Source organism: Herbiconiux sp. 11R-BC, from assembly GCF_049472555.1.
Taxonomy (GTDB): Bacteria; Actinomycetota; Actinomycetes; order Actinomycetales; family Microbacteriaceae; genus Herbiconiux.
In genome coordinates, this window is record NZ_JBCEBO010000004.1 from 1 (window position 1) to 225,875 (window position 225,875).

215 protein-coding genes, 3 tRNA genes, 3 rRNA genes, 1 pseudogene and 1 riboswitch (1 of these 223 running past the window's edge) are annotated in these 225,875 nt (G+C 68.9%); of the genes and pseudogenes, 59 read left to right on the forward strand and 163 right to left on the reverse strand.

Annotated features, from left to right (window positions below):
* The 11 genes from VD659_RS10785 to VD659_RS10835 all read right to left on the reverse strand — a co-directional run.
* Nucleotides 1–503: hypothetical protein (locus VD659_RS10785; protein WP_423261104.1), on the reverse strand; the 503-nt coding region annotated here is incomplete at its 3' end.
* Between the two features lie 121 nt (nt 504–624).
* Nucleotides 625–1,986: an amidohydrolase gene (locus tag VD659_RS10790; protein WP_423261105.1), complete on the reverse strand. Its 1,362-nt coding sequence runs from the start codon at nt 1,984–1,986 to the stop codon at nt 625–627.
* Nucleotides 1,983–3,710: a gamma-glutamyltransferase family protein gene (locus VD659_RS10795; protein ID WP_423261106.1), complete on the reverse strand. Its 1,728-nt coding sequence runs from the start codon at nt 3,708–3,710 to the stop codon at nt 1,983–1,985. The genes VD659_RS10790 and VD659_RS10795 overlap by 4 nt, the downstream gene beginning before the upstream one ends.
* Nucleotides 3,707–5,128: an amidase gene (locus tag VD659_RS10800; RefSeq protein WP_423261107.1), complete on the reverse strand. Its 1,422-nt coding sequence runs from the start codon at nt 5,126–5,128 to the stop codon at nt 3,707–3,709. Before VD659_RS10800 ends, VD659_RS10795 begins: the two co-directional genes overlap by 4 nt.
* Nucleotides 5,125–5,790 carry a cysteine hydrolase family protein gene (locus VD659_RS10805; protein WP_423261108.1) on the reverse strand — a complete coding sequence of 222 codons (666 nt, stop codon included), beginning with the start codon at nt 5,788–5,790 and terminating at the stop codon, nt 5,125–5,127. The genes VD659_RS10800 and VD659_RS10805 overlap by 4 nt, the downstream gene beginning before the upstream one ends.
* On the reverse strand, nt 5,787–6,806 hold the full coding sequence (locus tag VD659_RS10810; RefSeq protein ID WP_423261109.1) for a phosphotriesterase family protein: 1,020 nt from the start codon (nt 6,804–6,806) through the stop codon (nt 5,787–5,789). The genes VD659_RS10805 and VD659_RS10810 overlap by 4 nt, the downstream gene beginning before the upstream one ends.
* A 43-nt stretch (nt 6,807–6,849) precedes the next feature.
* Nucleotides 6,850–7,860, reverse strand: a complete 1,011-nt coding sequence (locus VD659_RS10815) for a phosphotriesterase family protein (RefSeq protein ID WP_423261110.1) — start codon at nt 7,858–7,860, stop codon at nt 6,850–6,852.
* Nucleotides 7,860–9,317: an aldehyde dehydrogenase family protein gene (locus VD659_RS10820; protein WP_423261111.1), complete on the reverse strand. Its 1,458-nt coding sequence runs from the start codon at nt 9,315–9,317 to the stop codon at nt 7,860–7,862. Before VD659_RS10820 ends, VD659_RS10815 begins: the two co-directional genes overlap by 1 nt.
* 47 nt (nt 9,318–9,364) lie before the next feature.
* Nucleotides 9,365–10,894 (reverse strand): glutamine synthetase family protein, encoded by a 1,530-nt coding sequence (locus VD659_RS10825; RefSeq protein WP_423261112.1) that lies wholly within the window; start codon nt 10,892–10,894, stop codon nt 9,365–9,367.
* Nucleotides 10,887–12,221 carry a Rieske 2Fe-2S domain-containing protein gene (locus VD659_RS10830; protein WP_423261113.1) on the reverse strand — a complete coding sequence of 445 codons (1,335 nt, stop codon included), beginning with the start codon at nt 12,219–12,221 and terminating at the stop codon, nt 10,887–10,889. The genes VD659_RS10825 and VD659_RS10830 overlap by 8 nt, the downstream gene beginning before the upstream one ends.
* A gap of 45 nt (nt 12,222–12,266) precedes the next feature.
* On the reverse strand, nt 12,267–13,223 hold the full coding sequence (locus VD659_RS10835) for a PDR/VanB family oxidoreductase (RefSeq protein ID WP_423261114.1): 957 nt from the start codon (nt 13,221–13,223) through the stop codon (nt 12,267–12,269).
* 142 nt (nt 13,224–13,365) lie between these two features.
* Here VD659_RS10835 and VD659_RS10840 point away from each other — a divergent pair, with 142 nt between their 5' ends.
* Nucleotides 13,366–14,085 carry a GntR family transcriptional regulator gene (locus tag VD659_RS10840; RefSeq protein ID WP_423261115.1) on the forward strand — a complete coding sequence of 240 codons (720 nt, stop codon included), beginning with the start codon at nt 13,366–13,368 and terminating at the stop codon, nt 14,083–14,085.
* Nucleotides 14,086–14,135: 50 nt separating this feature from the next.
* On the opposite strand, the gene VD659_RS10845 is transcribed toward VD659_RS10840, so the two are convergent.
* The 8 genes from VD659_RS10845 to VD659_RS10880 all read right to left on the reverse strand — a co-directional run bounded on the left by VD659_RS10845 (nt 14,136) and on the right by VD659_RS10880 (nt 23,687).
* Nucleotides 14,136–14,789: a hypothetical protein gene (locus tag VD659_RS10845; protein ID WP_423261116.1), complete on the reverse strand. Its 654-nt coding sequence runs from the start codon at nt 14,787–14,789 to the stop codon at nt 14,136–14,138.
* Entirely contained in the window at nt 14,746–16,731 is a 1,986-nt protein-coding gene (locus VD659_RS10850; protein ID WP_423261117.1) for a primary-amine oxidase, read from the reverse strand. The genes VD659_RS10845 and VD659_RS10850 overlap by 44 nt, the downstream gene beginning before the upstream one ends.
* Nucleotides 16,732–16,808: 77 nt before the next feature.
* Entirely contained in the window at nt 16,809–18,377 is a 1,569-nt protein-coding gene (locus tag VD659_RS10855) for a gamma-glutamyltransferase (protein WP_423261118.1), read from the reverse strand.
* 1 nt (nt 18,378) lies between these two features.
* Nucleotides 18,379–19,473 carry an N-methyl-L-tryptophan oxidase gene (solA, locus tag VD659_RS10860; RefSeq protein WP_423261119.1) on the reverse strand — a complete coding sequence of 365 codons (1,095 nt, stop codon included), beginning with the start codon at nt 19,471–19,473 and terminating at the stop codon, nt 18,379–18,381.
* Between the two features lies 1 nt (nt 19,474).
* The gene (locus VD659_RS10865) at nt 19,475–20,740 is read right to left on the reverse strand and encodes an aminotransferase class V-fold PLP-dependent enzyme (protein WP_423261120.1); all 1,266 of its coding nucleotides are present in this window, start codon (nt 20,738–20,740) and stop codon (nt 19,475–19,477) included.
* 20 nt (nt 20,741–20,760) lie between these two features.
* Complete coding sequence (locus VD659_RS10870) at nt 20,761–21,108, reverse strand: hypothetical protein (protein WP_423261121.1); 348 nt, start codon at nt 21,106–21,108, stop codon at nt 20,761–20,763.
* Nucleotides 21,105–22,637 (reverse strand): GMC family oxidoreductase, encoded by a 1,533-nt coding sequence (locus VD659_RS10875; protein WP_423261122.1) that lies wholly within the window; start codon nt 22,635–22,637, stop codon nt 21,105–21,107. Before VD659_RS10875 ends, VD659_RS10870 begins: the two co-directional genes overlap by 4 nt.
* A 3-nt stretch (nt 22,638–22,640) precedes the next feature.
* Nucleotides 22,641–23,687: a hypothetical protein gene (locus VD659_RS10880; RefSeq protein WP_423261123.1), complete on the reverse strand. Its 1,047-nt coding sequence runs from the start codon at nt 23,685–23,687 to the stop codon at nt 22,641–22,643.
* Nucleotides 23,688–23,764: 77 nt separating this feature from the next.
* On the opposite strand from VD659_RS10880, the gene VD659_RS10885 reads away from it, so the two are divergent.
* The 3 genes from VD659_RS10885 to VD659_RS10895 are packed head-to-tail and all read left to right on the forward strand — an operon-like array spanning nt 23,765 to nt 27,199.
* On the forward strand, nt 23,765–24,094 hold the full coding sequence (locus tag VD659_RS10885) for a hypothetical protein (protein WP_423261124.1): 330 nt from the start codon (nt 23,765–23,767) through the stop codon (nt 24,092–24,094).
* On the forward strand, nt 24,094–26,400 hold the full coding sequence (locus tag VD659_RS10890; protein ID WP_423261125.1) for a N,N-dimethylformamidase beta subunit family domain-containing protein: 2,307 nt from the start codon (nt 24,094–24,096) through the stop codon (nt 26,398–26,400). Before VD659_RS10885 ends, VD659_RS10890 begins: the two co-directional genes overlap by 1 nt.
* Nucleotides 26,401–26,422: 22 nt before the next feature.
* Nucleotides 26,423–27,199, forward strand: coding sequence for a sulfite exporter TauE/SafE family protein (locus tag VD659_RS10895; RefSeq protein WP_423261126.1), 777 nt, complete (start codon nt 26,423–26,425; stop codon nt 27,197–27,199).
* Here VD659_RS10895 and VD659_RS10900 read toward each other — a convergent pair.
* Genes VD659_RS10900 through VD659_RS10915 form a run of 4 tightly spaced genes read right to left on the reverse strand, consistent with a single transcriptional unit; the run spans nt 27,153 to nt 29,906 of the window.
* Nucleotides 27,153–27,578 (reverse strand): hypothetical protein, encoded by a 426-nt coding sequence (locus tag VD659_RS10900; protein ID WP_423261127.1) that lies wholly within the window; start codon nt 27,576–27,578, stop codon nt 27,153–27,155. The genes VD659_RS10895 and VD659_RS10900 overlap by 47 nt on opposite strands.
* Nucleotides 27,575–28,363: an N-acyl homoserine lactonase family protein gene (locus VD659_RS10905; protein ID WP_423261128.1), complete on the reverse strand. Its 789-nt coding sequence runs from the start codon at nt 28,361–28,363 to the stop codon at nt 27,575–27,577. Before VD659_RS10905 ends, VD659_RS10900 begins: the two co-directional genes overlap by 4 nt.
* 38 nt (nt 28,364–28,401) lie before the next feature.
* Nucleotides 28,402–29,070 carry an urea amidolyase associated protein UAAP2 gene (locus VD659_RS10910; protein WP_423261129.1) on the reverse strand — a complete coding sequence of 223 codons (669 nt, stop codon included), beginning with the start codon at nt 29,068–29,070 and terminating at the stop codon, nt 28,402–28,404.
* Nucleotides 29,067–29,906, reverse strand: a complete 840-nt coding sequence (locus VD659_RS10915) for an urea amidolyase associated protein UAAP1 (protein WP_423261130.1) — start codon at nt 29,904–29,906, stop codon at nt 29,067–29,069. The genes VD659_RS10910 and VD659_RS10915 overlap by 4 nt, the downstream gene beginning before the upstream one ends.
* 115 nt (nt 29,907–30,021) lie before the next feature.
* Here VD659_RS10915 and VD659_RS10920 point away from each other — a divergent pair, with 115 nt between their 5' ends.
* Entirely contained in the window at nt 30,022–30,747 is a 726-nt protein-coding gene (locus VD659_RS10920) for a TetR/AcrR family transcriptional regulator (RefSeq protein WP_423261131.1), read from the forward strand.
* Here the strand turns inward: VD659_RS10920 and uca are convergent.
* On the reverse strand, nt 30,734–34,438 hold the full coding sequence (uca, locus tag VD659_RS10925) for an urea carboxylase (protein WP_423261132.1): 3,705 nt from the start codon (nt 34,436–34,438) through the stop codon (nt 30,734–30,736). The genes VD659_RS10920 and uca overlap by 14 nt on opposite strands.
* A gap of 33 nt (nt 34,439–34,471) precedes the next feature.
* Here uca and atzF point away from each other — a divergent pair, with 33 nt between their 5' ends.
* Nucleotides 34,472–36,199 carry an allophanate hydrolase gene (gene atzF / locus VD659_RS10930; protein WP_423261133.1) on the forward strand — a complete coding sequence of 576 codons (1,728 nt, stop codon included), beginning with the start codon at nt 34,472–34,474 and terminating at the stop codon, nt 36,197–36,199.
* 4 nt (nt 36,200–36,203) lie between these two features.
* The gene (locus tag VD659_RS10935) at nt 36,204–37,013 is read left to right on the forward strand and encodes a class II glutamine amidotransferase (protein WP_423261134.1); all 810 of its coding nucleotides are present in this window, start codon (nt 36,204–36,206) and stop codon (nt 37,011–37,013) included.
* Here the strand turns inward: VD659_RS10935 and VD659_RS10940 are convergent, their stop codons facing one another.
* From VD659_RS10940 to VD659_RS10980, 9 genes are all read right to left on the reverse strand, one after another.
* A complete protein-coding gene (locus tag VD659_RS10940; protein ID WP_423261135.1) occupies nt 37,014–38,030 on the reverse strand; it encodes a branched-chain amino acid ABC transporter permease in 1,017 nt (338 codons plus the stop codon).
* Nucleotides 38,027–38,893 (reverse strand): branched-chain amino acid ABC transporter permease, encoded by an 867-nt coding sequence (locus tag VD659_RS10945; protein ID WP_423261136.1) that lies wholly within the window; start codon nt 38,891–38,893, stop codon nt 38,027–38,029. Before VD659_RS10945 ends, VD659_RS10940 begins: the two co-directional genes overlap by 4 nt.
* Nucleotides 38,890–39,588, reverse strand: coding sequence for an ABC transporter ATP-binding protein (locus VD659_RS10950; RefSeq protein ID WP_423261137.1), 699 nt, complete (start codon nt 39,586–39,588; stop codon nt 38,890–38,892). Before VD659_RS10950 ends, VD659_RS10945 begins: the two co-directional genes overlap by 4 nt.
* Nucleotides 39,585–40,349 (reverse strand): ABC transporter ATP-binding protein, encoded by a 765-nt coding sequence (locus VD659_RS10955; protein ID WP_423261138.1) that lies wholly within the window; start codon nt 40,347–40,349, stop codon nt 39,585–39,587. The genes VD659_RS10950 and VD659_RS10955 overlap by 4 nt, the downstream gene beginning before the upstream one ends.
* The gene (locus VD659_RS10960) at nt 40,349–41,659 is read right to left on the reverse strand and encodes an ABC transporter substrate-binding protein (protein WP_423261139.1); all 1,311 of its coding nucleotides are present in this window, start codon (nt 41,657–41,659) and stop codon (nt 40,349–40,351) included. The genes VD659_RS10955 and VD659_RS10960 overlap by 1 nt, the downstream gene beginning before the upstream one ends.
* A 404-nt stretch (nt 41,660–42,063) precedes the next feature.
* Nucleotides 42,064–42,135, reverse strand: a tRNA-Arg gene (locus VD659_RS10965).
* A 40-nt stretch (nt 42,136–42,175) separates the two neighbouring features.
* The gene (locus VD659_RS10970; protein WP_137835832.1) at nt 42,176–42,673 is read right to left on the reverse strand and encodes an HNH endonuclease; all 498 of its coding nucleotides are present in this window, start codon (nt 42,671–42,673) and stop codon (nt 42,176–42,178) included.
* Between the two features lie 330 nt (nt 42,674–43,003).
* Nucleotides 43,004–43,915, reverse strand: a complete 912-nt coding sequence (locus VD659_RS10975) for a C40 family peptidase (RefSeq protein WP_423261140.1) — start codon at nt 43,913–43,915, stop codon at nt 43,004–43,006.
* Nucleotides 43,916–44,139: 224 nt separating this feature from the next.
* Nucleotides 44,140–44,832, reverse strand: coding sequence for a metal-dependent transcriptional regulator (locus VD659_RS10980; RefSeq protein ID WP_137835830.1), 693 nt, complete (start codon nt 44,830–44,832; stop codon nt 44,140–44,142).
* Between the two features lie 92 nt (nt 44,833–44,924).
* Between VD659_RS10980 and serC the strand changes: the two genes are divergently transcribed.
* Nucleotides 44,925–46,043: a phosphoserine transaminase gene (serC, locus tag VD659_RS10985; RefSeq protein ID WP_423261141.1), complete on the forward strand. Its 1,119-nt coding sequence runs from the start codon at nt 44,925–44,927 to the stop codon at nt 46,041–46,043.
* A gap of 187 nt (nt 46,044–46,230) precedes the next feature.
* Here serC and VD659_RS10990 read toward each other — a convergent pair whose 3' ends face one another.
* Both VD659_RS10990 and VD659_RS10995 read right to left on the reverse strand, forming a co-directional pair.
* Complete coding sequence (locus VD659_RS10990) at nt 46,231–47,097, reverse strand: DUF3027 domain-containing protein (protein ID WP_423261142.1); 867 nt, start codon at nt 47,095–47,097, stop codon at nt 46,231–46,233.
* The gene (locus VD659_RS10995) at nt 47,097–47,477 is read right to left on the reverse strand and encodes a cold-shock protein (protein WP_423261143.1); all 381 of its coding nucleotides are present in this window, start codon (nt 47,475–47,477) and stop codon (nt 47,097–47,099) included. Before VD659_RS10995 ends, VD659_RS10990 begins: the two co-directional genes overlap by 1 nt.
* 79 nt (nt 47,478–47,556) lie before the next feature.
* Between VD659_RS10995 and VD659_RS11000 the strand changes: the two genes are divergently transcribed.
* Genes VD659_RS11000 through VD659_RS11020 form a run of 5 tightly spaced genes read left to right on the forward strand, consistent with a single transcriptional unit; the run spans nt 47,557 to nt 53,905 of the window.
* Nucleotides 47,557–47,820 carry a hypothetical protein gene (locus VD659_RS11000; protein WP_423261144.1) on the forward strand — a complete coding sequence of 88 codons (264 nt, stop codon included), beginning with the start codon at nt 47,557–47,559 and terminating at the stop codon, nt 47,818–47,820.
* On the forward strand, nt 47,817–49,598 hold the full coding sequence (locus tag VD659_RS11005; protein WP_423261145.1) for a helicase-associated domain-containing protein: 1,782 nt from the start codon (nt 47,817–47,819) through the stop codon (nt 49,596–49,598). The genes VD659_RS11000 and VD659_RS11005 overlap by 4 nt, the downstream gene beginning before the upstream one ends.
* 49 nt (nt 49,599–49,647) lie before the next feature.
* Complete coding sequence (locus VD659_RS11010) at nt 49,648–51,288, forward strand: DNA repair helicase XPB (RefSeq protein ID WP_423261146.1); 1,641 nt, start codon at nt 49,648–49,650, stop codon at nt 51,286–51,288.
* Nucleotides 51,289–51,339: 51 nt separating this feature from the next.
* Complete coding sequence (locus tag VD659_RS11015) at nt 51,340–52,029, forward strand: response regulator transcription factor (RefSeq protein ID WP_137835824.1); 690 nt, start codon at nt 51,340–51,342, stop codon at nt 52,027–52,029.
* Between the two features lie 37 nt (nt 52,030–52,066).
* Nucleotides 52,067–53,905, forward strand: coding sequence for an ATP-binding protein (locus VD659_RS11020; protein WP_423261147.1), 1,839 nt, complete (start codon nt 52,067–52,069; stop codon nt 53,903–53,905).
* 699 nt (nt 53,906–54,604) lie between these two features.
* On the opposite strand, the gene groL is transcribed toward VD659_RS11020, so the two are convergent.
* The 6 genes from groL to VD659_RS11050 all read right to left on the reverse strand — a co-directional run bounded on the left by groL (nt 54,605) and on the right by VD659_RS11050 (nt 59,263).
* Complete coding sequence (groL, locus tag VD659_RS11025; protein ID WP_137838702.1) at nt 54,605–56,224, reverse strand: chaperonin GroEL; 1,620 nt, start codon at nt 56,222–56,224, stop codon at nt 54,605–54,607.
* A 161-nt stretch (nt 56,225–56,385) separates the two neighbouring features.
* Nucleotides 56,386–57,444, reverse strand: a complete 1,059-nt coding sequence (locus VD659_RS11030; RefSeq protein WP_423261148.1) for a DUF3048 domain-containing protein — start codon at nt 57,442–57,444, stop codon at nt 56,386–56,388.
* A gap of 17 nt (nt 57,445–57,461) precedes the next feature.
* Nucleotides 57,462–57,665 (reverse strand): cold-shock protein, encoded by a 204-nt coding sequence (locus VD659_RS11035; RefSeq protein ID WP_022898088.1) that lies wholly within the window; start codon nt 57,663–57,665, stop codon nt 57,462–57,464.
* Between the two features lie 165 nt (nt 57,666–57,830).
* Nucleotides 57,831–58,403 carry a LytR C-terminal domain-containing protein gene (locus tag VD659_RS11040; protein WP_423261149.1) on the reverse strand — a complete coding sequence of 191 codons (573 nt, stop codon included), beginning with the start codon at nt 58,401–58,403 and terminating at the stop codon, nt 57,831–57,833.
* A 14-nt stretch (nt 58,404–58,417) separates the two neighbouring features.
* Nucleotides 58,418–58,717 carry a DUF3263 domain-containing protein gene (locus tag VD659_RS11045; protein ID WP_423261150.1) on the reverse strand — a complete coding sequence of 100 codons (300 nt, stop codon included), beginning with the start codon at nt 58,715–58,717 and terminating at the stop codon, nt 58,418–58,420.
* 72 nt (nt 58,718–58,789) lie between these two features.
* Nucleotides 58,790–59,263, reverse strand: a complete 474-nt coding sequence (locus VD659_RS11050) for a GNAT family N-acetyltransferase (RefSeq protein WP_423261152.1) — start codon at nt 59,261–59,263, stop codon at nt 58,790–58,792.
* A gap of 82 nt (nt 59,264–59,345) precedes the next feature.
* On the opposite strand from VD659_RS11050, the gene msrB reads away from it, so the two are divergent.
* From msrB to VD659_RS11070, 4 genes are all read left to right on the forward strand, one after another.
* Nucleotides 59,346–59,747 (forward strand): peptide-methionine (R)-S-oxide reductase MsrB, encoded by a 402-nt coding sequence (gene msrB, locus VD659_RS11055; RefSeq protein WP_423261153.1) that lies wholly within the window; start codon nt 59,346–59,348, stop codon nt 59,745–59,747.
* A gap of 23 nt (nt 59,748–59,770) precedes the next feature.
* On the forward strand, nt 59,771–60,301 hold the full coding sequence (locus VD659_RS11060; RefSeq protein WP_423261443.1) for a nitroreductase family protein: 531 nt from the start codon (nt 59,771–59,773) through the stop codon (nt 60,299–60,301).
* Nucleotides 60,302–60,478: 177 nt separating this feature from the next.
* A complete protein-coding gene (locus VD659_RS11065) occupies nt 60,479–61,714 on the forward strand; it encodes an MFS transporter (RefSeq protein ID WP_423261444.1) in 1,236 nt (411 codons plus the stop codon).
* Between the two features lie 26 nt (nt 61,715–61,740).
* Complete coding sequence (locus VD659_RS11070) at nt 61,741–62,187, forward strand: GNAT family N-acetyltransferase (protein WP_423261154.1); 447 nt, start codon at nt 61,741–61,743, stop codon at nt 62,185–62,187.
* Nucleotides 62,188–62,367: 180 nt separating this feature from the next.
* Here VD659_RS11070 and VD659_RS11075 read toward each other — a convergent pair.
* Together VD659_RS11075 and VD659_RS11080 are read right to left on the reverse strand one after the other, a co-directional pair.
* Nucleotides 62,368–62,440 (reverse strand) — tRNA-Thr (locus tag VD659_RS11075).
* Between the two features lie 78 nt (nt 62,441–62,518).
* Entirely contained in the window at nt 62,519–63,430 is a 912-nt protein-coding gene (locus VD659_RS11080) for a DsbA family protein (protein WP_423261155.1), read from the reverse strand.
* Between the two features lie 228 nt (nt 63,431–63,658).
* On the opposite strand from VD659_RS11080, the gene VD659_RS11085 reads away from it, so the two are divergent.
* Both VD659_RS11085 and VD659_RS11090 read left to right on the forward strand, forming a co-directional pair.
* The gene (locus VD659_RS11085; protein ID WP_423261156.1) at nt 63,659–64,759 is read left to right on the forward strand and encodes an ABC transporter ATP-binding protein; all 1,101 of its coding nucleotides are present in this window, start codon (nt 63,659–63,661) and stop codon (nt 64,757–64,759) included.
* Between the two features lie 3 nt (nt 64,760–64,762).
* Nucleotides 64,763–66,046 (forward strand): DUF4032 domain-containing protein, encoded by a 1,284-nt coding sequence (locus VD659_RS11090; protein WP_423261157.1) that lies wholly within the window; start codon nt 64,763–64,765, stop codon nt 66,044–66,046.
* 70 nt (nt 66,047–66,116) lie between these two features.
* Here the strand turns inward: VD659_RS11090 and rlmB are convergent, their stop codons facing one another.
* From rlmB to VD659_RS11110, 4 genes are all read right to left on the reverse strand, one after another.
* A complete protein-coding gene (gene rlmB / locus VD659_RS11095) occupies nt 66,117–67,142 on the reverse strand; it encodes a 23S rRNA (guanosine(2251)-2'-O)-methyltransferase RlmB (RefSeq protein WP_423261158.1) in 1,026 nt (341 codons plus the stop codon).
* Nucleotides 67,135–68,568: a cysteine--tRNA ligase gene (gene cysS / locus VD659_RS11100; RefSeq protein ID WP_423261159.1), complete on the reverse strand. Its 1,434-nt coding sequence runs from the start codon at nt 68,566–68,568 to the stop codon at nt 67,135–67,137. The genes rlmB and cysS overlap by 8 nt, the downstream gene beginning before the upstream one ends.
* Before the next feature lie 96 nt (nt 68,569–68,664).
* Nucleotides 68,665–69,828, reverse strand: a complete 1,164-nt coding sequence (gene ispD / locus VD659_RS11105) for a 2-C-methyl-D-erythritol 4-phosphate cytidylyltransferase (protein WP_423261160.1) — start codon at nt 69,826–69,828, stop codon at nt 68,665–68,667.
* A 12-nt stretch (nt 69,829–69,840) separates the two neighbouring features.
* Complete coding sequence (locus tag VD659_RS11110) at nt 69,841–70,323, reverse strand: CarD family transcriptional regulator (RefSeq protein WP_066040922.1); 483 nt, start codon at nt 70,321–70,323, stop codon at nt 69,841–69,843.
* A 126-nt stretch (nt 70,324–70,449) separates the two neighbouring features.
* Here VD659_RS11110 and VD659_RS11115 point away from each other — a divergent pair, with 126 nt between their 5' ends.
* A complete protein-coding gene (locus VD659_RS11115) occupies nt 70,450–71,019 on the forward strand; it encodes a hypothetical protein (RefSeq protein WP_423261161.1) in 570 nt (189 codons plus the stop codon).
* 54 nt (nt 71,020–71,073) lie between these two features.
* On the opposite strand, the gene VD659_RS11120 is transcribed toward VD659_RS11115, so the two are convergent.
* Together VD659_RS11120 and VD659_RS11125 are read right to left on the reverse strand one after the other, a co-directional pair.
* Nucleotides 71,074–71,754, reverse strand: coding sequence for a response regulator transcription factor (locus VD659_RS11120; RefSeq protein ID WP_137837864.1), 681 nt, complete (start codon nt 71,752–71,754; stop codon nt 71,074–71,076).
* Complete coding sequence (locus tag VD659_RS11125; RefSeq protein ID WP_423261162.1) at nt 71,751–72,905, reverse strand: sensor histidine kinase; 1,155 nt, start codon at nt 72,903–72,905, stop codon at nt 71,751–71,753. Before VD659_RS11125 ends, VD659_RS11120 begins: the two co-directional genes overlap by 4 nt.
* A gap of 145 nt (nt 72,906–73,050) precedes the next feature.
* Here VD659_RS11125 and phoU point away from each other — a divergent pair, with 145 nt between their 5' ends.
* Nucleotides 73,051–73,710, forward strand: coding sequence for a phosphate signaling complex protein PhoU (phoU, locus tag VD659_RS11130; protein ID WP_137837866.1), 660 nt, complete (start codon nt 73,051–73,053; stop codon nt 73,708–73,710).
* A 75-nt stretch (nt 73,711–73,785) separates the two neighbouring features.
* Here the strand turns inward: phoU and VD659_RS11135 are convergent, their stop codons facing one another.
* Nucleotides 73,786–74,538, reverse strand: a complete 753-nt coding sequence (locus tag VD659_RS11135; protein WP_423261163.1) for a phosphoglyceromutase — start codon at nt 74,536–74,538, stop codon at nt 73,786–73,788.
* A gap of 35 nt (nt 74,539–74,573) precedes the next feature.
* On the opposite strand from VD659_RS11135, the gene VD659_RS11140 reads away from it, so the two are divergent.
* Nucleotides 74,574–75,395 (forward strand): class I SAM-dependent methyltransferase, encoded by an 822-nt coding sequence (locus tag VD659_RS11140; RefSeq protein WP_423261165.1) that lies wholly within the window; start codon nt 74,574–74,576, stop codon nt 75,393–75,395.
* 51 nt (nt 75,396–75,446) lie between these two features.
* Here VD659_RS11140 and VD659_RS11145 read toward each other — a convergent pair whose 3' ends face one another.
* The 5 genes from VD659_RS11145 to VD659_RS11165 form a co-directional block, all read right to left on the reverse strand.
* On the reverse strand, nt 75,447–75,875 hold the full coding sequence (locus tag VD659_RS11145) for a hypothetical protein (RefSeq protein WP_137837869.1): 429 nt from the start codon (nt 75,873–75,875) through the stop codon (nt 75,447–75,449).
* Nucleotides 75,876–75,942: 67 nt separating this feature from the next.
* Entirely contained in the window at nt 75,943–77,061 is a 1,119-nt protein-coding gene (locus tag VD659_RS11150; RefSeq protein ID WP_423261166.1) for an FUSC family protein, read from the reverse strand.
* Nucleotides 77,062–77,089: 28 nt separating this feature from the next.
* Nucleotides 77,090–78,286 (reverse strand): YgfZ/GcvT domain-containing protein, encoded by a 1,197-nt coding sequence (locus VD659_RS11155; protein WP_423261167.1) that lies wholly within the window; start codon nt 78,284–78,286, stop codon nt 77,090–77,092.
* 5 nt (nt 78,287–78,291) lie between these two features.
* On the reverse strand, nt 78,292–79,011 hold the full coding sequence (locus tag VD659_RS11160) for an FABP family protein (RefSeq protein WP_423261168.1): 720 nt from the start codon (nt 79,009–79,011) through the stop codon (nt 78,292–78,294).
* 130 nt (nt 79,012–79,141) lie between these two features.
* Nucleotides 79,142–79,408: a hypothetical protein gene (locus VD659_RS11165; RefSeq protein WP_423261169.1), complete on the reverse strand. Its 267-nt coding sequence runs from the start codon at nt 79,406–79,408 to the stop codon at nt 79,142–79,144.
* A 66-nt stretch (nt 79,409–79,474) separates the two neighbouring features.
* On the opposite strand from VD659_RS11165, the gene VD659_RS11170 reads away from it, so the two are divergent.
* The 3 genes from VD659_RS11170 to VD659_RS11180 are packed head-to-tail and all read left to right on the forward strand — an operon-like array spanning nt 79,475 to nt 83,202.
* Nucleotides 79,475–80,167 carry a response regulator transcription factor gene (locus tag VD659_RS11170; protein WP_137837876.1) on the forward strand — a complete coding sequence of 231 codons (693 nt, stop codon included), beginning with the start codon at nt 79,475–79,477 and terminating at the stop codon, nt 80,165–80,167.
* Nucleotides 80,136–81,029 (forward strand): mycothiol synthase, encoded by an 894-nt coding sequence (mshD, locus tag VD659_RS11175; RefSeq protein ID WP_423261170.1) that lies wholly within the window; start codon nt 80,136–80,138, stop codon nt 81,027–81,029. The genes VD659_RS11170 and mshD overlap by 32 nt, the downstream gene beginning before the upstream one ends.
* Nucleotides 81,030–81,069: 40 nt before the next feature.
* A complete protein-coding gene (locus VD659_RS11180) occupies nt 81,070–83,202 on the forward strand; it encodes a glycosyl hydrolase family 8 (protein ID WP_423261171.1) in 2,133 nt (710 codons plus the stop codon).
* A gap of 36 nt (nt 83,203–83,238) precedes the next feature.
* On the opposite strand, the gene VD659_RS11185 is transcribed toward VD659_RS11180, so the two are convergent.
* Nucleotides 83,239–83,556 (reverse strand): helix-turn-helix domain-containing protein, encoded by a 318-nt coding sequence (locus VD659_RS11185; RefSeq protein ID WP_423261172.1) that lies wholly within the window; start codon nt 83,554–83,556, stop codon nt 83,239–83,241.
* A gap of 134 nt (nt 83,557–83,690) precedes the next feature.
* On the opposite strand from VD659_RS11185, the gene VD659_RS11190 reads away from it, so the two are divergent.
* The 6 genes from VD659_RS11190 (at nt 83,691) to pstB (ending at nt 91,313) form a co-directional block, all read left to right on the forward strand.
* Nucleotides 83,691–85,871, forward strand: coding sequence for an RNA degradosome polyphosphate kinase (locus VD659_RS11190; protein WP_423261173.1), 2,181 nt, complete (start codon nt 83,691–83,693; stop codon nt 85,869–85,871).
* On the forward strand, nt 85,868–86,797 hold the full coding sequence (locus VD659_RS11195; protein WP_423261174.1) for an NUDIX hydrolase: 930 nt from the start codon (nt 85,868–85,870) through the stop codon (nt 86,795–86,797). Before VD659_RS11190 ends, VD659_RS11195 begins: the two co-directional genes overlap by 4 nt.
* 183 nt (nt 86,798–86,980) lie before the next feature.
* Nucleotides 86,981–88,123 (forward strand): phosphate ABC transporter substrate-binding protein PstS, encoded by a 1,143-nt coding sequence (locus tag VD659_RS11200; RefSeq protein ID WP_423261176.1) that lies wholly within the window; start codon nt 86,981–86,983, stop codon nt 88,121–88,123.
* Between the two features lie 181 nt (nt 88,124–88,304).
* The gene (pstC, locus tag VD659_RS11205; protein ID WP_423261445.1) at nt 88,305–89,402 is read left to right on the forward strand and encodes a phosphate ABC transporter permease subunit PstC; all 1,098 of its coding nucleotides are present in this window, start codon (nt 88,305–88,307) and stop codon (nt 89,400–89,402) included.
* On the forward strand, nt 89,399–90,502 hold the full coding sequence (pstA, locus tag VD659_RS11210; RefSeq protein WP_423261177.1) for a phosphate ABC transporter permease PstA: 1,104 nt from the start codon (nt 89,399–89,401) through the stop codon (nt 90,500–90,502). Before pstC ends, pstA begins: the two co-directional genes overlap by 4 nt.
* 31 nt (nt 90,503–90,533) lie before the next feature.
* On the forward strand, nt 90,534–91,313 hold the full coding sequence (pstB, locus tag VD659_RS11215) for a phosphate ABC transporter ATP-binding protein PstB (protein WP_137837883.1): 780 nt from the start codon (nt 90,534–90,536) through the stop codon (nt 91,311–91,313).
* Between the two features lie 88 nt (nt 91,314–91,401).
* Here the strand turns inward: pstB and VD659_RS11220 are convergent, their stop codons facing one another.
* The 3 genes from VD659_RS11220 to VD659_RS11230 all read right to left on the reverse strand — a co-directional run bounded on the left by VD659_RS11220 (nt 91,402) and on the right by VD659_RS11230 (nt 93,760).
* The gene (locus VD659_RS11220) at nt 91,402–92,298 is read right to left on the reverse strand and encodes an anti-sigma factor domain-containing protein (protein ID WP_423261178.1); all 897 of its coding nucleotides are present in this window, start codon (nt 92,296–92,298) and stop codon (nt 91,402–91,404) included.
* Nucleotides 92,295–92,900 carry a sigma-70 family RNA polymerase sigma factor gene (locus VD659_RS11225; RefSeq protein WP_423261179.1) on the reverse strand — a complete coding sequence of 202 codons (606 nt, stop codon included), beginning with the start codon at nt 92,898–92,900 and terminating at the stop codon, nt 92,295–92,297. Before VD659_RS11225 ends, VD659_RS11220 begins: the two co-directional genes overlap by 4 nt.
* 230 nt (nt 92,901–93,130) lie before the next feature.
* A complete protein-coding gene (locus VD659_RS11230; protein ID WP_423261180.1) occupies nt 93,131–93,760 on the reverse strand; it encodes a DNA-directed RNA polymerase subunit beta in 630 nt (209 codons plus the stop codon).
* Nucleotides 93,761–93,868: 108 nt separating this feature from the next.
* Between VD659_RS11230 and VD659_RS11235 the strand changes: the two genes are divergently transcribed.
* The 3 genes from VD659_RS11235 to VD659_RS11245 all read left to right on the forward strand — a co-directional run bounded on the left by VD659_RS11235 (nt 93,869) and on the right by VD659_RS11245 (nt 94,670).
* Nucleotides 93,869–93,944: transfer RNA gene (locus VD659_RS11235), tRNA-Lys, on the forward strand.
* Nucleotides 93,945–93,999: 55 nt separating this feature from the next.
* Entirely contained in the window at nt 94,000–94,266 is a 267-nt protein-coding gene (locus tag VD659_RS11240; protein WP_423261181.1) for a type II toxin-antitoxin system Phd/YefM family antitoxin, read from the forward strand.
* Nucleotides 94,263–94,670, forward strand: a complete 408-nt coding sequence (locus VD659_RS11245) for a type II toxin-antitoxin system VapC family toxin (RefSeq protein ID WP_423261182.1) — start codon at nt 94,263–94,265, stop codon at nt 94,668–94,670. Before VD659_RS11240 ends, VD659_RS11245 begins: the two co-directional genes overlap by 4 nt.
* Here VD659_RS11245 and VD659_RS11250 read toward each other — a convergent pair.
* Both VD659_RS11250 and VD659_RS11255 read right to left on the reverse strand, forming a co-directional pair.
* Nucleotides 94,667–95,653: a DUF4436 family protein gene (locus VD659_RS11250; protein WP_423261183.1), complete on the reverse strand. Its 987-nt coding sequence runs from the start codon at nt 95,651–95,653 to the stop codon at nt 94,667–94,669. The genes VD659_RS11245 and VD659_RS11250 overlap by 4 nt on opposite strands.
* A 52-nt stretch (nt 95,654–95,705) precedes the next feature.
* Complete coding sequence (locus VD659_RS11255; protein WP_423261184.1) at nt 95,706–96,338, reverse strand: pyridoxamine 5'-phosphate oxidase family protein; 633 nt, start codon at nt 96,336–96,338, stop codon at nt 95,706–95,708.
* A gap of 103 nt (nt 96,339–96,441) precedes the next feature.
* Between VD659_RS11255 and VD659_RS11260 the strand changes: the two genes are divergently transcribed.
* The 5 genes from VD659_RS11260 (at nt 96,442) to VD659_RS11280 (ending at nt 102,073) form a co-directional block, all read left to right on the forward strand.
* Nucleotides 96,442–97,038, forward strand: coding sequence for a TetR/AcrR family transcriptional regulator (locus tag VD659_RS11260; RefSeq protein WP_423261185.1), 597 nt, complete (start codon nt 96,442–96,444; stop codon nt 97,036–97,038).
* Complete coding sequence (locus tag VD659_RS11265; RefSeq protein ID WP_423261186.1) at nt 97,035–98,771, forward strand: ABC transporter ATP-binding protein; 1,737 nt, start codon at nt 97,035–97,037, stop codon at nt 98,769–98,771. The genes VD659_RS11260 and VD659_RS11265 overlap by 4 nt, the downstream gene beginning before the upstream one ends.
* Nucleotides 98,768–100,771, forward strand: coding sequence for an ABC transporter ATP-binding protein (locus VD659_RS11270; protein ID WP_423261187.1), 2,004 nt, complete (start codon nt 98,768–98,770; stop codon nt 100,769–100,771). Before VD659_RS11265 ends, VD659_RS11270 begins: the two co-directional genes overlap by 4 nt.
* Before the next feature lie 87 nt (nt 100,772–100,858).
* On the forward strand, nt 100,859–101,233 hold the full coding sequence (locus VD659_RS11275) for a DUF2510 domain-containing protein (RefSeq protein WP_423261188.1): 375 nt from the start codon (nt 100,859–100,861) through the stop codon (nt 101,231–101,233).
* A gap of 111 nt (nt 101,234–101,344) precedes the next feature.
* Nucleotides 101,345–102,073, forward strand: coding sequence for an ion channel (locus VD659_RS11280; protein WP_423261189.1), 729 nt, complete (start codon nt 101,345–101,347; stop codon nt 102,071–102,073).
* Between the two features lie 24 nt (nt 102,074–102,097).
* Here the strand turns inward: VD659_RS11280 and VD659_RS11285 are convergent, their stop codons facing one another.
* The 4 genes from VD659_RS11285 to VD659_RS11300 form a co-directional block, all read right to left on the reverse strand.
* Nucleotides 102,098–103,036, reverse strand: a complete 939-nt coding sequence (locus tag VD659_RS11285) for an aldose 1-epimerase family protein (protein WP_423261190.1) — start codon at nt 103,034–103,036, stop codon at nt 102,098–102,100.
* A gap of 9 nt (nt 103,037–103,045) precedes the next feature.
* Nucleotides 103,046–103,927, reverse strand: coding sequence for a bifunctional methylenetetrahydrofolate dehydrogenase/methenyltetrahydrofolate cyclohydrolase (locus tag VD659_RS11290; RefSeq protein WP_137837895.1), 882 nt, complete (start codon nt 103,925–103,927; stop codon nt 103,046–103,048).
* Nucleotides 103,921–105,195: a serine hydroxymethyltransferase gene (glyA, locus tag VD659_RS11295; RefSeq protein ID WP_423261191.1), complete on the reverse strand. Its 1,275-nt coding sequence runs from the start codon at nt 105,193–105,195 to the stop codon at nt 103,921–103,923. The genes VD659_RS11290 and glyA overlap by 7 nt, the downstream gene beginning before the upstream one ends.
* Before the next feature lie 43 nt (nt 105,196–105,238).
* Nucleotides 105,239–105,320: riboswitch (ZMP/ZTP riboswitch) on the reverse strand.
* 35 nt (nt 105,321–105,355) lie between these two features.
* Nucleotides 105,356–106,555, reverse strand: coding sequence for an MFS transporter (locus VD659_RS11300; RefSeq protein WP_423261192.1), 1,200 nt, complete (start codon nt 106,553–106,555; stop codon nt 105,356–105,358).
* Nucleotides 106,556–106,807: 252 nt separating this feature from the next.
* On the opposite strand from VD659_RS11300, the gene purU reads away from it, so the two are divergent.
* Nucleotides 106,808–107,665, forward strand: a complete 858-nt coding sequence (gene purU / locus VD659_RS11305; RefSeq protein WP_137837898.1) for a formyltetrahydrofolate deformylase — start codon at nt 106,808–106,810, stop codon at nt 107,663–107,665.
* Nucleotides 107,666–107,682: 17 nt separating this feature from the next.
* Nucleotides 107,683–108,624: a linear amide C-N hydrolase gene (locus tag VD659_RS11310; protein WP_423261193.1), complete on the forward strand. Its 942-nt coding sequence runs from the start codon at nt 107,683–107,685 to the stop codon at nt 108,622–108,624.
* Between the two features lie 32 nt (nt 108,625–108,656).
* On the opposite strand, the gene VD659_RS11315 is transcribed toward VD659_RS11310, so the two are convergent.
* The 8 genes from VD659_RS11315 to VD659_RS11350 all read right to left on the reverse strand — a co-directional run bounded on the left by VD659_RS11315 (nt 108,657) and on the right by VD659_RS11350 (nt 117,293).
* Complete coding sequence (locus VD659_RS11315; RefSeq protein ID WP_423261194.1) at nt 108,657–109,349, reverse strand: hypothetical protein; 693 nt, start codon at nt 109,347–109,349, stop codon at nt 108,657–108,659.
* A gap of 94 nt (nt 109,350–109,443) precedes the next feature.
* Entirely contained in the window at nt 109,444–110,232 is a 789-nt protein-coding gene (locus VD659_RS11320) for a glucosamine-6-phosphate deaminase (protein ID WP_423261195.1), read from the reverse strand.
* Entirely contained in the window at nt 110,220–111,200 is a 981-nt protein-coding gene (locus VD659_RS11325) for an ROK family protein (protein ID WP_423261197.1), read from the reverse strand. Before VD659_RS11325 ends, VD659_RS11320 begins: the two co-directional genes overlap by 13 nt.
* On the reverse strand, nt 111,197–112,720 hold the full coding sequence (gene nagZ / locus VD659_RS11330) for a beta-N-acetylhexosaminidase (protein WP_423261198.1): 1,524 nt from the start codon (nt 112,718–112,720) through the stop codon (nt 111,197–111,199). Before nagZ ends, VD659_RS11325 begins: the two co-directional genes overlap by 4 nt.
* Nucleotides 112,717–113,601, reverse strand: a complete 885-nt coding sequence (locus tag VD659_RS11335; protein WP_423261199.1) for a carbohydrate ABC transporter permease — start codon at nt 113,599–113,601, stop codon at nt 112,717–112,719. Before VD659_RS11335 ends, nagZ begins: the two co-directional genes overlap by 4 nt.
* Entirely contained in the window at nt 113,598–114,587 is a 990-nt protein-coding gene (locus tag VD659_RS11340) for a carbohydrate ABC transporter permease (protein ID WP_423261200.1), read from the reverse strand. The genes VD659_RS11335 and VD659_RS11340 overlap by 4 nt, the downstream gene beginning before the upstream one ends.
* A gap of 116 nt (nt 114,588–114,703) precedes the next feature.
* Nucleotides 114,704–115,984 carry an extracellular solute-binding protein gene (locus VD659_RS11345; RefSeq protein ID WP_423261201.1) on the reverse strand — a complete coding sequence of 427 codons (1,281 nt, stop codon included), beginning with the start codon at nt 115,982–115,984 and terminating at the stop codon, nt 114,704–114,706.
* Between the two features lie 88 nt (nt 115,985–116,072).
* Nucleotides 116,073–117,293 (reverse strand): ROK family transcriptional regulator, encoded by a 1,221-nt coding sequence (locus tag VD659_RS11350; protein ID WP_423261203.1) that lies wholly within the window; start codon nt 117,291–117,293, stop codon nt 116,073–116,075.
* 103 nt (nt 117,294–117,396) lie between these two features.
* Between VD659_RS11350 and VD659_RS11355 the strand changes: the two genes are divergently transcribed.
* Together VD659_RS11355 and nagA are read left to right on the forward strand one after the other, a co-directional pair.
* Nucleotides 117,397–117,750, forward strand: coding sequence for a YrdB family protein (locus VD659_RS11355; protein WP_423261204.1), 354 nt, complete (start codon nt 117,397–117,399; stop codon nt 117,748–117,750).
* On the forward strand, nt 117,747–118,955 hold the full coding sequence (nagA, locus tag VD659_RS11360) for an N-acetylglucosamine-6-phosphate deacetylase (protein WP_423261205.1): 1,209 nt from the start codon (nt 117,747–117,749) through the stop codon (nt 118,953–118,955). Before VD659_RS11355 ends, nagA begins: the two co-directional genes overlap by 4 nt.
* 127 nt (nt 118,956–119,082) lie before the next feature.
* Here nagA and VD659_RS11365 read toward each other — a convergent pair whose 3' ends face one another.
* Nucleotides 119,083–120,306 carry an NADP-dependent isocitrate dehydrogenase gene (locus VD659_RS11365; RefSeq protein WP_137837106.1) on the reverse strand — a complete coding sequence of 408 codons (1,224 nt, stop codon included), beginning with the start codon at nt 120,304–120,306 and terminating at the stop codon, nt 119,083–119,085.
* A 151-nt stretch (nt 120,307–120,457) separates the two neighbouring features.
* Here VD659_RS11365 and VD659_RS11370 point away from each other — a divergent pair, with 151 nt between their 5' ends.
* The 3 genes from VD659_RS11370 to VD659_RS11380 are packed head-to-tail and all read left to right on the forward strand — an operon-like array spanning nt 120,458 to nt 121,730.
* Nucleotides 120,458–120,910 carry a GNAT family N-acetyltransferase gene (locus VD659_RS11370; protein WP_137837107.1) on the forward strand — a complete coding sequence of 151 codons (453 nt, stop codon included), beginning with the start codon at nt 120,458–120,460 and terminating at the stop codon, nt 120,908–120,910.
* A gap of 26 nt (nt 120,911–120,936) precedes the next feature.
* Nucleotides 120,937–121,323 carry an MGMT family protein gene (locus VD659_RS11375; RefSeq protein ID WP_423261206.1) on the forward strand — a complete coding sequence of 129 codons (387 nt, stop codon included), beginning with the start codon at nt 120,937–120,939 and terminating at the stop codon, nt 121,321–121,323.
* On the forward strand, nt 121,320–121,730 hold the full coding sequence (locus tag VD659_RS11380) for a hypothetical protein (RefSeq protein ID WP_137837109.1): 411 nt from the start codon (nt 121,320–121,322) through the stop codon (nt 121,728–121,730). The genes VD659_RS11375 and VD659_RS11380 overlap by 4 nt, the downstream gene beginning before the upstream one ends.
* A gap of 9 nt (nt 121,731–121,739) precedes the next feature.
* On the opposite strand, the gene VD659_RS11385 is transcribed toward VD659_RS11380, so the two are convergent.
* The 10 genes from VD659_RS11385 to sucC form a co-directional block, all read right to left on the reverse strand.
* Nucleotides 121,740–122,213 carry a hypothetical protein gene (locus VD659_RS11385; RefSeq protein ID WP_423261207.1) on the reverse strand — a complete coding sequence of 158 codons (474 nt, stop codon included), beginning with the start codon at nt 122,211–122,213 and terminating at the stop codon, nt 121,740–121,742.
* A gap of 16 nt (nt 122,214–122,229) precedes the next feature.
* Nucleotides 122,230–124,044: an ABC transporter ATP-binding protein gene (locus tag VD659_RS11390; RefSeq protein WP_423261208.1), complete on the reverse strand. Its 1,815-nt coding sequence runs from the start codon at nt 124,042–124,044 to the stop codon at nt 122,230–122,232.
* Nucleotides 124,041–125,882, reverse strand: a complete 1,842-nt coding sequence (locus tag VD659_RS11395) for an ABC transporter ATP-binding protein (RefSeq protein ID WP_423261209.1) — start codon at nt 125,880–125,882, stop codon at nt 124,041–124,043. The genes VD659_RS11390 and VD659_RS11395 overlap by 4 nt, the downstream gene beginning before the upstream one ends.
* 142 nt (nt 125,883–126,024) lie before the next feature.
* Nucleotides 126,025–127,230, reverse strand: coding sequence for a dimethylargininase (gene ddaH / locus VD659_RS11400; protein ID WP_423261210.1), 1,206 nt, complete (start codon nt 127,228–127,230; stop codon nt 126,025–126,027).
* Between the two features lie 105 nt (nt 127,231–127,335).
* Complete coding sequence (purH, locus tag VD659_RS11405; protein ID WP_423261211.1) at nt 127,336–128,991, reverse strand: bifunctional phosphoribosylaminoimidazolecarboxamide formyltransferase/IMP cyclohydrolase; 1,656 nt, start codon at nt 128,989–128,991, stop codon at nt 127,336–127,338.
* Nucleotides 128,988–129,581 carry a phosphoribosylglycinamide formyltransferase gene (purN, locus tag VD659_RS11410; protein WP_137837115.1) on the reverse strand — a complete coding sequence of 198 codons (594 nt, stop codon included), beginning with the start codon at nt 129,579–129,581 and terminating at the stop codon, nt 128,988–128,990. The genes purH and purN overlap by 4 nt, the downstream gene beginning before the upstream one ends.
* A gap of 2 nt (nt 129,582–129,583) precedes the next feature.
* Entirely contained in the window at nt 129,584–130,831 is a 1,248-nt protein-coding gene (locus VD659_RS11415) for a DUF6350 family protein (RefSeq protein WP_423261212.1), read from the reverse strand.
* Nucleotides 130,832–130,890: 59 nt separating this feature from the next.
* Complete coding sequence (locus tag VD659_RS11420) at nt 130,891–131,406, reverse strand: hypothetical protein (RefSeq protein WP_423261213.1); 516 nt, start codon at nt 131,404–131,406, stop codon at nt 130,891–130,893.
* A gap of 93 nt (nt 131,407–131,499) precedes the next feature.
* Nucleotides 131,500–132,402, reverse strand: a complete 903-nt coding sequence (sucD, locus tag VD659_RS11425; protein WP_137837118.1) for a succinate--CoA ligase subunit alpha — start codon at nt 132,400–132,402, stop codon at nt 131,500–131,502.
* 18 nt (nt 132,403–132,420) lie between these two features.
* The gene (sucC, locus tag VD659_RS11430; RefSeq protein ID WP_423261214.1) at nt 132,421–133,590 is read right to left on the reverse strand and encodes an ADP-forming succinate--CoA ligase subunit beta; all 1,170 of its coding nucleotides are present in this window, start codon (nt 133,588–133,590) and stop codon (nt 132,421–132,423) included.
* 222 nt (nt 133,591–133,812) lie between these two features.
* Between sucC and VD659_RS11435 the strand changes: the two genes are divergently transcribed.
* Complete coding sequence (locus VD659_RS11435; RefSeq protein ID WP_423261215.1) at nt 133,813–135,849, forward strand: hypothetical protein; 2,037 nt, start codon at nt 133,813–133,815, stop codon at nt 135,847–135,849.
* A 53-nt stretch (nt 135,850–135,902) separates the two neighbouring features.
* Here the strand turns inward: VD659_RS11435 and VD659_RS11440 are convergent, their stop codons facing one another.
* Nucleotides 135,903–138,353, reverse strand: a complete 2,451-nt coding sequence (locus VD659_RS11440) for an ATP-dependent helicase (RefSeq protein ID WP_423261216.1) — start codon at nt 138,351–138,353, stop codon at nt 135,903–135,905.
* 12 nt (nt 138,354–138,365) lie between these two features.
* Nucleotides 138,366–139,502, reverse strand: a complete 1,137-nt coding sequence (locus VD659_RS11445) for a glycerophosphodiester phosphodiesterase family protein (protein WP_423261218.1) — start codon at nt 139,500–139,502, stop codon at nt 138,366–138,368.
* Between the two features lie 104 nt (nt 139,503–139,606).
* Between VD659_RS11445 and VD659_RS11450 the strand changes: the two genes are divergently transcribed.
* Nucleotides 139,607–140,437 (forward strand): Bax inhibitor-1/YccA family protein, encoded by an 831-nt coding sequence (locus tag VD659_RS11450; protein ID WP_423261219.1) that lies wholly within the window; start codon nt 139,607–139,609, stop codon nt 140,435–140,437.
* Nucleotides 140,438–140,527: 90 nt separating this feature from the next.
* Here VD659_RS11450 and guaA read toward each other — a convergent pair whose 3' ends face one another.
* From guaA to guaB, 8 genes are all read right to left on the reverse strand, one after another.
* A complete protein-coding gene (guaA, locus tag VD659_RS11455; protein WP_423261220.1) occupies nt 140,528–142,075 on the reverse strand; it encodes a glutamine-hydrolyzing GMP synthase in 1,548 nt (515 codons plus the stop codon).
* Between the two features lie 40 nt (nt 142,076–142,115).
* Nucleotides 142,116–142,565 carry a DUF3817 domain-containing protein gene (locus tag VD659_RS11460; protein ID WP_423261221.1) on the reverse strand — a complete coding sequence of 150 codons (450 nt, stop codon included), beginning with the start codon at nt 142,563–142,565 and terminating at the stop codon, nt 142,116–142,118.
* A 4-nt stretch (nt 142,566–142,569) separates the two neighbouring features.
* The gene (locus VD659_RS11465; protein WP_423261222.1) at nt 142,570–143,379 is read right to left on the reverse strand and encodes an SURF1 family cytochrome oxidase biogenesis protein; all 810 of its coding nucleotides are present in this window, start codon (nt 143,377–143,379) and stop codon (nt 142,570–142,572) included.
* A 14-nt stretch (nt 143,380–143,393) separates the two neighbouring features.
* On the reverse strand, nt 143,394–144,839 hold the full coding sequence (locus tag VD659_RS11470; RefSeq protein ID WP_423261223.1) for a cation:proton antiporter: 1,446 nt from the start codon (nt 144,837–144,839) through the stop codon (nt 143,394–143,396).
* Between the two features lie 9 nt (nt 144,840–144,848).
* Nucleotides 144,849–145,382: a cation:proton antiporter regulatory subunit gene (locus VD659_RS11475; RefSeq protein WP_423261224.1), complete on the reverse strand. Its 534-nt coding sequence runs from the start codon at nt 145,380–145,382 to the stop codon at nt 144,849–144,851.
* A gap of 135 nt (nt 145,383–145,517) precedes the next feature.
* The gene (locus VD659_RS11480) at nt 145,518–147,248 is read right to left on the reverse strand and encodes a glycerol-3-phosphate dehydrogenase/oxidase (RefSeq protein ID WP_423261225.1); all 1,731 of its coding nucleotides are present in this window, start codon (nt 147,246–147,248) and stop codon (nt 145,518–145,520) included.
* Nucleotides 147,249–147,321: 73 nt separating this feature from the next.
* Complete coding sequence (locus tag VD659_RS11485) at nt 147,322–148,440, reverse strand: GuaB3 family IMP dehydrogenase-related protein (RefSeq protein ID WP_137837130.1); 1,119 nt, start codon at nt 148,438–148,440, stop codon at nt 147,322–147,324.
* Nucleotides 148,441–148,577: 137 nt separating this feature from the next.
* Nucleotides 148,578–150,080: an IMP dehydrogenase gene (guaB, locus tag VD659_RS11490; protein WP_423261226.1), complete on the reverse strand. Its 1,503-nt coding sequence runs from the start codon at nt 150,078–150,080 to the stop codon at nt 148,578–148,580.
* 201 nt (nt 150,081–150,281) lie between these two features.
* On the opposite strand from guaB, the gene VD659_RS11495 reads away from it, so the two are divergent.
* Genes VD659_RS11495 through VD659_RS11510 form a run of 4 tightly spaced genes read left to right on the forward strand, consistent with a single transcriptional unit; the run spans nt 150,282 to nt 154,444 of the window.
* A complete protein-coding gene (locus VD659_RS11495) occupies nt 150,282–151,670 on the forward strand; it encodes a branched-chain amino acid ABC transporter permease (protein WP_423261227.1) in 1,389 nt (462 codons plus the stop codon).
* A gap of 11 nt (nt 151,671–151,681) precedes the next feature.
* Entirely contained in the window at nt 151,682–152,671 is a 990-nt protein-coding gene (locus tag VD659_RS11500) for a branched-chain amino acid ABC transporter permease (protein WP_423261228.1), read from the forward strand.
* A complete protein-coding gene (locus VD659_RS11505) occupies nt 152,661–153,656 on the forward strand; it encodes an ABC transporter ATP-binding protein (protein ID WP_423261229.1) in 996 nt (331 codons plus the stop codon). The genes VD659_RS11500 and VD659_RS11505 overlap by 11 nt, the downstream gene beginning before the upstream one ends.
* Entirely contained in the window at nt 153,653–154,444 is a 792-nt protein-coding gene (locus VD659_RS11510; protein ID WP_423261230.1) for an ABC transporter ATP-binding protein, read from the forward strand. Before VD659_RS11505 ends, VD659_RS11510 begins: the two co-directional genes overlap by 4 nt.
* 150 nt (nt 154,445–154,594) lie before the next feature.
* On the opposite strand, the gene VD659_RS11515 is transcribed toward VD659_RS11510, so the two are convergent.
* The 5 genes from VD659_RS11515 to groES all read right to left on the reverse strand — a co-directional run bounded on the left by VD659_RS11515 (nt 154,595) and on the right by groES (nt 159,641).
* Nucleotides 154,595–155,926 (reverse strand): ABC transporter substrate-binding protein, encoded by a 1,332-nt coding sequence (locus VD659_RS11515; protein WP_423261231.1) that lies wholly within the window; start codon nt 155,924–155,926, stop codon nt 154,595–154,597.
* A 164-nt stretch (nt 155,927–156,090) separates the two neighbouring features.
* Nucleotides 156,091–157,401, reverse strand: a complete 1,311-nt coding sequence (locus VD659_RS11520; RefSeq protein ID WP_423261232.1) for an ABC transporter substrate-binding protein — start codon at nt 157,399–157,401, stop codon at nt 156,091–156,093.
* Nucleotides 157,402–157,470: 69 nt separating this feature from the next.
* Complete coding sequence (locus tag VD659_RS11525; RefSeq protein ID WP_423261233.1) at nt 157,471–158,274, reverse strand: ABC transporter substrate-binding protein; 804 nt, start codon at nt 158,272–158,274, stop codon at nt 157,471–157,473.
* A 22-nt stretch (nt 158,275–158,296) separates the two neighbouring features.
* A complete protein-coding gene (gene rarD, locus VD659_RS11530) occupies nt 158,297–159,244 on the reverse strand; it encodes an EamA family transporter RarD (protein WP_137837184.1) in 948 nt (315 codons plus the stop codon).
* A gap of 100 nt (nt 159,245–159,344) precedes the next feature.
* Nucleotides 159,345–159,641 (reverse strand): co-chaperone GroES, encoded by a 297-nt coding sequence (gene groES, locus VD659_RS11535; protein ID WP_066041091.1) that lies wholly within the window; start codon nt 159,639–159,641, stop codon nt 159,345–159,347.
* Between the two features lie 171 nt (nt 159,642–159,812).
* Here groES and VD659_RS11540 point away from each other — a divergent pair, with 171 nt between their 5' ends.
* The gene (locus VD659_RS11540) at nt 159,813–161,009 is read left to right on the forward strand and encodes a THUMP-like domain-containing protein (RefSeq protein ID WP_423261234.1); all 1,197 of its coding nucleotides are present in this window, start codon (nt 159,813–159,815) and stop codon (nt 161,007–161,009) included.
* 4 nt (nt 161,010–161,013) lie between these two features.
* On the opposite strand, the gene VD659_RS11545 is transcribed toward VD659_RS11540, so the two are convergent.
* The 10 genes from VD659_RS11545 to glmS form a co-directional block, all read right to left on the reverse strand.
* Complete coding sequence (locus tag VD659_RS11545) at nt 161,014–161,523, reverse strand: DUF4190 domain-containing protein (protein WP_423261235.1); 510 nt, start codon at nt 161,521–161,523, stop codon at nt 161,014–161,016.
* Between the two features lie 67 nt (nt 161,524–161,590).
* On the reverse strand, nt 161,591–161,875 hold the full coding sequence (locus VD659_RS11550) for a DUF4190 domain-containing protein (protein WP_137837139.1): 285 nt from the start codon (nt 161,873–161,875) through the stop codon (nt 161,591–161,593).
* 88 nt (nt 161,876–161,963) lie between these two features.
* Complete coding sequence (gene tsaD, locus VD659_RS11555; RefSeq protein ID WP_423261236.1) at nt 161,964–163,049, reverse strand: tRNA (adenosine(37)-N6)-threonylcarbamoyltransferase complex transferase subunit TsaD; 1,086 nt, start codon at nt 163,047–163,049, stop codon at nt 161,964–161,966.
* Nucleotides 163,046–163,543 carry a ribosomal protein S18-alanine N-acetyltransferase gene (gene rimI, locus VD659_RS11560; RefSeq protein WP_423261237.1) on the reverse strand — a complete coding sequence of 166 codons (498 nt, stop codon included), beginning with the start codon at nt 163,541–163,543 and terminating at the stop codon, nt 163,046–163,048. Before rimI ends, tsaD begins: the two co-directional genes overlap by 4 nt.
* Nucleotides 163,540–164,151: a tRNA (adenosine(37)-N6)-threonylcarbamoyltransferase complex dimerization subunit type 1 TsaB gene (gene tsaB / locus VD659_RS11565; RefSeq protein ID WP_423261238.1), complete on the reverse strand. Its 612-nt coding sequence runs from the start codon at nt 164,149–164,151 to the stop codon at nt 163,540–163,542. The genes rimI and tsaB overlap by 4 nt, the downstream gene beginning before the upstream one ends.
* Nucleotides 164,152–164,222: 71 nt before the next feature.
* Complete coding sequence (tsaE, locus tag VD659_RS11570) at nt 164,223–164,750, reverse strand: tRNA (adenosine(37)-N6)-threonylcarbamoyltransferase complex ATPase subunit type 1 TsaE (protein ID WP_423261239.1); 528 nt, start codon at nt 164,748–164,750, stop codon at nt 164,223–164,225.
* Nucleotides 164,747–165,910, reverse strand: a complete 1,164-nt coding sequence (alr, locus tag VD659_RS11575; protein ID WP_423261240.1) for an alanine racemase — start codon at nt 165,908–165,910, stop codon at nt 164,747–164,749. The genes tsaE and alr (VD659_RS11575) overlap by 4 nt, the downstream gene beginning before the upstream one ends.
* Nucleotides 165,907–167,049, reverse strand: a complete 1,143-nt coding sequence (gene alr, locus VD659_RS11580) for an alanine racemase (protein WP_423261241.1) — start codon at nt 167,047–167,049, stop codon at nt 165,907–165,909. Before alr (VD659_RS11580) ends, alr (VD659_RS11575) begins: the two co-directional genes overlap by 4 nt.
* On the reverse strand, nt 167,046–167,405 hold the full coding sequence (locus VD659_RS11585; protein ID WP_423261242.1) for a holo-ACP synthase: 360 nt from the start codon (nt 167,403–167,405) through the stop codon (nt 167,046–167,048). The genes alr (VD659_RS11580) and VD659_RS11585 overlap by 4 nt, the downstream gene beginning before the upstream one ends.
* 6 nt (nt 167,406–167,411) lie before the next feature.
* On the reverse strand, nt 167,412–169,259 hold the full coding sequence (gene glmS, locus VD659_RS11590) for a glutamine--fructose-6-phosphate transaminase (isomerizing) (protein ID WP_423261243.1): 1,848 nt from the start codon (nt 169,257–169,259) through the stop codon (nt 167,412–167,414).
* Nucleotides 169,260–169,357: 98 nt separating this feature from the next.
* Between glmS and coaA the strand changes: the two genes are divergently transcribed.
* On the forward strand, nt 169,358–170,311 hold the full coding sequence (gene coaA, locus VD659_RS11595) for a type I pantothenate kinase (RefSeq protein WP_423261244.1): 954 nt from the start codon (nt 169,358–169,360) through the stop codon (nt 170,309–170,311).
* A gap of 13 nt (nt 170,312–170,324) precedes the next feature.
* On the opposite strand, the pseudogene VD659_RS11600 reads toward coaA, so the two are convergent.
* From VD659_RS11600 to infA, 11 genes and pseudogenes are all read right to left on the reverse strand, one after another.
* A pseudogene (locus VD659_RS11600) lies at nt 170,325–171,282 on the reverse strand (IS481 family transposase).
* Nucleotides 171,283–171,382: 100 nt separating this feature from the next.
* Nucleotides 171,383–172,747, reverse strand: coding sequence for a phosphoglucosamine mutase (gene glmM / locus VD659_RS11605; protein ID WP_423261245.1), 1,365 nt, complete (start codon nt 172,745–172,747; stop codon nt 171,383–171,385).
* Nucleotides 172,748–172,773: 26 nt separating this feature from the next.
* A complete protein-coding gene (gene rpsI / locus VD659_RS11610; protein ID WP_137837148.1) occupies nt 172,774–173,259 on the reverse strand; it encodes a 30S ribosomal protein S9 in 486 nt (161 codons plus the stop codon).
* Between the two features lie 47 nt (nt 173,260–173,306).
* Nucleotides 173,307–173,753 (reverse strand): 50S ribosomal protein L13, encoded by a 447-nt coding sequence (rplM, locus tag VD659_RS11615; protein WP_137837149.1) that lies wholly within the window; start codon nt 173,751–173,753, stop codon nt 173,307–173,309.
* Between the two features lie 164 nt (nt 173,754–173,917).
* A complete protein-coding gene (locus tag VD659_RS11620) occupies nt 173,918–174,802 on the reverse strand; it encodes a tRNA pseudouridine synthase A (protein ID WP_423261246.1) in 885 nt (294 codons plus the stop codon).
* A gap of 79 nt (nt 174,803–174,881) precedes the next feature.
* Nucleotides 174,882–175,454, reverse strand: a complete 573-nt coding sequence (gene rplQ / locus VD659_RS11625) for a 50S ribosomal protein L17 (protein WP_423261247.1) — start codon at nt 175,452–175,454, stop codon at nt 174,882–174,884.
* Between the two features lie 56 nt (nt 175,455–175,510).
* A complete protein-coding gene (locus VD659_RS11630; protein WP_137837152.1) occupies nt 175,511–176,500 on the reverse strand; it encodes a DNA-directed RNA polymerase subunit alpha in 990 nt (329 codons plus the stop codon).
* 122 nt (nt 176,501–176,622) lie between these two features.
* Nucleotides 176,623–177,021, reverse strand: a complete 399-nt coding sequence (rpsK, locus tag VD659_RS11635) for a 30S ribosomal protein S11 (protein WP_022896808.1) — start codon at nt 177,019–177,021, stop codon at nt 176,623–176,625.
* 34 nt (nt 177,022–177,055) lie between these two features.
* The gene (rpsM, locus tag VD659_RS11640; RefSeq protein ID WP_137837153.1) at nt 177,056–177,433 is read right to left on the reverse strand and encodes a 30S ribosomal protein S13; all 378 of its coding nucleotides are present in this window, start codon (nt 177,431–177,433) and stop codon (nt 177,056–177,058) included.
* Nucleotides 177,434–177,563: 130 nt separating this feature from the next.
* A complete protein-coding gene (gene rpmJ, locus VD659_RS11645; RefSeq protein ID WP_085018765.1) occupies nt 177,564–177,680 on the reverse strand; it encodes a 50S ribosomal protein L36 in 117 nt (38 codons plus the stop codon).
* A 79-nt stretch (nt 177,681–177,759) separates the two neighbouring features.
* Nucleotides 177,760–177,981, reverse strand: a complete 222-nt coding sequence (infA, locus tag VD659_RS11650) for a translation initiation factor IF-1 (RefSeq protein WP_022883252.1) — start codon at nt 177,979–177,981, stop codon at nt 177,760–177,762.
* Between the two features lie 272 nt (nt 177,982–178,253).
* Between infA and VD659_RS11655 the strand changes: the two genes are divergently transcribed.
* Nucleotides 178,254–179,165, forward strand: a complete 912-nt coding sequence (locus VD659_RS11655; RefSeq protein ID WP_423261248.1) for a hypothetical protein — start codon at nt 178,254–178,256, stop codon at nt 179,163–179,165.
* On the opposite strand, the gene VD659_RS11660 is transcribed toward VD659_RS11655, so the two are convergent.
* The 6 genes from VD659_RS11660 to VD659_RS11685 all read right to left on the reverse strand — a co-directional run bounded on the left by VD659_RS11660 (nt 179,160) and on the right by VD659_RS11685 (nt 184,751).
* Nucleotides 179,160–180,308, reverse strand: a complete 1,149-nt coding sequence (locus tag VD659_RS11660) for a mannitol-1-phosphate 5-dehydrogenase (RefSeq protein ID WP_423261249.1) — start codon at nt 180,306–180,308, stop codon at nt 179,160–179,162. The two genes, VD659_RS11655 and VD659_RS11660, sit on opposite strands and share 6 nt — an antisense overlap.
* 15 nt (nt 180,309–180,323) lie before the next feature.
* Nucleotides 180,324–180,755, reverse strand: a complete 432-nt coding sequence (locus VD659_RS11665; protein WP_137837155.1) for a PTS sugar transporter subunit IIA — start codon at nt 180,753–180,755, stop codon at nt 180,324–180,326.
* 28 nt (nt 180,756–180,783) lie between these two features.
* Nucleotides 180,784–182,373, reverse strand: coding sequence for a PTS mannitol transporter subunit IICB (locus VD659_RS11670; protein WP_423261250.1), 1,590 nt, complete (start codon nt 182,371–182,373; stop codon nt 180,784–180,786).
* Nucleotides 182,374–182,453: 80 nt separating this feature from the next.
* Complete coding sequence (ptsP, locus tag VD659_RS11675) at nt 182,454–184,124, reverse strand: phosphoenolpyruvate--protein phosphotransferase (RefSeq protein ID WP_423261251.1); 1,671 nt, start codon at nt 184,122–184,124, stop codon at nt 182,454–182,456.
* Nucleotides 184,124–184,393, reverse strand: coding sequence for an HPr family phosphocarrier protein (locus tag VD659_RS11680; protein WP_423261252.1), 270 nt, complete (start codon nt 184,391–184,393; stop codon nt 184,124–184,126). The genes ptsP and VD659_RS11680 overlap by 1 nt, the downstream gene beginning before the upstream one ends.
* Nucleotides 184,386–184,751 carry a PTS sugar transporter subunit IIB gene (locus VD659_RS11685; protein WP_423261253.1) on the reverse strand — a complete coding sequence of 122 codons (366 nt, stop codon included), beginning with the start codon at nt 184,749–184,751 and terminating at the stop codon, nt 184,386–184,388. The genes VD659_RS11680 and VD659_RS11685 overlap by 8 nt, the downstream gene beginning before the upstream one ends.
* Nucleotides 184,752–184,973: 222 nt before the next feature.
* Here VD659_RS11685 and VD659_RS11690 point away from each other — a divergent pair, with 222 nt between their 5' ends.
* Nucleotides 184,974–186,896 carry a BglG family transcription antiterminator gene (locus VD659_RS11690; protein WP_423261254.1) on the forward strand — a complete coding sequence of 641 codons (1,923 nt, stop codon included), beginning with the start codon at nt 184,974–184,976 and terminating at the stop codon, nt 186,894–186,896.
* A 16-nt stretch (nt 186,897–186,912) separates the two neighbouring features.
* On the opposite strand, the gene map is transcribed toward VD659_RS11690, so the two are convergent.
* The 37 genes from map to rpoB form a co-directional block, all read right to left on the reverse strand.
* On the reverse strand, nt 186,913–187,764 hold the full coding sequence (gene map, locus VD659_RS11695) for a type I methionyl aminopeptidase (RefSeq protein ID WP_423261255.1): 852 nt from the start codon (nt 187,762–187,764) through the stop codon (nt 186,913–186,915).
* Nucleotides 187,761–188,363 carry an adenylate kinase gene (locus VD659_RS11700; RefSeq protein ID WP_423261256.1) on the reverse strand — a complete coding sequence of 201 codons (603 nt, stop codon included), beginning with the start codon at nt 188,361–188,363 and terminating at the stop codon, nt 187,761–187,763. Before VD659_RS11700 ends, map begins: the two co-directional genes overlap by 4 nt.
* The gene (secY, locus tag VD659_RS11705; RefSeq protein WP_137837163.1) at nt 188,360–189,682 is read right to left on the reverse strand and encodes a preprotein translocase subunit SecY; all 1,323 of its coding nucleotides are present in this window, start codon (nt 189,680–189,682) and stop codon (nt 188,360–188,362) included. The genes VD659_RS11700 and secY overlap by 4 nt, the downstream gene beginning before the upstream one ends.
* Nucleotides 189,683–189,814: 132 nt before the next feature.
* Nucleotides 189,815–190,507, reverse strand: coding sequence for a 50S ribosomal protein L15 (gene rplO / locus VD659_RS11710; RefSeq protein WP_423261257.1), 693 nt, complete (start codon nt 190,505–190,507; stop codon nt 189,815–189,817).
* Nucleotides 190,507–190,692, reverse strand: a complete 186-nt coding sequence (gene rpmD / locus VD659_RS11715) for a 50S ribosomal protein L30 (RefSeq protein ID WP_137837188.1) — start codon at nt 190,690–190,692, stop codon at nt 190,507–190,509. The genes rplO and rpmD overlap by 1 nt, the downstream gene beginning before the upstream one ends.
* Complete coding sequence (gene rpsE, locus VD659_RS11720; protein WP_137837165.1) at nt 190,692–191,387, reverse strand: 30S ribosomal protein S5; 696 nt, start codon at nt 191,385–191,387, stop codon at nt 190,692–190,694. Before rpsE ends, rpmD begins: the two co-directional genes overlap by 1 nt.
* A complete protein-coding gene (gene rplR, locus VD659_RS11725) occupies nt 191,384–191,755 on the reverse strand; it encodes a 50S ribosomal protein L18 (RefSeq protein WP_137837166.1) in 372 nt (123 codons plus the stop codon). Before rplR ends, rpsE begins: the two co-directional genes overlap by 4 nt.
* Nucleotides 191,756–191,758: 3 nt before the next feature.
* Entirely contained in the window at nt 191,759–192,295 is a 537-nt protein-coding gene (rplF, locus tag VD659_RS11730; RefSeq protein WP_137837167.1) for a 50S ribosomal protein L6, read from the reverse strand.
* A 6-nt stretch (nt 192,296–192,301) separates the two neighbouring features.
* The gene (rpsH, locus tag VD659_RS11735) at nt 192,302–192,700 is read right to left on the reverse strand and encodes a 30S ribosomal protein S8 (protein WP_137837168.1); all 399 of its coding nucleotides are present in this window, start codon (nt 192,698–192,700) and stop codon (nt 192,302–192,304) included.
* Nucleotides 192,701–192,774: 74 nt separating this feature from the next.
* Nucleotides 192,775–193,362, reverse strand: coding sequence for a 50S ribosomal protein L5 (gene rplE, locus VD659_RS11740; protein WP_137837169.1), 588 nt, complete (start codon nt 193,360–193,362; stop codon nt 192,775–192,777).
* On the reverse strand, nt 193,362–193,721 hold the full coding sequence (gene rplX / locus VD659_RS11745) for a 50S ribosomal protein L24 (protein ID WP_423261258.1): 360 nt from the start codon (nt 193,719–193,721) through the stop codon (nt 193,362–193,364). The genes rplE and rplX overlap by 1 nt, the downstream gene beginning before the upstream one ends.
* A 2-nt stretch (nt 193,722–193,723) precedes the next feature.
* Nucleotides 193,724–194,092 (reverse strand): 50S ribosomal protein L14, encoded by a 369-nt coding sequence (gene rplN / locus VD659_RS11750; RefSeq protein WP_137837171.1) that lies wholly within the window; start codon nt 194,090–194,092, stop codon nt 193,724–193,726.
* Between the two features lie 35 nt (nt 194,093–194,127).
* Nucleotides 194,128–194,451 carry a 30S ribosomal protein S17 gene (gene rpsQ, locus VD659_RS11755; protein WP_137837172.1) on the reverse strand — a complete coding sequence of 108 codons (324 nt, stop codon included), beginning with the start codon at nt 194,449–194,451 and terminating at the stop codon, nt 194,128–194,130.
* Entirely contained in the window at nt 194,451–194,774 is a 324-nt protein-coding gene (gene rpmC, locus VD659_RS11760; RefSeq protein ID WP_137837173.1) for a 50S ribosomal protein L29, read from the reverse strand. The genes rpsQ and rpmC overlap by 1 nt, the downstream gene beginning before the upstream one ends.
* The gene (gene rplP / locus VD659_RS11765) at nt 194,774–195,193 is read right to left on the reverse strand and encodes a 50S ribosomal protein L16 (protein ID WP_022897965.1); all 420 of its coding nucleotides are present in this window, start codon (nt 195,191–195,193) and stop codon (nt 194,774–194,776) included. Before rplP ends, rpmC begins: the two co-directional genes overlap by 1 nt.
* Nucleotides 195,194–195,195: 2 nt before the next feature.
* Nucleotides 195,196–195,960: a 30S ribosomal protein S3 gene (rpsC, locus tag VD659_RS11770; protein WP_137837174.1), complete on the reverse strand. Its 765-nt coding sequence runs from the start codon at nt 195,958–195,960 to the stop codon at nt 195,196–195,198.
* The gene (rplV, locus tag VD659_RS11775) at nt 195,960–196,352 is read right to left on the reverse strand and encodes a 50S ribosomal protein L22 (RefSeq protein WP_423261259.1); all 393 of its coding nucleotides are present in this window, start codon (nt 196,350–196,352) and stop codon (nt 195,960–195,962) included. Before rplV ends, rpsC begins: the two co-directional genes overlap by 1 nt.
* A gap of 27 nt (nt 196,353–196,379) precedes the next feature.
* Nucleotides 196,380–196,661 carry a 30S ribosomal protein S19 gene (gene rpsS, locus VD659_RS11780; protein WP_137837176.1) on the reverse strand — a complete coding sequence of 94 codons (282 nt, stop codon included), beginning with the start codon at nt 196,659–196,661 and terminating at the stop codon, nt 196,380–196,382.
* Between the two features lie 12 nt (nt 196,662–196,673).
* Nucleotides 196,674–197,513, reverse strand: a complete 840-nt coding sequence (gene rplB / locus VD659_RS11785; RefSeq protein WP_092547978.1) for a 50S ribosomal protein L2 — start codon at nt 197,511–197,513, stop codon at nt 196,674–196,676.
* Nucleotides 197,514–197,538: 25 nt separating this feature from the next.
* Nucleotides 197,539–197,844 (reverse strand): 50S ribosomal protein L23, encoded by a 306-nt coding sequence (rplW, locus tag VD659_RS11790; protein WP_137837178.1) that lies wholly within the window; start codon nt 197,842–197,844, stop codon nt 197,539–197,541.
* On the reverse strand, nt 197,841–198,500 hold the full coding sequence (gene rplD / locus VD659_RS11795) for a 50S ribosomal protein L4 (protein WP_423261260.1): 660 nt from the start codon (nt 198,498–198,500) through the stop codon (nt 197,841–197,843). The genes rplW and rplD overlap by 4 nt, the downstream gene beginning before the upstream one ends.
* A gap of 3 nt (nt 198,501–198,503) precedes the next feature.
* Nucleotides 198,504–199,160 (reverse strand): 50S ribosomal protein L3, encoded by a 657-nt coding sequence (gene rplC, locus VD659_RS11800; RefSeq protein ID WP_137837180.1) that lies wholly within the window; start codon nt 199,158–199,160, stop codon nt 198,504–198,506.
* A 24-nt stretch (nt 199,161–199,184) separates the two neighbouring features.
* The gene (gene rpsJ / locus VD659_RS11805) at nt 199,185–199,493 is read right to left on the reverse strand and encodes a 30S ribosomal protein S10 (protein WP_018171443.1); all 309 of its coding nucleotides are present in this window, start codon (nt 199,491–199,493) and stop codon (nt 199,185–199,187) included.
* A 296-nt stretch (nt 199,494–199,789) separates the two neighbouring features.
* A complete protein-coding gene (locus tag VD659_RS11810; RefSeq protein ID WP_423261261.1) occupies nt 199,790–200,557 on the reverse strand; it encodes a fructosamine kinase family protein in 768 nt (255 codons plus the stop codon).
* Nucleotides 200,558–200,752: 195 nt separating this feature from the next.
* Nucleotides 200,753–201,712 carry a DNA topoisomerase IB gene (locus VD659_RS11815; protein WP_423261262.1) on the reverse strand — a complete coding sequence of 320 codons (960 nt, stop codon included), beginning with the start codon at nt 201,710–201,712 and terminating at the stop codon, nt 200,753–200,755.
* Nucleotides 201,713–201,774: 62 nt separating this feature from the next.
* Nucleotides 201,775–201,891 (reverse strand): 5S ribosomal RNA (gene rrf, locus VD659_RS11820).
* Nucleotides 201,892–202,034: 143 nt separating this feature from the next.
* Nucleotides 202,035–205,150: ribosomal RNA gene (locus VD659_RS11825) — 23S ribosomal RNA — on the reverse strand.
* A 434-nt stretch (nt 205,151–205,584) separates the two neighbouring features.
* Nucleotides 205,585–207,106, reverse strand: a 16S ribosomal RNA gene (locus tag VD659_RS11830).
* Together the 16S, 23S and 5S rRNA genes form the textbook arrangement of a ribosomal RNA operon.
* A gap of 434 nt (nt 207,107–207,540) precedes the next feature.
* Complete coding sequence (tyrS, locus tag VD659_RS11835; protein WP_423261263.1) at nt 207,541–208,851, reverse strand: tyrosine--tRNA ligase; 1,311 nt, start codon at nt 208,849–208,851, stop codon at nt 207,541–207,543.
* A 14-nt stretch (nt 208,852–208,865) separates the two neighbouring features.
* Nucleotides 208,866–209,351, reverse strand: coding sequence for a hypothetical protein (locus VD659_RS11840; RefSeq protein WP_423261265.1), 486 nt, complete (start codon nt 209,349–209,351; stop codon nt 208,866–208,868).
* Nucleotides 209,352–209,427: 76 nt separating this feature from the next.
* Nucleotides 209,428–210,621 (reverse strand): elongation factor Tu, encoded by a 1,194-nt coding sequence (gene tuf / locus VD659_RS11845; RefSeq protein ID WP_137838569.1) that lies wholly within the window; start codon nt 210,619–210,621, stop codon nt 209,428–209,430.
* Nucleotides 210,622–210,735: 114 nt separating this feature from the next.
* Entirely contained in the window at nt 210,736–212,850 is a 2,115-nt protein-coding gene (gene fusA, locus VD659_RS11850) for an elongation factor G (protein WP_137838568.1), read from the reverse strand.
* A gap of 88 nt (nt 212,851–212,938) precedes the next feature.
* Complete coding sequence (gene rpsG, locus VD659_RS11855; protein ID WP_137838567.1) at nt 212,939–213,409, reverse strand: 30S ribosomal protein S7; 471 nt, start codon at nt 213,407–213,409, stop codon at nt 212,939–212,941.
* Complete coding sequence (gene rpsL, locus VD659_RS11860) at nt 213,409–213,783, reverse strand: 30S ribosomal protein S12 (RefSeq protein ID WP_011186743.1); 375 nt, start codon at nt 213,781–213,783, stop codon at nt 213,409–213,411. Before rpsL ends, rpsG begins: the two co-directional genes overlap by 1 nt.
* A gap of 321 nt (nt 213,784–214,104) precedes the next feature.
* Nucleotides 214,105–215,262 carry a hypothetical protein gene (locus tag VD659_RS11865; RefSeq protein ID WP_423261266.1) on the reverse strand — a complete coding sequence of 386 codons (1,158 nt, stop codon included), beginning with the start codon at nt 215,260–215,262 and terminating at the stop codon, nt 214,105–214,107.
* 110 nt (nt 215,263–215,372) lie between these two features.
* Nucleotides 215,373–219,251 carry a DNA-directed RNA polymerase subunit beta' gene (gene rpoC / locus VD659_RS11870; protein WP_137838565.1) on the reverse strand — a complete coding sequence of 1,293 codons (3,879 nt, stop codon included), beginning with the start codon at nt 219,249–219,251 and terminating at the stop codon, nt 215,373–215,375.
* Nucleotides 219,252–219,293: 42 nt separating this feature from the next.
* Nucleotides 219,294–222,782: a DNA-directed RNA polymerase subunit beta gene (rpoB, locus tag VD659_RS11875; protein ID WP_137838564.1), complete on the reverse strand. Its 3,489-nt coding sequence runs from the start codon at nt 222,780–222,782 to the stop codon at nt 219,294–219,296.
* A 249-nt stretch (nt 222,783–223,031) separates the two neighbouring features.
* On the opposite strand from rpoB, the gene VD659_RS11880 reads away from it, so the two are divergent.
* The 3 genes in view from VD659_RS11880 to VD659_RS11890 are tightly spaced (at most 53 nt apart) and all read left to right on the forward strand, a layout consistent with a single transcriptional unit that may run on beyond the window.
* Nucleotides 223,032–223,919 (forward strand): DUF817 domain-containing protein, encoded by an 888-nt coding sequence (locus VD659_RS11880; RefSeq protein ID WP_423261267.1) that lies wholly within the window; start codon nt 223,032–223,034, stop codon nt 223,917–223,919.
* A 9-nt stretch (nt 223,920–223,928) separates the two neighbouring features.
* Complete coding sequence (locus VD659_RS11885; protein WP_423261268.1) at nt 223,929–224,834, forward strand: spermidine synthase; 906 nt, start codon at nt 223,929–223,931, stop codon at nt 224,832–224,834.
* A gap of 53 nt (nt 224,835–224,887) precedes the next feature.
* Nucleotides 224,888–225,875, forward strand: partial view of a PQQ-dependent sugar dehydrogenase gene (locus VD659_RS11890; protein ID WP_423261269.1) — the 5' portion only. The gene runs 206 nt beyond the window's last position; 988 of the gene's 1,194 nt are visible here — the first part of the coding sequence; its start codon is at nt 224,888–224,890; its stop codon lies off the right edge, out of view.

The following is a 225,875-nucleotide window of genomic DNA, read 5'->3' on the forward strand; positions in this document are numbered from 1 at the left end:
GTGTCGAAGAAGTCCGCCCAGTCCTTCGGCCCACCGTCGGCGAAGGTCTTCGTGAGCCAGCCCTGGGCCACACCGAACACGAAGCCGCCCACCATGTAGGGACGCACGTCTTCCGGCAGCAGGTCGCCCTGGATGCCGGCCGGCACCTCGGTGAGGTTCTCGGCGTGGGCGAGCACGTCGGCGGAGCTGGTCTGCATCACGTCGTAGTCGCCGGCGTCGCCGTCGAGCATGGCGTAGTAGATGGCGTCCTCGAGCGAGACCGAGACGACCTCGGCCCCGGAATCGGCATCGAAGCCGTCGAAGTAGGCGAGCTGGCGGCTCTCATTCGTGGGTCCGCCGTAGTCGGCCCAGATGATGCTGCCGCTGACCGGGGCGGCGGTGGCCGCGGCGGTGGGATCGGCGGCGGTGCTCGGCGTCGAGCAGCCGGTGGCGAGCAGGGCGACGCCGGCGACGGCGATCCCCGTGGTTGCGGCGCGCCGGATGGTCCGGAGGGAGAGGTGCATGGGATGGATCTCCTTGTGAGGGTGTTCATGACGAACGCGGGAGGAGCATTGGATCCAATGTAGTAAACTGTGGATACACTGCACAATGCTCCACTGTTTCCGGGGTGTAAAACTCCGGCCGCTATCGCGGCGCGGGCGCCGCGTGCACCGTGCGGCCGCCCACATCCGTGCGGAGCACCGAGAGCGCCCTCAGACCGCCGGGCGCGGCCTCCCGTGGATCGGCCGACCACAGAGCCCAGTCGGCGTAGAGACCCGGGCGGATCATCCCACGGCTGTGCTCGGCGAGACTCGCCCAGGCAGCCCCGGTCGTATAGGCCGCCAGGGCCTCCTCGATCGTGATGCCCTGCTCGGGCGCGAGGGGCTGGTCGACCCCCGACACCCGGCGGCCGATCGCCTGCTCCATCAGCACACGCGGATCGAAGGTGAAGAACGGCCCGTCGGAACCGAAGGCCACCCGGGCGCCGGCGTCGATCCAGGAGCGCACCGGATTGGCGGCGTGCGCCCGTTCGCCGAGGCGCTCCACCAGCCCGCGGCCGTTGTGCCAGATCAGCGAGGGCTGCAACGAGGCGATCACGCCCGCCGACGCCGCTGCGGCGATGGCCGAGGCGGTCGGCTCGAGGTATGCGTGGATCAGCTGGAAGCGCAGATCGGCGATCGGCTTGCGCTCGGCCTCGGCAGCGAACACCGAGGCGACGGCATCGACGGCGGCACCGCCCACGGCGTGCACGCCCACTCCCCAGCCGTGGTCGGCGCAGAACCGCACCAGGCGGGCGAAGTCGTCGTCGGAGATGCGCTGCACCCCGGTGAAGCCCGCGTCGTCCCACGGTTCGTTCAGCAGAGCCTCGCCGCGGAGCCCCTCCCCGTCGAAGTACACCTTGATCGGACCGAGCCGCAGCGTGTCGTCGCCGAAGCCGGTGGCCACACCCACCCCGTCGAGGTGGGCGATGGCCGCGTCGACGTCGGCGATCGCCGCACTGCCGAGCTCGAGATAGGGCATCGCGACCGTGCGCATCGTCAGCAGGCCCTGCCGGTGCGCCTCCCGGTAGCCGCGCAGCTCGTCGATCGTCACAGCGGGGTCCACCACGCCGGTGAAGCCGAGCGCGTGCAGCAGCGGCTGGACCTTCTCGAGGCCGGCCACACGCTCCGCGGGCGTGGGCTCGCCGCCCGGCCACTCGGGCTCGTGGACGGTGTCGAGCATCACGGCCATGAACTCCTCGACCGTGGTGACGTCGGCAGCGTAGGCGAGCGCCTTGAGTCCACCGCGCTCCATGTGCAGGTGCGCGTCGATGAGGCCGGGCAGGATCACGCCGCCGAGCGCCTCCTCTCCGGCACCCGGCACCGCCGCGCGCACGTCGTCGAGCGAGCCGACCGCCACGATCCGGTCCCCGGCGACCGCCATCGCCTCGGCGTCGGGCCGTTCGGGATCCATCGTCACGATCGGCGCGCGCAGGATCGTCGCGACCGGCGGCCAGGCCGCGCTCATCGCACGACCGCCTGAGCAGGCTGACGCGGATCGGCCGCCGACTCGAGGAATCCGGTGAGCGCGTTGCGGTAGATCGCCTCGACGGCCGCCGCATCCCGGGTGTAGCCCGGCCAGCGCCGCACGTCGTGCCCGCGCGCCTCCAGCCCCTGCAGCACCTCTTCGTCGAAGCGGTCCTCCAGGAAGACGTGCGAGGCGAGGTAGTCGAAGGGCGCGAAGGAGTTCGGAAAGCTCCAGGTCGAGAAGCGGGGCGCGTTCACGGCCTGCTGCAGGTCCATGCCGAAGTGGAACGCGTTGAGGAACACCTGCACCATCGCCTGCACCTGCATGTCGCCCCCGGGGCAGCCGAACGGCATCACGCTGCCGTCGTCGCGCACCACGATGGCCGGGTTGGGCGTGAGACGGGGACGCTTGCCGGGGGCCACACCGGAGGGATGCGCGGGGTCGGGCCGTGACTGCAGACCGCGCAACGACGGCACGATGCCGGTGCCGGGAATGACCGGGGCCGTCGAGGCTCCGTCGGAGGGCGTCGCCGAGAAGGCGTTCCCCCAGCGGTCCACCACGCAGACGTAGCTGGTACCGCCCTCGCCGATGTGCCGCACCTCCTCGGCGCTGATCGCCTCGGGCAGGGCCTGCGAGACGCCGAAGAGCGGCTCCGGAAGCCCTTCGGCCGCATGCTCGGCGTGGATCGCCGCCGCGCGAGCCGCGATGTGCTCGGGCCCGAGGAGGCGGTCCAGGGGCACGTCGACGAACTCCGGGTCGCCGAAGTGATGCTCCCGATCGGCGAAGACCCCCTTCAGCGCTTCGATCACCAGGTGCGCATACTCGGCGCTGTTGTGCTCGAGCCCGTCGAGACCGAACTCCTCGAGGATGAGCAGGGCCTCCGAGAGGATGGGGCCCTGGCACCAGGCACCGCAGGTGAGGATGGTGAAGTCGCGCCAGCGCACCTCGACCACCGGCTCGTATCGCGAGCGGAACTCGGCCAGGTCGTCATGCCGCAGGTAGCCGCCGTTCTCCTCGTGGTAGGCCACGATCGCATCCGCGATCTCGCCCTCGTAGAACTCGGCGCGCGCGGCTTCCAGGCCGGCGATGCGGCCACCGCCCGCGCGCTGCTCGGCGTCGATCATCACCTGGATGGTGTGGGCCAGGTCGGTCTGCACGAACCGCTCCCCCACCTCGGGCGGCCGGCCGCCCGGCAGGTAGATGGCCTCGTTCGCCGGCCAGCGCCGGTAGCCGGCCTGCCGCTTCGCGATGCCGTCGGCCAGCAGCGGGAAGACCGCGAAGCCGTCCCTCGCGAGCCGCAGGGCCGCATCCGCCACCTCGGCGAAGCTCATCGTGCCGTGGTCGCGCAGGGCCGTGATCCAGGCGTCGGGCGCCGCCGGAACCACGGTGCGCAGGATGCCGATGGGGATGGTGCCGCCGTGCTCCCGCTGGAACAGGTCGGCCGGGATACGGCGGGGCCAGACACCGAGGCCGTCCAGGCTCACCGTCCGGCCCTCGGCGGTGCGGATCATGATGGGCGCGACCCCGCCGAAGTTCACCTCGTCGGCGTGCAGCACGGCGAGGGCCATGCCGGCGCAGCAGCCGGCGTCGACCGCGTTGCCGCCGGCCTCCAGGATGGCGAAGGCCGCTGCGGAGGCGAGGTAGTGACCCGAGCTGACGGCGTGCTCCGATCCGTGCAGCGTGAGGTTGGGTGCGAGCCAGCTCGCGCTGCTGACGTCGCTCATGCGGAGACCTCCGGACGACGGTTCATCACCGGGGCGACGGCGGCCTCCCAGGTGAGGCCGTATTCGAGCAGGGCGCGGTCGGCCCGGTAGGGCCCCACGAACTGCACGCCGATCGGCAGGCCGCCCGAGGAGAACGCCGCCGGCATCGAGAGCGCCGGCATCGCCGTCGCGGTGATGCGGCTGCAGGAGCGCTGCCAGGCATAGTACTTGTCCATCGCCACCCCGTCGATCTCGGTGGGGTACTCCCACTCCACCGGGAAGGGCAGCACCTGCACGCAGGGCGCGATCAGAAGCGCGTAGTCCTCGAACAGCGCCTGCAGGCGGCGGAACAGCCGGGTGCGGCCGGCGCCGGCCTGCACGATCAGCTCGGCGGTGAAGCTCTGCGCCCACGAGACGTCGTCCTTCAGGGTCTGCTTCACGAGCTCCGGGTGCAGCCGGATGTCGTCGCCGTGCCCGTCGAGGAACTCCAGCGAACGGAAGGTCTCGAACACGAGGTCGGCCTCGCTCAGATCGAGGTCGATCGGCACCACCTCGGCGCCGAGCTCGGCCGCGAGACGGGCCGCCGCCTCGGTCGCCGCCCGCACCTCCGGGTCCAGCGGCAGGCCCCCGAGATCGGCGGAGTAGGCCATCCGCACCCCCTCGAAGGGCCGCGGCGCGAGGCTGCGGAACACCTCGCCCGGCTCGTCGATCGAGAGCGGGGCCCGGCGCTCTGGCCCCGAGATCACCGACATCAGCAGCGCCTGGTCGGTGACGTTCCGGGTGAGCGGCCCGAGAACGGATCCGGGGTCGTAGGCGTTGCCCGGGCGGGCGGAGGCCACCCGGCCGGCCGTGGGCCGCAGCCCCACCAGGTTGCCGAAGGAGGCGGGGTTGCGGATGCTGCCGCCCAGGTCGGATCCATCGGCCAGGGGCAGCATGCCGCTCGTGACCGCCGCCGCCGCGCCGCCGCTCGAACCGCCGGCCGATCGGGTGAGGTCATAGGGATTGCGGGTGGGGCCGAACACCTCATTGAAGGTGTGCGAACCCACACCGAACTCGGGCACGTTCGTCTTGCCCACGAAGACGGCGCCGGCGGCCCGCATCCGGGCGACGATCACGCTGTCGGCTCCGGCCACGTGCTCGGCGTAGATGCGCGAGCCGTGGGTGGTGCGCACGCCCGCCACGTCCATCAGATCCTTCACGGCCATCGGCAGGCCGTGCAGCGGGCCGAGTGAGAGTCCGCGAGCGGTGAGCGCGTCGAGCTCGCGCGCCTCGGCGAGTGCCTGCTCGGGTCGCAGCGACACGACGGCGTTGACGGCCGGGTTCAGCTCGTCGATGCGGGCGAGATGCGCGGCCACCACCTCCTCCGAGGTGACGGCGCGGGTGCGGATGGCCTCGGCGAGCGCGTGGGCGCTCCAGGTGGTGAGGTCGTCGGAGCTCATGCGGGGATCTTCTCCTCGAAGTAGGCGATCACGTCTCGGGTGTCGACGAGGGCGTCGCGCTGGAGGTAGCGCACGGCCTCGAGCGCGGCGGTGTGGGCGCGCTCGCTCGAGCCGCCCACGGCATCCTGCACGACACGCACACGGTAGTCGTGCTGGTGGGCGTCGACCGCGGTGTAATGGATGCAGACGTCGGTGAGCCCGCCGATCAGGATGAGCGTCTCGGCCTTGTACGCCTTCAGCACGATCTCGAGCTCGGTGCCGAAGAACGCCGAGTAGCGGCGCTTGCGGATGAGGAACTCCTCGGGGAGCGGCAGCAGCCACTCGGCGAGGGCGGTGCCGTCGTCGCCCTCGATGCAGTGCGGCCCCTCCTCGCCGTCGAGCTCGCGCCCGATGTCGACGAGCGAGGCCTTGTGCACCTCCTGGATGAACACCACCGGCACCCCGGCGGCGCGGGCGGCCGTGACCAGAGCCAGCTGGCGCGGGGCGCGCTCGGCGCGGCCGCCCATGATCGGGATGCCGCCCTCGCCGGGTGCGCTCTGCCCCGATCCGCCCTGGATGTCGACCACCACGAGCACCGGGGCGCCGACGACGTGCGCGGCCTCGGCAGCAGGGGCGGATTCCGCACCGGGCAGCGCGGCGGAGGAGGTGTCGGTCTCGGTCATGGTCGCTCCAGAAGTCGTCGGGGGTTGTCGATCAGGATGGTGCGCAGCATTGATTCGTCGCCGCCGGCCAGCTCGGTGATGGCCGGGCCGATGCGACGGAAGAGGTGGTCGTAGCCGTTGCCGCCGTTGCGGTGCAGATTGGCCTGGGTCCAGACGTCCGCGCCGATGATCAGCTGCGAGCCGAAGCCCTCCGAGAGCAGCCACTCCACCATCTCTAGCCGCTCGCCGTCGGAGGGGTTCCGGAGCGCCGGAGTGCCGTAGTAGAAGTCGGAGCCGAAGGTGTCGTAGCCGAGTACCGCGCCGGCCTGGGCCACCTCGCGGTGGTACCCCGGGTCCCAGCGCTCGTCGAGGTGGCCGATGATCACGCGCTCGGGCGCCATCCCCTCCTCCACCAGGGCCGCGAGCACGTCGAGCCCGCCCGCCCCGCGGAACGAGAGGTGCATGTAGACGGAGGCGCCGGTGAGCGCACCGGCCCGCCCGGCCGCGCGCACCACACGCCACTCGGCCTCGGTGATGGGCCAGCTGGTGCCGATCTCACCGAGCAGAGCGGGAAGGATGCCGGTGCCGTCGATGCCCTCGGTCAGCTGCGCCACGAGCTGCTCGGCGAGCTCGTCGACGCCCGCCGCCTTCACCTCGGGCGACAGCGTCTCCTCCACGTAGAAGCCCGCGCCCACGCACACGTGCACACCGGCCCGACGCGAGATCCCGGGCAGCTCGGCGAGGCGCCGGCCCATGCCGTCGAGCGTGAGCTCGACCACGGCCGACCCGCCGGCCGCGCGCACCCAGGCGAGCTCCTCGGCCGCCACGGCCGGATCGTGCAGGCGCAGGTTCTCAGGGAGCGAGAGTGCGTTCCAGCGGAGATAGGCGGTGAGCTCCGGGCCCATCCCCACTCCCTCCGGCGGGAGCTCGCGCGGCGGCTTCGCCCAGAGGCTGAGGTCGCTGAGCAGGTGCTCGTGCATCGAGGTGGGGCCGAGCTCGGCGGGCTCGATCGGTCCGAGGACGGTGTGGATGGGCATCCGGATCCTTCGTGCTGGGCGGGCGGGGCAGGCGCGTCGGCGGCTATTCGCCGAAGATCGCGCGGCGGGGGTTGTCGACGTGGATGGAGCGCAGCACCTCGGGGTCGATGCCCCGCTCGAGGGCGATCGCCGCGAAGTCCTCGAAGAGGAAGGTGTAACCGGGGCCTCCGAGCGCGCGCAGGTGCGAACGCTGGCAGACGTCCTGCGAGAGCAGCAGCTTCTCGGCGTAGCCGGCCTCGATCAACGTCTTGAGGTAGGCGATGCGGCGCTCGATCTGGTGCATGACGAGGGTGCCGCCGATACGGCAGGTCATCAGGCAGTCGAACTCCACGAAGGCGCCCTTGCGCAGCAGCTCGAGCGAGTAGTCGACGCTCTTCACCGTGTCGGCATGGCCGATGACCACGCGCGAGGGGTCGACGCCCTCCTCCACCATGATCTCCAGCTGGGCGAGACCGGTGGGGAACGTGGCCGCATGGGTCGACACCATGATGCCGGTCTCGCGGCTGGCGCGGGCGGCCGCCCGGAACGAGCGCTCCTCGATCGCCGTGATGTGCGAGAGGTCGGAGGCGATCTCTCCGATGATCCCGGCCCGCACTCCGGTGCCCGGAATCTCGTCGAGCAGGTCGGCGATGAGGAACTCGGCGATCTTGTTGGTCGAGTTGCGGTCGAACCAGCGGTGGTCGAGGTACGTGTCGTAGTAGTGGCCGGTGCCCAGGATGACCTGCACCCCCGTGGCCTCCGCCATCGCCTTGGTGGCGAGCACGTTCGCGATCGAGCGCGAGCCGGTGTCGGGGTTCTGCTGCATCACCCGCACGTCGTCGCTCCAGCCGATCGGCGCCGCGTAGTCGCTGAGCTCGCCGTTCGTCATGTCGATCAGGGTGGAGCCGCCGGCCGCCGAGAACAGGCGGAGCTCGGCCTCCATCTCCGCGGCCACGTTCAGGTAGCCGTCCTGCGGCGTGGTCGTCGTCATGTTGATGTAGACGTGCTCGTGGGGCAGGGTGACACCCAGCTGGGCCGGGGCGAGGGGACCGGTGACGCTCTGGACGCTGTCCATCAGAGCGCGATCACGACGCTCTTGGACTCGAGGTAGCCGCGCAGGCCCTCCTCGCCGAGGTCCCGGCCGAGGCCGGACTCCCCCACGCCGCCGAACGACAGTGCCGGGTCGAACACGTTGTAGGTGTTCACCCACACCGTGCCCGCGTGCAGCGCCCCGGCCATCCGGTGCGCCCGGGCGAGGTCCCGGGTCCACACTCCGGCGGCCAGGCCGTAGGAGGTGTCGTTGGCGATGCGGACGGCGTCGGCCTCGTCGTCGAAGGGGATGACGCCCACGACGGGTCCGAAGATCTCCTCGCGTGCGATGCGCATGTCGTTGGTCACCCCGGTGAACAGGGTGGGCTCCACGTAGTAGCCGGGTGCGCGGGTGCCGCCGCCGGCCACGAGGGTGGCGCCCTCGGCCACGCCGGCCTCGATGTAGCCGAGCACGCGCTCGCGCTGCTCCTCGGAGACCAGGGGGCCGACGCTGATCCCGCCGGCCAGTCCGTCGCCCACGGGCACGGCACGCACCGCCGCGGTGAGGCGCTCGATCATCTCGTCGAGGATGGAGCGCTGCACCATCAGGCGGCTGCCCGCGGTGCACATCTGGCCGGAGTGACCGAAGGAGGCCCGCATTGCCGTGGTGACCGCCGCATCCAGATCGGCGTCCTCGAACACGATGTTCGGGCTCTTGCCACCGAGCTCGAGGGTGATGCGCTTGAAGTCGCCGGCGGCGGCGTGCATCACGCTGCGGCCCACCTCGGTGGAGCCTGTGAAGGTCACCTTGGCGATGCCGGGGTGAGCCGTGAGGGCGGCGCCCACCCGCCCGTCGCCGGTGAGCACGCTCACCACACCCTCGGGCACGCCGGCCTCGAGCAGGATGCGGGCGAGCCGCAGCAGCGTGAGCGGGGTGTCCTCGGCCGGCTTGGCCACCACCGTGCAGCCCGCGGCGAGCGCCGGCGCGAGCTTGAACGAGGCGGTCATGATCGGGAAGTTCCAGGGCAGGATCGCCGCCACCGGGCCGACCGGCTCCTGCACCGTGTAGACGTGGTGCCCGCCGTCGTCGATCGGCACCACGGTGCCGGTGAGCCGCGAGGGCGCTCCGGCGAAGTGGCGGAAGGTGCGGGCGGCGGTCAGGGTGTCGGCGCGGGAGCGCTCGATCGGCTTGCCGTTGTCGCGCGTCTCGAGCACGGCGAGCTCCTCGAGCTGCTCCTCGATCAGCTCGGCCACCCGGTTCAGGATGCGCGTGCGCTCGAGCGGCGGAAGGCCCCGCCAGCGGCGGTCCTCGTGCGCGGCCACGGCCGCGGCCACGGCGGCGTCGACGTCGGCGGCGGTGGCCTGCGCCACCGTGGTGAGCAGCTCCTCCGTCGCGGGGTCGATGATCGAGAGCACCTCGCGGTCCTCCAGCGCGACCCAGTCGGATCCGCGGAGGAAGGGCTCGTAGTCGGCGAGCGCCGGCAGCGCACTCCTGGTGGTCATGGTGGTCTCCGTTGCTCGGTGGGGGCAGTCGCTGGGTGATGCCGAAGTCAGATGATGCCGAAGTACTCGCGCTGCTCCCAGTCGGAGACGTGGCGCAGGTACCGGGCGAACTCGGCGCGCTTGATGGTGGCGTACCAGTCCACGACCGCTCCGCCGAAGGCCGCGCGGAAGGCCTCGTCGCCCACCAGGGCGTCGACGGCCGCGCCGAGGTTCGTGGGCAGCGGTTCGGCGTCGGCCGCATAGGGCTCGGTGGTGGGAGCGGGCGGCACGAGGCCGCGGTCGACCCCGTCCATCCCGCTCACGAGCTGGGAGGCGATGTAGAGGTAGGGATTCGCGGCGGGCTCGCCGGAGCGGTTCTCGAGCCGGGTGGCCGGGTCGCCGGGGCCGCCGACGGCACGGATCATCGCGCCCTTGTTGTCGATGCCCCAGGCGATGCGGTCGGGGGCGAGCGAGAACGGCTGATAGCGCTTGTAGCCGTTCACGGTCGGGGTGGCGAAGGCGGCACCTGCGGCGGCGTGCGCCAGAAGGCCCGCGAGGTAGCTCGAGCCGAGCAACGAGAGAACCGTACCCGGGGCATCCGGAACGAAGGCGCCCTCGCCCGAGCCGAGCTCGTACAGCGACTGGTGCAGGTGCCACCCGGTGGAGGCGCCGTCGGCGCCCTGCGGCCGCGACATGAAGGTGGCGTGGTAGCCGAGCCGCGCGCAGATGCTGCGCACCGCGGTGCGGCACAGCACGATCGCGTCGGCGATCTCGGCCGCGTCGCCCGCCTCCATGGTGAGCTCGAACTGGCTCGGGCCGAACTCCAGCTCGATCGAGCGCAGCGGCAGGTCGAGACGGGTGAGCCCGTGGTAGAGCGCGTCGACCAGGGGCTGCATCGAGTCGAGGCCGTCGTCGTGCAGCAGCTGGCTGCCGCGGGTGGTGGGGTGGGCCGGCACCGCCGCACCGGGGCGGCCGGGGGCGCCGACGTGCTCGGCCCGCAGCTCGTCACCCTCGCTGCGGTAGACGTGGAACTCCAGTTCGGCGCCCACCCGCATGCCGAGGCCGCGCGCGGCGAGCGCCTCGAGCTCGGTGCGCAGCAGGGTGCGGGTGCAGAACGGCACCACGCCGCCGTCGGGGAAGCGCAGCTCGCAGAGCACGATGGCGGTGCGTTCGGCCCAGGGCAGCACCCGGAAGGTGGTGGGGTCGGGCACGAGCACGATGTCGCCGGCGCCGCTGAAGCCGTCGACGCCCACGCCGGTCTCGGCCGAGAACACCGAGAAGACCGACTGGCCCGAGGTGTCCTTAAGCAGCAACGAGCTCGGCGCGGTCACGCCTGAACGCAGAGCCGCCGGCACAGCCGCCCTGGCGAGCGTCTTGCCGCGCAGGATGCCGTGCTGGTCGGCGAAGGAGAACCGCACCATCTCGATGCCGAGCTCATCCATCACCCGGCGCAGCTGACCGGCCGCCGCGTACTGCGCCTCGCCCCAGAGCCCGTGCTCGTCGATGAAGCCGCCGCGGTCCTTCTGCAGGATGGGCCGGGCCGAGATCCCCCCGCCGCCCTCGGCGACGGGACGCTCGTCGACATTGCGCTCATGCATCGACGGAGACCTCCGCGCCGGGCTTGGCCGCCCACGGCGAGGCCTGGCGGCGCTCGGTCTCGCGCTCGATCCAGCGGCTCTGCCAGGCGTCGTTCGCGGCGATGGTGTCCATGGCGAGCGGGCCGGTGAGGGCCGCGGCCTCCTCGGCGCTCACCGGGTGCGAGGGCACCTGTCCACCGGCGGCGAAGGCGTCGATCGCGCGAAGCAGCATCCGGCGGTTGGCGGTGACGGCGCGGTCGGAGACGCCGAGGCGTTCGACCGTGCGGTCCTGGATGGGGCCCATGCTCTCCACGGCCCACTGGTCGTGCACGTTGATGTCGAGGCCCATGCCGGTGTAGGTGAGCTCCTCCTGCTCGCGCGGGTCGAAGCCCCAGTTGTTGTCGCGGTTGCGCACCGGGCGGTAGTCGGGCAGGGTGACGCCCTCGAGGCGCTGCTGCAGCAGGGTCTCCTTGTCGGTGACCTCCGCGAAGTCGTACCAGATCATGTACCAGTAGTGGTGCTCGTCGTCGATCGGCACGTGCCACTGGGTGAACACCTTGGAGTTGCCGAAGGGCACCACGAAGGCGTTCGGGAACATCAGGTTGGTCACCCGCACGTGCTTGATGTCCTCGGTGAGCTGGCGGATGGCGAACACCCGCAGGCCGTGGTCGGCGCTCTCCACCTCGATGTCGGGGCGGAAGCTCTCGCCCACGAGCATCGAGAGCTTCTTGCCGGTGCCCTCGACCTCTTCGCTGAACTGCTGGCCGTAGACCTCACGCGGGTCTTCCTGGATGAAGCGGTGCAGGAAGGAGACATGGCTCGGGTCGATGCCGCCCTCGAGGCCCTGCAGCCAGTTGCAGTCCCACAGGCCCTTGAACGCGAAGGTGTACTCCTCGGGCGCGATGAAGCAGTCGTAGTCGGGGAAGGGCGGCGGATCTCCGGCGCCCATGTAGGTGAAGATGATGCCGTTCTTCTCCACGCAGGGGTAGTTCGCGATGCGGATCTTGCCGAGGAACTGGCTGTGCTCGGGTTCGGCGGGCTGCTCGATGCACTTGCCTTCGCCGTCGTAGAGCCAGCCGTGGTACAGGCAGCGCAGGCCGTCTTCCTCGAGCCGCCCGTAGGAGAGGTCGACTCCGCGGTGGGCGCAGTACCGGCTGATCAGACCCCAGCCCTGGCGCTTCTTGAACAGCACGAGGTCTTCGCTCATGATGCGGATGGCCTTGACCGGGCGGTCGCCCGGCATCTCCGACACCAGGCCGGCCGGCTGCCAGTACGAGCGCAGCAGCACTCCCAGCGGCGTTCCGGGGCCGGAGCGGGTGATCTTCTCGTTGTCTTCCTGCTTCAGCACGGCATGACTCCCATCGGTATCCGATTCTTACGCAATTGTATCCACTTAGGCATCCAGGACCAGCAGAGGGCAGGCTGAGCGCGAGACGCACACCATCAGGCAGTCGTTCCGTTCGCGCTCCTGCTTGGTGAGCACGAAGTCGCGGTGATCGACCTCGCCGGAGATCACCCCGGTCTCGCAACTGCCGCAGATGCCCTCCTCGCAATCCGAGAGCACCTCGACGCCGGCGCCGCGCATGGCCTCGATCAGCGTCATGTCCTCGGTCACCTCCAGGTCGACCCCGGTGCGCTCCAGGCGCACGGTGAACGATCCCGCCGCAGGCGCGCCGGCCTCGGTCTCGGGCGCGGCGAAGTATTCCAGGCGCAGACGGTCACCGTCGGCCAGCAGGCCCTGCAGCTCACCGAGCATGCGCTCCGGTCCGCACGCGTAGACCAGCGCACCCGGATGCGCGGCGAGCAGGGCACCCAGGTCGGCGCGCTCCACCCGGTCGCCCGGCACCAGCACGACGCCGTCGCCGAACCCCGCCAGCTCGTCGAGGAACGGCATCCGCCCGGCCGAGGAGCCGAGGTACACCAGCGACCACGGCACTCCGAGCTCGCGGGCCCGGCGCACCATCGGCAGCAGCGGGGTGATGCCGATGCCGCCGGCGACGAAGAGGTACTCGGCCGCGGGTTCCAGCACGAAGTGGTTGCGCGGACCGCGCACGGTGACGATGTCGCCCGGCCGCAAGGTGCGGTGCACGTAGGCCGAGCCGCCGCGGCTCTCGGGTTCGAGCAGCACGGCGATGCGCAGCACGCCGTCGGCGGGGTCGCCCCAGAGCGAGTACTGGCGCACCGGCGCACCCGGCAGCACGAGGTCGATGTGGGCGCCGGGCTCCCAGGAGGGCCAGGCCGCCGTCGACCCGGGCGCCGGCACGAGGTCGATCGCGAGCACGCCGTCGGCAACCAGAGTCATGCCGCGCACGAGGGCGGACAGCTCGGGAGAGGCGTCGAGGGTGGACATAAATGGATCCTATCACGTGCGTTATGGATCCAATCTACGCGTAGTTGTGCCCCGTCCGCGTGGTTCTGTATCTCATCTGCACTCGTCTGCTACCGTTCCAAACGCCGGGCAGGGTGCCCGCCGGGTGCGAAAGGGAACAAGGATGACCTCAGTGGACGCCGTCGTCAGCGACGCGACCGGTCATGCGCTGGTCGACGAGATCGCGGCGAAGATCCGCGCGCGGATCATGTCGGGCGACATCCCGATCGGCGCCCAGCTGCGCCAGGCGGAGCTCGCCAGCGACTTCGGGGTGAGCCGCACTCCGGTGCGCGAGGCCCTGCGCCAGCTCCAGACCGGCGGACTGATCGACGTGGTGCCCAACCGCGGCGCCGTCGTGCGCGTGCCCGCACCCTGGGAGGTGCGCGAGGCCTACGAGGTGCGCGCCGAGCTGGAGTCGCTCGCCGCCGCGCGCGCCGTGGACCGCATCTCGAAGGGCGACCTCGAACGCCTGCGCGTCTCGAACCAGGAGATGTTCGACCGGCCGCTGAGCGAACGCGAGCCCGGGCTGCAGACGGCGCTCGAAGCACGGCACGAGAACGACGTCTTCCACAACACCATCACCACGGTGTCGGCCAACCAGCGACTCGCGCGCACCATCGACGAGATCAACGAGGCCTTTCCGCGCAACGTCTCGGCCCAGCTCCTGGTGAACGATCCCCGGCACCGCGAGGAGAACTATCTCGAGCACATCCGCATCATCGAGGCGATCGAGGCCGGCGACGCGGAGCGGGCCAGCCGCGAGATGCGCGAGCACGTGCTGAAGGCCGGCGAGCACCTCGCCCGGTGGTACGAGCAGCGCTCGTCCACCGTCTTCCGCGGCTAGGGCCGCTCGAGCCCTCCTCCGCGGCTGCGGGCCGGCCCCGCGCCGCGGCCTCAGAAGAAGGCGGCGACGCCCATCACCAGAGCGGATGCACCCATGCCGGCGTGCTGCGCCCGCAGCTGCCAGCGCCCCCGGGTGGCCGCCGCGAACGAAGCCACCGCGTAGGCGAGCGCCATGGCCGCCACGAGCGCGGTCAGCGAGAACGGCGAGCCGCCGTGATGGCCGCCCTCCACAACGCCGGCTCCGCCCATCAGCACGGCGAGCGCACCGGCCATCACGATGCAGCCGAGGGCCGCGTGCGCGGTGGCGCGGCGATCGTGGTCCGCGTGCGCCGACGGCGTCGTGGCCGCCGATGACGCCGGAAGGGCGCCCGCGAGTGCCGGCCGAGGCACCGGCCGAGCCGCACCGGCGCCGGGGCGTCCGGCCGGGCGCGAGGCACGGCTGCCGGCCAGGGCCAGGCCGATGCCGGCGGCCACGAGCAGCACCGACCAGAGCAGCACGGGCACCATCGGGTGGCCCGACACGGCGTCGAGCATGGCGAGCAGCATCACGGCCGACACCACGAGCTCGGCCGTGCGGCGCCGGCCGCGGTCGGCCACCAGGCAGCAGGTGGCCACCGCAGCGGGGGCGAGGGCAGCGGCGTGCACGATCCCGCCCATCGGGTCAGTGGTGCGCGTGCGCGCCGTGGTCGTGCGACCCGTGGTCATGCCCGCCGTGGTCGTGCGACCCGTGGTCGTGCTCGCCGTGCGCGGCGCCCGGGTGGCAGCTCGCGGCCGTGGACTCCGGCACGTCGAGCGAGGGGTTGCGGGTGAAGAAGCCGTCGGGCTCCAGGCGCAGGCCGATGCGGGCCACGGGCATGATCGGCCACTCCTCGGGGCGCGGGTAGTGGTGCACGCCGAGCACGGGCCAGAGCACGAGCGACGCGCCGTCGAGCGGACGATCGGCCTGCTGCCAGGCCGTGATGCCCTCGGCCTCCAGGGGCGCCTGGTTCGGGTACTCCCCCGCGATGAAGCGCTCCTGCGGGTCGTACGCCGTTGCCCACAGATGCTTCGCCACGAACGGGGCCTTGCGCTCCACGATGCTGCCGGGCTTGGCGAACAGCCGGGTGGTGTTGGGCAGCAGCAGCCGGTAGGCGGTCGGCTCGTCGAAGCGGTTGGTGCGATCGGTGCTCTCCACCCGCCAGTGCACCGCGCGCGAGGCGTCGTTCACCCGTCCGGCCTCCGTCTCCGAGGCGATCACGGTGGGCACCATCTTCACGGCGTTGCCGTAGGGGTTCAGCGCTTCGTCCTCCTCCACCTCGGCGTGCACCTCCACGAGGCGGTTCGACGGGCCGTCGACCTCCGTGTCGAGGCGGACGGCGAAGTAGTGCTGGTGGGTGGGCGCCTGCACGTTCGGGCTCACCATCCGGCCCGAGAGCGGGGTCTGGCCGTCGTCGATGCCCGACACCGAGAGGATGCCGGTGAGCTTGACCTCGAGCTCGATCGAGCCGTCCTGGTAGAGCGACCAGTAGAAGCCGTAGTCGTAGTTCGCCACGGTGGCGAAGAACGAGATCACCAGGCGGCGCGATCGGCGCACCTCGGCCTCGTCGATGCGGGTGTTCACGTGCTTCCAGAGGATGGAGTCGTCCTCCTCGTGCAGGCAGATGCCGTTCGCGATGGTCTTCACCTCGCCGAGGCCGTCCAGCGCGAAGGCGTCGAAGTAGTGGATCTCACCCAGGCAGTCGCAGCCCAGCTCGAGCGAGGCCGTGAGCGGGCCGGCGCCGTACTCGCCCCAGTCGAAGAAGTTCTTGCGGTACGCGGTGGGGTCGGCGTCGAGGTAGGGCACGTACATCTCGTTGACCGCCGCGCGGCGCAGCACCGGGCGCACCTGGCCGGCATCCGTGTAGCTCACATCGTGCAGCACCAGCCCCTCGCGGTGGGTGAAGCCCACCCGGAACTGCCAGTTCTGCCAGGTCACCAGATGCCCGTCGACCGAGAAGCCAGGGCCCTCGGGCTGCGTGATCTCGAGTGGTGCGACGGTGCGGTCGGGGCCCCAGGTGCCGCTGCGGTAGTTGCCGCCCTCGCTGGCCATCGGGATCACCCCGTGGTCCTCGAGGCGCACCACCTCGAGCGTCTCGAGGTCGATGATGGGCACGAGGCCCGCCACCGGGCGGGCGTAGCCGTTGTCGTCGAGCGATTCCCGATGCCAGACCGTGCCCCAGGACAGGCGGCGGTCGGCGAGGTCCTCGGGCTCGAACCCGGTGATCGACTCGGGGTCCACCCACACCAGCGAGGTGTCGGTGATGCCCCGCTTGGCCAGGGCCTCCACGACGAGCGGATGCGCGCGGGCGGCCTGGGCGACCATCCGCGCCTCCTCCGACGAGACTCCGGGGCGCTTGGCGTCGACCGGGCTCCAGCCGCCGATCGAGGCCTCGCGGTCGGTGCCGGAGGTCCAGGCCGTGATCTCCCAGGCGGCGTGCTCGCCCGGGTTCATCACGACGAGCCGCACGGGGCGCCCCTGGCCGTCGGCAAGACCGCGGGCCAGGTTCTCCTCCACGGCGATGCCCCAGAACCGGGGGCTCGCGCCGATGCGGGAGTCGGCCTTCACGAGGGCGCTGACCTCGTCGATCTCGGCGGGGGTGAGCGGATCGCTCCAGTGGCGGGTGGTCATGGTGCTCCTCCAGGTGGTGCGGGCGGTTCGGGTGACGACGGGGTGCGGGGGTGGTGCGGGTTTCGGGGTGCTGCGGCTCAGACGGTCACGACGAGCGCGGCGCCGTCGGCCCGGGGATCGCTCGCGGCTTCCAGCGGCGCCGCCGGCGGCGGGTCCTCGCGCGACGACGCATCGGACGGATGCGCGCCGACGCGCGCGGCGACACGGACGACCTGCACGTGGCCGGCCGAGTCGTCGGGGCCGGCGAAGCGGGCGACGGGGAGGCCGATGGCCTCGGCGTGGGTCACCACGGCGGGATCGACCTCGGGTTCCACCACCAGCGTCAGGCGCTCCTGGCCGAGATCGACGTCGCCCACCACCCAGCGCGGCCGGGCCAGCGTCTCGGCCAGCGTCACCGCCCGGTCGCGGAACGCGGGCAGCAGCTGCGCCAGGATCCACGGCTGGGCGCGCCCGCCCTGACAGCCGGCGATCACGAGACCGCCGGCATCCTGCACCATCACCGGGGCGAGGGTGTGCGGGGGCCGGGCGCCGGGGCGCAGGCGGCCCGGGGAGTGCTCGTCGAGGGTGAAGGCGGCGCCGCGGTTGTGCAGCACGATGCCGGTGACGGGTTCCAGGATGCCGCTGCCGAAGGTCATGTAGACGCTCTGGATGACGGTGACGCCCCAGCCCTCGTCGTCGGCGGCGGTGATCGCGACGGTGTCGCCCTGCGCCGGCGACTCGCCGGGCGCAGCGGGCGGCGCGGTGCGGAGTTCGAGCAGCCCGGTGACGTCGGCCGAGCCCGCGCGCGGGTCGCCGAGGTAGGCGGCGCGCGCGGCGACCCCGCGGAGCGCGGCGTCGAGCAGCGCCACGTCGTGGGGGGCAGACGCCTCCGCCGGCGACGCCGCGGTCGCGGCGCCGACGACACCGATCGTCAGGGCGCCCGCGGACGGCAGCGGCGCGGTGAACCAGCGCCCACCGGCCACCTCGGCCTCGACGGCCGGCCCCACTTCGGCACGGTGGGCGGCGAAGTCGCCGGCCGTGTGGGTGCCGCCCGCCGCGGCGAGCGCCGCGGTGAGCACCCGGGCCGTCTCGCCCGTGTAGTAGTCGCCAGGGTCGCCGGCCAGGCGACGCAGCGTCGCCGCGAGGGCGGGCTGCCTCAGCGCGTCCCCCTCGCGGAGGAGCCGGCCGTCCGGTGCGAAGACGGCCGAGAGCCCGGGGTCGGCCGCGATCTGCGCGGTGCGCGAGTCGATGGCACGTTCCAGCCCCGCGCTCACGATGGTGCCCGCATCGGCGGTCTCGGCGGCGGAGGCGAGGGCGGCGCCGAGCGGCAGCCGGGCGCCGAGCTCGGCTAGGGCCGTCCACCCGGCCACGATTCCGGGCACGGTGACGGTGTGCACCCCCTGGCGCGGCATGGCGGGCCATCCGGCCGCCGCCCCGAGGATGCCCGCCGGCGCCGCCCCGGCGGAGACCACCGAGAGGGTCTCCCCCCGCGGGGTGCGCACGAGCGCGATCAGGTCGCCGCCGAGCGAGCACTGGTGCGGGTAGACCACGGTGAGCATCGCCGCCGCGGCCAGGGCGGCATCGAGGGCGTTGCCCCCGGCCCGCACGGCGGCCTCGGCGGCGGCGACGGCCTCGACGTGCGGCGCCGCGATCGCGACCGAGCCCATCTCAGATCCCCCGCCGGGCGGTCGACACGAAGTCGAGGTCGTCGCGCGCCATGCCGTCGGCGAGATCGGCGGCGGCCTCGCCGACGGCGGGCGCGAACTTGAAACCGTGACCGGAGCAGGCCGAGACCACGACCACGCCGGGGCTCGAGGCCAGCGGGCCGATCACGAAGCGCTTGTCGGCCGTCATCGTGTACAGGCAGGCGGCCGCGTCGGCCGGACGCAGTTCGAGACCGGGCACGTATCGCTCCAGGAGGGCGAGCAGGGAGTCGACCTCGGCTCCGGTGGGCGGCGCGACAGGAGTCTCGGGGTCCCAGAGCTCACGCGCATCGACCCCGAGCTTGACTCCGTTGCCGTCGGCGTCGGGGATGCCGAACACGAGCCCCTCGGCGCGGTCGACCGAGAAGGCGCCGAGCCCGGGCGGGCGCCCGATCGCCTGGCCGGCGGGAACGGTGACGGTGAGGATGCGCCACACCTCGAGCAGGTCGGCGAGCTCGGGCACCAGGCGGCCGAGGAACGGGCCGCCCGAGAGCACGAGCCGTCGAGCCCGGTACTCACCGGCATCCGTCTGCACCACGACTCCGGCCTCGGTGCTCTCCCAGCCGATGACGGTCTCTCCGAAGCGCAGCTGGGCTCCGCCCGCGGTCGCCACCGAGCGGAAGGCGGTGAGCGCCCGTGAAGCCTCCACCACTCCGGCATTCGGGTCGTACACGGCGCGGTAGCCCTCGGGCACGCGGAAGTCGGGCATCAGCCGCTCGAACTCCTCGCGGCTGTCGACCGCGACGCATCCGGGGCCCTGCAGCTGCGACTCGCCGGCGTGGGCGTAGAGCCCGCCCGTGCGGTGCAGGAGGGTCTGACCGGTCTCCTGCTCGAGCGCCGCCCAGCCGTCGAAGGCGCGGTCGACGAGCCCGTTCCACACGGGGTTGGGGTATGCCCGGCGGATCATGCGGGTGCGGCCGTGCGAGGAGCCCCGCTCGTGCAGCTCGCCGAACCGCTCGAGCCCCAGCACCGTGCGGCCACGCCGGGCGAGGCTCGCGGCGGTGGCGCTGCCGTGCACGCCGAGGCCGACGACGATCACGTCCGCGTCGTCGTCCGCCACCTCAGAGTTCTCCGTTCCGGGCCGAGGCCGCGATCGCCGCGACCCCGTCGAAGAGGGCGGCGAGGTCGTCGCCGTCGTTGTACACGTGCGGCGAGGCCCGCACGACCGAGGATATCCCGCGGGAACCGAGATCCCACTGGCCGTGGGTGTCGGGCACCGACACCACCCGCACGTCGCGCGCGGCCAGCAGTTCGGTCACCCGGCTCGCCGGCACCTCGTCCACCGTGAAGGTGACGATGGCCGAACGCGATCCGGCCGGATCGGCCACCACCACGCCCGGGATGGCGGAGAGCCCGGTGCGCAGCTGCGCACCGCGCTCGCAGAGCCACTCGGCGGTCTCGCCCACACCGCGGCCGAGCGCCTCGCGCAAGGCGGTGCCGAGCCCGAGCCGGCCGGCGATCGACGCCTCCCAGCTCTCGAAGCGGCGAGCCGAGTCCACGAGCTCCCAGTCGGCCATCCCGGTCCACTGCGCTCCGCGCACGTCGGGCGCGAAGGGCAGCAGCCGCTCGGTGAGACCGGCGGCCACGTAGGCGAATCCGGTGCCGCGAGGCGCTCGGAGGAACTTGCGGCCCGTGGTCACGAGCACGTCGCAGCCGAGCTCGCGCACGTCGGTGCTGAGGTGGCCGGTCGACTGGGTGGCGTCGAGCAGGTAGGTGGCGCCATGCCGCGTGGTGACCTCGCCGATGCGGGCGGCGGGTTCCACGAGGCCCGAGGAGGTCGGGATGTGCGCGATGCTCACGATCGTCGGCCGGCCGTCGGAGAGGATGCTGTCCAGAGCCTGCGGGTCGACCTGGCGCTGCGCGTCGACGGGGGCGATCACGAGCTCGACGTCGCGTTCGCGCGCGATGGTCATGAGGTGCAAGGCGTGGCTGACATAGGTGCTGGTCGAGGCCACGATGCGACTGCCCGGGGCGGGCCGCAGGGCGTCCACGATCACCCGGAGGCCGGTCGAGGCGCTGTCGAAGATCGCGATCTCGCTCGCGCGGGACCCCACCAGCTCGGCGGCCGCCGAGTAGACGTCTTCGCTGCTCGGGCGCACCTTCGCGGCGGCTTCGTAGCCACCGAGCTCCTCTTCGAGGCGCAGGTGCTCGATCACGGTGCGGATGACGCCCTCCGAGGGCAGTGCCGAGCCGGCGGCGTTGAAGTGGCGCGAGTGGCCGGCGCCCGTCGTGCGCCCACGCTCCCGGGCGACATCGATGCCCGTCACGCCCGCTTCAGCCCGCTCGCGCAAAGCCGGTACGGCGTCCGTCGCGTCGACCGATCTCATGTACTCCACACATCCTCCAACTAGGATCCAAAAGTATCATATGTGGATCCAACATTGGATCCCGCTGCCTGCGCCGAGGGCGTGCCGCCTTCAGCAGCCGCGCATCGCCCCGGAAGGGTGACACCGCGGTCGACGGCCGGCGGCGCCGTCACCGGAGTGGCCGGCAGCACCAGCGCGTCGACCTCGGCGAGCGGCCGACGGCGCGGATGCGGTGACACCTTCGCGACCACGCGGGGGTCGACCTCCTCGATGCGGTCGAGGTGGTCTGTGAGCACCTCGACCGCCGAGAACTCCCGTTCGCGGATGCCGGCGGCGAGCTCGGTGGCGCTGAGCCGGTGCAGCGCACCGGCATCCGCGACCCCGCTCACGCCACCCCGCCGCGATCCTCGAGCAGGAAGCTCGCGATCCGCTCGCCCACCACCACGACCGGCATGGCGGTGGTGGCGCGCGGGACGACGGGCATGATGGAGGCGTCGGCCACCCAGCATCCGGTGACCCCGTGCACCTGGCCGCGGGCATCCACCACCGCCGTCGGGTCGGAGGCCGGCCCCATCTTGCAGGTTCCCACCGGGTGCCAGTAGTTGTCGGGGTTCGCGTTGACGTGTGCGATGAGGGCGTCGAGGTCGCCCACCTCGGGCCCCGGGTGGATCTCGGCACCCACGAGCCCGGCCATCGTGGACGTGCCGGCGATGGCCCGCAACTGCTCCATCCCTTCAGCCAGCACCCGCGCGTCGTGGCCGGCGGGGTCGCTCAGGAAGCGATGGTCGATCACGGGCTTCGCCTCGGGGTCGCGGCTCGAGATGCGCACGAAGCCGCGCGAGTCGGGCAGCAGGGCGCCCACCCCGCAGCTCCAGCGCTTGCGGTCGAACAGGTGGCTGGGGCTGTACGGAAGGAAGTGCATGTCGAAGACCTCGGGGTCGAAGCTCGACGCGGCCTTCGCCATCGCCTGCTCGTCGGGCGCCCAGCCGGTCTCGCGCAGAGCACCCATCTCGCGCTCCATCCGCTCGGTTCCCGACCAGCTCATCAGCGCGAACGGCTGGTCGTGCAGGTTCTCCCCCACGCCCCGGAGCTCCACGAGCACCGGGATCTCGAGCTCGCCGAGCAGCGCCGCCGGCCCGATGCCCGAGCGCTGCAGCAGCTGCGGGGAGTTGTAGGCGCCGCCCGCCACCACCACCTTCCGGGTGCGCACCACGTGCGCTGCGCCCCGCCACTGCACCTCCACACCGGTGACGGCGCCGTTCTGCACGAGCACACGCGCCACGTGCGCCTCGCCCACCACCGTGAGGCCGGGCAGCTGCCGGGCCGGGTCGAGGTAGGCGAACGCGGTGTTCCAGCGGATGCCGTCGACGATGTTGTTGTCCTCCGGCGCGAAACCCACCGTCTCGTCCATCACGTTGAGGGTCTCGAGCTTGGGCAGCCCGATCGTGGTGCCGCCGTCGTACCACGCGTACTGCCAGGGCGTCAGCTCCTCGGCGGTGTAGCGCTTGACGCGCATCGCCGCCGTGCCGGCCTCGAAGAACGGCAGCAGCTCGTCGGTCGACCAGCCGGGGTTGCCGGCCTCGGCCCAGCCGTCGTAGTCGCGGCGGTGGCCCCAGGTCTGTGTGGTGCCGTTGAAGTCGGAGCAGCCGCCGATCGCCCGGGCCCGCTCGAAGGCGACCGTGACCGGCAGCGTGTCGCCGGAGTCGTAGCCCCAGTCGTTGGAGTGGCCGAGGCGCGTCGCGTCGAGGATGTCGGCGGGCCACTCGGGCGACCCGAACGGACCGAAGTCGGGCCCGGCCTCGAGCACGAGCACCTCGGCTCCGGCCTCGGCCAGGCGGGCGGCCACGACGTTGCCGGCCGTTCCTCCGCCCACGATCACGTACTCGCTCTCGGCGGGCAGGGCGTCTCGTTCTGACATGGCTCAGTTCTCCTCGGTGTCGGGGGTGGTGGGCGCGGCGGGCGAGGGCCGGTCGAGCAGGCGGCGCGGCTCGTGCACGAGCATCCGTTCCACCCGTTCGGCCGGAACACCCCGCTCGATCAGCTCGGGCACGATCCGGGCGAGCAGGTGCTCGTTGCCGTATCCGCCGTAGTGCCGTTGCTGCGCCTTGGTCCAGTTGGAGCCGCCGAGCACGTGCACGGAGCCCGGATGCGCCTCGAGGAAAGGCACGAAGAAGTCGAGCCGCTGGTGGTCGGAGGGGTTCTCGACCCGGCCGCGCTGGCTCGCCTCGGTGCCGAAGCACATCTCCAGCACGGCGCCGGCCGCGGCGAGCTCGCCCCAGTAGGCGGCGTCCAGGTATTCGTCGGCGTTCGTGAACACCACGCGCTCGGCGGGCAGGCCTTCGTCGGCGCACAGCGCGAGCACGTCGAGCCCCGGCCGGGCGTGCTGGTCGAGGCGCACCGACATGGCCGCTCCGGTGCGCACGGCCGCGCGGGCGCCGGCGCGCAGGCCCACCTTCTCCTCGGGCTCCACGGTGCCGCTCGTCCCCATGATGCCCACCATCCCGGCCCGGTAGTCGGCGCCGGGCACACGATCGGTCAGGGCCGAGACGATGAGGTCTTCGAGCTCCTGCTCGCCGAGCGCGGCGATCTGCGGCGGGAGGGTGCGCGGGATGTAGGTGCCGTAGGCGCTGACGATGGTCATGCCCGAGCGGCGCGAGATGTCGGGGAGCCGCGCATGATCGGGGCCGAGCCCCCAGGAGGTGGCGTCGACCACGGCCTGCTGCCCCGCCGCGACCGCCAGGGCGAACTCCTCCACCGCCAGCTCGGGGTCGTCGAGGCGCAGGTTGTCGGCGAAGGCGAGCTGGTTCCAGCGCAGGTAGCCGAGGGTCGACATGCTCACCCGTTCCTCGGCCGGTGCGGGCTGCGAGCCCGGCCGCCGCAGCCGCGACGAGTCGGCGAGCACGTGGTCGTGCATCGAGGTCGCGCCGAGCCGGTGAGCCTCGATCGGCCCCAGAACCGTTTCGATCATCCGGCACCCTTTCGACAATGGTATGGATCCAATGTATCGTCTATTGGATCCTAGTGGCTCCCGAGGAAGGCGATGCAATGGTTCTCTCCGAGAACGACAGGTACATCCTTGACCACCGCGTGAGGCCCCTGGTCACGCCGGAATTGATCGCCGAGCAGCGCGACCGGCCGTTCGGCCCCCAGAGCACGGCCATGAAGGAGGTGCTCGACTTCCTCCGGCGCTCGCCCGACCCCGAGCTCCCCCGGTACATCGTGCTCGATCTCGACGGCGACTTCGAGCTCGCCGTGCGCTCCGACCGCCCCGGCGGCCCCCCGGTGCCGCTCTCGCCCCGCGTCACCTACCCCGACCGCGGCGCGGCCGAACACGCCGTGTTCCTGCTCCGCCTGACCGATCACGGAGTCATCTGATGAGTTCACCCGACGAGGAGATCCTGCTGCCCGGCGGACTCATGGGCTACACGAGCGTGGTCTCCGCCGCCCCGGGCGACACGGTCGACCTCTTCGTGAGCACGACGTCGGCGCGGTGGACCGCGGAGCTGGTGCGGCTCTACGCCCTCGAGATCCCGAGCGCCGGCGTCGAGCGACGCGAGCAGCGGGTGGAGTCGGTCCCGGCCTTCACCGGTCCCGGTCTCGACCAGCCCAGCGCGGCCGGCTCCTACGTGCGCGTCGAGCCCGACGACTCGGTCGACCACGGCGCCGGTCTCACCCTCGCCCTCGTACTGCAGCCCACCCTGCCGGGGGGCGACCCGCAGACCGTGATCGCCCAGCGCAGCGACGACGGATCGGCCGGCTGGTCGTTCGGCATCACCGCCGAGGGTCGCGCAGTGCTGCGCGTGGCCACCGAGGCCGGCCAGACCGAGCTCGTGGCCGATCAGCCGTACACGAGCGGATGCTGGTACTCGGCCCGCGTGGTGATCGGCGCCATCGCGGGCGACTCCGTGGGTTTCTCGATCGAGCCCACGGGCACCTTCGAGAGCAACCGCGTGGTCACCGGCATCCCGGCGATCGCCCCGATGTCCGGAACACTGCCGGCCGAGCCCGTCTGGGCTCCGGAGCATCCGCTGCTCTGGGGCGCCGGCTGGCTGGCCGGGGGACGTTTCCCCCAGGAGAGCTTCGAGGGCCGCATCGAGAACCCCGTGCTCGTCGCCGCCGCCCTGCCCGCCTCGGCCGGGCTCGCCGAGCTGCGCGCGCATCCGGAGCTCCTCGGCGACTGGGACCTCGCGCACGGCATCACCCGCCACGGCTTCGCCCGGCCCAGCCATGTGCACGACGCCGGCCCGGCCGGCCGCCACGGGGTCGCCGTGAACCACCCCACGCGTGCCGTGATCTCCTCGGGCTGGCGCGGCGACACCTTCGACTACCGCTACGTGCCCGACGAGTACGCCGCGATGCACTTCCACCGCACCGACATGACCGACTGCGGCTGGGAGTCGCAGGCCTCGCTCACGGTGCCCGACGGCCTGCCGAGCGGCGTCTACGCCTTCCGGCTGAGCGACGACGACGGCCACGAGGACCGGGTCCCGCTGATCGTGCGCCCGCCCGTGGGCACGGCCACGAAGCCGGCCCTGCTCGTGCTGCCCACCAACGCCTACCTGGCCTACGCGAACGATCACGTGGGCGTCGACAGCCCGCGCACCCAGGTCTGGGATCAGGCCGTGGCCGTGCTCGACCCCTGGTGGCTCTACCGCGACTCGCACCGGGAGCTCGGCCTGTCGATGTACGAGTCGCACGCCGACGGGCACGGGGTCTGCTATTCGAGCTGGCGCCGGCCCATCCTCACCATGCGGGCCACCGTGTACAACCACGACGGGCCGGTGTGGCAGTTCTCCAGCGACCTGCAGCTGATCGACTGGCTCGACGGCACCGGCCGCGAGGTCGACGTGGTGACCGACGCCGACCTGCACCGCGAGGGGGTGGACCTCCTGAAGCGCTACTCCACCGTGATGACCGGCACGCACCCCGAGTACCCGTCGCGAGAGATCCTCGAGGCCTACGAGGCCTATGTCTCGGACGGGGGGAGGCTGATGTACCTGGGCGGCAACGGCATGTACTGGGTCACCGGCTTCGACCCCGAAGACGAGCAGGTGATCGAGATCCGCCGCTGGGGCGGCACGCAGGCGTGGCTGGCTCCGGCCGGCGAGTACCACCTCAGCTTCACCGGCACCCAGGGCGGCATCTGGCGCTTCGCCGGCCGCCCGCCGCAGAAGAGCTTCGGAGTGGGTTTCGTCGCCGCGGGCAAGAGCACCGGATCCGCGGGGTACCGCGCGCTGGTCGACGCGGACTCCCCGGCGGGGTGGGTGCTGAAGGGGGTCCGCTCCCGGGACTTCGGCGCCTACGGCTCCTCGGGTGGCGCGGCGGGCCTCGAGGTCGACGCGGTCAACCCGCTGCACGGCACTCCGGATCAGACCGTGGTGCTCGCCACCTCGGTGGGGCACACCGACGACATGCTCGAGGCGCGCGAGAACTTCAACATGACCAGCCGGGTGCTCGGCGGTGCGCGCAATCCCAAGGTGCACTCCGACCTGGTGCTGGTGCCGCGCGAGAACGGCGGGGGCGTGTTCTCGGTGGGCTCGATCGCCTTCGCCGGGGCTCTCTTCGTCGACGACTACACGAACGACGTGTCGGTGCTGCTCGGCACCGTGTTCGATCGCTTCGTCACCGGCGAGCCGGTGCTCGACGAGCCGGCCGGGTCGCGGTCGGCGGATGCGGGCTGACGGGGCCGGCCGGGCGGCCCACATGATGCGGTCACCCGGCCGCATCATGGCCCTGGTAGCCGTCGGCCTGGTCGCCGGTTTCCTCTCCGGGCTGTTCGGGGTGGGGGGCGGAGTGGTCATCGTGCCGGCGCTCACGCTGCTGCTCGGATACGGCCATCGCGCGGCCTCCGGCACCTCGCTGTTCGCGATCGCCCCGTCGTCGCTCGCCGGGGCGATCTCCTACGGGGTGCGCGGCGACGTCGACCTGACGGCCGCGGTGCTGATCGCGGCGGGCAGCGTGCTCGGCACCCAGCTGGGCGTGGCCCTGCTCCACCGCATCTCCGCCCGCACACTGTCCTTCGTCTTCGCCTCCTTCGTGGCCTGCACCCTGGTGTCGCTCTGGGTCGTGGTGCCCACTCGCACGGGCGAGATCACGCTCGACCTGCTCACCGGCGTCGCCCTCGTGCTGATCGGCGTGGTGGCCGGTGCGCTCTCCGGGTTGGTCGGCGTGGGCGGTGGCGTGGTGATCGTGCCGGGCCTGCAGGTGCTGCTCGCGGCCGGAGACCTCGTGGCGAAGGGCACCTCCCTGGCCACGATGGTGCCGACCTCCCTGCTCGGCACACTCGGTCATCTCCGGCGCGGCAGCGTCGACCTGCGGGCCGGGCTCGTCGTCGGCGTCGCCGCAGCCGCGGTCGCGCCGCTCGGCACGGTGCTGGCCGGCGCGATCGACCCGGGCGTGAGCCGGGTGCTGTTCTCGGCATTCCTCGTGCTCGTCACGATCCCCGTGCTGCTGAAGAACCGCCGGCCTGCGGCGCGGTAGCGCGCGGTCCCCTGCGGCGGAGGCCGATCCGGGCCCCCGGAACCGCCGCGGCGATCAGCGCGGCCAGCTCCAGGAGAGCGGGTTCGGCCCGGGCGATCAGCTCGGGACGGGCGCGCAGGCGCAGGAAGACGAAGCCGCTCTCCCGATCGGCGCTCAGCGCGAGGGTGGCGCCCGGATGCCCCGCGACGCGGGCCACGAGGTGGCGGGTCATCGCGGTGGAGTCGTCGGCGAACCCTCCGGCGTCGGGCACGACGCCCACGCCCTCCAGCAGCCCGGCGGCCGCCTCCTCCATCGACACCCGCACGAGCTCCCCCGCCTGCCGGCCGCGCGCAGGGCGCACCAGCAGGGTGAAGGACGAGAACGTGCGGGCCCGGATCATCCGACGGTCTGCTCGCCCCAGGCCCACCAGCCGGGGTCGTGCCCCGGCCACACCTCGGTCTCCGGCTGCGCGTCGAGCGCATGGAGCCTCGCGATCGAGCGACGGGCGGCCTCCTCGTCCTGCGGGCGCATCACGCTGCCGCAGGGGATCGACTCCTCGATGTTCCTGCGCAGGTCGGCCGCGTCGCAGGCGAGCACGATGGTGCGCCCCGCGAGCTCCACCACGAACGACTGGTGCCCCGGCGTGTGCCCGGCGGTGTCGATGGCGGTGAGGCCCGGGGCCAGCGCGGTGTCGCCGTCGATCATCGCGATGTCGAGTTCCTCCCGCAGGTAGTCCGGAGGCACGGTCGCGAACGCCCCGCCCATCTCGGGGCTGATGCCGGCACCGAAGGCGTACTCCTCGCGCTGGAACACCACCGGCACCGTGGCGGGCAGGAAGCGCAGACCTCCGGTGTGGTCGACGTGCACGTGCGAGATCGCGCATCCGCGCAGGCCGTCCCAGCCGAGGCCGAGTGCGGCCAGGCGGTCGGGCAGCGGGTCGCCGGGCGGGAGCAGGGCCGTGTAGCTGTCGTAGTTGAAGTACCGGCCGCGCTCCTGAGGGTCGCGCACCACGTCGGCATTGAAGCCCGAGTCGAGCAGCACCCAGCCGTCGAGGTAGACCACCGCCGTCGCCGTCACCGGCTCGAGCAGGAAGAGGCCCTCGTCGCCGCCCTTGACCGAGATCGACTCGCGGATGGGCTCGAAGCCCAGCACCAGCGGATGCACCCGCAGCGGCCGCCCGCTCACCGCGAACACCTCTCCGGGCCGCCAGTCGCGCACCGGCATCAGCGGGCCGCGGCGGGCGCGCCGGTGACGACCATCCGCACCGGGGTGGGGTCGAAGCCGTTGCACGGGTTGTTCACCTGCGGGCAGTTCGACACCAGCACGATCACGTCGCGCTCGGCCCGCAGCGTGAGCGAGAGCCCGGGCGCCGAGATGCCGTCGACGATGCCGAGCACGCCGTCCGGCTCCACCGGCACGTTCATGTAGAAGTTCACGTTGCTCACCAGGTCGCGCTTGCCGAGCCCCCAGCGGGCGCCCTCGGCGAGGAAGTTCTCGACGCAGGCGTGCTGGTGCACGGTGTGGTCGCCGTAGCGCAGGGAGTTCGACTCCTTGCTGCAGGCGCCGCCGATGGTGTCGTGCCGGCCCACCTCGTCGTCGACGAGGGTGAGCAGGGGCTCGCCGCCCGTGGCCAACAGGGTGGAGCCGGCGACGAGGAAGATGTTGCCCTGCGCGGCCATCGTCTGCTGCGCGCTGTACCGGATGGCGGTGTCGTGCGCGTCGTAGACCAGGAAGTCGACCGCCTGGTTGCCCTCGAGATCGACGATGGTGAGGCACTCCCCCGTGCGCAGGATGCTCGACCACGGGCCGCGGCGCGCCACCACCATGTCGGCGACGATGGGGCCTCGGGCGGCGGGCCCGGCGGCGGGGAGAGCGGATCTCTCGGCGGTCATCGGATCCCCCTGAGGCGTGCGTAGGCGATGGTGTTGGCGAAGGCGCGGGCGGCTTCCGGGGTGGCGGTGGCCTCCGGCGCGTCGGACTCGGCGGGCGCGCCGCTCCAGGCGCGCACGCGCAGCGGCGTGCTGACGTACTGTTCGCGCGGGTCGAGCGAATGTGGCACGTTCGCCAGCAGCAGCACGAGCGGCAGTTCGGCGCGCAGTCGCACGCCGGCGCCCGGCCCGGCTGAGCCGGTGAAGCGCATCGCTCCGTCGGGCTCCACCCTCACGCCTTGGAAGAGCGCCACCGTGGGCGGCAGGTCGCGCGGGGCGAGACCGCACTTGGCGGCCGCGAGCGTCAGCAGCTCGAGACCTGCCGGGGTGCCTCCCTGGGGCGAGCCGTCGCCGTAGCGCTCCTCGTTGCGCCGCCGGTTCGAGGTGCCGGCGAAGGTGTCGTGGTGCGCGGATCCGTCGGCCAGGATACTGGCGAGCACCCGCCCGCGATCCGAGAGCAGCAGGCTCCCCGCCGAGAGGTACGCCTGCCACTGCACCTTCACCGTGTCGGCCAAGTTCAGCCGTTCGTCGGTCTGCACCGCATTGAACAGCGCGAGGTGCGCACACGCGTCGCCCTCGAGGTCGGTGAGCTCGATCAGGGTGCCGGCCGCCACGGTGAGGGCGGTGTAGCCGCCACCGGCCACGGTCTCGGCCCAGAGCATCCGTGCAGGGTCGACGCCCTCCGGCAGGTGATCGGCGGTCGAGGGCGGCAGGATGGGCATCGTCTCGATGCGCACGCCGCCCTGGGCGCGGGCGTGCGCCCGGGCACCGGTGGGGTCATGGGTGACGGATGCGGTCATCGGCGGCCTTCCCTGCTCGGCCCGGTTATCTGTCGCTTGACAGATTTGATGGTCCCATCAAAGCGCATCCTCGTTTCGGGCGTGTAACAGAAGCGGTCTGTGGCAGCATGGCGGGATGGCCGGAACCCGCAGAGCTGCGCGAAGCGACGTGGGCCGCCCCCGCTCGGGAGTGCCGGACCGGCCCGATCTCAGCGCCTCGGAGCAGATCCTGGATGCGGCCGGGCGGCTGTTCGTCGAGCGGGGCTACTCCGCGACCACCACCCGGGCCATCGCGGATGCCGTCGGCATCCGCCAGGCCTCGCTCTACTACCACTTCGCCACCAAGGAGCGGCTGCTGGATGTGCTGCTGCTGCGCACGGTTCAGCCCTCGATGACCATGGCGGCGCGCCTGGCCGATGCCGACGGCCCGGCGGCGGTGCGTCTGTTCGCCCTCATCGCCTACGACGCCGGCCAGCTCGCCACGGCTCCGCACAACGTCGGGACGCTCTACCTGCTGCCCGAGGCGCGGGCGGCGCAGTTCGGGCGCTTCCACGAGGAGCGGCAGGGCCTGCGCGCGGTGTACGCAGCACTGATCGCCCGCACCCTCGACGAGCGGGCGGACGCCCGGGCCGTGCCGGACGGCGACCGCACGGCGGCTGTCGTGTTCGGCCTGGTGGAGAGCATCATCGCCATCCGCGCCGATCACCCCGAGGAGGACCCCGGCGCCCTGGTCGCCCTGGTCGCCCGCAGCGCGCTCCGGGTGCTCGGGTTCGGCGACCGCGAGCTCGAGGCCGTGGCGGTCTCCGGCCACGACCTCCTGGAGGCTCTGGAGCAGAGCGGCCCCGGCGTCACGCCGGCATGATCACCGCGAGCGCCTCCCCCGCGGCCACCTGACGCCCGGCGGCCGCCGGGACCGAGAGCACCGTGCCCGTCACGGGCGCCACGACGTGAGTCTCCATCTTCATCGCCTCGAGCGAGACCAGGCGATCGCCCGCCTGCACCACCGCGCCGGGCTCCACCTCGACCCGCCAGACGTGCGAGACGAACGGCGCGTCGACCCGCACCGCCCCCTCGGGAAGCACCTCGTCCGGGCCGGGAGCCGCCTCGGCGACGCCGGCCCCGGCCGCCTCCGCGCGATCGAACTCCCCGGAGGCTTGCCAGGCGGCGCGCTCGAGAGCGAAGGCCGCGCCCTGGGTCTCGCGGAACGCGGCGATCGAGTCGGCGTTCTCTGCGAGGAAGGCCTCGTGCTCGGCGAGCGAGAAGGTGCCGTCCTCGATGTCGAACCGCCCCCGGCCGGCGGCCACGTCGGCCCGGAGGTCGAGCAGCTCCTCGGCCGAGACGGGGTACCACGAGATGCGGTCGAAGAAGTCGAGCAGCCACGGGCGGCGCCCGGCCGCCGCATCCGCATCGCCCGCGCGCATCCGCTCGAACGAGCCGTACCGGCTCCACACCTGGGTGGTGCGGCCCACGAACTGATAGCCGCCCGGCCCCTCCATGCCGTAGATGCAGAGGTAGGCGCCGCCGATCCCCACCGAGTTCTCGGCGGTCCAGGTCCGGGCCGGGTTGTACTTGGTGGTCACCAGCCGGTGGCGCGGGTCGAGCGGCGTGGCGACCGGCGCCCCGAGGTACACGTCGCCGAGCCCGAGCACGAGGTACTCGGCGTCGAAGACGGTGCGCAGCACGTCGTCCGTCGTGGCCAGGCCGTTCACCCGGCGGATGAACTCGATGTTCGACGGCGTCCACGGCGCATCGTCCCGCACCCCGTTCATGTAGCGCTCGATGGCCTCGCGGGTGGCCGGGTCGTCCCACGAGAGCGGCAGCCGCACACGGCGGCTGGGCACCACGAGGGCTGCGGCGGAGGGGATCTGCGCCTCGAGCCCACGGAGCTCACCCAGGAGCCGGGCGGCCGTCAGCCGGTCGGGGTCGAAGTGCACCTGCAGCGACCGAATGCCCGGGGTCAGATCGAGCACGCCGTCGATCGCGGCCTCCTCCACGCGCCGGTGCAGGGCGTGCACGCGGGCGCGCAGGGCCAGGTCGAGCACGAGCTCGCCGTACTCCACCAGCAGGTTGTCGTCGCCGCTGCGCCGGTAGGTCACGACCGGGTCGCCGTCCTGCCGCAGCAGCACCCCCTCGTCGCCGTCGCCGCCGGCCGCGAGCAGGGCGAGCGGCACGGCGCGCCCGGCGCCCAGTGCGCGCAGCGACGGCGCGGCAGAGGCGGCGACCGGCGCGAAGCGCACGGTGTCGCCCGGCTTCAGCTGGCCGAGCTTCCAGCGCTCGGCCGACACGACGGTCACCGGGCAGACGAAGCCGCCGAGACTCGGACCGTCGGGGCCGAGCAGGATGGGGGTGTCGCCGGTGAAGTCGACGGCGCCGATCGAGTACGCGTTGTCGTGGATGTTCGAGGGGTGCAGGCCCGCGTCGCCGCCGTCGGGCCGTGCCCACTCCGGGCGCGGGCCCATCAGCCGAACCCCCGTGCGGGCCGAGTTGAAATGCACGGTGTACTCGGCCTGGTACAGCTGCTCGATGTCGGTGCGCGTGAAGAACTCGGGTGCCCCGTGCGGCCCTTCGGTCACGGCGAGCCGCCAGTCGTGCACGATCTCAGGCCGCACGAGGGTGCGGCCCGCCGCGCCCTCCGGCCCCACGGCGCCTGCACCCGCGGCGGCGGCATCCTCCCCCGTCGCGCCGCGCCCTGTGGCCGTCCGCGCGCGCAGCACGTCGGTGCTCGTGAGCGCCCGCCCGCCGTGCCCGCCGAACTGCCCGAGCGTGAACGTCGAGGCGCTGCCCAGGTACTCGGGCACGTCGAGGCCCCCCTCCACCAGCACGTAGCTGCGCAGCCCTGCACCCTCGGCCGCACCCACCGAGAGCGTGCTCCCGGCCGGCACCAGCACGGGCTCCCACATCGACACCGGCTCCCCGTCGACGGTCACCGGGGCCTCGGCACCCGTGACGCACACCCGCGTGGCGGCGTCGAAGCGCAGCGCCGGACCCGAAACCGTGCATTCCAGCCCGGGGGCTCCTTCCGGGTTGCCGAGCGCGACGTTGCCGAGCCGGAACGAGAGATCGTCCATCGGTCCGCTCGGCGGCACCCCCACCTGCCAGTACCCGACGCGGCCCGGCCAGTCCTGCACGGTCGTGAGCAGGCCCGGCCGCTCCACCACGATCCTCGGTTCCGGATCGGCCAGCGTGGCCAGCGTGGCCGTGACCTGCCGCCCCTCGGCCACGACGGGCTCGGCCGCGATGGCGCGCAAGAGCCCGAGATTCGTCTCGATCCCGTCGATCCGCATCTCCCCCAGCGCCGTGGCCAGGGCCGTCCAGGCCGCCTCGCGATCGGCCCCCTCCACGATGATCTTCGCCAGCATCGGGTCGTAGTGGCTCGACACCTCGGTTCCGGTGCGCACCCAGCGGTCCACCCGCGCCCCCTCAGGCAGGACCACGCGCGTGACGGTGCCCGACGAGGGCTGGAACCCGCGCGAGGGGTCCTCCGCGTACACCCGCGCCTCCACTGCCGCGCCGCGCACCGGCACGGCGCCGCTCGCGCGGTACGGCTCGAGGAAGCCGTCGTCTCCGCCCGCCAGCGCGAGCATCCACTCCACCAGGTCGACGCCCGTCACGGCCTCGGTCACCGGATGCTCCACCTGCAGCCGGGTGTTCACCTCCAGGAACGAGGCCTCCCGGCGCTCGGTGTCGTACACGAACTCCACCGTGCCGGCCGAGCGGTAGTCCAGGGCGGCGCAGAGCTCGCGCGAGGTCGCGTGCAGCGCGGCGCGCAACCCCTCGTCGAGATCGAAGGCCGGAGCCTCCTCCACGACCTTCTGATTGCGCCGCTGCAGCGTGCAGTCGCGGTCGCCGAGACTCACCACCGTGCCCCGCCCGTCGCCGAAGACCTGCACCTCGATGTGCCGGGCGTTCTCCACGAAGCGCTCGGCGAACACGCCGCCGCCGCCGAAGCTCTGGCCGGCCAGTCGCTCGATCGACACGAAGGCCTCACGGACCTCGCCGGCACTGCGGCACACCTGCAGGCCGATGCCGCCCCCGCCGCCGGTGGCCTTGAGGATGACGGGGTAGCCGAGCTCTCCGGCCGCCTCCGCCGCCTCCTCCGGCCCGGCGAGCATCCCGGTGCCCGCCACCATCGGCAGCCCCGCCCGTGCGGCGGCCTCGCGCGCCGTGTGCTTGTCCCCGAACACCCGCAGCTGCTCCACGGTCGGCCCCACGAAGGCGAGTCCCGCCTCCTCGACGCTGCGGGCGAACTCGGCGTTCTCGGAGAGGAAGCCGTAGCCCGGATGCACGGCGCCGGCGCCGCTCTCGAGCGCGGCCTGCAGGATGCGCGGACCGTTCAGGTACGACTCGCGCGCAGGCTCGGGGCCGATCCGCACCGCGAGGTCGGCGGCCTCGACGTGCATCGCGCCGCGGTCGGCCTCGGAGTACACGGCCACGGTGCGCAGGCCCATCGCCCGGGCGGTGCGGATGATGCGGCAGGCGATCTCGCCCCGGTTGGCCACGAGCACGGTGTCGAAGCCGAGTCGGCGGGCTGGGAGCGCGGCAGAAGTCGTCATGCGGTTATTTCTATCATTTGATAGTTTTCCGTCATGACCACTGCTGCCGTCGACCGCGTGAACCGTTGCTTCGCCCGCCTCACCGAGGTCGACCGCCCGGAGGCGTGGATCTCCATCCGCCCGCAGGGAGAGGTGATCGCCGAGGCGGCCGAGATCGACCGGCGCACCGCAGCCGGCGAAGCGCTCCCCCTGGCCGGGCTGGTGTTCGGGGTGAAGGACAACATCGACGTGACCGGCCTGCCCACGACGGCCGGGCATCCGGGGTTCTCGCACCTCCCCGAGCGCACCGCCACCGCGGTGGCCCGGCTGATCGAGGCCGGCGCCCTCGTGATCGGCAAGACCAACCTCGATCAGTTCGCCACCGGCCTCGTCGGCACCCGCAGCCCGTACGGGGCCGTGCGCAACGCCCGGCACCCGGAGCGCATCTCGGGCGGATCCTCGGCGGGCTCGGCGGTCGCCGTCGCGCTCGGCGTGGTCGACTTCGCGCTGGGCACCGACACTGCGGGCTCGGGTCGCGTGCCGGCGGCCCTCAACCGCATCGTGGGCCTCAAGAGCAGCTACGGCATCGTGCCGCTGGACGGCGTGGTGCCGGCCTGCCGCTCCTACGACTGCGTCACCGCCTTCGCCGCGGATGTCGGGCTCGCCACCGCGGTGACGCGCATCATGGCCGGACCGAGCGCACTCAGCCCCAGTTCGCGCGCCTGGCCGGCCGATGTGGTGCTGGGCGCCCCGCCCGCGCCGAGAGTGGCCGTGCCGGCGCCGCGTTTCCTGGACGTGCTGTCGGCGCCGCACCGCGCATCCTTCGCCGCCTCGGTCGAGTCGCTCGTGGCGCACGGCGCCGTGATCGCCGAGATCGACCTGCAGCCCTTCCTCGACTGCGCGAGACTGCTCTACGACGGCGCCCTGGTGTCCGAGCGCTCTGCCGCCTACGGCGAGTTCCTGGCCGGCCACCCCGACGGAGCCGACCCGACCGTGGCCCGCATCGCTGCGGCAGCCGCCACCCGCACCGGCCCGGAGCTGGTCGCCGATCAAGAGGCGGTGGCGCGCTACCGGCTGCTCACCCGCGGCCTGCTCGAGGGCTTCGACGCCCTCCTCGTGCCGACGGCCCCCGAACACCCCACGCTCGCGGAGGTCTCGGCCGATCCGCTCGGCGTGAACTCCCGCATGGGGCTGTTCACGAACTTCATGAACCTGCTCGACATGGCCGGTGTCGCCGTGCCGGCCGCCGGCGCAGACATCGCCGGCGACGGCGCCGCCGACGGCGAGTTCGGGGTGACGGTGGTGGTGCGCGGGTTCGAGGATCAGGTCGCCGTCGACCTCGCGGCCGTGCTGACCGGCGAGGACCGCCCGCCGGTGCTGCCCACCGGCGGCATCGAGCTCGCCTTGTTCGGCGCCCATCTCAGCGGCCAGCCGCTCAACCACCAGCTCGTGGAGCGGGGCGCCCGCCTCGTGGGGCCGGTCCGCACGAGTGCGGACTACCGCATGGTCGCTCTGCCCACCACGCCCGCCAAGCCCGGCATCGTGCGGGCCACCGGCGCGGGGGTGTCGCTCGCCGCCGAGATCTGGTCGCTCTCTCCGGCCGCTCTCGGCGACTTCCTGGCCCTGCTTCCGCGCCCGATGGCGCTCGGCCGGCTCACCTTCGCCGATGGGGTCGAACGACTCGGCTTCCTCTGCAGCGAGCCCGAGGGGCCCGACATCAGCGCGGCCGGCGGCTGGCTGAACCATCTCGCCGGTGCGACACCCGGCACGCCCTCGGCCTGAGCCGATGTCGCGCATGCTGGCGTATGCCGCCGCCCGGCCACTCAGCAGCGTCGACGCGATCGGCGAGGAGGAGGTCGCCTCGTTCCTCGCACTCGCCGAGCTGCACCGCGACGGCTGGGGGCGTGCCTGGCTGTCCGGGCCTGGCGCCTCCGTGCGCCTCTTGACGGGCGCGGATCCCGCCGTGCACGCGCTGCCCCCGGTCGCGGCGACCCCGGCGACGGCGGCGATCCTCTACCTCCGCTTCGCCAGCGCGGGAACCGATGTCGCGAGCGCCGACCGTCAGCCCTTCGAGGCCGAGGGCATCGCCTTCGCCCACAACGGCGCTCTCGTTCCCCGCGAGCGCACCCTGGCCGAGCTCGACGACGAGGAACGCGCCGCTCTGCGGGGCAGCACCGACAGCGAGCTCTACTTCGCCCTCGTGCGCCGCGAGCTGCGACGGGGCGGGCGGCCTCCCGGGCAGGCGGTGGCCGCCGGGGTATCGCGGGTGCGCGCGCTGCACCCCGAGGCCTGCCTGAACGCGATGCTGCTGGTCGACGGCGACCTCGTGGTGGTGCACGCCCCCGGCACGGTCCCGCCGCCGCTCGCCGCCTTCGCCCGCAGGGGCGTGGCCGGCGACGGCCTCCCGCCGGGCCACGACGGCAGCTACAACGTGCTGGCCACCACCGTGCAGCGCGGCGTGCGCATCGTCGCCACCACCGGCACCGCCATCGCCGGCCTCACGCCGCTGCCCGTCGACACCGTCGTGACGTTCGCCGCCGATGGGCCGCCGCGCTGCACCCCGATTCCTCCCGCGAGTCCCGGCTCTTCCGCCTGACTACTTGAACCGGCCGAACGAGGTGGAGTAGCCGGTCGGGAACACCGAGATCCTGCGGCGTCTCTGGATCAGCCCCCAGACCCCGCCCCGGAAGAAGAGTGCGAAGACGATCGCGAGGACGCCCAGGAGGATCAGGTACAACGAACCGTACTCGGCGAGCGCCTCACGGAGCCCCCAGAAGATGAGCGCGCCGATGATGGGGCCTTCGATCGTGCCCACTCCTCCGATCACCACCATGAAGATCATCAGAACCGACCATTGCACGGAGAACAGGGAGTCCGGCTGAACCCGCAGCGTCGAGATGGCGATGATCGCGCCGGCCATCCCCGTGCCGACGCCGGAGACCACGAAGACCAGACGCTTCGCCCGGCTGACGTCGACGCCCGACGTCGCCGCCGCCGTGGGGTCGTCCCGCACGGCGGTCAGTCCGAGACCGAATCCCGATCGCACCAGGAAGACGCAGATGAGCAGGGCCAGCACGGTGACGGCCAGAGCGATCCAGTAGCTCACCGCGATCCGGAGGTCGCGATCGAAGGCCGACATCGCATACAGGGAGATCCCGCTGCCCAGCCCGAGGGAGGGGAACTGCGTGATGATCAGCTTGACCACTTCGGCGATGACCCAGGTCCCGATGGCGAAGTAGCCCCCGATGAGCCGGAAGGCGAGGAACGAGAACAGGAACGCGATCACCCCGGCGATGATCCCCGCCAGGGGCACCGCCAGGAAGATGTTGATTCCCAGTTGGTCGGCGAGCACGACGAGCCCGTAGGCGCCGAGGCCGATGTAGGCCTGCTGGCCCACGGATTCCATGCCGCCGTACCCGGCCATGAGGTTCCACATCGATCCCAGGATGATGAAGATCAGCAGGTCGGTCACCGAGCGGATGTTCGAGAGGGCGGTCATGAACGGCAGCGCGAGCATGACCACGAACAGCAGGATCACCGCTGGAGTGCCGAACCTCGAGGTGCGGGTCCACCGGGTGACGGTGACCGGGGGGATGTCTGTCCGAGTGGTCATGAGCGCTTCACCTTTCCGCTCAGTCCCTGTGGCATGAAAGCCAAGAAAATGAGGAAGACAATGTGTCCGATCAGGATTCCCTGGGAAGGGAAGTAGTTCGCGCCGACGGTCTGCGCGACGCCGAGCACGAGCGCCCCCAGGAAGGTTCCCCAGAGGCTGCCGATGCCGCCGATGATGACGGCCTCGAACGCGAAGATGAGGAGCATGCCGCCCGAGGTCGGACTGAATGAGGTCTGGATCCCCGACGCGACTCCGCCGATGGCGGCCAGAGCCAGCGCGATGGCACCGGCCCAGGCGTAGATCGTCTTGGGCCGGATGCCCAGGAGCTCGACGGTGGGCGCATCCTCGCTGATCGCCCGCACGGCGCGGCCGAACTGCGTCTTGGCCATCACCAGGGCCAGGATGCCGAGCAGCACCAGGGACAGCACGAACAGTCCCAGCGGATACACACCCAGCCGGACGACGCCCAGATCGATGGCGGCGGTGTCGATCCAGCCCAGGGTCATGCGCTTCTGATCGGCCGATTCGGTGACGAGCAGCACGTTCTCGATGATGATCGCCAGCCCGAAGGTGACGAGGATCGACGGAAGGGCCGAGGTGCCGAGCGTGCGCTGGAGAACGAAGCGCTGCAGCGCCCACCCGAAGGCGGCCATCACGGGGACCACGACGAGCAGTGAGAGAGCGGGAGACCATCCGGTGGCCTCCGTGAAGTGGAGCGCCACGAAAGCCGCCAGCACGGCGAAGGCGCCGTAGGACAGGCTCACGATCTTCATGACTCCGAAGATGAGCGACAATCCGGCAGCGAAGATCGCGTACAGCCCGCCCAGCATCAAGCCCTGGACGACAGCGTCAAGGAGGTTCACCGGTGCCCCGTTCCAAAGTATGCGGCCGCGATCTCCGCGACGTCGAGGTCGCGTCCGGCCAGAGAGGTCTGTCCTTCGAGCAGGCAGTGCACCTGATCGGCGACCGAGAGGGCGCGCTTCACGTCCTGCTCCACGAGGAGGACCGTCGCCCCCTGCTTCGTGATCTCGCCCAGGCGGTCGTAGAACTCCACCACGATGGCCGGAGCCAGTCCCAGGCTGATCTCGTCGAGCATGATCACCTCGGGGTTGCCGACGAGAGCGCGAGCGATCGCGGTCGCCTGCTGCTCCCCTCCGGACATCTGTCCCGCCGTGCGGTTCAATCGTTCGGCGACGAGCGGGAACAGCTCGCAGACGGAGTCGAGGTTCCAGTGCCCCTTCCGCCCGGTCGACGTTCCGAGCTGCAGGTTCTCCTTCACCGTCAGCGAAGGAAAGAGGCGCCGGCCTTCAGGAACCATCAGGATCCCTCGACGTGCGCGCGCGCTGGCCGACAGGGAGGTGACATCCTCGCCGTCGAGGACCACCGAGCCGGTGAGCGCCCTCAGCTGACCCGCGATGGTCTTGAGGAGGGTGGACTTCCCGGCTCCGTTGGCGCCGATGACGGCCAGGATCTCGCCCGCCTCCACGCTGAACGAGATGTTGCGCAGTGCTGTCAGCTGGCCGTAGCCCGCCGACAGGTCGTTGACCACGAGTGTCATGTCTGGTCCGCTCCATCCGTGCCGAGAACGTCGTCGTCCGGTTCGATTCCGAGGTAGACCTGCCGCACCGCGGGCGAGGCCATGACCTCATGGGGGTCGCCTTCGGCGAGGATGCTGCCGTAGGTCAGGCAGACCATGCGCGTGGCGACAGACAGGAGCGCGTGCACGACGTGTTCGATCCAGACCACGGTCACCCCTGCATCGAGCACCCCGCGCACGAGCGTCAGCAGCTCGGGCACCTCGCTCTCGGTCAGCCCGCCGGCGATCTCGTCCAGCAGCAGGATGCGCGGCTTGGAGGCCAGCGCACGCGCGACTTCGAGGCGCTTGCGATCGAGCAGTCGCAGATCCTTCGCCTGAACGTCCGCGAGCTGCTCGAGGTTGGCCAGCGAGATGGCCTCCACAGCGGACTCCTGCGCCTCCTTGCCCCGGAGGCTGCCCGCGAAACGCGCGGCGACGAGCGCATTCTCGTACACGGTCATCCCCAGGAAGGGGCGCGGGATCTGGTAGCTGGTCGCGATCCCTTGACGGGATCTCCAGCTCGGTCGTCTCGAGGTGATGTCCACTCCGTCGAGCACGATCCGGCCGTCCTGGGGGGAAGTGGTTCCCCCCAGGACGGACAGGAGCGTCGACTTGCCGGCACCGTTCGGGCCGATGACGCCGAGCAGCTCGCCGCGGTAGACGGTCAGATCGAGGTCGACGAGAACCTGTAGGCGCCCGAATCGAACGTTGATTCCTTTGGCGGCGAGAAGCTCGGCGGACACTACTGCTTGGGCCAGTCGATCGGCTGAACGTCGCTCGTGGTGGGGATCTCCGGGTGGCCCACGTTCGAGACGATCTCGATGGAGTACTTGGCATCACCGGTCAGGCGCCACTGCCCACCCGTCACCGGCGAGATGGCGACACCGGGCATCGGCCCGTTGGCCCAGTCGAGATTGCCGACCAGCGTGTCCACGTTGAGGGTGGACATGGTGGCCGCGAGATCCTCGGAGCTCGTGCTCTTCGACTTGGAGAATGCGGCGTCGGCGACCTCGAACAGCGCTTCAGCGAAGCCGAGAGGCATCGTCCACTGCTTTCCCGAGGCCTTCTCGTAGTTCGCCGCGAAGGTCGCGCTCGAGTCACCGGTCAGGCTGCTCGAGAACGGGTACGACGGCGACCACCACACCTCGGTCGAGAGGTTGTTCCCGAGATTGCCCAGGGCCTCCACGACCGAGGGGAACTCGATCGCCTTGGCGATGGTCGCGACCTTGGGCTGGTAGCCCTGCTGGACGGCCTGCTTCCAGAAGGTGATAAAGTCCGGCGGAACCATGATCCCGACGAGGGCGCTGTCCTGGTTCTGCTTGAGCGAAGCGATCTGCGAGGAGAAGTCGGTGGTCCCGTTGGGGAAGGCACCGGGGTTGTTCAAGGTGTAGCCCTTGCTCTGCGCGAAAGCGGGAACGGCCCCTGCCCACGCGGCGCCGTCGCCGTCGTTGGGGAACAGCGCGCCGAGGTTGGTCTCGCCCGGAGCGGCCTTGTTCCAGATGTCGGCGTAGACCGGCAGAACGTCGCCGAGGCCCCAGAAGAAGTGGAAGGTGTACTTGAAGTGCTTCGTGTCGGACCCGCCGCGGCCGTAATACCAGGTCTCCCACGGCGCGACCGTCGAGATGCAGACGACCTGGTTGGCTTCGCACTGATCCGAGACGGGGTTGTTCGTCTCCGGCGTCGAGGAGACGAGGATCATGTTGACCTGGTCCTTGAGGATGAGCTCGCTGGCGACATCCGCAGCGCGCTTCGAGTCGGACTGGGTGTCCTTCTTGATGATCTCGACGTTGTGCTTCGTGCCGTCGGCGAGCGTGATGCCGTTGGCCGCGAAGTAGGTCTGCATCTGCTCGAGAACGAAGTCGTCGGACTCGCTGAACGCCGCGAGGGAACCCGTCTCCGGAGTGACGTAGCCGATCTTGATCGTGTCGCCGCTGGCGTCCGACGAGGTACCGCCCCCCGAGGAGCTGCCGCCGAGCGAGCAACCTCCCAGAGCGATGACGGTTGTACCGGCGACAGCGATGGCTGCGACCCGTAACGCTGGAGAAAGCTTCATTGCATTCGTCCTTTCCCTGAACTTCTCTGATCAATGCAGCCCCGAGGGGGTGCGGGAATTGATGGTCGGCCAGACCTGGCCAGTCGCGCTTCAGATTCCGCGGAGGTTCTCGTCACTCCGCGCCCTGCTTTCAAGGCGCCTCCGCTTCATCGCGATAGTGTCGACATGTGTTACAAAAACGTGTCTACTGACCCGTATTTGTAGCAGTTAGGGTTCGAGACCGTCAACGAATGCAGCGATTCTGCTCGGCCAAACAGTAACAATTTGGCAACGGGCATCGTTTTTCATATCCATTGCGTATAAATTACGCAGCCGGAATCGCGCACCAATTGCGCGTCATGAGTGACAAAACACTCCGAAAACACACGCTGACGGCCCGGCGGCCGGCGCAGATCAATCGACAGTGCCCCTGGAGGGACTCGAACCCCCAACCTGCTCCTTAGGACGGAGTCGCTCTTCCATTGAGCTACAGAGGCTGACCCGGCAAGTTTACCGGCTCACCGGCATCCGCCCCCGCTACGCCGCGTCGGCCAGGAACATCTCCCACTGCGGCTCGGCCCGCTCGGCGCCCTTGATCGTCCACCCCGCCTGGTGCGGCATCCGCGGCGCGAAACGCAGCGACCAGCCCATCTCGGCCGGGGTGCGGTCGCCCTTCACGTTGTTGCAGCGCAGGCAGCAGGCCACGAGGTTCTCCCAGGTGTCCTTGCCGCCCCGCGAACGCGGCTGCACGTGGTCGATGGTAGTGGCGGATGCGCCGCAGTAGCCGCAGCGCTGACCGTCGCGCCGCAGCACCCCGCGCCGCGAAACCGGCATCATCCGGTTCATGGGCACCCGCACGTAGCGGGTGAGCAGGATCACGGCGGGGCGCTCGTAGGCGCCCCCGATGCCGAAGACCGGGTGGTCGTCGTCGCTCGCGAGCACGCGAGCCTTCTCGTTCATCACCAGAACGAGCGCTCGCTTGAACGAGACGACGCCGAGCGGTTCATACCCTGCGTTGAGGACCAGTGTTCGCATGCTCTCCCTTTCGAAGAGACCTGGACGGCTTCCAGGTATTCGACGTTTCACACACCGACGACGGGGCCGGGAGACGGGCGGGCAACAAAAAAGGCGCCGTCACAATGACAGCGCCTTGCTCGCAGAACCAGTTATCTGGCTCTGACTCAGTCCACTCGTGTGCCTGCGCACGAGCAGCAGGAGACGTTCCGTGGTGCGGAAGCTCCTACCCTGTGTCATCAGGCTCTCCAGATCTCGAGGACGATCAGAGCTACAGGGTACGACAGAAAAGGCGTGCCACATATTCGTGGCACGCCGATTCATGTGTCGGTAACGAAGTGTTTACACGCCTCAGGCGACGATCCGCACGAAGTAGTAGCTGCCCCAGACCGGGCGGTGCTCCACGTATCGGCCCCAGTCGGGCGAGTCGATCATGCCGCCGGCGCCGTCGTAGATGCCCACGTGGCCGATCGGGTAGATCATCAGGTCGCCGGCCTGCGCATCCGCCGGGGAGATCGGGATGCCCATGGCCGCCTGGTTGCTGACGGTGCGCGGCAGGTAGATGCCGAAGGCGCCGAAGACGTATTGGGTGAGCCCGTCGCAGCCGAAGCTCGTGTCGGGGCTCGCACCGCTGCCGTAGGGCACGACGCCCACGAACTGCTGGGCGAAGGCGATGATCGCGGCACCGCTGTAGGAGCCCGAGGGCGGGTTCACGGTGAAGGCGCTGTTGGCGGTGGCGCCCGAGGCGGCAGCGGTCGCGGCCGCGGCCGCAGCGTTGTTCGCGGCTTCGGTGGCGGCCACGGCGGCGGCAGCGGCTTCACGCGAGGCAGCGAGCTGCTCGGTGGTGGGAGCGGTGTAGTTGTCGCGGCTGACCGCGAGCGCCGCGGAGGCGTCGGCCGGCACCTGCAGGGTCTGCGCCCCGCTCAGCGGGCCCGAGGTGGCCACGCCCTGGTCGAAGCTGCCGCCGCCGCCGAAGGCATACGCGGGGAGCGCCATGGTGGCGATCAGGCCGGCCGCGAAGGTCATCACCACGACGGTGACGGCGCTCTTCTTGGTCGGGCGCTTCAGTCGAGGGACCCGGGGCATCCGGATGCTCGGAGCGCGACGGGCGGGAACCGGCGGCGCGGCGAGCTCGAGCTCGGCACCGGGTGCAACCTCGCGGCTGCGCAGCTCACGGCGGGTCAGAGGCTGCAAGGGGCTTTCGGGTGTCTTCGGGTCTTCGTGGTTCCGCCCGGTCTCGGGCGTCTCACCATATGGGGCCAAAATCAAATCCTCCGGCACCTCTCGCAGCTAGGGCACTGCTCCCGTCCACACCGAATTGCGTGCGTCGTCAGCGACCAAGAGACGGGAATCGAGGTGTCTTGGCCCGCGTTCGCGGCCCTAGGTTGGCCGACGAACTCGTTAGAGAATACGGGAGGACCTGGCGTTTGTCACTTTGGACGGGGCCTTTTTTAACAATTCCGTAACGCTCGGGAACGATTCCCCGACTAGATGCCAACGAATATATGGCTTGCGACCTCGTTGGGGAGTTCCAGCCCCTCACCGAAACCTTCAACCTCGACGAGAACGTAGGAGCCGACCGCAGTGAAGGCCGCGGTGTTGCCCGGGACCACGCCCGCCTGCTTCAACTGGAGCAGCAGTTCGGGGTCGACCTGAGCCGGTTCGCCGAGCCGCCGGATGGTCTTGGTCTGCGGACCGACGGCCCCGTGCACGAGCGTCACGATGTTCACGACTCCGCGGGTGAACGGCACCGATGCCGCGTCGCCGAAGGCGTCGAGCCCGGGAATCGGATTGCCATAGGGCGACTCCGTGGGGTGGTCGAGCATGTCGAGGATGCGCCGCTCCACCTGCTCGCTCATCACATGCTCCCAGCGGCATGCCTCGTCGTGCACGAGCTCCCACTCGAGCCCGATCACGTCGCTCAGCAGGCGCTCGGCGAGCCGGTGCTTGCGCATCACCGAGATGGCCTTCTTGCGACCCACCTCGGTGAGCTCGAGGTGCCGGTCGAGCGAGACCACCACGAGGCCGTCGCGCTCCATGCGGCCGACGGTCTGCGACACGGTGGGTCCGGAGTGCCCGAGGCGTTCGGAGATGCGCGCGCGAAGAGGATTGATGTTCTCCTCCTCGAGCTCGAGGATCGTACGGAGATACATCTCGGTCGTGTCGATGAGATCTGCCAACGAATGCTCCTACGGCTTGTGAGGTGTACCTCACTCAGCCTAGTGTTCTGCGCTGACAGCAGGGCTTCAGCCGCGTCGATACTATGGACTTCATGCCGGAGATCCAGATTCCCACCGACCGACTTCCCGTGGACGGCCGTTTCGGCTGCGGCCCCTCCAAGGTTCGGCCGGCCCAGCTCGAAGACCTGCTCACGCGCGGCGCCTCGCTGCTCGGAACCAGCCACCGCCAGGCGCCCGTGAAGAACCTCGTCGGCTCCGTGCGCGAGGGTCTCTCCTCGCTCTTCACGCTTCCCGAGGGCTACGAGGTGGTGCTCGGAAACGGCGGGTCGACCGCGTTCTGGGATGCCGCATCCTTCGGCCTGATCGAGAAGCGCGCCGAGAACCTCTCCTTCGGCGAGTTCGGTTCGAAGTTCGCCGCGGCCGCCGGAGCCCCCTGGCTCGAGGCGCCCCACGTCGTGAAGACGGAGGCGGGCACCCGCGGCGAGATCGAGGTACTCGAGGGCGTCGACGTCTACGCCTGGCCGCACAACGAGACGAGCACCGGCGTGATGGCCCCGGTGAACCGCGTGCACGGCGACGAGGGCGCCCTCACGGTGGTCGACGCCACGAGCGCCGCCGGCGGCATCGACTTCGACGCGGCCGAGGCCGACGTCTACTACTTCGCCCCGCAGAAGAACTTCGCCTCCGACGGCGGCCTGTGGATCGGCCTGTTCTCGCCGGCCGCGATCGAGCGCGTGGAGCGGGTGGCCGCATCCGGTCGCTACATCCCCGAGTTCCTTAGCCTGAAGAACGCGGTGGACAACTCACGCCTCAACCAGACGCTCAACACCCCGGCGATCACCACGCTGGTGCTGCTCGACGACCAGGTGCGCTGGATCAACGACAACGGCGGCCTGCCGTGGGCCTCGGCGCGCACGACCGAGTCGTCGTCGGCGCTCTACGACTGGGCCGAGTCGGTCTCCTACGCCCGCCCGTTCGTGGCGAACCCGGAGCACCGCTCGCAGGTCGTCGTGACGATCGATTTCGACGACGAGATCGACGCGGCGGCCGTCGCCAAGACGCTGCGCCAGAACGGCATTGTCGACACGGAGCCCTACCGCAAGCTCGGCCGCAACCAGTTGCGCGTGGCGACCTTCGTGGCGATCGAGCCGTCCGACGTGCGCCAGCTCATCTCGTCGATCGAGTACGTCGTGGAGAACATCGGCGCCTGAACTCCCGGCTTCGACAGGAGCCGCACGAGAAAGAGCGAGGAGCGAACCCACAGGGGGTTCCGCTCCTCGCTCTTCTCGTGTTCAGACCGGATGCGCGTCGTGCTCACCAGGCGCGGAGCCGGATGCGCGCCCGGCGCGGGTCGACCAGGGCCGCCGATGCGGGCAGGGACTCCGCACGCATCCGACGTCAGCGGTCGTCCCAGCGGCCTTCCGAGTGGGGATCGTCGTCGTCAGTGCTCTCGTCGTCCGAGTCGTCCTCATCCTCCGAGTCGTCCTCGTCATCGGAGTCCTCGTCCTCGTCCTCGTCGTCGGAGTCGTGAGCTCCGGCCGCGAGTTCGTCGTCGTCGATGACATGGTCGTCGAGGTCGGTGTCGTCGAGGTCCAGACCGTCGTCGTCGAGATCGTCGGCGTCGTCGAGATCGCCCTCGGCGTCATCCTCGTCGTCGTCATCTTCGTCGTCGTGCTCGGAGTCGTCGTCATCGAAGTCGTCGTCGGACTCCTCCTCGTCGCCGGCCGTCGCGGCCGCGAGCTCCTGGGCGAGCTGGTACTCGGCGAGCCGCTCCGACCAGGGCAGCCAGTCGGGCGCGATGAGCGCATCCGGACCGGGCAGCATCTCCACCTCGAGCACCGAGGGCTCCGACTGCTCGTCGATGCGCGAGAGCGTCACCGTCCAGCGCCAGCCCGGGTAGCCCGGCAGCTTCGAGTCGAACAGCAGGCTGAGCACGTGGTCGTCTTCGGCGATCGAGCCGACGACGTCGCCGATGGTCGCCGCCGGGGTGATCTCCTGCAGCGCGGCGCGCGCCACGTCGACCGCGGCCAGCAGAACCTCGTCGGTGACGGGTGCCGGCTTCTCCACCGCGAGCTCCACCACCTCGATCACGTCGATCACCTGGTCGTCGGCGTCGAGCTCGACCACTTCGATCAGCTCGACATCGGCGACCTCGACCTCGACCTCGACACCCTCGACGGGCTCGGACGCCTCCGCGGCCGTGCCGGCGGTCTCGCTCCCGGGCTCGACAGGCGTCGGGCCGGTGGGCGTCTCGTCAGACGGCACTAGGCGTCCAGCTCGTCGGCGACCTTGCGCAGCAGGGCCGCGATCTTGCGGCTGTGGGCGTTGTCGGGGTAGCGGCCGCGCTTGAGGTTGCCGCCGATGGAGTCGAGCACCTTCACGAGGTCTTCGACGATCACCGCCATGTCGTCGGCCGGCTTGCGCGTGAGCTTCACCAGGCTCGGCGGGGCCTCGAGCACCCGCACGGAGAGGGCCTGCGCGCCGCGCTTGCCGTCGGCGATGCCGAACTCGAGCTTCGTGCCGGCCTTCACCGACGCACCGGCTGGCAGGGCTGACGCGTGCAGGAAGACTTCTTGACCGTCATCGGAACTGATGAAGCCGAAGCCCTTCTCGTCGTCGTAGAACTTGACCTTGCCGGTTGGCATCGTGAATCTCCTCGTGTAATCGGCCCGAATACCGCTCGTGGCCACTGCCCAGCCTACCGGTGGACGTATCCTTATCGATGTGACTGATGGTGACAAGACTCCGGTGGGCGGCGCTGAGCGCACGCTCACCTTCATGGTTTTCGCGACGATCGGGCTCTCGATCCTGGCATTCCTCGCGATCCTCGTCGCCACGGGAGTCGGAGTGCGTGACTTCAGCGGCGGGATCTGGCCCACGGTCTTCCTGCTCCCCCTGATCGGCCTGCCGATCGGTCTGGTGCTGATGATGGTGCTGCTCGTCATCAACATCCGCAAACGCCTGCGCGACGCTCGCGGGAGTCGATGAGCGATTCGCTCACCCTCGCCCGCCGGCTCGGCGCCCTCGATGACGGGGCGCTCACCGAGCTCCTGGTGAGACGACAGGTCGCCACACGAGACGTGCGCGACTTCTTCGACCTGGCCGACGCCCTGCTCGAACCCTCCTCGGTGCGGCTCGCCCTCCGCGCGATCGACCGCTCCACCCTCGAGTTCCTCGCCGGCGCGGGCACCGGCGCCGAGCCCCGCGATGCCGCCGGGCTCTCCGATGCGGCCCTGGCGCATCCCACGCCCGACGGCACGGCCGTCTACGAGTCCGTCGCCGCGACCGCCGCCGCCGTGCTGCGCGACGCACCCGCGGACCCGGTGCGCCCCGGCGGCACGGAACCGGATGCCCGGCCGGCCGGCGTCGATCGCGCGGCCGCAGCGGAGCGCGCGTTCACCGTGCTCTCCGCGGTCTCGGAGCTCGTGCAGCAGCTGCGGATGGCGCCCCTGCGCATCCGCGCCCGCGGCGGCGTCTCGGCCACCGACGACAAGAGGCTCGCCGTCGTGCTGGGCGTGGACCCCGTCGACGTCGGAGCCCTCATCGAGCTCGCCACGGCGGCGCGCCTGGTGACGGTCGACGGCGACATCCTGGTCTCCACGACGGCGGCGGATGCCTGGAACCGGCACTCGCCCGGCCGGCGCTGGCTCGAGCTCGCGCGCAACTGGCTCTCCGAGCAGGAGGCGCCGTATCGCCTGGCTCTCGGCTCAGCAGCGCCCGAGTGGTCGAGCGGCGCGAGCCTCCGCTCCGCCTTCGCGGCGGCGTTCCCGGCCGCCGATGCGGCCATGACCGAGCGTCTCGACCACCTCGATCGCGTCGCCGCCCTGCTCGGCGCCGCGATCGACGGCCGCCCCTCCGCCTTCGGCCGCGCCGCGCTCGACCCGGCACCCGCGGAAGCCGCGGCCATCCCCCTCGACGGCGAGCTCCCCGCCGAGGTGGGCCAGGTCTACCTCCAGCACGACCTCTCGGTGATCGCACCCGGCCCCCTCTCCCCCACCATCGATTCGCGGCTCCGCAAGCTGGCCGACATCGAGACCCGCGGCGTCGCCTCGGCCTTCCGCATCTCGCAGCAGAGCATCGACCGGGCGCTCGCCTCGGGCGAGACCGAGCTGTCGTTGCGGGCCTTCCTCGGCGAGATCTCGCTCACCGGGCTCCCCCAAGCCGTCGACTATCTGATCGGCGAGGGCGGCCGCCGGCACGGACTCGTGCGCGTGCGCCGCTTCGACGATCCCGACCGCGGCCCGCGCACCATCGTGCACACCACCGACGCGGCGCTGCTCGGCGCGATCGCGGTCGACCAGTCGCTGAGCCCGCTGGGGCTCCGATACGAGGGCGACGGAGCCCTCTGGAGCCGCGTGGACGCCACGACCGTCTACTGGATGCTCGCCGACGCCCGCTACCCCGTGCTCGCCGAAGACGTCAACGGCGACGAGCTCGTGATGCGTCGCAGCCGGATCGCCGCACCGGCGCGCCCCGGGCCGGCGGAGACGAGGGCGGATGCGGTGTCCGAACTGGTGCTCCGGCTGCGCTCGGCCTCGGAGCAGTCGTCCGACGACTCCACAGCCTGGATGACGCGCCTGCTCGACAAGGCCGTGCGCAGCCGCACCCCGATGACCATCGACGTGCGGATGCCCGACGACAGCACGACCCAGCTCCAGGTCACCCCGCTGAGCCTCCAGAACGGCCGCCTCCGCTGCGTCGACGTGCGCGCCGGGGTCGAGCGCACGGTGCCCGTGGCGAACATCGTGGCCGTCACTGCGGCCTGAACCCCCGCACCGACCGGATGCCCAGGGTCAGCGCCTAGACTTGGCAGCTATGCCAGACGGCCCTCTCATCGTTCAAAGCGACCGCACCGTGCTGCTCGAGGTGGCACATCCGGCCGCGGAGACCGCCCGCCACGAGCTCGCGGTGTTCGCCGAGCTCGAGCGCGCGCCCGAGCACGTGCACACCTACCGCATCACCCGGCTCGGCCTCTGGAACGCGCGGGCCGCCGGTCACACGGCCGACGAGATCCTCGCCACGCTGGACCGTTTCTCGAAGTACGCCGTGCCGCAGTCGGTCTCCGTCGAGGTGGTGGAGACGATCGACCGCTACGGCAAGCTCGTGATCGAGCGCCAGGCGGAAGGGCCTCTGCTGCTGAAGTCGACCGACCCGGCTGTGCTCGCCGAGATCACCCGCGGCAAGAAGGTGGGCCCGCTGCTCACCCAGCGTCTCGACGCGAACACCTGGAGCATCGAGCCCTGGGCCCGCGGACAGCTCAAGCAGGAGCTCATCAAGCTCGGCTGGCCGGCCGACGACCTGGCCGGCTTCACGCCCGGCACCCCGCACGAGATCGATCTCGACGAGAGCGGCTGGCACCTGCGCGACTACCAGCAGAAGGCGGTCGACAGCTTCTTCGAGCACGGCTCCGGCGTCGTGGTCCTCCCCTGCGGTGCGGGCAAGACCCTGGTGGGCGCCGGGGCGATGGCCACCGTCAAGACCAACACGCTCATCCTGGTCACCAACACCGTCTCAGCGCGGCAGTGGCGGAGCGAGCTGCTGAAGCGCACCACCCTCACCGAAGACGAGATCGGCGAGTACTCGGGGCTGGTGAAGGAGATCAAGCCCGTCACCATCGCGACCTACCAGATCCTCACCTCGAAGCGGAAGGGCAACTACGCCCACCTCGAGCTGCTCGACGCGCTCGACTGGGGCCTCGTGGTCTACGACGAGGTGCACCTCCTGCCCGCGCCGGTGTTCAAGCTCACCGCCGATCTGCAGGCCCGCCGCCGTCTCGGCCTCACGGCCACCCTCGTGCGCGAAGACGGGCGCGAGGCCGACGTGTTCAGCCTCATCGGCCCGAAGCGCTTCGACGCCCCCTGGAAGGAGATCGAGGCCCAGGGCTACATCTCGCCGGCCAACTGCTACGAGGTGCGCGTCGACCTGCCGTTCAGCGAGCGCATGACCTATGCCGCCGCCTCCGACGACGAGCGCTACCGGCTGGCGGCCACCGCGCCGGTGAAGCTGGATGCGACGCGCGCGCTGATCGAACGTCACCGCGGCGAGCGAATCCTGGTGATCGGGCAGTACCTCGACCAGCTCGACGAGCTCTCGCGCGAGCTCGGCGCCCCGCAGATCACGGGGGCGACGCCGGTCGCGGAGCGGGAACGCCTGTTCCAGGCCTTCCGTGACGGCGAGGAGCTCATCCTGGTGGTGTCGAAGGTCGCGAACTTCTCCATCGACCTGCCCGAGGCGAGCGTGGCCATCCAGGTCTCGGGCTCGTTCGGCTCACGGCAGGAGGAGGCCCAGCGGCTCGGCCGGCTGCTGCGGCCCAAGGAGTCGGGACTGCCGGCGAGCTTCTACACGCTCGTCGCGCGCGACACGGTCGACCAGGAGTTCGCGCAGAACCGGCAGCGCTTCCTCGCCGAACAGGGCTACGCGTACACCATCGTCGACGCCGATACGATCGCCGCCTAGCGCCCCAGATGCTCCCAGCTTTCGCTCAGCGAATCCGCAGAGAATAAGCTCATGACCGGCCCCCGCATCCTCATCGTCGACGACGAACCGAACATCCGCGACCTCCTCACCACGAGCCTGCGCTTCGCCGGCTTCGCGGTGCGTGCCGTCTCCAACGGCGCCCAGACCATCTCCGCCGTTCTCGAGGAGGAGCCCGACCTCATCATCCTCGACGTGATGCTGCCCGACATGAACGGCTTCGGCGTCACCAAGCGGCTGCGCGCGGCGGGCTACACCGCCCCCATCCTCTTCCTCACGGCGAAAGACGACACCGAGGACAAGATCACGGGCCTCACCGTGGGCGGCGACGACTACGTCACCAAGCCGTTCAGCCTCGACGAGATCGTGGCGCGCATCAAGGCCATCCTGCGTCGCACCATGCAGGCCGACGAAGACGCCATCATCCGCGCCGGCGACCTCACCATGGACCAGGACACCCACGAGGTCTTCGTCGGCGACGCCGCCATCGAGCTCTCCCCCACGGAGTTCAAGCTGCTGCGCTACCTCATGCTGAACCCGAACCGCGTGCTCTCGAAGGCGCAGATCCTCGACCACGTCTGGGAGTACGACTTCAACGGCGACGCCGGCATCGTGGAGAGCTACATCTCCTACCTGCGCCGCAAGCTCGACGCCCACACGGAGGAGTCGCTCATCCAGACCAAGCGCGGCTTCGGCTACATGCTCAAGGTCAGCAAAGCCTGAGCTTGCCGCGCCGGCGGCGCGATAGCCTTCTCTCCTCATGCTCAACGCCATCCTGAAGCAGTGGAACGCGATCTCGCTCCGCAGCAAGATCACCGGTGTCACGGTGCTCATGCTCACCTTCGGGCTCGTGGTCTCGGGCGTGGGCACGATGATCGTGCTGCGCACCTACCTGCTGCAGCAGGTCGACAGCCAGCTCGACACGGCGGCGAAAGACCCGTCGCCGTTCCTCGGGCCTGACGCGGCGCCCGACTCGTTCCGCATCCAGGACATCACCTCGGCCCCCACCGACTACTTCGTGGGCCTGCTCGACGCCTCGGGCAACCTGCTCGTGAGCAACTGGTCGGGCGACGACACGCAGGCGATGCCCTCGGTGAAGGTCTCGCTGGAGACCGCGAACGCGCTGGGCGGCAAAGTCTTCAGCGTGGAGTCGGCCGACGGCCGCACGCAGTGGCACGCCGTGGCCACCACGGTCTATCTCTTCGGCGGCTCCGGCAACCTCGGCAACGTGGTGATCGCCAAATCGCTCGCCGAGACCGAGAAGACCACCGCCACCTACCTCTCGATCTTCCTGGCCTTCGGCGTGGGTGTCGTCATCCTCGGCGCCATGCTCACACGCCTGCTCGTCACCTCCACCTTCGGCCCGCTGCGGGAGGTGGAGCGCACGGCGGCCGCGATCGCCGACGGCGGCGACTTCAGCCGGCGCATGTCGGATGCGACGCCGAACACCGAGGTCGGCCGCCTCAACCGCTCGCTCAACACGATGCTCTCGCGCATCGACAGCGCTTTCGCCGACCGCGCGCGCACCATCGACCAGATGCGCCGCTTCGTGGGTGACGCCTCGCACGAACTGCGCACCCCGCTCGTCTCGGTGCGCGGCTACGCGGAGCTCTACCGCATGGGCGCACTGCAGACTCCCGAGGACGTGGCGCAGGCGATGGACCGCATCGAGAAGGAGGCGATCCGCATGGGCACGCTGGTCGAAGACCTGCTCGAGCTCGCGCGCCTCGACGAGACCCGGCCGTTGCAGCTGGCCCCGGTCGACCTCGTCCCCCTCACCCTCGATGCGGCGATGGATGCGCGGGCCGCGAGCCCGGGCCGCGTCGTCTCGGTCATCACCCCGCACGGTCCGTCCTCGGTCACCTTCGCGCCGGCCCTCGACGGCACGGCGACGGATGCGGCCGACTCCGGGTCGGCGGCGTCCGAGAAGCCGAGCACGTCCACCCGCCCGATCACCTTCGCCAACAGCGCGCTCGCCCGCCTCCGGCGGCGCCCCCGCGCGGCCGGCGACGGCACGGAGACGGGCCCCATCACCGAGTTCGACTCCACCGCAGCGCCCGCGACCGGTCCGGTGGCCCGCTCCGCGGCCGGCCGCGGATTCGGTGCCTCGCGGCGCACGCCCGCTCCGGCGCCTCAGTCCGCACCGGCCGAGGCTGCGGGGCTGCAGCCGGTCGAGCTTCGGCCGATCGTGCTCGCCGAGGAGAACAAGATCCGGCAGGTGCTCACCAATCTCATCGGCAACGCCCTGCGCTTCACCGACGCCGACAGCCCGATCGAACTCTCGGTGCAGGTCGACCAGGCCGCCCAGCTCGCGACCGTCGACATCATCGACCACGGCGACGGCATCCCCCCGCAGATCCGCGAGAAGATCTTCCAGCGCTTCTGGCGCGCCGACTCCTCGCGAACTCGCGAGACCGGCGGCTCGGGCCTCGGCCTCGCGATCGTCTCCTCGATCGTCGCCGCCCACCACGGCACCGTCGAAGCCCTCGAGACCCCCGGCGGCGGCGCCACCTTCCGCGTCTCTCTCCCCCTCATGCCCGTCGGCGCCGCGCCCACGCCCCCGCCGACCAAGCCCGTCCCCGACGCCCCCCGCATCTGAGGCCCATCTACCGGTCGCAAATGGCCCCTGTTCCCGCCGAAGAGCGGCCATTCGCGACTTCTCGATCGTGAGACGCAGCCCGCACCAACCGGCCGCGACCAGGACGCACCGAGGACGATCTCTTCGATGACACCCGCAGCGCCCGTGTCGATGATCGTTGCCGCATCCGAGTAGCGGGAGAGCTCGAGACTGCGCGACAGCTCCGATCGAGCGGAGCGGATGCCGCCGACGAAACGAATTCCTTCCTGCGTCTGGCTCGTACCGACCATCCGCTCCCCCGCGGGTAGAGCGAATCGCGATGCGACATCGCCCCACGGCCCGATCCGCGCAATGCGTGCTCGCGCCGCGTCCGAGCGGGCTTCGCGTTCCACCCAGACGATGGTGAGCACATCCGGTTCCGCTGAAGGCACTACGGCTTCCAAGGCATGAGCGAGCCAGGCCACACACCGCCGATGGGCGTCCTCGAAAGTGGCCTGATCCGGCTGACGAATCGCCGAGACGGACAGTATCGAGGCCTCACCGAACGCACCGGCCGAATCGAACAGTGGCCACGACGCAGACCGAGACAGCTCGACACGCACGTCCTCCATGAAGTGGAGAATACCGGTGAAGGTGCCTCCGGCGGCCATGAACGCCGAAGGGCGGCCCCCGGAGGGACCGCCCTTGGCGTGATGCGGTGCGAGCCGCGGGAAGTTCGGACTAGAAGTCCATGCCACCCGTGGGGTCGCCGGCCGGGGCCGGGTTGCGCTCGGGCTTGTCGGCCACGACGACCTCGGTCGTCAGGAACAGGCCGGCGATCGAGGCTGCGTTCTGCAGCGCCGAGCGGGTGACCTTGGCCGGGTCGATGATGCCGGCGGCCAGAAGGTCGACGTACTCACCGGTCGCGGCGTTGAGGCCCCAGCCGTAGTCGAGGTCGCGCACCTTGGCGGCGACGACTCCGGGCTCGAGACCGGCGTTGAACGCGATCTGCTTCAGCGGAGCCTCGATGGCGACCTTGACGATGTTCGCGCCCGTGGCCTCGTCACCGACGAGGTTCAGGTTCGCGAACGCGGTCTTGCCGGCCTGGATGAGGGCCACGCCACCACCGGCGACGATGCCCTCTTCGACGGCTGCCTTGGCGTTGCGCACGGCGTCTTCGATGCGGTGCTTGCGCTCCTTCAGCTCGACCTCGGTGGCTGCACCGGCCTTGATGACCGCCACACCGCCGGCGAGCTTCGCGAGGCGCTCCTGGAGCTTCTCGCGGTCGTAGTCGCTGTCGGTGTTCTCGATCTCGGCACGGATCTGCGCCACGCGACCGGCGATGGCGTCGGTGTCGCCGGCGCCCTCGACGATGGTGGTCTCGTCCTTGGTGATGACCACCTTGCGGGCCTGACCGAGCAGGTCGAGGGTGACGTTCTCGAGCTTGAGGCCGACCTCCTCGGAGATGACCTGGCCGCCGGTGAGGATCGCGATGTCCTGCAGCTGCGCCTTGCGACGGTCGCCGAAGCCGGGAGCCTTGACGGCGACCGACTTGAAGATGCCGCGGATCTTGTTCACGACCAGAGTCGCGAGCGCCTCTCCGTCGACGTCCTCGGCGATGATGAGGAGCTGCTTGCCGGTCTGGATGACCTTGTCGACGATCGGCAGCAGGTCCTTGATGTTCGAGACCTTCGAGTTGACGATCAGGATGTAGGGGTCTTCGAAGACCGCTTCCTGGCGCTCGGGGTCGGTCACGAAGTACGCCGACAGGTAGCCCTTGTCGAAGCGCATGCCCTCGGTGAGCTCGAGCTCGGTGCCGAAAGTGTTCGACTCCTCGACGGTGACGACGCCTTCCTTGCCCACCTTGTCGATGGCCTCGGCGATGATGGCGCCGATCTCGGGGTCGGCCGCGGAGATGGATGCGGTGGCCGCGATCTCTTCCTTGGTCTCGATCTCCTTGGCGTTCTTGATCAGCTCGGCGGAGACGGCCGCGACGGCCTTCTCGATGCCCTTCTTGAGCGAGATCGGGTCGGCGCCGGCGGCCACGTTGCGGAGGCCTTCCTTGACCAGGGCCTGGGCGAGCACGGTGGCGGTGGTGGTTCCGTCACCCGCGACGTCGTCGGTCTTCTTGGCGACCTCCTTGACCAGCTCGGCGCCGATCTTCTCGTAGGGGTCGTCGAGCTCGATCTCCTTGGCGATGGACACGCCGTCGTTGGTGATCGTGGGGGCGCCCCACTTCTTCTCCAGCACGACGTTGCGGCCACGCGGGCCCAGCGTCACCTTGACGGCGTCGGCGAGGATGTTCAATCCGCGCTCGAGGCCGCGGCGGGCCTCTTCATCGAAAGCAATGATCTTTGCCATGTGTGTTTCTCGTCCTCCCTGGACGTCGTTCAAAGATTCAGGTGGTTAGCACTCAGACTTCATGAGTGCTAAAGCAATCTTGGCACTCGCCCTGTCCGAGTGCAAGTGAGCACAGGCGGTCGACAGCCACGCGCCACCGCGAGCGGCGCGAATGAGCGCGGTCAGGCCGCGGGCACCACCGTGACGCTGCCGGAGTCGGGCACGAGCTGCACCCAGGTGTTGCCCGGGGCGAGCCGCACGGTCGCGCCCAGATCGTCGACCACCCGGATGGGCGAGGTCGCCGAATCCTTCGACCACGTGCCGTGCACGGTCTTGCCACCGGTGGAGATCGTGGCCTCCCCCGAGGCCACCAGCACCGCCTGCGGAACCTCGGCGTCGTAGTTGTAGACCTCGTTCACCCGCAGGGTCAGCACGTTCACCGCCGAGAGCTGCGCCCCGTTCGAATCGAGGTCGGGCGAGCCCTCCTGGCTGCGCAGGAAGGTGCCGGATGCCGCATCCCAGGCCCAGCCCGGGTACCGCGCATCCGAATAGACGATCTGCACCGAGGCGGTGGGGGTGCCCTCGACGACCGCGGTCGAGGTGGCGGTGTCGAAGGAGTAGGCGAACTGCTGCTGCGGAGGCGCGAGATCGAGGTGCTGCGAGACGAGCTCCGAGGCCTTGACCACGACGTCGTGCGGGCTCGTGCGGCCGTCCATCCGGTAGAAGGTGGAGTCGGTGTCGCTCTGGCCGTGGATGGCGTTGTAGACCGGCGTGGCCTTCATCATGTCGACGAACTGCTGCTGGCCGCCGGAGTAGGCCACGATGCCGCCGAAGGGCGACAGGATGTCGGGGTCCATCGGGCGGATCGACCGCACCGGGCCGATCAGGTCGGGGATGTCGGACTGCCAGATGGCGACGTAGCGCGTCAGGCCGCCCTCGACGAGCTCCTCGAACACGATGTCGGTGCGCTCCAGACCGATCTGGGGCCGCGCTTCCTCATGGTTGTCGATCTTGGCCGCGAGCGAGGGGTTCTGCGCCGTTCCGGCCGCGACGATCGACCCGCGCAACGGCAGCAGCACCGTCGGCGCGGGGGTCTGGTACCCCGAGGCGTAGCTGGCGGTCGGCGTCGCGGAGGCGCTCGGCCCGGGCGCATCCGGCGTGCACGCGGCAAGCGCGAGCAGCACGCCGGCTGCGAGAACTGTCGTCGCGACGCGGGCAGCAGACCGTCTCGGGCTCTTCACGCCCAAAGACTAGCGGTTCAGGCCAGACGCACGGACTCGGCCTGCGGGCCCTTGGCACCCGTTCCCACCTCGAAGACGACCTGCTGGCCCTCCTCGAGAACCTTGTAGCCGGCCATGTCGATCGCCGAGTAGTGCACGAACACGTCCTGTCCGCCGCCGTCGACGGTGATGAAGCCGTAGCCCTTTTCAGCGTTGAACCACTTCACGGTTCCGTTCGCCATTGTTACTCCCAAGTGCTGTGTTTCTGCAGAAGTGACACAATTGCCACCTCCAATTCCAGATACTAACCGGGCGCAAATGGCGGAAACGGTGAATTTTGCACTTCGTGACCGCAACTCAACACGACGGAAACACGCGCGAAATAATGGGCCCGCTGCGGGCCCCGCTCAGGCTGCGGGTGCGGTCACACCCGGGCCGGCGTAGTCGGCGCCGAGCACGACCGTGAGCTTGCCCTGGTAGTTCGTCGACTGCTCGATCGTGGCGGTGCCGAGCAGCTGGGCGAGTCCGAGCGCGGCTCCTTCGTCGGCCGGGTCGGCGTAGTAGACGATGGTCGTCGCCACGTCGGTGGCACTCGCGTTGGCCATCGTCGCGATGGTCCAGCCCGCCGCCGCCGCGGCGTCGCCCACGCGGCTCGCGAGACCGAGGTTCGTCGTGCCGTTGAGCACGGTGACGTCGAGCGAGGGGTCGGTGGTGGCCACCGGCGTCGGAGCGGGCGTCGCGGTGTCGCTCGCGACGGCGCTCGAGGTCGAGGAGCTGCCGCCGAAGGCATCCGTGAACTGGATGTTGTTGTTCACGACGGCGAGGTAGGTCACGCCGGCTCCGACCAGGAGAACGGTGGCGAGAGCCGCCCAGGCGAACACGATCCAGCCGCGACCACGCGGACGGGGACCCCGGTGGGCGCCCACCCGGTCGGGTTGGGCGGGGAGGCGGTCGAAGCTGTCCTCAGGGAAACGTGGCATGAAGGCGGAGGGTCCTAGTCGTCGCGCGAGAGCAGCCGGGCCGAACGCGCGGCGAGCCGCGCATCCCTCACCCGCTGCAGCCTCTTGATGAGCATCGGATCGTGTGCGAGAGCGGCCGGGGAGTCGATCAGCGCACCGAGAAGTTGGTAGTAGCGGGCGGAGGAGAGCCCGAAGTCCTTGCGGATGGCCTGCTCCTTGGCGCCGGCGTGCTTCCACCAGCTGCGCTCGAAGCGCAGGATGCGCGCATCCCGGTCGCTCAGCCCCTCGGACGAGGGAGCGGCAGCCGAGGCGGGAACGTCGTCGGCGACGGACATCCTCACCTCATCTGCACTCGCGGCGCGACCTCGGGCAGGCCGCGCATCCCCGACATCATATTCGCGGCGACCTCAACGATCGCCGATAGCAACGCCGGGGCGGTACATCGAGATGTGGCTGATGCCCGCCTCGACGTAGTCGCCGCCGAACGCATCGAAGCCGAAGCGTGTGTAGAGCGGGGCGATGTAGCTCTGGGCGTGCAGCAGCATCGCCTCGGCGCCGAACTCCTCCATCACCTGCGCGAGCAGCAGCTGGGCGAGTCCCTGACCACGACGATCGGGATGCACGACGACGCGCCCGATCACGCGACGGGCGTCGAGGTGCTCGGGTTCGGCATCCGTCAGCACGCGCAGGTAGGCGATGACGTCCCGGCCCTCGGCGATCCAGTAGTGCAGCGTCTCCGGCTCGGCGTCGCGCCAGTCGAGTTCGCTCTCGTCGACGCGCTGCTCCACGAAGAAGACGTCGGTGCGCAGCTTCAGCAGACCGTAGAGCTCCTCTGCGGTGAGGGCGCTCCAGGCTTTGCGGACAGGGGAATGGGCAGGCACCGTCCAGAGTTTACTGGGATGATTGACGATCGACCGGTGACCGCCGTCAGAGCGGCCGCAGCAGAACCCGAGGAGCACTCCGATGACGTACCAGGTGTCCAAGTCCGACGACGAATGGCGCGAGGAGCTCTCGGGCGACGAGTACGCCGTGCTGCGCCAGGCCGCCACCGAGCGCCCCTGGACCGGCGAGCTGCTCGACGAGAACCGTGAGGGTGTGTACACCTGCAAGGCCTGCGGCCAGGAGCTGTTCCGCAGCACCACGAAGTTCGACTCGCACTGCGGCTGGCCGAGCTTCTATGACCCCACCGGTTCCGACGCCGTGGAACTGATCGAAGACCGCTCCCTCGGCATGGTGCGCACCGAGGTGCGCTGCTCGAACTGCGGTTCGCACCTCGGCCACCTCTTCGACGACGCCCCGCAGACGCCCACGGGCGACCGCTACTGCATGAACTCGATCTCGCTGAACTTCGAAGCGGCCGAGTAGGCGTGGCCGGCGTCAAGGAGGCCATGCTCGGTCGCCGTTCCTCATCGAGGGTGACGGATGCGGCGCCCACCCACGCCGAGCTCGTCTCCTTCGTCGAGGCGGCCGGCCAGCTCGCCGACCACAGCGGTCTGCGCCCGTGGCGGGTCATCGAGATCCGCGGCGACGCGCGTGACCGGCTCGGCGACGGCCTCGCGAAGGCCGACGGCGTGAAGAAGAAGCACGCGGAGAAGTACCGCCAGAAGGCCCGGCGGGCGCCGCTCGTGCTCGCCGTGGTGGCCTCGTTCAAGGCCAGCCACAAGGTGCCCCGCTGGGAGCAGGAGGCCGTCGCCTCCGGCGTCGCCCACGGGCTGTCGCTCGTGCTCGACGACGAGGGCTGGGGCGTCTTCTGGCGCACCGGCGAGCTCACGCGCACCGGCGCCGTCCGCAAGGCGCACCTGCTCGGCAAGAACGAGGAGCTGCTGGGCTGGCTGTACGTCGGCGGGGTGCCGGCGCGCGGTCGCAAGGCGCGCGCGAAGGGCCGCATCCGGGTCTCGGAGCACCTCTCGGCGTTGTGACGCGGGCGGGCGCCGCAAGGCCGGCCCCGTGGCCCCGACCGGGCAGCGCGCATCCCGTTCCGCCACGGGGCTTAGGCTGGATGCACTGTGACGGAACTGGATCTCTCTCCAGTCGACGACGACTCCCCCCGCACGGCTCCCTCCTCCTCGCAGGACACGGACACCGGCCCCGCCGCGATCGCGCACGTCTCGGCGGCACGCCGCTGGTTCGCCATCCTCGCCCTCGCCCTCGGCGGATTCGGCATCGGCGTCACCGAGTTCGTCACGATGGGACTGCTGCCGAACATCGCCGCCGACCTTCTCCCCGCCCAGTACGCGACCGACCCGGCGGCGGCCAACGCCTCGGCCGGCTACCTGGTGTCGGTCTACGCGCTCGGCGTGGTGGTGGGGGCGCCCACCATCGCGGCACTCGCCGCGCGCTGGCCGCGCAAGCGCCTGCTCATCGCCCTCGTCTCCGTGTTCGTCGTGGGCAACCTGCTCTCCGCCGTTCTTCCCTCATTCGGGCTCGTGCTCGCCGCCCGCTTCGTGAGCGCGCTGCCGCACGGCGCCTACTTCGGCATCGCCTCGCTCGTGGCGGCGTCGCTGATGGGGCCCGACAAGCGCGCCCGCGGCGTGGCCTTCGTGCTCGGTGGGCTCGCCATCGCCAACGTGGTGGGGGTGCCGTTCGGCACCTTCCTCGGCCAGAGCTTCGGCTGGCGGAGCGCCTACCTCCTCGTGGCGGTCATCTTCGCGCTGACGCTGGCGTGCATCCTGGTGGCCGTGCCGTTCCAGCCCGGAGACCCGGCGGCGACCATGCGCAACGAGCTCTCGGCGTTCACGCGGCTCCAGGTCTGGCTCACCCTCGCGCTCGGCTCCATCGGCTTCGGCGGCGTCTTCGCGGTGTACACCTACATCGCGCCCGTGGTGACCGACGTCACCGGTCTCGGCGCGGGCGTCGTGCCCTGGGTGCTCGTGGCCTTCGGGCTCGGGATGACGGTGGGCAACTTCGTGAGCGGCTGGCTCACCGACCGTTCGGTGAAGCGCTCGCTCGTCATCACGGTGATCGGCCTCGGTGTCTCGGTGCTCGCCTTCGGCCTCTTCGCGCACCTGGCCGTGGGGCTGTTCGTCACGGTGTTCTTCGTCGGCGGTTTCGCCGGGGCGTGCTCGCCCGGCATCCAGACCCGGCTGATGGACGTCTCGCACAACGCGCAGTCGATCGCGGCCGCCCTCAACCATTCGGCGCTCAACATCGGCAACAGCCTCGGAGCCTTCCTCGGCGGCCTCGTGATCGCGGCCGGCTTCGGCTACATCGCACCGGCCTTCGCCGGCGTGGGGCTCGCGATCGTGGGATTCGCCATCCTGCTCGTCTCCTTCGGCATCGACCGCCGCCGGGGCCGGGCTGCGAGCACGGCCGTCTCTGCGCCATCCGCCTGAGCGCACCTGCGCACTAGGGTGGCGGCATGTCCGTGCGCCCCGCCACTCCTGCCGACCTCGACGAACTGGCGGAGCTCTTCGCCGCCTACCGCGTGTTCTACGGTCTGCCGCACGACGTCGCGGCCGCTCGCACCTATCTGGAACAGCGGATGCGCGGGGCCGAGTCGGTCGTGCTCGTCGCGCCGGGCGCATCCGGCTCCCTGAGCGGCTTCACGCAGCTCTACCCCTCGTTCTGCTCGCTGGAGCTGGCGCCGATCTTCGTGCTCTACGACCTCTTCGTCGCTCCGGATGCCCGGGGCACGGGCGTGGGCACCGCACTCCTCACCGCCGCCCGCGCCCTCGGCGAGGCCGCGGGGGCGGCACGCCTCGAGCTCTCCACCGCGCACTCGAACACCGTCGCGCAGCGCCTCTACGAGTCGCTCGGCTGGCTTCCCGACGAGGAGTACCGCCACTACGAGCTACCCCTCCGCTGACGCGGAGCACGAGCTGCTGCCGCGGAGGGCGAGAGCGAGCTTCCCACGAAGTTCCCACGCGTGGGCACAGGAGCTACTTACTACTGTCTATTCGGGCCGGCTGCGGGACTCGAACCCCACGACGCATCGCGTCGTGCGTCACCCGGGGTGACCATGCTGCCGCGCAGGGCGGCGATACTGGGCCGGCTGCGGGACTCGAACCCGCAACCCCCGCTTTACAAGAGCGGTGCGCTACCAATTGCGCCAAGCCGGCTGGTGCCGGACTGATCCGGCCACGGCCCATTGTAGCCACGGCTGCGGCGGCGCCATCAGCACCGCCGCGGGCCGGGCGTCAGCTGCCGGTGGTGGGAGTGGGCGTCGGGGTCGCGGTCGAGTAGGCCTCGCCGGCCACCTGCACCACGAAGGCGGAGAACGCGTTCGCGTCGGTGAGCGAGCCGGTGTACTTCTGCCCGTTCACGAGCACGGTGGGGGTGCCGGTGACGGCGGTCTCGCTGGTGTTCGGCAGCGGGCCCTGCAGGGCGCGGGAGGTCGCATCCGCCACCCAGCCCTTGAACTGCTTGCTGTCGATGCACGAGCTGATGTCGCTCTGCGCCGTCACCCCGGCCTGACTGGCCAGGTCTTTCAGCGTCGAATCGTCCAGGCCCGAGGTGTTCTCGGCGGGCTGGTTGGTGTAGAGCAGCCCGTTGAAGGCCCAGAACTGGTCGGGCGAGTAGTTCGCCACACAGGCGGCCGCGTTGGCGGCGCGCGTCGAGTAGGCGGTGCCGAGCGAGGATCGGTCGAGGATCGACAGCGGGTGGATCTCCACGGTCGCGGCCCCCGACTTCACCCAGTCGCCGATCTGCGTGTTGTTGGTGGTCTCGAACTGACCGCAGTAGGGGCACATGTAGTCGATGTACATGCGGATGTCGACGACGCCCGAAGCAGGGTCGTTCGTGGTGGGAACGGGGCTCTCGCCCGAGGCGAGGGCCGGCGTGGTGACCGCGGTGAAGCCGGTGCCGATGGTGATGCCGTCGCTGGCCATGTTGAGCGGGCCGGGGCCGGCTGGCTTCAGCGTGGAGGTGATGACGAGGGTGATGCCCACGATGATCGCGATCACGACGACGCTGAGCGAGGAGATCAGGATGACGCGGTTGCGCACGTCCTTCTTGCGCTGCTCCTCGCGGAGCTGCTTCGCCTTCTCGCGTGCCGCTTCACGCCGCTGATTCTTGGACTGTCGCGAATCGCCGGATGCGCCAATGGTCATTCGTGGATGCTCCGTGTGCTCTTGGGCTCGTAACGCCGTGGGTCGTGTGTGGTGAGTTGAGGACTCCCCCACGGGACACAACTTCTCAATGATAGTAGGAAGACAGTCTGGGAGGATGCCCGCGCTCAGCCGTGTGATAATGATCGATGGGTCTCCGACGATGTGGGCCCGTTAATCCATCACAACGGATCGTCCGGCACGTACCTGCCGGTGAAGGAGTAATAGATCATGGCATCAGTCACGTTCGACAAGGCATCCCGTATCTACCCGGGGGCCACTCGTGCGTCGGTCGACAAGCTCGACCTTCAGGTCGCCGACGGCGAGTTCCTGGTTCTCGTCGGTCCTTCCGGTTGCGGAAAGTCGACCTCGCTGCGCATGCTCGCCGGCCTCGAAGAGGTCAACGAGGGCCGCATCCTGATCGGCGACCGCGACGTCACCGACATCCCGCCGAAGGACCGCGACATCGCGATGGTCTTCCAGAACTACGCGCTGTACCCGCACATGACCGTGGCCGAGAACATGGGCTTCGCGCTCAAGATCGCCGGTGTGAACAAGGACGAGCGAGCCACCCGCGTTCTCGAGGCCGCAAAGCTGCTCGACCTCGAGCCCTACCTCAGCCGCAAGCCCAAGGCGCTCTCGGGTGGTCAGCGTCAGCGTGTCGCCATGGGCCGCGCCATCGTGCGTCAGCCCCAGGTGTTCCTCATGGACGAGCCGCTGTCGAACCTCGACGCCAAGCTCCGCGTGCAGACCCGCACCCAGATCGCGAGCCTGCAGCGCCGCCTCGGCGTCACCACGGTCTACGTCACGCACGACCAGACCGAGGCGCTCACCATGGGCGACCGCATCGCCGTGCTGAAGGACGGCCTGCTGCAGCAGGTCGGCTCGCCGCGCGACCTCTACGAAAAGCCGAACAACGTGTTCGTGGCCGGCTTCATCGGCTCGCCCGCGATGAACCTCTTCCACGCCGACCTGGCCGAGTCGGGTGTCAAGTTCGGCACCTCGATCGTCCCGGTCGACCGCGAGACCCTCGCGTCGAGCACGGGCACCAGCGCCACCATCGGCGTGCGCCCCGAGGACATCGTCGTGTCGGCCACTCCGGGCGAGGGCCTCGAGGTCGTCGTCGACCTGATCGAGGAGCTCGGCGCCGACGGCTACCTCTACGGCCACTCCGAGATCGGCGGCAAGCGCACCGACATCGTCGCGCGTGTCGACGGCCGCTCGCACCCCTTCGTGGGCGACAAGCTGTACCTCACCGCCGCGCCGAACCACGTGCACCTGTTCGACCTGGAGTCGGGCGAGCGCCTCGGCAACAAGGCCGTCGTCGCCTAAGCCTTGACGACCTCCCTTACGATCACCTCGGCCACGGCGGATCCGGCACTGCTGGATCTGCCGTGGTCGGTGCCGTTGGACGAGTGGCCCGATCAGTACATCGCGGCCCTGCCCAAGGGCATCTCCCGCCACCTGGTGCGCTTCGCTCACCTCTCCGGTCACGTGATCGCCATCAAGGAGACCACCGACGAGATGGCGAAGCGCGAGTATGAGATGCTGCGCACCCTGCAGCGCCTCGACGTGCCCTGCGTCGACCCGCTCGCCGTCATCACCAACCGCACGGATGCCGACGGCAACCCCCTGAACTCGGCCCTCGTCACCCGGCACCTGAAGTTCTCGCTCCCCTACCGTGCGCTGTTCTCGCAGCAGCTGCGGCCCGACACCGCCACGCGGCTCGTCGACGCCCTCGCCGTGCTGCTCGTGCGCCTGCATGTCATCGGCTTCTTCTGGGGCGACGTGTCGCTCTCGAACACGCTCTTCCGGCGGGATGCGGGCGCCTTCGCCGCCTACCTCGTCGACGCCGAGACCGGCCAGCTCTACGACGGACTCTCCAACGGCCAGCGCGAGAACGACCTCGAGATCGCCCGGGTCAACATCGCCGGCGAGCTGATGGACCTCGAAGCCGGCGGCCGGGTCGACGAAGAGCTCGACCCCATCAAGCTCTCCAACGGCATCGTCGCCGCCTACCGCTCGCTCTGGAAGGAGCTCACGGGCTCCGAGTCGTTCAGCTCCTCCGAGCGCTGGCGCATCAACGAGCGCGTCGACCGCCTCAACGATCTCGGCTTCGACATCGAGGAGCTCGCCATCAAGACCACCGAGGGCGGCACCACGGTGCGCATCCAGCCCAAGGTCGTGGATGCGGGCCACCACCAGCGCCGGCTGCTGCGGCTCACCGGGCTCGACGCCCAGGAGAACCAGGCCCGGCGCCTGCTCAACGACCTCGACTCCTACACGGCGAAGTACGGCCGCAAGGACTACGACGAGGAGATGGTGGCCCACGAGTGGCTCGCCAAGGTCTTCGAGCCCGTCATCCGCGCCATCCCGCGCGATCTCAAGGGCAAGCTCGAACCGGCGGAGGTCTTCCACCAGCTGCTCGAGCACCGCTGGTTCATGAGCCAGGAGCAGAACCGCGACGTTCCGCTCGCCGAGGCGCTCTCCTCCTACATCGACACGGTGCTCCGGCACCGCCGCGACGAGGCCACGGTCATCGGTCCGCCCACCGAGGCGATCACGCTGTCGATCCCGGCGCAGGGCGAACCCGAGACCGACTGGCGCCTCACCGTCTGAGACGTCGCAGCCTCGTCACTTTCGGCTCCGAACCGCAGGTCTTGGAGCCGAAAGTGACGAGGCTGATAGCTCAGAGGGCGCGCTGGCGGGCGATCTCGTAGAGGGTGACCGAGGCGGCGATCCCCGCGTTCAGCGACTCGGCGCCCGTGATGGGGATCGAGACGATGGCGTCGCAGGTCTCGGCCACCAGGCGGGAGAGGCCCTTGCCCTCGTTGCCCACGACGATCACGATCGGGCCGTCGGCGAAGTCGAGTCCGGGCAGCGACACGTCGCCGTCGCCCGCGAGGCCCACCACGAAGACACCGGCCGCCTTGAAGGCCTTCAGGGTCTGGGTGAGGTTCGACGCCATGGCCACGGGCGTGGTGGCCGCCGCACCCGCCGAGGTCTTCCACGCCGCAGCGGTGACGCCCACCGAGCGTCGCTGCGGCACGATGACTCCCTGACCGCCGAACGCGGCGGTCGACCGGATGATCGCCCCGAGGTTGCGCGGATCGGTGATGCCGTCCAGCGCCACGAACAGGGGCTTCTTGCCCTTGCGCTGAGCCTCCTCGAGCAGCGACTCCGGATGCGCGTACTCGTAGGGCGGCACCTTCAGCGCGAGCCCCTGGTGCACCGAGTCGTGGCCGGACAGACGGTCGAGCTCGGGCCGCATGACCTCCATCACGGGGATGCCGCGCTTGGTGGCGAGGGACAGCGCCTCCTTGACGCGCTCGTCGACCTCCACCCGGAACGCCACGTACAGCGCCGTCGCCGGGATGCGCGCGCGCAGCGCCTCGACCACCGAGTTGCGGCCGGTGACCATCTCGAAGTCGTCGGCCTTCTTGACCCGGCGTGCGGGAGCCGGGCGGCCGCCATCCTGCGCGCGCTCGTTGCTCGAGCGGGCGCCGGGGCGACCCTTGCCGCCGGCCGCCGCGAAGCGCTCGCGCGCCGCCTTGGCCTTGCCCGCGGGGTGGTACGGCCGGTCCTCGGCCTTGGGCGTGGGCTTCTTGCCCTCGAGGGCCTGGCGGCCCTGCCCGCCTGAGCCGACCGTGCGGCCCTTGCTGCTCTTGCGAACGGCGCCGGCCCGCGAGGGTCGTGCAGATCCTGATTTAGCCATCGAGACTCCAGTGCGCGCCGTTAGGCGTGTCTTCTATCGATATTCCGGCTTGTCCGAGTTCATCCCGGATGCGGTCCGCGGTGGTGAAGTCGCGGCTCTTGCGTGCCGTCTCCCGGTCGGAGACGAGTCGTTCCACCAGAGTACCCAGTGCGCGCTCGGCCTCGCCGCCGGAGGCGCCCGCCCACTCCGGCGACAGCGGGTTGATGCCGAGCACCTCGGTCATCGCGAGCACCTGGCCGAGCAGGGTGGCCGCTTCGGCGAAGTCCTCGTCGTCGAGGGCCGCGTTGCCGGTGCGGACGGTCTCGTGGATGACGGCGATGGCCTGCGGAACGCTGAGGTCGTCATCCATCGCCTCCCGGAACTCCTGGGGGATGACGAGTTCCGAGGTGCCCGCGAAACGGGTGCCGGCGAGACGGCGCTCGGCACGGTCGAGGAAGCCCTCGATGCGCGAGACGGCGGCTTCGGCCTCTTCGAGGGCGCCGTCGTGGTATTCGAGGTTCGAGCGGTAGTGCGCGGCACCGAGGTAGTAGCGCAGCACCACGGGGCGGGCCGAGGCGATGAGCTCCGAGGCGAAGATCGAGTTGCCGAGCGACTTCGACATCTTCTGGCCGGTGACCGAGACGAGGCCGTTGTGCATCCAGTAGTTCGCGAAGGCGTCGCCGGCCGCGCGCGACTGCGCGAGCTCGTTCTCGTGGTGCGGAAAGCGCAGATCGAGGCCGCCGCCGTGGATGTCGAACTGCGTGCCGAGGTACTTGGTCGACATGGCGGAGCATTCGATGTGCCATCCCGGCCGGCCGCGGCCCCAGGGGCTGATCCAGGCGGCCGTCTCCGGCTCGCCCTCCTTGTGCCCCTTCCAGAGTGCGAAGTCGCGCACGTCTTTCTTGCCGCGCGACTCCGAGTCTGCGGCGGGGGCCATGTCCTCCGCCTTCTGGTGGGTGAGCTCGCCGTAGTCGGCCCAGCTCGCCGTGTCGAAGTAGACGTCGCCGGTGCCGTCGTCGGTCGCGTAGGCGTGACCGGCCTCGATGAGCCGCGAGATGATGGCCTGCATCTCGGGGATGCTCGCCGTGGCGCGCGGCTCGTAGGTGGGCGGCATGACGCCGATCGCGTTGTAGGCGGCCGTGAACTCGAGCTCGACGCGGTAGGCCAGCGCCCACCACTCCTCCGGGTCGGGCGTGAGCGCGCTCTCGGCGGCGTTGATCAGGATCTTGTCGTCGATGTCGGTGACGTTGCGCACGAAGGTGACGGCGTAGCCGCTGTAGGAGAGCCAGCGGCGCAGCAGGTCGTAGACGAGCGCCGAACGCAGGTGCCCGATGTGCGGCGACGACTGCACGGTGGGGCCGCACACGTACACCCCGACCTTGCCCGGAACCATCGGGGTGAAGTCGGTGAGCGCGCGGGCCTTCGAGTCGTACAGTCGCAAAGTCACTGCGTCATCTTACCGTCGCGGCAGATCGACGGAGTTGTCACGCTCTCGCGGACTGAGATTCCGTCGTCACCGGGATACCGCCGCGAACTCCGTCGTTTAGACGGGGGAGCTCAGCACCAGGGCGGTGGCGATCGCGGTGACGCCCTCGCCGCGCCCGGTGAAGCCGAGGCCGTCGGTGGTGGTCGCCGAGACGGAGACGGGGGCTCCGAGCAGGCTCGTGAGCAGCGCATCCGCTTCGGCCTTGCGCGGAGCGAAGCGGGGGCGGTTGCCGATGAGCTGCACCGACACGTTGCCGATGCGGAAGCCGGCCTGCTCGAGGACGCGGCGCGTGCGGGAGAGGAAGACGTCGCCGTGGGCACCCGCGAGCGCCGGGTCGTCGGTACCGAAGAGGCCTCCGATGTCGCCGAGGCCGGCCGCCCCGAGCAGCGCGTCGCAGATCGCGTGCGCCACCGCGTCGCCGTCGCTGTGCCCGGCGAGGCCGGCTTCGCCCGGCCAGTGCAGGCCGGCGAGCCAGAGCTCGGCCCCGGGGTCGTAGGCGTGGGCGTCGACGCCCGTGCCGATGCGTGGCGACCACGGTGTGGTGGTGCGCACGAGGCTCTCCGCTCGCTCGAGGTCGTCGGCCGTGGTGATCTTGAAGGAGCGGGCATCGCCCGGCACCACGAGCACCGGATGCCCGGCCTCGCGCACGAGGGCGGCGTCGTCGGTGAAGTCGGCCGCGTCGAGCGCGTAGGCCTCCTCGAGCTGCGCGCGGGGGAAGCCCTGCGGCGTCTGCACGGCCGTGAGCGTCGAACGGTCGATCGTGTCGCGCACCGTCCCGTCGGCGGCGACGCCCTTGATCGTGTCGGTCACCGGCAGGCCCGGGATGACGCCGTGGCCGCTCGAGCGCACCGCGGCCACCACGCGGTCGAAGACCTCCGGCGGCGTGAAGGCGCGAGCGGCGTCATGAACGAGCACGATCTCGGTGCCGGCGGGCAGCATCCGGAGCCCGGCCGCCACCGACTTCTGCCGCGTCTGGCCACCGGCCACCACGACGGCGGCCACGCCGAGGCGCTCGAACTCGGCCGCGGCCTCGCTCACCAGAGCGGCGGGCACGACCGCCACGACCGCGGCCGGTTCGGACATTCCCGAAATGGAATCCATCGACCGCGACAGGATGCTCCGGCCCGCGACCTCGACGAAGGCCTTCGGTCGCGCATGACCCAGACGGCTGCCCGAGCCCGCCGCGACCACGACGACCGCGACGGACGGACTGCTCTGCACGACCGGGAGGAGCTAGGAGGCGAGAACCTCGTCGAGAACCAGCGAGGCCTTCTCCTCATCGGTCTTCTCGGCGAGGGCGAGCTCGGAGATCAGGATCTGGCGCGCCTTGGCGAGCATCCGCTTCTCTCCGGCCGAGAGACCGCGATCCTGGTCGCGGCGCCAGAGGTCGCGCACGACCTCGCTCACCTTGATGACGTCGCCGGAGGCGAGCTTCTCGAGGTTGGCCTTGTACCGGCGCGACCAGTTGGTGGGCTCCTCGGTGAACGGCGCGCGCAGCACCTCGAACACCTTGTCGAGACCCTCACGGCCGATGACGTCGCGAACGCCCACGAGGTCGACGTTGTCGGCCGGCACCTCGATGGTCAGGTCGCCCTGAGTGACACGGAGTTTCAGGTAGATCTTCTCTTCACCCTTGATGACGCGGGTCTTCACCTCGGAGATCGTCGCGGCTCCGTGGTGGGGGTAAACGACTGTCTCGCCGACCTCAAAAAGCATGAATGGATGTCCTTCCGTGACCTCTAGGATACCACAGGGGCTATGTAGTAAGGCTGTCCTAACCAGCTCGCGACGGCCCGCTCGTTGTAGGCTGAGGCCAAAGCGTTGACGACTCTGGAGGGTCTTGTGAGAGCTCGGTTCGCGGCATCCGCCATCGTTGTGGCGCTCGTCGCCTTCGGCACGGCGGGGTGCGCGTTCATCACGCCCCAGGCCACCACGGAGATCGTCGAGACCTCCGACGGAGTGAATGCGACGGTCGGCGAGATCGACGTGCGCAACGCCACGCTGATCAGCGAAGACGGCGCCTCGGCGAACATGCTCGTCACCTTCGTGAACCCGAACATCTCCACCCGCGAGCTGCTGGTGCAGTACACCGACAGCGAGAGCGGTCAGCGCGTCACCGAGAAGGTGTTCGTGCCCGGCAGCGGGTCGACGAGCTTCGGCGGCGCTGACCAGAAGCAGATCCTGCTCACGAACGTCTCGAAGCCCGGCAGCCTGTTCCCGGTGTACTTCCAGTACGGCAGCGTCGAGGGCGTGCAGGTGCTCGTGCCGGTGCTCAACACCTCGCTGCCGGAATACACCGGCCTCGCGCCGACCGCGACTCCGAGCGCCACCACGGCGCCCACGCCGATCCCGACCAACATCGTCGGCACCACGGCCGCCACCCCGTCGCCGACGGCCACCCCCGCCGGCTGACGCCCCCTCCCCAGGCCGGCAGCGCCCCCGCGCTGACGGCCCACGGGCTCAGCCCTACCCCTCGAAGCGGTAGCCGAGCCCGCGCACCGTCACGAGGAGCGTCGGCTCCGACGGAGCCTTCTCGATCTTCGAGCGGATGCGCTTGATGTGCACGTCGAGCGTCTTGGTGTCGCCGAAGTAGTCGGAGCCCCACACCCGGTCGATCAGCTGGCCTCGGGTGAGCACGCGCCCGGCGTTCCGCAGCAGCAGTTCGAGCAGCTCGAATTCCTTGAGGGGCATGGCCACCTCCTTGCCGTTCACGGCGACCGTGTGGCGCTCGACGTCCATCGACACGGGGCCGGCCTTCAGCAGCGGCTCGGCGGCGTCGAGCACCTCGAGCTGGCGCCGCATCACGGCCCGGATGCGCGCGAGGAGCTCACGAGTGGAGTACGGCTTCGTGACGTAGTCGTCGGCCCCGAGCTCGAGGCCCACGACGATGTCGATCTCGGAGTCCTTGGCGGTGAGCATGATGATGGGCACCGAGGAGCGGGTGCGGATCTCGCGGCACACCTCGGTGCCGGGGATGCCGGGGATCATGAGGTCGAGCAGGATGATGTCGACCCCGCCGCGGTCGAACTCGCTGATGGCGCTCGGCCCGTCGGGCGCGACGGTGACGCCGTAGCCCTCACGACGCAGCAGGTAGCTGAGCGGTTCGCTCAGCGCGGCTTCGTCTTCGACCAGCAGGATGTGGGTCATCGCTTCTCTCCTTGTGAGACCGGCGTGGCGCGATTCGCCTCGGGAAGCCGGATGGTGAACGTGGAACCCTGGCCGATCTGGGACCAGGCACGGATGTCGCCGCCGTGATTCTGCACGACGTGCTTGACGATGCTGAGACCGAGGCCGGTGCCGCCGGTGTTGCGGGAGCGCGCCTGGTCGACCCGGAAGAACCGCTCGAACACCCGCGGCAGGTCTTCCTCGGGGATGCCGATGCCCTGGTCGGTGATCACGAGCTCCACGACGCCCTCGTCGTGGTGCACGCCGATGCCGATGCGCGAGCCGTCGGGCGAGTACTGCACGGCGTTCGCGATGAGGTTGTTCACGGCGAGGGTGAGCAGGGCCTCGTCGCCGATCACCTCCACGTGCTTGGCGCCGCCGACGGCGAGCGTCATGCCCCGCGCATCCGCCACCACGTGGTTCTGGTCGACGGCGGTGGAGATGATGCCGTCGATGTCGATGAGCTTGGCCGAGGCGAGGATGTCGGTGGCCTGCAGGCGGGAGAGCTCGATGATCTCGCGGGTGATCTGTGCGAGCCGCGTGGCCTCGGTTCCCATCCGCTTCGCGAAGCGGCGCACCTGATCGGGGTCGTCGGAGGCCGGCTCGAGCGCCTCGGCGAGCAACGCGATGGCGCCGATCGGCGTCTTCAGCTCGTGGCTGATGTTGGCGATGAAGTCGCGGCGCACCTCTTCGAGTCGGTAGGCATCCGTTCGGTCCTCCGCGAGCACGAGCACGTAGCGGCTGCCCAATCGCGCCACCCGCACGTCGAGGTGGATGCTCGCCTCGCCGAACGGGCCGCGCGCGAGAGTGACCTCCTCGTTGCGCGAGTCGCCGTCGCGGCGCACGGCGGCGACGATCTCGAGGATGTCGTCGTGCACGAGCAGCTGATTCACGACGAGGCCGTAGGTGTAGGCCATCTCGGAGGCCTTGACGACGTTGTTCGAGGGGTCGAGCACGAGGCCGGCGGAGTCGAGCGCATCGATCACCTGGTCGACGCCGTCGGGCACCGAAGCGGCGACGACGGTGACCGCGTTGTTTCCCCGCCGTTCAGCCATGTGGAGCAAGAGCACGAACCCCGCTCCCACGAAGAGGCCGAGTGCCACAGACAACAGCACCAACCAGCCTGTTTCCATAGCCACTACACTAATGAGTCCGCCAGGGCTCGGGTTCGCGGATGCGCTTCGCGGCCCATTGGTTGGCAGAGTGTTCAGATGCCCGGCACTTCGCGTTAACCTGGCCCGGTTTGGATGGCTTTACCAAAGAAAGGACCCCACACGCATGCGTGAGGTATTCCAGCAAGAGCTTCGCGAGGTTCAGGAGCGTCTCGTCGAGATCTCCGAGCTCGTCACCGTGGCCATCACGAACGCGACCACGGCGTTCAACGAGTCGAACGTCTCGCTCGCCGAGGCGGTCATCGCCGAAGACCCCAAGATCGACGCCCTCGCGGCCGGTCTCGACGAGTTGGCCATCAACATCCTGGCCCTGCAGCAGCCGGTGGCCCGCGACCTGCGCATCGTGGTGACGGCCCTGCGCGTGAGCGCGTCACTCGAGCGGATGGGCGACATCGCCGAGCACATCGCCCAGCTGGCCCGCTACCGCTACCCCGACAAGGTCGTGAAGAAGAGCCTGCGCCAGACCTTCGCCGAGATGGGCCGCCTCGACGTCGAGCTCGCCAAGAAGCTCACGGTTCTGCTGCAGACCGAGGACGTGGCCCTCGCCGACGAGATGCGCAACGACGACGACCGCATCGACGAGCTGCACGTGAGCGTGTTCGACGCCGTCCTCGGCTCGCACTGGAAGGGCGAGGCGGTCGACACGGTCGACGTCACGCTCGCCAGCCGCTACCACGAGCGCTTCGCCGACCACGCGGTCTCGATCGCCAAGAAGGTGCAGTACCTGGCCACCGGAGAGTGGCCCGGCAGCACCACCAACCCGTAACCGGGCGTTCACCCCGGCAACGGGAAAGCCCCCGCTCCTCTTTCGAGGACGGGGGCTTTCTCGTGCGCCTGAACGCTACTTCTTGCCCTGCGCGGCCACGGCGGCGGCGCCGGCGGCAGCGGCCTCGGGGTCGAGGTACTCCCCCGGGCCGAGCGGCGCGAACGAGGCGTCGAGCTTGTAGACCAGCGGGATGCCGGTGGGGATGTTGAGCTCGGCGATCTCGTCGTCGGAGATGCCGTCGAGGTGCTTCACGAGCGCGCGCAGGGAGTTGCCGTGCGCGGTGACGAGCACGGTCTTGCCGAGTGCGAGGTCGCCCTGGATATCGCTCTCCCAGTAGGGCAGCATCCGCTCGATGACGTCTTTCAGGCATTCGGTGCGCGGCACCGCGTCGCCGAGGTCGGCGTAGCGCGGGTCGCCCACCTGCGAGTACTGGTCGTCGTCGGCGATGGGGGGTGGCGGCACGTCGAAGCTGCGGCGCCAGGTCTGGAACTGCTCGGGGCCGTACTCGGCGAGCGTCTGCGCCTTGTCCTTGCCCTGCAGGGCGCCGTAGTGGCGCTCGTTGAGGCGCCAGGAGCGCTTGACGTCGATCCACAGGCGGTCGGCCTCGGCGAGCGCGAGGTTCGCGGTCTGGATGGCGCGGGTGAGGCGCGAGGTGTACAGAACGTCGGGCAGGAGGCCCGATTCGGCCAGCAGCTCGCCGGCGCGCTTGGCCTCGCCGACGCCCTGCTCCGAGAGCGGCACGTCGACCCAGCCGGTGAACAGGTTCTTCTGGTTCCACTCGCTGTTTCCGTGGCGCAGCAGGATCAGGGTGTAGGGCTCAGTTGGCATGCCCCAATCCTATTGCGGCGGCGCCCCATGATTGGATGGGAGCCATGCCGATCGGTGCCGTCACCCGGGGAACCACGAACACCAATCGGCTGCGCCGGGTCGACCGGTGGATCCAGACCCTGCCCATTCTGCGCTCGAGCGGCGATCCGCTCGTGGTCGACCTCGGCTACGGGGCGAGCGGCGTCACCGCGTTCGAGCTGCAGGCGCGTCTCGCCGCCGTGCGGCCGGATGCGGAAGTGCTCGGCCTCGAGATCGCCCCCGAGCGTGTGGCGACCGCGACCGCCCAGCTGAAGGATGTGCGCGACGGCCGCACCGGATTCGCCCCGGATGCCCGGGTCGGGTTCGCGGTCGGCGGCTTCGAGGTGCCGTTGCCGGCCGGCCGCCGGGCCGCCGTCATCCGGGCCTTCAACGTGCTGCGGCAGTACGACGAGGCCGAGGTCGCCGCCGCCTGGAGCCTCATGGTGGGCCGCCTCCAGCCCGGCGGCGTGCTCGTGGAGGGCACCTGCAACGAGGTGGGCCGGGTGAGCAGCTGGGTGGCGGTGGAGCACGCGGGGCCGGTCTCGTTCACGGTGTCGCTGCGCCTGAGCGGCCTCGAGCATCCGTCGATCGTGGCGGAGCGCCTGCCCAAGGCCCTCATCCACCGCAACGTGCCCGGCGAACCGGTGCACCGCTTCCTCGTCGAGCTCGACCGCTTCTGGCAGCACAACGCCGCCCTCGGCACCTACGGGCCGGTGCAGCGCTGGGTGGCGACGGTCGACGGGATGCGCGAGGCCGGCTGGGGTGTGTCGACCCCGCGGCGGCGCATCCGGCTCGGCGAGATCACCGTGCCGTGGAGCCAGGTGGCGCCGGCCGCCTGAGCGCCCGCCGCCTGAGCGCCCGCTCTGGGCCCGAACCCTCTGTGGCCGGCGCTACTTGACGGGCAGCGTGACCGACTGGCCGTTCACCTGCACCACAAGGGGCTCGGCCACGCTCACGCTGTTCGGCGTCCAGAACACGGTGGTGTGCGGCACGTAGTCCATGGTGCAGATCTGGTCGGCGGCGAGCGGGACGGTGTCGATCGACACCGTGTTGCCCTGGCCGGCGGGCTCGACGACGTTGATGCGGCTGCCGATCACCGGGCAGGTGGAACTGCCGGAGACCGCGACGGCGAGCGCCGCGCCGTCTTCGACCCAGAAGGCCTGCACGCCCGAGTCGTCGGCCGGCGACTCCTGCGAGACCGCGTGCTCGTCAGGAACCCCCGAGAAGCTGGTGGTGGCGCCGGTGACCGTGCATCCGGTCAGCACGAACGCGGCGGCGACGGCGGCGATCGTGAACGGGACGAGCTTTCGCATCTTCATGTGCCTAACGCTAGCGAATGGAGGGGGCCCGGGGCCATTCGGGGCGGCCCTCGGCGCGGCATCGGGATCAGCTCGTGATGTCGGGCAGCGCGCGGCGGGCCTCGTCGATCGCCATGCCGCTCGCGGCGAGCAGATCGAGCACGAGCGGCCGCACCGAGACCACGAGTGAGGCCTCCGACACCGGCTGGCCGGGGATGAGCGTGCGCGGGTCGAGCGTGATGGCGATGAGGACGAGGCTCTGGCGCACGATCGGCCGGAGCTCGGGGTGGTCGATCGACTGCGCGAGCATCGAGGCGGCGCTCTGCAGGCCGGCGAAGAGCTCGGCCAGCTCGGGCCTCGGCCGGTCGTCGGACAGCACGCTCAGGCGCCGGGCGACCACGCGCAGGTTCCTCGCCGCGTGGTCCATGTGCTGCTGCATCACCTGCAGTTCGGCGAGCTCGTGGCGGTGCTTGCGGAGGAACGGCGAGATGCGCGAGATCGCGGCGGCGGAGTCGAGTGACGACTTCCATTGCTCGAGCAGGCCGTGCGTCTCGCGTGCCCGCCCGAGCACGAGCTCGGCGGTCTCCTTGTCGCCGATGCGCACCACCGCGACGAGCGAGGACAGGATGGAGGTGAAGGCCGAGAAGAACTTCAGCGCCTCCCGCCGCGCGGCCCGGCGCGGGTCTCGAGGCAGCAGTGCCGTGCTGGCGAGGGCGACGATGCCGCCCAGCACCGCGTCCTCGGTGCGGGTGAACGGTCCGCCGGGCGGAACCGGCAGCAGGGTCACGAGCCCCGCCTGCACGGCGGCGACGATCGGGAGCCCGGGCACCGGCGACAGCAGCCGCGTCAGCACGAGCGCCGCGAAGACGGTGAGCGAGAACTGCCAGAGCCCCTGACCGGCCACGAGCAGGATGAGCTCGCTCAGGATGATGCCGATCGTCATCGCGATCGCCGTCTCCAGCACCCGGCGGGGCCGGGCGTCGAGCACGAGGCCGAGACTCGAGAGCGTCACCGTGACCGCCACGATCGGATAGGGATGCCCGAGCAGGAAGTGCGCGAGCGCATAGGCCACCGTGACGGCCACCACGAGCTGCACGATCGACGGCAGGCTCGCGCCGGTGCGCTCAAGACCGGCCTTCGCCTCCGCGGTCACGCGGGCGATGAAGGAAGCCCGCTCGCCGTTCTCCGGGCGGAGCGGCGCGGTCACGGGGCGGCCCCGGTCATCCGCGGCGCGCTCAGCGGCGGCGGGCGCCGAGCCGGGGAAGGCGCGGAACCCGGCCGACGGCAGCGCCGGCCTCGGGCGAGACGATCGACTCCGCGGTCGCAGCGACGTCGCCGTCGGCGGTGCGCACCACGAGGCCGGCCTCGGGGTCGAGCTGGCGCTTCACCACGGCCAGGGCGACCGGGCCCCACTCATGGTGGATCGCCACGGAGGTCACGTGGCCCACCGCATCCGGGGCCCCGGCCTCGCCGGCCGCGCCGGTGGGCGCGAGGAACACCTCGTCACCCGCGGCCGGGAGCACGGCGTCGGAGCCGTCGAGCTGCAGGAACACCAGTCGCCGCGGCGGGTGGCCGAGGTTGTGCACCTTCGCCACCGTCTCCTGCCCGCGGTAGCAGCCCTTGTCCAGGTGCACGGCCGAGCGCATCCAGTCGAGCTCGTGCGGGATCGACCTCTCGTCGACCTCGGTCGAGAGCCGCGGGCGCCAGGCGGCGACGCGCAGCGCCTCTGCCGCGAGCAGCCCGGCTACGGCGAGCTCGCCGCTCTGCACGGCCGCCACGAGCTCGGGGAGCTTCTCGCGCGGCACGAGGGTCTCACGCCAGAACCAGTCGGCGCCGGGGTGCTCGTCGACCTGGGCGTACTGCACGCCACCGGCGACGACCTCGGGCCACGGATCGGCCCAGGTGAGCGGATGCCCGCCACCCGCGGCCGCGACGGCGGCGAGCGCGGGCGAGGCGGGGGCGTCGGGCGCGCCGGCCAGCCACCCGACCGTGGCGAACTCGGCCGAGCGGTCGGCGATCTCCACGCGCAGCATGAAGCGCATCCGCTGCAGCCAGGCCTCGAGGGACTCGGTCTCGCCGGCGTCGACCAGCAGCCACGCCGTCTCGCCGTCGTCGAACACGCGGATGGCGTGCTCGATGCGGCCGTTCACGGAGAGCAGCAGGGTCTCGGCGGAGTCCCCCGGAGCGAGACCGCGCAGGCTCTGGCTGGTGACGGAGTCGAGCCAGCTCAGGCGATCGGGGCCGGAGACGGAGACCACCCCGCGGTGCGAGAGGTCGACGATGACGGGAGCCGAGGGAACGACGCCCGCGAGCATCCGCTGTTCGACGAGCGGGTTGCCGTAATGCGAGGGGATGCCCGCGTCGGCACCCGCGGCGGCCACCGCGCCCGGGAGCGACAGGAACGCGGAGGCGGGAGCGGCGACCTCGGCCATGGCCATCAGTCGACCTTCGCGAGGCGCGCCGAGGCGTGGGTGCGCAGGCTCTGGCCGAGCGCGGCGATGTCCCAGGCCCAGAGCAGGTGGTTGTCGACGAGACCGTAGATGCGGGTGGCCGCGGTGTACTCCTTCGCCGAGCGCGAGCGCACGACGGCGTCGGTGGCGAGGTCGATGCGGGGGCCCTTGACCTGACCGAGGTAGAGCTCGCTGATGCCGCTCGGGTGCACGATCGACACCTCGATGTCGAAGCCCTCCGCGGAATTGCGCAGGGTCTCGACCGACTGCGCCGTGTTGAAGGGGCGCGGGCCGACGCCGGGCAGCAGGCCCGGGCCCGCGTCGCCCTCGATGTGCAGGCGGCTGAGGCGCCAGAAGCCCGTCTCGGCGGTGAGCGGGGTGGGCGCGCCGGTGTTCGCGTCCTGGTCGGCGGCGTCGGCGTCTGCGCCGGTGGACCCGTCATCCGGCTCGCCGGTGCCGGCCACCGCTCCGCGGGCGAGGATCTCGGCCGGGTCGGCGGGCGCCGGGCCGTCGCCGAGCAGCCAGGTGTAGGAGCTGTAGTTCAGGTACGGCAGCCCGTCATGGCTGAAGCTGACCCGCTGGCCGAACTCGCGCGAGACGTTCTCCTCGCCGATCGTGTAGTCGATCACGCCCGTGCCCTCCCACACGCCGATCAGCCACGAGAGCGGGACGAGTTCGGCGGGAAGGTCGGTGGGGATCTCGATCACAGCGGCGAACTCAGCGCTGGCCGCGGAAGAGCTTGTAGATGACGACCCCCGCGGTCCAGGCGATGGCGAGGCTCGCAAGCCCGAGAAGGCCGATGAACAGGAGTTCTAGCGCGACGTAGGATTGCATGCTCTACAGCTTAGCGCCCGCGGCGAACGCGAGGGGGGCGAGCACCACCGTGGCCAGCGCCAGGATGACGACCGTGCCGCCCAGGCTGGCCGAGACGCGGTTCACATAGCCCTTGCGCACGGGCACCAGCATCTGGACACCGAAGGTCACCAGCAGGGCCAGCCCCAGGATGACGGGCATGAACACCAGATAGCTCCCCGGCGAGACGAAGACGCCCACGGCGATCACGGCGAGGACGGCGAGGATCCAGACCGGGACTACGCTTCTCATGAGCAGACTCATACCCGCCATTCTGCCCGATAGGATGTACCGCAGGCGTTCTCTGGAGGAACTTACGTGGCGCAGTTGTTGATACTGACCTCTGCGGTCGACCGAGAGGTGTTGCCCGCACTGTCTCTGCTCAGCCACCGCACACGTCAGATCCCTGCCGAGCCCTCCCAGTTGGTGAACACCCCCAACAGCGATCTCATCTTCGTCGACGCCCGGCACGACCTCGCCTCGGCCCGCTCGCTCTGCAAGATCCTCAGCACCACCGGCATCGGCGTTCCCGTCGTGCTCATCCTCACCGAGGGCGGGCTCACCGCCGTCAGCGCCGAGTGGGGTGCGGCGGATGTCGTGCTCGAGTCGGCGGGGCCGGCCGAGGTCGACACGCGCATCCGGCTCGCCATCGGGCGTCAGGTGCAAGACCAGTCGACCTCGAAGATCCAGGCATCCGGCGTCGTCATCGACGAGGCGAGCTACTCGGCCCGCGTGCACGGCCGCCCGCTCGACCTCACCTTCAAGGAGTTCGAGCTGCTGCGGTTCTTCGCGATGCACCCCTCGCGCGTGTTCACCCGCGAGCAGCTGCTCAGCGAGGTGTGGGGCTACGACTACTTCGGCGGCACCCGCACGGTCGACGTGCACGTGCGGCGGCTGCGCGCCAAACTGGGCGACCTCGAATCGTTGATCGGCACCGTGCGCAACGTGGGGTACCGCTTCAACTTCTTCGAGGACGACAATGAGCGACTCGCTCACACTCTCGGTCAGTAGCCCCGACGAGGCGCGCGAGCCCTTCCTGCGGCTCGTGGCGAGAGCCGCACTGGTCGACGGTCAGCCGCCGTTCAACGACCAGGCGCTCGTGGACATCGGCAAGGGCACCCGCTCGTTGCTGCTCGCCGAGCGCACCTCCACCGTCGTGGGGGCCGCCATCGTGGGGCAGGGCGAGTTCGAGTTCGTGATCGATCCGGAGTGGCGCGAAGAGGGCCTCGGGCGGCAGCTGCTCGAGATCCTGCTGCGGAACTCGGAAGCCGGACTGCTCGCCTGGGCGCACGGCGACCACCCGGCCAGCCGCCGCCTGGCCGCGAGCCACGGCTTCCGGGCCGTGCGCACCCTGCTGCAGCTGCGCCGCGAACTGCCCGCCTCGGCCGGCCCCGGCACCGAGCTCCCGCCCGGCATCAGCCTCTCCACCTTCCGCGGCGGAGCGGATGTCGACGACTGGGTCGAGCTGAACGCCCGCGTCTTCGCCGACCACGCCGAGCAGGGCGGGATGACCGCCGAAGACCTGCGCTTCCGCATGTCGGAGGCGTGGTTCGAGCCCGACGACTTCCTGCTGCTGCGCGACGCCGAGGGCCGCATGATCGGCTACAACTGGCTGAAGATCGAGCCCGACGACGACCGCGTGGGCGAGATCTACGTGGTGGGCGTCGACGAGGCGCACGCCGGTCAGGGCCTCGGCCGCTTCCTGATGAACCGCGGGCTCGCGCGGCTGGTCGAACGCGGCTGCGCGCAGGCGGCGCTCTACGTCGACGGGGAGAACACCCGCGCGGTGGCGCTCTACCGCTCGCTCGGCTTCACGGACCACACCATCGATGTGCAGTACCGTCAGGTGCTCACCGGGCGGCCACGCGGCTGAGGTATCCTCGACGGCATCCGCCTGAACGAAGGAGTGCCGGATGCGCGTGCGCCAGAGCCCCCGCCAGGCCGCCGTCTCGGCGCTGCTCGCCGGCGCGGTCATGCTCTCGGCGCTCGTCGCGGCGCCGGCGCCGGTCGTGGCCGCACCGTCGGCCCCCATCCCCTCGGCCTCCGCCGACACCGCTGCCGCCTACTCCCGCTGGAAGGCCGACTACCTCGTGGCCGGCTGCGGGACCGGCCGCTACTACGTCGACGCCTCGACGGCGACGTCGTCGAGGGTGGTCTCCGAGGGCCAGGGCTACGGGATGCTCATCACAGCCCTCATGGCCCCCTCCGACCCCGCCGCCCGCACCACTTTCGACGGCCTCTACGCCTACGTGCGCGACCACCCGAGCGAGACCGATCCGGCGCTCATGGCCTGGCATCAGAACGCGAACTGCGCGAGCATCCCCGGAGACGCCTCCTCGGCGAGCGACGGCGACCTCGACATCGCCTTCGCGCTCCTGCTCGCCGACGAGCAGTGGGGCTCGGCGGGAGCCGTCGACTACCACGCCGCCGCCCTTGAGCTCATCGCCGCGATCGGCCGCAGTGAGATCAACAGCCTGACGCACCTGCCTCTGCTCGGCGACTGGGCGGCCGCGAACAGCACCTACCGCTTCGGAACCCGCACCTCCGACCTGATGATCGACCACTTCCACGCCTTCGGCCAGGTCACGGGAGACCCGCTGTGGAACCAGGTGGCCACCGCCTCGAGCTCCCTCATCGCCACGATGCAGGCGAGCTGGGCACCGAGCACCGGCCTCCTCCCCGATTTCGTGGTGGGAACGGATGCGACGCCCCGGCCCGCGCCCGCCGGCTACCTCGAGTCGCAGAACGACGGCGACTTCTCGTGGAACGCGTGCCGCACGCCGTGGCGGCTCGCCGCATCCGCGCTCACCGACCCCGGCGACACCGCCTCCCGCCAGGCGGCGCTCACGATGGCGGCCTGGGCGGTGGGCAGCACCGAGGGCGACCCCGCGGCGCTGCGCGCGGGCTACCAGCTCGACGGCACGGAGCTCGTCGCCTACGGCAGTCCGGCCTTCCTCGCGCCGATGGTGACGGCGGCCTCGCTCGACGCGGGCGCGCATCCGGCGCTCACCGCGTTCACGAACGCGGGGTGGGCGGCCCTGCGGAGCGCGCCCGTCGCCGGCTACTACTCCGACTCGCTCCGGCTGCTCGGCATGATGCTCGTGGCGGGCGACTACCGTGCGCCGCTCCCGCACCCGGCACCGTCGTTCCAGCGCCTCGCCGGCGCCGACCGCTTCGAGGTGTCGGCGGCGATCTCGGCGGCGACCTTCCCACCAGGAACGGCCACGGCGTACGTCGCGTCGGGCGAGGTGTTCCCCGACGCCCTCTCCGCTTCGGCCGCCGCCGGCGGCGAGGGGAGCCCCGTGCTGCTCGTCACGAAGAGCGCCGTTCCCCCGTCGGTCGCGAGCGAGCTCGGCCGCCTGCATCCGCAGCGCATCGTCGTGCTGGGCGGCCCGAACACGGTCGGCGACGGGGTGATCGCCGCACTGGGGGCCTACTCGGACACAGTGACCCGCCTGGGGGCCGCTGACCGATTCGCGCTCTCGGCCGCCATCTCGGCCTCGGTCTTCTCGCCCGGGCGCCCGGTGGCCTACGTCGCCTCCGGCGAGGTGTTCACGGATGCCCTGGCCGGCTCCCCGGCAGCGGGCCTGGCCGGCGGCCCCGTGCTGCTCACCCGCAGGGACGGCGTGCCCTCGGCCGTCGCGGACGAGCTGCGACGGCTCGCCCCTGGCCGCATCGTGCTGCTCGGCGGCGTCAACACGGTCTCCGCGGCGACGCAGACGGAGCTCGCCGCGATCGCCCCCGTCGAGCGAGTGGCCGGCGCCGATCGTTTCGCCGTGGCCGCGTCGATCTCGGCCGGGGCTTTCGCCTCCGGCTCGCGAACGGTCTACATCGCCTCGGGCGAGAAGTTCCCCGATGCGCTCTCGGGAGCCGCGGCCGCCATCCGCGACCGCGCCCCGGTGCTGCTCGTCACCCGGGACACCCTGCCCGCCACGATCGCCGCCGAGCTGGCGCGGCTGCAGCCCTCGGCCGTCGTGGTGCTCGGCGGCACGGCCTCGGTCTCCGACGCGGTCGCCGCCGCAGTGGCCGGCTCTCTTCCGCGCTGAGGGCGCTGCGCGATGACAGCGCTCGTCGGCAGCGGCTCAGGCGGTGTGTCGAGGCGCCGGCTGCGCCTCGCGGGCCCGGATGAGGTCGCCCGCCGTCACGCCGTGCGTCCGTTCGGGCAGCATGTCGGCCGTCATTCCCTGCAGCAGCACGCCCGGGTCGAGTTCGAGGGCGCTCGCGATGCGCACGATCGTGTCGAGGTTCGGGTTGGCCTGCCCGCGCTCGATGCGCCCCAGGTTCGTGAAGTGCAGTGAGGCCAGGTCGGCGAGATCCATCTGGCTGAGCGCGAAGCGCTGACGCTCGTTCCGGATGCGCGCGCCCAGCAATCGCGCGGCGGCGGAATCGAGTGGGCTCACATCTCATGCTCACGCGCCGCATGTCCTGGCCACCAGAGCGCCCGGGGTGCATGCGTTCACGCCACATGGGATTCCGGAGCCCGATCGTCAGGGGGCGATGTTCTCCCGACACCCGCAAGTGACATGATGGCTGCATGGACGACGACATGATCTCGCTCGATGCCGGCGTCGTCACGGACTTCGACGACGACTACGACGAGCTGACCGTGACGACCGATGGCCCGCCGCTGCCGGAGGGCCGTTATCTCGACCGCGAGCTGAGCTGGCTCGCCTTCAACACCCGCGTGCTCGAGCTCGCCGAGGACCCGGCCCTGCCGGTGCTCGAACGCGCGAACTTCCTCGCGATCTTCGCCTCGAACCTCGACGAGTTCTTCATGGTGCGGGTCGCCGGGCTGAAGCGGCGCATCCTCACCGACCTCGCCGTGCCCACCAACGTCGGCCGCCGGCCCACGGATGTGCTCGAAGACATCTCCGTGAAGGCCCACGAGCTGCAGGCCCGCCACGCCGCGGCCTACAAAGAACTCGTGCGCCCCGCCCTCGCGGCCGAGGGCATCCGCATCGTCACCTGGGCCGAGCTCGACGACGCCGACCGGGTGAACCTGCACGACATCTTCTCCTCGCAGATCTTCCCGGTGCTCATGCCGCTCGCGGTCGACCCCGCGCATCCGTTCCCGTACATCTCGGGGCTCTCGCTCAACCTCTCGGTGCGCGTGCGCAACTCGAAGACCGGCAAGGAGGAGTTCGCGCGCCTCAAGGTGCCGCAGGTGCTCAACCGGTTTATCCGCGTCGACCAGCGCGAGAGCGCCAACGAGCTGCGGTTCATCCCGCTCGAGGACCTCATCGCCAACCACCTCGGCGACCTCTTCCCCGGCATGGAGATCGTGGAGCACCACGTGTTCCGGGTCACCCGCAACGAAGACGTCGAGGTCGAGGAGGACGAGACCGAGAACCTGCTGCAGGCGCTCGAGAAGGAGCTGCTGCGCCGCCGCTTCGGCCCGCCCATCCGCCTCGAGATCACCGACGACATGGACCCGGTGACCCTCGAGCTGATCGTGCGCGAGCTCGACATCACCGAGCAGGAGGTCTACCGCCTGCCGGCACCGCTCGACCTGGGCGGCCTGTTCGACCTCACGCGCATCCCGCGGCCCGACCTGAAGTATCCCAAGCACGTGCCCACCACGGCCGCCGCGCTGCTGCCCCCGGAGCCCAACGCGAAGCCCGACATCTTCAAGGCCATCTCCCGCGGCGACATCCTGCTGCACCACCCCTACGAATCGTTCGCCACGAGCGTGCAGGCCTTCCTCGAGCAGGCCGCCGCCGACCCGCACGTGCTCGCGATCAAGCAGACGCTCTACCGCACGAGCGGCGACTCCCCCATCGTCGAAGCGCTCATCGACGCGGCCGAGGCCGGCAAGCAGGTGCTCGCGCTGGTGGAGATCAAGGCCCGCTTCGACGAGCAGGCGAACATCTCCTGGGCGCGCAAGCTCGAGAAAGCCGGCGTGCACGTGGTCTACGGACTCGTCGGGCTGAAGACGCACTGCAAACTCGCCCTGGTCATCCGTCAGGAGAAGGGCCGGCTGAAGAGCTACAGCCACATCGGCACCGGCAACTACAACCCCAAGACCTCGCGCATCTACGAAGACCTGGGGCTGCTGACCGCCGACGACCAGGTGGGCAAAGACCTCACCCGGCTCTTCAACGAGCTCTCCGGCTATGCCATCGAGAAGAAGTTCAAGCGCCTGCTGGTGGCCCCGCTGCACCTGCGCAAGGGGCTGCTCAAGCGCATCGCCGTCGAGGCGGATAACGCGCGGGCCGGAAAGCCCTCCGGCATCAAGATCAAGCTCAACTCCATCGTCGACGAGGCCATCATCGACGGCCTCTACCGGGCCAGCCAGGCCGGGGTGCCGATCGACATCTGGGTGCGCGGCATCTGCGCGATCAAGCCCGGGCAGGAGGGCCTCAGCGAGACCATCCGGGTGCGCTCGATCCTCGGCCGCTATCTCGAGCACTCGCGCATCTTCTCCTTCGTCAACGACGGCGACCCCCAGGTCTACATCGGCTCGGCCGACATGATGCACCGCAACCTCGATCGCCGGGTGGAGGCGCTCGTGCGGCTCGTCGAGCCCGACCATCTCAAGGAGATCGAGGGCCTGTTCGACCTCGCCATGTCGGACACCGTCTCCTCCTGGACCCTCGACGACTCCGGAGCGTGGACGCGCAACGACCTGGATGCGCACGGCGCTCACCGGATCGACCTGCAAGACGAGCTGATGCAGCAGATCAGCCGCCGCAAGCGACCCGGAACGACGCGGTGACGGTCTTCGCAGCCGGCGCCGTGCTCTGGCGTGTGATCGACGGAAAGACGATGGTGCTCGTCATCCACCGCACCGTTCACCGCGATGTCTCGCTGCCCAAGGGCAAGGTCGACCCCGGTGAGACGCTGCCCGAGACGGCCGTGCGCGAGATCGCGGAGGAGACCGGACTCGCGGTGACGCTGGGCATCCCGCTCGGCACCACCAACTACACGATGCCGAACGGGCGCGAGAAGGTCGTGCACTACTGGGCCGCCGAGGCCACCGACGAGGCCGTCAAGGCCTCGACCTTCCTGCCCAACGGCGAGGTCGCCGCCCTCGAGTGGCTGCCCGTGAAGAAGGCGATGGCCGCGCTCACCTACGAGCGCGACGCCGAGATCGTCGAACGCTTCCGGATGCTCGCCGCCGAAGGCGTGACCCGCACCTTCGCGATCATCGCCCTGCGCCACGCGAAGGCGACCCCGCCGTTCCAGTTCGTCGGCCCTGACGCCGACCGCCCGATCACCGAGCGCGGGCGCAACGAGGCACGGTCGATCGTGCCCAGCATCACGGCCTTCGGTCCGGAGAAGATCATCAGCTCGACCGCGCGGCGCTGCCGCCAGACGGTGGAGCCGCTCGCGAAGGCCCTCCGGTTGCCGGTGAAGGCCACCGAGCTGATCAGCCAGGACGCCTTCGAGGCCGGGGACAGCGCCATCCGCGATGTCGTGGGCAAGCGGGTGCGCAAGCGCATCACGACCGTGCTCTGCAGCCACGGACCCGTGCTGCCCGAGATCGTGCGGGAGATCGCCCTGGCGACCGGCACCGCCCCGGCTGCGACCGTCTCCCGGGCCGGAGACCTGCCTGTCGCCGGTTTCTCGGTTCTTCACCTCTCGGTCGACCGGCCCGGCTCCGGCATCATCGCCATCGAGACGCACGTTCCCCACGTCTGAGCTCGCGGACGCGCACTTCGGCCCTGGTCGTTAACCTTCCGTTCACCTTGGAGCGGGTAGCTCGTTAAACGTGCCGCCTAGTGTCGCTGACGGGTCAGCACCGACCCGACCCTCGCGCGCCTGTGTCGATCCGTCGAAATTCACTGCGGGCGCCGTGGAAACACCCGATTCGAAGGGAACACAGTGAAGCTCAAGAACGTGGCAGCGGTGGGGTCCATCGCGCTCGTCAGCGCCCTCGCACTTTCCGCCTGCGCCAGCGGCAGCAGCACCGGCACCTCCACGGGCGCGGCCTCGGCCACCCCCAGCAGCTCCGCGGTCACCTCGGCCGTCGACAGCAGCCTCACCGGCACGATCACCGCGGGCGGCTCCAGCGCCCAGGCGAACGCCGAGGCCGCATGGATCACCGCCTTCACGGCTCAGGCCAAGGGCGTCACCATCAACTACGACAAGTCGCAGGGCTCGGGCGGTGGCGTCACCAACTGGCTCGCCGGCAGCTACGACTTCGCAGGCTCCGACTCGCCCCTCAAGGCCGACCAGCAGACCTCCTCGCAGGCCATCTGCGGCGCCGGTGGCGCACTGAACCTCCCCATCTACCTCGACGGCGTCGCGGTCATCTACAACCTCCCCGGCACCACGAACCTCCAGCTCTCCTCGGCCACGCTGGCCAAGATCTTCAAGCTCGAGATCACCGACTGGTCCGACCCCGCGATCACCGCGGACAACGGTGGCACCGCCCTCGCGGCCGGCCCGATCACCACGGTGACCCGTTCCGACGGATCCGGCACCACCCAGAACTTCACCAACTACCTCAGCGCCGTGCAGCCCTCCATCTGGACCGACGCGCCCAGCAACAAGTGGCCGGTCGCCGGCTCCTCCGCGCAGCAGGGCGGCTCCGGTGTCGTGAACACCGTCAAGGCCGGCGCGGGCACCATCGGCTACGCCGACCACTCGGCCATCGGCACGCTGACCTCCGCCAAGATCCAGGTGGGCACCGGCAAGGACTACGTCGCCTTCAGCCCCGAGGGCGCGACCGCTGCCTTCGCCGCTGCCGCGGCCACGCAGGACACCGGCGTGAAGGGCGACCTCTCGCAGAAGATCGACTACACCAAGCTCACCACGCCCGACGTGTACCCGATCCCGCTGATCTCGTACCAGATCGTCTGCACCACCTTCAAGGACCCGGCTCAGGGCAGCCTGACCAAGGCCTTCGTCGGCTACGTGGCCAGCACCCAGGGCCAGCAGATCGCGGTCAAGAACGCCGGCTCCGCCCCGATCCCGGACGCGACGCTCGCCGAGATCCAGACCAGCCTCGAGCTCGTCAAGTAATTCCCTTCCGGTCCGGTAGCCGTCTGCTTCGTCGACGCCCATAACCTTGAGAAAGAATGCAGTGAGCGAAAACACAGCTGTTCAATCTGACGCAAGGAGCACGAGCGTGGGCGACCAGACGGTTACCGGGACGAAGACGCCCGGTTCCGGCCCCTCCGGCAGCAGCCGGGGGGCCCGGACCATGCGGGCGAAGGCCCGTCCGGCCGACCGGATCTTCAAGGGCCTGAGCACCGGCTCCGCCGCCTCGATCATGGTGATCCTGGCCGGTGTCGCGCTCTTCCTGATCATCCAGGCCGTTCCCGCCATCTTCGCCGACTGGCAGAACAACCCCGACCTCAACACGGGCCCGACCGGCGGCTACGCCAGCTTCTGGACCTACGTCGGTCCGCTCATCTGGGGAACGCTCTTCGCCTCGGCCATCGCACTGGTCATCGGCGCCCCGATCGCCATCGGCATCGCCCTCTTCATCTCGCACTACGCGCCGCGCCGTCTCGCCGGCATCCTGGGCTACCTGGTCGACCTGCTGGCCGCCGTGCCCTCCATCGTCTTCGGCCTCTGGGGCATCATCGTGATCCGCCCCTTCCTCCTGCCGCTGTCCGACTGGCTCAACACCTACCTCGGCTGGATCCCGCTGTTCGGCGGGCAGGTCTCCACCACCGGGTCCACCATCCTCGCCGGCGCCGTGGTGCTGGCCGTGATGATCCTGCCGATCATCACCTCGATCTCCCGCGAGATCTTCCTGCAGACCCCGCGCCTGCACGAAGAGGCCGCGCTGGCGCTCGGCGCCACCAAGTGGGAGATGATCAAGCTCGCCGTCTTCCCCTACGGCCGCTCCGGCGTCATCAGCGCCACGCTGCTCGGCCTCGGCCGCGCGCTCGGCGAGACGATGGCCATCGCGCTGATCATCTCGCCCGCGATCCTGGTGTCGGTGCGGATGCTCACCGAGGGTGAGAACTCGCAGACGATCGCCGCGAACATCGCCCTGAACTTCCCGATCGCCACCACGCTGCAGCGCGAGGCCCTGATCGGCACCGGCCTGCTGCTGTTCGTCATCTCGCTGGCCGTCAACATGCTGGCCCGCGTGATCGCGGGCCGCGCCGGCGCCGGCACGAAACGCAAGCGTCAGAAGATCAACGCCCAGCTGCCGCCGTCAGACCCGAGCACCGTGCTCGCCGTCGACGACGTGCTCGCCCGCAAGGCCGCGAAGTCGCACGCCGAAGGCGCCGACGACGAGGAACCCGAGATCGACAAGGAAGAGCGAGAGGGAAAAGACGCGTGAGCGCCACCATCAGCCCCAGCCGCCAGCCCAGCGGGCCCGTCGCCAATGCCCTGACCTCGGGTCAGCTCCCCCGGTTCGTCGAGTGGTACGTGCTCGGCGGATCCCTCGCGCTGAGCGCCGCCCTGCTGCTGCTCATGGGCTTCAACATCGCGGGCTGGCTCGTGCTCACCGCGGTGATCTACCTGCTCGCCCTCGGCATCCTCTCCTCCGTCGTCGAGAACCGCCGCAAGGCGACCGACCGGGTGATCCGCGGGCTCGTCACCGTCGCCTTCCTGCTCGCTCTCGCGCCGCTCGTCTCCACGCTCATCACGGTGGTGGCCAACGGCATCGGCTCGATCAACTGGAACTTCATCACCCAGACCTCGAGTTCTGCGTTCAACGCGGACACCCTCGAGGTGACCACGCAGGTGGGTGCCTGGCAGGCCATCGTCGGCACGCTCATCATCACGGGCATCGCCGCCCTGATCTCGATTCCGATCGGCATCCTGACGGCGATCTACCTCGTCGAATACGCGCAGCCGAAACAGTGGATGGCACGCACGGTGACCTTCCTGGTCGACGTCATGACGGGCATCCCGTCGATCGTCGCCGGTCTGTTCGCGTTCTCGCTGTTCTCGCTCATCGTGGGCCCCAAAGCATTCAGCGGCTTCTCCGCCTCGATCGCCCTCGCGGTGCTGATGATCCCGATCGTGGTGCGCTCCTGCGAGGAGATGCTGCGCCTCGTGCCCGGCGACCTGCGCGAGGCCTCCTACGCCCTGGGCGTGTCGAAGTTCTCCACCATCACCAAGATCGTGCTCCCCACCGCCATCGCCGGCATCGTGACGGGCGTCATGCTCGCCATCGCCCGCGTGATCGGCGAGACCGCGCCGATCTTCATGGCGGCGAGCTTCACCGACAACTTCAACGCCAACCCCTTCGACGGCCCGATGCAGACCCTCCCCGTGATGGCGTACACCGGCTACAAGTTCCCGGGCCAGGACATCGCGGCTTCGAACGCCTCCGCCTGGGGCGCGGCGCTGCTGCTGGTGATCCTCGTCGTCATCCTCAACCTCATCGCCCGTGTCGTCGCCAAGGTCTTCGCGCCCAAGGGCTCGCGGTAACCCGAACCATCAACTGAAGAAGGAAACTGACGTGTCCAAGCGCATCGAAGTCAACGACCTCAACGTCTACTACAGCGACTTCCTCGCCGTCGAAGGCGTGAACATCAACATCGAGCCTCGCACCGTGACCGCCTTCATCGGCCCCTCCGGCTGCGGCAAGTCGACGTTCCTGCGCACGCTCAACCGCATGCACGAGGTCATCCCCGGCGCCCACGTGAAGGGTGAGGTGCTGATCGACGGCAACGACCTCTACGCACCCGGCGTCGACCCGGTGCTCGTGCGCCGCCAGGTGGGCATGGTGTTCCAGCGGGCCAACCCGTTCCCCACCATGTCGATCCGCGACAACGTGCTCGCCGGCGTGCGCCTGAACAACAAGCGCCTCTCGAAGGGCGACGGCGACGCGCTCGTGGAGAAGTCGCTGAAGGGCGCCAACCTCTGGGAAGAGGTGAAGGATCGCCTCAACCTCCCCGGCTCCGGCCTCTCGGGCGGCCAGCAGCAGCGACTCTGCATCGCCCGCGCGATCGCCGTCTCCCCCGACGTGCTGCTGATGGACGAGCCCTGCTCGGCTCTCGACCCGATCTCGACTTTGGCGATCGAGGACCTGATCGAGGAACTCAAGCAGGAGTACACGATCGTGATCGTGACCCACAACATGCAGCAGGCCTCGCGGGTGTCGGACAAGACCGCGTTCTTCAACATCGCCGGCACCGGCAAGCCCGGCAAGCTGATCGAGTTCGACGACACCACCACGATCTTCTCGAACCCGACGGTCCAGGCCACCGAGGACTACGTCTCCGGCCGCTTCGGATAGCCCGCACGACGACGAAGGCCCCTCCTGGATTCAGGAGGGGCCTTCGTCATTGCCGGGCTCGTCATCGCGGCCTTCGTCGCTATGGGGGTCAGGCCGCCTGCACCACGAGGATGGGATCGGTGGTGGGGGCCGGTGATCCGCCGGCCGGCTCGACCGTGACGCCCACGGCATCCCCGGCCGCCATCGTGCCGTTGAGCACGTGCCAGGAGGTGCCGGAGCCGGCCGCCGTGAAGGTTCCGGCGGGCGTGGCGCCGCTGGAGTCGATGTACCAGGCCTCGTAGACCTTGCCGTCGGGCAGCGTCGGCAGGCCGTCGGCGAGCACCGCCGAGCGGCCGAGCTCGGCCGACCAGACCACGGTGGCGGTTCCACCCCCGGCGAGCGGAACGGTGGAGCGCTGAGTGTCTCCGGCGGCGGCGATGGCCGCGAGGCCCGACGCGGAGGCGTCGGTCGCCACGCTCGAGCCGCTGCCGTTGAGCGCGCTGCCGACCAGTCCACCGCCGACGAAGAGGGCTGCGGCGGCGGCCGCGGCGGCCAGGATGGCGGCGGGGCGGGTGTACCAGCGCTGGGTGGCACGGCGTTCGGCGGGTCCGACGGCGACGAGGGGCGCATCCACGCCGGCGGGGGCGTCGGGGGCGAGGACCGCCGGCGCGACGGTGGGCTGCGCGGCCGGCGCGCTGCGGGCATCCGGAGCCGGCGTGGGCGCATCCGTCGGCGCATCCGCCGTGGAGGTGCGCGCGAGCTGCGGAGTGGTGGCCAGCTTCGCCATCAGCTCGGCCCTCATGCGCTCGGACGGGGTCACCGGCTGGGCTGCCAGGCCGAGGCGTGACGCGGTTTCGCGCAGTTCCTCCGCCTCGTCGCGCAGCGAGTCGGAAGCGGAGGCGGCCCGCTCGAAGCGTTCGGCCTCCTCGGCCGAGGTCGCGTCGAGCGCGTAGGCGCCGCTCAGCAGGCGGGGATCGACGTCGTCGCCGTGTGTGCGGTCGGTCACGATGCCACCCCCAATGCGTCTCGAAGTCTGATCATCCCGTCACGAAGCCGTGTCTTCACGGTGCCGACGGGGATCGCCAGGATACCGGCGATCTCTGTGTGGCTGTAGCCGCCGTAGTACGCGAGGGAGATCGCTTCGCGCTGGAAGTCGGTCAACTGCGCCATGGCTCTCTTCACCCTCTCGTGCTCGATGCGGATCTCGACGGACTCGGCCACGTGATCGTAGGCCGGTTCGATGTCCCGGATGCCGATGCGCTCGTCGCGGTCGTGGCCCGACTGCGAGGAACGCACCCGGTCGACGGCCCGGCGGTGCGTCATCGTGAGGATCCACGACATCGCGCTGCCCCGCATCGCCTCGAACTTCGGGGCGGTGCGCCAGATCTCCAGGAAGATCTCCTGCGTGACCTCTTCGGATTGCGCGTGGTCGACGAGCACGCGCTTCACGAGTCCGAGGACTCGCGGGGCGGTGCGGTCGTACAGTTCGCCGAAGGCCTGCTGGTCGCCGGCGGCGACCAGCTCGAGCAGGCTCTCGAGAGCTGCTGCCGTGGATTCGGCGCTCTCCGTGTCGGTCGGCCCGCGGTCTGATGTCACGAGGCTAAGCATGGCACTGCTCGCTCGCTGATGAGCTCTTCGAGCTTCTCGGGGACTTCCGGTCGACCTTCACGAAAGTTGTTCGGAACGGCGGCGCATCCGGATTGGGCGGGGTGCGCATCCGGATCGCCGTTCGGGCGGGAGGAGCCGGGTCGCGGAAACGCCTCTCGGCGGAAGGCCGCTCGTAGCGGCGAATTTTGGAGCCCGGGGTTACCGCGACCCGGCTCGAACAGTTTACCCGGTCAGTCGAGGGTGTCGTTGCGCCAGAGCGACGCCGACTGGCTCAGTTCGGCGCCGATGGCCTCGAACCGCAGGGCTCGCGTGGTCAGGGTGCTGGCCGTCTCCGGAGCGCCGATCTCGGCGTCATCGGCGATCGCGGCGCATCCCTGCGCCATGATGCGACAGAAGGCGGCCGCCCGCTCGAGGGCGATCGCAAAGTCTCCTGTGAACAGTCCGCGGAGGATCTGGTCGGCGAGCTCGATGATCTCCTTCGGCCCGGTCGGCGACTCGGCGCCGGCCACCACCGGGTCGATGCTGCGGATGACCTCGGTGCCGCGTTCGAAGAAGTAGCTGGCCTGCTCCGGGTCCTGCCGGATGAGCACGCGCAGCAGGTAGATGCGCCACAGACTCCCGGGCAGGCTGTGGGCGCTCGCGCGCGACCAGAGTTCGGCGACCGCGTCGATGCCGTGCTCGTCGGTGAAGGTGAGCAGACGGTCGATCACCTCCGGCTGCGGGTCGTCGCGCACCCGGCTCAGCAGGGCGCCCGCGGTCTCGTGGGCCACCCGGTTGATCTTCGCCGGGTCTTCACCGCCCTGGAAGGCCTCGAAGGCCGATCCGTCGAAGAACACCGGCTTGCGGAATTCGTTGCTCATGCCGTCCATCCTGCCCCGCCCGGTCGTGGTCTGGTTCGCGGGGCGCTTCTGGGTCAACGCGCGACGGGGCGCATCCGTTCCCCGGGGGTGCGATAGATTGGGGGCATCGGGCCTGTAGCTCAGTTGGCAGAGCATCGGACTTTTAATCCGCGGGTCGAGGGTTCGAGCCCCTCCGGGCCCACCACGTTCACGTCAGCATGAGCTCGAAGTGCCGCGCTACGGCGTGCTACAGTGCCCGCATGGAAACCGTGACCCATCGCGAGATGCGAAACCGCAGCGGCGAGATCCTGCGGCGGGTGGAAGCCGGCGAATCCCTGCTCGTGAGCAACAACGGCCGTATCGCTGCTCTGATCGCTCCGGCCGATGGCGATCTCCTTGATGGCCTCGTCGCCCGGGGCGAGGCGCGCGCAGCCCGCACAGACGCCTCGGCGCTCGCGACGATCACTCGCGCGACGTCGCCCGTGAGCACCGAAGAGATTCTCCGAGACAGCCGCGGCCGCTGGTGACACTCACCTACCTCGACACCTCGGCGGCGATGAAGTTGCTGGTGGAGGAAGCCGAGTCGCAAGCCCTCGTGATCGAGCTGCTCGAGTCTGGCCGTCGCCTCGCGGCATCCTGGCTCCTGCACACCGAGCTGCACTGCGCAGCCGGCCGGAACCCTGCGATCATCTCGGGGGATTCGATCACCCAGGTGATCGACGCGATCACCCTCGTCGATGTCACTCGCGGTGACATGCTTGCGGCCGGCACGCACGCACCATTGCGGTCGAACGACGCGGTGCATCTCGCCACCGCCTTGCGCATCGGGGCCGACGAGCTCATCACGTACGACGCCGAGCTGGCTCACGCGGCGAGGTCGGCGGGGATCCGCGTGCTGACTCCCGCGGCAGACGACGATCGCCGGGGCTAGGACTCGGAGGCGGGCGGGCGCGGGGGCTTCGTCGCGGGGCCGTTCCAGCGCACCCAGGCGGCCACGTAGATGCCGAGGCCGGCGACGAGCGCGACGATCACCCACAGCACGATCAGGAAGTCGATCCAGGATCCGATCGGCGGCGAACCGGGCAGGAAGGTGCGCAGCGGGATGGTGGCGAAGAGCATCGCGCCCATCCAGCTCATGAGCGTGGCCTCGACCTTGCGCTTGCCCGTGAACGCGAGGATGGCGACGATGAGCACGAGCGTCGGCATCACCACGAGCAGCCCGAGCAGCAGGAATCCGAACGCGAGCGTGCTCCCCGACCGGTAGGCAGTGAGGGTCACGGCCGTGATCGGTTCCTCCGCATTCTGCGACCCCACCGATCCCAGGTCGGGGCGGACGACGGTGCCGACGTCGAAATTCCAACCTGGCACATTGCCGTTCATCACGACCCGAGTGGGGAGGTCTATCTTCGCCCCGTCCACCGTCTTGTACGCGAGGATCACCACCCCGCTCGCCACGGCGTCGCCCGGGTAGCCGGCCTCATAGCGATCGAAGGGCCAGTTCTCGATCGAACCGGCCGCAAGGATGTTGATCGTCGACGTCGACGGGATGGAGCCCGATTTCAGTGTGATCGCTTGCTCACCATCGACCGGGGTGATGAGCACCGAGAGATCCTGGGTCATAGTGATACCGTCGCGCGGGTCGAGCATGCTCTCGGGCGGCGAGATCTTGACATCCATAGTGATGTGCTCCGCGGTGCCACTTACGGCCTTCGCAGTGAGAGCGACCACCACATCTTCTGACTGCACGCCAACCGGATCGCCCGAGGTCAAAGGACGTCCGCTCGCGGCATAGAGCGAGATCACGCCGAGGTACGCGGCGAGCACGACCACGACGATGCCGACCACGAGCCAGCGCGTGCGGATCCGCCCCCGCCGCTTCGCCGCGACCGCCTGCCCCTGCTCGTCTGCGCTCACGTTCCGAGCTTAGCGAGGCCGGTGCGGCGACGACGCGGGAGACCGCTGCGACTCAGCGGTAGATCGACGCTCGATACGACGGCCCGTAGTAATCCTCGAGCACCTCGAGGCTGTCCTCCGGTCGCTCGAGAGCCTTCGCGATCCGCGCGCGCGACGGAGCCGAAGCGGCATCCCACGACTCGGGGGCCCAGGCGTCCGACCGCAGGAACGCCTTCGAGCAGTGGTAGAACACCTCCTCCACGTCGACGACGAGCGCCAGTACCGGCCGGTGGCCTTCCACGACCATGTCGTCGAAGAACGGCTCGTCCGAGACGATCCGCGCCGAGCCGTTGAGGCGCAGGGTGTCGCCTCGCCCGGGGATGAGCGCGATGAGTCCCACGTGCGGGTTGTCGATGACGTTGTGGAAGCCGTCGGCCCGCCGGTTGCCTGGGCGTTCCGGTATCGCCACCGTGCGGTCGTCGAGCACTCGCACGAATCCCGCGGGATCCCCTTTCGGCGACACGTCGCACCGGCCGTCGGCATCCGCCGTCGCGATGAAGCACAACGTCGACGCCGACAGCCACTCCCGATCGATGTCGTCGAGGCGGTCGCGGGTCTTGTTCTTCGCACGCTCGAGCGGCGCTCCGAGCAGCTGTTCGAGCTCGGCGTGCGACGTGACGGGTGACGATGCGAGGGCGTATGCCATTTTCTGACCTCCGTCCTCCGATCCTCTCACCCGCTGCCGCGATCGCGGGGAACGGATGCTCGGATGCTTGCGAGTGAGCGCTCACTCAGCTACCATCGACGCCGTGACGACCCAGCAGGACGCCCCCGGCAGAGCCCCCGCGCTCCCCCTCGAGGACCGCCGCGAGATGATCCTCGACGCGGTCGTCCCCCTGCTCGTCGCGCACGGCTCCGACGTCACGTCGAAGCAGATCGCCGAGGCCGCCGGCATCGCCGAGGGCACCGTGTTCCGGGCCTTCGGCGACAAGGAGTCGCTCATCCGGGCCGCCGCCGAGAAGTTCTTCGACCCCGAGACGGTGCGCAACGGCCTGCGCGCCATCGACCCCGACGACCCGCTCGACGCGAAGGTCGCCCAGATCATCGCGGTTCTCCGCACCCGCTTCACCGGCGCCCTGCGCGTGATGGCCGCCGTCGGCCGCGAGCCGCAGATGCAGCCGGTCAGGCGTCCGCACCTCGAGAACTCCGACATCATCGAGCGCATCTTCGCCCCGGATGCCGCCCGGCTCGCCTGGCCGGCCGAGCGCATCACCCACCTCCTCCGCCTGCTCTCCTTCGCCTCGTCGATCCCTCCCGTGAGCGAGGCCGCCACCCCCTTCACGAACGACGAACTCGCCCAGCTCGTGGTGCACGGCATCACCGGCACGAACGGAGTACCCGCATGACCCTCCTCCGCCTGCTCGGCACCTACCTCAAGCCGCATTGGAAGCCCATCGTGGCTGTCGTCGTGTTCCAGCTCATCCAGGCCATCGCCTCGCTCTACCTCCCCACCCTCAACGCCGACATCATCGACAACGGCGTGGCCAGAGGCGACACGGCCTACATCCTCTCCACGGGCGCCTGGATGCTCGGCATCACGGTCGTGCAGGTCGCCGCCGCCATCACCGCGGTCTACTTCGGCGCCCGCGTGGCGATGGCCCTCGGCCGCGACCTGCGGGCCGCCGTGTTCTCCCGCGTCAGCGGCTTCAGCGAGCGCGAGGTCTCCCAGTTCGGCGCCCCCTCCCTCATCACCCGCTCCACGAACGACGTGCAGCAGGTGCAGATGCTCGCGCTGATGACCTTCACCATGCTCGTCTCGGCGCCGATCCTGGCGGTGGGCGGCGTCATCCTGGCCCTGCAGCAAGACCTGCAGCTCTCCTGGATCATCGCGGTCAGCGTTCCCGTGCTGCTCATCTCGCTGGGCGCCATCATCGTGCGCATGGTCCCCCAGTTCCGCCGGATGCAGGCCCGCATCGACACCATCAACCGCGTTCTGCGCGAGCAGCTCACGGGCATCCGGGTGGTGCGCGCCTTCGTGCGCGAAGACGTGGAGACCGCCCGCTTCGACCGGGCTAACCGCGACGTCACCGACTCGGCCCTCCGCGCCGGCCGCCTGATGGCCCTGATGTTCCCGGTCGTGATGCTCGTGCTCAACGTCTCGAGCGTCGCCGTGATCTGGTTCGGAGCCTTCCGCATCGACGACGGCTCGATGCAGGTCGGCACGCTCATCGCCTTCCTCAGCTACCTCATGCAGATCCTGATGGCGGTGATGATGGCCACCTTCATGGCCATGATGATCCCCCGCGCCTCGGTCTGCGCCGACCGCATCACCGAGGTGCTCGAGACCGACTCCTCGGTGGTGATGCCGGAGAACCCCGTGCGGGAACTGCGCCGCCACGGCACCGTCGAGCTCCGCGACGCCACCTTCTCCTACCCCGGGGCCGAGCAGCCGGTGCTGCGGAGCCTCGACGTCACGGTCGCCGCCGGCGAAACCCTCGCGGTGATCGGCAGCACCGGTTCGGGCAAGACCACCTTCGTGAACCTGCTCCCCCGCCTCTTCGACGTCACCGGCGGCGCCGTGCTCATCGACGGCGTCGACGTGCGCGAACTCGACCCCGACCTGCTCTGGAGCCGCATCGGGCTGGTGCCGCAGAAGCCCTACCTCTTCTCCGGCACGGTCGCGTCGAACCTCCGCTACGGCAAGCCCGACGCCACCGACGACGAGCTCTGGCAGGCCCTCGAGACCGCCCAGGCCGCCGACTTCGTGCGAGCGATGGAAGGGGGCCTCGAGGCTCCGATCGCCCAGGGCGGCACTACGGTCTCCGGCGGGCAACGACAACGGCTCGCCATCGCGAGAGCCCTGGTGAAGCGTCCCGAGATCTACGTGTTCGACGACTCGTTCTCGGCTCTCGACCTGGCGACGGATGCGCGGCTGCGGCGAGCGCTGCGGGCCGACATGGCGGGCGCCACCATGGTCATCGTCGCCCAGCGGGTGTCGACCATCATCGACGCCGACCAGATCATCGTGCTCGAAGACGGCGAGATCGTCGGCAAGGGCACGCACGACGAGCTGCTGGAGACCTCGGCGACCTACGCCGAGATCGTCTCCTCGCAGCTCACCGCGGAGGAGGCGGCATGAGCGCCACGAGACCAGCCCCGGCACGACCGGCCGCGCCGGCGGCACCCGGCGGCCCCGGGGGGATGCGCCCGGGCGGCGGCCGCCCCGGCGGCGGGCCCTTCGGCGGCGCCGGGATGCCTGTGCAGAAGTCGCTCGATTTCGGCCCCTCCGCGAAGCGTCTGATCGGCCGCCTGCGCCCGCATCGGGCCGGTGTGCTGATCGTCATCGCGCTCGGCGTGGTGAGCGTCTTCTTCACGGTCCTCGGCCCGTGGCTCCTGGGCAAGGCCACCAACCTCATCTTCGCGGGCGCCATCTCCAAGACCCTCCCCTCCGGCGTCTCGAAGCAGCAGATCCTCGACAACCTGCGGGCGAGCGGCCAGGGCTCGCAGGCCGACCTGCTGTCCGGCATCGCGCTCACCCCGGGTCAGGGCATCGACTTCGACGCCCTCGCGGTCATCCTGGGCACGGTGCTCGTTCTCTACGTGGTCGCCTCCGTGTTCTCGTGGCTGCAGGGCCGCGTGCTCAACACCGTGGTGCAGAAGACCGTCTTCCGCCTGCGCGAAGAGGTCGAGACCAAGATCAACAGCCTCCCGCTCGGCTACTTCGACCGGATGCAGCGCGGCGAGCTGCTGAGCCGCGTCACCAACGACATGGACAACGTGGCGCAGAGCCTGCAGCAGACCCTGAGCCAGATGCTCACGAGCATCCTCACCGTCGTCGGCGTGATCGTGATGATGTTCATCACCTCCCCCCTGCTCGCCGTGATCTCGCTCGTGACCATCCCGCTCACCATCGGCATCACCGCGGTGATCGCGAAACGCTCGCAGAAGCTCTTCGTGGCGCAGTGGGCGCACACCGGCGCCCTCAACGGCCAGATCGAGGAGAACTTCACCGGCCACGCCCTCGTGAAGGTGTTCGGCCGTCAGCGCGAGGTCGAGCAGACCTTCACCGCCAAGAACGAAGAGCTCTACAAGGCCAGCTTCGGCGCCCAATTCGTGTCGGGCATCATCATGCCGTCGATGATGTTCGTGGGGAACCTCATCTACGTGGTGATCGCCGTCGTCGGCGGCCTGCAGGTCGCATCCGGAGCGCTCAGCATCGGCTCGGTGCAGGCCTTCATCCAGTACTCGCGCCAGTTCACGCAGCCGCTCACCCAGCTCGGCTCGATGGTGAACCTGCTGCAGTCGGGTGTGGCCTCCGCCGAGCGCGTGTTCGAGCTGCTCGATGCCGAGGAGCAGACTCCGGATGCCTCGCCCGCCCAGACCCCGGCCGGCACCCGCGGCCGCCTGGTGTTCGACGACGTCTCGTTCAGCTACTCGCCCGAGAAGCCGCTCATCCAGCACCTCTCGCTGACGGCCGAGCCGGGGCAGACGGTGGCCATCGTGGGGCCCACGGGCGCCGGCAAGACCACGCTCGTGAACCTCATCATGCGCTTCTACGAGCTGGACGGGGGCCGGATCACCCTCGACGGAGTCGACATCGCCCAGATGACGCGCCGCGACCTGCGCTCCCGCACCGGCATGGTGCTGCAGGACACCTGGCTGTTCGGCGGCACCATCCGCGACAACATCGCCTACGGCCGGCCGGAGGCGAGCGAGGAGGAGATCCTCGAGGCCGCCCGCGCCACCTACGTCGACCGCTTCGTGCACTCGCTCCCCGAGGGCTACGACACCGTGCTCGACGACGAGGCCTCGAACGTCTCCGCCGGGGAGAAGCAGCTTCTCACCATCGCCCGCGCCTTCCTGGCGAAACCGAGCGTGCTCATCCTCGACGAGGCCACCAGCTCGGTCGACACCCGCACCGAGCAACTCGTGCAGAAGGCCATGTCGGCCCTCCGCGCCGACCGCACGAGCTTCGTCATCGCGCACCGGCTGTCCACCATCCGCGACGCCGACCTCATCCTCGTGATGGAGTCGGGAAGCATCGTGGAGCAGGGCACCCACTCCGAGCTGCTGGCCGCGGGTGGCGCCTACTACACGCTCTACAACTCGCAGTTCGCGGGCGCCCTCGTCGACGAGTGAGCCGGCCGGCCCCGGGGCGACGGATGCGGTGCGAACGCGCGGCGCATCCGCATCCGTCCCCCAGCTGTGCGGGGTAGGTTCGACCGCATGAGCCTCCTCCCACCGTCGGGCCGGATCCCGCCCGGGTGGTACCCCGATCCGGAGGCCAGCGACGTGCTGCGCTGGTGGGACGGCTACCGCTTCACCGACGACTTCGCCCCGCGGATCAGCGACCCGGCCGACAGCCGCAACGGCTACGCCACGGCCTCGCTCGTCTTCGGCATCGTGTCGATCGGGCTCAACGTGCTGTTCCTCCCGAGCGTCGCGGGCATCGTGTTCGGCGCGGCCGGGCTCGCCAAGGCGAAGCGGATGGGGATGGGCCGGCCCTCGTCGATCGCCGGCCTCGTGCTCTCGGTCGTGGGCATCCTGACCCAGGTGGCGCTGATCGCGATCGTCGTGGCGGCGCGCGTGCTGCTGCGCTGAGCGGGCGCCCAGAGCGCTGCGGGCCGGGTGCCTCGGTGGCCGGCATCCGCGTGATCCCGCCTGTCACGAGCCCGTAGCACCGCCGAAACACCGGCCTGCCATACTCGCTCCATGACGCAGGACGCGTGGAAGCGGATGAGCGAATGGCCGCTCTCGATCGCAGCCGTGGTCTTCTTGATCGCCTATGCCTGGTCGGTCATCGCCGACGTGCACGAGGGCATGCTCTACGACGTGCTCGAGACGGTGATGTGGATCGTCTGGGGCCTGTTCGTGATCGACTACGTCATGAACCTCTCCCTCGCCCGGCCGCGCTGGCGGTGGTTCTACCGGCACATCCCCGAGCTGCTCGTGGTGGTGCTGCCGTTCCTGCGGCCGCTGCGACTGCTGCGGCTGGTGGCCCTGGTCTCGGTGCTGCAGCGTACGGCCGGCACGGCGCTCCGCGGGCGGGTGATGCTCTATGTGGCGTGCTCGGCCTCCATCGTCATCCTGGTCGGCGGGCTCGCCGTGCTCGACGCCGAGCAGAACGTGCCCACGGCCAACATCCACAACTTCTGGGACGCGCTCTGGTGGGCCTTCGTGACCATCACCACGGTCGGCTACGGCGACTACACCCCCGTCACGCACACCGGCCGGCTGATCGCGCTCGGGCTCATGATCTCGGGCATCGCCCTGCTCGGCGTGGTCACCGCGAGCCTCGCCTCCTGGTTCGTCGAGCGAGCACAGAGCGCCGAGGCGAAGGAGCAGCAGATCACCCGCTCGCAGATCTCCGCGCTCACCGAACAGGTGATGGCCTTGCGTGAGGAGCTCGCGGCCTTCGAGCACGCCCGAGAGAGCCGCTGAGCACTCGACCGCGTCGTTCTCTGCTCAGCCGGCGGCGGCCACGAAGCGGATGCCCCACGCCAGCGTCCAGGTCTCGCCCGGCTCCAGCCAGCGCAGCCCCTCCCCCGAGTTGAACGCGTTCGCCGGGGCCGTCATCGGCTCGATCGCCACCGCCTGACGCGCCCCCTCGGGCGCGGCGAAGTTCCGGGGCGTGAACACCTGCACGAAGCGGAAGTCGTCGTCGGCCCACAGCTCGACGCGACGGCCGTCGGGGGCCTCGAGCGACTGCACGCTGCGGCCATCCGTGGCCTGCACCCGCACTCCCCCGTAGCCGTGGTCGATGTCGAGTCCGCCCACGCGGCGGCCCTGGGTGAGGTCGAAGTCTGTGCCGGCGACAGCCTCCTCCGACACGGGGATCTGCTTCTGGTCGGTGAGAAAGCGCGTCGCGGCGTCGATCGTGAGCACGAGATCCTCGGTGGGAACGCCGCCGAGCGCGAGATACGGATGCGCGCCCACGGCCACCGGGGCGGACGCGGCGGAGTCGTTGCGCAGCGTGTGCGTCACCGTCATCCCCTCGGGCGTGAGGGAGTGCTCCACCGTCGTCTCGAGCAGGAAGGGGTAGCCGTGCTGCGGGAAGACCGTCGCCCCCTGCTTCACCCGGTGGCCCTCCCGTTCGAGCAGGCGGTAGCCGGTGTTGCGCAGCAGGCCGTGGATGGCGTTGCCCGTCTTCGGCTCGGTGACGTCGAGCTGCTGACGGGCGCCGTCGAGCATCCAGGCGCCTCCCGCCACCCGGTTGGGCCAGGGCACGAGCACGATGCCGGCGGCTCCGGGCGGGGTCGCGGACTCCGGAAACCCCTCGACGAGGGCGACGCCGTCGACCTCGAGCGAGCGGATGCCGGCGGCCACCTGGGTGACGACGGCCGAGACCGCACGCCCCTCGGCCGTCAGGCTCAGCGGATACTGTTCTCCCGTGGGTGCGCGCACCCCTTCAGCCTAGCGAGCGCGGCGCTCGGCCTCGTCGACCACGTTCGCAAGCAGCATGGCTCGCGTCATCGGGCCGACTCCGCCGGGAACCGGCGAGAGGAAGCCCGCGACCTCGGCCACGGCCGGGTCGACGTCGCCGATCAGCCGCGCCTTGCCGGTCTCCTCGTTCACCACGCGGGTGATGCCCACGTCGAGCACGGCGGCCCCGGGCTTCACCCAGTCGGCTTTGATGAGGCCGGGCACGCCCACGGCGGCGACCACGACATCCGCCCGCCGCACCTCGGCGGCGAGGTCGACCGTGCGCGAGTGCGTGAGCGTGACGGTGGCGTCGACGCCCTTGCGGGTGAGGAGCAGCCCGAGCGGGCGGCCCACGGTGAGGCCGCGGCCGACCACGACCACGTGCTTGCCCGCGAGGGTGATGCCGTAGCGGGTGAGCATCTCGACGATGCCCGCGGGCGTGCACGGCAGGGGCGAGTGCAGCTCGCCCTCGACGCCCAGCACGAGGCGACCGAGGTTGGTCGGGTGCAGGCCGTCGCTGTCCTTCGCCGGGTCGATGAGCTCGAGCATCGCGTTCTCGTCGATGCCGGCGGGCAACGGCAGCTGCACGATGTAGCCCGTGACGGCCTCGTTGGCGTTGAGGCCCTCGATGGCGTCGCGCACATCCTGCTCGGTGGCGTCGGCGGGCAGGTCGACGCGCACCGACTCGATGCCCACCTCGGCGCAGTCGCGGTGCTTGCCGGCCACGTACGAGACCGAACCAGGGTCGCTTCCCACGAGCAGCGTGCCGAGGCCGGGCACCACGCCCTGCGCGCGCAGGGCGGCGACGCGCTCGGCCACCTCCGCCTTGATGGCGGCGGCCGTGGCCACGCCGTCGAGCCGCACGGCTACCACTGCTCGAGGCCCGGGTAGAGCGGGAAGGCGTCGGTGAGGGCCACCACGCGGGCACGAAGCGCGGCCACGTCGGGCGCCGGCTGCAGCGCGGCGGCGATGATCTCGGCCACCTCGGTGAACTCGACGTCGCCGAAGCCACGGGTGGCGAGGGCCGGCGTGCCGATGCGGAGCCCGGAGGTCACCATCGGGGGGCGCGGGTCGAAGGGAACCGAGTTGCGGTTCACCGTGATGCCCACTTCGTGCAGGATGTCCTCGGCCTGCTTGCCGTCGAGCTCGCTGGTGCGCAGGTCGGCGAGCACGAGGTGCACGTCGGTTCCGCCGGTGAGCACATCGACGCCGGCCGCGCGCGAGTCGGCGGCGGTGAGGCGGTCGGCGAGGATGCGCGCGCCGCTCAGGGTGCGCTCCTGGCGATCGCGGAACTCGGGCTCGGCCGCGAGCTTGAACGCGGTGGCCTTGGCGGCGATGACGTGCATCAGCGGCCCGCCCTGCTGACCGGGGAACACGTTCGAGTTGAGCTTCTTGGCGAGCTCCATGTCGCGGCTCACGATGAAGCCGGAGCGCGGGCCGCCGATGGTCTTGTGCACGGTGGAGGAGACCACGTCGGCGAAGGGCACGGGCGAGGGATGCAGGCCCGCGGCCACGAGACCGGCGAAGTGCGCCATGTCGACCCAGAGCTTCGCGCCCACCTCGTCGGCGATGGCACGGAAGGCGGCGAAGTCGAGGTGGCGCGGGTAGGCCGACCAGCCGGCGATGATGACCTGCGGCTTGTGCTCGAGGGCCTTGTCGCGCACCACGTTCATGTCGACGAGGAAGGTCTCGGGGTCGACGCCGTAGGAGACGGCGTTGTAGAGCTTGCCCGAGAAGTTGAGCTTCATGCCGTGCGTGAGGTGCCCGCCGTGCGAGAGCTCGAGGCCGAGGATGGTGTCGCCGGGCGTGGCGATGGCGCTCAGCACGGCCGCGTTGGCGGTGGCGCCGGAATGGGGCTGCACGTTGGCGTACTCCGCCCCGAACAGCGACTTGGCGCGGGCGATCGCCAGCTCCTCCGCGATGTCGACGAACTCGCAGCCGCCGTAGTAGCGGCGGCCGGGGTAGCCCTCGGCGTACTTGTTGGTGAGCACCGAGCCCTGCGATTCGAGCACCGCACGGGGCACGAAGTTCTCGGAGGCGATCATCTCGAGGGTGCCCCGCTGGCGGCCCAGCTCGAGCTTCAGCACCTCGGCGATCTCGGGATCGACCTCGCTGAGCGGCGCGTTGAAGATGTCGGACATGACGGGCTCCTTTTCGGCGTGACGGACTACGTGTGTCGGGATCCGTATCGACCCAGGCGCGCGGCCGAATCCCTGTCCGTCGCTTCCCGATGGTGACCATCTGAACGCCAGTTGCGACGCCGTCAGCTTAGCGCAGGAGTACCGGGTGCGGGGTGGGAGTTCAGCCGCCCTGCGCGCGACGCGTGAGCGCCGGCGTGGCCGCGAGCAGGGCGATGCCGAGCACGAGGGCCCCCAGGTAGATCCACGGCAGCGAGTCCAGGCCCAATGCATCCAGGAAGAACCCGCCCACGAGCGCCCCGATGCCGATGCCGGCGTTGAACGCGGTGGAGTAGAAGGCGCTGGCCGAATCGCGGATGCCCGGCGATGCCGCATGCATCAGCCGCGTCGGCAGGAGCGTCGGGATGACGCCGAAGGCGATGCCCCAGACGAAGAACGCGCCGATCGCGATCACCGGGTTCGCCGCGAACACGGCGAGCAGCAGCACGGATGCGCCGGTCGCGGCGAGCGAGATCATCAGGCCCGTCGCGGGGCGCCGCCCGAAGAGCGCCCCGGCGGCGAAGACGCCGATCGCGCCGGCGAGGCCGTAGACGAGCAGCAGCAGGCCCACTTGGCCTTCCGGCACTCCCATCGAGCCGATCAGGAACGGCGCGATGTAGGTGTAGAAGGAGTAGTTGCCGATCATCACCACGGCCACGAGCACGCAGATCAGCGCCACCACCGGAATGGTGGGGTCGAGCTTTCCACGGCGGCGCTCGCGCCGGAGGGCGGCCGTGTCGGTGGACACCTCGAGGTGCTTGCGGTGATCGACGCGCGGCAGCAGCATCCAGATCATCACGGAGCCGAGCAGCGCGAGTGCCCCGATGCCGAGGAACGGAGCCCGCCAGCCGAGCGCGTGCCCCACGGTGGTGGCGAGCGGAACGCCCAGCACGAAGGCGAGCGTGCCGCCGCCGGTGGTGATCGCGACGGCGCGGCCGATCTGCTCCTTGGGCACGAGGTGCGCCGAGTAGGCGCCCACGACGCCCCAGAAGACGCCGTGCGCCATGCCGCTCACGATGCGCGCGGCCGCGAGCACCTCGAAGTTCGGGGCGAGGCCGCCCACCACGCTGCCGAGGGCGATGACGATCAGCACGAACATCAGCAGCAAGTGCCTGGGCACGCGGCGGAACAGGAAGGTGAGCGGAACGCTCGTGAGCACCACGGCGAAGGCGAAGAAGCTGATCAGGAGGCCGGTCTGCGATTCGGAGACGCCGAGGCCGGCACTCATCTCCGGCAGGAGACCGGTGGGGATCATCTCGGCGGTCACCGAGAGGAACACGGCGAGGGAGAGGACGATCAGTCCGCCCCAGGGGAAGGGTTTCACGACGGGAAGCGCTCCCGTCTTCGGCAAAAGTGTGGTCACGGAGTGCGCACCATTCGAAAACAACTCGAAATTCGGCGGACAGAGGAGGCTCGAGTGCCTGTCCTGACGACCTGAAGCACCGTGTCTGCTCGCGTCGGCCGGAGCGGCCCCGCGAGACGGTGACGACTTCGTACATGCCCGTGGCCGAACGATGACCGCTCGACCACTGACTATTGTAGCTGAGGGGCACCTGTGGGCAAGAGGAGAATCGGTATGGCACTGCCGCACAATCATTGGGTTCTGACCTTCGTCTGCCCCGACCTGCCGGGCATCGTGCACGCGGTGAGCGGTGCGGTGGTCGAATCCGGTGGCAACATCACGGAGTCGCAGCAGTTCTCCTCGGCCGACACGGGCCGCTTCTTCATGCGACTGCAAGTGGAGTCCGACGCGAGCCGCGCCTCCTTCGAGGCATCCCTGGCCCCGGTGGTCGAGCACTTCGGCATGACGTGGCGCATCGACGAGGTGGGGCGGCCGCTCCGCACCCTCGTGCTCGTGTCCACCGCAGCGCACTGCCTCAACGACCTGCTGTTCCGCCGGCGCGCCGGTCAGCTGCCGGTCGAGGTTCCACTCGTGCTCTCGAACCACGGTTCGCTGCGCGAGCTCGCCGGCTTCTACGACGTGCCCTTCGAGTCGCTGCCGGTGACGGATGCCGCGTCGAAGGCCGCCTTCGAGCAGCGCGTCATCGAGGCGGTCGAGGAGCACGACATCGAGCTCGTGGTGCTCGCGCGCTACATGCAGATCATCTCCCCCGAGCTCTGCGAGCGCCTCGCCGGCCGGCTCATCAACATCCACCACTCCTTCCTGCCCGGCTTCAAGGGGGCGAACCCCTACAAGCAGGCGCACGCGCGCGGCGTGAAGCTCATCGGCGCCACGGCCCACTTCGTGACGAGCGACCTCGACGAGGGGCCGATCATCGAGCAGAACGTGGTTCGGGTCGACCACTCGCGCACGCCCGCGCAGCTCGTGGCGATCGGGCAGGACGAGGAGAGCCGCACGCTCACGCAAGCCGTCAAGTGGTTCGCCGAGGACCGCGTGCTGCTCGACGGCGCACGCACGATCATCTTCCGGTAGCTGAGTAGGGTCAGAACATGTGCACCCGCATCTTCTGGAACGACAATTCCGTGGCCAAGACCGTCAGCCGCTGCATGGACTGGTCGGTGAGCGACGAGCCCGAGCTGTGGTTCGTTCCGCGCGGCACCGCACGCTCCGGCAACGCCGGTGAGGCCTCGCTCGCATGGACCTCGAGCTACTCGAGCGTCTCGGTGAGCATGTGGGGCCTCGGCACGGTCGACGGCCTCAACGAGAAGGGGCTCGGCGCGCACGCGCTCTACCTCGACGTCGACGAGGTCGAGTTCCCGCCGGCCGACGAGCGCCCCGCGATCTCGCTCGCCGTGTGGGTGCAGTACCTGCTCGACGGCTTCGCCACGGTCGCGGAGGCGGTGGCGGCGATCGATGCCGTGCGCATCCATTCCCAGCCCCTGCGCGGGCAGCAGATGGGCATCCACATCGCCCTCGAGGACGCCTCCGGCGACTCGGCGATCATCGAGCCGATCGGTGGCCGGCTCGTCGTGCATCACGGGCCGGAGTACACCGTGATGGCGAACTCGCCATCGCTCGACAAGCAGCTCGCGAACCTCGCGAACTACCGCCCGTTCGGCGGGGAGCTGCCGCCTCCCGGCGACATCTCGAGCATCGACCGCTTCGTGCGCGCCAGCTACTTCTTGCACTACCTGCCGGAGCCCGAGAACGCCGAGCAGGCGGTGGCCGGGGTCTTCCAGCTGATCGAGAACGTGTCGGTGCCCTACGGCGCCCCCTACTCCGACGGCGAGGTGTACCCCACCTGGTGGCACTCCGGCGCCGACCTCTCGAACCGCGTCTACTACTTCGGCTCCACGCGGAGCCCGAGCATCTTCTGGATTCCACTGGACGGGCTGGCCGAGGGCACCGAGGTGCTGCGCCTCGACCCGCGTGACGAGTCGCTCGTGGGCGACTCGACCGCCCACCTGGCGCCCGCGGCCCTCGCCTTCTGAGCCGGCCGCGCACGACGGCGCGACCAGGGAACTCAGGATGCGGCGGACGCCAGCCGATCTCCGACGGCGCCGAGCCGCTTCCAGCTCACCGGGTCGGTGAGGTCGAGGACCTCCGTCAGATAGGCGACCCGGTGATCGCCGAGCTCCTGCACCCGATAGGTGGTGACGAGCGGCGGAGTGCCGGCCGTCGCCTCGGGAAGGGCCTCGATCGCGTCGACGACCGCGACCACCGGATGCGCGGCCCGGAGCAGAGTGGGACGCTGCACCACGAAGTAGAGCACGGTCACGGTCTTGTCGTCGCCGGCGGGCGACGGTTCCGGGCCCGAACGCACCCCGATCTCGACGTCGGCACCGTCGCGACACCGGCCGCGCATCCGGATGCCGGTCACGGCCTTCGGATGCGTGCGGAACAGCAGCTCGGGCCGCGAAGCCTCGAGCGCGTCATCCGTGACGTCGAACTCCACGGTGAAGCTGTTGCGCTGCGCGAACCGCTCGAGGCGCACCCGCTCGCGACGGCGCCTGCCGGCCGTGCGCCACAGCGCGAACCAGCCCGCCACCCAGAGCACGCCGACCCCGACGATGAACCATGGCACCAGATCGAGATCGCCGTCGGTCACGTAGACGGCGAGGAACACGACCAGCAGGCAGCTACCGAGGAAAGCCGCGATGCGCGGCCACAGCCGGCGAGCGTGCACGTCTTCCGTGCGCAGCCGGAACGCTCGCACCGCCTTGCGGTCGACCGCCTCGGTCAGTGCCTCTAATCGCAGATCGTCGAACCTGAGCCCTCCTCGTCATTGAAGACGAGAATAGCTCATTCCGTCAGAGGATGACCGGGTCCCAGGTGGGCTTGTTCTCGAACGCGTCCCGGTAGTACTCGAGCTCGCCGAGCATGCTCGCCGCCTCCTCGTCGACCACCACGGTGGCGCGCGGATGCAGCTGGATGGCCGAGGCCGGCACGCTCGCGCTGAGCGGGCCCTCCACGGCGGCGGCCACGGCATGCGCCTTGGCCGCCCCGAACGCGAGCAGCACGAGCCGCTTCGCCCGCAGGATGGTGCCGAGACCCTGCGTGATGGAGTGCATCGGCACCTCGTCGACCGACTCGAAGAAGCGCGCATTGTCCTCTCGCGTCTGCCGGGTGAGGGTCTTCACGCGCGTGAGCGAGGCGAACGACGAACCCGGCTCGTTGAAGCCGATGTGCCCGTCGGTGCCGATGCCGAGGATCTGCAGGTCGATGCCTCCGGCAGCGAGGATGGCGGCCTCGTAGCGCTCCCCCGCGGTCTCGATGCCGAGGGAGCGGCCGTCGGGCACGTGCACCGCCGCCGGGTTCAGGCCGAGCGGCACCACGACCTCGGCGTCGATCACCGAGTGATAGCTCTGCGGGTGACCGACGGGAATGCCCACGTACTCGTCGAGGGCGAATCCGCGCACCGCGGAGAGGTCGACCCCGGCCCGCACCCGCTCGGCGAGAGCGCGGTAGACCGGCACCGGGGTGTCGCCCGTCGCGAGGCCGAGCACGGCATCCGGCTGCACCGCCACCAGCCGTTCGATGGCCTCGGCCACGAGAGCGCCCGCGGCCTTGCGCGAGCCGACGACGATCACTTCTGCCACGTGGACACCCTCTGTTCCTCATCGTCGACGGCACTTGGGGCCGCTTGTTCGCCGGGGCGCGGGGCCCCGACCAGGGCGGCTCCGACGGCGGCCGCCGGGAACCCGGCCGGCACCAGCAGCACCCGGCTCTCGAGCCCGAGCGAGGCCAGGAACGGCGACTCCACCGCCCAGGATGCCAGAACCCGCCGCACCTCGTCGAGCAGCCAGTCTCCGAGGTTGCTGAGACCGCCGCCGATCATCACGATCTCGACGTCGACCGTCAGCACGAGAACCCGCACGGCGGCAGCCACGTTGTCGACGAGGAGGGAGCGGATGGCCTGGGCCGCACGGTCGCCGGCCTCGGCCGCGGCCAGCAGCGAGCGCGCCGGAATGGGGTCGTCGGTCGCCCACTGCCGAGCGATGGCGGAGCCCGACGCCACGGTCTCGAGACAGCCCCGCTGCCCGCACGGGCAGAGCACACCCTGCGGGTCGACCGGGATGTGCCCGATCTCGCCGGCCGTGCCCCGCGCCCCGCGCCAGAGCGCCCCGTCGATCACGAGACCGGCGGCGAGGCCGGTGCCGAGGTTGAGATAGGCCATCGAGCGCGCGGTGAGCCCGCTCTCCGCCGTCATCAGGTGGTAGGCGCCGAGGGCGGCCGCCTTCACGTCGTTCTCGACCTTCACGGCCCGGCCCAGCGCATCCGCGAGCCGCCGGCCGAGGTCGAGCTCGTCGAAGCCGAGGTTCACGGCGTGCGAGACGCTCCCGGTGGCGATGTCGACCTGCCCGGGGATCCCCACGCCGATCGAGTGGAAGTCGAGCGGCCGCAGGCCCGTCGCCCCGGCCACGCGGGCGATGCCGTCGAGCGCGGTGGCGACCACCGCCTCGGCGCCGAAGCCCGTCGCGAGACGCACACGTTCCACGATGGCGCCGTCGGCGCCCACCGCCACAACGTCGGTCTTGGTTCCGCCGATGTCGAGCCCCAGCCTCATGAGCGCACCCCCCGGTCGGCGAGGAACCCGGCGAGAGCCGAGCCCACGAGCGCGGAGGCGCCGTACGTCGCCACCTGGGCGTAGCCGCTGTCGTCGCCCGGCCAGCCCATGTCGACCGTGACGACCGCCGGATGCCGGCGCCGCAGCTCGTCGACGAGCGCCACGACCTCGGGTCGCCGCTGATTGTCCTTGCCGATGACGAGCACGTATGCCGATTCGGGAATGTCCTCGATCCGCTCTCGCCAGTCGGCCTCGGTGACCTCCTGGCCGACGAGGTGCACGCCCGCATCATGGAGAGCCCGGAAGGGCCCCCACGGCACGACACCCACGGCGATGTTGGCCGCGGTGTCGACGCGCACGAACTGCCAGCCGGGCCCGCGGAGCAGGGCATCCGCTTCGGGGTCGACGGCGAAGGAGTCAGCGACGCGGCGCTGGTCGGGGCCCTCTGCCGACTCCAGGCTCGGTGATGGCGTGCTCGCTGACGGCGTGGTCGCCGACGGCGCGGACCCCGCCGCCGGGCCCGCCGCTGCAAGCCGCGCGACGAGGCGAGCGAGTCTCTCCTGCGCATCCGCGAGCCGCGCCGGCTCCAGTTCGCCGGCGGCGAGCGCCGCCTCGACCCTGGCCACGATCTGCTCGAGCTGCTCCTCGGTGTTCTTCGTTCCGATGCAGAGCAGGTCGCAGCCCGCGGCGAGCGCGCTCACGGCCGCCGCCGGGATGCCGATGGTCCCGCTCGCGCCCACCATGTCGAGGGCGTCGCTCACGATCACCCCGTCGAAGCCGAGCTCGCCGCGGAGCAGTCCTTGCAGGATGACCGAGGAGAAGGTCGCGGGATGCTCCGCGTCGAGCTGCGGCAGCAGGATGTGACTGGTCATCACCGTGAGCGCCCCGGCGTCCACCGCGGCCGCGAAGGGCAGCAGCTCGCGCGAGCGCAGCACCTCGAGCGGCACGTCGACCGTGGGCAGCGAGAGGTGCGAGTCCTGTGCCGTGTCGCCGTGGCCGGGAAAGTGCTTGATGCTCGCGGCCACGCCCTGCGACTGCAGTCCCCGCACCCAGGCGGCGCTGTGGCGCGCCACGGCAGCGGGCTCGGTGCCGAAGCTCCGGATGCCGATGACCGGGTTGAGCGGGTTGGAGTTGATGTCGACGTCGGGTGCGAAGTCGAGGTTCACTCCCGCGGCCCGCAGCTCCGCCCCGACCCGAGCGGCGACGGCGCCGGTCGCGGCGAGGTCGTCGAGCCGGCCGAGCACGGCGTTCCCGGGGTAGGGCGCTCCCCGGTCGTAGTGGAGGCGGGTGACGTCGCCGCCCTCCTCGTCGATCGCGATGAGCGCACGGGGGTTCGCGGCGAGGATCGCGGAGGTGAGCGAGCGCAGCTGCGACGCCGACACGATGTTCTCGCCGAACAGGCACACGCCGCCGAGGCCCTCGCGCAGCATCCGCTCCACCCAGCCGGGCAGGGTGGTGCCCATGAACCCGGGCAGGAGCGTGCCGAGCACGGTGCGGCGCACCGAGGTGGCGGCGCTCATCCCTTCACCGCCCCGCCGACCAGACCCGAGGTCATGCGGCCCTGCACGAGCAGGAAGAACACGATCACGGGGATGGCCATGAGCGTGGAGCCGGCCATGATGGCGGCCCAGTCGGTGGTGCCGGTGGTCTGCTGGAAGGTGCGCAGCCACACCGGCAGGGTCATCATCTCGGGCCGGGAGTTCACCACGAGGGCGAGAAGGAACTCGTTCCAGGCCTGGATGAAGCCGAACACGCCCGTCGCCACGAGGCCGGGGGCGAGCAGCGGGAAGGTGATACGCCAGAACGCACCCGACCGCGAGCATCCGTCGATCATGGCGGCCTCCTCGAGCTCCACCGGAACGCCGTTCACGAAACCGCGGAGGGTCCAGATGGTGAAGGGCAGCACCGTGGCCACGTAGACGAGGGTGAGGCCGGCGATGGTGTTGAGCAGTCCCCAGCCGTCGAGCACCCGGTAGGTCGACACGATCATGGCCTCGGCCGGGATCATCTGGATGATCAAGATGACGAAGATGAACGTCTTGCGGCTCTTGAAGCGGTAGCGCGTCACGGCGAGCGAGGCGAGGAACGCGAAGACGAGGGCGATCACCACGGTGGAGACCGTCACCATGAGCGAGTTGCCGAGCGCAGGCAGGAAGGGCGCGCGGGAGGGCTCGAAGAGCACCGTCGCGTAGTTCGAGGTGGTGAGGTTCTGCGGCACGAAGTTCGGCACGCTGCCGCGGATCTCGTTGTTCGGCTGCAGCGAGGTGTTGACCATCCAGTAGACCGGGAACACCGAGAACAGGAACACGACCACCGAGGCGGCTCCGAGCAGGATGCCGGTGGTGCGCTTGCGGGCGCTCGGCCGGCGCGCGGGCCGGCGGGCGCTGACGACGGCGCTCATGACTCCTCCTGCTTCAGGCTCCGGCGCACGTAGAAGAGCGAGATGCTCACCATCAGGATCACCATGATCACCGCGATCGCGCCGCCGGTTCCGTAGTCGCCCTTGCCGAGCGAGGTCTGATAGATGTACACGCCGAGGGTGGAGGTCTCCTCCTTGATGCCCCCGATGCCCTGCAGGGCGAAGATCTGCGTGAACACCCGCAGATCCCAGATCACCTGGAGGATGATCACCACCACGAAGATCGAGCGGAGGTAGGGGAAGACGATGAGGCGGAAGCGCTTCCAGGCCCCGGCCCCGTCGAGCTGGGCGGCCTCGAGCACCTCCTCGGGCACCTGGGTGAGCCCGGCGAAGATCGTGAAGGCCACGAAGGGCACGGCGCCCCAAGTCACGATGATCGTGGCCACCACGAAGAACGAGAACGGGTCGATCAGCCAGGAGTGGTTCGTGAAGTCCTGCCCGGTGACCGCCTCGAGGAGGTAGTTCACCACGCCGTACTGGGTGTCGAACATCCAGCCCCAGACGATGGTGGCGGTCAGGGCGGGCATCGCCCAGGCCAGCAGGAGGCCCACCGAGACGAGCACCTTGAAGAAGCGGTTCACGCGGTTCATCAGCAGCGCCACGAGCGTGCCGAGCACCATCGCGGTGACGACGTTGGCGAGGCAGAAGAGCACGCTCCGCAGCAGCACCGCCCAGAACTGCGGGTCGCTGAGAACCTTCGTGTAGTTGTCGAAGCCCACGAAGGGAGCGGGGGCGCCGAACACCTGGGCCCGGCCGAACTCCTGGAACGACATGACGAAGAGCTGGACGAGCGGCCATCCGATCACCACGGCGAGGATGACGAGGGCCGGCAGCAGCAGCACACCCGGGGTGAACCGCCCCGCCTTGGCGCGCGACGGGCCGCGCTTCTTCTTCGGCCCCGGCCTGAGCGGAAGCTCCTGCACGCCTCCGGATTCATGCTCCCGGACGAGCATCACTGACGAACTCATGTGACGGTACTCCCATTACGATTGCGGTGTGCCTCTCACCTCCTAGGGCGATGGGCATCTGGGCTGACGGTGGCCGTGTTCGCGCACGGCCACCGTCATTTCTCTTCCCGGGGCTCCTAGGAGTTCAGGATGCCGTCGATCTTCTGGTCGAGAGCCTGCGCCAGCGCCGTCACGTCTCCGCCCTGGCCGATGGCCACGAAGAAGTCCTGCAGGGCGCCGGAGGCCTCCACGTCCGCCCACTTGGGCGAGGCCGGGGTGAGCTTCGCGTTGGCGGCGGCCTCGGCGGTGGCCTTGGCGACGTCATCCGTTCCGATGGTCGACGCGAGCGACACCTTGGCGGGCACGAGGCCGGCCTTGCCGAGGATCGTCTGGTAGTCGTCGCTCAGCATGATCGCCAGCGCGTCCTTCGCGAGCTCGGGATGCGCCGACTTCGCCGAGACGGCGATGTTCGATCCGCCGGCGAACACGTGCGCCGCACCACCGGACTTGCCGGGCAGGGCGTACACGCCGAGGTTGGCCTCCTGGTCGGGGCATCCGGGCGCCTTCGCGTCGGCCGGGGCGAGGATCGAGCCCTTCACCCAGCTCGGGGCCGAGAGGTTCGCGATCACGCCCTCGCAGAACGGCACCTGCGGGTCGGTCTCGTTGCCGTCCTTCGGAGCCACGGAAGCCTTGGTCATGACCTCCTGCACCTGCTTGAGGCCGGCGATCGACTCGGGGCTCGAGAAGCTCGAGGTCCAGGTGCCACCGGACTGCGTGGCGATCTCGCCGCCGTTCTCCCAGATGTAGGGAAGGGCGTTGTACCAGTCCTGGCCGGGGAAGTAGATGCCCGAGACGCCGGGGTCGGCCGCGGCGAGCGCGACGCCGTTCGAGATGTACTGGTCGAGCGTGGTGGGGACGGTCAGACCCGCTTTCGCGAGCAGGTCCTTCTTGTAGAACACCAGGCGCGCGCCCGAGTAGTACGGGGCGGCGAAGAACTTGCCGTCGTAGGAGCCGGCCTCCACGAAGCCCGGGAGCAGGTCGCTGCCGCCGAGGGCGTCGTACTGGTCGGTCAGGTCCAGGAACGCGCCGGCCGAGGTGAAGGCGGCGGCCTGCGTGTTGCCGACCTCCACCACGTCGGGGCTGTCGGAGCCGGAGAGGTTCGTGGTGAGCTTGTCCACGAGCCCGGTCCAGGCCTGCTCCTCGATGGTGAGCGTCGAGCCCGGGTGCTCACTCTCGAAGGTCGTCTTCAAGTAGTCGCGCGCAGCCTGCGGGGTGTCGGTGCCGTTCAGCCAGACGCGGATGTCGCCGGTGGCGGCCGCATCGGTGTTGCCGCCGGACGAGCTGCCGCCGGCGCATCCGGCGAGCGCGAGCGCTGCCGTGACGCCGAGGGCGGTGACAGCGAGTGTCGTCTTCCTCATGGTGTTCATACCTTCCTAGGGCGATGGATGCCGGCTGGGAACCGGCTCTTCTGGTGCAGAGGTGGTGCGAAGGGTCGCGGAGCGGGTGCTACGAGACCCCGAGTTGTCCGGAGAGGACCATCACGGCCGCGCCGCGCAGAACGATGTCCTGCCCGAGCGTGGTCATCCGCAACGTCAGAGAGCCGTGGAATTCGGCCATCGTCCGTGCGCGGAGCGTCTCGACGGTGGCCGCGGCGAGCGGTCCGTCGAGAAGTTCGGTGGGGCCGCTCAGAATGACCTCGCTGAGGTCGAGCGCACCCACGACGGGGGCCAGCGCGATGCCGAGGCGCTCCCCCGCCTCGCGCAGCACGGCCTCGCGTTCGCGCGCGTCGGCCGGCTGCACGCCGTCCAGTCGTTCGATCAGGTTCGGGATGCTGAGCCAGGTCTCGAGACACCCGCGCTTTCCGCAGGCGCAGACCTCGCCGCCGTCGGTGCCCACGACGACGTGCCCGATCTCGCCCGCGGCGAAGCGGCTGCCGAAGAGCGGGGTTCCGCCGAGCAGCAGGCCCGCGCCGACGCCGTGGCCGATCTTGATGAGCATCGCGTCGCTGTCGGCGGCCCCGAAGCTGTGCTCGGCGAGCACGGCGGCGTTGGCGTCGTTCGCCACCACCACCGGAACACCGAAGCGGTCGTTGAGGATGCTCTGGAGCGGCATCCCGTTCCAGCCGAGGTTCGGGGCGGAGAGCACGACCCCGCCGAGGTCCACCACGCCCGGCGAGCCCACGCCGATGCCGAGGATGGGGGCGGTGGCGCGGTCGACGAGCTCCGCGGCGAGCGCGATGACCTTGTCGACCGCATCCTGGCCGGTGCTTCCGGCGAGCGCGACCTCGGCGCGGGCGCTGATGGCGCCGTCGAGGTCGAGCAGGGCGCCGGAGAAGGTGGAGTGCTCGGAGAGGTCGAGGCCCACGATCACGAAGGCGCTGCGGTCGAGGTCGAGGAGGGTGGCTGGCTTGCCGGGGCGGGTCTCCTCGCGCTGACCGAGCTCCACCACGAGGCCGTCGGCGATGAGCTCGGCCACGAGGGCGCTGATCGTCACCCGCGTGAGGCCGGTCTCGCGGGCGATGTCGGCCCGGCTGCGGCTGCCCTCGCGGTAGAGCGTCTGGAGTACGAGGGAGCGGTTGTGACCGCGGGCGTGCTCGGGAAGCACCTTGGCGCTGGGCCGGAGAATCCGGCCCTGGGGGGCTTTTCCGTGTGCGAAGCCCGGGCCGGTCGCCGGCAGGGCCGACGATTCGGTGCGGGAAGAGCTTCGCTGCACTTCCGATGCAGTCATGTTTGTTAGTAAAGCTTACGAACATACTCGTGGCAAGGTCTTCACGGATTTTGCGAGCATCCTTTACAAACCCGTAACATTCGGGCTGCTTTACCATTGGAAGGTGCAACCCGAACCCCGCGACATCCGACTCGGCTTCAACGACGTACTCCGGTTCGTGATCGAGCTGTTCACCTTCTTCACCTTCGGGTTCTGGGGATTCGTGGCGTGGCCGTTCCCCTGGAACATCGCCTTCGGCGTCGCGACACCGGTCTTCGCCATGGTGATCTGGGCACTGTTCCGCTCACCCAAGGCCGTGTTCCACTTCGACTCCTTCGGCAAGGCACTCGTCGAGATCGTCGTCATCGGCTCGGCGGCACTGGCCTGGATCATGCTCGGCCAGCCGCTCATCGCCCTCGTCTTCGGACTCGTCGCCGTGGTCAGTGGTGTCATCCAGGGGCGTAAGGAATTCGGATGACCTCCCTCCTCATCCATGGAGCGCGCAAGCTCGACGCCGACGGTGTCGTCGACGGCTTCTGGATGCACACCTCGGGCGACCGCATCGAGGCGGTCGGCACGGGCGACGGCTGGCGCGAGCGGATCGACGCCGTCGAGGCCGTGCAGCCCGCGGACGCCGTAGCAGGGGGCGTTACGGGTCCGGATGCCGCGGGCGCGGTGATCGATGCGGCCGGCCGCTGGCTCACCCCCGGCTTCATCGACCTGCACGGCCACGGCGGCGGCGGCCACTCCTTCGACGACGGGCCCGAGGCGATCGCCGGAGCCCTGGCCCTGCACCGCCGTCACGGCACCACCCGTTCGGTGCTCTCCCTCGTCGCCAACCCGGTGCCGTCGCTCTTGGTGGCCCTCGAGACCATCGCCGTGCTCGCCGACACCGATCCGCTCGTGCTCGGCGCCCACCTCGAGGGCCCCTACCTCGCACGCAACCACCGCGGGGCGCACAACCCCGACTTCCTGCGCTCCCCCACCCCCGAGGAGGTCGCGCTGCTGGTGGCCCGCGGGCGCGGGCACCTCGTGCAGATCACCATCGCTCCCGAGCTGCCCGGAGCGCTCGAGGCGATCACGGCGTTCGTCGACGCCGGCGTCGTGGTGGCGGTCGGCCACACCGCCGCCGACCTCGCGCTCACCAAGGAGGCCTTCGACCGCGGAGCCACCCTGCTCACACACGCCTTCAACGCCATGCCCGGCATCAAGCACCGCGAGCCGGGCCCCGTGGTCGCCGCGTTCGACGACCCGCGCGTCGGCCTCGAGCTGATCGTCGACGGCTTCCACGTGCATCCGGATGTCGTGAAGATGGCGTTCCTCGCCGCGCCCCGCCGCATCGTGATGATCACCGACGCGATGGCCGCCGCCGGTTCGGCCGACGGCCACTACCGCCTCGGCACCCTCAACGTGAGCGTCACCGAGGGGCGCGCGATGCTCTCGGGCACCGCCACCATCGCCGGCTCCACGCTCACGCAGGACGCCGCTCTCCGCTGGGCGGTCGAGGAGTCGGGCGTCGATCCGGTGCTCGCCGTCGAGGCGCTCACCGCCACACCCGCGCGCACGATCGGCCGGGCCGACGATCTCGGCCTCCTCCGCCCCGGCTTCGCCGCCGACGCCGTGCTCCTCGACCCCGACTGGACGGTCACCGCCGTCTACGCCGCCGGCCGCCCCCTCCTCTGACCCTCCCCTCCCCTTCACCCCCACCCCCACCCCAAAAACAAGGAGTTCTTCGACGACCCGCCGGCGGGGATGGCCCCGTGGCCGGCGTTTCGTCGAAGAACTCCTTGTTTTTGGTGAGGGGGGGTGCCTAGGCGGCAGCCTCCATGCGGGCCTTGAGGTTCTCGTCGAGGGTCGCCAGGAACTCCTCGGTGGTCTGGTACGGCTGGTCGGGACTGACGAGCAGGGCCAGGTCCTTCGTCATCTTGCCCGACTCGACGGTCTTGATGACCACGTCTTCGAGGGTGAGCGAGAAGTCGATCAGGGCCTGGTTGCCGTCGAGCAGACCGCGGTGGGCGAGCCCCCGGGTCCAGGCGTAGATCGAGGCGATGGGGTTGGTGGAGGTGGGCTTGCCGGCCTGGTGCTGGCGGTAGTGACGGGTGACGGTGCCGTGCGCGGCCTCCGCCTCCACGACCTTGCCGTCGGGCGTGGCGAGCACCGAGGTCATCAGGCCCAGCGAGCCGAAGCCCTGCGCCACGGTGTCGCTCTGCACGTCGCCGTCGTAGTTCTTGCAGGCCCAGACGTAGCCGCCCTCCCACTTCATGGCCGAAGCGACCATGTCGTCGATGAGGCGGTGCTCGTAGGTGAGGCCGGCGGCGTCGAACTGCTCCTTGAACTCGGCCTCGAAGATCTCCTGGAAGATGTCCTTGAAGCGGCCGTCGTAGGCCTTCAGGATGGTGTTCTTCGTGGAGAGGTAGACCGGGTAGTTGCGGCTGAGGCCGTAGTTGAGCGAGGCGCGGGCGAAGTCGCGGATCGACGCATCCTGGTTGTACTGCACCTGGGCGATGCCGTCATCCGGAGCGTCGTAGACGTCGAACTTCAGGGGCTCCGAGCCGTCTGCGGGCGTGAACTCGACCGTGAGCTTGCCCTTGCCCTTGAACACGAAGTCGGTGGCGCGGTACTGGTCGCCGAAGGCGTGACGGCCGATGATGATCGGCTTGTTCCAGCCGGGCACCAGGCGCGGGATGTTCGAGATGATGATGGGCTCGCGGAAGATGACGCCGCCGAGGATGTTACGGATGGTGCCGTTCGGCGACTTCCACATCTTCTTCAGGCCGAACTCCTCCACGCGCGCCTCGTCGGGCGTGATGGTGGCGCACTTGACGCCGACGCCGTGCTTCTGGATGGCGTGGGCGGCGTCGATCGTGACCTGGTCGTCGGTCGCGTCGCGGTGCTCGATGCCGAGGTCGTAGTACTCGAGGTTCACATCGAGATAGGGGTGGATCAGCGTGTCTTTGATGGCCTGCCAGATGATGCGCGTCATCTCGTCGCCGTCGAGTTCGACGACCGTGCCTTCAACCTTGATCTTCTGCAATTCAGCTCCTCAACAACCGCCGGAAATGGCCCGTGTGCCAGTTTACCCGCTTCCGCAACTATCTCGACATCGAGATAGTTTTGCCCGGCTCGGAACGGGGACGGCACGGCGCCCGGTGGCGCGGCCCTCACGCAGAGGTTAGTCTCTGACCATGAGTGAACTGAGGCTCGAAGAGCTGTCGGCGTCCAACATCGTCGCGGCCAACACGCTCACGCTCAAGCCAGGTCAGGAGCAGTTCGTGGCCCCGGTCTCGCACTCCATCGCCGAGGCCTACGTGAACCCGGCCACCGCGTGGCCGCGTGTCGTGCTCGAAGACGACGAGGTCGTCGGCTTCATCATGGGCAACTTCGACCCCGACGCACAGGAGGACATCTTCCGCGGCTGCATCTGGCGCATGAACGTGGCGGCGGATGCGCAGGGCCACGGCGTCGGCCGCTTCGCCGTGCGCGCCCTGGCCGACGAGGCCCGCAGCCGCGGCTTCGACCGCATCACCGTCATCTTCGAGCCGGGCGAAGCGGGGCCGGCCGCGTTCTTCGAGCGCATCGGCTTCGAGCAGATCGGCGAGACCCCCTACGGCGAGACGATCGCCGCTCTGGCTCTGTGACCGGCGGCCGGAGCGACCGGCCGTCTGTGCACGCCGAGCAGGAGCATCCGTCGTTCGACGAGCAGGAGCATCCGTCGTTCGTCGACGCCGTGCTCGAGGTGGTCGACTCGATTCCGCCTGGGAGAGTACTCAGCTATGGCGACGTGGCGGCGCTGCTCGGCAGCCGCGCCGCACGCGCCGTCGGATCGGTCATGCGGCGCTACGGAAGCGCGCATCCGTGGTGGCGGGTGGTGCGCTCCGGTGGCCTCCCTCCGGCCGGTCATGAGGTGCGTGCCCGGGAGCACTACGACGCCGAAGGCACCCCGCTCCGAGCGATCTCGCGGGAACCGGGTTATGCCGTCAGCTACGCTGTAGCTCGGTGGCAGCCGCTGCACCCGGATGCCCATCACGAGAGGAACACCCACAGCCGATGAAGAGACGCGTACTTCTCGCCGGGCTCGCGGCGGCAGGTCTCGTCGCCGCGCTGTCCGGCTGCACCCTCGCGAACGCCATCACCCCGCCCGTGCAGGCCGCGCTCTACCCGACGCTCGCCGACTCGCAGGCATCGAGCTCCGTGGTGAAGGCCCCGTCGTGGGTTCCCGAGAACGCGGTGATGATCCGCATGAAGGAGAACACCGAGACGGGTGACGCCATCATGCAGTTCGGAGTGCCCACTCCGGCGACGATCGGAACCACCTGCGACCCCTCGATCGCCGGCAACACGCCTCCGCTCGACGACACCTGGTGGCCCCAGGCCCTCGACACCTCGAACATCCTCTGCCAGGACGGCTGGCACATCGTGTTCATGTACGGCTCGCAGTACTTCGCCTGGAAGCCCTGACCCGGCGCTCTACCCCGCGGCGACCCGGATGAGGGTGTAGACGGCGAGAACGACGACGGCGGCCCCGACGATCAGGTCGGTCCAGGTCGCGAGCGTCTCTTGGGCGTTCTTGCCCTTCTTCGGGAGATGCATGGCGCCCGCGACGAGGAGGAAGACTCCACCCGCGACCCCCGCGGGGAGCGCCCATCCGGGCACCAGCGCGAGGAGACCGGCCAAGCCCATGCCGATGTTCGCCGTGCCCAGCTCGCGGATGAGCTGCTGCTCATGGACGCTCGGGGCCGAAGAGCCCAGAATCGCGGCCGTCGGGCCCCGACCGGAGACCTGGGCGGCTCCGGCCACCAGCAGCCGCGTGCCGACTCCCCAGAAGACCCACCACTTTCCGAACACGAGCGCCGGATCGCCGCCGGCGACGGCGAGCTCGACACCACCCGAGACCACGGGCAACACGATGGTCTGCGCGATCACCAGAATGATGTAGCCCACGATTCCCTCTCCGCCACTACACGAGCGAGTCGCGCCAGGAGGCGTGCATCTGGGCGAAGCGGCCGTCGCCGCCGATGAGCTCGGCCGGCGAGCCGTCTTCGACGATCCGCCCGTTCTGCATCACGAGCACCCGGTCGGCGATCGACACGGTCGACAACCGGTGCGCGATGATGACGGCCGTGCGGTCGGCGAGGAGCGTCTGCAGCGCATCCTGCACCAGTCGCTCGCTCGGGATGTCGAGCGACGCCGTGGCCTCGTCGAGGATGAGCACCGCCGGATCGGCGAGAAAGGCGCGTGCGAACGAGATGAGCTGCCGCTGCCCGGCCGAAACGCGGCCGCCGCGCTTGTTCACGTCGGTCTCGTAGCCGTTCGGGAGCCCGCGGATGAACGCATCGGCGCCCACCGCCCGCGCCGCCGCCTCGATCTCCTCGCGGCTCGCGTCGGGCTTGCCGATCGCGATGTTGTCGGCCACCGTGCCCGAGAACAGGTAAGCCTCCTGCGTGACCATCACGATGGCCCGGCGCAGGTCTTTCGGATGCAGCTCCCGCAGGTCGATGCCGTCGAGCGTCACCCGTCCCCGGGTGGGGTCGTAGAAGCGCGAGATGAGCTTGGCGAGCGTCGACTTGCCGGCGCCGGTGGAGCCCACGAGCGCCACGGTCTGGCCCGCCGGAAGGGTGAGGTCGAAGTGCGGCAGGATGGGCCGGTCTTCGGTGTACCCGAACTCGACGCCCTCGAACGACACCGCTCCGGACGACTCCCAGAGGTCGACGGGCTGCTCGGGGTCTGGCACGCTCGGCTCCTCCTCGAGCACGCCCGAGATCTTCTCCAGCGCGGCCGTGGCGCTCTGGTAGGAGTTGTAGAACATGGCCATGTCTTCCATCGGGTCGAAGAAGCGCCGCGTGTAGAGCACGGCGGCGAGCAGCACACCCACCGCGAGGCCGCCGTCGATCACCCGGAAGCCGCCCACGAGCAGCACCACCGCCACGGCCACGTTGCCGATCAGGACGAGCCCGGGGTCGTAGACGCCGAAGAGCTTGATCACGCGGGCGTTGGCGTCGCGGTAGTCCTCCACCAGGCCGCCGAACTCGGCCTCGTTGCGCTTCTCCTTGCGGAAGGCCTTCACCGCGCGGATGCCCGTCATGGTTTCGACGAACATCACGATGAGCCGCGCCGACGCCACGCGCGTACGCCGGAACATCCGCTGCGATCGCAGCTGGAACCAGCGTGTCAGCACCGCGAGCGGCACGAGCGCGGCGAGCAGGATGAAACCGCTCGCTGGGTCGAGCAGGAACAGCGCGATCGCCGTGAACAGCATGTACAGCACACCCTGCACGAGCTGGTTGATGCCCGAGTCGAGCAGCTCGCGGATGGCATCGAGGTCGCTCGTCTGCCGCGAGATGATGCGCCCGGAGGTGTAGCTCTCGTGGAACTCGAGGCTGAGCTTCTGGGTGTGCAGGAACACGCGCTTGCGCAGGTCGAAGAGGATCGCCTGGCTGATGCGCGCCGAGAGGATGGTGAACCAGGCGATGAGCGTGGCGCCCACCACGCCGGAGAGCAGGTAGGCGAGACCGGCGAGGGCCACGGGCATCCAGTCGGCGTTCAGCAGCGCGGGGAGCCCGGTGTCGATGCCGTAGGCGATGATGGCGGGGCCGGCCACCTGCGAGAGGGTGCTGATGACCACCACGACGATGCTGAGCACGAGCCGGGCCCGCATGGGCTGTACGAGCGAGCCGAGCAGGCGCAGCGAGCGGGCACGGATCTGCTTGCTCTCGGCGCGCGAGAAGTCGTCGCGTTCCTCGCCGCCGACTCCGCGGACGGATGCGTCGGTCATCTCGTCACCTCCTCGGTGCGTTCTGCGGTCGGTCTGTCTTTGTCGCGCTCGTCGTCCAGCGAGGCCCGCTCGCGCGCTTCTTCGTCTTCCAGGCTCGAGATCACGAAGCGGTAGTGCTCGCTCGAGGCGAGCAGCTCGGCGTGCGTTCCCACCGCGGTGATGCGCCCCTCCTGCAGCAGCGCCACGCGGTCGGCGAGCGCGACCGTGGACGGCCGGTGCGCCACGATGAGCGCCGTGGTGGTGGCGAGCACCCTCCGCAGCGCGGCCTCCACGAGCGCCTCGGTGTCGACGTCGAGCGCCGACAGCGGGTCGTCGAGTACCAGGATGCTCGGCTTCGCCGCGATCGCCCGGGCGAGCGCGAGCCGCTGCCGCTGGCCACCGGAGAGGCTCATGCCCTCCTCGCCGATCTTCGTGTCGAGCCCCTGCGGGAGCTCGTCGACGAAGGTGGCCTGCGCGATCTCGAGCGCCTCGCGGAGCTCGGCCTCCGTGGCGTCGGGCCGGCCGAGCAGCACGTTCTCACGCACGGTCTGGCTGAACAGCGTGGCCTCCTCGAAGGCCATCGCCACACGGGTGCGCAACTCGTCGCGGCGGAGCTCCCGCACGTCGACGCCGTCGACGCGCACGGCACCTCCGGTCACGTCGTAGAGCCGGCTGGCCAGCGCCGTGAGCGTCGACTTGCCCGAGCCCGTGAGCCCGACGAGGGCCATGGTCTCCCCCGGCCGCACGGTGAGCGTCACGCCGTCGAGCAGGTCGGAGAAGGTCTCCGGCGCATCCTGGTAGCGGAAGTGCACCTCGTCGAACGAGAGCTCGCCGCGGCCGTCGGCGATCGAACGCGGTTCGGCCGGGTCTTCGATCGTGTTCACCGCATCCATCACCTCGAAGAAGCGCAGGGTCGCGGTCTTCGCGTCGAGGGTCATGGCGAGGAAGTAGCCGAGCGACCAGATGGGGAACAGCAGCACCGTGCCGGTGGCGAAGAACGCCACCAGCTCGCCCACCGAGGAGGCTCCGGTCGAGGCCAGCCACACGCCCACCACGAGGCACACCCCGAAGGCGAGGTCGGGGATGAGGGTGAGGTAGAGCCAGATGCCCGCGATGGCCTTGGCCTTCTCGATCTCGGTGCCGCGCAGTTGCTCGGCCTGGTTCTCGAAGCGCTTGAGCGCGTAGCGGCTGCGCCCGAAGGCCTTGAGCACCCGGATGCCGTGCACCGACTCCTCGACGCTCGTCGCGAGGTCGCCCGCCTGGTCCTGGCTGCGCCGGGCGACGTCGGAGTACTTGCGCTCGAAGGCGAAGCTGTAGATCATGACGGGCACGGCGGCGGCCACGAAGATGAGCCCGAGCACCCAGTTGAGCAGCAGCAGGATGACGGCGCCGCCCACGATGGTGAGCACGTTCACCACGAGCAGCACGAGCCCGAACGAGAGCCAGCGCCGGATGAGGTTGAGGTCGCTCACGGCGCGCGAGAGCAGCTGCCCGCTCGGCCAGCGGTCGTGGAAGGCCACCGGAAGGTCTTGCAGCTGCCGGTAGAGCGCGTTGCGCATCCGCGACTCCACGTAGGTTCCCGGGGTGAGCACGAGGGCGCGACGGGCGCCGATCAGCACTGCCTCGAGCACGCCGAGGGTGAGCACGATGCCGGCGGCGAGCCAGATCTGCGAGGCGTCGCCGTCGGCGAGCGGGCCGTCGACCATCCACTGCAGCACCTGCGGGATGGCGAGCGCCACCACGCTCGCGGAGAGCGACACCACCATGGCGCCGTAGATGCGGGGCAGCGCCGGCTTCACGAAGGGATGCAGGCGCGACAGCACCGCCACCGTACTGGTAGCAGTCGACTCGGCTTCCATGACCATCTCTTTCGTGGGGTGCGTCTGCGTGAGGGCACGACGAATACCCCCTTTGAGGGGGTGTTGGCGTCGAGGCAGCCTTATAGGCTACCCTCGCGATGCCACGGAATGCAACCGCGGCGGGCGACGAGCATTCGAGGAGTCAGCGCACCCGCACCGAGAGGCAGGTCACGCAGCCCTCGAGCTTCTCGAACTCGGAGATGTCGACGGAGATCACCCGGTAGCCGAGTCCTTCGATCAGCCGCGCCGACTCCGGGGCGGAGGCCGCGAGCAGCACGGTGTCGTCGGCGAGTACCACGACGTGGGCTCCCGCCGGCTCCGGCATCTCGAGGAAGCGGTCGAACACGAAGGGGTCGTCGACGAGCGGGCGGTAGCCGATGACGGTGCCGTCGGGCAGCGCGGTGACGGCGCTCTTGAGGTGCAGCACCTTGGTGATCGGCACGGCCACGACCGAGTAGCCGCGCGGCGCGAGGATCTTGCGCAGCTGCCGGATGCCGTCGGAGTTCGTGCGCCCGCCGCGCCCCACGTAGACGGTCGAGCCGATCTTCAGCACGTCGCCGCCGTCGAGGGTGCCGGGGCGCGCGATGCGCAGCACCTCGATGCCCAGGGATCGCACGGTCGCCTCCACGGCCTCGGTCTCGGCCACCCGCTCCTCGGCACCCGGGCTCGTGATCACCGCGAGGGCGCCGAACATCACCACCGTGTCCTCCACGAACACCGAGTCGGCGAGGTCGTCGGCCGTGTCGACCTCCACCGGGTCCCAGCCGGCGCCGGTGAGCGCGGCGAGATACGACTCCCACTGCTCCTCGGCGAGATCGACGTCGACCGGGGAGCGCTCGATGTGGGTCACGAGGCCGTCGGCGAGCGTGGCGGCAGGCCGGCGCACGAGGGCGTAGCGCTTGCGCAGCACCTCCTCCTCGGCGTCGCTCGCGAGCGCTGCGTAGATGCGGCGCGCGACGGTCACCGAGGCCAGCACGCCGGCGATGATGAAGATCAGGTTGTTGCCCAGCAGGGTCGCGGCGAGCGGAGCGAGCATGGCGTCGAGCGCGATCCCGGCGCCGAGGGCGGAGATCCCCGTGCCCACGAAGGCGGCCAGCGTGGCCCCTACGACGCCCGCGATGAGTGCCGTGTACCAGCGGCGGTAGGCGCCCACGATGCCGAAGACGGCCGCGAACACGAACAGCAGCAGCGTCGCCGGCAGGAAGTAGGGCGAATACGCCGTGAACACCTGCGGATTCTGGGCGTTGCCGACGAAGAAGGCGAGGTCGGCTCCGACGAGCGCGATCAGGGCGACGGCCACGGCCGCGACGAGCGAGGCCCCGAGCGATCGGAGACGGAGTGAAGACATTCTTTGACCTTAGGTGATTCTGGCTGGATGCCGCCGGTGCGGCACCCGAATACCGGCTCGATGCCGGCTCGACGGGCCGGCGACGAGCGTCACCGGCTCGACGGTCTAGTGGAAGAAGTGGCGCTCCCCCGTGAAGTACATGGTGACACCGGCGGCCGCCGCGGCCGCGACGACCTCCTCGTCTCGCACCGAGCCACCGGGCTGCACCACGGCCTTCACACCGGCCTCGAGCAGCACCTCGAGCCCGTCGGCGAAGGGGAAGAAGGCATCCGAGGCCGCCACGGAGCCCGCGGCGCGGTCTCCGGCGCGCGTCACCGCGAGGTGGCACGAGTCGACCCGGTTCACCTGGCCCATGCCGACGCCGACGGAGGCGCCGCCCGAGGCGAGCAGGATGGCGTTCGACTTCACCGCCCGGCAGGCCTTCCACGCGAACACGAGGTCGGCGAGGGTGGCCTCGTCGGCGGCGTCGCCGGCCACGAGCGTCCAGTTCGCCGGGTCGAGCCCCGCGAAGCCGTCCGGGGTCTGGGCGAGGAAGCCCCCGCTGATCTGCCGCAGTTCCACGGCCTCACGCGCGTAGCCCTCGGGGAGGGTGAGCAGTCGGAGGTTCTTCTTCGTCGCCAGCAGCTCGAAGGCCTCGCCGTCGAAGGCCGGGGCCACGAGCACCTCGGTGAAGATCTCCTTCACCTGCTGCGCCATCGCGAGGGTCACCGTGCGGTTCGCGGCGATCACGCCGCCGAAGGCCGACACCGGGTCGCAGGCGTGGGCCTGGGCGTGCGCGGAGGCGATCGCATCCGGAGCGCCGGCCGCGCCCACGGCGATGCCGCAGGGGTTCGCGTGCTTGATGATGGCCACGGCCGGCTCGGCGAAGTCGTAGGCCGCGCGCACGGCGGCATCGGCGTCGACGTAGTTGTTGTACGACATCTCCTTGCCGTGCAGCTGCACGGCCTGGGCGATGCCGGCGCCGCCCTCGAGCGTGTAGATCGCGGCCTGCTGGTGCGAATTCTCGCCGTAGCGCAGAGTCGCGGCCTTCGCGGCGGAGATGGCGAGAGCATCCGGGAAGCCGGCGTCAGCATCCGGAGCGGCGGCATCCGTCGCGAGCTCCTCGGCGGCGACGGCATCGGCCGCCGCTCCCGCGAGCTGCTCGGCGAACCAGCCGGCGACGGCGGTGTCGTAGGAGGCCGTGTGCGCGAAGGCCTCGGCGGCGAGACCGCGGCGCACCGCGAGGCCGGTGCCGCCCGCGGCGAGCGCGGCCACCACCTCGGCGTAGCGCTCGGGCGACACCACGATCGCCACGTTCGCGAAGTTCTTGGCCGAGGCGCGCACGAGGGCAGGGCCGCCGATGTCGATCTGCTCGATCACCGCATCCGGAGCCGCGCCCGAGGCGACCGTCTCGCGGAACGGGTAGAGGTTCACCACCACGAGGTCGAAGGGCCGGATGCCGAGCTCCGCCAGCTGCTGCTTGTGCGACTCGAGGCGCAGGTCGGCGAGGATGCCGGCGTGCACGCCCGGGTGCAGCGTCTTCACGCGGCCGTCGAGCGACTCGGGGAAGCCGGTGACGCTCGACACCTCGGTGACGGCGACGCCGGCGTCGGCGATGGTCTTGGCGGTCGACCCGGTCGACACGATCTCGACCCCGGCGGCGGCGAGCGCCTGCACGAAGGGCACGAGCCCCGTCTTGTCGCTGACCGAGATCAGCGCCCGGGTGATCGGCACCGTGTCGCGGTGCGTGTAGAGGCTCGGGTCGTGCTGGGGACCACTCATCGTGCTGCTATCTCCTTGAGATCGACTTCTCCGTTGGCGATGTCGAGCACGGCCTGCACGAGCAGGTCTCTCTCGACGGTCTTGATGCGTTCGTGCAGTTCGTGCTCGGTGTCGCCGGGCTCGACGCGCACGGTGCGCTGCACGATCACGGGGCCCGTGTCGACGCCCTCGTCGATGACGTGCACGGTCACTCCGGTGGTGTCGACGCCGGCGGCGAGCGCGTCGCGCACCGCGTGGGCGCCGGGGAAGGCGGGGAGGAGGGCCGGATGCGTGTTGATGAGCTGCGGCGTCAGCGCCGACACCACGACGGGCGGCAGGATGCGCATGAATCCGGCGCACACCACGAGGTCGGGCGACCAGCGCTCGATCTGCTCGAGCAGTTCGGCGCCCCAGGCCTCGCGCGAGGAGAAGGAGGTGGGGACCACCGTGAAGCTCGGGATGCCGAACTCCTCGGCGTGGGCGAGGCCCGGCGCATCCGTGTCGGAGCCGACGGCGATCACCCGCGCCGGGTACTCCGCATCGCTCGACGCTTCGAGGAGGGCCCTGAGATTGGAGCCTCCTCCGGAGATCAGAACCAGCAGCGACAGCACCGTCACAGTGTATCCGCCGCGCCGCGCCGCGAGGCCCCGGCGATCAGGCCGAGCAGCATCGAGACGGTGAGCTCGAGGAAGGCCCACACCCACACCCAGCCGGCGTCGGGCCCCACCTCGGCGAGCCGGCCCGGCCCGGCGGCCCCGCCCGACCACAGGGCGAGGAGAGCGAGGATGCTCGCCCCCACGGCTCCGGCCCCCACGGCGGTGAGCCCGAGACGCAAGCCCCTCCCGGCGCGACCCTCGACGCTCGCGAGGTAGCCCGGCCGCAGGGCGGCGGCTGTGAAGTAGCCCACCGCCACGGGCACCAGCAGACCCAGGAAGCCGAGCGCCGCGGTGCCGTGGGGCAGCGCGCCGAGCACCGGCAGCGACGGGACGAGCCCGAGCTGGGTGCCGAGAGGCGAGACCGCGGAGCCGGCGCCGAGCGCGAAGCCCGGGCCCACGAACCAGCTCGCCGTCCACACGATGAGGTTGGGCAGCAGCGCGAGTTGCGCGAGGGTGAGGGCGATGCCGCCCATCAGGCCCGACTGCAGGCTCTCGTAGAGGGAGACGATCGACGAGAAGTTGAACACCAGGATGAGGGCCATCGCGACGGCCGAGATGCCCACCACGGCCGCGGCGGCGATGGCGCCGGCCCGGAACGCGAGCACCACGAGGCCACGGTCGCCGGGGGCGATGGCGGCGATGCGCGCCGCCCAGCGCTGACGGATCGCGGAGCCCGGGCCGAACTCCACCGGCGCGACGCGGCGCGTGGCCCAGGCGTAGCCGATCGCCATGCCGAGGGCGTAGACGAAGGCGGGGTAGACGATGCTCTGCCCGACCGAGGGCAGAGCACCCGGGTCGCGTGAGCCGAGGCACACGAGCAGAGCGAACAGGGCGAGCGTCACGGCACCCGCGACGGCGCCCGTCACGGGATAGGCGGTCGCCGTCAGCCGCCGGCCGGAGCGCACGCCGAGCAGCACGGTCACGAGCGCGAAGCCGAGCAGGGCGATGCCCACCTCGAAGGGCAGCTCGGCCCCGGCCACGCCGAGGCGCAGCGCGATGGCCGGGTCGATGGTCAGCAGCAGGTCCACGCCGTTGCCGAGCAGCCAGAGATCCCCGGATGCGCGCCAGAACGACAGCCAGTCGACCGCGAGCCCGAACTGGGTGGCCCACAGGATGGTCAGGGGAACGAGCGGGATGCCCACGCCGATCGCGACGACGATCACCGCGTCGAGGGCGGAGAGCAGGGCGGTGATTGGGCGATTCATGCGTGGCCGAGCCTACCTGCCGGGTCGATGCATCCGCCGACGGCACGCCTGCGCTCAGCTCAGTGGAAGACCACCTTCAAGAAGATCACGATGACGCCGAGCAGCGCGGTCGCCAGCCCGCCGAGCAGGCACCAGTACCACCGGCTGCCCCGTTCGGCGAAGGCGAGCAGCCCGAGCAGGAAGAGCACCACCACTCCGACGACCAGGGCGAGGTCGTAGGCGACCGCCTCGGAGAGGGCTCCCGCAGCGCCGAGCGCGAGGAACAGCACGGGGATGACGGCCGAGGTGAGGAGCCCGGAGGAGTGCCGCACCGCGTCGGCCAGAGCCTGCCCGAGCGGGATCTCCTTGTCGCCCCGCTTGCCGTGGCGGGCGACGGTGGCCGCGAAGACGTGGGCGATCCAGAACACGAAGCTGGTCGCCACCACCACGACGAGCAGGCTGAAATCGCTCTCGCCGTCCTCGGCGAGCACGATGAGCGCGGTCACCAGGATCGTGCCGTAGATGGCTTCCGGCGTCACCACCTCGTGCCGCAGCCGCTGCGCCAGCGACATCCCGTCACGTCTCTCGGTGGTCATGGGAACATTCTGGCTTAACCGCGCGAGCCGTCAGGTCATCCCGTTCCGATCGTGTCGGTGCGGGACGAGCTGACGGCTCGAGGGGTGGATGCCCTACAAGGCGGCGTAGACCTCGCGGAGGAGGGCGGCGGTCTCGCTGGGCGTCTTACCCACGCGCACACCGGCGGCCTCGAGGGCCTCCTTCTTCGCCTGGGCGGTGCCGGCCGAGCCGGAGACGATGGCGCCGGCGTGGCCCATGGTCTTGCCCTCGGGGGCGGTGAAGCCCGCTACATAGCCCACGACGGGCTTCGTGACGTTCGCCTTGATGAAGTCGGCCGCGCGCTCCTCGGCGTCGCCGCCGATCTCGCCGATCATGACGATCGCCTTCGTCTCGGGGTCGGCCTCGAACGCGGCGAGCGCGTCGATGTGGGTCGTGCCGATGATGGGGTCGCCGCCGATTCCGATGGCGGTCGAGAAGCCGAGGTCGCGCAGCTCGTACATCATCTGGTAGGTCAGCGTGCCCGACTTCGAGACGAGGCCGATCGGGCCCTTGCCGGTGATGTTCGCCGGGGTGATGCCCACGAGCGCTTCGCCGGGGGTGATGATGCCGGGGCAGTTCGGGCCGATGATGCGGGTCTTGTTGCCCTTGGCCTTGGCGTAGGCCCAGGCCTCGGCCGAGTCCTGCACCGGGATGCCCTCGGTGATCACGACGAGCAGCGGGATCTCGGAGTCGATGGCCTCGATGATCGCGTCCTTCGAGAAGGCCGGGGGCACGAAGGCGATCGAGACGTCGGCGCCGGTGGCTTCGATGGCCTCGGCGACCGTGCCGAACACCGGCAGCTCGACGGGGTTGCCGTCCTTGTCGGTGTGGGAGACGGTGGTGCCGGCCTTGCGGGCGTTCACGCCGCCGAGCACCTGGGTGCCGGCCTTCAGCATGAGGGCGGTGTGCTTGGTGCCCTCACCGCCCGTGATGCCCTGCACGATGACCTTGGAGTCCTTGTTCAGAAAAATCGACATAGCTCTCTCGTCCTCTACTTACTTCGCAGCCGCGGCGAGCTCGGCTGCCTTGTCGGCGCCCTCGTCCATGGTGAGCGCCAGGGTCACGAGCGGGTGGGCCGCTTCCTCGAGGATGCGCCGCCCCTCCTCGACCTTGTTGCCGTCCAGGCGCACCACGAGGGGCTTGGTGGCGGTGTCGCCGAGCACCTCGAGGGCGCCGACGATGCCGTTGGCCACGGCGTCGCAGGCCGTGATGCCGCCGAAGACGTTCACGAACACGCTCTTCACCTGCTCGTCGCCGAGGATGACGTCGAGGCCGTTCGCCATCACCTGAGCGGATGCTCCGCCGCCGATGTCGAGGAAGTTGGCGGGCTTCACGCCGTCGTGCTTCTCACCGGCGTAGGAGACCACGTCGAGGGTCGACATCACGAGCCCAGCGCCGTTGCCGATCACGCCGACCTGGCCGTCGAGCTTCACGTAGTTGAGGTTCAGCTTCTTGGCCTTGGCCTCGAGCGGGTCGGCCGCTTCTGCGTCTTCGAGCGCCTCGTGGTTCGGGTGGCGGAAGTCGGCGTTCTCGTCGAGCGAGACCTTGCCGTCGAGGGCGATGATGTCGCCCTCCTCGGTGAGCACCAGCGGGTTCACCTCGACGAGCGTCGCATCCTCGCCCTTGTAGACGTCCCAGAGCTTCACGAACACCGGCGCGACCTTGTCGACGAGCTCGGCGGGGAACTTCGCCTCGACGGCGATCTTCTTCGCGGTCTCGAGGTCGATGCCGGCGATCGGGTCCACCTCGATGCGAGCGAGGGCCTCGGGGCGCTCGACGGCGAGCTGTTCGATCTCCATGCCGCCCTCGTAGCTCGTGAGCGAGAGGTAGGAGCGGTTGGCCCGGTCGAGCAGCACCGAGAAGTAGAACTCCTGCGCGATGCGGGCGCCGCCGGCGACCATCACGCGCTTCACGACGTGACCCTTGATGTCGAGGCCGAGAATCGCCTTCGCCGCCTCCTCGGCGACCTCCGGGTCTTTGGCCACCTTGACGCCGCCGGCTTTGCCGCGGCCGCCCACCTTGACCTGCGCCTTCACCACGGTGACGCCGCCGAGCTTCTCCGCAGCCGCCCTCACCTCGTCGGGCGTATCCGCGATGATGCCCGGCAGAACCGGAACGCCATAGCTCTCAAAGAGGTCTCGGGCTTGGTACTCGAATAGATCCACGCTGGTCTTCCAATCCGCTTTCTTCTCGCAGGTCCCTCGTACGGGACATGACTCAAGGCTCGCCGACAGGAGGTTTCCCCGTCGTCGATCCGGACACCATCTAAGACTCTACTCCCGCGGAGCCGGGCGTCTTGTCCTCCCCAACCCGGGCGCGAACGGCGGTTGTACACAGATTCGCGGCGGCCGTCCGCCCCTCGGATGCACGCCCGTCACCCTGTGTTCATGAACCCACGTCGTCGCCTCCTCGGAGGTCTCCTGCTCCTGCTCGCCACCCTCTCCGCCGCCTTGGCCGGTGCCGCGCAGCCCGCCTCTGCCGCGCACGCCCTCGGCCACGGCAACGGGGTTCTGTGGGACGGCGATCACGCGTCGTGGATCGGGAGCTACCGCCTCGACGACGGGAGTTCCGGCTACTGCATCGACGTCACCAAGCCGCAGCCCACCGGGTCCGACGTCGACTACGTCGACGGGCTGCTCTCGGGCCTGGTGCCGGCCGACGACGCGGCGCGATTGGCCTACCTCTCCCGCACCTGGGGCGACCCGGCCGATCCCTTCGAAGCGGCGGCCGCGCAGCTCGCCACCTGGACCATCACGGGCCTCGCCGGGCACGACCAGGCCTACTTCGCGCGCCGGGCCAACGGTCACGCCGGGGAGGTGCTCGACGCGGCGAACCACATGCTGCGACGCGCGGATGCGGCGGGTGGCGCCTCGCGCGGAGCCACCGCCTCCGTGAGGCTCGATCTGGCCGGGCCCGGCGGCTCGGTGACCCCTGAGCTCGTCGTCGACTACCTCGCGGGGCCGCAGACGGTGCCGCCCGGAACCCATGACGCGGTCGTCACGCTGCGGGGAGCGACCTTCGAGGACGGCTCCCGGGAGGCGTCGGTGCCGAACGGGCGCTCGCGCGGCATCCGGCCCGATCAGGCGGGGGCGACCGAGACCGTCGTGGCCGAGGTCTCCTACCGCGACCTCCCGTACGGCGGCCGGTTCCGCCTCGGCCGCAACACGGGAGCGGCTCAGAGCCTGCTCGTGACCGCGCCCTTCGGCGTGGACGCGCGGGCGCAGGCCTCCGCGACGGCTCCGAACGACCTGCCCTTCCGTCCGCGGGTGCAGACCAGCACGGGCTCCGTGATCGCCGAGGCGGGCGACCCGCTGGCCGACGAGCTCACGGTCGAGGTGCACCCGGAGTCTCCGACCGGCGGCGCCTGGGGCGTGTACGCCGCTTCGGACGGCTCGCTCAGGCCGATTCCGGTCGTGGTCTCGAGCACCCTGTGGGGCCCGTTCCCCCGCCGCCCTGCCGAAGCGGCCGGGCCGCCGGCCGACGGGCCGATCGTCTGCACCGTCGAGACCGTGATCGATGAGGGTCCCGTGCGCAGAACCACGCCGCCGTGCGTTCTGCCCGCGGCGGGCTACTACGTGTGGACCGATTCGATCGACCCCGGCCGTACGCCGGCCGACCGCGGCGGAGACCGGCTGCTGGGCTGGAGCTCCGGCTTCGGTGTCGCCGCCGAGACCACCCGTGTCGATGCGGCCCCGGCCATCGAGACCATGGCCTCGGTGAACCATCAGACGGGACCCGGATGCGTCAGCGACCGCTTGGGCGTGACCGGTCTTCCGGCGGGTGGCGACCCGATCGAGGTCGAGAGCACGCTCATCGGGCCACTGGCCGAGCGGCCCGCCCCGGGCAGCGTGCCGGAGCATCCGGGTGGGGCTCCGGTCGCGGGATCGGTGACGACCACCGTTCCGGGCGACGGGGAGTACGAGTCTCCGTGCATCGCGGTGTCCGCGCCCGGCTTCTACTACTTCGTGTTCACGGCGACTCCCCGTCCTCGGACTGTCTCGACGGCAGCGGCTTCCGGCGCCGGCACGCCGGCCACCGGCACCGGCCGACCGACCGGGTCGGGCGGGTCGGGCGGGTCGGGCGGGTCTGCGCCGACCGCCGGCTCTGGCCTCGGCGACCCGGCCGCCGAACCCGACGACGGGCTGGTGGCCGCCTTCAGCGACTCCCGCGTGCACGAGTTCGAGTCGATCGAGGTCGTGACCCCGCCGAGCGCGTCGCCACCGGCGACGCCGAGACCGACCTCGCCGCTCCCGCCCGGCGTCCCGGCAGGGCCCCCACCCACGCCGGCCGTCCCGGCGCTCCTCGCGCTGACGGGCTCCTCCGTGGGCGACGGCGGCCCGGTCTCCATCGCCGCAACCACGGCCACGATCATCGCGGGGCTCGCCGGGCTGGGCCTGGCGCTGCGCTCACGGAGGCGACCGTGAGCGCGGACTCCGCCGGGTCGGTCCCGCCCAGACGGCACCCGGAGGCGGTGAAGCTAGAGCTTCTCGATCGGCGCGATCTTGATGAGCAGTTTCTTGGGACCGGCCTGGTCGAACTGCACGTGGGCCACCCGCTTCGGTCCCACGCCGGTCACCTGGTTCACCCGGCCTTCACCGAAGTCGGTGTGACGGATCCGGTCGCCCGGCTCGAGCTCGAGGTCGCCGTTGTCGCGCACCTGACCGGTGACCCGGTTCGCCCATTCGGTCTTGGGGCGAGGAGGCGCGGGCGGCAAGCCGAAGCTCGAGTCGCTGTTCCAGCGCGAACCACCGCCGTAACCGCTCCGGCCGCGAGCGTTGAGCGCCCTCGGCTCCGTGCCACCGCGAGACGTCGCCATGCCGGGAGACTGGATCCAGTCGATCAGTTCGGCGGGGATCTCCTGCAGGTAGCGACTCGGCATCGCGACCGCGGTCTCGCCGAACTGCGCCCTCGTCATCGCGAGCGAGAGAAAGAGTCGCTGCTTGGCGCGCGTGATTCCCACGTAGAACAGGCGCCGTTCCTCCGCCGGTCCGCCCGGCTCGCCCGCCGACATCCGGTGCGGCAGCAGATCCTCCTCCACACCGGTGAGGAAGACGGCGTCGTACTCCAGGCCCTTCGCCGTGTGCAGGGTCATCAGCGAGACGGTGCCGCTCGAATCGTCGAGGTCGTCGACCGCCGCGACGAGGGAGACCTCGGTCAAGAAGTCGATCAGCGTGCCGTCCGGATTGTTGCGGTTGAACTCCTTCGTCACGGCGAGCAGCTCTTCGACGTTCTCGGCGCGCGCCTCGTCTTGCGGGTCGCGGCTCGCGCGGAGCATGGTGACGTAGTTGCTCCTCTCGATGAGCAGAGCCAGCACCTCGCTCACCGGAGCCTCGCCGCCCGCGCGCTCCGGGTTCACGAGCTCGGCGGCCTCGTCGAGCAGGGCGGCCAGCTGCAGGATGGCGCCCGTCACCTTCGGGCCGAGCCCGAGTTCTCCCGCGCGGCGCATGGCCTCGCGGTAGCTCACGTTCTCGCGCTCGGCATAGGAGGCGAGCTGGGTCTCCGTCGCCGGCCCGATGCCGCGCTTCGGCGTGTTCAGGATGCGCCGCAGCGCGAGGCCGTCGAAGGGGTTCGCCACCGCGGTGAGGTAGGCCATCACGTCTTTGATCTCGGCGCGCTCGTAGAACTTCGTGCCGCCGAGCACGCGGTACGGCAGTGCCGAGCGGATGAAGATCTCCTCCAGCGCTCTGGTCTGCGAGTTCGTGCGGTAGAACACCGCGATCTGGTTGTAGGCCATGCCGCCGTCGTGCAGCTTCGCGATCTCGTCGGCCACGAACTGCGCCTCGTCGTGCCCGGAGTAGCCGGTGAAGCCGACGATCTTCTCGCCGTCGCCCACGGCCGTCCAGAGCTTCTTGTCCTTGCGGTCGAAGTTGTTGGAGATCACCGAGTTCGCTGCCGAGAGGATGTTCTGCGTCGAGCGGTAGTTCTGCTCGAGCAGCACGACCTTGGCGCCCGGGAAGTCGCGCTCGAACTCCACGATGTTGCGGATGTCGGCGCCGCGGAACGCATAGATCGACTGGTCGGAGTCACCCACGACGGTGAGCGAGGCTCCCCCGCCGCCGAAGGCGGGAAGCCCGGCCAGCTGGTTCGACTCCGGCGGTTTCGTGAGCTCGCGGATGAGGGCGTACTGCGCGTGGTTGGTGTCCTGGTACTCGTCGACCAGGATGTGGCGGAACCGGCGCTGGTAGCTCTCGGCCACGTGCGGGAAGGCACGGAACAGGAACACCGTCTGACTGATCAGGTCGTCGAAGTCGAAGGCGTTGGCCTCGCGGAGCGCGCGCGAGTAGGCGCGGAAGATCTCCACGAACATCGCGTCCTGAGGGTCGGAGAAATTCGCCTGCCGGGCGTAGCTCTCCACGTCGGAGAGCTCGTTCTTGAGCTTCGAGATCTTGCCCGTCACCTGCGACACCGTGAACCCGAAGGTGTCGGCCTGGAGGTCTTTGATGATCCGCTTGACGAGGGCGCGCGAATCCTGGGAGTCGTAGATCGTGAAACTCTTCGTGAAACCGAAGTTCTCGGCCTCGCGCCGCAGGATGCGCACACACGCCGAGTGGAAGGTGGAGATCCACATCCCCTCCGCCACCTGGCCGAGCAGCTGGGCCACACGCTCGCGCATCTCGGCCGCGGCCTTGTTGGTGAAGGTGATGGCGAGGATCTGGCTCGGCCAGGCCTCACGGCCGCGGATGAGACTCGCGATGCGGTGGGTGAGAACGCGGGTCTTGCCACTGCCGGCACCCGCCACGATGAGCAGCGCGTGCCCGCGGTACACCACGGCTTCGCGTTGTTCCGGGTTCAGCCCGACGAGCAGCTCGTCGTCGGCCTCCTCGGCACCCGCTCCGCTACCCGGGCCGGTGACCCGGCCGTCGAAGCCTGGTCCGCCCACGATGATGGGAGTGACGCTGCCGGGGGTCGATTCGGTGGTTTCGCTCATGCTCCACCAAGTTTAGGCCGCGCCGCCGACGCTCCGTCGGGCGATCACCGCGAGATCCGGCTGATCGGCGAAGACCCCGTCGACACCGGCGGCGAACACGGCCGCGAACTCCCGCTCCCAGTCACCGAACGTCGCCGGGTCGCCGCCCGAGCGCAAGTTCGTGGGCAGGAACTCGTTCTCGGCGCGCAGCGTCCAGGTGAACACGTGGAGCCCGGCGGCGTGAGCCCGGTCGACGATGTCGGAGGCCGGCAGCGCAGCCCCCCGCTCGTCGCGCGGCAGCAGGATCGCCTTGTCCACGCTGATCCCGTCGACCTCGGCGGCGAGCGCCCGGAGTCCGGCGTCGGTCAGCTGCGAGGCGTAGCTCGGGGCGCCCGCTCCGTGCTGCACGATGGCGTCGAACGGGGAGCCCTCGACCTCGAGCAGGTAGACGTAGTGTGCCGGCAGGCCGGAGGCCCGCAAGGCGCGCAGCACGGTCATCTCGAACGACTCCACCACGAGCCGGCCCGACCCGAGGTCCCGCCCGCCGCGGTCCACCCACTCACCACGGCCGGCGCCAGCGTCACGGCCTGTCCGCTCGCGACGGCCGGTCCACTCGTCACGGCCAGTTCGCTCTCTCCTGTCGCCGTCGCGACCGCCCCACCCGGCCGCCGCGATCTCGGCGGCCACGATCTCGGCCGTCGCGAAGCCGGCAGCGTCGAAGTAGCTCGCATGCTTCACTTCCACCACGGCGGCGGCGTCGGCCTCCTCGGCCAGCCGCAGCACGTCCGTCAGGCGCAGCAGCCCGAACTGCCCGTCGAAGCCCGCGCTCGCCGGCCGGATGGCCGGGAGCCGCTCCCGCGCCCGCAGCGTCTGCAACTCGGGCCAGGTGAAGTCCTCGGTGAACCACCCGGTCGTGGGCACGCCGTCCACCTCTTTCGTGGTGCGGCGCGCGGCGAACTCCGGATGCGCGGCCACGTCGGTCGTGCCCGAGATCTCGTTCTCGTGGCGCACCACCGCCACCCCGTCCTTCGAAAGCACGACATCGGGCTCCACGGCATCCGCTCCCTGCGCGAAGGCGAGCTGATAGGCGGCGGCCGTGTGCTCAGGACGGTACCCGCTCGCACCGCGATGGCCGATCACGAGAGGAGCTGCGCGGCCGGCGCGGCTCACGGTTTCCCGCTCCGCGAACAGGGCGTACTTCCAGCCAGCCGCCCATGAGGGTGCACTAAGTTAACAGTGTCCACGTTCACGTTCCACACATAGAAGAGACTGACATGGCAGAGGCATCTTCCAGCAATCCGGCGTTCTCGCGCAATCCCGTCTTCAACGGCAAGGCCGTCGCGCCGCAGACGCCGACGATCTCGGCCGAGGGTCTGCAAGACCTCTACGACCGCCCGGCGGCCACCCCCTCCGAGACCGACCGCATGAGCTACGACGACACGATCATCAAGACGGTCGGCCTGTTCGCCGTCTTCCTGGTGACCGCGGCCATCGGCTTCTTCACCAACATCCCGCTCCCGACTCCGCTCGGCATCGGCCTCCTCGTCGTGGGAGCGATCGGCGGATTCGCGCTGGGCCTCGTCAACGCCTTCAAGCGCGAGCCCTCGGTTCCGCTCATCCTGCTCTACGCGGCCTTCGAGGGCCTCGCGATCGGTGCGATCTCCGGCTTCTTCGAGGCCCAGTGGTCGGGCATCGTCATCCAGGCCGTGCTCGCGACCCTCGCCGTGTTCGGCGTCACGCTCGCGCTGTTCGCGAGCGGCAAAGTGCGCGCCTCGAAGCGGGCCACCAAGGTCTTCCTCATCGCGATGGTCGGCTACCTGGTGTTCTCGCTGCTCAACTTCGTGCTGATGATCACCGGGCTCAACACCAACCCCTGGGGCCTCCGCGGCGCCGTCATCTTCGGCATCCCGCTCGGCCTCGTCATCGGCGTGCTCGTGGTCATCATGGCGGCGTACTCGCTCGTGCTCGACTTCGACGCCATCCAGCGCGGTGTCAAGGGCGGCGCCCCCCGCAAGTACGGCTGGTCGGCCGCGTTCGGCCTGATGACCACGATCGTCTGGCTCTACCTCGAGCTGCTGCGCATCCTGGCGATCTTCAGAAACTAGGCTCGGCGCACACCGCCGAACGACGAAGAAGGGCCCGTCCACCAGGACGGGCCCTTCTTCGTCTCCGCTAGTACGGAAAGGGGCGGAGTCTCACTCCCACTCGATGGTGCCCGGCGGCTTCGACGTCACGTCGAGCACCACGCGGTTCACGCCCGAGACCTCGTTGGTGATGCGGTTCGAGATGCGCGCGAGCACGTCGTACGGAAGCCGCGTCCAGTCGGCAGTCATGGCGTCTTCGCTCGACACCGGGCGCAGCACGATCGGGTGACCGTAGGTACGGCCGTCTCCCTGCACGCCCACCGAGCGCACGTCGGCCAGCAGCACGACCGGGCACTGCCAGATCTCGGCGTCGAGGCCCGCGGCGGTGAGCTCGGCGCGCACGATCGCGTCGGCCTGCCGCAACAGCTCGAGGCGCTCGAAGGTGACCTCGCCGACGATGCGGATGCCGAGACCGGGGCCGGGGAAGGGCTGACGACCGACGATGGCCTCCGGCAGGCCGAGCTGACGCCCGATGGCCCGCACCTCGTCTTTGAAGAGCGCACGAAGCGGCTCGACGAGTTCGAACTGCAGGTCTTCGGGAAGACCGCCCACGTTGTGGTGGCTCTTGATGTTGGCCGTGCCGCTGCCGCCGCCCGACTCCACCACGTCGGGGTAGAGCGTGCCCTGCACGAGGAAGCGGATGGGGTCGCCGTCGGCCGCGGCCTCGGCGATGAGCTCGGCCTGGGTCTGCTCGAAGGTGCGGATGAATTCGCGCCCGATGATCTTGCGCTTCTCCTCCGGGTCGCTGACGCCGGCGAGGGCGCTCAAGAACCGCTCCCGCGCATCCACGGTCACGAGCCGAACGCCGGTGGAGGCCACGTAGTCCTCTTCCACCTGGCGGCGCTCGCCCTCGCGGAGGAGGCCGTGGTCGACGAAGACGCAGACCAGCTGGTCTCCGACGGCCTCGTGCACGAGCGCGCCGGCGACGGCGGAGTCGACCCCGCCGGAAAGGGCGCAGATGACCTTGCCGGTGCCCACCTGGGCGCGGATCGCGGCCACCTGGTCGGCGATGACGTTGCCGGGATTCCAGTCGGCCGGGATCCCCGCGGCGCGATGCAGGAAGTTCACGAGCAGGTCTTGGCCGTACTGCGTGTGCTTGACCTCGGGGTGCCACTGCACGCCGTAGAGACCACGCGCGGGATTGGCGAAGGCGGCGACGGGCGTGGACGAGGTGCTCGCGAGAACGTCGAAGCCCTCGGGGGCCTGCACCACGGAGTCGCCGTGGCTCATCCAGACGGTCTGGGCGAGCGGCTGGTCGCGCAGCAGGGTGCCGCCCTCGCCCACCGACATGTCGGTGGCGCCGTACTCGCGAGCGCCGGTCTGTGCGACCTCGCCACCGAGCGCGCGCGCCATCACCTGGAAGCCGTAGCAGATACCCATCACGGGAACGCCCAGCTCGAAGATCGCCGGGTCGAACTCGGGGGCCCCGTCTTCATAGACGCTCGACGGGCCGCCGCTCAGCACGATGCCCACGGGGTTCTTCGCCGCCACCTCAGCGGCGCTGATCGAGTGCGGCACGATCTCGGAGTAGACGCTCGCCTCGCGCACGCGGCGGGCGATGAGCTGCGCGTACTGGGCGCCGAAGTCGACCACCAGCACCGGACGAGTCAGTTCCTCATGGTTCGGGGTTTCTGATCCGCTAATGGGAGGCCTCCACTGGCTCGGGGTTCGCGGCCTCCGCTTCGCGGGAGGCCAGGTAGCTCTTCACCTCGCGCGCGATGCGCGCCTCGAGGAAGAAGGAAAGGAAGGGGATGACGCCGCCGAGCGCGATCACGATGAACCGCGAGAAGGGCCAGCGCATGAGGCTCCACAGCCGGAAGTCGGAGAAGAGGTAGACCACGTAGAACCAGCCGTGCACGATCAGGATGGCGGTGCTGAGGTTCACGGCGACGACGGTGCCCACCGGCACCAGGCTGAGGAACCCGTGCGGGCCGCCGAGCTGCAGTTCGAGGCCGATCGGGGTGTATTTCAGCACCATCTCTGCGCACAGGAGCAGCAGCAGGGTTCCGGTGATGATGGAGGCGACCTGATAGAACTTGAGCGCTCCGCGGATGCGCGGAAAGTCCTTCGGTTTCGGTGCGAGAGCCATGAAACTAGCCTACCCGCGCATCCGGAGCGTTTCCCGCGGCTTCGGCAGCCTCTTCCTGCTCGCGTTCCCAGGCGTCGCGCACGAGGCGGTACCAGAAATAGACGGCGAAGCCGGCGAACACCACCCACTCGGCGGCGTAGAAGATGTTGAGCCAGTTCAGCTGCACCGACTGGTCGGGCATCGGCGAGGCGATGGCCGTCGTGCCGGCGGTCGGGGTCTCGCTCACCACGTAGCCGCCGTAGACGTCGGCGGATGCGTCGAACTCGGCCCACTGGTTGACGAACGCCGAGACCGACATCGTGGTGCCGAGGGGCCCGCCGTCGAGCGCGGTGACTCCGATCAGCGGCTTCTGCGCATCCGTCACGACCGGCCCCTCGGTGGGCAGGTAGCGTCCGGTCAGGGTCTCGGATGCCGTGCTCCCCGCCGAGCGGAGCCCCTGTGCCGTGCTCGTCGCGAGCGCGGGATCGGTGGTGAACCCCAGCGCCACGGCCAGGTAGGTGTCGGCGGGAGAGTCGACCGCGAACTGGCCGATCACCCAATAGCCCGAGGTGCCGTCGTTCAGACGCTTGCCGAGGATGTCGAAACCGGAGGGGACATAGTGCCCCGTCACCTCGACGCGTTGCGCCGCCTCGGTACCGAGCACGGGCTGCTGCGGCTGCGACACCTCATGCAGCGGGCGAACGGTCTCGGTGTCGCTGTTCACCACGGTGCCGGTCGACACGGCGCGCTCGAGCTGCCACTGGCCCAGGGCCGCGAAGCCCCCGGCCACGGCGAGGGAGAGCACGAGAGCGCCGATCCATCGCGGTCGTCGCATGAGATGGAAGATCGTCAATACTCGCTGTCTCTCTGGCTCGGGTTCTGGGTCTGCTCGTCGGACTGCTGCATCGCCTGCTCGATGAGCCGCTCGGTCTCGGGGGCCACGGCGTCATCGGAGGCCGCGTCGGCCTCCACGGGGACCGTCCGCGACGGCGCCGTCTCCGCGGTGGTCGCGCGCGGGCTGGAGATCGTGCCTTCCATCAAGGCGATCGCCTCAGCTCGGGACAGGCTCTCGGCCGGGTCGGAAATGCTTCCCGCGGCGCCCGTGCCGGCCGCCGCCGGCGCCTTCTTGGCCGGCCTGAGGATGGCCGCTCCGATGCGCTCCGAGTTCACCGCCAGGATGGGCCCCATGATGGCCATGATGAGCACGTACAGGCCGGCGAACGGCTGGATGCGCGCGTCCAGCCCTGCCCCGAGCGCGAGCGTCGCGAGGATGAGCGCGAACTCCCCGCGGTTCTGCAGGATGGCGGCCGTGTTGATTCCCGCCTGCGGGCCCAGACCGTTCAGCCAGGCCACGAACTGCCCGGCGACGATGTTGAGCACCACTGTCATGACGACCGCCACCACGACGGGAACGATCACCTCGGGAAACTTCGACGGGTCGAGCCCGAGCCCGAAGTTCAAGAAGAAGAAGGCTCCGAACACGTCCCGCAAGGGGATGGCGATCTGCTCGATCTTGTTGCGGTAGCGGGTGGCACCCAGCACGAGTCCGATCAGGAACGCGCCGATCGCATCCGTCACCCCGAGGATCTCGCCGAGACCGCCGAACATGATGGCGAGGCCGAAGAACAGGATGGTGAAGAGCTCGTCGTCTTTGGTGCGGAACAGCCTCGACACGAAGCGCCCGCCCCAGCGCGCGACCGCGAACATCACCACCAGGAACACGAACGACACCGCGAGCTTGCCCACCACCGGCCAGATCTCGGTCTCGCCCGAGAGCACCACCGAGACGATCGCGAGGTAGATGGCGATGAAGACGTCTTCGACCACCGTGACGCCGAGGATCATCGGCGTCTCGCGGTTGGCGAGGCGGTTGAGCTCGATCAGCAGCTTCGTGACGATGGCGCTCGACGAGGTGGCGGTGATGCCCGCGATCACGAGCGCTTCGCGCGAGCCCCAGCCCACCAGGAAACCGAAGGCGAAGCCCACCGCCATGTTGATGGCGATGTAGGAGCCGCCCGAGATCAGCAGCTTGCCGACGTTGCCGAAGAACTCGTCCTGGTCGAACTCCAGACCGAGGTTGAACAGCAGCAGGATGAGCCCGATCACGGCGATGAGCTGGATGTACTCGCTGTGCGTGAAGTCGATCGGGAACCACCCGAAGAACGGGCTCGCCAAGAGCCCCACGACCATGTAGATCGGAATGGCGGGGAGCCCGATCGACTTGCCGAGGCGCCCCAGCACATAGGCGATGACGAACAGGACGCCGAGGACGAGGAGGTCGGGGCCTAGGTGCATCCGCCCGGCCTAGCTTTTACCGGGCGGACCGTCGACGACTCCGACCTTCTTCAGCTCGCCCGTGCGGAAGAAGTTGAAGGCCTTCGCGACCTTCTCGGGCGACCCGGCCACCACGAGGGTGTCGCCGGGGAAGACCTTGAAGTCGGGGGCAGGGGCGGGGTTGGTGGACTCGCCGCGCACGACGGCCACCACGGTGAGGCCGGCGATCCCGCGCTCGGCCGGGCTGCCGAGCGGCTGCCCGGCGATGTGGTCTTCGTAGTCGACCGTGAACCAGTCGATGCTGAGGCCCGGGATCTGGTCGAGCGCCGTGAGCGACTCGGTGATCTGGGTGCCGCCGAGCAACTCGGCGAGGGTGTGCGCCTCGTCTTCGGAGAGGCGCAGCGACACCTTCGTCGCATCCGGCCCGCCGTCGTCGTCGGAGAAGGTGATCAGGTCGCTGTGCCCCGAGCGGTGCGCGATCACGCCCACCTTGCCCCCGTCGGACGTGATGAAGGTGTGCAGCACCCCCACGCCGGGAAGCTTCACGCGGCGAACGTCGACCATTGCTGTCTCCTCCAGAAGTCATCGCGGAATCGCGATACCTCCATTTTAGGCCCGGCCGGAGAGAGCACCGGCCGGGTCCTGTCAGCCTGTGGAGAACGAGACGCGATGGCGCGCCGTGGAGAACTCAGGCGGCACTCAGTCGGCGGCCACGATGTCCGGCGCCTCGAGCCGGATGCGCTCAGCCGATTCGTCGTCGGGCTGCAGCTGGCTCGCGCGCTCCGCCGCCACCCGTTCGAGGTAGAAGGCCACCTCGCGCTCGATCTGCTCGTCGTCCCAGCCCAGCACCCCGCCCATCAGCCGTGCGGCCACCGGCGCGGCCGAGACCCCGCGGTCCCAGGCCTCGATCGAGATGCGGGTGCGGCGGGCGAGCACGTCGTCGAGGTGCAGGGCGCTCTCGTGCGAGGCGGCATAGACCACCTCAGCTCCGATGTAGTCGTCGGCACCGGGCAGCGGGTCGGCCAGCGTCGGGTCGTCGAGAATGAGGTCGAGCAGCTCGTCGGTGAGGGTTCCGTAGCGGTTCAGCAGGTGCTCGATCCGCACGGTGTGCACTCCGAACTTGCGCGCGATCTTGCCGCGCTTGTTCCAGGCCGCCTGGTACCCCTCCGCGCCGAGCAGCGCGATGTCCTGCGTGACCGAGGGCGAGATCTTGCCGTCGAGGGCCGAGACCGCCGCATCGATCGCATCCTTCGCCATGATGCGGTAGGTGGTCCACTTGCCGCCCGCGATCACCACCAGGCCAGGCACCGAGTGCGCCACGAGGTGCTCGCGCGAGAGCTTGGAGGTCTGGTCGCTCTCTCCGGCGAGCAGGGGGCGCAGGCCCGCGTAGACACCCTCCACGTCCTCCCGCGTGAGCGGCACCGCGAGAACCTTGTTGACGTGCTCCAGCACGTAGTCGATGTCGGCGGCGGTGGCGGCCGGATGCGCCTTGTCCAGGTGCCAGTCGGTGTCGGTCGTGCCGATGAGCCAGTGCCGGCCCCACGGGATGACGAACAGCACACTCTTCTCGGTGCGCAGCAGCAGCCCCGACTTGCCCTGGAAGCGGTCGCGCGGCACCACGAGGTGGATGCCCTTCGAGGCGCGCACCTTGAACTGGCCGCGCTCGCCCACCATGGCCTGCGTCTCGTCGGTCCAGACACCGGTGGCGTTCACGACCTGCTTGGCGCGGATCTCGAACTTCTCCCCCGTCTCGAGGTCGTGGGCGTGCACGCCCACGACGCGCTCCCCCACCTTGATGAAGCCCTCCACCTTCACCCGGCTGGCCACGTGGGCACCGTACGAGGAGGCGGTGCGCGCGAGGCTCGCCACGTAGCGGGCGTCGTCGACCTGGGCGTCGTAGTAGGTCATGCCGCCCACGAAGGCATCCTTCGCGAGGCTCGGCATGAGCGCCTGCACCTGGCGCTTAGAGAGGTGGCGGTGGTGCGGAACCCCGGGAGGGCGGCCCCCGGTGTAGGAGAAGATGTCGTAGAGCAGCATGCCGGCGCCGACGTAGGCCCGCTCGATCACCCGCTTGTTCAACGGGTAGAGAAAGCGCACGGGCTTCACGAGGTGCGGCGCGATGCGCTGCAGCAGCAGACCGCGCTCGATCAGGGCCTCGCGCACCAGCCGGAAATCGAGCTGCTCGAGGTAGCGGATGCCGCCGTGCACGAGCTTCGACGAGCGGCTCGAGGTGCCGGAGGCCCAGTCACGGGCCTCGACCAGGCCGACCCGCAGACCGCGGGTCACCGCATCCAGCGCGCTGCCGGTTCCGACGATGCCGCCGCCCACCACGAGGATGTCGAGCTCTTTCGACTTCAGCGTCTCGATGGCCGCCGCCCGCTCCTCCGGCCCGATCTTGGTGGAGTGCGAAACCGAGTTGTTCGTGGCCATGGGACTCTCCTTCAGCGCAGCGTCATCGCAGACTCACCCTCGGGCCGGCAGCCCACGGTGTCTGCTCCCCACGCTAATGACCCAGGTAGGGAGCCACAACCACTTCGATGCGCTGGAATTCCTTGAGGTCGGAGTAACCGGTGGTCGCCATCGAGCGGCGCAGCGCGCCGATCAGGTTGGCGGTACCGTCGGCGACCGGCGAGGGCCCGTAGAGCACCTGCTCGAGCGACGCCACCTGGCCGACATGGACGCGGTTGCCGCGCGGCAGCTGCGAGTGGTGCGCCTCGGGACCCCAGTGCCAGCCGCCGCCGGGGGCGTCGCTGGCGCGGGCGAGCGCGGTGCCGAGCATGACGGCATCCGCTCCCATCGAGATGGCCTTCACGATGTCGCCGGAGGTGCCGAGGCCGCCGTCGGCGATCACGTGCACGTAGCGGCCACCCGACTCGTCCATGTAGTCACGGCGGGCGCCGGCCACGTCGGCGACGGCCGTGGCCATGGGGGCGTGGATGCCGAGGGTCGCGCGGGTGGTGGATGCCGCGCCGCCGCCGAAGCCCACGAGCACGCCGGCTGCGCCGGTGCGCATGAGGTGCAGGGCCGCCGTGTAAGTGGCGGCGCCGCCGACGATGACGGGCACGTCGAGTTCGTAGATGAACTTCTTGAGGTTGAGCGGTTCGACGGTCTTCGACACGTGCTCGGCCGAGACGGTGGTGCCCCGGATGACGAACAGGTCGACGCCGGCGGCGACGACCGTCTCGTAGAGCTCCTGGGTGCGCTGCGGCGAGAGCGCGCCGGCGACGGTCACTCCGGATGCGCGGATCTCGGCCAGGCGGGCGGCGACCAGCTCGGGCTTGATGGGCTCGGCGTAGATCTGCTGCATCCGCTCGGTGGCGCGACCCTCGGGCAGTTCGCGGATCTCCGCGAGCAGGGGCTCGGGGTCTTCGTAGCGGGTCCACAGACCCTCGAGGTCGAGCACGCCGAGGCCGCCGAGCTGCCCGATCATGATGGCGGTCTGCGGCGAGACCACCGAGTCCATCGGGGCGGCGAGCACCGGGATGTCGAAGTGGTACGCGTCGATCGACCAGCTCACCGAGACGTCCTGCGGGTCGCGCGTCCGGCGCGAGGGGACGACGGCGATGTCGTCGAAGGCGTAGACGCGGCGGCCCCGCTTGGAGCGTCCGATTTCAATTTCCATCACGCCTCATCCTATCCGGCGCACTCCCCCACGACGCGAAGCGAGCCGGCCGAGGTTCTCGCTCCCGCCGCCTTCGAGCTCCGCTCAACCGAAGGCGGGAGCGAGAACCTCGGCCGGCTCGCATCCCGCGAATGAACTCAGCGCCGGTAGTTCGGCGCCTCCACCACCATCTGCACGTCGTGCGGGTGCGACTCCTTGAGCCCGGCAGCGGTGATGCGCACGAAGCGCCCCTTCTGCTTGAGCTCGGGGATGGTGCGTGCGCCCACGTAGAACATCGACTGGCGGAGTCCGCCCGCCAGCTGGTAGGCCACGTTCGCCAGCGGACCGCGGTAGGGCACCTGGCCCTCGATCCCTTCGGCGATGAGCTTGTCGTCCGACGGCACGTCGGACTGGAAATAGCGGTCCTTGGAATACGACGTCTTCTCACCGCGGGTCTGCAGCGCGCCGAGCGAGCCCATGCCGCGGTAGTTCTTGAACTGCTTGCCGTTGACGAACACGAGATCGCCGGGGCTCTCGTCGCAGCCGGCGAGCAGCGAGCCGAGCATCACGGTGTCGGCGCCCGCGACGAGTGCCTTCGCGATGTCTCCCGAGTACTGCAGGCCGCCGTCGGCGATCACCGGAACCCCGGCCTCGCGCGCCGCGAGCGACGCCTCGTAGACCGCGGTCACCTGGGGCACGCCGACGCCCGCCACCACACGCGTGGTGCAGATCGAGCCCGGCCCGACGCCCACCTTGATGGCGTCGGCGCCCGCGTCGACCAGAGCCTGCGCACCGGAGCGCGTGGCGACGTTGCCGCCGATCACGTCGACGCCGGCGAAGGCGGAGTCGCTCTTCAGGCGGCGGATGATCTCGAGCACGCCGGCGCTGTCGCCGTTGGCCGTGTCGACCACGATCACGTCGACGCCCGCGTCGAGCAGGTTCGTGGCGCGCTGCCAGGCGTCACCGAAGAAGCCGATCGCGGCACCGACGCGCAGCCGGCCCGCCGCATCCTTCGTGGCGTTCGGGTACTTCTCGCTCTTGTCGAAGTCCTTGACCGTGATGAGGCCGCTCAGACGCCCGGCGTCGTCGACGATCGGGAGCTTCTCGATCTTGTGCTGGGCGAAGATGGCGATCGCGTCGTCCGGGTCGACGCCGACCCGGGCGGTGATCAGGGGCATCTTCGTCATCACGTCGCGCACGAGCGTCGTGGACTTCTCGAAGGGTGAGACGAAGCGCATGTCGCGGTTGGTCACGATCCCCACCAGCACCCCGCTGCCGTCGACCACGGGAAGGCCGCTCACGCGGTACATGCCGCAGAGCGCGTCGACTTCGGCGACCGTCGCATCCGGGGTCGTGGTGACGGGGTCGGTCACCATGCCCGACTCGCTGCGCTTCACGCGGTCGACCTGCTCGGCCTGATCGGCGATGGAGAGGTTGCGGTGCAAGACGCCCAGGCCGCCCTCGCGCGCCATGGCCACGGCCATGCGCGACTCGGTCACGGTGTCCATGGCGGCCGAGAGGAGCGGGGTCGCCACCTGGATGCGCCGCGTGAGCCGCGACGAGGTGTCCGCTTCACTGGGGATGACGTCGGTGTGCCCGGGCAGGAGCATCACGTCGTCGTACGTCAGTCCTACAAAGCCGAACGGATCCGCCTGGTCCATACACTCCTCGTTTCTGTGCTGGTTAAAGCGTAACGACTCCGCCGCTCGTGCTATTCCGCTTCGGACACGAATTCGGCACAATTCCCGCTGTGAAACACGGAGGACACATAGTCGGGATAACGTAACGGCCTATTACTATCAGGCAAGCGTGCCGCTGGAGTCACGCACCGTCCCGAAGGGCAGAACTTGACGACACAATCCGTGCCGGCCAGACAGATCGGTCGATTGCTCCACGACAGACGACGTCTGACCGGGGCGTTGATGATCGTCTTCGCGCTCCTCGGCGTCTTCCTCTTCGGCAGCTCGAGCCCGGCCTTCGCGGCCACCACGCCCCCCACGGCCGCGGCCTCGGCCTCCTGCACGGCCGACGCGACCACCGGATGCATCCAGGGCACCATCAACCAGCCGAGCGGTGACCCGGCGGTCGGGGTCTCCCTGCACGTCACCGGCGCCGGCGGCTTCGACGAGACCATCACCACCAACGACCAGGGCAAGTGGGTCGTCGCCATCACGACGGCGGGCCAGTACCAGGTCGAGGTCGACGAGAGCAGCCTCCCCGACGGGCAGTCGCTCGACTCCTCCGCGACCAACCCCGCCACGGTCGACGCCGCACTCAACAAGAACACCGGCCGCATCTTCAAGCTCACCGGCAGTTCGGGCGACAGCTCCTCGGGAACCACCGCGCCCACGGATTCGTCGGGCGGCGTGACCTGGGAGCGCTTCCTGCAGCAGGCGGCCTCCGGGCTCCGCCTGGGCCTCCTGCTCGCGCTCGCCTCGGTCGGTCTCTCCTTGATCTACGGCACCACCGGCCTCAGCAACTTCGCGCACGGCGAGCAGGTGACCCTCGGCGGCATCCTCGCCTACGTGTTCGCGAACCTGCTGGGCTGGAACCTCATCCTGGCCGCGATCGTGACCGTGGTGATCTGCGCGGCCACGGGGTACATCCAGGACTGGTTGATCTGGAAGCCGCTCCGAAGGCGCGGCATGTCGAACATGCAGATGATGATCGTCACGATCGGTCTCTCCCTGGCGCTGCAGTACACCTTCCAGTTCTTCATCGGAGCCGGCACGGTGCGCATCGACCGGTCGAACCCGAAGACGGTCGACCTCGGCGCCATCACGCTCTCCGAGCAATCGCTCTGGGCGATGCTCATCGCGGTGATCGCCATCGTGCTCGTGGGCTTCTTCCTGCTGCGCACCCGGATCGGCCGGGCCACGCGCGCCGTCTCCGACAACCCCGCGCTCTCCGCCGCGTCGGGCATCAACGTCGACGGCATCATCCGGCTGGTGTGGACCCTCGCGGCCGGCCTCGCCGGCCTGGCCGGCATCATGCTCGGCCTGGTGCTGAACGGCATCAGCTGGCAGACGGGTCTCCAGCTGCTGCTGCTGATGTTCGCGGCCACCACCCTGGGCGGCCTCGGAACCGCCTTCGGCGCCCTCGCCGGCGCCCTCATCATCGGCATGGTCGTCGAGCTCACGAACCTCGTCCTCCCGGGCGACTTCAAGTACGCGACCGCCTTGCTCATCCTGATCCTCGTGCTGCTGATCCGGCCGCAGGGGATCTTCGGCCGCCGTGAGCGGATCGGTTAGAAGGGCGCATCATGAACGAACTGATGACAACACTCAACGCGATCCTGGCGTCGGCGCTCTCCCCGGGCACCGCGGCACTGGCGATCGCGGCGATCGGCCTCAACATCCACTTCGGCTACACGGGTCTGCTCAACATGGGCCAGGCCGGCTTCATGCTGATCGGGGCATACGCCTTCGCCATCTCGATCATCGGCGGGCTGCCCCTCATCCTGGCGGTGATCATCGCTCTCGCCGCAGCCGTGCTCTTCGCGCTCGTCCTCGGGGTGCCGACGCTGAAACTGCGCGGCGACTATCTCGCCATCGTCACCATCTCGGCAGCGGAGATCATCCGCATGGTCGGGCGCTCGTCACTCCTCACGAGCATCACGGGCGGTTCGAACGGCCTCGTCGGCAACAGCTATCGCGGCCCGTTCACCGACCTCTCCTTCCTGGGTGACGGCCAATCCGGCTTCGGCCCGTGGAACTACGACAACACCGGCTCCGACGGCTGGTGGATCCGCCTCGTCGCCTGGGCGCTCGTGGCGCTGTTCAGCGTGATGGTGTTCCTTCTCATGCGCAGCCCCTGGGGCCGCGTGCTCCGCGGCATCCGCGAAGACGAGGATGCCGTGCGCGCGCTCGGCAAGAACGTCTACTCCTACAAGATGCAGGCGCTCATCCTCGGCGGTGTGCTCGGCGCGGTCGCCGGCGTGGTCTACATCCTCCCCGCTTCGCTGCAGGCCGACAGCATGGGCCGGTCGATGACCTTCTTCATCTGGACGGCGCTCCTGCTGGGCGGAGCGGCGACCATCTTCGGTCCCATCCTGGGTGCGATCGTGTTCTTCGCGCTGCGTCTCCTGGTTCAGGGCCTGGCCGGCCAGTTCGTGCCGGCGAGCATCATGACCTCGCAGCAGACCGAGCAGTTCTCCTGGATCCTGATCGGTGTCACGCTGATGCTGATCGTGATCTTCCGTCCGCAGGGCATCCTCGGAAACAAGAAGGAGCTGAGCTTCAATGCCAGGTGATCCCGTGATCGACATCCACGAAGGCTCCGCCGCGGCCCGGGCCGCTCTCGTCGGCCTCGACGGCAAGCCCGGTGTCTCGAAGCCCGACTCGATCCTGACCGTCGACAACGTGGTGCGCCGCTTCGGCGGCATGACCGCGGTGAGCGTCGACCACCTCGAGGTGCAGCGCGGGGTCATCACCGCGCTGATCGGGCCGAACGGCGCCGGCAAGACCACCTTCTTCAACCTCATCACGGGCTTCGACAAGCCGAGCTCCGCGCCCCGGCTGATCGGTGGCCCGAAGCCCGGCGAGGCCGCCAAGTGGGAGTTCAACGGCACCCCGCTCGGGATGACCGGAGCCGCGAAGGTGGCGAAGCAGGGCATGGTGCGCACCTTCCAGCTCACCAAGGCGCTCGCCCGCATGACGGTCATGGACAACATGCTGCTCGGCGCCCGCGACCAGCCCGGCGAGAACCTCTTCGTCTCCCTCATCAAGCCGCTCTGGGCGGCCCGGGAGAAAGAGGTCCACGCCAAGGCGGAGGAGCTGCTGCAGCGGTTCAAGCTCTACGAGAAGAAGGACGACCTGGCAGCGAGCCTGTCGGGCGGCCAGAAGAAGCTCCTCGAGATGGCGCGGGCCCTCATGAGCGACCCCACCATGATCATGCTCGACGAGCCGATGGCGGGCGTGAACCCCGCGCTGACGCAGTCGCTGCTCGGCCACATCCAGGCCCTGCGTGACGACGGCATGACCGTGCTCTTCGTTGAGCACGACATGCACATGGTTCGGCACATCTCCGACTGGGTGGTCGTGATGGCCGAGGGCCGCGTGGTGGCCGAAGGCCCTCCCGGCGACGTCATGGAAGACCAGGCGGTGATCGACGCCTACCTCGGCGCCCATCACAACACCGACCTGGGCGACGACTCCCTGCTCACCGACGAGGTGGCCGAGGAGCTCGCGAAGGAGATCTCCGAAGAGGACGCGAACACCGAAGGGGAGAAGAAATGAGCTTGGCTGCAGCCGCCTCGGCGCCCGAGCCCGTGATGCGGGCGACCGATCTGGTCGCCGGCTACCTGCCGGGCGTCAACATCCTGAACGGGTGCAACCTCGATGTCTACCCGGGCGAGCTGATCGGCATCATCGGCCCGAACGGCGCCGGCAAGTCGACGCTGCTGAAGGCCCTGTTCGGCCTCGTGAACGTGCGCTCCGGCAGCGTCACCCTGAACGGGCGCGACATCACCGGTCAGAAGGCGAACAAGCTCGTGCAGGCCGGGGTGGGCTTCGTCCCGCAGACCAACAACGTCTTCCCCTCCCTCACCATCGAGGAGAACCTCCAGATGGGGTTGTTCCTGCGACCCAGGATGCTCAAGGAGCGGCTCGAGTCGATCTTCGACCTCTTCCCGGTGCTCGCGGACCGCCGCGCCCAGCGTGCGGGCTCCCTCTCGGGCGGAGAACGCCAGTCGGTCGCCATGGCGCGCGCGCTGATGATGGACCCCTCGGTGCTGCTGCTCGATGAGCCCTCCGCCGGGCTGTCGCCGGTGCGCCAGGACGAGACGTTCATCCGCACCCGCCGCATCAACAAGACCGGCGTCTCGATCATCATGGTGGAGCAGAACGCGCGCCGCTGCCTGCAGATCTGCGACCGCGGCTACGTGCTCGACCAGGGCCGAAACGCCTACACCGGCACCGGCCGCGAGCTCGCCGACGACCCGAAGGTGATCGAGCTCTACCTCGGAACCCTCGCGAAGGACGTCGAGGCCGACGCCAAGGGCCCCGACGCCCCCGGCGCGATCTGACACGTCGCTCTGCTGTACCGAACGGCTGCGGGCCCGACCACCACCGGTCGGGCCCGCAGCCGTTAACACGACGCCGCCGGCCCCGGAAACGCCGAGAGCGGGCCCGACCCCGGAGGATCGGACCCGCTCTGTGGTCGAGGCGACTACTCCTTAGTAGGAGGTCTGACCTTCGATGGCCTGCTGCCAGATCGGCTTGTTGGCGTCATCGAACTTGTAGATTCCGATGAAGGCCGACGACGGCTCGTTCTTCTCATTGAACGGTCCGACGCCCGACTGACCCTTGTAGTGGATCTCCTTGCCGTCGGTGAGCAGCTTCGAGCAGTCCGCGAAGGTCGTGCACTCGGTGCCGCCCGTCGATCCGGAGACCGCGGCGAGGTTCTTCTGCACGTCGGCCGACACGTTCGAGCCCGCCTTCTGCGCGGCGAGGGCCGCGAGGATGGTGGCGTCGTACGACTCGGGGCCGTAGGAGAAGTCGCTCAGGGTTCCGCCCTGAACGTCCTTGTACCACGACACGAGCTGAGCCTTGAAGGCGTCGTTCGGGTTCGCGCCGGGGATGGTGCCCTGGGCGTTCAGGAGGGTTCCCTTGTCGAAGGCCGTGCCGTAGTCCGAGGTGTTGCCGTCGGAGTAGTAGGTCTTCGACATGTCGAAGCCCTGCGCGACGAGCTCGGGGATGATCGCCTTGGTCTCGTCGAAGGCGAGGATGACGATCGCGTCGGGCTTCGACGCGATGGCCGCGGTCACCTCGGAGGAGAAGGTGGTCTGACCGGGAGGGAACTCCTGGCCGGCACCCTTGGCGCCGTAGACGACCTTTCCACCGGCGGACTCGATCGAGGCCTGGGTGAAGTCGCGGAGACCGGTGCCGTAGGCGTCGTTGAACACGAGGAAGGCGATGTTCGAGTTGCCGTCACCCGTGATCAGCTGGCCGAGGGCCGAACCCTGCACCGAGTCCGGCGGAGCGGTCCGCCAGTAGAACGGGCTGTAGCCCGAGAGCTTCGCAGAGGTGTTCGCCGGGGAGATCTGGACGATCTTGGCCGAGGTGAACTTGTCGACGACGTTCAGCGAGACACTGGACGAAGCGGCGCCGATGGCGACCGAGACACCCGCATCGATGAGCTTCTGGGCGCTCGCGGTCGAGACCGAGAGGTCGGTGCTGTCACCGGAGTCGGACTCCAGGATGCACGCGTCAGCCCCGTTCACGCCACCGGCCGCGTTGATGTCGGCGACGGCGAGGCCGACACCGGCCTGCTCCGGCGGGTTGAGGAACGCGAGGTTACCGGTCTGCGGCAGGATCGTGCCGACGACGAGGCCGTCCTTCGTGCTGGCTCCGCTCGCGCAGGTCGCGGATGCGTAGGTGGTGGCCGAGTCGGTCGACGCCGTGGTCGACGTCGTGCTGCCCCCGGATGCGCAGCCGGAGAGCGTGATGGCGATGATGCCCGCTCCCGCCAATACGGCTGTCCGGAGGGCATTCTTGGATCGAATCATCCTGAGAACCCTTTCATGATGCGCGCGCTCTGTGAGCTCCCCAGGCGAGAGCCAGCGCGGTGATTTCACAAAGCTAGGCCGTGAATGTTTCAATCGTGTGTTCTCGGACTACACCAAGCACATCGTTAGCAATTCGTGATAGCCGATCGGGAAGAGCGATCGGCTCACTTCGCGGGTGTGAAACTGCCGAACACCGTGCCGATCGTCGCGGGTGCACCGTCGGCCCCGTAGAGCACGGCTGCTGCGGAACCGGCTTGCTCGACCCCGTCGGCGGAGAGCGAGAGCGGCCCCGTGAGACCGTCGAAATCGATGTCGACGCCGGCCGCCTGCAGCTGGGCGCACTCGTCGTAGGCCGTGCAGCGCGTGCCCTCGTTCGTCACGATCGGCAGCTGGGCGGCGATCGCCGCACCCGCCGGGTCGCCCGCCGCATTGGCGGCCAGTGCGATCGCGATCACCGCGTCGTGCGCCTCGGCGGCGAAGCGCGTCGAGCTGAGCCCGGGCGCGATGCCGGCGAGCTGGCCGAGGAACTGCGCGTCGGCGGTCACGCCCGCCCGCACGCCCGCTGCGCAGTCGAGGGCGCCGCCCGCGGCGACACCGGAGTAGTCGGCCGCGCTCTGATCGAGCAGGTGGAGTGAGGCCGGAGCGATCCTGCCTGCGGCGAGCAGGCTGTCGAGCCCGCCCTGGTCCAGAGCGTGCGAGATCACCACCACGGCATCGGGAGCGGATGCGCCGACGGCGTCGGCCGCCGCCGCGAACGACCCCGAGGGGCTCACCAGGGCGTTGGCGGAGACCGTCCCGCCGGCCGCCTGCAGAGCGGTGGTGAAAGCGGCGGAGACAGCGGCGCCGTACGCATCGTCGACGGCGATGACGCCGACCGTGCTGGCGCCGCCGTGCGTGAGCTGCTGCGCGAGCGCGGAGGCCTGGAGCGCAGCCGAGGGCACGAACGACGGCGCCGACGCCGGAGCGGTGTACACCGAACGGTCGATCGCGGTGTCGGTCGCCGAGGCGAACACCGCCCCGGCCGACGTCACCTGGTTGACCGCCGCGGCGGTGTCCGGCGAGGAGGGGCCGACCACGGCCGTCGCACCTTGGGTGAGGACGGAGCCGGCATCCGCCGTCGCGGAGCCGATGACCCGCAGGTTGCCGCCGAGCACGCCCGTCGGGCTCTCGTCGATCTCCCGCGCAGCGAGTGCGACGCCCGCCGCGACCGCGGCGGCCTCGGCCGATCCGTTGCCGATCGAACCGAGCAGCAGCGCGTCGCCGCGCACCAGGGCGGCGGGCGGCGCCTCGGCCGCCGGGGTGGCATCCGTGCTCGTCGGAGTGCTAGTGCGGCACGGCGAGCCGGGTGCCGGGGTGCTGCCCGCATCGGCGCTGCAGCCGGCGCACACGAGGGCGACCGTGGCGGCGAGGGCGAGTACCGTGGCGCCGCGGCGAGCGCCGTGTGGGGCGAACAGTGACCGGAGGGGAACGCTCATGGTGCCCCATCCTGCCATCGCCGCCCATCGACGGGCTGAGCGTGCCTGGGAGGGCGCCCCCTCAGCGGGTCAGGGGGCGAGGCCCGCGAGGGCCAGCGTGCCGGCGCTCGTCGAGCCGGCAGCGGTGCTCAGCTGGCCCGTCACACCGGTGTAGCGGATGGGGACGCGAGCGGTGATGGCATCGAGGCAGGCCCCGTAGCTCGAGCACTGGGCCGTGCCGCTCGTGACAGCCGGCAGGAACTGCGCGATCGATGCACGCCCGTCGTCACCGGCCAGCTTCGCCGCGAGGGCGATCATGACCACCGCGTCGTAGCTCTCGGCACCGAAAGCAGTGCCGGCCAGCGTGGGATCCGACGATCTCAGGCGAGCAGTGAACCCTTCGTCGACGGCTTCGGCCTCACCGACCGCGGTGACGGCGGGGATGCCGGCGGCGACCGCCGCGCTGTCGACTTCGCCCTGCGCGGCCTCGCTGTTGGGCCCCACGAGCGCGTCGACGGCTTTCGCGGCGAGTGCGGAGACCGAGGCGGCGGCCTTCCCGGCCGTGCCGTCGCCGGGCACCACCACGAGCGGCTTGCCACCCACGCCTCCCGCCTCGTCGATGTCGCGGGCGGCGAGCTCGGCACCGGCGAGAGAAGCGGTTCCGAGCGCGGCATCCGCGCCGCCGAAGGCGACGACGACACCGATCGTGAGGGTGCCGTCGCCCGTCGGCATCGGCTGCGCCATGCTGGCGACGGGCGTGGGGGCGCTGGTATCGCCCGGGGCGGCGGAGGCGAAGCATCCGGTGAGCGACACGGCCACGGCTGCGGCGAGAGCGGTGAGCGCGGCCAGATGCGGGCCCCGGCCGTTCGGGGCGAAGACGGTGTGCTGGGTCATCGTCGCACCACCCTATCGCTCCCTAGAGCAGTTCCTCGGGCACGGCGGACGCCACGGATGCCGAGCGCGGCCTGCGCGCCGACCGCACCATGTCGACCACGAGCAGCAGAGTGGCGACCCACACGATCGCGAAGCCCACCCAGCGCTCGGGCGGCATCGGCTCGCCGAGAACGAACACCCCGATGCAGAACTGGATGATCGGCGCGAGGAACTGGATGAAGCCCACGTAGACGAGCGGCAGCCGCCGGGCCGCCGAGGCGAACATCAGCAGCGGCACCGCGGTGGCCACGCCCGAGATCACGAGCAGGCCGGTGTGCCAGGCGCTCACGGTGCCGAAGGTCAGCCCGGTCAGCTGCGACACCACCACGAGCTGCACGATCGCCACCGGCGCGAGCCAGGCGGTCTCCAGGGTGAGGCCACTGGCGGCGTCGACGCGGGGCCCGACATACTTCTTCACGAGCCCGTAGGCGCCGAAGGAGCCGGCCAGCACGAGGGCCACCCACGGCACGCTCCCGTAGCCCACCGAGAGAACCACCACGGCGAGGGCGCTGACGCCCACCGCCGCCCACTGGAGGCGTCGCAGGCGCTCGCGCAGCACGATCACGCCGAGCAGCACGGTCACGATGGGGTTGATGAAGTAGCCGAGCGAGGTCTCCACCACCTGATCCGACAGAACGCCCAGGATGTAGGTCTGCCAGTTCACGTAGATGAGAGCACCCGCCGCGCCCATGAGCAGCAGCAGTCTCGGCTGCCGGGCAATCGCGAGGAACGGCCTCCAGGCCCGCGTGGCAGTGAGCAGCACCGCGCAGAACACGAGGGAGAACAGGATGCGCCAGCCCACCACCTCGAAGGCGCCGGCCGGACGCAGGAGCAGAAAGTAGAGCGGGAAGACGCCCCAGAGCACGTAGGAGGCCGCCGCGTAGACGAGCCCGGAACGGAACTGCTGCGCCGCGGAGCCCGCGATCGTCAACGTCGACGGGGGCGGAGTCTCGGGCACCGCGTCACTCTACTGCAGACGCGAAGAACCCGGGCGGCCTGAGCCACCCGGGTTCTCGTGAGTCGTGTCGGCCTTAGCGGACGACGACGGCGAGCACGTCGCGAGCCGAGAGCACGAGGAAGTCCTCACCGGCGTACTTGACCTCGGTTCCGCCGTACTTGGAGTAGATGACCTTGTCGCCGACGGCGACGTCGAGCGGAACGCGGTTGCCGTTGTCGTCGATGCGGCCGGGGCCGACGGCGACGACTTCACCCTCCTGGGGCTTCTCCTTGGCGGTGTCAGGGATGACGAGACCGGAAGCAGTGGTCTGCTCAGCTTCGACCTGCTTGATGACGATGCGATCCTCGAGCGGCTTGATGGAGACCGACACGGTTGACCTCTTCTTTCTGAATGTCTGTATTTCAAAAACCACGGGTTAGCACCCTCACACCGAGAGTGCTAAGTCGAGTTTAGAGGCTCGTTTGGCACTCGCGCAATGTGAGTGCCAAGCTCCACAGCCGGATGCGCCCGGCTCGGCCATCCGCCTTGGTACCGTTGCCGGATGGACTCCGCCGAGCTCTCGTTCCTCTTCACCGCCGAAGGGCTGCGGCTTCTCGACTCCTTGCCCGGGTACACGGCGGGCGGGGCCGTCAAGCAGGTGGCGGAGCTGCGCCGGGCCGGCCATTCTCCCGAGCTCGTCGCGGCCGTGCTCACCCAGGCCCGTCTCCGCGAGAAGGCCACGGCCAAGTTCGGCGCCTTCGCCGACCGCCTGCTGTACACCCAGGCCGGCCTCGAGCAGGCGACCCGCCTCAAGGTCGCCGCGCTGCACGCCGGGCGGTTCCGGGCTGCGGGCGTCACGCGCGTCGCCGACCTGGGCTGCGGAATCGGGGCCGACGCCCTCGCCATCGCGGCCCTGGATCTGCCCGTGGTCGCGGTCGAGCGCGACGAGGTCACGGCGGCGATCGCCTCCTACAACCTCGCCAGCTTCCCGAACGCCGAGGTCGTGCACGCGGATGCCGAGGAGTTCGACCTCGACGCGGCGGGGGTGGACGCGGTGTACCTCGACCCGGCCCGCCGCACGAGCGGCACCAAGAACACCGCCCGCCTCACCCGTCCCGACGACTACTCCCCCTCGGTCGACTTCGCCTTCGCCCTCGCCGCGCGCCGGCCGACGGGAGTGAAGCTCGGCCCCGGCTTCGACCGCTCACTCATCCCCGGCGACGCCGAGGCGCAATGGGTCTCCGACGACGGCCAGGCCGTGGAGATGGGGCTCTGGTTCGGCGCTCTGGCTCGGCCGGGCATCCGCCGCTCCGCACTCGTGCTCTCGGCGAGCGGGGCGGCCGAGCTCACGGCGGCGGCCGACAGCGCCGACGCGCCTGTGCGCGAGCTGGGCGAGTTCGTCTACGAGCCCGACGCGGCCGTCATCCGGGCGCGGCTCATCGGCGCGCTGGCCGGGCAGCTCGATGCCGGCATGCTCTCCCCCGGCATCGCCTACCTCACCGGAGACACGCTGGTCGCGTCGCCGTTCGCGAGCGCGTTCCGGGTGCGCGAACGCCTACCCGCTTCGGAGAATCAGCTCAAGAAGGCGCTGCGGGAGCGTCGAATCGGCACGCTAGAGATCAAGAAGCGCGGCATCGATGTCGATCCCGCGACGCTGCGCACACGACTCGCGCTCAAGGGGCCCGAGGCGGCGACGCTCATCCTGACCCGGGTCGCCGGAGCGCACGAGGCGCTCCTGGTCGACCGGGTCTCCGGATGAACGATCAGTAGGAGTAGGTGCCCGCGGCGCCGGCGGCCGCGAAGATCACGACGAGGAACACCACGTAGATGATGATGCCGATCACCCAGAGGCCGGTGAAGACGTACGACAGGATGAGGCCCGCCTTCGCGAGTCCACGACCCTGTTCGCCCGTGCGGTCGATCTGCTTGAGCGCGATGTGGCCGGTCACGATGCCGGCGATCGAGAACACGAAGGCCAGGATGATGGTGATGATGGCCAGCACGTTCGTCGGCGGCGTCGCCGGAGCCTGATAGCCGTAGTAGGGCTGCTGAACGGGCGGTGGCTGGTAGCCGGGAGGGGCCTGCTGGTAGCCGGGCGCGACGGGGGGCTGCTGGTAGTAGCCCGGTGCCGCGGGGGGCTGCTGATACGGCTGCGCCTGCGGCGGATAGCCCGGCGCCGGCGGAACCGGCGGCTGCTGGTAGCCGGGCACCGGCGGCGTCACCGGGGGAACCGGCGGCTCTGCGCCGGGGGTGGTGTTGTTCGTGTCGCTCACGGGGAGTGCCCTTCTGTGCCGGCGGAGGGGGACGGGCGCAGGCGGCGAACCGCCTGCGCCCCGGTTCTCAGTAGGTGCTGACGGTCACGTTCCCCGCCGCAGCAGCGACGGCGACCACGATGATGATGATGATCCAGAAGATCACGCCGATGGCGCCGATGATGATACCGGCGATCGCGAGGCCGCGGCCCGACTCGCCGGTCTTCTTGATCTGGCTGAGCGCGATGGCGCCGATGATCACCGCGATGATGTTGAAGCTCAGGATCGACAGCACGAGCGCCACGATCGACAGCACGTTCGTCTTCTGGGCGGGGACCGGCGCGGGCGCGTAGGCGGGGGTGGGTTCAGTCAAGGTAGGGCTCCAATTGTCCTAAGAAAATACGATGACGGCACCTATCGTGGCGGGTCGCTGAGAAAGTGTCAATGACCGCCGCAACAGTTCACGCCGCCGGACGCTCGTCCACCTGGATCTGCGTCACCGGCAGCGTCGAGTCCGCGCCGAAGCCGAGGGTCGACGGACGGTGCCCGGCCGCGATCAGCTGCGCCCCCAGCGCGGCGATCATCGCCCCGTTGTCGGTGCACAGTGACAGAGGGGGGATGCGGAGGGTGACGCCCTGGGCCTCGGCCCGCTCGGCCGCCACCTGGCGCACCCGCGCGTTCGCCACGACCCCGCCGCCGAGCAGCAGTCGCGGGATGCCGAAGTCCGCGCAGGCCCGGAACGCCTTCGTGAGCAGAACATCCACCACAGCTTCGCGGAAACTCGCGGCCACGTCGGCCACCGGGATCTCCTCCCCGGCATCGGCGGCGCGCTCGACCCAGCGGGCCACGGCCGTCTTGAGCCCGGAGAACGAGAAGTCGTAGCGGTGCTTCTCGAGGTCCTTGGCCTGCATGAGGCCGCGCGGGAAGTGGATCGCCTTCGGGTCGCCGCCCAGCGCGACGCGGTCGATCTGCGGGCCGCCGGGGTAGGGCAGACCGAGCACGCGCGCCACTTTGTCGAAGGCCTCGCCCGCGGCGTCGTCGATGGTCTCGCCGAGCAGCTCGACGTCGCCCACCAGGTCCCGCACGAGGAGGAGCGACGTGTGTCCGCCGGAGACGAGCAGGGCGATGGTGGGGTACTCGAGGGCGTCGTCGTCGAGCACGTCGGCGCCCACGTGGCCCACGAGGTGGTTCACCGCGTAGAGCGGCTTGCCCGTCGCCACGGCGAGCGCCTTCGCGGCACCGACGCCCACCATGAGCGCACCGGAGAGGCCGGGGCCGCTCGTCACGGCGATCGCGTCGATGTCGCCGATGCCGAGCCCGGCCTGGGTCAGCGCGGTCTCGAGCGTCGGGTTCATCGCCTCGAGGTGGGCGCGTGCCGCGACCTCGGGCACCACTCCGCCGTAGCGCGCATGCTCGTCCATCGACGAGGCGATCACATTGGCGAGCAGCGTCGAGCCGCGCACGATTCCCACGCCGGTCTCGTCGCACGAGGTCTCGATGCCGAGCACGACGGGCTCCCGGCCTTCTCCCGCGTTCAGCGTCGTCATCGTGCGTTCCCTTCCCTGACGGCCGGCCGCGGCGCCTTCAGCTCGGCCTTCATCACGATCGCATCCACCCCGTCGGGCTGGTAGTAGGCCGGGCGCACGGCGATGTCGGTGAAGCCGAGCGAGAGGTAGAGCCCGTGCGCCACCGGGTTGTCGGCCCGCACCTCGAGGAACATCGACCGCGCCCCGCGGGCGACGGCCTCGCCCAGCAGGCGCTGCATCAGCTGCCGCCCGAGCCCCCGCCCGCGGGCCGTCGACGTCACGGCGATCGTCTGGATGTCGGCGTCGACGGACCCGGGCGGGCAGAGCAGCCCCGCATAGCCGGCCAGCGCATCCGGGGTCGCCTCGTCGACGCCCACGAGGTAGTAGCAGAACGGATGCTCGATCTCCCGCGCCATCGACTCGCGCGACCACGCGTCGCTCTCGAAGGAGGCCTCCTCCAGCGCCATGATGGCGTCGAGGTCCGCGACGGATGCGCGGCGCAGCTGCCAGCTCACTGCGACACCCGCTTGCGCGCGCCGGGCATCGTGACGTCGGGCGAGCGCAGGTACAGCGGCTCGGCCACGTCGTCGGCCCGCCCGAGCGAGCGGTGCAGCAGCGCCACCCGCCCGAGGGCGCCCGCGCTCACCTGGGTGGCATCGACGCGCACGGCCTCGGGATGCGGCACCGCGGCGGGCACGCACAGGCCCGGGCCGCCCGTGCGGAGAGGGGCGTCGGCGTCGAGCTCGTAACGCGACCAGTAGACCTCGCGGCGGCGCGCATCCGTCACCACCAGCAGCGGGCCGCGCGTACCGGCCGACCACTCCTCGAAGGCGATGGCATCGTGGCTGACGACCGGCACCACGGGCCGGCCGATGCCGAAGGCGAAGGCACGTGCGGCGACGATGCCCACGCGGAGGCCGGTGAACGGGCCAGGCCCCATGCCCGCGACGACCTCGTCGAGGGCGGCGGGTTCGACCCCGGCCTCGGTCAGCACGAGGTCGATCAGCTCGCCGATCACCTCGGCATGGCGCATGGTGTCCTCGGTCGAGCCCTCGGCGAGAACGGTACTGCCGTCGACGACGGCGACCGAGGTTCCGGCGGAGGTGTCGATGGCGAGAAGCACAGAAAGAGCCTAACGCGGCGCGACGCGACGAGGGCCCTGAGGACTCGAGGACCCGAGGACCCGACGGACGCTCAGCTCCAGCGCGGGCCGACGCCCGTGAGGCGCACCTGCCGCGGCTCGATCGGCTCCTCGGAGGGGTCGAGTGCTTCGACGGCGGCGGAGCCGCGCTCCGCCCCGGCGCCGAGCGGGCGATCGATCTCGATCGAGAGGTACGAGTCGGTGAGCGCCTCGATCATGCCGGCGCCCCACTCCACCACCACGACCGAGTGCGCGAAGTCGATGTCGAGGTCGTCGAGCTCGAGGGCGCTGCCGAGCCGGTAGGCGTCGACGTGCACCAGGGCCGGTCCGCCCGTGAGCGAGGGATGCGTGCGCGCGAGCACGAAGGTCGGGCTCGTCACCGGCCCCCGCACCCCGAGTCCCTCGCCGAGGCCGCGGGTGAAGGTGGTCTTGCCCGCGCCGAGCTCTCCGGTGAGCAGCACCACGTCCCCGGCGCCGAGCAACCCGGCCAGACTCACGCCGAACTCGTGCATCGCCTCGGGGTCCGCGATCTCGCGCGGCGACCCGATCGCGGCGAGCGCCGCGCGTGCATCCGCGCTCATCGCTCCTGCTCGCTCTCCCCCAGATAGACCCGGGAGACGCGTTCGCCCACCCGGGCCACGATCTCGTCGCCGATGGTGTCCGCGAAGCCCGCCCACTCCTCGGCGGTCGGCTCTCCCCGGTCCCCTTCACCGAACACGACCACCTCGTCGCCCACGGCCACCTCGTCGTCGCCGACGTCCACCACGAACTGGTCCATGGCGATGCGGCCGGCGATCGGATGGCGCTTGCCGTTGATCCAGACCTCGGAACGGCCGCCGGCAATGCGCGGGATGCCGTCGGCGTAGCCGAGCGGAACCAGCGCGAGGGTCGACTCCGCCGCCGTGCGGTAGGTCAGCCCGTACGAGATCCCATGGCCGGCCGGCACGCGCTTCACCGACACCACGGGTGCCCGGAGTGTCATCACGGGCCGGAGTCCCAGGTCGCGCCCGGTGCGGTCGTCGAAGGGCGAGATGCCGTAGGCCGCGATGCCGAAGCGCACGAGGCCGAGGCGGGCCTCGGGCATCCGGATGCCCGCCGAACTCGCCGCCAGGTGCAGCAGCTCGAAGCGGGCGCCGAGGTCCTCCGCCACCGCCACGGCGCGGTGCAGCCGGGCGAGGGCGACCGCGTCGTCCTCCGGCGAGGCGTCGGCGAGATGCGACCAGGCGGCGTGTACGCGCACCACCCCCTGCCGCTCAGAGTCGAGCGCAGCCTGCACGAGCCCCGGCCAGTCCTCCTCCGTGGCGCCGTTGCGGCTCAGCCCGGTGTCGACCTTGAGATGCACGCGCGGGGCCCGGGAAGCGCCGGCGGCCGCGATGGCGTCGAGCTGCCAGACCGCCGAGATGCCGAGGTCGATGTCGGCCTCGGCGGCCTCTCCGAACAGAGCGTCGGGGTCGTGCATCCAGGCGAAGACGGGCGCGGTGATGCCGGCTTCGCGCAGGGCGAGCGCGGCCGGGATGTCGAGCACGGCGAGCGAACTCGCGCCGGCCTCGAGGGCGGCCCGGGCGAGCGGAACCATGCCGTGCCCGTACGCATCCGCTTTCACGGCGAGCATGGTCTCGGCGGGCCGGGCGAGCTCGGAGAGCGTGCGCACGTTGTGGCGGAAGGCGTCGAGGTCGATCACGGCCTCACGCCGCGGTGCCGCTCCGCTCCGCTCCGGTGCCGCCTGGGTCCGTGCGTTCATTCCGGCACCCGCTTCACCCGGCGGCCGAGGCGCGTCACGATCTCGTAGTTGATGGTTCCGGCGGCCTCGGCCCAGTCGCCGGCCGTCGGATGGCCCGCGGCACCGTCGCCGAAGAGCACGACCCGGTCGCCCACCGCGGCCTCGTGGTCGCCGAGGTCGACGACGAACTGGTCCATCGCCACCCGCCCGACGATCGGATGCACGGAACCGCCGACCCAGACGCTCCCCGTGTTCGAGACGTGCCGGGGTATCCCGTCGGCGTAGCCGAGCGGCACCAGGCCGAGCCAGGAGTCGTGCTCGGGGCGGTAGGTGTAGCCGTAGGAGACCCCGGTGCCTGCCCGCACGCGCTTCACCGAGATGAGCCGGGTCTCCAGACGCAGCGCGGGGCGCAGACCGAGCTCGGCCGGCGTGGCGTCGTCGAACGGCGAGAGGCCGTACATGCCCACGCCGAGCCGCACCAGGTCGAGGCGCGTCGCCGGCAGCCGCAGCGCCCCCGCCGTGGCGGCGAGGTGGCGTACAGCCGGATCGAGCCCGGTGGCGCGGGCCAGCTCCGTAGCCTCCTCGAAGGCGGCGAGCTGCGCGAGGTCGTCGTCGTCGCTCGCGTTCGAGAGGTGGCTGAACATCCCGTCGACCCGGATGCGCCCGCTCGCCTCGGCCGCCTGCGCAGCCTCGAACACGGCTGCCCAGTCGCTGCGCTCGATGCCGTTGCGCCCGAGCCCGGTGTCCACCTTGAGGTGCACCCGGGCGGGCGTCGCCGAGGTTCCCGCCTCGAGCGCGCGCGAGAGCTGCAGCCGGGTGCTGATGCCGAGGGTGATGTCGTTCGCCACGGCGGCCTCGAACACGGGGTCTGCGCCGTGCAGCCAGGCCAGCACGGGCGTCGTGAATCCCGCGGAGCGCAGGGCGAGGGCCTCGTCGACGTCGGCCACCCCGAGCCAGCTCGCCCCGCCGTCGAGGGCCGCACGAGCGGCACGCTCGGCGCCGTGGCCGTAGCCGTTCGCCTTCACCACGGCCATCACTGCGGCCGGTGCCACCGTCTCGGCGACGTGGGCGACGTTCGCGGTGATCGCCGCCGCATCCACCACTGCGCGCCGCAGGGCAGGAGCCGCGTCGGGCGCGACCTCGCGTGCCGTCGCCGTCATCGCTCGTCTCCTTCCGCCACCACGAAGGCCATCGCGCTGCCTCCGTCGTGGGACATGCTGAGGTGCACGCGCGCGGCGCCGATCTCGGCGAGCGCCGCGGCGACTCCGCCCGAGAACGCGAAGGCCGGGTTGCGATGCTCGTCGGAGACGATCTCCATGTCGTGCCAGCGGAACTCGGTGGAGTGCCCCACGGCCTTGATCAGCGCCTCTTTCGCGGCGAACCGAGCGGCCAAGGACCGCACCGGCAGTGCCCGTTCGCTGGGAGCGAACAAGCGCTCGAGCAGCCGGGGCGTGCGCTCCAGCGAGCGCTCGAATCGCGCGACGTCGACCAGGTCGACCCCGACACCGACGATCACGACGGCCTACTCGACCGTGACGGACTTCGCCAGGTTCCGCGGCTGGTCGACGTCGAGGCCCTTGGCGGTCGCGAGTTCCATCGCGAACAGCTGCAGCGGGATGACGGTCAGCAGCGGCTCGAACAGGGGCGCCGCGAGCGGGATCCGGATCACCTCGTCGGCGAAGGGCAGCACCGCAACGTCGCCCTCCTCGGCGATCGCGAGGATGCGCGCGCCGCGGGCCCGGATCTCCTGGATGTTCGACACCACCTTCGAGTGCAGCGAGTTGGGGTCGCGCGGCGACGGAACCACGACGAACACGGGCTGGCCCGGCTCGATCAAGGCGATCGGCCCATGCTTGAGCTCGCCGGCGGCGAAGCCCTCGGCGTGGATGTAGGCGAGCTCCTTGAGCTTGAGGGCGCCCTCCAGGGCGATCGGGTAGCCGACGTGACGGCCGAGGAAGAGCACGGCCCGCGAGTCCGACATCCACTTGGCCAGCTGCGTGATCTCGGGCGCGTTCTTCAGCACGCGCTCGATCTTCGCGGGCACGGCCTGCAGCTCGGCGAGCTGTGCGGCCGCCACCGCCGGCTCCAGGGCGCCGCGCACCCGCGCCAGGTGCAGGCCGAACAGGTAGAGGGCGGTGATCTGCGCGACGAAGGCCTTCGTCGACGCGACGGCGACCTCCGGGCCGGCGTGCGTGTAGATGACCGCATCCGACTCGCGGGCGATGGTGGCGCCCTGGGTGTTGCAGATCGACAGCGTGCGGGCGCCGTTCGCGATGGCGTACTTCACGGCCATCAGCGTGTCCATGGTCTCGCCGGACTGGCTGATCGACACCACGAGCGTCGAGGGCGTGAGCACCGGCTCGCGGTAGCGGAACTCGTGCGAGAGCTCCACCGAGACCGGCACACGGGCCCACTTCTCGATGGCGTACTGCCCGAGCATCCCCGAGTAGCTCGCCGTGCCGCACGCGATCACGATGACGCGGTCGATGCCGATCAGGGCCTCGTCGAGGTCGGCGAGTTCGGGAAGCACGACCTGGTCGCCGACCACGCGGCCGAGGATCGTGTTGGCGACCGCCTCGGGCTCCTCGCTGATCTCCTTGGCCATGAAGCTCGACCAGCCGCCCTTCTCGGCGGCGGAGGCGTCCCACGACACCTCGAACTCGTGCGCCTCGACCGGGGTGCCGTCGAAATCGGTGACGAGCACGGAATCGGGGGTGATCACCACGATCTGGTCCTGCCCGATGGCCACGGCACGGCGCGTGTGCTCCACGAAGGCCGCGACGTCGCTGCCGAGGAAGTTCTCGCCATCGCCCAGCCCGATCACGAGCGGTGAATTGCGGCGGGCGCCCACCACGATGCCGGGCTCGTCCTGGTGCAGGGCGAGGAGTGTGAACGCGCCTTCGAGGCGTGAGACCACCCGGCCGAGCGCGGCCGGCAGTCCGTCGCCGGCCTCGAACTCGCGCCCGAGCAGCTTGGCCGCCACCTCGGTGTCGGTCTCGCTGTCGAAGACGAAGCCATCGTCGAGCAGCTCCTGCTTGAGGCTCGCGAAGTTCTCGATGATGCCGTTATGGATGAGCGCGATGCGTCCGGAGGCGTCGAGGTGCGGATGCGCGTTTCCGTCGGTCGGCCCGCCGTGCGTCGCCCAGCGGGTGTGGCCGATCCCGGTGTGCCCGTCGGCCATCGGATGCGCCTCGAGGTCGTCGGCGAGAACCGCCAGCTTGCCGGCGCGCTTGCGGGTCGAGAGCGAGCCGTCGTCGCCGATCACGGCCACGCCGGCCGAGTCGTAGCCGCGGTATTCGAGTCGGCGCAATCCGCCGAGGAGCACCTCGAGACTGCTGTTGTTGCCGACGTAACCCACGATTCCACACATGCGAGCGAGTTTAGCCGAGGCCGCTGGGCTGCCTGACAGCGAGCCCTCAGGGCACCGTGCCGCTCCGGTGTGCCGAGTTCGGGCAGAATGGGAGTCCTATGCCCGATTCCGCCTCGACACACGGCTTCGCGCAGTTCAGCCCGTTCGTGGAGTTCGATCGCGCTCACTGGGCCGCCCTCGCGCCGATGACCCCGCAGCCGCTCACCGAGACCGAGATCGTGCAGCTGCGCGGCCTCGGCAACCCGCTCGACATGCGCGAGGTCACCGAGGTCTATCTGCCGCTCGCGCGACTCCTCAACCTCTACGCCACGAGCGCGCAGCAGCTGCACCGAGCCACCACCGACTTCCTCGGCGACCACGCGAAGAGCACGCCCTTCGTCATCGGCGTCGCCGGATCGGTGGCCGTCGGCAAGTCCACCACCGCACGTCTCCTGCGCGAGCTGCTCGCCCGGTGGGCCGACACCCCTCGGGTCGAACTGATCACCACCGACGGCTTCCTGCTGCCTAACGCCGAGCTCGAGCGCCGGGGCATCATGCACCGCAAGGGCTTTCCCGAGTCCTACGACCGGCGGGCCCTGCTGCGCTTCGTGAGCGCGGTGAAGAGCGGCAATCCCGAGGTGCGCGCGCCCTACTACTCGCACCTCAGCTACGACATCGTGCCCGATGCGCAGATCGTGGTGCGGCAGCCCGACATCCTCATCGTCGAGGGTCTCAACGTGCTGCAACCCCCCGCGGCGAGCAACACGCTCGCCGTCAGCGACCTGTTCGACTTCTCGCTCTACGTGGATGCCCGCACCACCGACATCGCGACGTGGTACGAGAGCCGCTTCCTCGACCTGCAGCGCGGCGCGTTCGCGAATCCGAAGTCCTACTTCCACCGCTACGCGGCACTCTCCGAGGCGGAGGCCCGGGAGACGGCGAAGGGCATCTGGGCCTCGATCAACCTGCCCAACCTGATGGCGAACATCCGGCCCACCCGCTCACGGGCCACCCTCGTGCTCCAGAAGGACTCCGACCACAAGGTCAACAAGGTCCTCCTCCGCAAGCTCTAGATGTACTCGGCCATCAGGTTGTTGACACTCGGGCTGTGGGTGTGAGGCCGTGGCTGGTGTGGATGCGTCCAGTGTTGTAGTGGTTGAGCCAGGGTGCAAGGGCGTCGTAGCGGGCTTGGTTGCTGGTGAAGATCTGCCGGTATGCCCACTCGTTCTGCAGGGTGCGGTTGAAGCGCTCGACTTTGCCGTTAGTCCAGGGGCAGTGCGGTTTGATGAACCGCTGCTCGGCGCCGAGGTCAGCGACTGCTGCTTTGAATGCGGCTGATTTTCGGTAGGCGAGGGCGTTGTCCGAGATGACTCGTTCGATGCGGGTAATGCCGTGGGTTGCGAAGTGCGCGGCGGCTCGGATCAGGAACCCGGCCGCGGTGGCTCCTTTCTCGTCGGGATGGATTTCGGCGTAAGCGACCCGGGTGTGGTCATCGACGAGGGCGTGGACGTAGTCGAATCCGATGCCACGACCGCGGACGGCTTCGCTTCGCCCGTGGGCTTTCCAGCCGCCGCCGTCAGGGATGCGGCCGAGTTTCTTGACATCGATGTGGACCAGCTCACCTGGCCGTTCTCGCTCATATCGGTTCGCCGTGGTCCGGGTCGCCCGGATGACCTGCCCGGTCAACGGGTCACAGGCGACCAGTGGGTATTTGGTAGCGGGTCAGGATGCGGGTGACGGTCCGGGCCGGAACCCCGGTCTCTCGGGCCAGGTTCGCAGGTCCCGTCCGTAGCCGTGCTCGGGCTTCCAGAACAGCCGCTTCCCGTTCCGGAGGCGTTTTCGTCGGCGAGCTGATCGGGCGGCTCGAGCGATCCACCAGACCCGCCTCACCCTCGGCTCTGAATCGTCGCACCCACCTGTGGGCAGTCTGGCGGGAGACGCCGAGTTCTTTGGCGACGTGAGCGACCGGGCGACCGTCGTTGGTCACTCGCGAGACGAGCAGTGCTCTTCCATGGGTCGTCAAACGGGCATTAGCGTGGGACACGAGGCCTCCTGGCAGTGAAGAACTAGACAGCTCCACTAAGCCAGGAGGCCTCGCTAATTCACAACCCCGAACCTGTCACCAACGTCATGGCCAAGTACAGCTAGAGCGCGCGCTCCACACCGGTCGAGAGGCGCTGGCGCACCACGTCGGCGAGCTGGTTCGCGATGCGGTCGGCCGTGGCCTGGTCGCCGGCCTCCACCATCACGCGCACGAGCGGCTCGGTGCCGGAGGGGCGCAGCAGGACGCGCCCGGTCTCGCCGAGGTCGGCTTCGGCCTCCGCGACGGCGTTCGCGAGCACCGCATCCGTCGACACGCCCTCGCGGTCGACGCCGCGAACGTTCACCAGGGTCTGCGGGTACACCTTCATCACGCTCGCGAGCTCGGCGAGGCTCTTCTTGCTGGCCGCCATCTGGCTGAGCAGCTGCAGGCCGGTGAGGATGCCGTCGCCGGTGGTGGCGTGGTCGGCGAAGATGATGTGCCCAGACTGCTCGCCGCCGAGCGAGAGCCCGCGGTCGTTGATGGCTTCGAGCACGTAGCGGTCGCCCACCCGGGTCTCGAGCATCGTGATGCCGTGCTTGGCCATCGCGACCTTGAGGCCGAGGTTGGACATCACGGTGGCCACGAGGGTGTTCTCCCGCAGGTTGCCGCGCTCGAGCTGAGCCAGGGCGAGGATCGCCATGATCTGGTCGCCGTCGACGATGTTGCCCTGCGCATCCACGGCCAGACAGCGGTCTGCGTCGCCGTCGTGCGCGATGCCCACGTCGGCACCCGCGGCGATCACCGCGGCGGCGAGCTTGTCGAGGTGCGTCGAGCCCACTCCGTCGTTGATGTTCATGCCGGTCGGGTCGTTGCCGATCACGGTGATGCGGGCGCCCGCCTGGCTGAAGGCCTCGGGCGAGACGCCGGCCGCCGCGCCGTGGGCGCAGTCGAGCACCACGTGGATGCCGTCGAGCCGGTGCGGGAGCGTCGTGAGCAGATGCACCACGTAGCGGTCTTCCGCATCCGCGAACCGCTTGATGCGCCCGATGTCACCGCCGAGCGGCGTGAGCTGCGGATGCTCGAGGGCCGCCTCGATCGCGATCTCCACGTCGTCGGGCAGCTTCTTGCCGGCGCGCGCGAAGAACTTGATGCCGTTGTCGGGCGCCGGATTGTGGGATGCGGAGATCACCACGCCGAAATCCGCTCCGATGTCGGCGATCAGGAACGCGGCGGCCGGGGTCGGCAGAACTCCGGCGTCGAGGACATCGACGCCGGAGCTCGCGAAACCGGCGGAGACGGCAGCCGCGATGAAGTCGCCGGACTGCCGGGGGTCGCGCGCGACCACCGCGACCGGTCGACGACCGGCATCTCGGGCTTCGGCCCCCAGAACGCGTGCACCGGCCTGAGCGATCCGAAGAGCGAGGTCGGCGGTGACGTCCTGGTTCGCGAGCCCACGCACCCCATCGGTGCCAAACAGGCGAGCCATACGCTAAGCGTAGAGCCGAAGCGCGATTAGCGCTTCGAGAACTGCGACGCCTTACGGGCCTTCTTGAGACCGGCCTTCTTGCGCTCGATGACGCGGGCGTCACGAGTGAGGAAGCCCGCCTTCTTCAGGTTCGGTCGGTTGTTCTCACGGTCGATCTCGTTCAGCGCGCGAGCGATGGCGAGACGGAGCGCACCGGCCTGGCCGGAGGGGCCACCGCCCGTGATCTTCGCGACCACGTCGTAGGAGCCGATCAGGTCGAGCACCTTGAAGGGGTCGGTGATCAGCTGCTGGTGCAGCTTGTTCGGGAAGTAGTCCGCGAACTCGCGGCCGTTCACCGAGAGGGTGCCCGAACCGGGAACGAGGCGCACGCGGGCGATGGCCTGCTTGCGACGGCCCACGGCTGCGCCGGAGACGTTGAGAACGGCACGGGGCGCACGGGGCGCCTCATCGGCCGGGGTTTCGGTGGAGTAGCTCTCGGGAGCCACGTCAATCTGGTCTGCGATCTTCGCCACGGTAGTGATAAGTCCTTTGTCTGAGTCTGCTGAACGAACGCGGGACGCTACTGGGCGACCTGGTCGAGGATGTACGGGGTGGGCTGCTGAGCAGCGTGCGGGTGCTCAGGGCCTGCGTAGACCTTCAGCTTGCGGAACTGGTCACGGCCGAGCGAGGTCTTCGGCAGCATGCCGCGGATCGCCTTCTCGACGGCGCGCTCGGGGTTCTTCTCGAGCAGCTCGGAGTACGAGACGGCGGTGAGGCCGCCCGGGTAGCCGGAGTGGCGGAAGGCCTTCTTCTGCGCGAGCTTCGAACCGGTGAGCGCGACCTTGTCGGCGTTCACGATGATGACGAAGTCGCCCATGTCCATGTGCGGGGTGAAGGTGGCCTTGTTCTTGCCGCGCAGGATGGCGGCGGCGTGGCTGGCCAGACGGCCGAGGACCACGTCGGTGGCGTCGATGATGACCCAGCCGCGCTGGACTTCACTGGCCTTCGGGGTGTAAGTACGCGTCACAGTAGTGCTGCTTTCTTGTTCGAGTGAGGAGTTCGTGAATCCCACTCCGGTGGGCGTTTTCCCTGAGACTCAGGGCGAACGCATCCGATGGAGGGCTCAACTACGGGTGGACGGCACGAGGCACGGACACCAAGGGTCTAGGTTACGCGATACCACTCCCCCGGTCAAATGAGGTCGCGACGCGCCCTCGTGCGCTCGGCCCGTTCGGCCACCTCCGCGTCGGGCGGATAGCCCACCTCGGTGAGCACGAGGCCCTTCGCCGGCATCACGAGAAAGGCGCCGGTGCGTCTCCGTTCGTCGCGGAGCCGCACGAGATCGGGTCCGGAGAGCGAGCCGTCGCCCACGGCCACGGTGGCGCCCACGAGCGCCCGGACCATGCTGTGGCAGAACGCGTCGGCCTGCAGACGGGCGGTGAGCACGCCCCCCGGCTCACGCGTCCACACGAACGACTGCAGCGTACGGATGGTGGTCGAACCCTCGCGTGGCTTGCAGAACGTCGCGTAGTCGTGGAGCCCAAGCAGCGCACGGGCGGCCGAGTCCATCGCGTCGACGTCGAGGACGGCCGGATGCCGCACCGTCGTGCGCCGCAGCAGTGGGTCGAGCGGGGCCGCCGCATCCGCCACCCGGTATTCGTAGCGGCGCCACACGGCGGAGAAGCGGGCGTCGAATCCAGCTGGGGCGATCGTGGAGCTCGTCACCGCCACATCGGACTCCGCACCGAGGATGCCGTTCATCCTCTTGCCGAGCAGCGCGGCCAGGGCCACGGGTGCCATCGTCGAGGCGTCGTCGCCCCGGCGCCGGAGGCTCCGCAGCTGCGCGTCGCTCAGATCGAGATGGGCGACCTGGCCGGATGCGTGCACGCCGGCATCCGTTCGCCCCGCCACGGCCAGGAGAGGCGCCGGCGGGTAGCGCCGGAAGAGCGTCGCGAGCACCTCCTCGAGCGCGCCTTGCACGGTGCGGAGGCCCGGCTGCCGGGCCCAGCCCGAGAAGTCGGTGCCGTCGTACGCGATCCCGAGGCGGAGCCGCCAGGTTCTCGTCTCGGATTGCACGGAGTCGATTCTACGACGAAGGCCCCGCCACCCTTGCGGGTGCGGGGCCTTCGTGCAACGGAGCGCGGTGCGCTCGGTGTTACTTCTTGTCGTCCTCGGCAGGAGCCTCGGCGGGCTCCTCCTCGGCGATGGGCTCGCTGGTCTCGACCGTCTCGGTCTCCTCCACGGGGGCCTCTTCGGTCTCCGCAGCGTCCTCGGCCGGGGTCTCGACGACCTCGTCCTCGGCGGGCGCAGCAGCGGCAGGAGCCTCAGCCTTGGCCGACGACTTCGGAGCCGCCTTCTTCTTCGGGGCGACGGGCTCGAGAACGAGCTCGATCTGCACCATGGGGGCGTTGTCGCCCTTGCGGAAGCCGAGCTTGGTGATGCGCGTGTAGCCACCCTCACGCTCCGCCATGAGCGGGGCGATCTCGGTGAAGAGCTCGTGCACGACGGCCTTGTCACCGATCACGGCGAGCACGCGACGACGGGCGTGCAGGTCTCCGCGCTTGGCAAAGGTGATGAGACGCTCGGTCAGCGGACGCATCCGCTTGGCCTTGGTCTCGGTCGTCTTGATGCTCTTGTGGGTGAACAGGGCGGCAGCCAGGTTCGCGAGGAGCAGGCGCTCGTGCGCCGGTCCGCCACCGAGACGGGGTCCCTTGGTTGGCTTGGGCATTTCTTATCTCCAGATGTGGGTCAGTTGGTCGGGTTGATCAGCGGGCGACGAACGTCTCAGACGTTCTCGTCGTCGTATCCGCCGTAGAAGTGGGCTCCGTCGAATCCAGGAACGGTGTCCTTGAGCGACAGGCCGAGCTCGACGAGCTTGTCCTTCACCTCGTCGACCGACTTCTGACCGAAGTTGCGGATGTTCATGAGCTGCGTCTCCGACAGCGCCACGAGCTCGGACACCGTGTTGATGCCCTCGCGCTTGAGGCAGTTGTAGGAGCGCACCGACAGGTCGAGGTCCTCGATCGGAACCGAGAGCTCCGAGGAGAGCACGGCGTCGACCGGCGCGGGGCCGATCTCGATGCCCTCGGCGGCGGTGTTCAGCTCGCGGGCGAGACCGAACAGCTCGGTGAGGGTGCGACCGGCGGAGGCGATGGCGTCGCGCGGCGTGATGGCCTGCTTCGTCTCCACGTCGACCACGAGGCGGTCGAAGTCGGTGCGCTCCCCGGCACGGGTGGCCTCGACGCGGTAGGTGACCTTGAGCACGGGCGAGTAGATCGAGTCGATCGGGATCTGCCCGGCCTCGGAGAACTCGCTGCGGTTCTGGGTGGCCGACACGTAGCCGCGGCCGCGCTCGATGATGAGCTCGAGCTCGAACTTGGCCTTGTCGTTGAGGGTCGCGATGACGAGCTCGGGGTTGTGGATCTCCACACCCGCCGGAGCCGAGATGTCCGCCGCGGTGACCTCACCCGAAGCGTGCTTGCGCAGGTAGGCGGTGATCGGCTCGTCGTGCTCGGAGGAGACGACGAGGCCCTTCACGTTGAGGATGATCTCGGTGACGTCTTCCTTCACACCGGGGATGGTGCTGAACTCGTGCAGCACGCCGTCGATGCGGATGCTCGTGACAGCAGCACCCGGAATCGATGAGAGCAGCGTGCGGCGGAGCGAGTTGCCGAGGGTGTACCCGAAGCCGGGCTCCAGCGGCTCGATGACGAACCGCGAGCGGAACTCCGAGATGTTCTCCTCGGTGAGAGTGGGGCGCTGTGCAATGAGCACTGTTTTTCCTTTCGGCTGAGTGTCCGCTATATGACACTCATGTGCAGAGGTATTGAGTTGTGGAGAACGACCTCACCGGCGGAGTGCCTGGAGCACTCCGCCGGCGGGCTACATCGGAAAGGTCAAACGCGGCGACGCTTGGGCGGGCGGCATCCGTTGTGCGCCTGCGGGGTGACGTCGTTGATCGAGCCCACCTCGAGGCCGGCGGCCTGGAGCGAGCGGATCGCGGTCTCGCGGCCGGAGCCCGGTCCCTTGACGAACACGTCGACCTTCTTCATGCCGTGCTCCTGAGCCTGGCGCGCGGCCGACTCGGCAGCGAGCTGCGCGGCGAACGGGGTCGACTTGCGCGAGCCCTTGAAGCCGACGCCACCCGAGGAGGCCCAGCTGATGACGGCACCGGTGGTGTCGGTGATCGACACGATGGTGTTGTTGAAGGTCGACTTGATGTGGGCCTGGCCCACGGCGACGTTCTTCTTCTCTTTCTTGCGCGGCTTGCGAACGGCCGACTTGGGGGTTGCCATATATATCTCCTGGAATCCTGGTCAGTCGGCGCGCTTAGCGGCCGGCCTTCTTCTTGCCGGCGACGGTGCGCTTCGGGCCCTTGCGGGTACGAGCGTTGGTCTTGGTGCGCTGTCCGCGCACGGGGAGGCCCTTGCGGTGGCGGACACCTTCGTACGAGCCGATCTCGACCTTGCGGCGGATGTCGGCGGCCACCTCACGGCGGAGGTCACCCTCCACCTTGTAGTTGCCCTCGATGTAGTCGCGGAGGGCGACCAGCTGGTCGTCGCTCAGGTCCTTGACCCGGATGTCTCCCGAGATCTCGGTGTCGGCGAGCACCTTGAGGGCGCGCGTACGGCCGACGCCGTAGATGTATGTGAGGGCTACTTCCACGCGCTTGTCGCGGGGAATGTCAACTCCTGCTAGACGTGCCATTGTGGCTATCTCCTGTTGATGAGTGGAGGTATGGGACAGTGCCTGTGCTCCGGCCTCCGACCGGGGGTGTCCGCCGCCCGGTTCTCACCGGGCGGCATCTGGCACTGCCTTTTCTGGGTGTTCGGTACTACTAGCCCTGACGCTGCTTGTGGCGGGGGTTGCTCTTGCAGATCACCATGACGCGTCCGTTACGACGGATGACGCGGCAGTGCTCGCACATGGGCTTGACGCTGGGGTTGACCTTCATATTATTTTCTCTCTTCGCTGTCCTCGTACCCGATGACGACCGGGCCGTTACTTTCCAGCGCGCCCTATAGGAATAGGAACTACTTGTAGCGGTAGACGATCCGGCCACGGGTGAGGTCGTAGGGGCTCAGCTCCACGATCACACGGTCCTCGGGGAGGATGCGGATGTAGTGCTGACGCATCTTGCCCGAGATGTGGGCAAGGACCTTGTGGCCGTTCGTCAATTCCACCCGGAACATTGCGTTCGGGAGAGCTTCGACGACTGCGCCCTCGATCTCGATAACACCGTCTTTTTTGGCCATAGCCTCACTGTCACTCAAGTAGTCTGTGCTGGTCTTGCGGAGAATCGGCACGCGAAAATCGGCCGAAAACACCAAAGATCGAGCTTACGCTAAGAAACGCCCGGGCGCAATCAGCGAAATGCGTCGACCGATCGTATAGTGCCGACGTGCTGAATTGAGCTATATTCATTTCTTTCCTAGAAGAGAATTGAAGAGCCCACATGTCCCCCTCCCGGCAATCGCTTCGGTCCGCCTCCAAGTGGCACGGACCCCTCTTGGCACATGCAGCGCTCATGGCCGTGCTCGTCATCGTGTCTACTGTCGGACTGCTCGCGGACGACCGTACGCTGCTCGGCGAGTCGGTCTGGGTCAAACCACTCAAATTCGGTATCGGGCTCGCCATTTACAGCACGACACTCGCCTGGATGCTCGGGTTCCTTCGCCGTGGCCACCGATTCGCGTGGTGGACGGGGACCGCCTTCGCAATCGCCGGGGCGGTGGATGTGGCCGCCGTCGTGTATGCCGCTTCCCTAGGCACGTTCAGCCATTTCAACAACGGCACCGATCCTGTCGCCCAGATCGTCCAGGCCGCGTTTTCCATCGGAATCATGCCACTGCTGATCGCTAGCTTCGTGATCGCAGTCATAGTGATCGTCCAGCGAAGGGACGACCGGACAATTGCTCTGGCGATCCGCGCGGGGCTCACCTTGGCCGTTGCCAGCATGGTCAGCGCACTGGCGCTCAGCACGACCGCAGGAAGTACTCCTCGACTCGTGAGCGATTCGAACGACCGGCTGGTTCCGCTGGTGGGCGGTCACGGCATCGGCGATCCGGATGGCAATGGCATGTTCGTGACGGACTGGAGCGCGACCGGAGGCGATCTTCGAGTTCCGCACTTCGTCGGTCTGCACGGCCTGCAGGTTCTCCTCATCGTTGCCTTCGCACTCAATCTGCTCTCCAGGCGCATCGGCATGCTGCAGCATGAGGGCGTGCGCACCCGGTTGGTGGGAGCTATAGCACTCGGCTACGCAGGCATTTTCGTCCTGCTGGTCTGGCAGGCCGCGCGGGGCCAATCGGTAGTCAGCCCCGACGCGGCTACGGCGGTCACGGCCGGCCTGATCGCCGTGCTCACCGCGTCGCTGATCTACTTGATTGTGAGAGCCGCTCGGCGATCGACCGCGACCCTGGCGAATCTGCACTCATGATGAGGATCCGTCCACGGATCGTATAGCGCCCACCAGGTCGCCGAAGAGCGGATGCGAGGGCTCGATGCCGCAGACCTGATCGGCGAACTCCTCCGCACTCAGGGTGTCGAGCAGGCCGGCGAGCTCCGCGCTCTGCGGGTCGGCCGGCGCATCGAAGCGCAGCGCGGCAGCGACGGCCCGCAGCAGCGCATCCGTGGGCAGTCCGCGCTCGGCGAGCTCCGCTGCTGGGCCGATGAACCGCTCGTGCCGGCTGATCTTGCGCAGCGGCTGACGTCCGACACGCTCCGGGGTGTCGGTGAGGTAGGGGTTCGCGAAGCGCACGAGGTTCTTCTCGAGGTAGGCCTCCTGTACCGCGGGGTCGAACTCGTGCTTGGCCACGAGCAGCGCTTTGGTCTCGGCGAGCACCGCCTTGACCTCCGCGAAGACCTGCGGAACGGCGAGGGCGTCGGCGAGCGTCGTCGCTCCCTCGAGCCAGCCGTGGTAGGCCGTGGTCGCGTGGCCGGTGTTCACGGTGAAGAGCTTGCGCTCGATGTAGGGGGCGAGGTCCGGCACGAAGTGCGCATCCGGGATCGACGGCACGGAGTCGCCGAAGGGGCCGGACTCGATGGCCCACTCGAAGAAGTCCTCCACGGTCACGTCGAGGCCGGCGCCGGGCGCCTGGTTCGGAACGATGCGGTCGACGGCGGTGTTCGCGAACACGGCTTTCGCGAGGGCCGGGGATTCGGCGCCGAGCCGCTCCTCGATGTGCCCGTGGAGCGCGTCCGTGGCATTGATTGCGTTCTCGCACGCCATCACCACGAGGCCGGGGAGAGCCTCGTCGCGGGCCTCGAGCGCGCGGGCGATTACGGGGGCCACGAACTTCAGGATGTTCGGGCCCACCGCGGTCGTCACGATCTCGGCGGTCGCGATCTCCGCCACCACCGCATCCTCGTCGCTCGCGCTGTTCAGGGCGCGGTAGCCGGTGACCGTGGTGGTGGAGGCGTTCTCCCCCACCGCGTGCACCTCGTAGCTCGACGAGGCCGCGAGGGCGTCGATGAGCTCGGCGTTCACGTCGGCGAAGACCACCTCGTATCCGGCCTCGTGCAGGATGAGCCCCACGAATCCGCGGCCGATGTTGCCTGCGCCGAAGTGAACTGCCTTCATGATGCCCTCCCGGGGTCAGTCGTTGATGTCGCCGAGGATGTCGAGGATCTGCTCGGGCGTCTGGGCCTCGAGCAGCTTCGCGACGTCGTCGTCTTCGCTGAACACGATGGCGATCTTGGTGAGGATCTCCATGTGCCCGTTGTCCTTGCCCGCGATGCCGACCACGAAACGCACCTCTTCGCCGCCCCAGTCGAGGGGCTCGTCGTAGCGCACGAACGAGAGCGCGGAGTCGAGGATCGTGTCCTTGCCCTCGTTCGTGCCGTGCGGGATGGCGAGGAAGTTCCCCATGTACGTCGAGACCGTGCGCTCGCGCTCGAGCATGTAGTCGAGGTACCCGGGTTCGACGGCGCCGGCCGCGACCAGGATGGCGGCCGCCTCGGCGATCGCGTCCTCCTTGGTGCGGGCGGTGCCGGAGAGCCGGATCTGCGTCGGTTCCAAAACGGCCATGGGGATCGTCCTTCCTCCTGCGCGTCGCCTAGCGGGCGGCGTGCTGCTCTTTCAGCTTCTCCACGACTTCGTCGTAGCGCGGGCTGTTCATGAAGTTGTCGACCGACACGTGCTCGGCGCTCGGGGTGCGTTCCTGCGCCCGGGGCGTGAGCTCGCGCTGGGTGATCACGAGGTCGACGTCGTCTTCGAGACTAGCGATCGCCTTGTTCACCACGGTGACTCCGTCGATGCCGGCCTTCTTGATCTTGTTGCGGAGAACCGATGCCCCCATCGCGCTCGACCCCATGCCCGCGTCGCAGGCGAACACGATGTTCGAGATCGGCCGGGTGTCGGTGAGCAGCGAGGTCCGCTCGGCCACGGCTTCGGCGTCGACGGCGGGGATGCCCTCGGCGCGCAGGTTGCCGAGCACCGAGCTCTCCTTGCCCTTGTTGGCCTCGGTCTGGGCGATGGCGGAGCTGAGGTCGCCCGTTTCCCCGCGCTCGAGGTCGCGCTTGCGGCTGGCCCGCAGGATGATGGCGGTCACGATGAACGACACCGCGGCGGCCGCGATCACCGAGAGGATGACGCCGATGTAGCTGTCCGGCGCGGTCTGGGCGAGCACCGCGATGATGCTGCCCGGGGAGGCCGGTGCGCGCAGGCCGGAGTTGAAGAGCACGTTGACCGCGACGCCCGTCGCACCACCGGCGATCGCCGCCAGGATGGTCATCGGCTTCGACAGCACGTAGGGGAAGTAGATCTCGTGGATGCCGCCGAAGAACTGGATGATCACGGCGCCGGGGGCGCTCGCCTTCGCGAGGCCGATGCCGAAGATCGAGAACGCGAGCAGGATGCCCAGACCGGGGCCGGGGTTCGCCTCGATCAGGAACAGGATGGACTTGCCCTGGTCGGCGACCTGCTGCACGCCCAGCGGCGTGAAGACACCGTGATTGATGGCGTTGTTGAGGAACAGCACCTTGCCGGGCTCGACGAGGATCGAGGCCAGCGGCAGCAGGTGGGCCGAGATCAGCCAGTCCACGCCGGTCTCGAGCGCCTTCGACAGGCCCTGGATGACCGGGGCGATTCCGAAGAAGCCGGCGATCGCGAGAAGGCCGCCGAGGATGCCGGCCGAGAAGTTGTCGACCAGCATCTCGAACCCTGCGCGGATCTTGCCGGCCCAGATGCTGTCGACCTTCTTGATCAACCAGGCACCGAGCGGACCCATGATCATCGCGCCGATGAACATCGGGATGTTCGCGCCGACGATGACGCCCATGGTCGCGATGGTGCCGACGACGCCGCCTCGGGCGCCGTAGACCATGCGGCCACCGGTGTTCGCGATGAGCAGCGGCAGCAGGTAGGTGATCATCGGCCCCACGAGCCCGACATACTGCGGGAAGGTCGTGCCGTCGGGAGCTGCGGCGAGCGCGGTCGCCGCGCCCGACCAGCCGATGGCATCCGCGTTGCCGAAGCCGCCGAGGATTCCGTTGGGCAGCCATCCGGTGGCGATGAAGAGGCTGGTGATCAGGCCCCACGCGATGAACGCGGGGATGTTCGGCATGACCATGCCGGAGAGGAAGGTTCCGAATCGCTGGACGCGGATACGGGCACCTCCCGCCTTGGTGGGTGACGTCGTTGTCATGACGGCTTCTCCGTTTCTGTGGTTGTCGGGTGTTGCTGCGGAAATGACTCGGTGGTGGTGCGGTGTGGTGCGGTGGAACGTCAGGTGGTCGCGGCCGCGGCCGCTGTCACCGCCGCGCGGGCCTCGACGGCGCTGTTCGCCGAGAGGGCGAGGGCGGCGAAGCGCTGCGCGTCGCCGAGGGTGAAGCGCGCGAGTTCGGCGCGCACGTCGGCGAGGGCCGACGGCGACATCGAGAGTGTGGTCGCGCCGAGGCCCACGAGCACCACGGCGAGCAGCGGGTCGGCCGCGGCCTCGCCGCAGATGCCGACGGGCTTGCCGGTGGCGGCACCGGCCTTGCCGACCTCCCCCACGAGCTTCAGCACGGCCGGATGCCAGGGGTCCTGGAACGACGCCACCGAACCCAGCAGGCGGTCGGCCGCCAGGGTGTACTGGGTGAGGTCGTTGGTGCCGATCGACGCGAAGTCGGCGTCGGCAAGGATGCGGTCGGCGAGCAGCGCCGACGAGGGCACCTCCACCATGACGCCGGCGGTCTTCAGGCCGCACTCGCGGGCGAGGGTGGTGAAGTAGCGGGTCTCCTCGACGGTGGAGACCATCGGGGCCATCACCCAGACATCCGCGTCGGTCTCGGCGTCGGCGGCGGCGAGCGCGCGGAGCTGGTCGCGCAGGATCGGCTCGTTGGCACGGAGCGCGCGCAGACCGCGGAGGCCGAGCGCGGGGTTCTCCTCGGGGGCGTCGTTAAGGAAGCTCAGCGGCTTGTCGGCTCCGGCGTCCAGCGCACGCACGACCACCTTCTTGCCCGCGAAGGCCTCGAGCAGGCGAACGTACTGCGCCTTCTGCTCCTCGACGGTCGGGGCGCTCGTGGAGTCGAGGAAGAGGAACTCGGTGCGGAACAGGCCCACGCCCTCCGCCCCCTTCGCGATCGCATCCGCGGCGCCGTCGGCGGAGCCGAGGTTGGCCAGCAGGGGCACGGCGGTACCGTCGGCGAGCCGGCCGGGGCCGGTCGCGGAGTTCCGCGAGGCGGCGATCTCGGCCGCGTGCGCCACGGCGGCGGCGCGCTCCTCGTCACTCGGCGAGACCGTGACCGAACCGGTCGCGGCGTCCACCACGATCTCGGTGCCGTCGGCGAGCTTCAGAGCATCCGTGACGCCCACGATGGCGACGATCGACTTCTCACGGGCCAGGATGGCGGTGTGCGAGGTCGGTCCGCCGTCGCTCGTCACGAGCGCCAGCACCTTGCCGAGGTCGAGCAGGGCGGTGTCGGCGGGGGCGAGGTCGCGGGCGACGAGCACGAACGGATAGTCGGGGTCCGGCACACCAGGAGCGGCCACGCCCCGGAGGTGCGCGACCACGCGCTGGGAGACGTCGTCGAGGTCGGTGGCACGCTCGCCCATGTAGCCGCCCATGCTCACGAGCAGCTCCCGGAAGGCGGCGAAGGCCTCGAAGACCGCGCGCTCGGCGGTCTTGCCCGAGTCGATGCGTTCTCCGACGTCGTCGATCAGGGTCGGGTCCTCGGCCATGAAGGCCTGAGCCTCGAGCACGTCCTTTGCCGAGCCGCCGGCCCGCTCGCCGCGATGGCGGATGATCGCGGCCGTGGCGGCGAGGGAGGCGCGGGCGCGCTCCTTCTCGGCGTCCGCGGTGAGAGTGCTGGCGGTGTCTTCGGGCTCGGGAAGCGGGTCGGGCATGCGGAGCACGGGGCCCACGGCGATGCCGCGGCCGATTCCGGTGCCGTGGAGGATCGTCGTCCCGGCCATCACTCGGCGTCCAGGTCGGTGCTGAGCAGGGTCACGAGCTCGTCGAGCAGTGCGTCGGCCGCCTCCGCGTCGGAGACGAGGGTGAGGGTGTCGCCTTGCTCGATGCCGAGCGAGATGACGCCCAGGATGCTCGCGGCGTTGACGGACTTGCCGCCCGACTTCGAGATCTGCACGGGCAGGCCCGACTTGGCGACGGTCTGGGTGAAGATGGTGGCCGGGCGTGCGTGCAGCCCGTGCTTCGATGCCATCTCGACGGTTCGTTCAGCCATTTTCGATCTCCTTATTTCGGCTCTGCCTTGAGCCTGTCACCGAACTCCGCGCGTTCTCGAGAAGCTCTTCGATCAGGTCGGCCGCCTCTTCGGCGCCCTCCGGCCCGAACACCGTACCCGGCAGCAAGGCGGCCTGCACGCCCTTCGCCGAGGCGAGGTCGAGCAGATCGTCGAACTGCTCCGCGAGGTGCGGGCCGACGAGCAGGACATCCGTCGCGGCGAGCCGCTCGTCGAGGTCGGCCCGGGTGGCGGCCTCGATGGTCAGGTCGAGGCCGCGAGCGCGAGCGACCCCGCGCAGCCGGAGAGCGAGGAAAGTGCTCGATGCTCCTGCGCCGCAGACGATCAGAACTTTTTCCACGCACGCCTCCTCGCGTCCTGCTTCGATCTCCAAGAATCCTCGGTCAGCAGGCTTCCGCGTTCAAGCAGCCTTCCTTCCTCACCCCCGGAAGCCATTCTGTGAGCGGGCCGGGCATCCGGGGCGCCACCTTGATTTCCCAGGAACGGTGGGCCTCGGATGCTCGCCGGGTACGCTGGTTCGGCAAGAGCCCGCCGGCACGGCGGTGCCCGGAGATGACGGGACATGAGCGAGAAGTACGAGCGGCTGCTGGAGTACCTGGCCGAGTCCGACGAGTGGATGACGGCGGGTGAGCTCGCCGACCGCCTCGGCGTCTCGACGCGCAGCGTGCGCAGCTACGTGACGAGTGTCAAGACCGCGGCGAAGCCGCTCGAGGTCATCGCCTCCTCCACGAGCGGCTACCGGCTGAATCGCGAAGCCTACGCCACCTTCCGCGCGGAGCTGCGCACGCGCGAGACGGAGCCGGGCAGCCCCCGGGAGCGCGTGCACTTCATCATCCGAGGACTCGGTGACGCGCTCGACGGCCTCGACGTCTACGATCTCGCCGCGTCGATGTTCGTGAGCGAGTCCACCGTCGAGGCCGATCTGCGCAAGGTCAAGCTCCTCGTCGAGGAGGCCGGCCTCGCTCTGGTCCGGCGGGGCAGCATGGTCTCCCTGGCCGGAACCGAGCTCAACCGGCGGCGGCTCCTCAGCCGCATCTTCCGCGACGAGAGCGCCCAGGGCTTCCTTGATCTGGAGAACATCCAGCGTGAGTTCTCGTCGAAGAACCTCGGTGCGTTCAAGTCCGACCTCATCGCCATGCTCGACGGCAACGGCTTCTTCGTCAACGAGTACTCCATCAACAACGTGCTGCTGCACATCGCGATCGCCGTCGATCGGGTGTCGAAGAAGCAGTCGATCGATCCGGATGACGGCGTGCCCGTCTCCGACGCCATCCGGGCGATCGCCGCGCAGCTCGACGGCCTCATCCGTTCACACTTCCAGGCCGCGCTCAGCCCCCGCGAGCTCGCCTACCTCTCGGTCCTGCTCACCACCCGTGTGCTCACGCCGGGCCACGACGAGCCCACCGAGAGCATCGCCCACAACTACCTGGCCGGCGACGATCTGGAGGCGATGCGCCGCATCGCCCGGCTGGCGAGCGACGAATACCTGGTCGATCTCGACGACGAGGATTTCATCGTGCGGCTGAGCCTGCACGTGCGCAACCTGGTGGCGCGCGCCCATGAGAACTCCTACTCGCGGAACCCGATGACCCGTTCCATCAAGGGCTCGTTCCCGATGATCTACGAGCTGGCGGTGTTCATCGCCAGCCAGGTGCAGCGGCGCGAGGGCATCGTCATCAACGACGACGAGATCGCCTACATCGCGCTGCACGTCGGCTCCTACCTCGAACGCACGAGTCTTCGCGACGAGCGCGTGAGCTGTGCCATCGTCTGCCCGGGCTACTACGACATGCACGTCATCCTGCGCGACAAGCTCGTGGCCGAGCTCGGTGCCGAGCTCCAGGTCGACGTGGTCATCACCCGCGCCGACGTCGACTGGTCGGCGCTCTCCTCCGACATCGTGGTCACCACCATCCAGGCACCGACCGCGCGTGACAACGTGGTGGTCATCCAGCCCTTCCTCACGGCCGTCGACTTCGAGGCCATTCGCCGGGCCATCGCCACGGTGCGCCGGCACCGGCGTCGCATGCAGATCAAGGACGAGCTGCTGCAGTACTTCGACGAGCGGCTCTTCGCGCGCAATCTGGCCGCGCCCAGCGAAGCGGAGATGATCCGCACACTCGGCGACGCGATGGTCGGCATCGGAGTCATCGACGAGAGCTACGTCGAGGGTGCCATCGAACGCGAGCGGATGTCGTCGACGGCCTTCACCGACACCATCGCCGTTCCGCACGCGATGGCGATGAGCGCCTCCCGCACTGCCATCTCGATCGTCATCAACGAGACGCCGATGGCCTGGGGCGACAACCGGGTGAACGTGATCGCGCTCATCGCCTTCAGCGAGAGCGGGCGCAAGGCCTTCCAGCACGTGTTCGATCAGCTGGTGGAGGTGTTCTCCGACCGCGACGACGTTCAGCGCATCGTCAAGCGGGCCGTCGACTTCCCGTCGTTCATCGACGAGCTCGTGCACGTCATGGACACCTGATCCGGCGGATGCCCGCTCAGGGAATCGGAACCGGTGTCACACCCAGCGGGGCAAGCCCGGCCGCGCCGCCGTCTTCGGCGGTGAGCACCCAGATGCCGTCCGCGTGCACGGCGACCGAGTGCTCCCAGTGCGACGACATGCTGCCGTCGGCGGAGGCGACGGTCCAGTCGTCCTCGCGCGTGAAGGTCTCCGTAGTGCCGGCCGTGATCATGGGCTCGATCGCCACGACCAGGCCCGGCTTCACCTCCGGACCGCGCTGGCGCACGCGGTAGTTGAACACGGGCGGCGCCTCGTGCATGCTGCGCCCGATGCCGTGGCCGATGTAGTCGGTGAGGATGCCGTACTGCGCTCCGGAGAGCGTCGACGGGTGGCTCTCCACGAAGTCCTCGATCGCCTCGCCCACCTCGTTCAGGTGGCGAGCGGCCGCGAGACGAGCGATGCCGTGCCAGAGAGCCTGCTCGGTCACGTCGGACAGTAGGCGGCGGGCGGCGACCTCCTCGGGGCGCGTCGGATCGTCGAGCACGATCGTGATGGCCGAGTCGCCGTTCCAGCCGCCCACATCGGCGCCGCTGTCGATCGAGACGATGTCGCCCGCCGCGAGCATCCGTTCGCCGGGGATGCCGTGCACGATGTCCTCGTTCACGGAGGCGCAGACGGTGTGGACGTATCCCGGCACCATCTGGAAGTTGGAGACCCCGCCGAGCGACCGGATCGTGTCGTCGGCGATCCGGTCGAGCTCGAGCGTCGTGATGCCGGGGCGGATGGCGGCCCGCACCGCCGCGAGCGAAGCGGCCGTCACGAGCCCGGGCTGAACCATCAGCCGCAGCTCCGCCGGGGTCTTGTAGATGCCCTTGTTGCGACCGATCATCGACTCGCGAGGGCGGCGATGATCCGACCGGTGACCTCGTCGATCTCGCCGAGACCGTCGACGTCGACCACGAGGCCACGCCCGGAATACACGTCCACCAGCGGAGCGGTCTGCTCGGTGTACACCTCGAGCCGCTTGCGGATCACGTCCTCGGTGTCGTCGCTGCGACCCTGCTCGGCGGAGCGCTTGAGGAGCCGGCGCACCACCTCGTCGGTGTCGGCGGTCAGCACGACGACGGCGTCGAGCGCGGCGCCGTCGACGCCGAGGATGTCGTCGAGCTCCTCGACCTGCTGCAGCGTGCGCGGGTAGCCGTCGAGCAGGAAGCCGTCGGCCACGTCGGGCTGGCTGAGTCGATCCCGCACGAGGTCGTTGGTGAGCTCATCGGGAACGTACTGGCCGGCATCCATGAAGGCCTTGGCCTTCACCCCGAGGGCGGTGCCGTTCTTCACGTTCTCACGGAAGATGTCGCCGGTCGAGATGGCCGGGATGCTGTACGCCTCCGAGAGCCGCGCCGCCTGGGTTCCCTTGCCGGCTCCAGGAGGGCCGATCAGGAGAAGGCGGAGCGAGCCGTTCACGACTGCTCCCCCCGTCTCGGTCATCGCAGGAGTCCCTCGTAGTGGCGTTGCTGCAACTGGGAGTCGATCTGCTTCACCGTCTCGAGTCCGACACCCACGATGATGAGGATCGACGCGCCACCGAACGGGAAGTTCTGGTTCGCGCCCACGGCCGCCAACGCGATCAACGGAATCAGGGCGATCAGGCCCAGATAGAACGAACCCGGCAGGGTGATGCGGGTGAGCACGTAGTCGAGGTACTCGGCCGTCGGCCGTCCTGCCCGGATTCCCGGGATGAAGCCGCCGAACTTCTTCATGTTGTCGGCGACCTCTTCGGGGTTGAAGGTGATCGCGACGTAGAAGTAGGTGAAGCCCACGATGAGCAGGAAGTACAGCAGCATGTAGAGCGGGTGGTCGCCGCGCACCAGATAGTTGTTGATCCAGGTGACCCAGCCGGCCGGCTGCTGACCCGGTTGCGGTTGGTTGAACTGCGCGATCAATGCTGGCAGATACAACAGCGACGAGGCGAAGATCACGGGCACAACACCGGCCATGTTGACCTTGATCGGAATGTAGGTGTTGTTGCCCCCGTAGGTGCGCCGTCCCACCACTCGCTTGGCATATTGCACCGGGATGCGCCTCTGCGAGAGTTCGACGAAGACCACGGCCCCCATCACGACGATTCCGACCACGATCACGAACAAGAAGATCTCGAAGCTCTTGGTCTGCGCGATGAGCCAGAGCGACTCGGGGAAGCGGGCGGCGATCGAGGTGAAGATCAGCAGCGACATCCCGTTGCCGATGCCGCGCTCCGTGATGAGCTCACCCATCCACATGATGACGCCGGTACCGGCCGTCATGGTGATGACCATGAGCAGGATCGCGTACCACGCGTCGTTCGTGATCAGCTGCCCGCACTCGGCCACGGTCGAGGTGCCGAAGAGGGCACCCGAGCGGGCCACCGTGATCAGCGTCGTCGACTGCAGCACGGCGAGGGCGATCGTGAGGTAGCGGGTGTACTGCGTCAGGCGGCTCTGGCCGGCCTGGCCCTCCTTGTAGAGGGTCTCGAAGTGAGGGATGACCACTCGGAGAAGCTGCACGATGATCGAGGCCGTGATGTACGGCATGATCCCCAGCGCGAAGATGGAGAGTTGCAGGAGAGCGCCACCGCTGAAGAGGTTGACGAGCTCGTACAGGCCCGAGGTGTTCTGGTTCGCGGCAAGACACGCCTGCACGTTCCCGAAGTTCACGAAGGGTGCGGGAATGAACGATCCCAATCGGAACAGCGCGACGATACCGAGCGTGAAGCCGATCTTTCGGCGGAGGTCCGGAGTCCGGAAGATCCTCGCGACGGCTTTGAACAAAAAGGGCCTCCTGCGTTCGTGTGGCTCAATGCCAAGAAAGCCGGTGACCCGATTCGTGGCCTCGACAGGCTACCTCATTCTCATGACGCATCTGTTTACTGCCTACGAATCGGGTCACCGGTTTTGCGGTACCTACTTGACGGAACCACCCGCGGCGACGATCTTCTGCTCGGCGGAGCCGGAGACCTTGTCGACCGCGACGGTCAGCTTCACGGTGATGTCGCCATCGCCGAGAACCTTGACCTTCTCGTTCTTGCGAACCGCACCCTTGGCCACGAGGTCGGCGATGGTGACGTCGCCGCCCGCCGGGTAGAGGGCTTCGAGGGCGGCCAGGTTCACGACCTGGTACTCGACGCGGAACGGGTTCTTGAACCCGCGGAGCTTCGGGGTGCGCATGTGCAGCGGCATCTGCCCACCCTCGAAGCCGACGCGCACCTGGTAGCGGGCCTTGGTGCCCTTGGTGCCGCGGCCGGCGGTCTTTCCCTTGGAGCCCTCACCACGACCGACGCGGGTGCGGGCCTTCTTGGCACCGGCAGCCGGGCGGAGGTGATGCACCTTGAGAACGTGCTCGCGAGGACCGGTCTCCTCAGCCTTCGGCGCAGCCTTGGCGGCAGGCGCCTTGGCAGCGGCCGGAGCCTTGGTCTCGCCAGCCTTCGCAGCCGGAGCCTTCTTGGGTGCCGCAGCCTTGGCGGGAGCCTTCTCGGCCTTCTCCGCGGTGGCAGCAGCAGCCTTGGGCTCCGCCTTCTCCTTCGGCGCGGCCTTGGGGGCGGCAGCCTTCTTCGGAGCCGCCTTGGCGGCGGTCCCCTTGGCTTCTTCTTCAGCCATTAGTCAATCTCCTCGACCTTCACCAGGTGTGCGACGGTGCGCACGTATCCGCGGTTCTGGGCGTTGTCTTCGCGCACCACGATGTCGTGAATGCGCTTCAGTCCGAGGCTGCGCAGCGTGTCCCGCTGATTCTGCTTCTCGCTGATTTTGGACTTGATCTGGGTGATCTTCAGGCGCGAGGCCATCATGCACCTGCCTTCGCAGCTAGAGCGTCGGCCTCAGCACGCACCAGGCGGGCGGGGGCGACGTCCTCGAAGTCGAGGCCACGGCGGGCGGCCACGGCGCGGGGCTCTTCGAGCTGCTGCAGGGCCTCGACGGTCGCGTGCACGATGTTGATCGTGTTCGACGAACCGAGCGACTTCGAGAGGATGTCGTGGATACCGGCGCACTCGAGAACGGCGCGCACCGGACCACCGGCGATAACACCGGTACCGGCAGCGGCGGGGCGCAGCAGCACCACACCGGCGGCCGCTTCACCCTGAACCGGGTGAGGGATGGTGTTCCCGACGCGGGGGACGCGGAAGAAGTTCTTCTTCGCCTCCTCGACGCCCTTGGAGATCGCGGTCGGCACCTCGCGGGCCTTGCCGTAGCCGACGCCCACCAGACCGTTGCCGTCGCCGACGACCACGAGAGCGGTGAAGCTGAAGCGACGACCACCCTTCACGACCTTGGAGACGCGGTTGATGGTGACGACGCGCTCGAGGAAGTTGCTCTTGTCAGAGTCGCGTCCTCCACGGTCACCACGGTTGGGGTTGCGCTCGCGACCGCCACGGCGGGCCTCACGAGGCTCGTTCTGGGTCGACTCGGTCGACGCAGCCGTCTCGACGGGGGCTTCAGCAACTGCTGCCACGTCCTGCTCCTTATTGGTTTCGGTGCTCACAGGTTCAGTCCACCCTCTCGAGCTCCATCGGCGATGGCCGCGACGCGACCCGCGTAGCGGTTGCCGCCGCGGTCGAAGACGACCGCCTCGACGCCGGCAGCCTTCGCGCGCTCGGCGACCAGCTCACCGACCTTCTTGGCCTTGGCGGTCTTGTCACCATCGAAGGTGCGCAGGTCCGCTTCGAGCGTCGAGGCCGAAGCGAGGGTGTGGCCCTTGCTGTCGTCCACGACCTGCACGAAGACGTGACGAGCCGAACGGGTGACGACCAGGCGCGGACGCGCCTCGGTGCCTTCCACCTTCTTGCGAAGTCGCAGGTGCCGGCGGTCGCGGGCTGCGGACTTCGACTTTCCTCTGATTCCAGTAGCCATGGTCTACTTACCACTCTTTCCGGCCTTGCGGCGAACGACCTCGCCGGCGTACCGCACACCCTTGCCCTTGTAGGGCTCGGGCTTGCGCAGCTTGCGAATGTTTGCGGCCACTTCACCGACGGCTTGCTTGTCGATGCCGTTGACCGTGAGCTTGTTGACACCCTCGACCGTGAACGTGATGCCCGCGGGCGGCTCGACGGAGATCGGGTGAGAGTATCCGAGGGCGAACTCGACGCCGCTGCCCTTGGCAGCGACGCGGTAACCGGTACCGACGACCTCGAGGCTCTTGGAGTAGCCGTCGGTGACGCCGATGATCTGGTTCGCGATCAGGGTACGCGTGAGGCCGTGGAGCGAACGAGAGTTGCGCTCGTCATCCGGGCGGGTGACGAGAACCTGGTTCTCTTCGATCGTGGCCGTGATCGGGGAGGCGACGACGAGCGCGAGCTCGCCCTTCGGTCCCTTGACCGAGACCTGCTGGCCGTCGATGGTGACGGTGACGCCGGCAGGGATGTCGATGGGAAGACGTCCGATTCGTGACATTGTCGGTTACCACACGTAGGCGAGGACTTCCCCACCCACGCCCTTCTTGCTCGCCTGGCGGTCCGTGAGGAGCCCCGAGGACGTGGACAGGATCGCGACGCCGAGGCCACCGAGGACCGTCGGGATCTCGGTCGACTTCGCGTAGACACGGAGACCGGGCTTCGAGACGCGCTTGATGCCCGCGATCGAACGCTCGCGGTTCGGGCCGAACTTGAGGTTCAGCGTGAGCGTCTGTCCGACCTTGGCGTCGACGACGTCCCAGCTGGCGATGTAACCCTCGGACTTGAGGATGTCGGCGATGTGCCCCTTGAGCTTCGAATGCGGCATCGACACGGTGTCGTGGTGCGCCGAGTTCGCGTTGCGCAGTCTGGTCAGCATGTCTGCGACCGGATCTGTCATTGTCATGATGTTGCCTTTCGCGCCTGGTTTCGGCACCCTTTTCGAGGATGTCGACCTGGGTCGTCGTGGGTGGGTGGTGCTTAGGAGTTTTCGGCCGTCTTGAAGGGGAACCCGAGCGCCTTGAGCAGCGCGCGACCCTCGTCGTCGGTCTTCGCGGTCGTGACGACGGTGATGTCGAAGCCACGCACACGGTCGATCTTGTCCTGGTCGATCTCGTGGAACATCGACTGCTCGGTCAGACCGAAGGTGTAGTTGCCCCGGCCGTCGAACTGCTGGTCCGAAAGGCCGCGGAAGTCGCGGATGCGGGGAAGCGCAAGAGAGAGCAGACGGTCCAGGAACTCCCAGGCGCGGTCGCCACGGAGCGTGACGTGTGCGCCGATGGGCTGTCCCTCGCGCAGCTTGAACTGCGCGATCGACTTGCGAGCCTTCGTGACCTGCGGCTTCTGACCGGTGATCGCGGTGAGGTCCTTGACCGCACCGTCGATGACCTTGCCATCGCGGGCGGCCTCGCCGACACCGGTGTTCACGACGATCTTCACGAGACCGGGCACCTGGTGCACGTTCGTGAAGCCGAACTCCTTGGTGAGGGAGTCGACGATCTCGTTCTTGTACTTCTGCTTCAGGCGCGGCTGGATTTTGCCAGCGGGCGCGGCAGTGGCGGTGCTCATCAGAGGTCCTTACCTGACTTCTTCGCGTAACGAACGCGGACCGTCTTGGTGACGCCGTCCTTCGTGACTTCTTCGTTGCGGTGGCCGACGCGGGTCGGCTTCTTGGTCTCGGGGTCGACCAGGGCGACCTTCGACACGTGGATCGGAGCCTCCATGGTCTCGATGCCGCCGGTCTTGGTGCCGCGCTGGGTCTGTCCGACGCGCACGTGCTTCGTGATGAAGTTCACGCCCTCGACGACGACGCGGTCCTTCTCGACCTGCACCTCGATGACACGACCCTGCTTGCCGCGGTCTCCGCCGCGGGCCTGGCTGGGGCCGGAGATGACCTGAACCAGGTCACCCTTCTTGATGTTCGCCATGACTAGATAACCTCCGGTGCCAACGAGATGATCTTCATGAACTTCTTGTCACGGAGCTCACGGCCGACCGGTCCGAAGATACGGGTACCACGGGGGTCACCGTCGTTCTTCAGGATCACAGCGGCGTTCTCGTCGAACTTGATGTACGAGCCGTCGGGGCGACGGGTCGACTTGACGGTGCGGACGATGACGGCCTTGACCACATCGCCCTTCTTGACGTTTCCGCCGGGGATGGCGTCCTTCACGGTCGCGACGATGACATCGCCGAGTCCCGCGTAGCGACGGCCGGATCCACCGAGAACACGAATCGTCAGGAGCTCCTTGGCGCCGGTGTTGTCGGCGACCTTCACTCGTGATTCTTGCTGAAGCATTCTTCTACTCTTCCTGAACTAAGTAAGCCGAGGGCCTACTTGGCCTTCTCGAGGATCTCGACCAGACGCCAGCGCTTGGAGGCGCTGAGCGGACGGGTCTCGTTGATGAGCACGAGGTCGCCGATGCCGGCGCTGTTGGTCTCGTCGTGCGCCTTCACCTTGGAGGTGCGGCGGATGACCTTGCCGTACAGCGGGTGCTTCACGCGGTCCTCGACCTCGACGACGATGGTCTTGTCCATCTTGTCGCTGGTCACGTAGCCGCGGCGGGCCTTGCGGTAACCGCGGGCCTCCACGTCCTTCACGTCGTGCGAGGCCGACTCGTGACCGGACTCGACGACCTTCTCTTCGGTCTTAGCCATTACTTGGCCTCCTCGGTCTCGGTAGCGGTCTCAGCAGCGGGTGCCTCGGTCGCCTTCTTGGTCTTCTTGGCCGCCTTGGCCGGAGCCTCGACGGGGGCGGGCGTGGCACGGATGCCCAGCTCGCGCTCACGGATGATCGTGTAGATCCGCGAGATGTCGCGCTTCACGGCGCGAAGTCGGCCGTGGCTTTCCAGCTGGCCGGTGGCGGACTGGAAGCGCAGGTTGAACAGCTCTTCCTTGGCCTTGCGAAGCTCCTCGATGAGTCGAGAATCTTCGAACGTGTCGAGCTCCGCCGGGGCGAGCTCCTTAGAACCGATCGCCATTACGCGTCGCCCTCCTCGCGCTTGATGATGCGTGCCTTGAGAGGCAGCTTGTGGATTGCACGGGTGAGTGCCTCGCGAGCGATGGTCTCGTTGACCCCGCTCAGCTCGAAGAGCACTCGGCCCGGCTTGACGTTCGCGACCCACCACTCGGGCGAACCCTTACCGGAACCCATGCGGGTCTCGGCCGGCTTCTTCGTGAGCGGACGGTCGGGGTAGATGTTGATCCACACCTTTCCACCACGCTTGATGTGACGGGTCATCGCGATACGAGCGGACTCGATCTGACGGTTCGTCACGTAAGCGGGCGTGAGGGCCTGGATGCCGTACTCACCGAAGCTCACCTTGGTGCCACCGGTGGCCTGGCCACTGCGACCCGGGTGGTGCTGCTTGCGGTGCTTGACTCGACGGGGGATAAGCATGGTTACGCCTCAACTCCTGCTGCGACCGGAGCCTCCGCCTTGGGGGCGGAGTTACGGCGCGGACGGTCACGGTCGCCACGCTCGGGGCGCGACGACTTCTGGTTGGCCTGCTCGCGGGCAAGCTCCTTGTTGGTGATGTCGCCCTTGTAGATCCAGACCTTCACACCGATGCGGCCGAACGTCGTCTTGGCCTCGTAGAAGCCGTAGTCGATGTTGGCGCGGAGGGTGTGCAGCGGAACGCGACCTTCACGGTAGAACTCCGAGCGGCTCATCTCGGCGCCGCCGAGACGGCCCGACACCTGGATGCGGACACCCTTGGCGCCGGCGCGCTGAGCACCCTGCAGACCCTTGCGCATTGCGCGACGGAACGCCACGCGAGCAGTGAGCTGCTCGGCGATGCCCTGGGCGACCAGCTGGGCCTCGGCCTCGGGGTTCTTCACCTCGAGGATGTTGAGCTGGATCTGCTTGCCGGTGAGCTTCTCGAGGTCGGAGCGGATGCGCTCGGCCTCGGCTCCACGGCGGCCGATCACGATACCCGGACGCGCGGTGTGGATGTCCACACGCACGCGGTCACGGGTGCGCTCGATCTCGATCTTCGCCACACCGGCGCGGTCGAGCGAGGTCTTCAGCAGGTTGCGGATCTTCACGTCCTCAGCGACGTAGTCGCTGTAACGCTGACCCTTCTTCGTGCTGTCCGAAAACCAACGCGACACGTGGTCGGTGGTGATTCCGAGACGGAAGCCGTACGGATTGACTTTCTGGCCCATTACTTGCTCGCCTTCGTGCTCGCGTCTGCGACACCGGCCTCGTCCGGCGTGGCCAGGACGATGGTGATGTGGCTGGTGCGCTTGAGAATCTGGAACGCCCGTCCCTGAGCACGGGGCTGGAAACGCTTGAGCGTGGCTCCCTGGTCGACGAACGCCTTCGTGATGAAGAGGTCCTGCTCGTCCAGGTAGCTGTTCGTGGCGTCTGCCTTGACCCGCGCGTTGGCGATCGCCGAGGCGACCAGCTTGTACACGGGCTCCGACGCGCCCTGAGGCGCGAACTTCAGGATGGCCAGCGCCTCGACGGCCTGACGGCCGCGGATCAGGTTGACGACACGACGGGCCTTCATGGGGGTGACGCGGATGTGACGCACGCGTGCGATCGACTCCACCATTTCTCTTCCTCCTTCACGTCGCCGCGCTTAGCGGCGACGGCCCTTCTTGTCGTCCTTCACGTGTCCACGGAAGGTGCGGGTGGGGGCGAACTCTCCGAGCTTGTGACCCACCATGGTCTCGGTGATGAACACCGGGATGTGCTTGCGACCGTCGTGCACGGCGATCGTGTGACCCAGGAACGCGGGGATGATCATCGATCGGCGCGACCAGGTCTTGATGACGTTCTTGGAACCGGCTTCGTTCGCGGTGACGACCTTGCGGTACAGGTGGTCGTCGACGAAGGGGCCCTTTTTGAGACTGCGTGGCATTTTCTAAGACTCCTACTTACGCTTCTTGCCGACGGTCCGGCGACGCACGATGAGCTTGTCGCTTTCCTTATTGGGGTGACGGGTGCGGCCTTCGGCCTGACCCCAGGGGCTGACCGGGTGACGTCCACCGGAGGTCTTGCCCTCACCACCACCGTGCGGGTGGTCGACCGGGTTCATGGCGACACCACGCACGGTCGGGCGGATGCCCTTCCAGCGGTTGCGACCGGCCTTGCCCCAGTTGATGTTCGACTGCTCGGCGTTGCCGACCTCGCCGATCGTGGCGCGGCAGCGCGCATCCACGTTGCGGATCTCGCCCGACGGCAGACGAAGCTGCGCGTAGGGGCCGTCCTTCGCCACGAGGCGAACCGAGGCGCCGGCGGAGCGGGCCATCTTGGCGCCGCCGCCCGGCTTCAGTTCGATCGCGTGGATGACGGTACCGGTGGGGATGTTGCGCAGCGGCAGGTTGTTGCCGGGCTTGATGTCCGCGCCGGCGCCCGACTCCACGATGTCGCCCTGGGCGAGCTTGTTCGGGGCCAGGATGTAGCGCTTGGTGCCGTCCACGAAGTGGAGCAGCGCGATGCGCGCGGTGCGGTTGGGGTCGTACTCGATGTGAGCGACCTTGGCGTTCACGCCGTCCTTGTCATTGCGACGGAAGTCGATGACGCGGTACTGGCGCTTGTGGCCACCACCGATGTGACGGGTCGTGATGCGACCCTGGTTGTTGCGTCCACCGGTCTTGGAGAGCGGGCGGAGCAGCGACTTCTCAGGAGTCGAACGGGTGATCTCTGCGAAGTCCGCGACGGACGAACCGCGGCGGCCCGGAGTCGTGGGCTTGTACTTACGAATAGCCATGTGTCTTTTCCTCTAGCTTCCGCGCCTAGCCGACGGCCGTGAAGATGTCGATGGATCCGGACTTGAGCGTGACGATGGCACGCTTGGTGTCCTTGCGCTTGCCCTGGCCGAACTTGGTGCGACGGGTCTTGCCCTGACGGTTCAGGGTGTTGATCGACGCGACCTCGACCTGGAAGATCTTCTCGATGGCGAGCTTGATCTCGGTCTTGTTCGAGCGGGGGTCGACGACGAAGGTGTACTTGCCCTCGTCGATCAGGCCGTAGCTCTTCTCGGAGACGACCGGAGCGAGGATGATGTCGCGCGGGTCCTTGTTGAACGCGGCGTTGCTCATGCGGAAACCTCTTCCTTCTTGGTCTTCGAGGCGACGAAGGCGTCGAAGGAACCCTTGGTGAAGACGATGTCGTCGGAGACGAGGACGTCGTAGGCGTTCAGCTGGTCTGCGGGCAGCACGTGAACGGTCGGGATGTTGCGGACGCTCTTGAGGCTCAGCTCGTCGTTGCGCTCCAGCACGATCAGCACGTGCTTGGACGACGCGACGGTCGCGAGGAACTCGTTGACGGCCTTGGTCGACGGCGTCTCACCCTGCGAGAGGGACTCGACGACGTGCACGCGGCTGCCGCGGGCGCGGTCGGAGAGAGCGCCGAGCAGAGCCGCCGCGATCATCTTCTTGGGGGTGCGCTGCGCGTAGCTGCGGGGCACCGGTCCGTGGACGATGCCACCGCCGGTCATCTGAGGAGCGCGGATCGAACCCTGACGGGCGCGACCGGTTCCCTTCTGCTTGAACGGCTTGCGGCCGGCACCGGAGACCTCACCACGACGCTTGGTCTTGTGGGTTCCCTGACGGGCCGCGGCGAGCTGGGCGACGACGACCTGGTGGATGAGCGGGATGTTGGTCTGCACGTCGAAGATCTCGGCGGGCAGCTCGACGGTGCCGGACTTCTTGCCGGAGACGTCGAGGACATCGAGCGTGTTAGATGCGGTAGCCATGAACTACGCCCCCTTCACTGCGTTGCGAACGAAAACGAGACGGCCCTTGGCACCGGGGACGGCGCCCTTGACGAGCAGCAGACCCTTCTCGGCGTCGACCGAGTGGATGACCAGGTTGAGCACGGTGACGCGCTCGCCACCCATGCGGCCGGCCATGCGCATGCCCTTGAAGACTCGGCTGGGCGTCGACGACGCACCGATCGAGCCGGGCTTGCGGTGGTTGCGGTGTGAACCGTGCGAAGCGGAGACGCCCTTGAAGTTGTGGCGCTTCATGACACCGGCGAAGCCCTTGCCCTTGGAGGTGCCCACGACGTCGACCTTCTGGCCGGCCTCGAACACGCTCTCGGCGGTGAGCTCCTGGCCGACGGTGTAGTCGGCGGCGTCCGCGGTGCGGACCTCGGTGATGTGGCGGCGCGGGGTGACCCCGGCGGCGTCGAAGTGGCCCGTGGCCGGCTTGTTCACCTTGCGGGGGTCGATCTGGCCGGCGGCGATCTGAACGGCCGAGTAGCCGTCCTTCTCCGGGGTGCGGATCTGGGTGACGACGTTCGGGGAGACCTCGACGACGGTCACGGGGATGAGACGGTTGTTCTCGTCCCACACCTGGGTCATGCCGAGCTTCTTGCCGAGCAGTCCCTTGGAAGTCTTAGCGGTGGTAGCCATTTTCTAGTCCTGGTCCCTTCCCGCTCAGAGCTTGATCTCGATGTTGACGTCGGCGGGCAGGTCGAGACGCATGAGCGAGTCGACGGCCTTCGGCGTCGGGTCGATGATGTCGATGAGGCGCTTGTGAGTGCGCATCTCGAAGTGCTCCCGGCTGTCCTTGTACTTGTGGGGAGAACGGATGACGGCGATCACGTTCTTCTCCGTCGGCAGCGGCACGGGGCCGACGACGGTTGCTCCTGCACGGGTGACCGTGTCGACGATCTTGCGCGCCGAGGAGTCGATGACCTCGTGGTCATACGACTTAAGTCGAATGCGGATCTTCTGTCCCGCCATGTGTGACTCTCTCTCTGTCTCGCGTCATACCGCCTCGACGGCATTGGACGCACCACTGTTCTGCTGTTAAGCACGCGCCCCTGCACTGAAATCAGCCCTGCACTGAACCAGCACAGACTTCACCGAAGCGAAGGATGGGTTGCGATTAAGCTGTGTTCTGCTGCCTGCGGCCTAGCTTCTGGAGCTATGCACTGCCAAGACAGTGATCAAGGCACGCGCGAAGCGGCCTGAAATGTTGAACTAGACGAGTTTGCCACATTCCGGGGCTACTTGCAACCCGGGCGTGTCGCGCTCGCTCAGGCTTGGCCGTTGCCGAGTCTGAGCACCGATTCCGCGGCTCTGACGAGCTCGACACCGTAGGACGGCCCGTGCCCGACGGCGTGCACGGCGAGCGGGAAGAGCTGGTGCATCGCCACCCGCTCGCGCCACCCTTCCAGCAGGGGGCGCACCTCCTGATAGCCGTTCAGGATCTCGTCGTGGAAGGGCACGCCGAACAGCGCGAGCATCGCGAGGTCGGTCTCCCGATGTCCGCCATGGGCTGCGGGATCGATCAGCACGACACCGATCGAGGTCCACATCACGTTGCCCGACCAGAGGTCCCCGTGCAGCCGGGCCGGCGGTTCGGCATCGGCGAAGATCCCTGTCTGGATGAGGTCGCAGGCGAGCAGCACGGTGCGGTACCCCTCGGCGGAGAGGTTCCCTCGCGCGACCGCTTGTTCGGCATACGGCCGCACGCGTTCCGAGGGGTAGAAGTCGCTCCAGTCGTCGTAGCTCCTGGTCGACATCCCTCGCCTGCCGATGAAGCACGGTCCGCTCCAGCCCTCCGGCGCCGCCCCGAAGGCGGCAGCGCCCGCCGAGTGCGTCGCCGCGAGGAGCTCGCCGAATCGCCGCGCCGCCTCGCGGCTCGGGCGCAGCTCCCGCAGTTCCTCGAGGTCTATTCCGTCGCGCCGCACCTCGAGCACGCGCACGGTCGGCACGCCGTGCGCTGCAGCGAGCCAACGAAGGCCGGCGTCTTCGGCCTCGAAGAAGCCCTCCGGTGCCGAAGGATCGAACTTGGTGAACACGTCTCCACGCTATGCCCGACACGTTTCGTCGGCATGACGACGAGGGAACGTTCTTACGGGAGAGTCCGGAGCCCAGTCGTCAAATCCGCTGGTCGCTCACGGCCTAGCTCTGTTCGCAGCGTCTGGCGGCGGACCTCCCGTAAGAACGATTGCCCCCATTCTGCGCTTCCTCCCACAGAACACAAGGCTTGACTTCTACCGAAAGAGCAGGGCGCGCAGTTCCGATTCCGGCCGAGCCGGGTCGATGATTTCGCCTGCGGAGTAGTGGTCCACCAGGCGGGGATCGACGTAGCTCGTCTTCGCGATCGTGGGAGTGTTTCCGAGCACGCCGGCCGCATCCCTCATCGCCTGCGCGATCGCCCTCGAGCGGCCGCTCTTCGTCGACTGCACTCCGCTGTGCGCGAGGCTCACCGCGGCGGCGACGGTGCCGTGCAGCGTGCGGAAGTCCTTGGCCGTGAACTCGCCACCGGTCCGCTCCCGCACGTAAGCATTGATCTCCTGCGCCCCGACCGGATGCCAACGCCGGCCGTCCTTCCAGGCCAGAAGCCGAGCAGAAGGACCGCGACGCTTGAGCACGCGCACGAGCGCAGCGAGATCGCCGTCGACGATCTCGGAGTCCCACTCCTGCCCGCTCTTCGCGGGGAACGTGAGGTGCACGACATCCTCGCTCGTGGTGGCGTGAGCACACAGTAGTGTCGTCAGGCCGTGACTGCCATGCGCCTGGGCGTAGTGTTCGCTCCCCACCCGGAGGGAACCCGTGTCGAGCATCCGGAAGCCCGCGGCCAGGATGCGCTCCCGAGCGAAGCCGTCCCGGCGCAGGTCGAGAGTGACCAGGCGCCGGGCCGCCGGCAACGATTCGGCCAGCGCGAGCGCACGGTCGAACTTCAACCGGTCCTTCTGCTCACGCCAGCTCGGGTGGTAGATGTACTGCCGCCGGCCGGCTCCATCCACACCGGTGGCCTGGATGTGGCCGTTCTCGAAGGGCGCGATCCAGACGTCCGTCCAGGCAGGCGGGATGGCGAGACGTTCGATGCGCTCCCGCAACTCCTGATCGGTGACGGTGACTCCGGCGTCGTCGCGGTAGGTGAAGCCTCTGCCCGATCGGAGGCGACGGATACCACGCCCAGACAAATCCGATCGACGCAGGCGAGGCATACGTCAATCCAACCCCTTAAATGAAAAGAGGCCAGCCCGAAGGCTGGCCTCTTTCAAAGTAAGTCCGGCGGTGTCCTACTCTCCCACAAGGTCCCCCTTGCAGTACCATCGGCGCAGAGAGTCTTAGCTTCCGGGTTCGGAATGTGACCGGGCGTTTCCCTCTCGCTATGGCCGCCGAAACACTAGAGATGTTCTATCTAGAAGTTTCAAACAACACACGCGTGGTGTGTGTTTGGTTCTCGACCGTACATCGAGAACCACAGAGTGGACGCAAGCAATCTAGGCCACCCAAACCAGCCTTACAACATGTTTGGGTGTAGTGATTATCAAGTTATCGGCTTATTAGTACAGGTCAGCTCCACGAGTCGTTAGTCCTCGCTTCCACATCCTGCCTATCAACCCAGTAGTCTAGCTGGGAGCCTCTCCCCCGAAGGGATGGAAATCTCATCTCAAGGCCGGCTTCCCGCTTAGATGCTTTCAGCGGTTATCCATCCCGAACGTAGCTAATCAGCGGTGCTCCTGGCGGAACAACTGACACACCAGAGGTTCGTCCAACCCGGTCCTCTCGTACTAGGGTCAGATCCTTTCAAATTTCCTACGCGCGCAGCGGATAGGGACCGAACTGTCTCACGACGTTCTAAACCCAGCTCGCGTACCGCTTTAATGGGCGAACAGCCCAACCCTTGGGACCTACTCCAGCCCCAGGATGCGACGAGCCGACATCGAGGTGCCAAACCATGCCGTCGATATGGACTCTTGGGCAAGATCAGCCTGTTATCCCCGAGGTACCTTTTATCCGTTGAGCGACAGCGCTTCCACAAGCCACTGCCGGATCACTAGTCCCGACTTTCGTCCCTGCTCGACTTGTCAGTCTCACAGTCAAGCTCCCTTGTGCACTTACACTCGCCATCTGATTGCCAACCAGATTGAGGGAACCTTTGGGCGCCTCCGTTACTTTTTAGGAGGCAACCGCCCCAGTTAAACTACCCACCAGGCACTGTCCCTGAACCGGATTACGGTTCGAAGTTAGATATCCAGAGTGACCAGAGTGGTATTTCAACAATGACTCCACCTGAACTAGCGTCCAAGCTTCACCGTCTCCCACCTATCCTACACAAGCCACACCGAACACCAATACCAAGCTGTAGTAAAGGTCACGGGGTCTTTCCGTCCTGCTGCGCGTAACGAGCATCTTTACTCGTAGTGCAATTTCGCCGAGTTCGCGGTTGAGACAGCTGGGAAGTCGTTACGCCATTCGTGCAGGTCGGAACTTACCCGACAAGGAATTTCGCTACCTTAGGATGGTTATAGTTACCACCGCCGTTTACTGGGGCTTAAATTCTCAGCTTCGCCTTACGGCTAACCGTTCCTCTTAACCTTCCAGCACCGGGCAGGCGTCAGTCCGTATACATCGTCTTGCGACTTGGCACGGACCTGTGTTTTTAGTAAACAGTCGCTTCCCACTGGTCTCTGCGGCCATCAAACGCTCCAGGAGTAAATCCCTTCACGCCTCAGGCCCCCCTTCTCCCGAAGTTACGGGGGCATTTTGCCGAGTTCCTTAACCACGATTCTCTCGATCTCCTTAGTATTCTCTACCTGACCACCTGAGTCGGTTTGGGGTACGGGTGACTAAAACCTCGCGTCGATGCTTTTCTTGGCAGCATAGGATCACTGATTTCGTCCGTGAGGACTACCCATCGGGTCTCAGGCTATATAGAAGACGGATTTGCCTATCTTCTGCCCTACATCCTTAGACCGGGACAACCATCGCCCGGCTCAGCTACCTTCCTGCGTCACACCTGTTAATACGCTAACCGCACCAGAACGGGGTCGAGCGTTAGACCGGCCGTCTCCCCCCGAAGGGATCGATCAGCCGGGTTAGGACTCTTAGCACTACTGGATTAGCTTGGGCGGTTTTTCGTCAGTACGGGAATATCAACCCGTTGTCCATCGACTACGCCTGTCGGCCTCGCCTTAGGTCCCGACTTACCCAGGGCGGATTAACCTGGCCCTGGAACCCTTGGTCTTTCGGAGGACGGGTTTCTCACCCGTCTTTCGCTACTCATGCCTGCATTCTCACTCGTGTAGCGTCCACAGCTGGTTTACACCGCCGCTTCACTCGCCACACGACGCTCTCCTACCCATCCACACGGCTGGACCACGAAGGCCTGCCACTAATATGAATGCCACAAATTCGGTGGCGTGCTTGAGCCCCGTTACATTGTCGGCGCGGAATCACTTGACCAGTGAGCTATTACGCACTCTTTCAAGGGTGGCTGCTTCTAAGCCAACCTCCTGGTTGTCTGTGCAACTCCACATCCTTTCCCACTTAGCACGCGCTTAGGGACCTTATTCGGTGGTCTGGGTTGTTTCCCTCTCGACGATGAAGCTTATCCCCCACCGTCTCACTGCTGCGCTCTCACTTACCGGCATTCGGAGTTTGGCTAACGTCAGTAACCTTTTGGGGCCCATCGGCTATCCAGTAGCTCTACCTCCGGCAAGAAACACGCAACGCTGCACCTAAATGCATTTCGGAGAGAACCAGCTATCACGAAGTTTGATTGGCCTTTCACCCCTATCCACAGCTCATCCCCTCCATTTTCAACTGAAGTGGGTTCGGTCCTCCACGACGTCTTACCGTCGCTTCAACCTGGCCATGGATAGATCACTTCGCTTCGGGTCTAGAACATGCGACTAAAACGCCCTATTAAGACTCGCTTTCGCTACGGCTGCCCCACACGGGTTAACCTCGCCACATATCACTAACTCGCAGGCTCATTCTTCAAAAGGCACGCTGTCACACCAACAAGGGTGCTCCAACGGTTTGTAAGCAAACGGTTTCAGGTACTATTTCACTCCCCTCCCGGGGTACTTTTCACCTTTCCCTCACGGTACTTGTCCGCTATCGGTCATCTGGGAGTATTTAGGCTTATCAGGTGGTCCTGACAGATTCACACGGGATTTCTCGGGCCCCGTGCTACTTGGGATACTCTTCGCGCCATTGCAACATTTCGACTACGGGGTTGGCACCCTCTATGACTGGCCTTTCAAAACCATTCGTCTATATTGCGTTGTAACGCTCGCAGTACGGCAGTAACTGCTGAAAAGTCCCACAACCCCGACCATGCAACGCCTGCCGGCTATCACACATGATCGGTTTAGCCTCTTCCGGGTTCGCTCGCCACTACTAACGGAATCACTGTTGTTTTCTCTTCCTGTGGGTACTGAGATGTTTCACTTCCCCACGTTCCCTCTACCCGCCCTATATATTCAGGCGGGAGTCACCAGGTCACCCAAAGGGCCTGGCGGGGTTTCCCCATTCGGAAATCCTCGGATCAAAGCTCTATTATCAGCTCCCCGAGGCTTATCGCAGATTTATACGTCCTTCTTCGGCTCCAGATGCCAAGGCATCCACCGTTTGCTCTTAGAAACTTGAAATCACATGAGTTTGAATCGATTCTTCGTTAGAAAAATTGACCAATGATCTACACAACCCCGAAGGGTTGTTGTTTAGATCTTTGTGATCCAGGATCAAAATCCTGAATCTAAGATGCTCGCGTCCACTGTGTAGTTCTCAAAGTACGGGCGATACCCTCCGCGAAACCCTCAATATAAAGGGAAACAACGAAAGGGTCCATGAGGTTCGTCCACCCCGACCCGAAGATCAGGGGATCCGGTCCCTCAGGACCCAACAGCGTGCATATACAAACCTCCCCCACGAAACACGTTCCAAACCCCTACAAGTAAGGGTCGTACTAGCGCTACGCCGGCTGAGCCTGCATCAATGTCTATGTTCCACCCATGAGCTACCAGCAAGAACATTCGTCTTGATCTGGCCTCTGTCCAAGCAAAGCTTGGCAGTTGCTCCTTAGAAAGGAGGTGATCCAGCCGCACCTTCCGGTACGGCTACCTTGTTACGACTTAGTCCTAATCACCGATCCCACCTTCGACGGCTCCCTCCAAAAGGTTGGGCCACCGGCTTCGGGTGTTACCGACTTTCATGACTTGACGGGCGGTGTGTACAAGGCCCGGGAACGTATTCACCGTGGCGTTGCTGATCCACGATTACTAGCGACTCCGACTTCATGAGGTCGAGTTGCAGACCTCAATCCGAACTGAGACCGGCTTTTTGGGATTCGCTCCACCTTACGGTATTGCAGCCCTTTGTACCGGCCATTGTAGCATGCGTGAAGCCCAAGACATAAGGGGCATGATGATTTGACGTCATCCCCACCTTCCTCCGAGTTGACCCCGGCAGTCTCCTATGAGTTCCCACCATAACGTGCTGGCAACATAGAACGAGGGTTGCGCTCGTTGCGGGACTTAACCCAACATCTCACGACACGAGCTGACGACAACCATGCACCACCTGTTTACGAGTGTCCAAAGAGTTGACCATTTCTGGCCCGTTCTCGTATATGTCAAGCCTTGGTAAGGTTCTTCGCGTTGCATCGAATTAATCCGCATGCTCCGCCGCTTGTGCGGGCCCCCGTCAATTCCTTTGAGTTTTAGCCTTGCGGCCGTACTCCCCAGGCGGGGAACTTAATGCGTTAGCTGCGACACGGAGACCGTGGAATGGTCCCCACATCTAGTTCCCAACGTTTACGGCGTGGACTACCAGGGTATCTAATCCTGTTCGCTCCCCACGCTTTCGCTCCTCAGCGTCAGTTACGGCCCAGAGATCTGCCTTCGCCATCGGTGTTCCTCCTGATATCTGCGCATTCCACCGCTACACCAGGAATTCCAATCTCCCCTACCGCACTCTAGTCTGCCCGTACCCACTGCAGGCTGGAGGTTGAGCCTCCAGTTTTCACAGCAGACGCGACAAACCGCCTACGAGCTCTTTACGCCCAATAATTCCGGACAACGCTTGCACCCTACGTATTACCGCGGCTGCTGGCACGTAGTTAGCCGGTGCTTTTTCTGCAGGTACCGTCACTTTCGCTTCTTCCCTACTAAAAGAGGTTTACAACCCGAAGGCCGTCATCCCTCACGCGGCGTTGCTGCATCAGGCTTGCGCCCATTGTGCAATATTCCCCACTGCTGCCTCCCGTAGGAGTCTGGGCCGTGTCTCAGTCCCAGTGTGGCCGGTCACCCTCTCAGGCCGGCTACCCGTCGTCGCCTTGGTGAGCCATTACCTCACCAACAAGCTGATAGGCCGCGAGTCCATCCTTGACCAAAAAATCTTTCCACCCCCTAACCATGCGGTTGAGGGTCGTATCCGGTATTAGACGTCGTTTCCAACGCTTATCCCAGAGTCAAGGGCAGGTTACTCACGTGTTACTCACCCGTTCGCCACTGATCCACAGAGCAAGCTCTGCTTCACCGTTCGACTTGCATGTGTTAAGCACGCCGCCAGCGTTCGTCCTGAGCCAGGATCAAACTCTCCGTAAATGATTACGCACAGAACCAGCAACCGGAATAGGTCCGCTGCCCTGCAAGTTTGAAACCAGCAAGAACAAATCATTACTGACTTGCTTTTGTTTGTTTAAATGTTATTCCAAAGGAATCCGCCAACCAGACCTAAGCCTGGAGACGGGTTTTTGGCATATGACATTGTGCACGCTGTTGAGTTCTCAAGGATCGGATGCACCAGCCCCACCCATCAACTGGGCAGCCCTCCGGGCAACTTCTCAACCCTACCATTACTCACCGGAGAGTCAAATCGACGAGCGATTCTCTCAAGTGAATCAGAAGGGGTTCTGCCACCGACGTGAGGCCGGGAAGCTCTTCGGCTTTCCCGCACCTGTGGGGTGACGAGGGATTACATTACGCGGATGTTTCAGGGGCGTGCAAGTCGTGCTGCGCCCCGGGCGTGTCGCCCCGCATCACGCGGATGCGACCAGGCCAGCGAGGGTCTTCTTGCCCCGCCGCAGAACGGCGTATCCCCCGAAGAGAAGGGCCTCTCCCACCGTCGCGGAATCGTCCTCGAGCTTCACGTTGTTGAGGTAGACACCCCCCTGAGAGATCGCGCGCCGGGCTTCGCTGAGGCTTCCGACGAGACCCGTACCGACCAGCGCATCCACCACCGTCGTCTCGGGAGTGACGTCGAGGTTCGGCAGCTCCGCGACCGCGGCCGCGAGGGTCTCGATATCCAGGGCCTCCAGCTCGCCCTGCCCGAAGAGTGCGGCCGCCGCCGCGATGGCGGACTCGGTCGCCGGCACCCCGTGCACGAGTGCCGTCACCTCGAAGGCGAGAGTGCGCTGCGCCTCCCGCCGGAAGGGCTCCTCCGCCACCGCGCTCTCGAGCCGCTCGAGCTCGACGCGATCGAGGAAGGTGAAGATCTTCAGCCGGGCGATGACATCGGCGTCATCGGTGTTGAGCCAGAACTGGTAGAACGCATAGGGGCTCGTGAGGGCCGGATCCAGCCAGATGGCGTTACCCTCGCTCTTGCCGAACTTGGTGCCGTCGGAGTTAGTGATGAGTGGAGTACCGATGGCGTGCACACTCGTCTGCTCGGCGCGATGGATGAGGTCGGTGCCGCTCGTGAGATTGCCCCACTGGTCGCTGCCTCCCGTCTGCAGCACGCATCCGTAGCTCCGGTAGAGCTCGAGGAAGTCCATGCCCTGCAGGATCTGGTAGCTGAACTCGGTGTAGCTGATGCCGGCGTCGGAATTCAGTCGCGCGGAGACCGCATCCTTCTTCAGCATGGTGCCCACGCGGAAGTACTTTCCGATGTCGCGCAGGAAGTCGATCGCCGAGAGCGGCGCGGTCCAGTCGAGATTGTTGACCATGCGCGCCGCGTTGTCCCCCTCGAAGCTCAGGAAGCGCGCGACCTGGCCCTGAAGGTAACCGACCCACTCGGCGACGGTCTCCTTGGTGTTGAGCGTGCGCTCCGCCGTGGGGCGCGGATCACCGATGAGACCGGTCGAACCTCCCACCAGACCGAGCGGCTTGTGGCCGGCCAGCTGAAGCCGGCGCATCACCAGGATCTGCACCAGGTTGCCCAGGTGCAGGCTCGGCGCGGTGGGGTCGAAGCCGCAGTAGAACGTGATCGGAGGGCCGCTCAGAAGGGCCTTCAACTCCCCCGCGTCGGTGGAGACGTGCACGAGCCCGCGATAGTTCAGTTCGTCCCACACGTCGGCGAACGAAGGGTCGTTCTGTTGGGGACGGATTGCGGCGATCGGAGTCTCTGACACGGGACAGCAGTTTACTAGCCCGACCGCACCCACTCCCCCCAGTCGACATCGGGCCACTCTGCGATTCGCCCAGACCAGAGTCGCGCGAACTCCCGCATGTGGTTCGCCCAGACCTCGTCACCGGCGAGAGAGAAGCAGTCAGCCGCCTCCCTGGCCACGTCGATGGCGCGCCCCGGCCGACCGCAGCGCAGCAGGACACCGAGCATCGAACGATACGACCGCCCAGCGAACGCATGATCGCCCGCCTCGACCGCTCTTCGACATTCGCGCTCCATTCGGTCGAGGCCTCGAGGATCTCCGGCGTCGGCCTCAGCCTCGCCGAGCAGGCACCTCGCTTCTCCGAGGACGCGCCGCCACTGCTCCTCGTCTTCGGAGGAAGGCGCAGATGAAGTCGCGGCGCGGATCACCTCTGCGATCGCCGCGTACTGCTCAGGCAAGCCGTCGTAGTGAAGCGTGCGCGCGACAGCGAGGGCGCCCTGAAGCTGATGAATCGTCACCATGAGGCACGATCGTACTCCCGGCGCACAAAAGGGCCGTGCCCGAAGGCACGGCCCTTAGCGTGTGAAGCGGGGTCTACTACTTGTTGATCTTGGTGACGGTACCGGCACCGACGGTGCGGCCACCCTCACGGATCGCGAAGCCGAGGCCCTCCTCCATCGCGATCGGCTGGATCAGCGCGACCGTGATGTCGGTGGTGTCGCCGGGCATGACCATCTCGGTGCCCTCGGGCAGCGTGATGACGCCGGTGACGTCGGTGGTGCGGAAGTAGAACTGCGGGCGGTAGTTCGTGTAGAAGGGGTTGTGACGGCCACCCTCATCCTTCGACAGGATGTAGGCGGTGCCTTCGAAGTCGGTGTGCGGCGTGACCGAACCCGGCTTCACGACGACCTGGCCGCGCTCGACGTCTTCACGCTTGGTACCGCGGAGCAGCAGACCACAGTTCTCGCCGGCCCAGGCCTCGTCGAGCTGCTTGTGGAACATCTCGATACCCGTGACCGTGGTCTTCTGCGTCGGGCGGATGCCGACGATCTCGACCTCGGAGTTGATGGCGAGGGTGCCACGCTCGGCGCGACCGGTGACGACCGTTCCACGACCGGTGATCGTGAAGACGTCCTCGATCGGCATCAGGAACGGCTTGTCCTTGTCGCGGATCGGGTCGGGGATCGACTCGTCGACGGCGTCCATGAGGTCGAGGATGGACTGGGTCCACTTCTCGTCACCCTCGAGGGCCTTCAGACCCGAGACACGCACGACGGGGGCGTCGTCGCCGTCGAAGTTCTGGCTGGAGAGCAGCTCGCGAACCTCGAGCTCGACGAGCTCCAGGATCTCCTCGTCGTCGACCATGTCGGCCTTGTTCAGCGCGACGAGCAGGTACGGCACGCCGACCTGCTTGGCGAGCAGAACGTGCTCACGGGTCTGAGCCATCGGGCCGTCGGTGGCGGCGACCACGAGGATCGCGCCGTCCATCTGAGCAGCACCGGTGATCATGTTCTTGATGTAGTCGGCGTGGCCGGGGGCGTCGACGTGAGCGTAGTGACGCTTGGGCGTCTCGTACTCGACGTGCGAGATGTTGATCGTGATACCGCGCTGGCGCTCCTCAGGAGCGGAGTCGATCGACGCGAAGTCGCGCTGAACGTTGGTCGCCGACGGGAACTTGTCCGCCAGGACCTTCGAGATGGCCGCGGTAAGAGTGGTCTTACCGTGGTCAACGTGACCGATCGTTCCGATGTTGACGTGCGGCTTGGTCCGCTCGAACTTGGCCTTAGCCACTAGGTCCTCCTCAGGACTCTCATGCCAGTCATCCGGGTGCTGGATTGCATCCGGATTAAGGCGGGGGTTTGTTGATATTTTACGCGAACCTACGAGGTCCGCAGAACTCGGGTGTTACTCGCCCTTGTTCTTCTGGATGATCTCGTCGGCCACAGCCTTCGGGACCTCGGCGTAGCTCTCGAAGGTCATCGAGTACACCGCGCGGCCGGAGGTCTTGGACCTCAGGTCGCCGATGTAGCCGAACATCTCCGACAGCGGAACGTTTGCACGCACGACCTTGACGCCCTGGGCGTCCTCCATCGACTGGATCTGGCCACGACGCGAGTTGAGGTCGCCGATGACGTCGCCCATGTACTCCTCAGGCGTGCGGACCTCGACGGCCATCAGCGGCTCGAGCAGAACGGGGCTCGCCTTGCGGGCGGCTTCCTTGAAGGCCATCGAACCGGCGATCTTGAACGCCATCTCCGAGGAGTCGACGTCGTGCGACTGGCCGTCGAGCAGGCTCGCCTTGACACCCACCATGGGGTATCCGGCGAGGATGCCTACCTGCAGCGCATCCTGGATTCCGGCGTCGACCGAAGGGATGTACTCGCGCGGAACGCGACCACCGGTGACCTTGTTCTCGAACTCGTAGGTCTTGTCGGCCGTGACCTCGAGAGGCTCGATGGCGATCTGGACCTTCGCGAACTGACCCGAACCACCGGTCTGCTTCTTGTGCGTGTAGTCGTGGCGCTCGACGGTCTTGCGGATCGTCTCGCGGTAGGCCACCTGGGGCTTGCCGACGTTGGCCTCGACGTTGAACTCGCGCTTCATGCGGTCGACCAGGATGTCGAGGTGGAGCTCGCCCATTCCCTTGATGACCGTCTGACCGGTCTCCTGGTTCTGCTCCGTACGGAAGGTCGGGTCCTCTTCAGCGAGCTTCTGGATGGCGACACCCAGCTTCTCCTGGTCGGCCTTGGTCTTGGGCTCGATGGCGACCTCGATGACCGGCTCCGGGAACGTCATCGACTCGAGGACGATCTGGTTCGACGGGTCGGAGAGGGTGTCACCGGTGGTGGTGTCCTTGAGGCCGATGACCGCGTAGATGTGGCCGGCGGTAACCGAGTCGACCGGGTTCTCCTTGTTGGAGTGCATCTGGAAGATCTTACCGATGCGCTCCTTCTTGCCCTTGGTCGAGTTCATGACCTGTCCGCCGGAGTCGAGGTGACCCGAGTACACGCGGATGTAGGTGAGGCGGCCGAAGAAGGGGTGAACCGCGACCTTGAACGCCAGCGCGGCGAAGGGGTCCTTCGGGTCGGGGTGACGCTCGACGACCTTCTCCTCGTCGCGGATGTCGTGACCTTCGGTCGCGGGGACATCGAGCGGGGAGGGGAGGTAGTCGACGACCGCGTCGAGCATCGGCTGCACACCGCGGTTCTTGAACGCCGAACCGCAGAGCACCGGGTAGATCTCGCTGTTGACGGTGAGCTTGCGGATCGCGCCCTTGATCTCGGCGACGGTCAGCTCCTCGCCACCGAAGAACTTCTCGAGCAGAGCGTCGTCGGTCTCGGCGACGGTCTCGAGAAGCAGCTGACGGTACTCGTCGGCCTTCTCCTTGAGGTCGGCCGGGATCTCCTCGATCTCGTACTTGGCACCCATCTGCACGTCACCCTTGGCGTCTCCGCGCCAGGTGAGGGCACGCATCTCGACCAGGTCGACGACGCCCTCGAAGGAGGACTCCGCACCGATCGGGAGCTGGATCACCAGCGGCTTGGCGCCGAGGCGGTTGATGATGGTGTCGACCGTGAAGTAGAAGTCGGCGCCCAGCTTGTCCATCTTGTTGACGAAGCAGATGCGGGGCACGTTGTACTTGTCGGCCTGACGCCACACCGTCTCGGACTGGGGCTCGACGCCCTCCTTGCCGTCGAAGACGGCGACCGCGCCGTCGAGCACACGGAGCGAGCGCTCCACCTCGACGGTGAAGTCGACGTGACCCGGGGTGTCGATGATGTTGATCTGGTTCTTGTTCCAGAAACAGGTCGTCGCGGCCGACGTGATCGTGATGCCGCGCTCCTGCTCCTGTGCCATCCAGTCCATCGTGGCGGCGCCGTCGTGAACCTCACCGATCTTGTGCGTGATGCCCGTGTAGAACAGGATGCGCTCGGTCGTGGTGGTCTTGCCGGCATCGATGTGAGCCATGATGCCGATGTTGCGGACCTTGTTCAGGTCGGTGAGCACGTCCTGTGCCACGGATTTCCTCCGAAAGGTAAGGGTGAATGGTGTCGAACCGAGGGTTCACGCACCGCGGGGAGCCGGCCGCCCGAAGGCGGCCAGGCGGCTACCAGCGGTAGTGCGCGAAGGCCTTGTTCGACTCGGCCATCTTGTGGGTGTCTTCGCGACGCTTGACAGCGGCGCCGAGACCGTTCGACGCATCGAGGATCTCGTTGGTGAGACGCTCGGTCATCGTCTTCTCGCGACGGGCCTTGGCGTAGGTGGTGAGCCAGCGCAGTGCGAGGGTGTTGGCGCGGTGAGGCTTGACCTCGACCGGCACCTGGTAGGTCGAGCCACCGACACGGCGGCTGCGGACCTCGAGGGTGGGGCGCACGTTGTCGAGCGCCTTCTTCAGCGTGACGACCGCATCCTGGCCGTTCTTCGAGGAGACACCCTCGAGCGCTTCGTAGACGATGCGCTCGGCGATGGCCTTCTTGCCATCGAGGAGGATCTTGTTGACGAGCTGGCTGACGACCGGAGCTCCGTAGACCGGGTCGGCGACAACGGGACGCTTCGGGGCGGGACCCTTGCGAGGCATTACTTCTTCTCCATCTTCGCGCCGTAACGGCTGCGAGCCTGCTTGCGGTTCTTCACGGCCTGCGTGTCGAGCGCGCCGCGGACGATCTTGTAACGCACACCCGGGAGGTCCTTCACACGACCGCCGCGCACGAGCACCATCGAGTGCTCCTGCAGGTTGTGGCCCTCACCGGGGATGTAAGCGGTGACCTCGGTGCCGTTCGACAGCTTGACGCGGGCGACCTTGCGAAGCGCGGAGTTCGGCTTCTTCGGGGTGGTGGTGTACACACGGGTGCACACGCCGCGCTGCTGGGGGTTGGCCTTGAGGGCGGGCGCCTTGGTCTTCGTGACCTTGGGGGTGCGACCCTTTCGGACCAACTGCTGAATGGTTGGCACTCTACTTACTCCTTGGTATTCGTACTGCTCGGTGTCTTTGTGTTCGGGCACGGTCATCCGTCCCGATCGTTCACGCCTCTCACACGGCCGTGTATGGCGTGTCGAGTTCGTTTGGACCCACCGGCGGTACAAAATGGCTCTGGTATCGCTGGTTGGTAGAGCGGTGGAGTCTCTTCCCGATGGGAACCGGGAAGATCTGCTTCGCTCGAAAATCTGGGCATGCAAGTATGCACACACCCGGAAAATAATAGCCTCTTGACCTCTGCGGGTCAAATGCCGCACGGCATATGCTGTGCGACCGGCAACGCGGACGTGGCGATGTTACCAGGTTGTGCCGGGAGCTGCGGCCTCGCCGTAGGGAGCACTCGCTGCGGCAGCCGCTTCGGACTGCGTGCGATCGAACTCCTCACGGGCCGCGACGTTGCGGGCCTTGACGGCACGGCCGCGCCGCGCGATCCAGGCTCCGGTCCAGATCGAGACCTCGCGGGCCACGATGGCGCCGGCGAGCGTGAGCGGATCCATGGTGAGCGAGCGCACGAAGTCGTACTGCTCCTGGGGCTGCCAGTTCCACGCCTGCACATGGATGAGCGCGCCGGCGATGCCGCCGAAGTACACCAGCACGGCCACGAAGAAGCCTCCGAGCACGTAGGCCCACCAGCCGGCGCGGTTGACGATCAGCACGATCAGGATGAGGGCGATCGCGAAGACGACCGCCGGCACGATGAATGCGGCCGTGGCGAGGTAGGAGAGCGTGGTGCTGAAGGCGTTCTGGACCGTCGCGTTCGCCGCGATCACGACGAAGCTGACCGCCGCGTAGACCACGGCGAAGACGACCGTGCCGATGAGCGCGATGAGGGCTCCGCCACCGCGGTTGCCCTTGGGGGCGGGCGGCTGCGGGGGCGCGACGAGCACGGGGACGGCCTGGGCGCCCGGATAGGGCGTCGGAGCACCGGGAGCGCCCGGGTACCCTCCGGGAGCGCCTGCGGGGCCGGGACCGGCCACGACGGCCGCCGCGGCAGGGGCGAAGGCCGCTGCCGGGTAGGGCACGGGCTCGGATGCGGTGACGTAGGGGCCGCCCTGCGGCTCGCGCTCGTAGGCAGCGGCGGCCTGCGTGGCCACCGGGGCACCGGTCTCGTTCACGACATACGGACCGCCGAGGGGGGCGCGCGTGACCGGTTCGGCCGGAAGGGGCGCCGCGTCGTCGGCCAGGGCGGGCGTCTGTGCCATCGACGGGAGGTCTGCCGCCGCGGGCACCGGGCTCTCGACGGGTGGGAGCTCGTCGGCGTGCACGGTCTCCGCAGGCACGGTCTCCGCGCGCACCGGCTCCGTGTGGCTGGTCGCCGGGGCCTCCCAGGCCGGGATGGCAGGCAGCGGGGGCGCGTCCGGGGACGCGGGCGTCGCGGCGTCTTCGGATGACGCAGCCGCCTCATCCCCCAGCGGGAATTCCGGCTTGTCGTCGTGACGATCGTCGGTGCTCATGGCGAAACTGTACCTCTGCTGCGCACGATCGGCAGGGATGCGCGCCGAAGCCGACGACGAAGGGCCCCTCACCGTGTGGTGAGAGGCCCCTCGCGTGCAGCGCCTACGGCTTAGTTGTAGGTGCCGGGGGTGTAGTCATCCGAGCTGAAGCTGTCGAAGTCGACGAACGACAGGTCGGCCTCCGAGAACACCGCGTCATCGGTGAAGATGCGGTTCGGGTAGCGCTCTGCCTTGGCTTCCTCGGTCGCCTCGACGATGACGTTGCGGTACTTCTGGAGACCGGTTCCGGCCGGGATCAGCTTTCCGATGATCACGTTCTCCTTCAGGCCCACCAGCGGGTCGGACTTGCCCTCCATGGCGGCCTGCGTGAGAACACGCGTGGTCTCCTGGAACGACGCGGCCGACAGCCACGACTCGGTCGCGAGGGAGGCCTTGGTGATACCCATGACCTCCTGGCGAGCCGATGCGGGCTTCTTGCCCTCGGCGAGCGTGGCGCGGTTCACCTCGGTGTAGCGCGCCCGGTCGACGAGCTCACCGGGGAGCAGGTCGGTGTCGCCGTGCTCGACGACGGTGACCTTGCGCAGCATCTGGCGCACGATGACCTCGATGTGCTTGTCGTGGATCGGCACACCCTGCGAACGGTAGACACCCTGCACGCCGCCCACGAGGTGCTTCTGCACCTCACGGACGCCCTTGACACGAAGGACTTCCTTCGGGTCGACGGCGCCGATGATGAGCTGCTGCCCGAGTTCGACGTGCTGCCCGTCCTCGATCAGGAGGGTGGCACGCTTCAGCACCGGGTAGGCGATCGGCTCGTCGCCGTTGTCGGGCGTGAGGATCACCTTGCGGCTGCGGTCGGTGTCTTCGATGTTGACGCGACCGGCGGCCTCGACGATGGGCGACGCACCCTTGGGGGTGCGGGCCTCGAAGAGCTCCTGCACGCGGGGCAGACCCTGCGTGATGTCGTCGGCCGAAGCCGATCCACCGGTGTGGAAGGTGCGCATCGTGAGCTGGGTGCCGGGCTCGCCGATCGACTGGGCCGCGATGATGCCGACGGCCTCTCCGATGTCGACGAGGTTTCCGGTCGCGAGCGAACGGCCGTAGCAGGTCGCACACACACCGACGGCCGACTCGCAGGTCAGCACGGAGCGCACCTTGATGTTGCGCACGCCCGCGGCGACCAGCTTCTCGATCAGCACGTCTCCGACGTCGTCTCCGGCCTCGGCCACGACCTCGCCCTTCTCGTTCACCGCGTCAGCGGCGAGCGAGCGGGCGTAGACCGAGTTCTCGACGTTGTCGTCGCGCACCCAGACGCCGTCAGGCCCCTCGATGGCGATCGGCAGGTCGAGACCACGCGTGGTGCCGCAGTCGGGCTCGCGGATGATGACATCCTGCGAGACGTCGACCAGACGACGGGTGAGGTACCCCGAGTCGGCCGTACGGAGGGCCGTGTCGGCCAGACCCTTACGGGCACCGTGCGTCGCGATGAAGTACTCCGCCACCGACAGCCCCTCGCGGTACGAGGAGATGATCGGGCGAGGGATGATCTCACCCTTCGGGTTGTTCACGAGGCCTCGCATGCCGGCGATGTTGCGCACCTGCAGCCAGTTACCACGAGCACCCGAGGTGACCATGCGGTTGATCGTGTTGTCGACCGGGAAGTTGGCGCGCATGGCTGCGGCGACCTCATCCGTGGCCTTCGTCCAGATCTGGATCAGCTCCTGGCGACGCTCGAGGTCGGTCGTCAGACCCTTCTCGAACTGGCCCTGCACCTTGGCGGCCTGCTTCTCGTAACCCTGGACGATCTCCCGCTTGTTCGGCGGCGTCAGGATGTCCGAGAGCGCGACGGTCACACCGGATCGCGTGGCCCAGTAGAAGCCGGCGTCCTTGATGCGGTCGAGCGATGCAGCGACCTCCACCTTCGGGTACCGCTCCGCGAGGTCGTTGACGATCGCGGAGATGGCGCCCTTGTCGGCCACCTGCTGCATGTAGGGGTAGTCGGCCGGCAGCGCCTCGTTGAAGAGCGCGCGACCGAGGGTGGTCTCCAGCAGCACGGGGCCGCCGTCGTAACCCTCGGGCCCGTCGCCCTCGGCGAAGTGCAGGTCGGACATACGGATCTTGACGACCGCGTTCAGGTCGAGCGAACCCTGATCCTTGGCCATGAGCGCCTCGGCCACGGTCGAGAACGAACGGCCTTCGCCGATCGCCCCCTCCTTGATCGTGGTGAGGTGGTGCAGACCGATGATCATGTCCTGGGTCGGCAGGGTGACCGGGCGGCCATCCGACGGCTTCAGGATGTTGTTCGAGGCGAGCATCAGGATGCGCGCCTCGGCCTGGGCCTCGACCGACAGCGGAAGGTGGACGGCCATCTGGTCGCCGTCGAAGTCCGCGTTGAACGCGGCGCAGACGAGCGGGTGCAGCTGGATCGCCTTGCCCTCCACGAGCTGAGGCTCGAAGGCCTGGATGCCCAGACGGTGCAGGGTGGGTGCGCGGTTCAGCAGAACCGGGCGCTCGCGGATGATCTCCTCGAGCACGTCCCACACCTGCGGACGGCTGCGCTCCACCATGCGCTTCGCTGCCTTGATGTTCTGAGCGTGGCTCAGGTCGATCAGGCGCTTGATCACGAAAGGCTTGAAGAGCTCCAGGGCCATCTGCTTGGGCAGACCGCACTGGTGCAGCTTCAGCTGCGGGCCGACGATGATGACCGAACGTCCCGAGTAGTCGACGCGCTTGCCCAGCAGGTTCTGGCGGAAACGACCCTGCTTACCCTTGAGCATGTCGCTCAGGGACTTCAGCGCACGGTTGCCGGTACCGGTGACGGGGCGACCACGGCGGCCGTTGTCGAACAGCGCGTCGACGGCCTCCTGCAGCATCCGCTTCTCGTTGTTGACGATGATCTCGGGGGCACCGAGGTCGAGCAGTCGACGGAGACGGTTGTTGCGGTTGATCACACGACGGTAGAGGTCGTTGAGGTCACTGGTCGCGAAGCGGCCACCGTCGAGCTGCACCATCGGGCGCAGCTCCGGCGGGATCACGGGGACCACGTCGAGAACCATCGCCGCCGGCGAGTTGCCGGTCTGCAGGAACGAGTTGACCACGCGCAGGCGCTTGATGGCACGGATCTTCTTCTGACCCTTGCCCTCGGCGATCTGCAGGTGCAGCGTGTCGGACTCGGTGGCCAGGTCGAAGGCCTCGAGGCGCTTCTTGATGGCCTCGGCGCCCATGTAGGCCTCGAAGTACATCCCGTAGCGGTCCTGGAGCTCGTGGAAGATCGCGTCTTCCGGCTTGAGCTCGCCCACCTTGAGGTTGCGGAAGTCCTCCCAGACGCGCTCGAGCTGAGCGATCTGGTCGTCGAAGGCCTTACGGCTCTGCGACATCTCCTTCTCGGCGCCATCCTTCGTGCGGCGCTTCTGGTCGGCCTTGGCCCCTTCGGCCTCGAGCTCGGCCAGGTCGGCCTCGAGGCGCGACAGGCGGTCGGCGATGCGGGCGTCACGCTGGTCGGACAGGGTCTTGATCTCGAGCCGGAGCTCGTTCTCGAGACCAGGCATGTCCTGGTGACGGCCGTCTTCGTCGACCGAGATGATCATGTACGCGGCGAAGTAGATGACCTTCTCGAGGTCCTTCGGCGCCATGTCGAGCAGGTAGCCCAAGCGCGAGGGGACGCCCTTGAAGTACCAGATGTGCGTGACCGGAGCGGCGAGCTCGATGTGGCCCATGCGCTCACGGCGCACCGACGACTTCGTGACCTCGACACCGCAGCGCTCGCAGACGATGCCCTTGAAGCGCACCCGCTTGTACTTGCCGCAGGAACACTCCCAGTCACGGCTCGGCCCGAAGATCTGCTCTCCGAAGAGGCCGTCCTTCTCGGGCTTCAGCGTGCGGTAGTTGATGGTCTCGGGCTTCTTGACCTCACCGTGCGACCACTTGCGGATGTCGTCGGCCGTAGCGAGGCCGATCCGCAGCTCATCAAAAGTTGTTACGTCGAGCAATTTTCCTTCTCTCCTGGAAAAAGTCTTCTAGTGGTTGCCGGCTCAGATGTCGTCGATGGACGACGACTCGAAGCGGCTGGAGATGTTGATGCCGAGCTCTTCGGCGGCACGGAAGACCTCGTCGTCCGTGTCGCGCAGGCTGACCGCCGTGCCGTCGGCCGAGAGCACCTCGACGTTCAGGCAGAGCGACTGCATCTCCTTGATGAGCACCTTGAAGGACTCGGGGATGCCGGGCTCCTGGATGTTCTCACCCTTGACGATGGCCTCGTAGACCTTGACGCGGCCCAGGATGTCGTCGGACTTGATGGTCAGGAGCTCCTGCAGGGCGTAAGCGGCTCCATACGCCTCGAGCGCCCACACCTCCATCTCACCGAATCGCTGTCCACCGAACTGCGCCTTACCACCCAGCGGCTGCTGCGTGATCATGGAGTACGGACCGGTCGAACGGGCGTGGATCTTGTCGTCGACCAGGTGGTGCAGCTTCAGGATGTACATGTAGCCGACCGAGACGGGCTCCGGGTACGGCTCGCCGGAGCGGCCGTCGAAGAGCTGCGTCTTACCGGAGGAGCCGATCAGGCGCTCGCCATCACGCGTGAGCGTGGTGGAGTCGAGCAGACCCGCGATCTCCTCCTCGGAGGCACCGTCGAACACCGGGGTGGCGACCTTCGTGCCCGGGGCGGCGGAACGCGCCTGCTCGGGCAGGTTCGCGGCCCACTTCGGCTTGCCGTCGACCTCCCAGCCCTGCTTCGCGATCCACCCGAGGTGGGTCTCGAGCACCTGGCCGAAGTTCATTCGACCGGGGATGCCCATCGGGTTGAGGACGATGTCGACCGGGGTTCCGTCGGCGAGGAAGGGCATGTCCTCGACCGGGAGGATCTTCGAGATGACACCCTTGTTGCCGTGACGGCCGGCGAGCTTGTCACCCGCGGTGATCTTGCGCTTCTGGGCGATGTAGACCACGACGCGCTGGTTGACGCCCGAGCCGAGCTCGTCGTCGTTCTCGGCCGAGAACTCCTTGACGGCGATGATCGTTCCCTCTTCACCGTGAGGAACCTTGAGGCTCGTGTCACGGACCTCGCGGGACTTCTCGTTGAAGATGGCGCGCAGCAGGCGCTCCTCGGCGCTGAGCTCGGTCTCGCCCTTCGGCGTGACCTTGCCGACGAGGATGTCGCCGGGGCGGACCTCGGCGCCGATGCGGATGATGCCGCGCTCGTCGAGGTCGGCCAGCAGCTCCGGGCTCACGTTGGGGAGGTCACGGGTGATCTCCTCTTTTCCGAGCTTGGTGTCGCGGGCATCCACTTCGTATTCCTCGATGTGGATCGACGACAGCACGTCGTCCTTCACCAGGTTCTGGCTCAGGATGATCGCGTCCTCGAAGTTGTGACCCTCCCACGGCATGAACGCCACGAGGAGGTTCTTGCCGAGCGCGAGCTCGCCGTTCTCGGTGGCCGGGCCATCCGCGATGACCTGACCGACCTCGATGCGCTCACCCTCGGAGACGATGACGCGGTTGTTGTAGGACGTGCCCTGGTTGGAGCGGTCGAACTTGCGGAGGTAGTAGGTCTCGGTGCCGCCCTCGTCGAGCTGCACGGTGACGGCATCGGCCGACACCTCCTGGACCACACCCGCGGCGTTGGCCACGACCACGTCGCCGGCGTCGATGGCCGCGAAGCCCTCCATACCGGTTCCGACCAGCGGCGACTCCGAACGCAGAAGCGGCACGGCCTGACGCTGCATGTTCGCACCCATGAGGGCGCGGTTCGCGTCGTCGTGCTCGAGGAAGGGGATGAGGGAGGTCGCGACCGACACCATCTGGCGCGGCGAGACATCCATGTAGCCGATGTCCTCCTTCGGGAAGAGGTCGACCTCTCCACCCTTCTTACGGGCGAGCACGCGCGCCTCGGCGAACTTCGCGTCGGCCGTGAGCGGAGCGTTGGCCTGGGCGACGATGTACTCGTCTTCCTCCGACGCGGTGAGGTAGTCGATGTTCGCCGTGACCACGCCGTCGACGACGCGACGGTAGGGGGTCTCGATGAAACCGAAGGAGTTGATGCGCGCGAAGGACGCGAGCGAACCGATCAGGCCGATGTTCGGGCCTTCCGGGGTCTCGATCGGGCACATGCGGCCGTAGTGCGAGGGGTGAACGTCTCGCACCTCGACGCCGGCGCGCTCACGGGACAGACCACCCGGGCCCAGCGCGGAGAGACGACGCTTGTGCGTCAGACCGGCGAGGGGGTTGTTCTGGTCCATGAACTGCGACAGCTGGCTGGTTCCGAAGAACTCCTTGATCGCGGCGACCACGGGGCGCACGTTGATCAGGGTCTGCGGGGTGATGGCCTCGATGTCCTGCGTGGTCATGCGCTCGCGGACGACGCGCTCCATGCGGGACAGACCCGTGCGGACCTGGTTCTGGATGAGCTCGCCGACCGCACGGATGCGGCGGTTGCCGAAGTGGTCGATGTCGTCGACGTCGAGACGGATCTCGACCTTCTTGCCGTCGCGCACACCGGGGAGCACGGTCTGGTTGTCGTGGAGGGCGACCAGGTACTTGATCGTCGCGATGATGTCCTGGTTGGTGAGGACCGAGTCGGACAGCGGCGCGTCGATGCCGAGCTTGCGGTTGATCTTGTAACGACCCACCTTGGCGAGGTCGTAGCGCTTGGGGTTGAAGTAGAAGTTGTCCAGCAGCGCACGCGCGGCCTCGGCAGCGACCTGCTCGCCCGGGCGGAGCTTGCGGTAGATGTCCTTCAGGGCCTCTTCCTTGGTGAGGATCGAGTCCTTCTCCAGGGTGGCCTCGATCGAGGCGTAGCCCTTGAACTCCTCGAGGATCTCCTCGGAGGTGAGGCCGAGGGCCTTGAGGAACACCGTGACCGACTGCTTGCGCTTGCGGTCGATGCGGACGCCGACCTGGTCGCGCTTGTCGATCTCGAACTCGAGCCAGGCACCGCGGCTCGGGATGATGCGAGCGGAATAGATGTCCTTGTCGGAGGTCTTCTCGGGGGTGCGCTCGAAGTAGACACCGGGCGAACGCACGAGCTGGGACACGACGACACGCTCGGTGCCGTTGATGATGAACGTGCCCTTCTCGGTCATCAGCGGGAAGTCGCCCATGAAGACCGTCTGGGTCTTGATCTCACCGGTCTGGTGGTTCATGAACTCGGCCTCGACGTAGAGGGGAGCCGCGTAGGTCTTGCCGCGCTCCTTGCACTCGTCGATGGTGTACTTCTCGGGCTCGAGGAACGGGCTCGTGAAGCTGAGCTGCATGGTCTCGCCGAGGTCTTCGATGGGAGAGATCTCCTCGAAGATCTCATCGAGACCGGAGTTCGACGGCAGGTCTTGACGACCGGCCTTCTTCGCTTCCGCGACGCGTGCCTTCCACACGTCGTTTCCGACCAGCCAGTCGAAGCTCTCGGTCTGCAGAGCGAGCAGATCCGGAACCGTCAGCGTGTCGGTGATCTTGGCGAACGAGAGCCGCGATGCGGCCCGACCGTTCTTGGGTGAAGTGGTGGTTGCGTTGCGCGCAGCAGCCAAGGAAATAACCTCCGTGGACCCCGTCGGGTCATGCGTTACTTACGGTCGATGTTGTGTCGAGAACTCCCGAGATATGGTCTGAACCCGCAATATGGTTCTAGAGTGTTTGCTACGTGATGAGACGAAGCTGCCGACCACAATATGAAGGCATGGTTGTTCTGGGAGCGCAAAGAACAACTATAGGCGCATTCGACACGCCTGTCCAGTCAGATTCTTGACCAGTTTCGATTTGTCCGGTATAACCGCCCGATGAGCGATGTCGAGAAGGGCCTCGAGTCGCGGTGGCGGCGGATTCTGGCCGCCACTCCGTCGCGAGGACCGGCATCCTGGGCCGTGGAGTTCGCCGCCTTCGTGCTGAAGCAGGCCTGGGCTTGCGTGTTCGGGGCCGCGATGCTCGCCGTCATCTTCGCCGCCCGGCTCTGGTACCCCGACGACGCCGCGCTCGCGCGGAACGACGCCATCACCCTCGCGGCCGTCGCCATCCAGATCGTGATGGTGGCGACACGGCTGGAGACCTGGCGGGAGCTTCGGGTCGTCGTGCTCTTCCACATCGTCGGGACGGTGATGGAGGTGTTCAAGACCGACGTGGGGTCGTGGACGTACGGGGCCGACGGCATCCTGCGCATCGCCGGGGTTCCGCTGTTCAGCGGGTTCATGTACGCGGCCGTCGGGTCGTATCTGGTGCGGGTGTACCGATTGTTCGACCTGCGGTTCACGCGGTACCCGCGGGTGTGGGTGACGGCGGTGCTCGCCGGGGCGATCTACCTCAACTTCTTCACCCACCACGTCATCTGGGACCTGCGATGGGTGCTGCTCGTGGCCGTCGCGGCGGTGTTCGCGCGCACGACGATGTACTTCCGGGTGTTCCGGCGGGTGCTGCGGATGCCGGTGCTCGTGGCGTTCCTGCTCGTCGCGGTGTTCATCTGGCTGGCCGAGAACATCGCCACCTGGTCGCAGGCATGGGCGTATCCGGGCCAGGAGAACGGGTGGGAGCCGGTGTCGATCGCGAAGCTCGGCTCGTGGCTGCTGCTGATGATCATCTCGGTGGTGCTCGTGACCTGGGTGTACCGGCCGCGGGCTCCGGATGCCGCGGGAAGGCCGGGGGACGGCGCAGGAGCGGCACAGGCCCGCGGGTAGGGTCGAAGCATGGCACGGGACAGAGGGCGCGACCGGCGCGGCGAGGCGGCCGCGCATCCGTCGGCCCGGCTGCAGGACGGGCTGCTCGCGGTGCTCGAGGAGGACCGGTTCCGGCCGGGATCGTTCGTGCTCGTGGTGGACGGCACACCGCAGTCGCACGTCGACTCCGACGACCCCTCCTACCTGTCGTTCGAGTACGTGCGGCGGATCGGGCACGGGATCGACCTCGTGGCGCCCGAGGGCGAGGCGATCACCGCGGTGCACCTCGGCGGCGGGGCGTTCACACTCCCCCGCTACGTGGAGGCCACGCGGCCGGGATCGCGGCAGCAGGTGGTGGAGATCGACAGCGCGCTCGTGGACTTCGTGCGGACGCACCTTCCGCTGCCGCGCGGGGCGAGCATCCGGGTGCGGCACGGCGACGCCCGCACGGTCGTCGAGGCCTTCCCGCCCGGCCTGCGCGGGGCGGCCGACGTGGTGGTGGTGGACGTGTTCGCGGGGGCGCGCACGCCCGCGCACGTGACGAGCGTGGAGTTCTACCAGTCGGTGGCCGGGCTGCTCGCGCCGCGCGGTCTGGTGGCGGTGAACATCGCGGACGGGGCCGGGCTGGCGTTCGCGCGCGGGCAGGCGGCGACGCTCTCGCACGTGTTCGAGCACGTGGCCCTCGTGGTGGACCCGCAGATGCTCAAGGCGCGGCGGTTCGGGAACGTGGTGGCATTCGCCTCGGCCGCTCCCCTGCCGTTCGAGCGGATGCCGCGGCTCGTCGCGAGCGATCCGGTGCCCGCGAAGGTGGTGGACGGGCGGGAACTGCGGAACTTCATCGCCGGAGCCCCTGTGTCGACGGATCAGACCGCGACGAAGTCCCCGGCTCCCGCTCGGAGCATTTTCCAGGTAGACCGGAAGTCACAGAACGACTGACGGCGCAGGACGACAGGCGGGTGAGCGGCATGGGCTTGGACGGACGCGAAACAGTGCGACGACGTGCGGCAGGCCGCGCGGGCGGGGCGGTCGTGGCGCTGGTCGTGGGGGCGATGCTGGCCGGATGCACGAGTGGCGACCTGGCGGGCGGGGAGAGCGCGAGCGGGGCGGCCAGCGCATCCGCGACGCCCTCGATCGGCGTGACACCGCCGGCCACTGCGACGACGGCGCCCACGCCGACGGCGGCGCCCGCTGAAGTGCTCGGACCGCTCGTGCCCTCGGGCGACCCGGTGCCGATCGCATCGGGGCTTCCCGCGCCGTGGTCGATCGCGGTGCTCGCCGACGGCTCGGTTCTCGTGAGCGAGCGTGACTCCGGCGAGATCGTGGAGATCGTGGACGGGCAGGCCGTGCCGGTGTCCGCTGTGCCGGGCGTGGTGGCCGCGGGAGAAGGCGGACTGCTCGGCATCACGCCGCTGGAGGGCGCATCCGGGAGCTATCTCTACGCCTACTACACTGCCGCCGACGACAACCGGGTGGTGCGGATGCCCCTGGGCGGCTCGGCGGGCGCACACACCCTGGGCACACCCGAGGGCGTGCTCACCGGGCTGCCGAAGGCCTCGAACCACAATGGCGGGCGCATCAAGTTCGGCCCCGACGGGATGCTGTACGTGACGGCGGGCGACGCGAGCGTGTCGTCGAACGCGCAGACGCTCGATTCGCTCGGCGGGAAGATCCTTCGGATCACGCCGATCGGCACCGTTCCCGCCGACAACCCGTTCCCGGGGTCGCCGGTGTGGTCGCTCGGGCACCGCAACCCGCAGGGCATCGCCTGGGCGGCCGACGGCACGATGTGGGCCGCGGAGTTCGGGCAGAACACCTGGGACGAGATCAACCGCATCACCCCCGGCGCGAACTACGGGTGGCCCGCGGTGGAGGGCATCGGGGGCGACCCGGGGTTCGTCGACCCGGTGCAGGAGTGGGCGACCGATGTCGCGAGCCCGAGCGGGATCGCGATCGTGGGGTCGACGATCTTCATGGCGG

Excerpts from the sequence above, each read along its gene's own strand:
- VD659_RS10790 (WP_423261105.1), bottom strand. The coding sequence starts at position 1,986 with ATGAGCGCGGCCTGGCCGCCGGTCGCGACGATCCTGCGCGCGCCGATC.
- VD659_RS10795 (WP_423261106.1), bottom strand. The coding sequence starts at position 3,710 with ATGAGCGACGTCAGCAGCGCGAGCTGGCTCGCACCCAACCTCACGCTG.
- VD659_RS10800 (WP_423261107.1), bottom strand. The coding sequence starts at position 5,128 with ATGAGCTCCGACGACCTCACCACCTGGAGCGCCCACGCGCTCGCCGAG.
- VD659_RS10805 (WP_423261108.1), bottom strand. The coding sequence starts at position 5,790 with ATGACCGAGACCGACACCTCCTCCGCCGCGCTGCCCGGTGCGGAATCC.
- VD659_RS10810 (WP_423261109.1), bottom strand. The coding sequence starts at position 6,806 with ATGCCCATCCACACCGTCCTCGGACCGATCGAGCCCGCCGAGCTCGGC.
- VD659_RS10815 (WP_423261110.1), bottom strand. The coding sequence starts at position 7,860 with ATGGACAGCGTCCAGAGCGTCACCGGTCCCCTCGCCCCGGCCCAGCTG.
- VD659_RS10820 (WP_423261111.1), bottom strand. The coding sequence starts at position 9,317 with ATGACCACCAGGAGTGCGCTGCCGGCGCTCGCCGACTACGAGCCCTTC.
- VD659_RS10825 (WP_423261112.1), bottom strand. The coding sequence starts at position 10,894 with ATGCATGAGCGCAATGTCGACGAGCGTCCCGTCGCCGAGGGCGGCGGG.
- VD659_RS10835 (WP_423261114.1), bottom strand. The coding sequence starts at position 13,223 with ATGTCCACCCTCGACGCCTCTCCCGAGCTGTCCGCCCTCGTGCGCGGC.
- VD659_RS10840 (WP_423261115.1), top strand. The coding sequence starts at position 13,366 with ATGACCTCAGTGGACGCCGTCGTCAGCGACGCGACCGGTCATGCGCTG.
- VD659_RS10845 (WP_423261116.1), bottom strand. The coding sequence starts at position 14,789 with ATGACCACGGGTCGCACGACCACGGCGCGCACGCGCACCACTGACCCG.
- VD659_RS10850 (WP_423261117.1), bottom strand. The coding sequence starts at position 16,731 with ATGACCACCCGCCACTGGAGCGATCCGCTCACCCCCGCCGAGATCGAC.
- VD659_RS10855 (WP_423261118.1), bottom strand. The coding sequence starts at position 18,377 with ATGGGCTCGGTCGCGATCGCGGCGCCGCACGTCGAGGCCGTCGCCGCC.
- VD659_RS10865 (WP_423261120.1), bottom strand. The coding sequence starts at position 20,740 with ATGAGATCGGTCGACGCGACGGACGCCGTACCGGCTTTGCGCGAGCGG.
- VD659_RS10875 (WP_423261122.1), bottom strand. The coding sequence starts at position 22,637 with ATGTCAGAACGAGACGCCCTGCCCGCCGAGAGCGAGTACGTGATCGTG.
- VD659_RS10880 (WP_423261123.1), bottom strand. The coding sequence starts at position 23,687 with ATGATCGAAACGGTTCTGGGGCCGATCGAGGCTCACCGGCTCGGCGCG.
- VD659_RS10885 (WP_423261124.1), top strand. The coding sequence starts at position 23,765 with ATGGTTCTCTCCGAGAACGACAGGTACATCCTTGACCACCGCGTGAGG.
- VD659_RS10890 (WP_423261125.1), top strand. The coding sequence starts at position 24,094 with ATGAGTTCACCCGACGAGGAGATCCTGCTGCCCGGCGGACTCATGGGC.
- VD659_RS10895 (WP_423261126.1), top strand. The coding sequence starts at position 26,423 with ATGATGCGGTCACCCGGCCGCATCATGGCCCTGGTAGCCGTCGGCCTG.
- VD659_RS10900 (WP_423261127.1), bottom strand. The coding sequence starts at position 27,578 with ATGATCCGGGCCCGCACGTTCTCGTCCTTCACCCTGCTGGTGCGCCCT.
- VD659_RS10910 (WP_423261129.1), bottom strand. The coding sequence starts at position 29,070 with ATGACCGCCGAGAGATCCGCTCTCCCCGCCGCCGGGCCCGCCGCCCGA.
- VD659_RS10915 (WP_423261130.1), bottom strand. The coding sequence starts at position 29,906 with ATGACCGCATCCGTCACCCATGACCCCACCGGTGCCCGGGCGCACGCC.
- VD659_RS10920 (WP_423261131.1), top strand. The coding sequence starts at position 30,022 with ATGGCCGGAACCCGCAGAGCTGCGCGAAGCGACGTGGGCCGCCCCCGC.
- uca (WP_423261132.1), bottom strand. The coding sequence starts at position 34,438 with ATGACGACTTCTGCCGCGCTCCCAGCCCGCCGACTCGGCTTCGACACC.
- atzF (WP_423261133.1), top strand. The coding sequence starts at position 34,472 with ATGACCACTGCTGCCGTCGACCGCGTGAACCGTTGCTTCGCCCGCCTC.
- VD659_RS10935 (WP_423261134.1), top strand. The coding sequence starts at position 36,204 with ATGTCGCGCATGCTGGCGTATGCCGCCGCCCGGCCACTCAGCAGCGTC.
- VD659_RS10940 (WP_423261135.1), bottom strand. The coding sequence starts at position 38,030 with ATGACCACTCGGACAGACATCCCCCCGGTCACCGTCACCCGGTGGACC.
- VD659_RS10950 (WP_423261137.1), bottom strand. The coding sequence starts at position 39,588 with ATGACACTCGTGGTCAACGACCTGTCGGCGGGCTACGGCCAGCTGACA.
- VD659_RS10960 (WP_423261139.1), bottom strand. The coding sequence starts at position 41,659 with ATGAAGCTTTCTCCAGCGTTACGGGTCGCAGCCATCGCTGTCGCCGGT.
- VD659_RS10970 (WP_137835832.1), bottom strand. The coding sequence starts at position 42,673 with ATGCGAACACTGGTCCTCAACGCAGGGTATGAACCGCTCGGCGTCGTC.
- serC (WP_423261141.1), top strand. The coding sequence starts at position 44,925 with ATGCCGGAGATCCAGATTCCCACCGACCGACTTCCCGTGGACGGCCGT.
- VD659_RS10995 (WP_423261143.1), bottom strand. The coding sequence starts at position 47,477 with ATGCCAACCGGCAAGGTCAAGTTCTACGACGACGAGAAGGGCTTCGGC.
- VD659_RS11005 (WP_423261145.1), top strand. The coding sequence starts at position 47,817 with ATGAGCGATTCGCTCACCCTCGCCCGCCGGCTCGGCGCCCTCGATGAC.
- VD659_RS11010 (WP_423261146.1), top strand. The coding sequence starts at position 49,648 with ATGCCAGACGGCCCTCTCATCGTTCAAAGCGACCGCACCGTGCTGCTC.
- VD659_RS11015 (WP_137835824.1), top strand. The coding sequence starts at position 51,340 with ATGACCGGCCCCCGCATCCTCATCGTCGACGACGAACCGAACATCCGC.
- VD659_RS11020 (WP_423261147.1), top strand. The coding sequence starts at position 52,067 with ATGCTCAACGCCATCCTGAAGCAGTGGAACGCGATCTCGCTCCGCAGC.
- groL (WP_137838702.1), bottom strand. The coding sequence starts at position 56,224 with ATGGCAAAGATCATTGCTTTCGATGAAGAGGCCCGCCGCGGCCTCGAG.
- VD659_RS11035 (WP_022898088.1), bottom strand. The coding sequence starts at position 57,665 with ATGGCGAACGGAACCGTGAAGTGGTTCAACGCTGAAAAGGGCTACGGC.
- VD659_RS11040 (WP_423261149.1), bottom strand. The coding sequence starts at position 58,403 with ATGCCACGTTTCCCTGAGGACAGCTTCGACCGCCTCCCCGCCCAACCC.
- VD659_RS11045 (WP_423261150.1), bottom strand. The coding sequence starts at position 58,717 with ATGTCCGTCGCCGACGACGTTCCCGCCTCGGCTGCCGCTCCCTCGTCC.
- msrB (WP_423261153.1), top strand. The coding sequence starts at position 59,346 with ATGACGTACCAGGTGTCCAAGTCCGACGACGAATGGCGCGAGGAGCTC.
- VD659_RS11060 (WP_423261443.1), top strand. The coding sequence starts at position 59,771 with ATGCTCGGTCGCCGTTCCTCATCGAGGGTGACGGATGCGGCGCCCACC.
- VD659_RS11070 (WP_423261154.1), top strand. The coding sequence starts at position 61,741 with ATGTCCGTGCGCCCCGCCACTCCTGCCGACCTCGACGAACTGGCGGAG.
- VD659_RS11080 (WP_423261155.1), bottom strand. The coding sequence starts at position 63,430 with ATGACCATTGGCGCATCCGGCGATTCGCGACAGTCCAAGAATCAGCGG.
- VD659_RS11085 (WP_423261156.1), top strand. The coding sequence starts at position 63,659 with ATGGCATCAGTCACGTTCGACAAGGCATCCCGTATCTACCCGGGGGCC.
- rlmB (WP_423261158.1), bottom strand. The coding sequence starts at position 67,142 with ATGGCTAAATCAGGATCTGCACGACCCTCGCGGGCCGGCGCCGTTCGC.
- VD659_RS11110 (WP_066040922.1), bottom strand. The coding sequence starts at position 70,323 with ATGCTTTTTGAGGTCGGCGAGACAGTCGTTTACCCCCACCACGGAGCC.
- VD659_RS11120 (WP_137837864.1), bottom strand. The coding sequence starts at position 71,754 with ATGACCCACATCCTGCTGGTCGAAGACGAAGCCGCGCTGAGCGAACCG.
- VD659_RS11125 (WP_423261162.1), bottom strand. The coding sequence starts at position 72,905 with ATGGAAACAGGCTGGTTGGTGCTGTTGTCTGTGGCACTCGGCCTCTTC.
- phoU (WP_137837866.1), top strand. The coding sequence starts at position 73,051 with ATGCGTGAGGTATTCCAGCAAGAGCTTCGCGAGGTTCAGGAGCGTCTC.
- VD659_RS11135 (WP_423261163.1), bottom strand. The coding sequence starts at position 74,538 with ATGCCAACTGAGCCCTACACCCTGATCCTGCTGCGCCACGGAAACAGC.
- VD659_RS11140 (WP_423261165.1), top strand. The coding sequence starts at position 74,574 with ATGGGAGCCATGCCGATCGGTGCCGTCACCCGGGGAACCACGAACACC.
- VD659_RS11145 (WP_137837869.1), bottom strand. The coding sequence starts at position 75,875 with ATGAAGATGCGAAAGCTCGTCCCGTTCACGATCGCCGCCGTCGCCGCC.
- VD659_RS11155 (WP_423261167.1), bottom strand. The coding sequence starts at position 78,286 with ATGGCCGAGGTCGCCGCTCCCGCCTCCGCGTTCCTGTCGCTCCCGGGC.
- VD659_RS11165 (WP_423261169.1), bottom strand. The coding sequence starts at position 79,408 with ATGAGAAGCGTAGTCCCGGTCTGGATCCTCGCCGTCCTCGCCGTGATC.
- mshD (WP_423261170.1), top strand. The coding sequence starts at position 80,136 with ATGAGCGACTCGCTCACACTCTCGGTCAGTAGCCCCGACGAGGCGCGC.
- VD659_RS11180 (WP_423261171.1), top strand. The coding sequence starts at position 81,070 with ATGCGCGTGCGCCAGAGCCCCCGCCAGGCCGCCGTCTCGGCGCTGCTC.
- VD659_RS11190 (WP_423261173.1), top strand. The coding sequence starts at position 83,691 with ATGGACGACGACATGATCTCGCTCGATGCCGGCGTCGTCACGGACTTC.
- pstC (WP_423261445.1), top strand. The coding sequence starts at position 88,305 with ATGCGGGCGAAGGCCCGTCCGGCCGACCGGATCTTCAAGGGCCTGAGC.
- VD659_RS11225 (WP_423261179.1), bottom strand. The coding sequence starts at position 92,900 with ATGCTTAGCCTCGTGACATCAGACCGCGGGCCGACCGACACGGAGAGC.
- VD659_RS11230 (WP_423261180.1), bottom strand. The coding sequence starts at position 93,760 with ATGAGCAACGAATTCCGCAAGCCGGTGTTCTTCGACGGATCGGCCTTC.
- VD659_RS11240 (WP_423261181.1), top strand. The coding sequence starts at position 94,000 with ATGGAAACCGTGACCCATCGCGAGATGCGAAACCGCAGCGGCGAGATC.
- VD659_RS11255 (WP_423261184.1), bottom strand. The coding sequence starts at position 96,338 with ATGGCATACGCCCTCGCATCGTCACCCGTCACGTCGCACGCCGAGCTC.
- VD659_RS11265 (WP_423261186.1), top strand. The coding sequence starts at position 97,035 with ATGACCCTCCTCCGCCTGCTCGGCACCTACCTCAAGCCGCATTGGAAG.
- VD659_RS11270 (WP_423261187.1), top strand. The coding sequence starts at position 98,768 with ATGAGCGCCACGAGACCAGCCCCGGCACGACCGGCCGCGCCGGCGGCA.
- VD659_RS11275 (WP_423261188.1), top strand. The coding sequence starts at position 100,859 with ATGAGCCTCCTCCCACCGTCGGGCCGGATCCCGCCCGGGTGGTACCCC.
- VD659_RS11280 (WP_423261189.1), top strand. The coding sequence starts at position 101,345 with ATGACGCAGGACGCGTGGAAGCGGATGAGCGAATGGCCGCTCTCGATC.
- glyA (WP_423261191.1), bottom strand. The coding sequence starts at position 105,195 with ATGTCCGACATCTTCAACGCGCCGCTCAGCGAGGTCGATCCCGAGATC.
- purU (WP_137837898.1), top strand. The coding sequence starts at position 106,808 with ATGGCACTGCCGCACAATCATTGGGTTCTGACCTTCGTCTGCCCCGAC.
- VD659_RS11310 (WP_423261193.1), top strand. The coding sequence starts at position 107,683 with ATGTGCACCCGCATCTTCTGGAACGACAATTCCGTGGCCAAGACCGTC.
- VD659_RS11325 (WP_423261197.1), bottom strand. The coding sequence starts at position 111,200 with ATGAGGCTGGGGCTCGACATCGGCGGAACCAAGACCGACGTTGTGGCG.
- nagZ (WP_423261198.1), bottom strand. The coding sequence starts at position 112,720 with ATGAGCGCCGCCACCTCGGTGCGCCGCACCGTGCTCGGCACGCTCCTG.
- VD659_RS11335 (WP_423261199.1), bottom strand. The coding sequence starts at position 113,601 with ATGAGCGCCGTCGTCAGCGCCCGCCGGCCCGCGCGCCGGCCGAGCGCC.
- VD659_RS11340 (WP_423261200.1), bottom strand. The coding sequence starts at position 114,587 with ATGAGTTCGTCAGTGATGCTCGTCCGGGAGCATGAATCCGGAGGCGTG.
- VD659_RS11345 (WP_423261201.1), bottom strand. The coding sequence starts at position 115,984 with ATGAGGAAGACGACACTCGCTGTCACCGCCCTCGGCGTCACGGCAGCG.
- VD659_RS11350 (WP_423261203.1), bottom strand. The coding sequence starts at position 117,293 with ATGACTGCATCGGAAGTGCAGCGAAGCTCTTCCCGCACCGAATCGTCG.
- nagA (WP_423261205.1), top strand. The coding sequence starts at position 117,747 with ATGACCTCCCTCCTCATCCATGGAGCGCGCAAGCTCGACGCCGACGGT.
- VD659_RS11370 (WP_137837107.1), top strand. The coding sequence starts at position 120,458 with ATGAGTGAACTGAGGCTCGAAGAGCTGTCGGCGTCCAACATCGTCGCG.
- VD659_RS11380 (WP_137837109.1), top strand. The coding sequence starts at position 121,320 with ATGAAGAGACGCGTACTTCTCGCCGGGCTCGCGGCGGCAGGTCTCGTC.
- VD659_RS11390 (WP_423261208.1), bottom strand. The coding sequence starts at position 124,044 with ATGACCGACGCATCCGTCCGCGGAGTCGGCGGCGAGGAACGCGACGAC.
- VD659_RS11395 (WP_423261209.1), bottom strand. The coding sequence starts at position 125,882 with ATGGAAGCCGAGTCGACTGCTACCAGTACGGTGGCGGTGCTGTCGCGC.
- ddaH (WP_423261210.1), bottom strand. The coding sequence starts at position 127,230 with ATGTCTTCACTCCGTCTCCGATCGCTCGGGGCCTCGCTCGTCGCGGCC.
- purH (WP_423261211.1), bottom strand. The coding sequence starts at position 128,991 with ATGAGTGGTCCCCAGCACGACCCGAGCCTCTACACGCACCGCGACACG.
- VD659_RS11415 (WP_423261212.1), bottom strand. The coding sequence starts at position 130,831 with ATGAATCGCCCAATCACCGCCCTGCTCTCCGCCCTCGACGCGGTGATC.
- VD659_RS11420 (WP_423261213.1), bottom strand. The coding sequence starts at position 131,406 with ATGACCACCGAGAGACGTGACGGGATGTCGCTGGCGCAGCGGCTGCGG.
- sucD (WP_137837118.1), bottom strand. The coding sequence starts at position 132,402 with ATGTCGATTTTTCTGAACAAGGACTCCAAGGTCATCGTGCAGGGCATC.
- VD659_RS11435 (WP_423261215.1), top strand. The coding sequence starts at position 133,813 with ATGAACCCACGTCGTCGCCTCCTCGGAGGTCTCCTGCTCCTGCTCGCC.
- VD659_RS11440 (WP_423261216.1), bottom strand. The coding sequence starts at position 138,353 with ATGAGCGAAACCACCGAATCGACCCCCGGCAGCGTCACTCCCATCATC.
- VD659_RS11450 (WP_423261219.1), top strand. The coding sequence starts at position 139,607 with ATGGCAGAGGCATCTTCCAGCAATCCGGCGTTCTCGCGCAATCCCGTC.
- VD659_RS11460 (WP_423261221.1), bottom strand. The coding sequence starts at position 142,565 with ATGGCTCTCGCACCGAAACCGAAGGACTTTCCGCGCATCCGCGGAGCG.
- VD659_RS11465 (WP_423261222.1), bottom strand. The coding sequence starts at position 143,379 with ATGCGACGACCGCGATGGATCGGCGCTCTCGTGCTCTCCCTCGCCGTG.
- VD659_RS11470 (WP_423261223.1), bottom strand. The coding sequence starts at position 144,839 with ATGCACCTAGGCCCCGACCTCCTCGTCCTCGGCGTCCTGTTCGTCATC.
- VD659_RS11475 (WP_423261224.1), bottom strand. The coding sequence starts at position 145,382 with ATGGTCGACGTTCGCCGCGTGAAGCTTCCCGGCGTGGGGGTGCTGCAC.
- VD659_RS11480 (WP_423261225.1), bottom strand. The coding sequence starts at position 147,248 with ATGGCCACGAACAACTCGGTTTCGCACTCCACCAAGATCGGGCCGGAG.
- VD659_RS11485 (WP_137837130.1), bottom strand. The coding sequence starts at position 148,440 with ATGGAAATTGAAATCGGACGCTCCAAGCGGGGCCGCCGCGTCTACGCC.
- guaB (WP_423261226.1), bottom strand. The coding sequence starts at position 150,080 with ATGGACCAGGCGGATCCGTTCGGCTTTGTAGGACTGACGTACGACGAC.
- VD659_RS11500 (WP_423261228.1), top strand. The coding sequence starts at position 151,682 with ATGAACGAACTGATGACAACACTCAACGCGATCCTGGCGTCGGCGCTC.
- VD659_RS11505 (WP_423261229.1), top strand. The coding sequence starts at position 152,661 with ATGCCAGGTGATCCCGTGATCGACATCCACGAAGGCTCCGCCGCGGCC.
- VD659_RS11510 (WP_423261230.1), top strand. The coding sequence starts at position 153,653 with ATGAGCTTGGCTGCAGCCGCCTCGGCGCCCGAGCCCGTGATGCGGGCG.
- VD659_RS11515 (WP_423261231.1), bottom strand. The coding sequence starts at position 155,926 with ATGATTCGATCCAAGAATGCCCTCCGGACAGCCGTATTGGCGGGAGCG.
- VD659_RS11520 (WP_423261232.1), bottom strand. The coding sequence starts at position 157,401 with ATGAGCGTTCCCCTCCGGTCACTGTTCGCCCCACACGGCGCTCGCCGC.
- VD659_RS11525 (WP_423261233.1), bottom strand. The coding sequence starts at position 158,274 with ATGACCCAGCACACCGTCTTCGCCCCGAACGGCCGGGGCCCGCATCTG.
- VD659_RS11540 (WP_423261234.1), top strand. The coding sequence starts at position 159,813 with ATGGACTCCGCCGAGCTCTCGTTCCTCTTCACCGCCGAAGGGCTGCGG.
- tsaD (WP_423261236.1), bottom strand. The coding sequence starts at position 163,049 with ATGACGACGCTGAACGCGGGAGAAGGCCGGGAGCCCGTCGTGCTCGGC.
- tsaE (WP_423261239.1), bottom strand. The coding sequence starts at position 164,750 with ATGAGCGCGGATGCACGCGCGGCGCTCGCCGCGATCGGGTCGCCGCGC.
- alr (WP_423261240.1), bottom strand. The coding sequence starts at position 165,910 with ATGAACGCACGGACCCAGGCGGCACCGGAGCGGAGCGGAGCGGCACCG.
- alr (WP_423261241.1), bottom strand. The coding sequence starts at position 167,049 with ATGACGGCGACGGCACGCGAGGTCGCGCCCGACGCGGCTCCTGCCCTG.
- glmS (WP_423261243.1), bottom strand. The coding sequence starts at position 169,259 with ATGTGTGGAATCGTGGGTTACGTCGGCAACAACAGCAGTCTCGAGGTG.
- coaA (WP_423261244.1), top strand. The coding sequence starts at position 169,358 with ATGCCCGATTCCGCCTCGACACACGGCTTCGCGCAGTTCAGCCCGTTC.
- glmM (WP_423261245.1), bottom strand. The coding sequence starts at position 172,747 with ATGGCTCGCCTGTTTGGCACCGATGGGGTGCGTGGGCTCGCGAACCAG.
- rplQ (WP_423261247.1), bottom strand. The coding sequence starts at position 175,454 with ATGCCCAAGCCAACCAAGGGACCCCGTCTCGGTGGCGGACCGGCGCAC.
- rpsK (WP_022896808.1), bottom strand. The coding sequence starts at position 177,021 with ATGGCAACCCCCAAGTCGGCCGTTCGCAAGCCGCGCAAGAAAGAGAAG.
- rpsM (WP_137837153.1), bottom strand. The coding sequence starts at position 177,433 with ATGGCACGTCTAGCAGGAGTTGACATTCCCCGCGACAAGCGCGTGGAA.
- rpmJ (WP_085018765.1), bottom strand. The coding sequence starts at position 177,680 with ATGAAGGTCAACCCCAGCGTCAAGCCCATGTGCGAGCACTGCCGCGTC.
- infA (WP_022883252.1), bottom strand. The coding sequence starts at position 177,981 with ATGGCCAAAAAAGACGGTGTTATCGAGATCGAGGGCGCAGTCGTCGAA.
- VD659_RS11655 (WP_423261248.1), top strand. The coding sequence starts at position 178,254 with ATGGCCGTGCTCGTCATCGTGTCTACTGTCGGACTGCTCGCGGACGAC.
- VD659_RS11660 (WP_423261249.1), bottom strand. The coding sequence starts at position 180,308 with ATGAAGGCAGTTCACTTCGGCGCAGGCAACATCGGCCGCGGATTCGTG.
- VD659_RS11665 (WP_137837155.1), bottom strand. The coding sequence starts at position 180,755 with ATGGCCGTTTTGGAACCGACGCAGATCCGGCTCTCCGGCACCGCCCGC.
- VD659_RS11670 (WP_423261250.1), bottom strand. The coding sequence starts at position 182,373 with ATGACAACGACGTCACCCACCAAGGCGGGAGGTGCCCGTATCCGCGTC.
- ptsP (WP_423261251.1), bottom strand. The coding sequence starts at position 184,124 with ATGGCCGGGACGACGATCCTCCACGGCACCGGAATCGGCCGCGGCATC.
- VD659_RS11680 (WP_423261252.1), bottom strand. The coding sequence starts at position 184,393 with ATGGCTGAACGAACCGTCGAGATGGCATCGAAGCACGGGCTGCACGCA.
- VD659_RS11690 (WP_423261254.1), top strand. The coding sequence starts at position 184,974 with ATGAGCGAGAAGTACGAGCGGCTGCTGGAGTACCTGGCCGAGTCCGAC.
- map (WP_423261255.1), bottom strand. The coding sequence starts at position 187,764 with ATGATCGGTCGCAACAAGGGCATCTACAAGACCCCGGCGGAGCTGCGG.
- VD659_RS11700 (WP_423261256.1), bottom strand. The coding sequence starts at position 188,363 with ATGACCGAGACGGGGGGAGCAGTCGTGAACGGCTCGCTCCGCCTTCTC.
- rplO (WP_423261257.1), bottom strand. The coding sequence starts at position 190,507 with ATGGCTGAAGAAGAAGCCAAGGGGACCGCCGCCAAGGCGGCTCCGAAG.
- rpmD (WP_137837188.1), bottom strand. The coding sequence starts at position 190,692 with ATGGCCTCGCGCCTGAAGATCACCCAGATCAAGTCCAAAATCAGCGAG.
- rplR (WP_137837166.1), bottom strand. The coding sequence starts at position 191,755 with ATGGCTACTGGAATCAGAGGAAAGTCGAAGTCCGCAGCCCGCGACCGC.
- rplF (WP_137837167.1), bottom strand. The coding sequence starts at position 192,295 with ATGTCACGAATCGGACGTCTTCCCATCGACATCCCTGCCGGCGTCACC.
- rpsH (WP_137837168.1), bottom strand. The coding sequence starts at position 192,700 with ATGACAATGACAGATCCGGTCGCAGACATGCTGACCAGACTGCGCAAC.
- rplE (WP_137837169.1), bottom strand. The coding sequence starts at position 193,362 with ATGAGCACCGCCACTGCCGCGCCCGCTGGCAAAATCCAGCCGCGCCTG.
- rplX (WP_423261258.1), bottom strand. The coding sequence starts at position 193,721 with ATGGCGAACATCAAGAAGGGTGACCTGGTTCAGGTCATCTCCGGCCCC.
- rplN (WP_137837171.1), bottom strand. The coding sequence starts at position 194,092 with ATGCTTCAGCAAGAATCACGAGTGAAGGTCGCCGACAACACCGGCGCC.
- rpsQ (WP_137837172.1), bottom strand. The coding sequence starts at position 194,451 with ATGGCTAAGACCGAAGAGAAGGTCGTCGAGTCCGGTCACGAGTCGGCC.
- rpmC (WP_137837173.1), bottom strand. The coding sequence starts at position 194,774 with ATGGCGATCGGTTCTAAGGAGCTCGCCCCGGCGGAGCTCGACACGTTC.
- rplP (WP_022897965.1), bottom strand. The coding sequence starts at position 195,193 with ATGCTTATCCCCCGTCGAGTCAAGCACCGCAAGCAGCACCACCCGGGT.
- rpsC (WP_137837174.1), bottom strand. The coding sequence starts at position 195,960 with ATGGGCCAGAAAGTCAATCCGTACGGCTTCCGTCTCGGAATCACCACC.
- rplV (WP_423261259.1), bottom strand. The coding sequence starts at position 196,352 with ATGGTGGAGTCGATCGCACGCGTGCGTCACATCCGCGTCACCCCCATG.
- rpsS (WP_137837176.1), bottom strand. The coding sequence starts at position 196,661 with ATGCCACGCAGTCTCAAAAAGGGCCCCTTCGTCGACGACCACCTGTAC.
- rplB (WP_092547978.1), bottom strand. The coding sequence starts at position 197,513 with ATGGCTATTCGTAAGTACAAGCCCACGACTCCGGGCCGCCGCGGTTCG.
- rplW (WP_137837178.1), bottom strand. The coding sequence starts at position 197,844 with ATGAGCAACGCCGCGTTCAACAAGGACCCGCGCGACATCATCCTCGCT.
- rplD (WP_423261260.1), bottom strand. The coding sequence starts at position 198,500 with ATGGCTACCGCATCTAACACGCTCGATGTCCTCGACGTCTCCGGCAAG.
- rplC (WP_137837180.1), bottom strand. The coding sequence starts at position 199,160 with ATGGCTACCACCGCTAAGACTTCCAAGGGACTGCTCGGCAAGAAGCTC.
- rpsJ (WP_018171443.1), bottom strand. The coding sequence starts at position 199,493 with ATGGCGGGACAGAAGATCCGCATTCGACTTAAGTCGTATGACCACGAG.
- VD659_RS11815 (WP_423261262.1), bottom strand. The coding sequence starts at position 201,712 with ATGCCTCGCCTGCGTCGATCGGATTTGTCTGGGCGTGGTATCCGTCGC.
- VD659_RS11840 (WP_423261265.1), bottom strand. The coding sequence starts at position 209,351 with ATGGTGACGATTCATCAGCTTCAGGGCGCCCTCGCTGTCGCGCGCACG.
- rpsG (WP_137838567.1), bottom strand. The coding sequence starts at position 213,409 with ATGCCTCGCAAGGGTCCCGCCCCGAAGCGTCCCGTTGTCGCCGACCCG.
- VD659_RS11865 (WP_423261266.1), bottom strand. The coding sequence starts at position 215,262 with ATGAGCACCGACGATCGTCACGACGACAAGCCGGAATTCCCGCTGGGG.
- VD659_RS11880 (WP_423261267.1), top strand. The coding sequence starts at position 223,032 with ATGAGCGATGTCGAGAAGGGCCTCGAGTCGCGGTGGCGGCGGATTCTG.
- VD659_RS11885 (WP_423261268.1), top strand. The coding sequence starts at position 223,929 with ATGGCACGGGACAGAGGGCGCGACCGGCGCGGCGAGGCGGCCGCGCAT.